The organism is Pseudomonas danubii (genome assembly GCF_042980055.1).
GTDB classification, from domain to species: domain Bacteria; phylum Pseudomonadota; class Gammaproteobacteria; order Pseudomonadales; family Pseudomonadaceae; genus Aquipseudomonas; species Aquipseudomonas danubii.
Genome location: NZ_CP116502.1, coordinates 4904803 through 5128255, shown reverse-complemented (window position 1 = coordinate 5128255; position 223453 = coordinate 4904803). Strand labels below are relative to the sequence as shown.

The window sequence follows — 223453 nt, the reverse complement described above, 5'->3', positions numbered from 1 at the left end:
CGAGCTAGAGGAGGGTGTGCTGTGAGAAAGGCTCCCAGTGCCTGGCTGCGCCGTTACCCGCAGCCGCAACCGCCGCGCTGCCGGCTGGTGTGCCTGCCCCATGCCGGGGGCAGCGCGAGTTTTTTCAATGACTGGCGGGCGGGGTTGCCCGCCGATATCGAGTTGATCAGCGTGCAGTACCCGGGGCGTGAAGAGCGCCTCAACGAGACCTGGCCCGGCAGCCTGGAGTGGATGGCGGGCACTATCACCCGGGCCCTGTCGGACCTGGTGGACCGGCCCCTGGTGCTGTTCGGCCACAGCATGGGCGCGGCCCTGGCCTATGAAGTGGCGGGGCGCATGCAGCAGCAAGGCTCGGCCCCTCAGCGCCTGATTGTGTCGGCACACCCGGCGCCCCATCGCCAGCGCCACAGCGAGCTGCACCTGGGGTCGGACGAGGCGTTGCTGGCGGATGTACGGCGCCTGTCCGATGGTGCGCCGTCCTTGTTGGACGACCCGACGCTGCGGGACCTGTACCTGCCGGCACTGCGTAACGACTATCGGCTGATCGAGTCCTATCGCGGCGACATCGGCCGCGCCCTGGACCTGCCCCTGAGCGTGTGCCTGGGGGGGCAGGACCCGGAAGTCGATGCGGACGAAGCCTATGCCTGGGCCGAGGTCAGCGCCCAGGTCACCGACTTCCAGAGTTTCCCCGGTGCTCACTTCTATCTGCGCGAGCAGCAGGCCGAAGTGCTGCGGCACCTGACCCGGCTGCTGGCCGGCCACGGCGAGCAGCCGTGGCAGTGCTGGCCCTCGACCCCGTGAATTTTCCCTTGGTAGTCATCAACATGAAAACCCCCGAGCAATGCAGCGCCCTGGAAGACATCCGCTGGGCGATCGACACCCTGGACCAGCAGATCATCCAGGCCCTCGGCCAGCGCCTGGCCTACGTCAAGGCGGCCGCACAATTCAAGCCGACCCAGGACAGCATCGCCGCGCCGGAGCGGGTCGCGGCGATGCTCCCGCAGCGTCAGCAATGGGCCGAGCAGGCAGGCCTGGACCCGATGTTCGTGGTGCCGCTGTTTGCCCAGATCATCCACTGGAACATCGCCCAGCAAGTGCGCCACTGGCGCGTTCAGCGTGGGCTTGAGCAAGGAGTCGGCAATGAATGAGTCGTGCCTGTCCGGGCTGACCCAGGCCCTGCGTGAAGGTGAGGCCCAGGCTCGGCGCAATGGTCGCGCGGTACTGGTGGTGTTCAGCCTGGCCGCCGAGCGCCTGGAGCCACTGCGGCTGTTTGCTGCCAACCGCCAGGTGTTCGGCCAGAGCCTGTTCTGGTCCAGCGACCAGGGCGCTCTGGCCCTGGCCGGGTTCGGCTGCACCGAGGAAATCAGCCCGCCGGCCGCCGAGCGCTTTGCCGCCAGTACCCAGGTCTGGCGCCAACTGCTGGAGCAGGCCCATCAGGTCGGCCCGCGCAAGGCTTATCTGTGCGGCGGCTTCGCCTTCGATCCCCAGGCGCCGCGCAGTACTCAGTGGCAGTCGTTCGCCGCCACCTCCCTGGTACTGCCACGGATACTGTTGTTGCGCGAAGGCGAACAGCAGCACTGGCTGTTCAGCCTGTGGATCGAGCCGGGCGCCGATGTGGCCCATTGCGCTGCCGGCCTTGCGGCGGAATGGAACCTGCTGCAGGTCCGCTATGCCCATGCACCGTCACTGCAGGTGCCGGTGGGCACCCGGCAGGACGACGACGCCCTGGGCGCCGAGCAGTGGCAGGCCACCGTCGCCGGCGCCATCGGCCGGATCAACGCCGGTGAACTGAGCAAAGTGGTGCTGGCCCGGGAAGTCTGCTTGCGGGCCCCGCGCAGCATTCCCTGCGGCCCCTTGCTGGAGAACCTCAGGGCGGCCTATCCCCAGGCCTTTCTGTTTGCCTTCAGCCGCGGCGACAGTTGCTTCCTCGGCGCCACCCCCGAACGTCTGGTGCGCGTGGCCCGGGGCACCTTGAGCACCGTGGCCCTGGCCGGCACCTGCGCCCGCGGTCAGCACGAGCAACAGGATGCCGAACTGGGCCAGGGCCTGATGGACAGCGCCAAGGATCGCCACGAGCACGCCCTGGTGGTGCAGACCCTGCGCGAAGCGCTGCAGCCCTATTGCGCCATGCTGGAAATTCCTGCGCAGCCGCAACTGCACCGCCTGGCCCACGTCCAGCATCTGCTGACCCCGGTGTTGGGGCGGTTGCGGCCCCAGGTGGACCTGCTGCAACTGGTCGACGCCCTGCACCCGACCCCGGCGGTGGGCGGCCTGCCTCGGGCCAAGGCCCTGGAGTACATCCGCGAGCATGAGCAACTGGACCGGGGCTGGTACGCCGCCCCGGTGGGTTGGCTCAACGCCGAGGGCGACGGCGAGTTTGCCGTGGCCCTGCGCTCGGCGCTGATTCGCGGCAACCAGGCGCACCTGTTTGCCGGCTGCGGGATTGTGGGCGAGTCGGACCCCGAGAGTGAATACCAGGAGACCTGCCTGAAGTTGCGCACCATTGGCGACGCGTTGTGTCCGCCAGCGGCCTTGCCGAGCGTGGCAGTGAGCGCCGGACAAAGCGCCTTGTAGACGCTGGCGCAGGCTCGCAGCGATCCTGAGGGCGCCGAGGCCCCTTCGGTGCCTCGCGCAGCCTGCGGCAGCGGCTACACAGAGGGTTTCCTGTAGCCGCTGCTGAGCCTGCGAAGCTGCGAAAAGGCCGGGCCGCGTTCGGTACACAGGGCCTTGCCTGGCGAGCGCTTGGAGCCCTGGTCTGCAGGTTCAGCCAGTGGGCACCGTGACCGCTGCCGGGCCGGCGATGCTGGACGCCGGCCTGGTCCGCAGCAGGGCGTTGATGGCCTGGCCGTAGTCCTTGCCCGCCAGGCGCATGCTGTTGTTGTGGGTGCCGCCGGGCACCAGCAACAGCTTCTTCGGCTCCAGGGCGGCCTTGAACAGTTGCTGGCTCAGGCGCGGCGGTACGTAGTCGTCTTTGAGGCCGTGGACCACCAGCAAGGGCATGCCGATCTCGCCGATCTTGTCGATGGAGTCGAACTTCTGTGACAGCAGCCAGCGTACCGGCAGCGAGGTCTTGGTCGCTGCGGCAGCGGCATCGGCCAGGGTGGTGAAGGTGGATTCGACGATCAGCCCGCGAGCGGCAATCGGGGTCTTTTCGGCGGCGGCATTGCGCCCCAGTTCGGCAGCCAGGTCGATGGCCACCGCCCCTCCCAGGGAGTGGCCGTAGATCAGGCGTTTGTTGGCATCGGGTTGCAGCACCTTGAGCCGCTCCCAGGCGACGCGCGCGTCTTCATACACGCTGCTTTCCGAGGGCAGGTCGCCATGGCTCTGGCCGAACCCCCGGTAATCGATGGCCAGCACCGAGTAGCCCAGGGCGTGCAGTTGCTCGATGCGAAACAACTGGCCGGTGAGGTTCCAGCGCACGCCGTGCAGGTAGAGGATCGCCGGGGCATCGGCGCGTTTGGCCGGCCACCACCAGGCGTGGATGTTCTGTCCGGGCTTGAAGCTTTGCGGTTTGAGTTGCAGTTCCTGCACTGTGCTGGGCAGACCGCGATACCAGCCGGCGTTGCCCGGCTCGATGCGAAACACCAGTTGGCGCTCCTTGTGTTCGAGCACCGCACAGCTCACCGGCAGGCCGACGATCAGTGTGGCCAGGCACAGCAGCGCAAACCAGCGACGGCGCAGGCGCTGGGACAGGGATGGGGACATGCAGGGCTTCACCACAGGACGGACGACAGCGCGTTTTTAACAGATGTGCCGGGATGACGGCACTCATTTTCAGCGCAGCGGTCGGCGGCAAAGGTTAGAAAATGCTACGGGGGGAGGGGTAACAGACGTCGTGGCCAGCCGCTGGTGGGACGGGCCACGACGAGGGGGCTGCTTTAGAAGTTCCAGCGAGTGCTGAGCATCACATTCCGCGGGTCGCCGTAGTACGACGAGTTGTAGAAGCCGATGTTGGTGAAGTACTTCTTGTCGAACAGGTTGTTGACGTTGAGGGTGGCCGAGACGTTCTCGGTGATCTGGTAGCGGGCCATCAGATCCACCAGCCAGTAAGGGTCCTGGGCGAATTTTTCCTCGGTGCCCTTGCCGTAGTTGCTGAGTATCTTCCAGCCGGTGCCCTGCCAGCGGACGCCGCTGCCCAGGGTCAGCTTGTCCAGGCTGCCGGTCAGTTTGTAGCTGGTGTAGAGGTTGACCTGATCTTCCGGTTCCCAGGTGGAGACCTTGGCCCCGCTCTGGTCGCGAATGATCTTGTGGGTGTAACCGGCCTGCAGCTGCCAGCCGGGGGCGAGCTCTCCGGAGATTTCCGCTTCATAACCCTTGGCCTTGGACTTGATGCCCTTGGAGGCATAGTCCAGCCCGGGGGTGGTGGGGTTGGCGTTATAGGCCAGGTCATCCACGGGCCGGTTTTCTTCATGCACCTCGAAGTAGGCCAGGCTGGAGTTCAGGCGACCGTCGAAGAACTCGCCCTTGAGGCCCACCTCGTAGTTGGTGCCTTCGTCGGGCTTGAGCACCTTGTCGTTGCGGTCGCGGTAGTCGTCCTGGGGCAGATAGATCTCGGTATAGCTGGCATAGACGGAGAAGTTCTGGTCGAGGTCGTAGACCACCCCGGCGTAGGGAATGACCTTGCCGGTGTCCTTGGTCCGGCTGGTGCCGCTGACCTCGTAGTTGTTGACCCGGCTGCCCAGCAGCAACGAAAGATCATCGTTGAGGCTAAAGCGCGCGGTCATGTAGCCGGCACTCTGGCGGGTGGTCTCGTCGTTCTTTTTGGTGATGCGGCCCCAATCGGGCTTGGGGCTGTGCCCGTCCCAGTTGAAGTAGTCGTAGAAATTGTTGTGATTGGTGGCGCTGGTGAAGTCCCGGCCTTTCCAGTGCGAGTTGGAGATCGAGGCCCCGACCACCAGCTGATGCTCGCGCCCCAGCAGGTCGAAGGGCCCCGTAGCGTAGAGGTCGCCGCTGTCGCTGACGGTCTCGCCGGTGTACTTGCGGGTCAGCAGCGAGGCGATGCCGGTCTCGGCATTGGGCGACATCAACGAACCCAAGGGAGCGTTGTAGCCATTGATCTGGTGGTTGTACTGGGCCTTGGCCACCCAGCCGTTTGCAAAGCTGTGCTCCAGGGTGGTGAACGCGGTACGGGTGTATTGCGACCAGCGGCTCCAGCTCGCGCCGTTGTTGTAGGAGCGCGAGGTGCTGATGGCATTGCCCTTGGAGTCGTACAGCGAGCTGCTGCCCGACCAGCTGGAACCCTTGGGGTCGTTGTCCTGATAGTCGGCGCCGACGGTCAGCAGGGTGTCCGGTGACAGGTCGAACTCCAGGATGCCGTAGTAGACGCTGGTCTGGCGCTGGTAGTGGTCAAGGAAGGATTTCTTGTCCTGATAGGCGGCGACCATCCGTCCGCGGACATTGCCGCTGTCGGTCAGGGGGCCACTGACATCGACCTGCGAGCGGTAGTTGTCCCAGGAACCGGCCCCCAGGTCGATATGCCCGGCGAATTCGGCGGTGGGTTTCTTGCGCACCATGTTGATGGTGCCGCCGGGGCCACCGGCACCGGTGAGCAGGCCGGTGGCGCCCTTGAGTATTTCCACGCGGTCGTAGATCACCGTGTCGGTGAGGGTGTGGCCCGAGGAGTACTGCGCGTCCTGCAGGATCGGAATTCCGTCGTACTGGAAGTTCTGAATGGCAAAGCCGCGAGAGAAGTAGCTGGTGCGGTCACTGTCGTAGGTGGCCACGGTGATGCCTGGGGTATGGCGCATCACGTCGTCGATGGAATTGAGGCCGAAATCGTCCATGGCCTGGCGGGTGACCACCGAGATCGACTGCGGGGTTTCCCGGGGTGTCAGCACCAACCGGGTGGCGGTGGCGATGGTGCCGGGGGTGTAGGAGCCGGAGCCTTCGGTGATGGTTCCCAACTGGTTGGTGCTGACGGTGGTGGTGCCGAGTTCCACGCGTTCGCCGCCGGCCCTGAGCACTCGATAGCCCGCCCCTTCGGCCACCGCTTGCAGGCCCAGGGGCGCCAGCAGGCGTTGCAGGCCTTCACCGATGGCGAAGCGGCCGCTCAGGCCTGGGCTGTGCTTGCCGGCGCTGAGGCTGGCATCGACGGCGATCATGGCCCCGGATTGCTGGCCGAAGGCGCCCAGTACCTGATCCAGGTTGCCTGGGGCGATTGCGTAGTCGTGGCGCTGGCTGTCAGCCACTTCGGCGTTGGCCTCGGCGGCCAGCAGCGGCAGGCTGGTGCTGGCGATCGACAGGCCGATGAGGAACGGGCGCAGGGCCGCGGCAAGGGGCGTGAGGCGGATGTGCATAAGAAAGTCCATGGGTTGGGAAGGGTTGGCGCTGAGCTGTTTTCCAGCTTCTTCCCTGGTCTTGATGCGTGAGATTGGAAAAACTGCCGCCTTCCTGGAAAAAAATCAGGCCGCCGTCACTGAGGCCCAATAGCCCATGACCCGCTGAATGCGAATGGGCAGGGTTCGGGCCAGCAAGTCGAGGCTGGCGTCCGGCTGGTCGAGGGAGAACGAACCGGACACCCGCAGCCCGGCGACCTCGGCGGCGCAGCGCAGCAGGCCCGGACGATAGCGGTCGAGTTCGGCGATCACCTCGGCCAATGGCATGCGTTCGGCGATCAGCAGGCCCTGAGTCCAGGCGCTGGCTGCGGCGGCCACTGGCGTTACGGGGCTCATGCGTTGCTCGATGTCCACCTGCTGGCGCGGGCCCAGGACCTGTCCGGGCCCCTGACCCAGGCTGACCGAGGCACTGCCGCTCAGCAGTTGCACCCGGGTGCCGCGGTGTCCCGGCAAGCCGACGCTGACCATCAACTGCGACAGCGGTGCCAGGTGGATCCTGGCTTCGGCGGTGACGACCCGCACTGGCGCGGCGTTGCCCAGGGTCAGCAGCAGGCGTCCACTGTTGAGCCGTAGTTGCGGTCCTTGCACACGGTCCTGAAGATCCAGAGTGGTGCGGGTGTCCAGCTGCAGCGCCGTGCCGACCGCCAGTTGCAGTTGGCGGCGTTCGCCGGTGGCGGTGTGGTAGTCGCTGAACAACTGCGGCAACAGCAGCCGCTCGCGCACGCTCCAACTGCTGGCGGCCACCACTCCAAGGCCGACGACGCCCTTGAGCAAGGTGCGCCGCGAAGGGTGGCTGCGGGCCTGGAGCAACTGCCGGGTGCGAGCGGCGGGCAGGCTGCGGGTGCTGTCGCGCAGGTCCTGCCCGAGTCCGGCCAGGCGTTGCCAGGCCAATTCATGTTGCGGGTCGGCCCGGCGCCAGGCCAGGCACCCGGCCTGTTGCTCGGCGCTGCTGGTGCCCGACTGCAGGAGCACCAGCCATTCCAGGGCCTGGTCCAGTACGCGGTGGTCCACCGCGCCCTGATCGTCCATGGGCTTAAAGGCGCTCATGCCGGGTACACCGCCGCATAGCAGTGGCGGTAGGCCTTGAGCATGGCTTTCTGTACCACGTTGACCGAGAGCTGCAGGCGCTCGGCAATCTGCGGGTAGGTCAGGCCTTCGAGCTGGGACAGCAGAAACACGTCCCGCACCCGATGGCCCAGACCGTCCAGCACCTGACCCACGGCGTCCAGGGCTTCGAGCACCAGCAGGCGGGTTTCCGGTGAGGGCTGGTGTTGCGGGTCCAACTGCGCCAGTGATTCAAGGTAGGCCCGCTCCAGGGCCTGGCGGCGGAAATACTGGCCGCACAGTCGGCTGGCCACGGTGTTCAGATAGGCCCGGGGTTCACGCAGTACCGGCAGTTGTTCGCTGCGCAGAATCCGCAGGAAGGTGTCCTGTGCCAGGTCCATGGCCTGGTCCTGGTTACCGAGCTTGCGTCGCAGCAGTTGCACCACCCAGTTGTGATGCTGGACGTAGAGCTCGCCCACGGCGTGCTGTAGCGAAGAGTTGGGCACCATCGATAGGGGTTCCGGGACCGAGGCGAGCGAAAAGGGTGTTTATGGTAATGCTTCTCATTAGTGCGCGCTCAAGTTTTTATCGCTGCCGGCCAGGGCCCGAGCACGCGGGGCTTGTCGGTCATGTAGTTGTAGGTTACAACTAAATATTCCACGAGAGAGGTCACCTTTATGTCGAGCCCATCCGCAGGTTTCATCCCGCAATTGCGCCAGGCTTCCCGGCAGATGGTCCGTGAGCTGGGCTTCATGCACAGCACCCTGGCCGCCACCGACTACTCGCCCTCGGCAGTGCATGCGTTGCTGGAGATCGGCCAGGGCAATGCCTTGACCGCTGGCGATCTGGTGACGCTGCTGGGGCTGGAAAAATCCAGCGTCAGTCGTCTGGTGCGCAAGCTGGTGGAGGCCGGCGAGATCCGCGAACAGGCCGATGCACAGGATGCCCGCTCGAAGCGCCTGCACCTCACCGCCCAGGGACGCCAGACCCTGAGCGGTATCGACCGTTTTGCCCAGGCCCAGGTGGCCGCAGCCCTGGTGCACCTGAGCGCGGACCAGCAGCTTTGCGCCTCGACGGGCATCGCCGACTACGCCCGGGCACTGCGTGCGGTGCGCCTGGGCGAGGCGCCCGAGCCGCCCGCGTGCTGGTCCATCGCTCGTGGCTATAGACCGGGGGTGATTGGCCGTATTGCCGAAATGCATGCCTGCTACTACGCCGCCCGCGCCGGTTTCGGCCAGGCCTTTGAAAGCCTGGTGGCAGCGGACATGGCTGAGCTGATGGGACGTTTGCACAACCCGCGCAATCAGGTCTGGGTGGCGCTGCAGGGTGAGCGGATTGTTGGTTCCATCGCCATTGACGGGGAGGGCGCGGACGGCGAGGCGATCCTGCGTTGCTTCATCCTCGATGATTCGGCGCGTGGCCAGGGTTTGGGCCGACGGCTGCTGGTCGAGGCCCTGGGGTTCTGTGACCAGTGGGGTTTTACAGCCACCCGCTTGTGGACCTTCAAGGGTCTGGATGCGGCGCGCACGCTGTATGAGCAACAGGGTTTCGTCCTGGTGCAGGAGCAGGTGGGCGAGCAGTGGGGCGCGGCGGTGACCGAGCAGTGTTTTGTGCGAGCCAGGCGGGCGGAGCACGCCGGAACTCGCTGAGCGTTGTAGCCGCTGCTGAGCCCGCGAAGCTGCGCAAAGGCCCGCAGGGCCTTGCTTGGCAGTCCCGAGCCGAGCCTCTAGCGGCACTGAAAACCTGCGTCTCCTGCGCAGCCGTTCGCAGCCTTCGGCAGCGGCTACAGATAGCCGGTATTGGTGGTAGGGTTAGCCCCCTGATGATTATCGATCTGTGGAGAAGCATCCCATGCAAGCCATCAAGCTCAGCCTGCCGGCATCCCTGGACAACCTTAAAATCGTGGAACTGGCCGATCCCGGGCAACCCGGCGCCGGGCAGATCCGCGTGCGTCTGCATGCCTGTTCCCTGAATTTCCACGACTACGCGGTGGTGACCGGCGCACTGCCCACCGCCGACGGGCGGATTCCCATGGCCGACGGCGCCGGGGTGGTGGAAGCGGTGGGCGCCGGGGTCACGGAGTTCCAGGTGGGGGATTCGGTGGTCTCCTGTTTCTTCCCCCACTGGCATGACGGTGGCCCGGCCATCGCCGACTTCAGCACCACCCCGGGCGATGGCGTCGACGGTTATGCCCGTGAAGTGGTGATCCAGCCCAGCCACTGGTTCACCCATGCGCCCAAGGGCTACAGCCATGCCGAAGCGGCGACCCTGACCACCGCCGGTCTCACGGCCTGGCGTGCGCTGGTGGTGGACGGCGGGCTCAAGGCCGGGGAAACCGTGCTGGTACTGGGCACCGGCGGCGTGTCGATCTTCGCCCTGCAACTGGCCAAGGCCATGGGCGCTACGGTGATTGCCACCTCTTCGTCGGACGCCAAGCTGGCCAAGGTTCGCGAGCTGGGCGCCGACCACACCCTCAACTACCGCACCCAGCCTGAATGGGGCAACGAGGTGCTCAAGCTGACTGGCGGCCGAGGCGTCGACCATGTGGTGGAAGTCGGCGGCCCGGGCACCTTGCCGCAGTCCATCACCGCTTGCCGTATCGGCGGTCATATCGCCCTGATCGGCGTGCTCACCGGTTGGGCCGGACCGGTGCCGACCGCGGCGCTAATGGCCAAGCAGCAGCGCCTGCAGGGCCTGATCGTCGGCAGTCGCCAGCACCAGGTGGAGATGATTCGTGGCCTGGAGGCGACGGGGATCAAGCCGATCATCGACAGCACCTTCCCCCTGGCCGAGATCGCCAAGGCCTTCGCTCATGAAGCCTCGGGCGCGCACCTGGGGAAAATCTGCCTGACGTTCTGATGGAGCCTAATCCGTTTCGCAGTTGATTCCCTGTGCTGGGCTCACATCTGACCGTCGATGATGGCGCCGGCCACCGTCTGGCAGAACCAGCGCAGGGCGGCGGAACTGTCGCTGTTGGGGTGCCAGTGCAGGGACACTTCGAACTCGCCCACCGGGAACGGCAGTTCAAGCTGTTTCAGGCCGCCCTCCAGGGTGAACAGCCGGGCGATCTGCGCCGGCAGTACCGCCAGCAGCTCGGTGCCGGGCAAGACCTTGGGCAGCACCGAGAAGTGCGGCACATGCAGGCTGATCCGGCGCTGCAGGTTCATCTGCTTGAGGACGTCTTCGACGCTGCCGTGGCCGGTGGCCCGGGTCACGGCGATGTGCCGCTCGGCGAGGAACTGCTCCAGGCTCAATAGCTCGTTGATCCGTGGATGGCGATCGCTGAGCAGGCACACATAACGTTCGCGAATCAGCACCTGGCTGCGGGCCCCGGGCACGTTCTTGCGGCAGATCAGGGCGTCCACCTTGCCGCTGCTCAACCAGTCCCCGGCCTGGTCCACCTGCAAGGGCAGCACCTCCACTTCGGCCTCCGGCGCCTCGCGGTTCAGACGCGCGAGGATCAGCGGCAGAAAGCCCATTTCCCCCAGGTCCGAAAGGGCAATGCGAAAGCGCCGCTCGGTGGTGGCCGGGTCGAAGCGGCGGGTGCTGTGCACGGCATTTTCAATCCGCGTCAGGGACTCACTGAACCCCCGGTACAGCTCGTCGGCCAGATGGGTCGGCTGGATGCCGTCGCGGGTGCGGCTGAACAGGGCATCGTCGAACAGCTCCCGCAGCCGTGCCAGGCCGTAGCTGACCGAGGGCTGGGTGACGAACAGGCGCTCGGCAGCCAGGGTCACGCTGCGGGCCTCGTAGAGCGTGACGAAGGTGCGGATCAGGTTCAGATCGATGTGGCTCATGGTGCCTCACGGATATAGACGGGTCTTATTTTTGATAGAGATAGTATCAATTTGATCAATCTGGCGGCGGCTGCAAGAGTCACTCAAATTCTAAAAAAGCAGCGGCAAGGGTCTTTATGCAAACCGTCCATAGCGCCTCCTACGACATTCTCCGGCAACAGGGCCTGACCACCGTGTTCGGCAATCCGGGTTCCAACGAGTTGCCCTTTCTCAAGGGCTTTCCCGAAGACTTTCGCTACATCCTCGGCCTGCATGAAGGCGCCGTCGTGGGCATGGCCGACGGCTTCGCCCTGGCCAGTGGCAAGCCGGCTTTCGTCAACCTGCATGCGGCCGCCGGCACCGGCAATGGCATGGGCGCGCTGACCAATGCCTGGTACTCCCACAGCCCATTGGTGATCACCGCCGGCCAGCAGGTGCGGTCGATGATCGGTGTCGAGGCGATGCTGGCCAACGTCGATGCGCCGCAGTTGCCCAAGCCCCTGGTCAAATGGAGCCATGAGCCGGCCTGTGCCGAGGACGTGCCTCGGGCCTTGAGCCAGGCCATTCACCTGGCCAACCAGGCGCCCAAGGGCCCGGTGTATCTGTCGATTCCCTATGACGATTGGGCCCGCGCCGCACCGGCTGGGGTCGAGCACCTGGCGCGGCGCCAGGTGGCCAGCGCCGGGCTGCCTTCGGCGGCGCAACTGCGCAGCCTGGTGCAGCGTCTGGTGGCGGCGCGCAACCCGGTGCTGGTGCTGGGGCCGGATGTGGACGGCAGCCAGAGCAACGCGCTGGCGGTGCAGTTGGCGGAGAAACTGCGGATGACGGCCTGGGTGGCGCCTTCCGCGTCCCGTTGCCCGTTTCCAACCCGCCACCCGAGTTTTCGCGGGGTGCTGCCGGCGGCCATTGCCGGCATCAGCCGCTGCCTGGCCGCCCATGACCTGATCCTGGTCGTGGGCGCCCCGGTGTTCCGTTATCACCAGTACGCGCCGGGGGACTACCTGCCCGACGGCACGCAGTTGCTGCACATCACCTGCGATGCCGGTGAAGCGGCCCGGGCGCCCATGGGTGATGCGCTGGTGGGGGACATCGCCGAAACCCTGCAGGCCCTGGTCTGGGCCTTGCCGGACAGCGATCGCCAGCCGCCCCAGGCTTTGGCGCGGCCAACGCCGATCCAGGAACAGGGTGGGTTGCTGCGTCCGGAAACCGTGTTCGATGTGATCAACGAGCTGGCTCCCAGGGATGCAATCTACGTCAAGGAGTCCACGTCCACGGTGGGCGCCTTCTGGCAGCGGGTGGAGATGAGCGAGCCCGGCAGCTATTTCTTTCCGGCGGCAGGGGGCCTGGGTTTTGGCCTGCCGGCGGCGGTGGGGGTGCAACTGGCCCGCCCCGAGCGTCGGGTGATCGGCATCATCGGCGACGGCTCGGCCAACTACGGCATCACCGCGCTGTGGACCGCGGCCCAGTACCAGATTCCGGTGGTGTTCATCATCCTCAAGAACGGCACCTACGGCGCCTTGCGCTGGTTCGCCGATGTCCTGCAGGTCGATGACGCACCGGGGCTGGATGTGCCCGGCCTGGACTTCTGCGCCATCGGCCGCGGTTATGGCGTGCACGCCGTGCAGGCCACGACCCGTGAGGCATTCGCCGAGGCTTTAAGCGCAGCGCTGGCGGGCAAGCGCCCGGTGCTGATCGAGGTGCCGACCCTGACCATCGAACCCTGAGGGTGCCATCGCCGCCGGGCACGGGGCCCGGCGGCGCCAGCCGTTTTCAACGCAGCATCACCGAGTATCGAGGCTTTTCGTACAAAGCCTGCGGATACACCACAACAATAAAAAAGAGGTGGTTATGAACGCGACATCCGTCAGCCAAGTGCTGGGGGGAGCCTCCCTGCCAGTGCGTCCCGTATCCGGCAACGCCGATATCGGCACCTTGCTGGATGAGGGCCCCTATACCCGAATGCAGAAGATCGTGGTGCTGTTGGCCGCGCTGTCCATCGTCATGGACGGCTTCGACGGGCAGCTCATCGGCTTTGCCATACCGCTGATGATCAAGGAGTGGGGCATCACCCGCGAAGCCTTCGCGCCGGCGGTGGCAGCCGGGCTGATCGGCATGGGCATTGGCAGTGCCTGTGCCGGTCTGTTCGCCGACCGGTTCGGACGGCGCATGGCGGTGATCGCCAGCGTCTTTGTGTTCGGCACGGCGACTTGTGCCATTGGCCTGGCACCGGATGCGCTGGCGGTGGCCGTGCTGCGTTTTATCGCCGGGCTGGGCATTGGCGGGGCGTTGCCCAGTGCCACCACCATGACCGCGGAGTTCACCCCGGCGCGCCGCCGTACCCTGGCGGTGACCGCCACTATTGTCTGCGTGCCCCTGGGCGGAATGCTCGCCGGCTTGTTCGCCTCCCAGGTGTTGCCGGTGTATGGCTGGCGCACACTGTTTTTCCTCGGCGGCAGCCTGCCCATCGTCTTCGGTTTCTTGCTCTTGGCGACACTGCCGGAATCGCCACGTTTCCTGGCTCGTCGGCCCCAGCGCTGGGGGGAATTGAGCGCCTTGCTGGGGCGCATGGGGCGGCCCATGGCCGAGGGCGTTCGCTATACCGATGCCCTGGAGCAGAAGAGCGAGCAGCAGGGCGGTTTTCGTGCCTTGTTCGCCATCGGCTACGGCCGCGACACCCTGGCCGTGTGGGTGGCGTTCTTCATGTGCCTGACCGCGGTCTACAGCGCTTTCAGCTGGTTGCCCACCATGCTGCAGTCCACGGGGCTGCCGCTGGCGGTGGCCAGCTCCGGCCTCACCGCCTACAACCTGGGCGGGGTGATCGGGGCGCTGGTCTGCGCGGTGGCCATGACCCGCTGGGGGTCGTTCTGGCCGCTGGCGATCTGTTGCGCCGGGGGCGCGGTCAGCGCCTTCGCTTTGCAGGCGGTGGACATCCACCAGAACACCAGCTTGCTGATCTTCGGCATCGGCGTGCATGGCCTGTTCGTCAACGCCGTGCAATCCACCTTGTATGCCCTGTGTGCCTTTATCTATCCCACTGGGGTACGTGCCACTGGCACCGCCTCGGCCCTGGCCTTTGGCCGCCTTGGAGCGATTCTCAGTGCCTTCGCCGGTGCCACGGTGATCACTCAGGGCGGGGCACAGGGCTACCTGACGTTGCTGGGCTCGGTGATGGTGCTGGCCCTGATCGCCCTGCTGATCGTGCGTCGGCACATTCCCCGGCGCAGGCCGGGAGCGGCATGAGTGCCTCGCCACACAGGGAGGGCCTGGCCGGTGAACAATGATCTTGAGAAGGGCAATTCGATGAATATTTCCATCCTGGGAGCGGGCGCCATGGGCTCGCTGTTCGGCGGCCTGCTGGCGGAAAGTGGGCAGAAGGTCAGGCTGCTGGATATTGACGAGCGGCACCTTGAGGCCATCCGCCGCCAGGGCTTGCGCCTGGAGACCGATAGCGGCGACCGGCGCATCGACGGCCTCGCGGCGTGCCGTCCGGAGCAGGCCCCCGGGCACGCGGATCTGTTGCTGGTGTTCACCAAGACCCTGCATACCGAGCGTGCATTGCGCAGCGCGGCTGGCCATATCGGCGCGCAAACCCTGGTGCTGACCTTACAGAACGGCCTGGGCAATGCCGAGGCGGTCAGCCGTCACGTCGCCCGGGAACGGGTGCTGATCGGCATGACCAACTGGCCCGCCGATCTGTTGGGGCCTGGGCATGTGCGCTCCCATGGTGAGGGCGTGGTCCGGGTCCTGGGGCTGGAAGGGGGGACGTCTCGGGGCGCCAGACAGGTTGCCCAGGTGCTCGATGGCGCGGGACTGCAATGCCGGGTGGACCGGGACGTCTGGACCTCGATCTGGGAAAAGGTGGCGTTCAACGCCGCCTTGAACAGCCTGTGCGCCGCCAGTGGTTGTACGGTGGGGCAACTGGGAGCCGCGCCCGAGGGCGTAGCCCTGGCCAGGCACATGGTCCTGGAGGTGCTGGCGGTGGCTCGGGCGGCCGGGGTGGCGGTGGATGAGCAGCGTTGCCTGGACTCGGTGGCGTTCGCCATGGCCAATCACCGGGATCACAAGCCGTCCATGTTGCAGGACGTGCTGGCCGGCAGAGCGACGGAGATCGGCGCGATCAACGGTGAGGTGCTGGCTCGGGCACGGCAGGCCGGTATTGCCGTGCCCCACACCGAAACCCTGCTCGGGCTGCTGCGCCTGATCGAAGCCCGAATGTAGGAGCCGGCTTGCCGGCGAAGGGCGCGCGAGCCTTGTGTGGGGCTTGAGGACGCTTTCGCTGGCAAGTCAGCTCCTGCGGCTGGGGGAGGGATCAGCCGCCGCAAACAGGGGTATTTGATTGCTGTTATTTGACTGCTGTTATTTGAAGAGGTGTGTCATGAGCGATTCCAAAGCTGTCTATTGCGATCTGCATCTGCAACCCATCGCCGGAACCTGGCGCATCGGCGCTGCGGGCAAAACCCTGGCAGTGAGCAATCCGTTCGACGGTTCGTTGTTGCTGGAAGTGGTCCAGGCCAACCGCAGTGACCTGGATGCCGCCTACGCGAAAGCCGCGCAAGTGCAGCCGCAATGGGCCGCGCTCGGCCCGTCGGAGCGGGCGGCGGTGCTGCATCGGGCGGTGGCGATCTTCGACCAGCGCCAGGAAGAGATCGTCGACTGGATCATTCGCGAATCCGGCAGTACCCGAATCAAGGCGCTGGCCGAGTGGGGCGCGGCGCGGGCCATCACCCTGGAGTCGGCGTCGTTTCCGGCGCGGGTTCATGGGCGAATTGTCGAGTCCGATGTCCCGGGCAAGGAAAGCCGGGTCTATCGCAGCGCCCTGGGGGTCGTGGGGGTAATCAGCCCGTGGAACTTCCCGCTGCACCTGACCCAGCGATCCATCGCGCCGGCCCTGGCCTTGGGCAATGCGGTGGTGGTCAAGCCGGCCAGTGATACGCCGGTGTGCGGTGGCCTGTTGCTGGCGCGGATCTTCGAAGAGGCCGGCTTGCCCGCCGGGGTGTTCAGTGTGGTGGTGGGGGCCGGCAGCGAGATCGGCGATGCCTTCGTCGAGCACCCGGTGCCTTCCCTGATCACCTTTACCGGCTCGACTCCGGTGGGGCGCGGCATTGGCCGTATCGCCAGTGGCGGCGAGCACCTCAAGCCTGTGGCCCTTGAGTTGGGAGGCAACAGCCCGTTCGTGGTGCTGGACGACGCCGACCTTGAGCAAGCGGTGAATGCCGCGGTGTTTGGCAAGTTCCTGCACCAGGGGCAGATCTGCATGGCGATCAACCGGATCATCGTTGACCAGTCGCTGTATGACGCCTTTGCCGAGCGCTTCGTGGCGCGGGTCAGGCAGCTCAAGGTCGGCGATCCGCAATCGCTGGAAACGGTGATCGGCCCGGTAATCAATGCCCGGCAACTGCAAGGCTTGCAGGACAAGATCGCCCTCGCCCGGGAAGAGGGGGCCGAGCCGCTGTACGAAGGCGGAGTCAGCGGCAACCTGCTGGCGCCCCATGTGTATGGCGAGGTTCGCGCCGACATGGATCTGGCCCGCAATGAAATCTTCGGGCCTCTGGTGGGGCTGCTGCGGGCCCGGGATGAAGCCCATGCCCTGGAGTTGGCCAATGCCAGCGAGTTCGGCCTGTCCAGCGCCGTGTTTACCCGCAACCTGGAGCGCGGGGTGAACTTTGCCCGCCAGGTGCGGGCCGGCATGACCCATATCAACGATGTACCGGTGAACGACGAAGCCAATGCGCCGTTCGGGGGCGAGAAGAACTCCGGGCTGGGCCGCTTCAACGGCGACTGGGCCATCGACGAGTTCACCCGGGATCAGTGGATCAGCCTGCAGCATCGGCCGCGTCAGTACCCCTTCTGACCCAGTGCCCTGAATGACCCCCGGCCGTCCTGGCCGGGTTTTCTGCGCATCCTTGACGCACGGGCCGGCAACGGCCTGTCGGGGTACGGCTGCGCCAAAAAAACGGAGAACAATAATAATGAACGACCGTCAGCCAATGCTTTGCCGCTCCTTGTTCGGGGCCTCTTTGTCACTGGGACTGTGTGGCGCTTGCTGGGCCGATGACAGTGGATTTGTCGAGGGCGCCCGGAGCGACCTGCTGTTGCGCAACTACTATTTCAATCGGGACTTTCGCGATCACGATGCGCCCAAGGGGCAAGTGGAGGAGTGGGCCCAGGGCTTTATTTTCAAGTTCAGTTCCGGCTACACCCCGGGCACCGTGGGGTTTGGTCTGGACGCCATTGGCTTGTTCGGTCTCAAGCTCGACAGCGGCCGTGGGGTCAGTGGCTCGCAGTTGCTGCCAGTGCACGATGACGGGCGGGCGGCCGACAACTTCGGGCGCGCCGGGGCGGCCTTGAAGGCTCGGATTTCGGCCACTGAACTGAAGGTGGGGGAGTTGCTGCCGGATGTTCCATTGCTGCGTTATGACGACGGACGCCTGCTGCCCCAGACCTTTCGCGGGGCGATGCTGGTGTCCCGGGAGATCTCCGGGCTGGGCCTGCAGGCCGGGCAATACCGTGCGGTCAGCCTGCGCGACTCTTCGGACATGCAGGACCTTGCGGCCTGGGCTGCCCCCGGGGTGAAGTCCGACGGTTTCAACTATGGCGGTGCCGAGTACCGCTTCAATCAGCAGCGCACTCTGTTGGGTGTCTGGCATTCGCAGCTGGAGGATATCTATCGGCAGAGCTACTTCAACGTGCTGCATAAACAGCCGGTAGGCGACTGGGTGCTGGGGGCCAACCTGGGTTATTTCATCGACCGCGAGGAGGGTCGCGCGCGCATCGGCAAGGTCGACAGCCACACCGCCTATGGCCTGTTTTCTGCCTCCCGTGCTGGACATGCCTTGTACCTGGGATGGCAGAAAGTCAGCGGTGACAGCCCGTGGATGTCGGTCTATGGCAGCAGTGGACGGACCCTGGGCAACGACATGTTCAACGGCAACTTCAGCAATGCCGGCGAGCGTTCCTGGCAACTGCGCTACGACTACGATTTTGCCGCCGCCGGCATTCCCGGGTTGCTGGCCATGGTGCGCTATGGCCGTGGCGACAGTGCCACGACCCGGGTCGGCAACGACGGTCAGGAGTGGGAGCGGGACACCGAGCTGGGCTACACCCTGCAAAACGGTCGTCTGAAAAACCTCAACCTGCGGCTGAACAACGCGACCACCCGGCGCAGCTTCAGCAGTGACTTCGACCAGACCCGGCTGATCGTCAGCTACCCGCTGTCCTTCTGAGCTGGCGTCTGCGTCGACCTGATGGCCGCAGCCGCTGATCGGCTGCGGTACAGAGGCTGTCGGGCCCTGGTCCCGGCGAGGGTTCCGAGCCGCCTGGCTCAGCGTCGCTGCAGGCTTTGCTCCATGCGTTGGATGCCTTCTTCCAGCAAGGCACGGGGGCAACCGAAGTTCAGGCGCACGAATTGCCCGCAGTCGTCACCGAACTCGAGTCCGGCGCTGAGGCCGACCTTGGCCTCCTTGAGGAAGAAGGCGTAGGGGTCGGCCAGGCCCAGGGCGCTGCAGTCGAGCCAGGCCAGGTAGGTGCCTTGTGGGGCGTGCATGCGGATGCCCGGCAAGCGGGTCTGCACCGCGTGCAGCAGGTAGTCACGGTTGTCCTGCAGGTAGCCGAGCAGCGCCTGCAGCCAGGGGCCACCGTGGGTCAGGGCGGCCTGGGTCGCTTCCAGGCCCAGGGGGCTGACGCTGTCCACCATGCCGGCGCGGGCATGGTTGAAGGCCAGGCGGGTGGCCGGGTCCTGGACGATGGCGAAGCAGGTCTTCATCCCGGCGATGTTGTAGGCCTTGCTCGCCGACATCAGGGTGATGGTGCGCCGGGCGATCTCCGGGCTCAGGGACGCGGTAGGAATATGCCGGCGCCCGTCGAAGCACAGTTGGGCATGGATCTCGTCGGAAATGATCAGTGCGCCCTGGTCCAGGCAGGCGTTGGCCACGGCTTGCAGTTCTTCCCGGGGGAAGACCTTGCCCAAGGGGTTGTGGGGGTTGCTCAGGAGCATCGCGCCAGCACCTTGCAAGGCCTGGCGCAGTGCGTCCATGGGGGTGACATAGGTGCCTTGCTCGGTGAGCTGGAACGGCACTTCGACCTTGTCCAGGCGCCAGTTGTCCGGGGCCATGCGCAGCGGGCGGTAGTTGGGGGTCTGTACCAGCACTGTTTGCCCGGGCTGGACGAAGGCGTGCAGGGCCATGTTGAACCCGGGCTCGACCCCGGGCAGGAAGATCAACTCGTCGGGCTGCACGCGCCAGGCGTAGTTGTTCCAGAGGTCGGCGACCACGGCTTCGCGCAGTTCATCCCGGGCCACGCTGTAGCCCAGCAGCGGGTGCTCGAGGCGTTGGTGCAAGGCCTGGAGAATGCTGTCCGCCACGGCAAAGTCCATGTCCGCCACCCACATGGGCAGGACGTCCTCGGGGTAGCGGCTCCACTTGGTGCTGCCGGTGCCCTGGCGCGGATGCAGGGTATCGAAATCGAAGCTCATGAGCGGGTCTCGTCGAATCGCATGGGGAAGGTGCAGGGATTCTAGCCTTCCCTGAGGTTGGCCGGCAGGCTGGGTTGGGCCAGGCCCGGGCAAAGGGGGGATTCAAGGTGAGGGAGTGGGTGCGAAAAATGTGGGTTGTTTGCAGACTGAAATATTGAAGTTGAAACGGGTGTTTATTTAAAGCGGAGTATTGTTTTTCTTTTGTTTTATGGGGTTTGTGTCAAGGCACTTTTTTCTGTTTATTTGTCATTGTTTGTTTCTGGATTTTTTAAGGATTGTCTTAGGTTGTGTTTTTTAGTTGGTGTTATATGGTGTGGCGGTTATTGGAGTTGTTCAAGGTTTAAACCTAAGTGGGTATAACAATAATCGAACCGCCAAGGAGCAGGACAATGACGGCTGAAAGTGGAATTCGCTATCGTGATTATTCGGTCCCCTATCTAGTGGATGAAACCCTTCGGGAAGGAATTGAACGCACGGCCTTTCCCATTTCCGTGGACGCCAAGGTGGCGCTTCTCAAGTCCATGGCAGCGGCAGGCTTGAGAGATTTCGTGGTGGGCTGCGGGCCTGAAGAGCCGCTGGTCTGGGACCGCCTGCATCAGGCCCGGGAAGCCCATGAACTGCCCGCCGATACCCGCGCCACCTTCATCATTCTGCTCAACTGCTGGGAGACTGCTTTCGCTTACTTCCAGTCCCGCCAGCAACATCGCCAGTGGATCGCCGACACCGTGTTCAGCTTCGGCATGATCACCTACAGACAGGGCGAGCGGGAGTTCGAGCGGGCCATCGAGGCGTTCCGCAGCATCGGTGCCGTCCGATTCAAGGCCAGCGTGCTCAATAATTTTCGCAGGGGCGTGTCTGAGCAGCGCTATGGCGAAATCTGCCGGCAAATCGACTGGGCTGCCAGCCTGGGGGTGGAGATCATCAGGATCAACGATTCGGTGGGCTCGCTGCAGCCCCATGTGACCCAGTGGCTGTGTTCGAAGCTGGTCAAGGATTACCCCCGGCTGGTGTTTTGCCTGCATGCCCATAACGACAACGGACTGGCCCTTGCCAATACCATGCAAGCCATTCACTCGGGCTTTCAGATGGTTGAAGGGGCGCTCGCCGGTTTTGGCAATAGATCGGGTATTGCGCCCTTGGAACAAGTGGTCAAGTTGTGCAAGACCAATAATATAACTCTGGGCTCCTGTGAACTTGATCTGGATAAGTTGATCGATGCAGCTCATCAGTGTGAAGACGCCTTCTTGCAAGTGCCCAGTGTTTATCGGCCGGTGAGTGGCAAGTTGGAAACACTTTCCAATTACGGTGTTCTGAATATTCCGGACTTTCTTGAAACTCAGGATGAGAAGAGTTACTTCGTCAACTATGTCGGCCTGCATCCGCAAACCATTCGCCAGGCCCTGAGACACTATTCAACGGCAGGGCTGAATGTGGCGACGATGGCCGATGCAGACCTGTGGCCCATAGTGGAGAGCCTGAAAGTGGAGATGCGGGCCTCGATGAAGGACATCGAGTCCCACTATCGGCGGGTCATGGGCGGGGTGATGGATTTCTACCGCGCCTCGACCTACACCCCCCGGCAACTGGCGCAGTATGCCGAACGGTGGATTGTTCGGGGGCATGCTGCTCATGGATAAGGTCTTTACGGTGGTGATGCCGTTGTTTGCCATGATCTTCGCCGGCTATTGGATAGTGCGGATCGGGGTCATCGGCAAGGAAACGGTAAAGGGCCTGGTGGGCGTCGTGTTCTGGCTGTTCCTGCCATGCTTCATTTTCATCAAGACCCTGGGCACTCGGGACCATGGCGAGCTGGATTGGGGGCTGCTCAGCGCCTACTACCTGGCTTGCCTGGTGACCTTCATCATCGCTGCGGTAGGTGGCTGGCTGATCTGGGGCGGCAATGGGCGCGTAGCCGGCCTGCGTGGGTTGTCGTCCATCTCGGGGGTGGTGGGGTACATGGGCTTGCCCCTGATGGTCATGGCCTTTGGCGATGAGGCGGCCTTGCCAACGTTGATGATCACCATGGCCGACAACCTGGTGATCCTGGCGGGTGGCGCATTGATCATGGAGCTCACCGCGCAACAGGAGGTGCAGGCCAAGCCGGATATCGGCCGCGTGCTGCTCACCACGACCCGTTCCATTGTCACCAACCCGCTGATCCTGGCGGTGCTGCTGGCCGTGCTGTTCATTGCCCTGCAATGGCAGTTGCCCAGTCCGCTGCAGATTTTCGCCACGCAGATGACCAACGCCACCGGACCTTTGGCCCTGGTAGCCCTGGGCGCCGCCTTTGCCGTGCATCGCAATCAGAGCCTGATCAAGGGCGACGCCCTGTCGCTGGCACTGTTGAAGGTGGTGGTGCTGCCGGTGCTGGTGTTCGTTTCCGCCCGGTATGTGTTTGGCCTCAGCGACTTTCTGATCAAGATTGCGGTGATCATGGCGGCGTTGCCGGTGGCGGTTAACGTTTTCATCCTGGCGTCGCGCTACAAGACCTATGAGACGGAGGTCTCCAGCAGCATGCTGCTCTCCGCGGTGATGGGCATCGGGGTGATCTCGGGGTTGCTGGTCGTGCTGGACTGATGCTCAAGCCTGCCGGCACATGACCGGCCATTGCACCCTGCAAGCGTTAGGCGCTTGCGGGGTGTTTTGTTTGCCTGTCCTGCGGCGTTCGCTGCAGGGCTGATGATCCCTGCGAAAACCTGCAGCAGCTTCCCGCAAAGCAGCTTTTCCCTTGCCTGTGCCTCACAAAAACCTCGTTTCGCAACGTTCCGGGTTATGGAAACAATGACCCCCTGCATACGCCTGCCCGACTGCCACGGGCGCCTGCGGCGATGCACTGCCGATCGATTTGTTCTTCCTACAAAAACAACAGGGAGCAAGCGATGAACCGCCATTCGAGCAAGACCGCGTCCGCTCACCCCGGATCGGTTGCAAACACTCCAAGCGAACGGGGCCACAGAGCCCGCAACGGTGACGATCCGGCTACCTGGCCTGTGCTGCCAGGCGCCTTGCACCGCTGACCAAGACTCGTAGTGCCTGGTGCAGTACCGCCCGTGAATACGGTCGCTTCCAGGCTCCTGCTGTGCGGGTTCGTGCGGGCGAGCCGGCTTTCTTTGAGGATGGGTTTTATGTCCAACACCTTGCGTTGCGGCGTTGCATTGTCGTGGGTTCTGCTGTGCGCCGGGGCTTCGGCCCAGCCGCAGAATCTCACCGTCATTTCCTTTGGCGGAGCCACCAAACAGGCTCAGGAAAAAGCCTATTTCCAACCCTTCAACCAGAGCGGGGCAGCCCGGGTGGTGGCGGGGGAGTACAACGGTGAACTGTCGAAGATCAAGGCCATGGTCGATGTCGGCAAGACCAGCTGGGATGTGGTCGAAGTGGAGAGCCCGGAGCTGTTGCGCGGCTGTGACGAGGGCTTGTTCGAACCTTTGGACCTGGCTCGCTTTGGTGATCCGGCGCAGTTCGTCCCGGGCACCCTGAGCGAGTGCGGCGTGGCCACCTACGTCTGGTCGATGGTCATGGCCTTTGCTCCGCAAAAGCTGGCCAAGGCGCCCGGGTCCTGGGCCGACTTCTGGAACCTCAAGGACTTCCCCGGCAAGCGCGGTTTGCGCAAGAGCGCCAAGTACACCCTGGAAATCGCCCTGCTGGCGGACGGTGTGGCGCCGGCCCAGTTGTATCAGGTGCTCAACACCCCGCAAGGCGTGACCCGGGCCTTCGCCAAGCTGGATCAGATCAAGCCCTACATCCAGTGGTGGGAAGCCGGGGCTCAACCTCCGCAATGGCTGGTGGCCGGTGATGTGGTCATGAGCGCGGCCTACAACGGACGCATTGCCATGGCCCAGAAGGAGGGCATGCAGTTGAGTATCCTCTGGCCCCAGAGCCTGTACGATCCGGAGTACTGGGCGGTAGTCAAAGGCTCGCCGAACAAGGCCCTGGCCGAAGATTTCATCCTGTTCGCCAGCCAGCCCCAGGTGCAGAAGGTGTTCTCGCAGAACATTCCCTATGGACCGGTGCATCGTCAGGCACTGCCCCTGTTGCCTGAGGCGGTGCAGCAGCAACTGCCGACCTACGAGGCCAACCTGCGGGACGCGCGGGCGGTGGATGCGGCGTTCTGGGTCGACCATGGCGAGGAGTTGGAGCAGCGCTTCAACGCCTGGGCGGCCCGTTGAATGCATCACTGATGCACTGAGGAAAAAAGGGCCTGCACAAGCTGTGCAGGCCCTGGTCCGATTTCCGGGACCTGACGACGTTGCCGGGGCGGCGGCGAGCTGGGCACACCCGTCGGCTCAATGGGCGGGGGCTTGAGGGCGCAGGGTCAGCCAGTCGATAAACAACGAAAACAGCTCCGCCTGGGAGCTGATGGCCAGCTTGGTATAGAGATTCTTACGGTGCATGCGCACGGTTTCCGGAGAGATTTCCAACACCTTGGCCGTGGATTTCACCGAGTGACCGCGCAGGATCAGGTGGGCGATCTCCCGTTCACGCACCGTCAGTAGCGGAGTGCCGAAGCTCATGAAGGCGGCTTCGATCTGTTGGTTGAGGTCGGCCGGAGCCAGGGCCGGCAGCGAACCCTGAGTCGCGTGTCGCACCAGTTGCTGCAGGCCGCCGGCACTGCCGAAACGACGGATCAGCTCGCGCACCAGCGGCTCCACCGCCCGCAGTAGCGCCAAGGGTTCGCTGGCGAAGCGTGCGCCACTCAAGCCCTGGAACATGCACAGGGAAATCTTGCTGTGCGGGTCGAGGTCGACGATGTAGTAACTGTCTTCGGCGCCCCCGGTCTTGAGGTAGTAGGTCTTGTAGTACTCGCTGGCGAAGAAGTCGTCCGGGGCGATTTCCGAGAGGTGGTAGAAACCTTCCGCCAGACCGTTTTCCACCGCCAGGCAAAAGGGGTCGAGCAGGTAGCCGCGGGAGAAATAGCGGTTGATGATCTCGTCGCGGTACGCGCCGACAATGCCTTGCTCATGCAGCAACTGGGGTGGCAAGCCTTTGCGTTCCAGGCTGATCATCATGGATTCGATGGGGGTCAGGGCATTCAGCGCTGCCGCCAGATGGCTGAGGAAGGCCTCATCGTCCACGCTGTCGAATGCCTTGGCCAAGCCGGCATGCCAGGCCTGCAGGGCATCGAGGGAGAGTGGGGCGTTGGGGGGATTGGCAGATGCGCTCATGCCCGGCAGTTTAACTGCCGGGCGCAGGCCGGGTAAGACCCCGATTCGCAGTGCTGTCGGTGCCCGTTGTCGACTCATCAACCCAGGTACTGGCCGTCACGGCGCAGCTCGGCTGCAGCCTCGAGGATGCATTCGCGCAAGGTATCGACGATTTCGTCGATCTGCGCACGGGTAATGATCAGCGGTGGCGACATGACGTTGAGATGGCCGATGGGACGCACCAGCAAGCCCTTGGCCTGGGCTCGCAGGTGGATGCGCTCGGCAATGTTCAGGGCTTCCGGCAACAGGCTCTTGCTGTGCTTGTCGGCGACGAACTCGACGCAGGCCATCAGCCGCTTGCAGCGTACATTGCCGACCAGGGGCAACTGCGCCAGGGTCTGCAGGCGTTGCTCCAAGTAGACCCCCACCTCCTCGACATGGGCCAGCAGGTTTTCCCGCTCGATGATCTCGATGTTCTTCAGCGCCGCGACGCAACTGACTGGGTGCCCGCTGTAGGTGAAGCCGTGGGTGAAGCAACGGCCCTTGCCCGGCTCGCCGATCACCTGCCAGATGCGTTCGGAGAAAATGCAGGCCCCCAGGGGCAGGTAGCCCGAGGTCAGGCCCTTGGCGGTGGTGATGATGTCCGGCTGCATGCCGAACACGTCCTGGGAGGCGAAAAAGGTGCCCAGGCGACCGAACGAGGTCACCACCTCATCGGCGACATACAGCAGGTCGTAGCGCTGGCAGATTTCCCACATCCGCCGGTGATAACCCTCGGGCGGAATGATCACTCCGCCTGAGCCCATGATGGGTTCGGCGAAGAAGGCGGCCACCTTGTCCGGGCCGATGGTGAGGATCTTGTCCTCGAACTCGGCCACCAGAAAATCGAGGAAATCCGCCTCGCTCATACCTGCCGGGGCTCGGTAGTAGTTGGGGCAGGAGATGTGGTGAAACAGGTCGCTCATGAAGTCGAATTCGGGAGCTCGGTCGGCGGCCTTGTTGCCGATGGACATGGTCAGGAAGGTCGAGCCGTGGTACGCATTGATCCGCGAGATCACATGCTTCTTCTCATGCTTGCCACGACTGTTCTGATAGAACTGCACCAGGCGGTAGGCGGTGTCTACCGCCGTGGAGCCGCCAGTGGTGAGGAACACGTGGTTCAGGTCCCCCGGCGCCAGGCTGGCGAGTTTTTCACAGAGCTGGATGGCGCTGACATTGGCCATGTCGCAGAACGGATTGGAGTAGGCCAACTGCCGTACCTGATCGGCAATCGCTTCGGCCATTTCCTCGCGGCCCAGGCCGATGTTGGTGCACCACATGCCGCCGACCGCATCCAGGTAGCGCCGGCCGGCGGTGTCATAGATATAGGCACCGTCACCGGCAGCGATGTTCAGCGAGCCCTGCTCGCGGTGCTCGTCGAACATATGAAAGCCGTGCATGTAATGGGCCTTGTCGGCGGCCACCAGTTGTGGGTCGTCGAACTGTTGAAAAAAGGCTTCGGGTTGGATAGCCATGGGCTTCACCTCGGGTTGAACCATTGGACGCAACGTCCGTGGAATGGGTAGGCATGGATCACTTGCCGATCTTCACCATGTTCCAGGTGCGGGTGATCAGGCGGGTGCTGGCGGGAGACTGGATTTTCTGGTTGAACAGTCGCTCCCGGGTCTGGGCATCGGGGTAGATCGCCGGGTTGTCACGCACCTCGGCAGCGAGCAGCGGGGTGGCCTTGAGGTTGGCATTGGCATAGCGGATGTAGTCGCTGACTTCGGCCATCACCTGCGGCTGCAACAGGTACTCGATAAAGGCATGGGCATTGGCCACATTCGGCGCATCGGCGGGAATGTAGAAGTTGTCGAACCAGATCAGCGAACCTTCTTTGGGAATGAAATAGTCGAGCTTGACCGGTGCCCCCGCTTCATTGGCCCGGGCCTGGGCGGTGGCGTAATCGCCGGACCAGGTCGCACTCAGGCACAGGTCGCCATTGGCCAGGCCATTGAGGTAGCTGGTGGAGTCGAACTTGCGGATATAGGGCCGTATGGCCATCAAGGCATCTTGCGCGGCCTTGAGGTCTGTGGGCTCGGCGCTGTTGGGATTGCGCCCCAGCCAGGCCAGCACTAGCGGCAGAATGTCCGTGGGCGAGTCCTGCAGCGTCACTCCGCAATCAGCGAAGCGCGACACCACCTTGGGATCGAACAGCATTGCCAGGGAGCCGATGGGCGCGTCCGGCATCCGCTCACGGATCTTGTCGACGTTATAGGTCACCCCATTGCTGCCCCAGGTATAGGGCGCCGAATACTGCACCCCGGCGTCGTAGTTCTCCAGGCTTGTCAGCACCTGGGGATCGAGATTCTGCCAACTGGGCAACCACTGCTTGTTCAGCGGCTGGAATACCTGCGCCTTGATCAAGGGCGGCACCAGCGCCGCATTGAGTACCACCAGATCGTAGCCGGAGCGCCCGGGCAGCAACTTGCCCTGGACGGTTTCATAGGAGTCGAAGGTGTCGTAGATCACCTTGATGCCGCTGGCCTTCTCGAAGCCGTCGAGGGTGTTCTCGCCGATATAGTCCGACCAGTTGTACAGCCGCAGCGTCTTGCTTGCGGGCTCCTCGGCCTGCACCCAGGCTGCCGCCACTATCAGAACCACGCCAAACACCGCAGGGAATGCTGTACGCATGCTGGAATTCCGCCTTGAGCCTGATGGGAGGAGCCCGAGTCGAGCCGTTGGCGCTACTGTCCGCGAGCGGTCGCACACACGCCATAACCCGATCGGGTAGGTGAGTGAGGAACAGGCAAGGGCGAGCTATCGGACTTGATTTATGCAATCATCCAGCCCCGTCGGCGACTTCGAGGCGTATTTGCCCACCCGGAAACCTGTAGAAACAGCCCGGCAGAAAAAATATCGAATAGGAGTTGCCAGGAATGGAAAACATGTCCATAATTGCGACCATTCCTCAGCGAGGAAACGGAAAAACTCTTTAGAAATCAAAGAGTTGCGAGATGAGGTTGATCTCGAAAACCGTTCTAGTTTGTATGTGGCCAGTGTTGTTTTTCAGGCATTGGACATTTGGGGCCGAGTAGCAAAATGGTTATGCAGCGGATTGCAAATCCGCCTACGCCGGTTCGATTCCGACCTCGGCCTCCACCCTTGAAAACCCCGTAGATTAACGTCTACGGGGTTTTTTATTGCCTGGGATTTGGGCAATCGCTTCCGCAAATTTTTGGATCGCTTCTGCAAATCGCGGGTTTTAGCGTCGAATTTAAGAAAAATCTCCCTGCATTGAGCGTGAGATGTTGAGCGTTTTGGCTGTGAGTTGTCTGAGTGCTCTGTCATTGCGGTATTCAGATGGGGAGGCGGGCCGCAGCAGTGCGGATGGATGCTGACCCGACTGAACGGAGCCATTAGCGAGATTACCGGTGCTGCCTCGGAGCTGGAGAACATCCCGTTTGTGGGGCTTGAGATGGGCGCCAAGCTCCAGCGGACCCTGCGCCGCATCACCGTGCAGTCCGTTGTCGGCGAGGTGTTGGCTAAGCACAGCCAGGCGGTGACGGCGGTGGGGCAGATCCAGTAGCGCCTCGGTACGCTGCAGGAGCAGACCGCCAAGGCCAGCGCTGCGATCAACCGGATCGGAGGGCAAGTCAGTCCTTCCTTGGGCAACATCCTTCCGACTGGATCATTCGTTAACTTGAGCACACCGGCGGCCGAGGCGGTGAAGCCGTTCCCGCACTTGCTGATCATCCACCCGCTTAAGACTGGCGGACAGCCGTACTACTTCAACCTTGACACTGCAGCCTTTGAAGAATTGCGTCGTCAGGCGGGGTTCCGCTGGGCTGGCCAGGAACACCTGACCCGCAGCATCGCGCAGCAGGCAGTGGGGCAGGGCGACGACAAGATCACCCGCAAGGGTGCGGTGTTTCCTGGGTTCAAGGGGGGGCTGGGTCAGTTGCAAAAACTGCGTAGCATCGGGCGACGGCTGCAGCCGCTGAGCCTGACCACGGGCTATGGCGAAGTGCTGGGCACCTGGTGCATGACCAGCCTTGAGGAAGAACAGAGCTGCCTGCTGGCCGGGGGCATCCCGCGTAAGCAGGGCTTTTCAATGGAGTTCGTGAGCTATGGCGACGACATGCAGAACGTCTGACGGGGATCTGCTGGACACCCTGTGTCACCAGTATTACGGGCACTTGAATGGTAGTGTCGAAGCGGTGCTGGATGCTAACCAGGGGCTGGCTGATGAGCCCCAGCCGTTCTGGGCTGGGGTGTTGATTGTGCTGCTGGATCTGCAGAGCCAGACCGAGACTACGGTGCAGCTCTGGGATTAGGGGGAACGGTTTGATAGCATCCGGCCACCTATTTCTAGTATTACGCAGGGATGTGACTGAATGAATAAGAATATGCTCGTAGGGCTATTGGTGGGTGTTGGGATGCTAGGTAGCGCGCTGAGCGCTTCGGCAGCAGATAACTTGTTCAAGTCTTACGCCTATGGCTCTCCGATGTCCTCCTATACAAAGGCCAAAGGTTACTATGATTGTTCTGAAATTTTAGGTGGTACTGCCAAGTGTCTTGATGGTGTGGAGTTTTTGGGGAAAGAATTTACAGCTGGTCTGATTTTCTCAAACTCGAAGTTGATCATGGTGTCATTAATGAGTGAGTACGATCAAAGTCTTTTTGCTACAGCGATAGGATCTATTGGCAAAACGTTTCGCCTCACATCTATCTCAGACAGTAAGTCTCATTTGGACGTAGTCGAGTTAGCTGCTAAGGCATCAAGTCGTGATGAGTTTGCATCCCGGCTTTCAAATTATGAGGCAGCTGCATTGGCTGGTGGCAATGTGACCTATACCCTCCTAGAAGGCGTGGGTAAAAAAAATACGAATACAACCAGTCTTCTGGCGGCATCTCCTGATAATACTCGAGCAGCAGAGATTATGTTGGTGAGTGAGGAGGGTGATACAGGTCTGATTATTCGTTTTAGTTATCCTAAGTTTGAATCTAATAAGATTTCAGAGGCAGCCAAAAAGCCTGTTGAGTCGTTTTAGCATTTGGTCTACATGAAGAAGCCCCGCCTTGTGCGGGGCTTTGTCGTTTATGGAGGTACACTTATGACTCCGATCTTCCGAATCGTCGCTGATGGTCGGGATATTACCGCGCTGATAAATGACCGGTTGCTGACCCTGCGCACCTCGGACAAGCCCGGCATGGAGTCGGACGAGTTTGAGCTGCGCATCGACGACCGCGACGGCGCTGTGGCGCTGCCCAGCCGGGGCGCGAGCATCGAGGTGTTCATGGGCTACGCCGGCCAGTCACTGACCCGCCTGGGGCGCTACATGGTGGACGAGGTCGTGGTGACGGGTCCGCCTGACTCTATCGAGATCCGGGGCAAGGCCAGCGACATGCGCGGCAGTGGCAAGACTACCCGCAGCGGGAGCTGGGAAAACGTCCCGCTGCAGCAGATCGTGCGCGATGTGGCGACCCGCAATGGCTGGCAGCCGGTGTGCCCGGTGACCACCAAGGTGCCCCGGGTCGATCAGCTCAATGAATCCGACTTCAACTTCATCACCCGTCTGGCCAAGCAGTACGACTGCACGGCCAAGGTGGCCGACGGCAAGCTGCTTGTGCTGCCCCGACAGGCCGGGCAGAGCGCCAGCGGCAAGGCCCTTGGCACCGTCACCATCACTCGCCGCGACGTGAGCCGCTATCAGTTCCGCCTGGGGGACAAAAGCACCCACAAGGCGGTACAGACCAAGCACCAGGACAAAAAGAGCGGAAAGCTGCGGGTTGTCGACCTGGGCAACGAGGACTCCCCGGACGGCCTGCCGCCGGTGCACACCGACCGCCACATCTACCCGAACAAGTCCGCCGCCGAACAGGCCGCCAAGGCCCGTTTGGCGGCATTCAACCGCAGCACCGCCGGTGTGCGCCTGGAGATGTCCGGCCGAACCGATCTATTCGCTGAACGCATGATCAATGCCCAGGGCTTCAAGGTCGGCCTCGATGGCGAGTATCTGGTGGACTCGGTCGAACAGGTGTTCACCCAGTCCGGGTGGAGCACTACGGTCGAATGCAACGGCGGCAAGAAGGGTAAGGCGAAAGCCAAAGGCAAGAAAAAGAAAGAAACCAAGCCGCTCAAGGTTGTGCAGCTTTAACCCCCATCATCACTGGAGATATCAGGCATGATGATTACCGTGCAGCAGCTGCTGCAGATCCTCCCCAACGCCGGCGCTAAAGCCGGCGTTTTTGTTCCTGCTCTCAACGCTGCCATGAGCAAGTACGCAATTATCACCCGGCTGCGGATGGCAGCGTTCATCGCGCAGATCGGCCATGAGTCCGGCCAGCTGCAATGGGTACGCGAGCTGGGCAGCAATCAGTACCTGACCAAGTACGACACTGGCACCCTGGCCAAGCGCCTGGGCAATACATCCGAAGCGGATGGCGACGGCCAGAAGTACCGGGGCAGGGGACTGATTCAGGTCACCGGCCGGGCGAACTACGAAGCCTGCAGTGAAGCGCTGTTCAGCGATGCTCGACTACTCAACACCCCGGAGCTGCTGGAAGCCCCGGTCTATGCCGCGCTGTCGGCGGGTTGGTTCTGGCAGCGGGCAGGGCTGAACACCCTGGCCGATAAAGGCGACTTCCTCACCATCACCAAGCGCATCAACGGAGGAACCAACGGCCTGGCGGATCGTGAGGCGCTATATCAGCGTGCATTGAAGGTGCTGCCTTGAAGGCCCCGGGGTGGCTGTTGCCGGTCCTGGCCCTGGTGCTGGGGTTCGCCCTGGGTGGTTGGCTGGCCTGGACGTGGCAGGCCAACGCCTACGGCAAGGATCTCGCTGATCAGGCCGAGGCGTACAGCACTGATCGCGAGCAGGCCGCCACGGCGGTGATCAACTGGCAGGAAACTCAGCAGGAAACTCAGCAGGAAGCCCGCCGGGCCCTGGAGGATCGCCTGCAGGCGAATGACGAAACCCACTACAAGGAATTGCGCGATGCTCAAACGAACCAGGCTCGCCTGCGTGATCGGCTTGCTACTGCTGATCTGCGGCTGTCAGTCCTACTCAGTACCGCCGCCTCGGGTGGTAGCGGTGGGGTGTCAGCCACCGCCGGCACCTGCGGCGTGGTTCATGGAGCGGCGCGAGCCGAACTTGACCCAGCGGCTGCTCAACGAATTGTCACCATAGCCGGCGACGGTGACCAAGGACTGATCGCCCTGACGGCATGCCAGGACTACATAAAAGAAGTCGTTTTCACGAAGTGAAGAGCCGCGGCGAACATGAAGCCACCGAACTGTGGTGAAGCTGAACTGGTTAGGCTGTTCAAACTGCTGGGCAGGCACTCGGAGCTTTTGTAGGAAGTGTGGGCGCGTTGAGCGGCGTTTAAGTAACGAAGGAAAAGGAACCCAACCGTTGGCGCCGGCGTGACTGAACGGAGCCAACACCCCAAAGAAGCGATTCCGATGAAGATCGTTACTCGGATAAGTGAAGGTCTAGCTAAACCAGGCGAGGGCCACCCAGTGTCTAGCCGAAGGTTGGACACTGCTGATCTTGGTAGCGGGCTAGGCCCATCGCAAGGACTCTTCCACTATGTCAATGATCGACGCCGAACTATCTGAGGCCGTCGGTGATGTCACCAAAAAAACTTTAGAGAATTAGAAGTAAGCTGGCCAGTTAAGCCAAGGTTGGGAATTAGTAGGTGGTCTGAGATTGAAGGGATTAGGCGCGTCAAGTGCCACAGGCGGCTGCTTAATTGGCTATTTGGTTTTTTCTAGACTCAGTTTTGAAATAAAAATACGGATCAGATGTTGTGGCGCTTAACGATGTGAGATTACTAGCACTCTAGTAGTTTGAAAGGGCTTGGCAGGACTTTTTTTGCATTAGATCAAAAAGTCAGTCTCCTTGATTTTGTCGAATTACCTAGCTAGGTTTGTTTTTATGCGAGCAACGGATGTTGTTGGTGTGAGAGTGAAATACGTTTAATAGGGAATTAAGGAGGGCGAAGGAATGAAAATGTTAGAAGAGGCAAAATGGGTTGTGATGCTCTTGGTTGGATTCTGCTCATCGCTACCGATGGCACATGCTTGCACTCGCTTGGTATATCTGGGAGATAATCAGCAGGTTATTACTGCGCGTTCAATGGACTGGGCAAAGGACGTGGAAACTAACTTGTGGGTGTTTCCGAAGGGGATGCTCCGTCATGGTGAGGCTGGCCCCAACTCAGTCACATGGACTTCCAAATATGGCAGTGTGATTGCCTCGGGTTATGATATCTCGACGACGGACGGTATGAATGAGGCAGGGTTGTCAGCAAACCTACTGTGGCTAGTAGAGTCTGAGTACCCCGAAGTAGATCAGCGTAAGGCTGGATTAAGTATCGCCGCTTGGGCTCAATATGTTCTTGATAACTTCAAAACGGTAGCTGAAGCTGTTGAGATCCTCAAAACAGAACCTTTCAATGTTGTTACAGCGCCAGTTCCTAAAGAGACTCGATTAGCAACACTGCATCTATCAATCTCTGATGCGTCTGGAGATAGTGCCATTGTCGAGTATATTGGTGGAAAGCAAGTTATTCATCATGGCCGTTCTTATCAGGTGATGACAAATTCTCCTACTTTTGAAGAACAGTTGGCGATGAACTCTTATTGGGAAGGTATTGATGGAACGGAGGATTTGCCCGGAACCAATCGTTCGCCCGATCGTTTTGCCCGCGCATCTTTCTATGTGAATGCAGTCCCTAAGAATCAGGATGCGAGATTTTCGTTAGCAAGTGTCTTTAGTGTTATACGAAACGTATCGGTGCCCTATGGCATTACTACTCCAGGTAAACCCAATATTTCATCAACTCGCTGGCGAACCGTGGCAGATCATAAACAAATGCAGTATTTCTTTGAGTCAGCTATTACCCCTAATACTTTTTGGGTTGATCTGCGGAAGGTTGATTTTAGTGAGGCGACTGGTAAGGTTAAAAAGTTGAATCTTGAGGCTGATCAAAGAAAAGTCTACTCGGGTGAGGTTTCTCGCGATTTTAAAGATTCGCCACCATTCAAGTTTGAGGGTGTTTGATTTTTGGTGATCATTGATCTGTTGGTTTCTAATTTTAAAAGTGAGGTGTTGTTTTTTTTGCTCGAGCTGTAAGGTTGTACGTGGTTTGGGCTAAGAGAGCTTAGAGTTTTTAGCTGGTCTTAGTTTTCTGTTAAACATATCAAGGATGCTATGAGATGGGAACTAGTAATAGTGTAAAAAAACTGTTGGAGAAAAGTGAGCGAGATAGAAAGCGACTTGAGGAAATTAATAATGATCTAGAGGCTAAAGTGGCTCATATGAAAAATGAGCTTAGGGAGGAACAAGGGTATTTTTACGAGAATAGCCAGAGAAACTGGAAGTTTTCAGATTACGTGAGTGGTGCTCATTCGGATTTCCAGACCTCGGCTACTTGGAGTCTTGATAATCTAAGTGCAATGATCCAAAATATAACTAACGCTGTTGTGGGCGCATTGGGTCCTGTTAAGGACTTGCCAGATGGTGCGGAAGTATCTAAGGGTGTAGCAGAGATTAATAAGGACGGCGGGATAACACAAGATGTACGCTTGTTGGTCGCAGCAAATTGCTTGAATTTACTATCGGGCATTGTGAATTCATTCGGCAAGTCTAGCAAGGTGCAGATTAGCTCGGCGAAAAATTCAATTCCAATCGGGCAAGGTTTAAGGATATTTGCTGCCGTAGCGTGTAATGTTACGCAGGAGAAAGGGTTTTTTGATAATAAAGTTATGAATTGTTATCGTTATGGATATCTTATTAGCTATTCGCTTGATGAATTTATTGAACAGGCGGAAATGGCTTTGGTTGCCCAGTATGAGTTAACGCTAAATGCATTTAACATGGCGGCCAAGGATAATTATAATGATTTTGTTAATAAGGAAATCGATCTAAGGCAGTATAAAGAGACGGCTGATATGATTGAGGAGATGACGATTGAAGTCATTGAAAAAATCAAAGCTCTTAATCAAAAAGATGGTGAGTCAGCTAGAACGCTTACTGTCTATAAAAGCCAGATTGAGTTTCTCAAAAGTTGTCTTGTGAATTACGGCTTTGACTCTGAGGTTTCAAAGGGAATTAAGGCGCAGCTTGTAAAGCTGTCTAATTTCTAGGTGTGAATTTTCTGCTTGCTTGAGATTTTTTGTATACAACTCTGGCTGGGTTTTCAGCCAGAGTTAACCTTTTCTATCATTGGCTTAGTTTGTCGGAATTCAGAGTTACGAGACAATTGATTTTCGGTGACGGTCGAGGCCAACGACTGTTGGTAGAGATGTCCAATGACTCCTGATGGCCGAAAGCAGACGCTCATGACTCACCTCTTTTGGCCATTAGAAGCCCCTGCGAAATCAGTTCCGCAATCAAATTTATGACCCGCGTAGGCCATGGGTTGCAGCCTTTCTAGGGAGTGGCACTTGCGGAACTGAATATTCCTCAACTTATTGAAAACATGAAATTTTATCTGGATTGCAAATCCGCCTACGCCGGTTCGATTCCGACCTCGGCCTCCACCCTTGAAAACCCCGTAGATTAACGTCTACGGGGTTTTTTATTGCCTGCTTGAAAGTGCTGGCGTACCAAAACTTTCCTATTTCGTCGGGTTCGCGATGTCTTGGACGCGAACGTAAATCTTCTTCGTAGTCTCCTGTTTCAAGTGTCCGAGAAACCGGCTTGCATCGCCTGGATCGAGAATTTTAAGCACTTACGCAAACATCTCGACACATGCAAAGGCCCTGTAGGCATGGGAGTTTGTGACCTGGCTGGTGCCGCCAGAGCCAGATGCCTGCGACTCTTATTCAGCCCAAAAAAGAAAAAGAAGAAAGGTCGCAGTGTGATCACTGTCGGCGGCGGTGCTTTCGGTCTTGGGAGGAGGCCGCAAGCAATAAATTAGTCAGTTTCCTATTTGCTCTTCAATGCTGCAGGCGCCGCCCTCCGTGACCGGTGGTGGCAATTTGATTTGGGTTGGGGGATTACGGGAATCCGTCGATTTAGAGAATTCAAATTGTCGTAGGAGCCGGCTAGATCCGTTCTGCCGACTCCTGCTTTCGCAACTGGCTCCGCGCCCACCCTTGACCCTACAACGAGCCGCTCAGGCACAGAAAGCGAGGCGCCGTCCTTTGGGGAGCCCTCGCGTCTGATGGGTGAACACCGAGGGAAAGACGCAACTACAGGTGGAAATCGCCCGCAGCCTCCGGCTGGTAAAGCACTTTCCTGATCTCAATCCGGCGGGTCCGATCAGAAATCCGCCAGTCGATGGTGTCCCCCTCCTGATAGCCAAGGATGGCGGCGCCTATATCGGAATACACGGAATGCTTCCCTGCGTTGCTGTCCGCGTCTTCCGGGTAGACCAAGGCCACTTCGATCTCTTCGTCGTCCAGTTGCAGCAAGGCCTTGGAGTTCATCGTGACCACATTGCGTGCAACCTGCTGCGGCTTGACGACAATGGCTCGTTCAAGCTCATGTTCGAGTTCAAAAACGGCCGGGCCTTGCTCGAGCGCGATCAGGCTCTCGAGCCTGGCCTTGTCAATTTCGGTGATGTAGATCTCAGTGGCGTCGGAAACGGTACCTTCGCGCAATAACTGGAGATAGCGCCCGGCCGTCATGGAAAATGATTTCAATGTCGGCGTTTCGCTTTCAAGCAGAAAGCCGCTGCGCTGAAAGGCTTTCAGCGAGCGCGTGTTATCCGGGTGGATCTTGGCGATGAGTTTCTCGGCCCGCATGTCGAGGAAGGCCAGTTTCATGCCTTCGCGGATGGTGCGAGCGCCAAGGTTTCGGCCCCATTTGTCGCTGTCTCCGATGACCAGAACTATCTCGCAATTGGAGCCGGTCTTGATCAGACGGACAAAGCCCACCGGCGCGTCATGCCGGTCATAGGCCATGAAAAATCGGCCGCCCCGGTTGAACAGATGGGTCAGGATCGGCAATTGAGTTCGATCGATGACTTGCTCGATGGAGCGAGAGACATCGCGTGAATCGCTCAGATAGCAGGTAACGCGCTCATCCTCCAACCAATCCATCAACGTCAGCGCGTGCGCCCGAGTAATTTCAGGGCACAGCGAAATGAAAGGCTTGTTCATCTTAACCACACTTATTAATGGAAGCCCTCGATGGCTATGGTCATTACGGTTCGTCGGCAGCCGGCCATTCTAAGATATACCGCGAGTAATGGCGAATATCCCGGCGAGTTCGAGGAAATCATCGTTTTGCCGAGCACGAGCCAGTCAAGCGCTCAAGCCTCGATGAAGCCGACTACATTCAGAATGATCAGCTCTGTATCGTTCTGCCCCTTGATGCGGTACCACACCAGCCGAGACACCTTTCTGGTGGAAGTCGGCAAGAAAATGAAGTTCGGCGAAGAGAGGACTCGTCAGCTCTGGAAGGCCTGCATGGCTTGGATTGACGGTGCTCTGGAGGTTCGTCGAGAGGCCGCGTAGTTCCTTTCAATTATGATCTTTGAGTGGAGTTTTCTATCAAGGGAGGGAAGGGGAATGTCCAGTTCAGGAGGGTCGTCAGCCAAGTATCGAAGGCAAACTTTTGGTGCAGCCTCGGTAGGCCGGGCCAAGCCTCGAGCGGCAAAGCCCTTGGCTCCGTCACCATCACCCGTGGCGACGTAAGCCGCTATCAGTTACGCCTGGCTGCGTTTCAGCGCAGCACCGCCGATGTGCGCCTGGAGATGCCCGGCCTGGCCGATCTATCCAGTGCTCTTCAGTTTCAAAGCAAAAAAGAACACAGCGTATGAGAAACGCAAAGTTTTCATCTGATTGACGTTGCTGTTTCTCTACCGCCCAGAGTTCTAGTACAAGCTTTCTTCGGAGATCTCCATCGCTTTCTATACGCTCTCGCAGGATACTTTCTTCGATATATGGAATCAGCACCTTCAACTTAGAATCAGAAATGGTAGCAAGTACACCACCGTCAATCAGACTGAGCAAATAGCGAGCGTACTGACGTGTCATTTCACCGAAAGACACGCTCGCTTCAAGTAACGCCTCCTCAAGGCAATCAAACTCTTGAACCTCCAGGCTATCAATCATTATACAGCTCCATCTTTTACTCTTATCGCGCAGCAGCAATCGGCCTAAAGCGGCCTGAGCAGATTCGGGAAGGGGTTCGAATCCCTATTTTTGCAACCCTGGTTGCATTTGGCGAACTGGTTGTTGGCTAGTGAGGTGAGGTTGTGGGGCAAAAATGATCAATCCATACGCCAAACTGAATCGCCCCTGCGCATCGTGCAGCTCGGGCACCGTCGATGTTGGTTAGAATAGCGTGTTGAAGTCTATTGCTCGCAAGGGAATCCAATGAGCACTGAAAAGCCAGAGCTTTTGTTCATCCTTCAAAGGTTTCTAGATAATGTTTATGAGAGGGCTTCGAAAAGTCAGAGTGTTTTACTCAAAAGGAATCATGGCCACTACACATACGCGGATGAAATACTCTTCGTCTACGTGACGATCTTCCCTAAAGAGGTTGAGCTTGTTTTTGAGAGCAAGCAGGTAAGTAGCGGGGTTTTTAGTATTGCTTTGGATATGTGCATGTCCAGTGGAGAAGTACTGGCTGGCGACCTGCTGTCTCTGAATGGGAGATGCGAGGAGATCAGCGCGGCATTGGCTTCGCAAGAAGACTGGGTGTTGGCCCTGTTGTTAAAGTGCTTGGGCAACTGAGTCTTTTTTCAGGAGCGTGGAGTTTATGCAGTGACCGCTCCTGGCCCAGAGTGTGTAAAAAAGCTTCTAAGACCGACGGAGTATGTTTCAGGAGAGGAGTTGAAAACAGCCTGGAAATTCTTGGTATGGTGCGAGAAGGCTTCCTCTTATTAGGACAAAAAATGATTTCACATGTATTCATCGGAGTGAATGACTTCAATCGAGCACTTGTGTTTTATCAAGGGGTCATGCAGATGCTCGGACTTGAGCTCAAGTTCACAGACCTTGAACGCCCATGGGCGGGCTGGAAACACCCCGACACTGCACGCCCTCTTTTCGTGGTGGGCAAGCCGTTCGACGGCGAATCTGCGGCGCTAGGCAATGGACAAATGATTGCTCTGCTGGCACCTAATCGACAGATCGTAGACAACGCTCATGCCCTGGCGTTGGCATTGGATGGAACATGTGAAGGCGCTCCGGGCTTGCGACCCGAATACCACCCGAATTTTTATGGGGCGTATTTTCGAGACCCTGAAGGAAACAAGCTTTGCGTCTGTTGTCACGATCCGGAGTAGGTCAAGTGTAGGATCTATTTTTGGCCTGAAATCGTGAACAAAACATTGTCGAGAACCCCGGCGCCTGGAGCGAGAGGCTCAACGCAATTTCACCAGCGCCAAACTGAAGCGGCGAATGGAAGAAATTGAATCGAGCATCAACCGTTACCTGACGGCACTTGATGCTGCCGATCGGCAGGAACCAACAGTCTCCGAGCCCAACGCCGTGCGGCTGGAAGAGAAAATCGCCAAGTTGAAGACGCAAATGAAAGAGCTTCAAGCAATTGAAGTTCAGCTCAACGAATCGCCGGACCTGAAAGCAGCCGTTCATGACTGACCCCTTTTGAGCATTGGAAGCCCCTAAGAAATCAGTTCCGCAATCAAAATCCTGCCCCGCATACCCCCGGACTTGCCTTACTTGGACAGCGACAACGGCACACCCCAGATGGGATCTTCCATGCCTTGTTTGCCCAGCGGCGTGATCTGCATGGGCTGGAGCCTGGACAGCAGTTGCCGGTGCTTCTCGCTCAGGTTGCGCTGCTCGATGAGGTGCTGCGAAAAGCTCATGGGTGCCGGCCAGGTGTAGACGGTCAGGTTGTCGAGCGGACACTCGATTTTTTTCGGATCGATCGCTCGGCACTTCGACTGCTGGTACTTGTAGCCAGGGGTCTTCAGATGCATGCGCGGGGCCAGCAGCAATTGCCCGCCCTGGATGGTGAAACTGGCGAGCGCCTTGTCGACCGGCAGGCGCGCCTGGACCTTGATCGCGGGAATGTCGCGAGAGTCGGTCTGTTGGTAATAACCGGCCGGGGAGCCCGCCGTCGTCTGGGTATATTGCTGTTCACCCCAGCTCACGCAGGCACCCGAGGCCCTGACTACAGCGGTACAGACACGCTCGGTCTTGGTCTCGCTGCCATAGGTAGCGTCCTTCCAGACCTCTTCCCTGTAGAACTCGCGATACAGTTCTGGGGACAGGTAGGCGGTCCCGTTGGCGCCACGGCCTGAACCGGGTGGACCGCTGCGGGCGTCGACCTGGTCAAGCAAACCGCGGAGCTGGTAGTCATCGCCGCCGGTCAGCAAGTATTTGCCGGGTGGCAGGATATGCACCTCGAAGGCCTTGAACAGGTAGGTTTCGCCAGGCGGTCTCTGCAGCGCGTTGGTCTGGAACTTGCGGCCGAAGGTCACCTTCGGATCTTTCTCGTATTCCCAGATCACCGTTGGCGTCCATTGCGTCATGGTCAGCGCATCGCTCAGCGACTTGTGCGGCATCACGTCCGCCACCAGCACTACCGCCATGTTCGCCTTGAGTGCTGCGTCCACTTGGTCCAACAGCTGCGCGTAGCGCGGATCGTCCATGCTGCCGTAGGCACCCGAATCGAGATCGGAGACGCAGCCGGAGAGAGATAGAGAGAGAAGCAACGCCGTGGGAAGGGCAAAACGCAGTCGGAACAGTCTCATGTATCAGTCCTTGAACTATCTATGTCGGGCCAGCCACTAAGGCGCCAAGGCCACGCCCGTGCAGCGGCCACGAATGGAGAAGTCCTTGATCTGTCTGGCCTTGTCGACAGTCATGGAGAGGGTGCAGCCGCTCGTGTGAGTGACATCGTCCCAGTAGTTAGTGTGGACCATCACGCCGCCCTGCATCTCACTGGAGCTGCCGACCACTTCCTTTTTCACGTAGGAAGTGTCGCGGTACCACTGCATTTGCACTTCGCTGCGGTCGGGCGAGGGCTGCATGCGTCCGGGCGGGCCGAAGAAGTCGATGGCTTCCTTGGCATCGCGTCCCTTCCATTGCTGGCCGGCCCTGTATTCCGGGAGGGTGGGAATGCAGCCGCTCAGCAAAGGCAACAGCAGGCCGAGGGCAAGTAGGTGCCGGGTCATGACAGCCTCCTTCATTGCGCGCTGTTGCCGAGCATTGCGTCCAGGCTCTGCACGGCCTCGCTGTTGGCCTGGATGCCGTAAAGTTGCTGGAACATGGCCTGGACGGTCTCGACCATGCGGCCGGCGGCCATTTTGCCCATTGGCAGCATCTGGTTGTTTTCGCGGTTGCCTGCTGCGCAGACGAAGGCGAAGGTGCGTTGCAGCCAGTAGTCTTTCGGGGCGATCCAGCCCTGGGCAGTGGTCACGTCCTTCATGGCGTGGTCGAAGCGGCGCATGGCGCGGGCGCTGTCGAAGCGCACTTTGCGCTCCTTGCACTTGTACTGGATCTCGTAGGCCGCCAGCACGGGCATCGCCGGGTCTTCGAAGATCTGCATGATCATGGCCGACTGCACCCCCTGGGGCTTTTGCAGGATGCCGGCGGCATCGGCGACGAATACCTCGTTGTGGTAACGCTCGCCCTTGCCGTAGACGATCCAGTATTCACCTTGAGGCGTGGCGAGTGCCGTGCCGCTGGTACACAGCAGGATGAGTGATAGCGGCAACCATCTGGCGTGGGGGAATGGAATCGCCATGATATTTCCTTCCTTGATGGGGCTTGTCCGTGGCCGCATGGGACCGTCCAGAAGAAGGAATATAGGTCTGGCCGGCAGTAGCGGTCGATTAGGGCGGATGTGCTAATGGCGCATTGCCGTTATCGATCGGGTCAACGAAACCTGTGAGTGGCGGTCGTCTGCATGATCAGAACCTTGGGCATGCACAGGTGCGGTGTTAAAGTGCCGCCACTGAAAAGGGAGAGCGGGATGCGGGGCCAGATACTGGATATCTCGACAGAGGTCGAATCGTTGCTCCTGCAGCTGGGGGCATCAGGCCGAGGTCTGCATGAAAAACTGAGTTCCATTGAGGGAATGATCAGCCGCCAATGGCGAAAAAGATCCGCTGGATTGCGAGCGTGCGCAACAAGGCGGTTCATGAGCGTGTTGTCGAGGTGGATCTTGAAGACTTCAGCAAGGGCGGGGCGCAAGTAGTCGCTTATCTGAAGCAGCTTGTTGCTTCGATAACACCTAAGCAGACCCAGCACAAAGAACCGCAAGGTTCGCCTGAGCCAGGCAAGTCCTGGGCCGAGAAGGATGGTTGGGAGAAGACCAAGACGGTCGGTACCTATATGGCGGCCGGTGCAGCTGTGGTCGCTTGGTTGTTCATGTCCTCCAAATGAGTCTTCACGATTGCTTATGGCCCGGTTCTCTTGCCGGGCTTTTTCGTTTCCGGCGGCCTGATGCTGGAAACTGTGGTTCTGGAAAGACGCGGTATTGCTGAGTATTGGGCGTTGTGTCACTGAGTGCTGAGTTGCCTGGCCATCACATCTCAATGGTCGGCATGGTGCTTTTGCCGCAACTTATCAGTTGTCCCGCCGTGACCTGCAGTCCAGTTGTTGGTTTTGCCGCGTACCCGGCAAAGAAGCCGACGGACACCAAGGCAATGTAGAGGACGGTTTTTCTCAGGGCCATGCTGGCACTCGCTCACTGTTTGATAGGGAAATGCCCAGCACTGATCCTCATTGAGGAAAAAGGTTCCAGGTGAACGATGTTGCGCGTGCTTCACTAGGGACGATGCAAGTTTGGCCATTGGCGGTGATTCGGCCCCGGGCTCAACTTGCCACAGGGTGGCAAGTTGCTCTATTCAGCAAAGGCTATCGGCTGGAGAGGCTAGGGAAAGGGGTGGAAGGCCCATGTCGCGAATGGCCGCGGCGAGTTTGTCCTGATAGATCGTCAGAATCGAGTAATCCAGCTTTTGGGTGATGTTGGCGCCGCCTGCGCAATTGGCCAGGAGTTCATCCAGGGCGCCGGCCACCAGGTCTGCGGTGACTTGCAGGACATTCAATCCAAAGCGGTTATCGACAATGACCAGATTCGTTAAGTCGTACATACAGCCCCTATGGTCACTGTGCTTATGAGTAGTGGCTATGAGCCATGATTATTTTAACTAAACGGCAGGTGCGCTGTCATCGGGAGAAGATGGGCGGTGTTGCGGGCTGATAGGCGTTTGCGCTTCTGAATTTTCAGCACGCCTGTGGCAGCCCTGTGTACCATTGCTGCCCGCGAAAAAAGCACCAGAGGCAATCTGCATGCTGATATTGAAAAAGGGCGACAACCAGGGCTTGAGGGTAGGGCCGCGCTGGCCGTCCGCAAAGGTGTTGATGGAGCGCGAAGTCTTTGTGCAACTGCTCAAGGTCCAGTCCAGCCTGCCGCGTTCGGTGCAGTTGCTGGTGACCCGGGGCTACGAGCGCAAAAGCAGTTACCTGGGGTTTTTCAGGACGCTGTCACGCTGGCTGGGGATCAGGTTGTTCTGCCTGTGTTATCCGGGGCGTAAAGAGGAGCTGGAGGATATCTTCGGTTCCAATGGCCATGATGTGGATGGCACTCATATCGATGTGTCCATTGTCTTCAATGGCAAGCGCCTGCGCTTTTTGCCACTGGGGGTGTTTACCCCGCCGGCGCGCCAGCAACAGTTGCAAGGGCGGTACTCGGCTGTCGTTGATGAGGTCAAGAACCTGTTGAAGCGTCACGGTTTCGAGATTCATCGCAATCACACGGAAAGCCTGCAGATTCATTGCGACTACAAGGCCTGATAGCCAGGAACCGTCGTCCTGGGCTCGGCTGCCGAGTCCATAGCGCTCATGTCATGAACGTAATAAGGAAGTTATGTGTTGCGAAGTCTGTTGTTGCTGGTGTTGATCTTTGTCTTGAGTGGATGCACGGCCCTGATGACTCGCACTACTCCCATGAGTTGCCCCTATATCGGCGTGCGCATGGATTGGGCATTGGCTAAGGAGAACAACGGTGTGCTCTGGCCTTTTCTGGCGTTGGATGCTCCATTCTCCGGCGTGGTGGATACGCTGATGTTTCCCTTCGAGTATCAGTACAGCTGCACGCTTTGATCTTGAGCTGGCCGATGACCTGCCGCTCACTCATGGCGGCCTCTATGTGTCTGACCTTCGATCACTGACAGAGACGACCGTCTACAGTTAAGTGTGACCTTGGCTTCCTAAAGAGAACCGACATGCTCAAGTCTCGCTCGTTGATCGCTGTTCTTGCCGGCGTGCTCCTGGCTGGCGCTTCCCCTCTGGCATTGGCCGACCCCGGAAATGGCAAGGGGCAGGGGCATTCCAAACACAGTTCTCAGGGTGACCAGGGGGGGCATGGCAAGGGGAAGAAGTCAGGCGCCGATGACTGGAGTCATGGCCCCAGTGTCGATCGCGGCAGTGTCCTGGGCATATTGGGTGGGCACCGTGACTACTGGAGCCCGGGACCGGCACTGCCTCCAGGCATTCAGAAAAACCTGGCTCGGGGCAAACCTCTGCCCCCGGGAATTGCCAAGAAGCTGGACCACCGGCTATTGGGGCAGCTTCCTCGCTATGACGGTTATGAATGGCGGCAGGCCGGAACCGACCTGATTCTGGTGGCTATCGCCAGCGGGATCATCTACGAGGTGCTCAATGACGTCCTCAACTGATTGGCGGGCCTGTTGAGGTTTCAGCCTGTCGTGGCTGAAATCTCAACATCGAGTCCGTCTTCTCGAAGCGTTATTGCCAGCGCTTGAACAGCACGCTGGCATTGACCCCACCAAAGCCGAAACCATTGGACAGTGCGTATTCCATGGCCATTTTGCGTGCCTGGTTGCGCACCAGGTCAAGGCCCTCGGCGGCGCTGTCCGGGTTGTCCAGATTGAGGGTTGCGGGCGCGATCTGGTCACGCAGGGCGAGGATGGCAAAGATCGCCTCGATGCCGCCGGCGGCACCCAGCAGATGCCCGGTGGCGGACTTGGTGGCGCTGATGGCCAGGCCACTGCCGGTGCCGAATACAGTCCTGATGGCAGCCAGTTCGCCCTTGTCGCCCACTGGCGTGGAGGTGGCATGGGCATTCAGGTGCTGGACCTGAGAGGCTTGCACGCCGGCCTGGCGCAAGGCTTGCTGCATGGCACGCCGGGCGCCGTCGCCATCTTCCGGACCCGCGGTCATGTGGTAGGCGTCGGCGCTGGTGCCATAGCCCACCAGCTCCGCAATGGGCTGTGCGCCCCGAGCCAGGGCATGTTCCAGCTCTTCGATGACCAGCAGTCCGGCGCCTTCACCCATGACAAAGCCATCCCGTGCCTGATCGAAGGGGCGTGAAGCCCGTTCCGGGGTGTCGTTGTACTCGCTGGACAGCGCGCGGGCTGCGGCGAAGCCACCCAGGCTGACCCGATGGATCGCCGCCTCAGCTCCACCACAGACAGCGATGTCTATTTCACCGGCGCGGATCATCCGCGCGGCGTCGCCAATGGCCTGGACTCCGGCAGCACAGGCAGTGACTGGCGCTCCCAGTGGTCCCTTGAGGCCGTGGCGGATCGAAACGTGACCTGCCGCCATATTGCTCAGGAATGACGGAATGGTGAACGGCGACAGGCGCCGCGGGCCCTTGCTGTCGGTGGTTCGCACGGCATCGGCGATGGCCGGGAAGCCGCCTACACCAGAGGCAATGATGGTGGCTGTACGTTCCTGGGCCTGGGGACTATCGGGTTTCCAGTTGGCCTGGGCCAGGGCTTCTTCGGCCGCTGCCAGGGCGAAGAGGATGAAACGGTCCATCTTGCGCTGTTCCTTGGGGGCCAGCAGCCGGTCCGGGTCGAAGCCTGCCTGGGGATCCTCGAGCGCGCCGGGCACCTGGCCGCCAATGGTGGTGGGCAGATCCTGGATAAACTCTTCGGGCAATTGACGGATTCCGGATTGTCCCGCCAGCAGGCGCTGCCAGACCTGCTCGACCCCACAACCCAGTGGAGTGATTGCGCCCATACCGGTGACTACGATGCGTTTACTCATGCGGGTCCTGCTCCTTCAGTTGCTTTGCGTGGGGAACAACGAAACGTGGACGATACTATCATCATGAAAGTAACATCCGAATCCACAAATACTGAGGTGCATCGCAGGAGCCAGCCATGCAACGAAAAAGTCTGATCGACGCTGAATGTCCCATTGCCCGCAGCCTGGAGCGAGTCGGCGAATGGTGGAGCATCTTGATCATGCGCGACGCGCTGCATGGCCTGAGGCGCTTCGACGAATTCTCCCGCAGCCTGGAGATCGCCCCGAACATGCTGACCCGACGCTTGAACTCACTGGTGGAGGCGGGGCTGTTGGAGCGCCAGGCCTACAGCGAGCGCCCCTTGCGCTATCAATATGTGCCTACAGCCAAGGGCGAGGATTTCCGTGTCGTACTCATGGCCTTTGTAGCTTGGGGCAATCGCCACTACGCGCCCGAGGGCGAAAGCGTGCAACTGGTCGAGCGTGAGAGCGGACGACCTGTGCAGCCAGTGATGGTGGATGTTGCCGATGGTCATCTGGTGCCGTTGCAGGCGTGCACGGTACAGGCGGGACCTGCTGCCAGCGTCGGCATGCGTCAGCGACTGATGGCTATGGTGGAGTGAGTCCGGTTTGGGGCTGGCTCCGTGGAGCGGCTGCGCTGCCGGGCGGCTCGCTCTGGACGGTGGGTCCCGGGAGAAGGACGGAAGGATTGAGGTTACTGGGGATTAATTTGCCCACCACGTAGCCGCTGTGGCTGATCAGGGCCAGCAACAGCAGTGTGTTATGCAGTTTCGGCAACACCTCCAGCACCCAACTGCCTGAGCCAAGGCTATGGCCGACGGCGGCGCCATAGACAAACACCACCACCATGGTGATCAGCAGCATCTGCAGGCGTGGCAGGTCGACGATGACGCCATTGCTCACGTCCTCGCCGCGAATCAGGTCGGCCAATCGCGCATCCTTCGGGTCACTCTTCATCAGCACCTGGCCCTTGGCCGACGGCAGAGCGACCAGGCTCTGGCTGTCGAGCAACTGCTGGCCGGTGGTTGCCAGAGCGCTGGTGTCTGCAGGCTGCTCGGCCTTGCGGTTCAAGGCCATGGGGGCTGTGACGAAGCTGGCCAGGCTGAAGCCCATCAACGCGATCAGGTTGTAGTCCAAGTCCACCATCAGCGCTGTAGTGGCGTTTCCCCGGACAATGTTGCCGATGTACACCGTATACAGAGTGGCCAGTACCAGCAGTGTCCACAGGGTCATTTGCAGGCGTGACAGCGAATACCGATTGCGCTCGTCAATCAGCACCCCAAGCACCCGGCCGCGAATTCGTAGACCGGCGAGGACGAACAAGACGAACAGGCCGGCCAGGCAACTGGCCCAGGCGCCCAGGCGTGGCCAGTCCAAAGCAGGTGCAATTGTCAGGTACGGGGGAGGGTTGGGGTGACTCAGAAGTAGGGCGGCGGGTGCGCCGGTCGCGAGCAACACGGCCAGCGTACGCAGCAGATAGCCATTGTTTTTCATCGTGGCAGGCCCTCTCCTTGTGTAGGCGGCTGTTTTTCCTTGGTCTGCGAGGCCGCTCTTGTCCCCAGGCTGCTTGACGTCGCGGGCGCCCTCCGGCTCATGGCCGCTGGGGCGCCTGCTGTTGGGTATAGCGAATCTTTTTCCTGGCCGTTTGCCGTTGGTCGGGTGTTTTGTAGGGGGCGGCGGGTGTCAGCGAGCGCCAAGCCCGCGGCGCCAGGCCGGGTGGAAGTGTCGCCAGTGGGCGTCCTGTGCCGCCGCCAGGAGCTCGCGGTCACCCCGGGTATCGCCCCAGGCCCTGAGTCGATATTGGTTCAATGGGCCGTAGACACTTTCCAGGCGCAGTACCTTGTTTTCGCAACGGCAATTGTGGCCGGCGATGCGGCCGGTCAGCACGCCATCGACCACCTCCAGTTCGGTTCCGATCAGCCTGATGCCCAAGCGTGTGGCGAAAGGCTGCAGCACCAGGGCCGGCGACGCCGAGCACAGGGTCACCAGCGCTCCGGAACGCAGTTCCCCGGCTACGGCTTGCAGCCCACTCGGGCGCATCAGTCGGGTCCAGGATTTCAGACAGAAGGCTTCGGCCTGTTGCTGGAGCCACGCCGCCTCGATGCCCTTGAGAAAGGTGCTGATCAATTGCGCCTTGAGTCGGTCGCGGTCAACGCGACGAGTCAGGTAGCCCAGGCTGGGTAGCGCCAGCTTGAGTATCCGTTGGTTGAACCCGCGTTGCCCGAAGGCAAACTTCAGAAAGGGCACAAAACTGTCGTGGCGAGTGAGGGTTCCGTCGAAGTCGAATACCGAAAGCACTGGGTTGGCATCGGCGTTGAGTCCAACGGCGTCCGGGGGTAGCGGCTGTGTTTCAGCCTCAGCGCTCAGGGGCGGCAGGGTCTTAGGGTGGGGCGACATAGCTGTTCTCGGTGGTTGCAGCCGCTTGATTCGCGGCCGGTATTGCCAGTAATGGATGCAGTTTACGCGCTCCAGCCTTTAGCCGCGGGCCGGATAGCCGGAGGATCAGAGGCGCAGCATGGGCAAAGGTTTCCAGGGGCGGATCAGCAGTTGCTTGAAAGACAGCTGAGCCAGGCGCAGATGAAAGCCTGCATCAGGAAAGGCTGAAAATACCCGGCGGCGATCGTCTCGCGAGAGGCCGAAACTCAACATTCCCAGCGACACATCTATCCAGTCGGCTCGGCGAAAACTTTCCACCAGGCTGCCTGGGTGTGGGGCGGCGGTGATCTTGTGGTGCTGTTCGATCATTGCCAGCACTTCGGCTTTCCACTCGGACCTGTCTATTTCATCCAGGTGGTTTTCAGCCAGGCGCAGCGATGGCGGTAGGTAGTCGAATGTCTTGGCGGTCCAGATGCCCAGGTCGTGGAAGGCGCCGGCTATGACCAGTTTCTGCAACTGCTGGGCATCGGCATTGATGAGCAGGTTGCAGAAGTTGATGACCCGGTACACATGGTTGCGATAGCCGGTGAAGTCCTTGCCCAACTCTTGGCGATAGCGTTCCAGCAATTGATCCAGCGGTTCCAATCGTGTCAGCAACATTGCTTTTCCCTTGCAGGACTGGCGCTGGGGCCGGTCATTGATATCCGGGCAGTGGCTCATTGGGTTGCAGAGGTGCTGGCACGTGCTCTTTCAACCATGGCCACGATGGTGGCGCAGAGTTCTTCCTGGGCTTGTGCGGGGGTGATTTCTCCCAGCGCCGCCGCGTGGGAAACCGCTTCGGCCGCACCCAGCATGGCGCGCAGCCCGGCCCTTGCGATCACGGCTCCGGCGGCGAAGGGTTCCAGAGCATGACGGCATTTCTCTAGGAATATTGCCTGGTAGTCGCGCTTGATGATCTCAAGCTCCGGCGAACTGGCCAGGGCGGCAATCACCCCGGGGATTTCGCGGCCCTGCAACAACACGCAGTCGACGTAGGACGTGGCAATGACCGCTGCGCGGGCGGCAAGGGTCGGTTCGCTGGTTTGCAGGGCCTGTTCCATCAGCAGCGTCTGGCGCTGGTCGAAGTCCTGATACAGCGCCGCCAGGAGCACCGCTCGAGTGCCGAAATGGTCGTAGACCACCGGCTTGGTGACGCCGGCCTGTTCCGCCAGATATCCCAGGGTCAGCGCCTCGGTGCCGTGCTCACGGACAATCTGCCAGGCTACGGCCATCAGTTGTTGCAGGCGTTGCTCCCGCGACAGGCGCCGTCGCGGCGATGAAGTGGAATCGGTTTTCTGACTGCTTGACATGGCTATATACCAAAAGTAACTTATCGGCAGTAACTTACTAAAAGTATATAAAGCTCAATCCCCCAGCGCAATCCGTCCGCAGGAGTACTCGCCATGCATGCACTTATTGTTGTCGCTCATCATGATCCCAAGTCTCTCACCCATAGCCTCGCGGCGCAGATTGCCGAGGGGGTGGGACGCGGTTCCGGGCATTCATTCGAGATTGCCGATCTCTGGGCTGAAGGGTTCGAACCACGCTTCGGTGCTGCCGATATTGCAGTGCATCGTACCCAGGTGCTTCCTCCCGCCGATGTGCTCGCCGAACAGGCCCGGATCGACCGCGCCGATGCTCTGGTGCTGGTCTACCCGGTTTATTGGTGGTCCATGCCGGCGCTGCTCAAGGGCTGGATTGATCGCGTGTTCTCCAATGGCTGGGCCTTCGATTTTCGCGCGGACGCCAAGCTGGAGAAGAAGCTAGGGCGTCTGAGCGTGCACCTGATAGGCGTTGCCGGGGCCGACGTTGGCACTTATGAGCGACATGGTTATCTCGGCGCGATGCAGACCCAGATCGACCATGGAATCTTCGACTACTGCGGCGCCAGGGTGCTGACCTCGCAACTGATGTTTGACTCGGAGAGCGGTGATGTGGCGCCTTGCCTGGAGCGGGCACGAGCGCTAGGGCAGGCACTGTTCAGTACCACGGCAGTCGTCGAGTCGGCGTGAGAAGGGGGCTGGAACCGTTTTCAACGCAGCATCACCGAGTACAAGGCTTTTCGTACAAAGCCTAGCCCCAGCAACACCAGGCAAAGGTGGACAGGCACAGCATCAGGGGCAGGGCGTCGAGAAAGTCATTCATACCCACACATTCCATTCAGGCAAGTGCCGGCAATTTAAGGTGAGCAACGTTGTCTGTCTGTTGCGATTCTGTGAATTTTCAGCGCATTTTCGTTTAACGGTGGACGGGCTCTCGCACTGCGGTGATGGGCAATTCAGGCGCATCATCTTGGCGCCTAAAAAGGTGCGAGAAGGCGTGACATGAAACTCAAATGCTCAAAAAAAGTGTGGATATTTAATGACTTAGGTGATTTTATTTGCGTTTTTTCTTCAAAATATCTTGTTACAGAATGTACTGTTCCGTTACTATAGCTCCGCGTTCACCTACCACGGTTTATGCATTTTTAGCCCCAAGTGTCCATCAGCTACTTGGGCTTTTTTTTGCCTGAAATTTGTCTCCGCCGCCTTTCTCGACGCACCCTTCCTACGCAAGCTTCAGAAGCCGGCCCGGCATCGCGGGCGACAATCCCGCAATTCAGTGCTCCAGGATGTGCAGTCCTTCTTCCGTCTGTGGAAGCTCGAAGTAACGGCAGATCAGCTCGAATTGTTCCTTGCTGGTACTAAAGGGGTGATCTCCCAGGCTGTTACGTTCCCGCAGTCTTGTCAGGCAGACATCCTCATCGACATTCAACAGGTGCAGTCGATGCTCGACCTGTGCTTGATCTGCCAAGGCTCGCAACCAGGCGCGTTGGGCCAAAGTATTGGCGGGGAAGTCCAGCACGACATTGTTGCCACCACGCAACAGACTGATCAGCAAAGGCTCCAGTGCGTTTTTCAGGCGCTGGGCATGCAGCGCATAGTCAGCAACTGAATGAATAAGGCCCGGATACAACTGCGCCAGCCATTGGTCCTCACAGATCAACACGCTGCCGGGAGCCTGGGCCAGTCGCTTGGCCAGTGTGGATTTACCCGAGGCGATCTTGCCGCACAGCAGGTGTAGAACAGCAGGGGATGAGTGACTCATGCTTGTCTCCTGGGGGGTTGCGCTTCAGAAGACGGGTGATAAAACCCGCCTCTGAGGCGGGTTGATTAGGGGTTGAACGACCGCTAGCCCACCTTGCTGGTGCAGGCGGTCATAATCGCGGCGGGGCGGGACTGAAGATTCAGGTTCATAGGCTTGAAACTTACACAACTGACGGAAAAAAGCACAGCGCAGAATAACGCTGGAGAAGCAGGTAGGCCCAGGCGATCAGAGCGTGGCCTGGCGCAGAAACTGCGCAGTAGAACTGAGAGGTAGTTAGCATTTGTTGTGTGTTTTTTCGATACAAAGGATCAGGTGCTGACCTATTCTGAATGGGAAAAATCCACAAAACTCCACACAGGCGATAAGCCATGCTCTCCACCAGCGAGCTTTGTCACATCTTGGAGTCCGGCTTTCTCCCGCTTTCCTGCGTCTGCAGCGTGCATCCCAGCGGCTCCCTGACGATCAAGATCTACGATGCCGATTCAGGCCGGGTGGATTTATTGTTAACCGGAGTCTCGACTGCCGAACTCACCAGTGTGCGCGACATCTCCAACCTGATCGGCGAGTTGCGTACTGAGCTCCGGGCAGGGCGCAGAGGCTTTGCCGGTGGTTTTACCAACTACGCTGGTTGACACCCCACCGGTTGTCATTGGTGACAGTTGAACATGTCATTCTGAACGCATAGTTTTGTGGCGTTCGCCCGGTATCTATGACTCTTTACCGGTTCATGGATGGCGAGGTCATGTGTACTGGGCGAACTCCGTTGGCTATCGATGTGCTTATTTCCAGCCCAGAGTCTGTAGTATCTCATTGCAGCGTCAGTATCTGGTCAATGAACCGGGACGCGGCATGCCATGACTTTTGACTCTTCGATCTGTCCTTGCGGATTGACTCGATATCAAGGAAGACCTCCATGAACATAGGCAATACGCCTCCCGCCAATTACACCTACGCACAACTGTCAAAGGTGCTGGAAAACAACCGCACAGTGACCCAGGTCAAGGGCCCCGAGGCGCCAGTGGAACAGGCGTTTTCGACTCACCTGGAAACCGAGTTGACCGCCCCCCAGGACGACCCGCTCAAACTCAAACTATCGTTGAATTTTCTGGCTGAAGCTTGAGACCTGCCAAGGGCCCGCTTCGCGCTGAACGCATTGCATGGTTTGACTGGCGCCCCTCTCGAATGAGCTTGTGGTTGGTGATAAGTCTTTATAAATCAGTTGGTTGGATAAATTCTCCGTGTTAGTCTTGGCGCCGTTTAACAAGTCGACGCGATGTTTGGTGACCCTATCCAGGATGATCAGACCGCCGCTGTAGGCTGCTGATTTACTGGGTTTTTTTACACAGAGCTCAGAGTGAAGGGAGAGGTTTTTTTGCCTGCTTCGACCTTGCTTCACAAGGACTGGATGTATATATTCCACACCCTGCTTTAAGCACTGGCCGGCCTGATGCCGATTGACTGTTCCAGTGCCGCGTGATCGCGCTACCGCCCGAATGGCGAAACTGGTAGACGCATGGGACTTAAAATCCCCCGCTCGTAAGGGCGTGCCGGTTCGATTCCGGCTTCGGGCACCATCTATTTCAAGGGCTTGCACGGTTTTTTTGAGTGAGCCTTATCCTGAACTGCTCCGCAATTTCAAATACTGCTCCGCAATTCACTTTGTAGGCGAGACCTTCTTACCTATCCGATTGCGAATGTAGTGCTCGGTCATGACGACAGTTGTGTGCCCAAGCTGGTCGCGTGCTTGCAGAATATCTCCGCTAGCTTCGAACTTCTCCGTGCCTGCTTTTTGCGCGCAGATCCCTCATCTGAAAATCAGCCTTTTTAACCCCGGCCGCCTCTCGAGCAAGGTCGAATCTTCTTCGTCGCATTGCCACCGTCAATGGTGTGCCATTTTCCAAAACGATCAGCCGCGTCGAGCGGAATTGGTGGGAGTCCTTCCTCGCCATTATTCGATCAAGAACAATCTTCAGTTCGCCAGTGATTTCGATGCGGCGCTTTGCCTTGGTCTTTCCTTGCTGAACAGCTAAGCGGCCATCGCGAACATCGCGTTCATCCATTTTCAATGTGTCGGCAATGCGCTGACCGGTCAGATAGAAGAGGTCCATTGCGTCCTGGAGCCCGACATCAGCTTTTTCGTAAACCCTCTGGAATAGTTCGTCTTCAACGTAGTTGTCTTGCCCCGTCTCCTTGTTACCCTTGATCCCTGTGCAGGGGTTGGCGAGAGCTGTATAGCCCTTGTTACGGGCATAGTTCCAGATCGCACTAAATAGAGCCTTCTCCCGATTGGCGCGTACAGGCGCCGATTCACGCCTGGTCAGAGCTTGCCACCCAGGTCGTAAGTGAAATACACCAACTTGCCGCGCTTCCTTTCTCTGAGCCGGGATATGCTTCCTGGCTTTGTTGGTCTGCGTCCCATTTATCCTGCCTTTATCCCGCCTTGCGAGGCTTCCATGTGGGCTTCTCTTTCGCTTCGTTAGGGTTGTCTGTAAGCGTCGCGGTGATCACACAAGGCCAGCCATTGCGTTTGATGGTGTGCCGAATTCCGTTTCGAACAAGCACGGAAATCTGCCCGGCCTTAGTCTTTGCTCCGGTCAGTTCGCCGACCTCTTGGTGCGATAAAAATTGAATGTCCATAGGGTATCCACGCCGCGCGTAGCGACAGAAGGTGGTTATTCGGCCTGCAGCCGGTAGTAGGTGGTGCACCGGCACCTTGGACAGATCATGTCGCTGACGCCCGAGCCGTACTTCTTGCTTGGCACTTTTAGCCGCTCGCTTTCCATGTGCTTGTTCTTGCGGCGGCAGCACTGAACTTTTATGTCGGACATGCGTGTCTCTCGCCCGCCATCGCCGGCAGGCTTTCCGATTGTTGAGGGTGTTGTTTCAGATGTTGCTGATTTGCCCTGGCGTTGCGCCTGGCTGTGGTTTGCAGCGTTCGCCCGGCCTAGTCCTTCATTTCAAGTCCTGGGCTCTCGGGTCGGGTGGACTCTTCTTGACCAGTCCTGTCGGAGTGTGACCAGTCCGCTGAGTTTTACGACTCAGCTTGCTTGGGCCGTGACGGTTTTGTTGAACTTAGGTAACTTGGCATTTTCACTTCACGGATGACGGATTCATGCCAAGAACGAATCGTATTGCAAAAAATGCCCTGAGCATCTCGCTGCTGGGCCTACTAGTCACTGGCACATTGGCCTTGGCAGAAACTCAAAAGGTGACCGATCTGTTAAGCAGTGGCTATGAGATCAAAGCCGCCTACCAGTCGCCAGCAAGAGTCGGCACGGTTCACTTTCTAATCTTGCAAAAAGGCTCGTCTGCGTTCCAATGTATGAGCTACGGCTCCGAATTAAGGCCGAAATTCTTCGACTATTCCAACACCTACTCTTGCGCAAAAGTTCAGGATCTGATTCCGGTCCAGCCTAACCTCGGGCAATGAACCAAAAGTGCATTTACGGTTATGGGTAACGCTGGATTTGGTCTAGGCCGCGCAGGTTCGGCAACGTCATTCATGGCCTTGGCCCCGTGTAGATCAGGTAGAGCATGTAGAGGGCGGGGAGGATCATGGCTGCACCCTCCGAAACTCGACGACCCAGACCCAGGGGTTGGCGTCCCAGTCGCCGCCGGTGGACTCCCACAGTGCCCGGAAGGCCATCGGGTACCAGTCCCTGTAGTTGGGCGACACGTCGTCGCTGGCCAGTTCAGGCGGGTACTCCAGGCCTTCGGCGCGAATGTCCGACCGACTGATCACCTGTAGCCGCTCGACGCGGACGTCGGTGGTCTCCAGAAGGATGCGGCTGTAACGCCGGTGCAGGCGGATGCTTGGCACGGATCGCTCGGGCAGCAGACCGTCATAGCTTGGGCCTGTCTGAGCATCCTCATCATCGAACAGCGAGCACAGATAAACCGTTTCGCCATGCTTTCCGCCGGCGGCGAAATAGTGACCGTATTCGCAGTCATAGCCGAGGCTCTCGCGCACCCACAGCCGGTCACCGGGCTGGCCGTAGGCGCAATCGGCAATGATCTGAGCTTTGGCATTTGGGTAAAGCCAGTGGCCGCCGCGCTTGTTTTTGAACGTCAGCATTGGACCGATTATGTCGACCTCGCGCACTTCAGGCTGCGGCTTCACAGTGCAGCGCGTAACCGTCCTCCGGCCTTCCAGGATGGCGGGCACCATCGGCGCCGAGAACAGGATCGGCCGTTCTTTTATTTCAGGCATGACTTCGTCCTTGGTCGCTATAGCGGCTGACTTGAATGTGGGGGATGGGTTACTGCTGGGGAGGGTTGGGCAGCCGCTGCTAAGGGGAATTAAGAGGTGGTGAAAGAGGGCATGTTTCGACAAAAAACCACCCTGGAACTAATGTGATTGAAAGCGTCAAGGGTGGTCTCATCATGTTCAATCAATATCCAAATCAAAAATTTGCTCGGCGGTTGTTCTTTTCAGGCGGGCTATTGATGCTGGGCGTAGCGATCGCCGTCCTTGTTAGTACTGATTGGATTGGATTTTTATTGACTGTTGTGGTTTCGAGCATCTTTTTCATACCCGCGTTCATCCTTAGCGAAAAGGCCTTTGAACGCTTTGTAAAATCGATGGACAAGATCAGCTTTCTGGCTCCAGTCATTCGATTTTTCAGCGGCTGAGTTAGATGAGAGTTCGATTTTTATGGGTGGAGTACAAATGTACTCCTGTCAGGATTTGGCTGGTTCAGCTTTCACGGCCAGGCCCTCTACCGCCTTGCTGTAGATGAACTTGATCTGGTCCCACGGGACGGTGTGTTTTTGCCCGTACTCGCCTTCAGCGTTGCAGATGTCGCAGCCCTCTGTGGGTTCCTCCAGCTCGCAGCATTCAGGGCATTCTGTGATAACTCGAAGCTTGAACTCCCCAAGTAGCAGGGCCTTGGCGCCGTTCTCCGCTGTAAGGTGGCGGGGCATGATGCGGTAGCCGTCGGGCACAACCGCAACCGGCGCGCTCGGCTCTGCGCTGTAGAGCGCGCCACACTTCACGCAGTCGCTACGAAGCGGAACGAACTCATGAGCTCCTTCTGCGCAGAGGTCGTTGATCGGCTCTACGCTGGCGGATAGTGCGGTGTGCGCAACCGTGCCATCTTCAATGAAATCGGGCTCATCGCCGCACCAAAGGATATTCAGCGGTTCTCCGCTTACTGTGGGCGTCCTATCCGGGGCTTGCCCGGGTGGTGTTGTGGGGGGCGGAAGGCCGGAACTAACTAATTGCGCATACGGACTTGCGTTTTTGAGATCAGAGATACCTTTACAAGTACGAGCGGTTTTTACCGGTTAGCTTAACGAGGGGCTCTATGGTGATTATTCGAATCTTTGAAGATTTGCTTATCCAAATGCTGATTGAGCAGATGGAGAAACACATTCATTACGCGATTGACTGGATCGCTGGCTTACCTTGGCAACTGTGGTTTGCATGATCTACGCCGCGACGGCCAGCCGCGCGACTTGGCGAGGCTGACGCGATCTATTGCAATGGGGCAAATAACGTCAAACCTTTTGGGATATGGATGGAGAGCATGAAGGATGTTTTCACGCTGGTGTTATGTGCCAGTTCAGCCGTCTCTTGTGCATTTTGGGTGCGCTCCGCGACAGCTAAGGCGCCGTATAAAGCGAAGCAAGATGCGAGCGGAATGCTGGAGGCAAGTATTTCTTTCAAAACTGAAAGAGGGCACTTCGATGTGCTTGAGACAGCAGAACTTCAGACAAAATGGAACAAGTGGGCTGCCGGATTTGCTGCGATTGCCGCGATAAGCCAAGCAGTCCTTTCCTATCTTCCGGAGCAATAGGTGAGGGCGGGTCAAATCGAGACTTCGCCGGTATCGATCTTGCGGAGTTCGAGCACTTCGATTTTCTGCGTGCTGTCGGTGATCACCCAGCAGGGCAGTTCAAGGTTTCGGAAGGTGCCGTGGTAGTTCCGGTAGGCACCCAGCGCGGCCTTGCGGAAGGAGTCGGCCACGACCTTGCTGATCGGCATCGGACTGCCCCCCCCCCCCAGTAGGCTCAGCTCGAAAACAGATGTGTTGGAGATGCGTTTCTCAGCTGCGCGGATAGTGCCCGGGGAAAGCTGGAACTCCCGGGCTACCTCGATCACTCGCTTGTAGATCAGGGCATCATGGATCTTCTGGTCGCGGGCGCCGTTACGCAGGCCCGCGCAGATGACTTCTTGCATAGGTTTCCTCCGTGCGGCCGATGGCCGTGGCCTGGCTGGCGTGATCGATGGGGTAGGGTGGCGTGCTGGTGAGTAGCGCAGTAGGCTCAGGCGGTTACCCGTGATGCCATAGTGATAGTGTTTCGATTGGCGATGTTGTTCAATGTTCAGATCAAACCAAAAGGACAATGGTAATGGCAGATAAAAAGCCAAGCGCATCCTCAAAATCTGGGAGCAGGGCAAAGGTCACTTTCTTAGAGCAAAACTCACCAATTGATGAGTATGGTCGCGCGTTGTATGCAGTGGCCCGCTCTGTTATCCGGGCCTTTATTGATTCCCTGTCAGAAGAGGATCTTGCGGATATTAATACTCCACTTGATAAAGTAAGGCTGCGACAGCTGGCTAAAATTGCAAGGCTAGATCGTGATAAGGGTATGCGTGGAGATGGCTTCGAATGGGCTGTTCATGAAGCTATCTTGGGTAAGGAGCCCAAAGTTATCAATCCTGTTAGCCAAGCGTTGAATCGAGCGTCGACTAAGATTCTAAAAGATGCTTGCCCTACTTCTCTTTTGTTTGGACAGGAACGTGCTAAATATCTTGGCTTTCTAGAGGCCATGGTGGATGAAGCTGGTAATGATTCTTTCCTTTTGCCTCAGGGTAGCGGCAGGCCTTTCCGATTTGGTCACTGGGTTTCAGTAGCAGCCCAAGGATACACGGCTGAAGATCAACTTAACGCGAGAATCAAAAAAATCTGGAAAACAGATCTGTTCTTGTCTGTAGAGGATGATCCGCGATACTTTGCAGCTACTGTGAAATCGAATGTTATGCAGCTGGAGGGGGGGCAAGGTCTTAGAGTGGGAATTGTTCCTGAGCATCCAAGCACGGCCTATAAGAAAGAAGTTACTTATGACGAGTCTAAAGGACTATGGGTGGTTTCGCTGGCGGACCCGAACGGATTCATGGGTTTGTTTAACGACGGCTACGGCGCTGTGGCTAGAGCCTTTCTGACGATCGGAAAACACGAATCTGCCAACTACTGGGCGGTTCCTAGTGCAAAGGCGCAAAAACTAAGGGATCAAATCATCAAATATAAAGATGCTACCGCCATTGAGGTTGTTGATGCCCTGAACGAAGCGGCACAGCAAGACCTGCTTAGTGCCAATGATAAATTGATTAGTGTAAATGCCCCGCATTGGCTGCATGTGAAAAAAATGCAGCCCACGGTAATTTCACCTAAACCAAAATTTGTAAAACTGGATTAATTCTTTTTCCGGGGGAGACAGTAAACAGCGTGCGCCAGTCCATTCGAATTGTCGCGCCCGCTTCATTTAGTCTGGGGCGACCCAAGTTTGGATGGCAGTGACTCGGCGCCTGTTGATACTAGGCTCCATTTCAACCGTCATCGCAGCCTTGGTTTCTGGTTGCAGGCCTCAATGCCTAAGCGATCAGCCTCGGCTTTCTTCCTGTCGCGATAGTCAGCGGAATGTTTAGCCGCTCCGGTCTTCTCCGGTTTCAAGATATCCCCTCAATCTGGATGTTGTTCTCTGCAGCGATCATCAAGATGCGCTGAACAGGAATCGACATAGCGGTGCCGATCTGCGTGGCGTTGAGGCCGCTTTCGACATGCTTGCGTACCTCGGGAGCCAGCCGCGCGCGTTTGGCCCGCAGGCGTGTTTTGATTCGGCGGAATGTGCGGGAGCTGACAGGCGGCCTTGGATGTTGCGGGGAGTAACCTACCCTCCAGGAGCTGTTCCCATATTCCAAGGAGGTCAACATGTCCAAAGGTGGCGGCGGTAAAGGTTCTGGCAACTCTGGAGGTGCAGGAAAAGGTTCCAGCGGCTCTTCTCGCGGTCCGTCAAGTCATCCAGGCCCAGGCGGAAACTGGCCTAGCACAACAGGCAAAGTGTCTGGTGGCGATCGAGGTAATGCGCCATCCGGCAAGAAGGGGTAGCTGAAGAAGTTTGGCTGCTCGTCAGTATTGTCGGCGGGCAGCCCCCGAAAGTCAGGCACCTGCGCTCTTGAGTTGCTCGACAAGCTGGGTTGGCAGGCCGCGCAGCGTGAGGGGGCCGCCCGACTGATCGAGCTCAACCTTTGAACCCAGCAGGTGCTGCTCGAAACTGATGGACAGGCCTTCGGTCCGTCCGGAGAGGCGCCGTAACTGGTTGAGGGTGCGTTTGTCCGCGGGGATCTCCGGCGACAGGCCGTAGTCCTTGTTGCGGATGTGGTCGAAGAACGTCTTGGGGCGATCCTCGTCGATCAGTTCGGACAGCTCCTCAAGGCTGATCGGCTCGCCAAGCTTGGCCTGAGCCATGGAGTAGCTGACCAGGGCCTGGGTCCTCTCCCGGGCCGAGCCTTCCGGCAGGTCCTCGCTTTCCACGAAGTCGCTGAAGGCCTTGAGCAGGGTGCGGGTCTCGCCTGGGCCGTCGATCCCTTCCTGGCAGCCGATGAAGTCACTGAAGTAGTCGTTCGCCTTGCGGCCGTTCTTGCCCTTTATGTACGAAATGTACTGGCGCGACTTCGGGTTGCCTTTCCACTCGCTCAGGTTGATGCGGGCGGCCAGGTGGATGTGGTCCAGATCCAGGCGCCGAACAGGAGCCAGGGCGAGGCCGTCGGCCACTGTAACCGCTTCAGCTTCCTGCAGTAGAGCGATTACCAGGTACTGGGTCAGGCCTTGCTGGTAGTGGCAGAAGAGGCGTGCCCACCTACGGAGAGGTTGGATTCCTCCATGAGCTTGGTCAGGTGCTCGACCGCCGAGCTGCTGAACCCGATGAAGTCTTCCCCACCGGCCGAGTACTTGGCCAGCCAGCCGCTGAGAGGGTATGCACCGGATTCAGGATGGAACAGGCCCCAGGCTTTACCCTGCTTGGCGTTGTAGCTTTCGTTGAGCTGGTGCATCAGGTCGCCACCGACGACGCTTTCCGCCAGTTCGCTGCCCGCGTAGTGGAGCACTGCAGGGCTTCCGTCCGGCTTCTTGTCGATCTTGTGGATGATGCTGTGGAGTACTGGCATTGCGATTACCTCGGGTGCGCGCCGCCCTCCGAAGCCGGATGCAGCGATAGTTGATGTGGTGGCTAATTGCAATTACGATCATGCCCCTCTAAAAGGAGCTACTCGATGTTTCCAAGATACTTCCGCTGGATTTCGGTGCTGGGCATTCTTGCTGCATTGGCAGTCTTCGTAACAAGCGGCCTGCAGGTGTTTGCTGGTTCGGCTCCGGCAACGGATCTAGTACGCCCTATCATTGCTGCCGTTGCACTTGGTTGGATGTTCACTCAGTCGACAAAGGTCTGAGCCTGAACTAGAAGGCTTTATTCACATTTGCGATGACATCCGGATGCAGCGAGTAGGGTGGGTTATTCGTCGTGGCAGATGCGCAGCGATTCGCGGTTGTATGCGAGCTGCAACTTTGCCGACACGTTTTCGCTGATCGTGATTTCGTGTCGCGGCGGCGCTAGAAACTTCGCAGAACCGGCCGGACCAAGCTCATGCAGGTGGTGAATCATCAGGGGCATTGCCTCGCCCTGTTCCTCGATGCAAGCCCAGGCCATCAGGTCAGCCAGGGCTGGGTATTCCTGGCCTGGATCAGCTCAGCAAAGTATCACTGCTTATTCTTCCTTAAAACAGTAGGTGGGAGGCTGATCTTGGGGAGTGATTATGAACGATGGAAAATCGGTGACTTTTACCGTCTTGTATAGCCTGAGATCGCTTCCAGTAGGAGGGAGGGTACTGCGCATTTTCTGCGCTACAATTTCCTCACCCGCTGGATTCGCGGCGCTGAATGAGACAGTTAGGCTAGCAGGGTCAATATCAATTAACTCACCGTCATCTTCCATGGTTGCCCGCGACTGGTAATTCACGGTCATTGTGTTGGTTGATAATCCCTTTGGGATAAACGTTACGCTGACATCAGTACGCGTCAAGTTTCCCGTTCTCTCTTTGATGTGCGCGCGAGTTTTTAGGAGCGTTGGCAGTATATTTTTGCCGTTTCCTTCAAGCTGCGTCTCACAGCTAACAACGCTACCGGGCGGGTACGCGGCATTGAGCTTGAGCATTTCTTCCCGCGTTATCGCTTCGACATTCATCGAGCACAGCACCGCAATACCGATACCCATAGGTAGTAGAAACGTTTTGTAGATGTGATTCATATCCCTATCCTCCGATATTGATGTTCTGTTGCTTAAATCCAGAAAAAGGAAATACGCGTCCGTGCCTTTCTGATTCAGCACCAGCAGCGTCGGCGATGAAGTTTACCCGGACAGCAACTCTACAGTTCAGTAGAGGGCTCAGATTTCGGTTTGCGCATTACCTTTCCCCTCTCTGCAATGATCATTTTCAGGGAGAGGTCGCCATCAGGATGCCGCTAGGAGGGTGGGTTATTCGTCGCCGTCGTCGTCGGCGTTCATCTGCAGCGATTCGGCAAAACCTGCATGCCGTAATTTGCGCGCCACGTTTTGCGACACTTCGATTTTGTGGGGCGGAATTTCGAAGAGCTTCGCGGAGCCGTCGGGACCCAGCGAGTGGGCGTATGCGATCAGTCGCCAGATGGTGTTTCGGTCCTTTGACTCGCCCAGGGCGGCGGTGATGGTCGCTAACCTGTCACGCACTCCCTGGCGGAAGTAGTGCCTGATGATGTCGGACGGGTCTTTGACCTTTGTCGGCGCTGGCGGCATATCCTCGGGCGTGGCGTTGATCACCAGCAGTTGCACTGCCTCGCTGACTTCCTCGATCTCACGCCAGCGCATCAGCTCGTCGAGCATCTGTCGTGTTCTGCAGGGAACCGTGTTTCGTAGTTCCTGCTCGCCCAGCTCTTGCCGCCTCTCGGCAAGTTTGGTTGTTCGTTCTTCCTGAGTCGCAGCCATGGCCTACCTCTTCGATGCCACTGCTGGTCCAACAAAACTCGGATGCACTCATCCGCTCCGCTGGTTGCCGATGGGCGCGGAGGAGAGTGCTGACGGTTTGAGGGGCGGGAGTGGGGTTGCTGTTGAATCCGGTGACTGTTAAAAAGCCGGCCCAAAGTGTCGCCAAGGACTGCAATCAATGTTTCTGCTAGTGATGGTTCTCTCGCTCTTGGCGGAGGATCCCGCCTATATCGTTAACGACGAAAACTGTACATTTGGGCATTTTGTTGAGCTGCCAAAGGACAACAGACTGAGGCGACTGAGTAAGGCGTGCATCTATCGAATGAGAGGTGAAACCCCACCCATTTTTGAACGCGTGCAGGCAAATCCGGTGCGCCCACTGACAGAACTCATGAATGCTCCGGCTGAGTTACGGTAACGCAGCTTCGCTAACCGCGCGCTGGAGCTTGAGGAGCAGCGCTGTGGGAAGGCTGATCTCAGGCCCCGACCGATGCCGACGGTGAACGGCAATTCGCTGGTTACTTCATGTGCGAATGTGACATCCAGAATGTCTCCGGCCTGCAGGTTCAGTGGTCCGATGGAGAGAATGATGTTTCCGCTGTCGAGCGTCGGTTTGTTCAGGTCGAGGTTGGCGACCTTGTCGGTGCTGCTGGTGTAGAGATCAATGGACGTGCGTATTCCTTCGCGATTGAATGACTGATGCTTCTATTGCTTGGTATCCCGCTACTGCCTCGAGGAAGCAGTAGGGGTGATGCGTATCAAAATCCCCGGGCCCGCTACTGGCATCAGACCGGGGTTGTTGCGTCAGCGATGTTGGCCAGTTACTCACTGCTGATTGCAGGGCTGGCCGATCTTCGTCGGTGTGGGCTTGGAGCTTCCTCCGCGAGGCGTCAAACAGCACCTGTTCGATACGGACACAGGTCCTTACAACATGCACGCTACAGCTCTGAATGCCTGGCTGAGTGGGGCAGGGTGCATGAGGTCCGACGTCCCCAGCCGAGGCTGTCGGGGGCGCTAATTTTTGAATCCGTTTCGCGCCTCCTACCGGGTCATTCGCCAGTTCGGTCAACACCTCGTCCGACGTCGTAGTTCTGCGCGTTGGTAGCCTTTCGGGGCTATCGGATCGCCGGTCGCCGTTAGTGGCAGCGCGATTTTGTTCACCTGACTTTCTCTCGCCCCACAGGTGTGGCCGGGGCTGACCTCCCAGCGAATCGCCGGATAATCGTTAACGGCACAGGTTGTTAAAGAGCGGCGCGGCTTTCGCTGCTGGGCCGGTGTTGCGTTGGCTTGGAAGAAGTATTAGTCATAGGCTAATTTTATGTGGTTAGTTAATGCATAGCTATTTTCGATTAGGCATGAAAAAGCCCGCGCTAGGCGGGCTTTGCATTTCTGAAAATTCTTAACTGCAGCCTTTCAATCCGAATTGAATGACAGAAAGCGGAGTTGCTGACGTGTCTTGTGGCTGTAAAAATACCTTCCCATTCGAGGTTTCTGCCTTGTAGGAGATAGCGACCGCAGCGCCATTGTTTCCTGAGATGTAAAGAGTTGCTGTACCCTTTTTCGCTAGCAGCCAATCGCTATCAATGGATACCGAGTCTATTCGTGCATTTGCCATGCAGGATGTATTCAGCTTTCCAAGGTTCAGGACTATTGAGGTGCCAAGCTGGCGGACCAGCTTCTCGCTGGTTGTTTCAAAATCGTTGTGTTCGCTCCATGCTCTTGCCAGGAAGCCACAGATGATCAACAGGACCAGGAAAGCCCCAAGCTTTTTTATGAGAGACACTGATCAAGCTCCGTCTAAATCAAGGTGTCGCGATGATATCACCGCCAGCGTGACCTCGGTTTCCTGGAAGGAGAGGGCGATCTTCATTAGATCGTAGGTGCCTTGCTCATCCGCGCCGGCCTGCAGCAACCCGCCCCACCAAACTACGCGCTTGCTCAAATTTCTCTACACAGCCCCAAGCACCAGCCAGGTTGCCCATAAAAATGGCTCAACGTCATCAGCTCAAGCACGACAACCATCACACAGAAAGCTACAAACCCACGTGTGAAGACGCGGCGAGGTTTTTGATAGGGTTGGTAATTGCAGAGTGAGCTGCAAAGATTTCCCAAGAACTCTAGAAACTCCATCAGGAATTAGCCCTACCTCATCAACTCACCCAAAAAGCGCGCGCTGCCATTGCTGCTCGCCGATGATGGCGATAGGTGTTCCAGTCTCTCTCAACTCCACCGCCTTCATTATTTTTGTCCCATAGGAACTGTGGCGCCATTGGTCATTTCCAATGCTGCCAACCACTAGGTAGTGAGTTTTTTTACTTACCCCTCCACCGATGATGCCGCCACGCTCTTCTACTAAGGCCTGGCAGTCTTTTCGAGGTCCGTAGGCCATGATTCCAGTGAAAACGAACAATCTGCCGTCCCAAGTGAGATCTGGTTCTGGACGATTGAAGGGAAGGTCGTTGGGCGTGCTGAAGGTTTGATCGCTAGCCTTTGGCTTTTCGGCACTCAGGCCCGAAAAGCTCTGCAGCAAGCCGATAAGCTCAAGGGACTCCTCTGGGTCTAGCACCCCATCCAAGAGCATGTTAGAGAGCCGCGAATACAGCAGGTTGATGACAGGATCATCAAGGTGAGTGAGATTCGTTTCAAGCCAGTCCTTGAGGAATAAGCCTTCGGCGGTAGACACGACACCGTCGGCGGCGAGGCCTGCTGCCAAGCCAACGAGAGCGTCAGCTGAGCGTCTATCTATCCTGGAGCTATGGAAATACTTGCTCCGCTCGAATTCACTGTGAATGTCAGTCATCTCAGTTCCTTTTAGATGATGCGCGATAGCGACTATAAATCCCTGCAACGACAGACGATTCCGTTCAGCAGAGGGAATCTGTAAGCCTCAATGCTTTTAACTGTGTTGAGCCGCGCTCCTTAATGAAGCGTCCTAACCTTGCGACTTTCGCCGATCCTGATTCGATCCAAGGCCCTGTTTAATCCATCCAGTGCGTCCAGGAGGGCTTTCGCTTCGACCTCCCTACCTTCACCCCAAAGCCTCTCGGCCATTCTGTTGAGGGCCTGGATGGATCGCTCGATATCAGCAGCAGTTGCTGCTTTGCTGTGCGATGGTTGTTTCTTTGGCATTCAACACTTCCGTGGAGCTTGAGGGTCAGCGAGCAAACATCCCCCACCAGAACACATGGCCCAGGATCGAAATTTGTTGCTCCTGGGCTTCGGCGAAGGTGTAGTCCTCATCCGGATGCTCGTCACGATTGAAGCTTCGCAGACGCAAACCAGTAGGCAGGCGGTAGACCTGCTTCACGCGTAGCTGGCCGTTGTGGTTGATCGCGTAGAGGTCACCGTCGACGATATCGCCAAACGAGTTCTTGCCGGTGTTCACGCCGACTGTAGCGCCATCACGTAGCACGGGGAACATACTGTTGCCGCGGGCGATCACACACTTTGCGTTGCTGAACTGCACATTATTACGGCGCAGATCGCTCTTGAAGAAGCGCAGCTTGGCGGTGTCACTTTCTTCGATCACAAACCGTCCAGAGCCAGCCGCCAGTTCCACTTCCCGCAGGAAAGGGACGTAGACCTCATCGTCAGGGAGCGGGGTTGCGTCATCCCAGGTCTCGATGTTGGAGAGCTTGACGCCTGCCTTTCGTGAGGAGTCGTTGGTCACTGGAGCTTCAGCGACGCTCAGAATATCCCCCATCCGCTCACTCAACCCCCAGTGCGCAGGCGTAACGACATCTGAGAAATACGCAATCAGCTCCATGAGCTTAGATTTGTCAATTCGCCCCGTCTTTACCCAGCCTTGGACAGAGGGGCCCGCCACGCCGAAATCTTCGGCGAGCTTTTTCTTTGTAACGCCTTTGGCGACCCGAGCTTGCTCGATGGCTGCGCCTAATTCTATTCCTGTAAGCATTGCCTAATTAAGCCTAGTCGGTTGTTGAGTAGGCAATGGCTTTTTATGGTTAGCTAATGCCTTTTTTTGGCGCGTGACAAACCGGAGAAAATCCATGACACCAGCAGAAGCGGTTCGGAAGGCAGCCGGGATTTTGGGCAGCCAAACAGCGCTGGCCAGCCGTCTTGATGTTCGAACCCCAACTGTTAGTCAGTGGTGTTCGGGGGATCGGCCTGTTCCGGCAGCAAGGGCGCTTCAACTCGAGGCGCTTACAGGTGGCGAAGTTAAGTGGGGGCAGCTTTGTCCCTCGTTTTCCTGGGGCGAGATGGTCGCCTGAGCGACTGCCTATCAACCTACTCAGTAAATCCAGATTAGAAGAGAGCGAGCTCCATGGAAACGTCCAGTTCCAGACATGCCTTACAAACCCGTGATCAGGTTCTGGTCGCCCACGCTCAAAACCAGATCGCCCGCATCAGCTTGAGCCAGGACGATTTCGCCCAAGCATTGAGCCGGAAGATTTGCCTGCGAGTTCCCGCCGCGAAGATCGTTCAGACCAAGGTCCCGGACTTCGAGGAGCTCGTTCGCCTAGGCGACGTAAGCGAGTTTGTGAAGGCCACCGGCCGCTGGCTGTCTGGTGATCAGGAGATTCCGTCCTGGTTGGAGGAACCGTGGGTCAACGCGTTGGAGCCGAAGTTTCGCGATCACTGCATCAACGAACTTGCCTGCCGCCACGGCTTGATCGGCGCCCGCCAAATGCAGAGCGAGCAGTGGGCCAATAAAAGCTTTGGCGCGTTGGTTAGTGCGCTGGGTGACGTGATCGATACCAGCAGCGAAGTTTTCGATGACCAGATCATGAGTGAAGAGGACATACCGCACCTACCAGCGTTCGCCAGGGAATGTCGGCAGGTTGAAGCGCGGCAGAGGAGTTGGGGCGTAAGGACGGCTGGTTCTACAAAACCATGGAGGAGTGGGAGGCCGACACGGGGGTGACGCGTTCGGACCAGGAGAGTGCGCGCGAGAAGTTGGTCAAGGTAGGGGCGCTGCAGGAGATGAAAAAGGGCGTCCCGTGCCGTCTGTTTTACCGGGTCAACACCGACGCCATTCGCGCAAACTTGTCTGCGGAAAACCCGCAATCCAGTTTGCAGGAATCCTGCAAACAAGGATGCAGCAAGCCTGCAAGCAAGAGTGCTAGAAAGCCGCAGGCTATTACAGAGACTACAGCAGAGATTACCCCAGAGATTACGGCAGATACTTTGCCGCCCAGCTCTGGCGGGTTGGTGGTACTTGACCGCATTGAGGTGCACCGAGTCGAAATTCTCGCCGACATGCCGGGCCCGAAAGACCAGGCCTGCAAAACCTTCAAGACCTGGGCGAACTGCGCCATGGTTTAGGTCGGTCCACTGCGCGCTCTGCGCACCTGGCCACGATCGGCAAGGTACTGCGCGCCATCGACACGCTGCCGTTCCAGGTGCAGAAGTTCGGGCACTACCTGCACCACCCGGTGATGAACATGAAGCACCTGCTGAACGCAGTCCTGCTGAAGTAACGCGAAACGCACACAAAACCCTGAACCCGGCCACTGCGCCGGGTTTTTTATTGCTCCGATTTCACCTGTAGCCAGGACAGCCCTCGGGATAGCCTGGACGTCGATAGCCGGATAGTGTGACGTACGGAATCAACACAGGCAGCCCGCGCACTCTGCTCCATCAATGCTTACAGTGTGGCGCGAGACTGGAGTTGCGAGATCGATGCGCTGAGGTGTCGACGCCGGGAATTTTATCGAAAGAATGAGATTTATAGGGATGAAACGTATCTCGTAAAATACTGGTTGAATAGACAGTGTTTTGTTGAGATAGTCACTCCACTCCTCGAGTACATAGGATGCGAGTATCAGCTTTATGAAGGTGCTGATCTGCATGTGACCGAGTGAAGGCTTTGAGCCTCGAGCTATCGCCCTTGAGCGACATGAAAGCGGAATCATCCGCGACAAATCATTCGACTCAATAGGGCAATCCAAATGAAAAAGACTATCAGTGTTTCCCTGCTCGGTTTGTTGGCGCTTTTTGGTGCCAGCATGAGTGCCTTTGCTGACACAGCAATGTCCTGGAACTTGGCAAGGGATGTAATTCTGGCAAAGGAGAGTGCTCCACAAGGTTCTCCTTGGTCGTTTATGCAGAACTCGTCTGGTGTGAACAAGGCCGAAAACTACGTCCCGCTGCCGCACTTCAAAGCCGACTCATGCAGCAACCTCCCGGCTACATGCTGGATGGATCAAGTATCTGGGGCACATGTGTCGGTTCACCTGAAACCTTACACCTACACGGCAAACGGCAGCTTTACCATTGCAGCTGGTGACGTGGCATTTCACCCAGGCCAGAGCAGCCAGACCGTCATCCGTTGGACCAGTCCTGTGGTGGGCGAGGTCAATATTCTCGGGCGAGTAAGCAGTATTCACAATAGTTGTGGTGATGGCGTTGCCTGGTCTTTGAATCAGGGGGATACGGTTCTTCAGTCCGGTAGCTTGGGCAGAGGTAACGGTGCTGTCTTTTCGGCCAGCAAAGTGCCTGTCACCAAAGGTTCTGCTCTCTACGTGGTCCTCGACAAGAAGGCCAACTACGTCTGCGACACCAGCACCATCGACATGCTCATCACCAGATAAACAGATGGTGCTCAGCCGTATCAGGCTGTAGTCGCCAGCTGACTGAAAGCCAAGAGCTTCAAGCCATCGCCTTTGAGCGACATGAAAGCGGAACTATCCGCACCACTCATTTCACTCAAAAGGTATATCTCATGACTCAAGCTACTGTGGGTAGCAAGTTCATCAACCAAGTAGGTTACAGGCAATACGTCAATGCTCTTGTAGAGCCTGCGGCAAACACTACTGGCATCGTCATTCGTACGTTCTCAGCATGCGGTGGCCGTTTGTATGCGGATACCGTGAAGCCGCCTCTCAGCCATCGGATGGATAGCTACCCTGCAATTTTTGCGGCGTCGTCCGGTCCCAACTTCGACACTCTTCCTTATGAGCTGGTGGTTCCGGCTGGGCTTGGTATTTTCTGGGCCCCTGGGAATGACAACTCCAGCGTATGGATGACCTACGACAACCTGTAAGCGTTCATGAGCGTCCGGCTTTTGTGCCGGACGTTCTGCTTCCTGCAAAAAAAGCATGAAATGCTCAATCCCATTGAGCTTCCGATGCCCCCCTTTTTTCTCGAATCATGCCCACGGAGTCGAGCGCATGGAGTTTCTGTACCGCCTGCTCGACAGGCTTGATACGTGGTTTACCGCGGGATTGGTTGGTGCGTTCGCCGCGAGCTGGTGGCACCGCGATGACCTAGTGGACCGAAAAGCCTGGGCCGTCTTCATTTTCTCGGGTGCTGTTTGCGCCCATTACTTGACTGGACTGGTAAGCGCTTACCTGGGAGTGGTTGAGCCCCGCAGCGTTGCCGGTATCGGTTTTCTGCTCGGCACCTTCGGCGGCTCGTTGATCGCTGCCATTACCCGAGCAATCAAAGCTGCTGACCTTTGGGCGTTCATTCGTTCGAAGTTTGGGGGAGGTGGCACATGATCCTGGAGCACGTTGCAACGTGGTCGGCTGGCCTGATCGCGCTATGGGCGACTTGGTGCTGCTTGAGTGGGAAGGTCCGCGACGGGGTGCTAGGGAAGTTGATCTACGCGACTATCGCGCTGAGCGGCTACGCGCTCCTGGTACGCAACGATAGGCTGATCATGTCCCAGTCGGTGGCCGAGGCGACCTTATACGCCTCCCTGGCCTTGGCCGGCGTTCGGCACGTCTTCATGGTCACGTACTGGCAGAGGGTGAAGGTCTGGCTGTGCCGGGCTCTGAACTGCGAGCACTGCTTGAAGGATTACCGGTATGGGCCAGATGGGGTTGAACGGCGTCGTTCACGTTAGCTGATGACGCCCTCAAACGGACCTTCCCATGGTCAGCCTCGGGTACGTATCCACTCATCTGCTACATCGCCCATCGTCACTGGCTCGCCGCTTTTGATCCAAGCCATGAAGGTGCGATTGAATTTGAATGCGTCGCCGCACTCTCCAGTCAGGAACTGTCGCACCTTTTGCGTATTTCGATAGTTCTTGTCCAGCGGCGTGTTACGGGTAATTGGCCCTGCGTGCCAGTCGAAGCTCATTTCCTTTTCCTTGGATGGCGGCATAAGTCGCGAGCTTAACAGCGCCCGCACCACAAATCACGGATGCGCCATTTTGTGGTGCGGATATCGCGAGAGGTAACTTCTATGCTGCATGGGCACGTCCACACACAGACCCAGATCATGGTGAGTGGTAGTGGGGAGCATTAGTAGGGCGATGAGGATGATTGCTTTAGTCGAGCGCTGCATTATCGATTTCCTGTGATTTAAGAACTCGATACCCAGTATCTAGATCAACAGAACTGGAATAACTCAACTCAATGCAGTTTATCGATGTTGGGCTATCCCACAATTCAGAGGCAATTTAATGACAACCAAGCAACCCGACTGGGAGGTGACCGAACGAGCCTCCCGGACAGGGCTCCAGTCATGTCTGAGATCGTCCTGATTCACGTATGCGACACTGTGCTATCTCACGGGAATGGAATGTTTACAAATGGTCCAACTGTTAGCGGTGTCCGGAAGCATTCGCGCAGCATCTTCTAACTCCGCACTGCTACGTGCGGCTGAGGTGCTGAGCCCTGAGGGGGTGTCGATCAAGCACTATCTGGCGGTCGGTCAATTACCGCACTTCGATCCGGACCTGGCTGATGATCCGCCGCAGATCGTCGCAGAGTTTCGGGCTTTGGTGGGTAAGGTAGATGGCATCCTTATTTCGTGCCCTGAGTATGCTCGTGGAATACCTGGTTCTTTCAAGAACGCCTTAGATTGGCTTGTGGCCAGCCATGAATTTCCTGATAAGCCGGTTGCACTGTTTAACGCTTCACCTCGTGCGAGTCATGCCCAAGCGGCGCTTCGGTTGGTGCTGAACACCATGTCCGCAATAGTTGTCGAGCCTGCGTCGATAACTGTGAATCTGCTCGCTAAAGGAATGGATGAGGCGGGCATCGCAGAGAACCTAGAGATCAGTAAGCAGATCGTCTCAGCATTGGTTGCATTCAAGAGCCACATTGAGGTCATGTCGGAATCGCGAAGGTGAGCGAATGAACAGGCCTGTGCCTACCCTCTCACTGCTTGAGCTAACCAATCTGTCCGACCTCGGTATCCGCTTGGCCCCAGCCCTTGAAGTGTGGGAGTGGATCCAAACCGAGATCCTCGCCCACATCGGCAGCATCCACAACGAAGACCATACCCACCTACTGGATGCAGACATCCGGGTTATGTGGGCATCGTCGAGCTTCGAGAAGCAGGGGCGGATAGTTCTTGGCCAGGCCGAGCAGGTAGCGTTCCGCGCCGGCGGTTGGGTTCCCAGGCAGACCAACAGTACGCCGTTGCTGAGTACAAGCTGGAGCCAGACGAGAATGTCCCCGCTACCCCGCACCTATGAAGCGCCGGTAAGGCTGACGCCAAAACAGGCGAACATTTACGTGTGGGGCTTCCAGCGTAGTGCGTGGTTCCGCGATGCCGTGTGTGGTCGCCGATTTGGTAAGACCTTCCTCGGCAAGGCAGAGATGCGCCGCGCGGCCCGCCTGGCTGCGGAGTGGGGCGAAAGCGTCGAGGATGAAATATGGTACGCCGCCCCGACACAGAAACAGGCTCGCCGGGTCTTCTGGCGTCGGCTCAAGCAGGCTATCCCCCGTGAGTGGCGTGAGTACAAGCCGAACGAGTCGGGCATGCTGATCACGCTCAAGAGCGGGCACCTGATTCGCTGTGCCGGCTTGATGGTCAATATCGACCAGTGCCCTCAGCTCACTCTCTGCCTCGAGCGGCAGACCTACAACGACAAGGGCGAGCCTGACAAAGATCCGAAGAAGGGGCACGACCACATGAACGATGCTGCTGGCTACTTCATTGCCAAGCGTTATCCGATCAAAGCGATCGTCACCTCTATCAAAATGGGATACGCCCGATGAGCAACGACGTCTCCTTCAAGCGGGCGGATTACATATGCGCAGCCCTTGCCCAATACGCTGGTCAAGGAGGCCATGGCCGACAAGAACCAGATGATGATCGAGTTGGGTGCTCGCATGGTCGTGGCGTCTCTGTCGTCCAAAACGGCAACCGAGGCCCGCGGCGATAAGTCTGCATCGACTTCGGTCCTTGCCGGGTGTGTGGCCAACGTCAGTGAGGCCTACACCAGGGCGCTCATGTGGTGCTGCGCGTACATGGGCATCACTGACAAGAAGGTCGCTTACCAGGTCAACCAAGAGTTCGTGGAGCTGACAGCTTATCTGCAGATGATCACCACGCTCGTCGGGCTCTGGCAGAACGGCGGATTCGCGAAGGCTGATCTGCGGGTCTACCTGCGTAAGCAGGGGCTGATCGCTCCTGAACGCACGGACCAGTAGCACTGTCTTCAGAGGTGCTGTACATGAGGGCTGCTACGGCCAGCAAGGGTCAATTGTGCACTGCATGTGGAACTCGCCGGAGACCACATATGACGGTGTTTACAGCACGCCCCCCCCCCAGGGGGTCATGTCGCTGCTTTCAGATCGCATGCCTTCTTGTTCGTACATAGACACTGCTGAATACCCATACCCGTTCAATCCACAGCTGTAACTACAGCGTTCGAATGCGCCCGCCCAGTCGCGGGCGTTTTTGTTCCTACGCTCAACCGCGCCATGGCCCGCTGGAAGATCGATTCCCGCCTGCGTCAGGCTGCGTTTCTGGCGCAGATCGGTCATGAGTCGGGCCAACTGTGCAACCTTGTGGAAAACCTCAACTACCGCGCCGACCGTATCCGCCAGATAGGCCAGGCCTCCGCTGTTGGCAGCCGGTGGCGCTCGTTGGTGCTGCGGGCGGATGAACTGGGCGGCAAGCCGGAGCACTTCGGCGATGCTGTTTACGGCGGGCGTATGGGCAATGGCCCGGAGGCCTCTGGCGATGGTTTCCGTTACCGCGGGCGCGGGCTGATTCAACTCACCGGCCGCAGCAACTACCGCGCAGCCGGTGAAGGCCTGGGCCTGCCGCTTGAAATCCAGCCCGAACTGCTTGAGCAACCAGAGCAGGCCGCTCAGTCTGCCGCGTGGTGGTGGGCGCAGCATGGGCTCAACGAGCTCGCCGACGCCGGCCGCTTTCAAGACATTGGCAGCATCATCAACACCGGGCAGCCAGGGCGGATTCCAAATGGCGCTGCAGATCGCAAGGAGCTGTATGACCTCGCGCTGAAGGTGCTGGTATGAACGCCCTGGCGATAAAGGTTGGCGGGGTCGCTCTGGTGCTGCTACTGCTTGCCCTGGCAGGTTGGGCGCTGACGGACTCATACAACCAAGGCCTGTTGGCAAAGGGCAAAGAGTGGCAAGCGCGCTGGAATGCCCGTGACGCCGGCGACAAACAGGCTTGGGCCCTGGCTGAGCGTGAGGAGCGCGAGAAAGAGCAGGCGATGCAAAACTCAATCAACAAGGCGGTGCAAGATGGGCAACGGAAAATCGATCAAGCTGCAACTGATGCTGTTACCGCTCGCGTTGCTGCTGGGAGCCTGCAGCGTACAGTCGACGACCTCTCAGGCCGTCTCGCAGCCCAAGGCCGCAGTAATTCCTGCACTGCCGCCGCAAGCGCGGCAGCTTCCCGCGCCGTCCTGGTGCTTTCCGACGTGCTCAAGCGCGCTGATCAAAGAGCGGCAGATCTGGCAGCGACTGCTGATCAACGAGGAGCAAGAGGAGTGACAGGCGAGCAGGCCTATGATGCGTTTGACAGGTGACTACCAGCCCTTTGCTTTGATGAAGTCGTAAACAGTACTGGCAACGATCTTGTTTCCAGCATCATTCAGGTGAAGGCCGTCAATCAGCAGCGATGGCGGAATCTTGCCGGAGTTGAACGCGACCATGTCGTCAGATGATGCAGGATTGTAGCTACCTACAAGAGTCGCTCTTATATCAATCCAGTGCTCTGGGTATTTCTCGGAAAGCTGCTTGTTGAGTTCAACTATTTGCTTAAACTCGGCGCTCTCGGATGATTCAAAGATGGCATCAGTAACCCCCATGACAACAAAGTGGTCGTTGTCTTTCAGCGAGTTAATCATGAGTTCAATGTTTTCAACTATGGTCTCGTTTGAGAGTTTGCTGAGGATGTCATTCCGACCTGACCAGATTACGACGACGCTGCTTGTCCAGTCGGCCTGATCGATGATGAAGGGGGTATTAGGGCTTGCGGCTACTGGATCGCCTGACTTCGCGCGTTTGAATTTGGTTGTCCCGGCCAGGTCTGGTGCTTGCTCATTCCAGTCGACGGACAGCATGCCCGGCACGCCCGCCAGCGAGCCCGAATACTTCAGCTTCCCGTAGTTCGACTTGCTGGACAGATTTGAGTGGGTCGTTGACTCAATGGCAACCTCGCCTGATGCGGGGATGACCCCACCTGCTACGGTCATCAGCGGTGGCTTCGCGCCGAACTTCGAAGCTATCTGGGTGGATGTCATTCCCTCGATACCGTTGTTTGTGACGGCCCTGATGTCCAAATTCTTAAGCGCCAGGATTTGCAACATTTTGGGGTATGGTGTTGAAACTCCTTTTGCAGTACCGGACGTCAGCGAGTCACCCCAGCAGCTGATTATGGCTCTAGGATTTTTGTACTTAAGTACCCCCGGGATGGATATGACCGAAAGGACTAAAAACAGGATGATCGCAGTATTTCTCACAGGAAGAGTTTTGCCTTTAGTGTTGGATAAGGGAATGCAGGTTAACCTGTCCTCGATTGGAGCATTGTCTCAGGTTCCTAAGAGATTTTCTCGTTCGGCAGGACGCCGGAGGAAGAGGGATCATCAGTTTCAGCACAGCTCTAGATTTGAGCCAGCGCCGGAAAAATAGTACAGCAGGCAGTACATCGGAAATCGTGCTTTTGAGGTTGGCCCAGCAAAGTCGGGTGTTTTTTGCCTGAATTAGACTCCGGCTTCGGGCACCATCTAAAATCAAGGGTTTACGGGCGAAAGCCAGTGTAGATGCCCGTACCTTTCCGCTCCGCAATTAATCCAATGGTCCGCAATTCGCTTTGTGGGTGAGACCTTCTGCCTTTACGGTTGCGGATGTACTGCTCGGTGATCACTACGGTGGTATGCCCAAGTTGATCTTTGGCCTGCATGATATTGCCGCTCGATTCCGCCTTGTCTGTGCCAGCCTTGGCGCGCAAATCACGCATCTGGAAGTCGGGTTTTTCAACTCCTGCGGCCTCTCTGGTCATATCAAACGCGCCTGCGTAACATCGCCGCCGTCATCGGGGTGCCATCTTCTGCCACGATCAGCCGCATCGAGCGGAGCTGGTGGGATTTCTTCGTTGCCATTATTCGATCAAGAACAATCTTCAGCTCGCCGATGAATTCAACATGGCGTTTAGCCCTGGTCTTTCCTTGCTGAACAGTCTGACGGCCACGCACGACACCTTCAAAGTGGAGCATTCCCTTGAGCTGACGCTTGCTGAAGTCACGTAGCGCCGCACCAGCGCGGTATATGCTCATTGTTACCCCAGACACGTCCATCGGCGGCGACCCAGCCGGCCACGGTCTCGATGCTCGCGGCTTCTGGGGATTGCTGCATCACGACTTTTTTCAGAAATGACTTCGTCCTTGGCCGCTATACCGTCTATGCAGTGGAGAAGGGAGGGAGGTATCGTGTCCTTGGGCAAACAGCAGCTGCGAGTTGGTTGTTATAACTTCGTCACTCAATATTAAGGATTGATCTTGTGCCGAACTCAGTGATTATCAAGAGGAAGGTATTGTTCGGCGACTGTGATCCGGAGGGGATTGTCTATACACCTAGGTTTTCGTACTTTGTGGTTGAGGCCGTTCATGATGCACTTACAGTTTGGCTGTCCGGTCCCGGATTAAGAACGCTGCTAGGTTTTAATTTACTGCCTCCAGCAAGGGCCTTCTCGCTAGAGTTTCTTCATCCGGTCACTTGGGATGACGAGCTTTCAATTAAGGTAAGTGTTTCCAGTGTTGGGCTTCACTCGTTCACATTTTTAGTCGAGGGCAGTTTGACGCCAGATGTTATGGCATTTACTTCTAGCCTTACACACGTTTGTGTCTCACCGATTACCAGAGAAGTTATTGAGGTTCCTTTGCAACTGCGGGCGTTACTCCAGCCATGAGCGTTATAGTTAATTGGACGAGACAGACTGGGCGTGGCGCGTGCGGGCTTAACCTTTTTCCAGCTCACCCAGTTTCCTGGCGTGCAGCGCGTCACCACTGAATTGCGTGCTGCTGATGCCGTCGGCCAGTTCTAGAGGGGAAAGCTTCTTTCCTTTCTGACTGGTGATGACCCAGGCGGATACGTCGATCCCTTAGTGATGCGCTGAGCCTCGGGTACACTGCGCAGGTCGATTGGGCTGGCCAGTCATATCCTCAGATCTGGAACTATGGACACAAGTACGCTTCAAGTAAGGAACGCTTCACGCCCGGCACCGGTCATCTTCGGAGTGGCCTACTGCCTGCTCCTGACGCTCAAAATTGCATATTGGCTGGTCAATGAAGGCTGGGACTTAGCCAGGACAGGAGATATCGCGCTGATCATGCTGCTACCCCCTGTACTGACTTGCTTACTGCTGGCTACGGGCGGCCTGTTGTTTTGGGTGCGTAGCGCAAAATCCTCGTGGTGCCTCATGGGGGCACTGCTTTTGGGGCTGACGCTGATACCGCTTATGTTGCCGGAAATTTTCGTAGTACCGGCCAGCATGTACGCGCAGGTTGCCTGGCATGTGTTGCCGTCCACTCTGCAAGCAATCCTGCTGATTGCCGTTTGGGTCTACAACCTGCGGCTGCGTCGAACCGGTTACTTCAAATAGATTGTCAGGTTCTAAGCCCAACCTTTCGTTGGGCTTTTTAGTTTCCAGCCTCTGGATGCTATCGTCTTCCGATCTCACAAGAAGCTGAAAGCATGCGGATTTTGATTGCGGAGTTGGGACTGGCACTGCTGGTGACTTGCTCCTCGAACATGATTAACGGTCAACAAGCAGAGGCAGCAGCAAAAACTGAGACGTATGCATTTCAGGGAAGGCCTGCCAGTGCCTGGGCGTAGTAACGGTGGTAAGGGATGGTGGCTTACTTATCGGCGCCGTATAACTTGAGATGCGGTTTCCATCGCGTCAATGAGCTGCGCTATCGTAAAATTGCCTTCCTCCTGATATCGCATTCGCGCGATTCTCATTAAGTCCCTAGCTTCCGTATATGCTTTTCGCCTTGATGCTGGCGATAGAAAAGTCAGCACTGCCGCTACTATCCCAGACAACATCGCCATCGTACTGGCGTCGTCTGCGTTGAGCCTTGCAGTGTGGGCTGCCAAGAAAGCAAATGCTCCTGCTGATACCCCAAGCGTGTAGTGAATAATCGACCAGGCCAGTTCTTTTCGTTTATAAAATTTCTGCTGTTTAATGTACTTTTTAGGTATTTCACGACCCATGACAGACTCCTTGTAGTCATGCGACTCGCAGGCTGCGAGCTAAAACATACCAAGCTTAGTAAAAAATGATCATGGCTGGACGTAGGCTTTCAAGGTACTGCGCAACTGTATGACAGCAGATCTGCGTGCGAGTGAACGGCAGGTCAATGAAAGGCTTTTCGGGGCCGCCTTCATCCAGTCGCTCGAACCAATTATCGATCGGGCACAGAGCCCGGTGTGGCCAGGTTTGCCGGAAGAAAGCACCGCGGGTGTCCTTCTTTACGTGTGCACAGCCTTGGGATTGTTCATTAGCCTTTCTGGACGATCGTTGCACGCAAGAGCGTCTCGAAGGAGAATGGCGGGCTTCTAATCACCGTCATTAGGATCAGTTCTGTTAAATCAACGAGCTGATATCAGGCTAGTGGTCGGGCATGTCAAGCGAAATACCGTTTGGTCTGAAGTTTACTTCTCGGGGGGTAAGCACCTTGCTAATGAATAATCTCGGTCTAGATGTTCTCGAGAGAGTTGAGTGTTGTAGAGGTATGACCGGGGTTTTCCTGCGATTCAGATCTTGTTTGTCCAATAAGGCCACATAAAAAATGAAAGAAAAAGTACTGCTCATCGTTTCGCTAGGGGTTATGTCGTTGATTCAAGCATCCCTATCCTTCGCGGATAATGCCAATGGAAAAAATCTCTATCTACAGCGATGCGCTATGTGTCACGGAGCAGATATCAAGGGGACGGGGCCATTGGCAAATAAAAGCAATCCGCCCACGCCTGATCTAACGACATCCGCATTTAAAAAGCGCCTAAATGATTATCCAGGCGTTATTGTTTCATCAGTAATACTGCGACCCAATGGCGACTTGATTCCAAGAACTTTACGGGAGAATGGTGTAAAGCTATCGCCATTCTCTTGGCGGGTTAATGATTTTCGCGATTTAAATCAATATATGAGTGGTGTGATTTTAAAAAGCCGATGATTTTTAGAGGAGGCGCGGGTACAGAGCTCTAAGGGGGCGCGGCATCCTTCATTGCCAGTGACTGATCATGTACAAGTGCATGAGATACTCGGGTGTGCAAGGCTCACAGATCTATGGTGAGTGCTCTGCTGGAGTCAAGGGCTCACGAGCAACCGAGATTGGTTTGCGAGAAGTCCAGGTTCGCGGTGAGCTTGAAATAGACAGGAAGTGTATTGGTGGTGCATAGCTGAATGCTCCTGTATGTGAAATGCAAAGCCCGGCCAAATGCCGGGCTTTTGTATTAATCAAAGCGACTCGGCTTCTCTATTTTGTAGAGCAGGTACTCTTGAGTGCGATCAGTGAGTTGTCTGATGGCGCGATGGGAGAGGCGCCCGCCGATTTTTTCCATGGCGCGTTGAGAGCGAACGTTCTGGCTGTCAACGTGAAACCAAACAGTGTCCACCCATTGAAATGCATGGGGCAGCATTAAATGTTTCAACTCTCTATTGGTTTCGCCTCCCCAACGATCACGAGCCAGGAAGGTGTACCCGATCGTCACTTCTCGTTTCTTCTCATCGAATTCGTAATAGCGAGAGGAGCCGATCACTTGGTTATGGCTGCGATCGATAACGATAAGCGCGCCTTTTGAAGCAAGTGCCTCGTTAAACCAATGGTGAAAAACGGACTCCTGATAGCGCGTTGGACAAGGTCTTAGCCTATCCGATAGGAATGATGACTTCGGATCCGCTTCGCCTCTGGCGCGACAATACACCGCACTGGCGCAACCGACGTGACTGGTCTTTTCTGTTTCGGGTCCTTTGGCGTGCTCGCGGACCGATCTGGCGGTAGGTGCGTGAGGGACGGGTGTTTGAGCCTTCAGCGGGTAATGGCCTGGCTACAGGGGCGAACACGGATAGTTATCATTGTTTCGATCAAGGAGATCACATTGAAAAGGAAAATGTTGGCGGCTTCGCTGCTGTTGTGGATGTTCTCACTGACGGCGCAGGCGGATTGCGCCGTACTGGGGCCTGGGGAAGATCCCTGTGCGGGACCGGTTCTAGGGCCTACGGTTTGCGAATGTCCCTGATATTGGCTTGTGCCCTCGACAGGGGGGGCATGGATTGCTCGTCTACTGACCAGGAGGTTACAAATGAAGAAAGTCATGTTGGCTGTACTGCTGCTTTGTGGTTTTTCCCTGACTGCCCAGGCCGCGTGCCCGGTATTTGGCCCATCCAAGGACCCGTGCAGTGGCCCGGTGTTTGGTCCGTCTACCTGTGAATGCCCTTAGGCAGGTCATCTGGCAGGTCCGGTTGAATCCGGACCTGCTTTCTGAAGCTGGTACTGTCCACTCCCGAGCAGGCTTTTAAGCGGCTCCCTTAGAACCCGCCCTGAGCGGGTTCTTTATTGCCTTGAGAAAACATCGGCAGGCGCTCCAACCGAGCGCGGTAGACGGTATGTGGTGTTGACTGCACTTAAACGGAGAGTTTCTGATTAAATGAGGCTGATTTTTTCAGGAGGTTCTTTTGTTATGGAAAATGTGTTCCGGCAGCCATTGTTCGTAGTTGGCATGACCTTGCTTGCTGTAGGGATGGGAACCTCGAACCCCGGTTTTTGGATACCCGGGAGCGTCTTTATGATTATCGGTTGGTCGCAACGGCAGAAGGATTGAGGTGGCTGCTGTGTGAGTGCGTTGACAGTTACGCGCTAGTCAGAGCTCATCAGGTAGTTGTATCGGCTAAATCGGTCCTGCTTTTCACAGAACCTCATTCACGGAGCAAAACATGAGTGCTATCAACCGCGCGGTCCTGGACGACCTGGCACCGCAAGGCGTGCTGCGGGCCGCGATTAACTTTGGCAACCCAGTCCTGGCGCAAAAAGGTAGCGATGGTTCGCCACAAGGTGTGTCGGTCGCTTTGGCAGAAGCTCTGGCTGAAGAGCTTGGCGTAAGTTTGCAGTGCGCCACTTTCGATGCTGCCGGCAAGGTCTTTGCGGCGCTGGAGGAGGGCGTCTGGGATGTCGCTTTTCTGGCTATCGAGCCGGTGCGTGAGGAGCAGATCGCCTTCAGCGAGCCATACGTCATCATTGAGGGCACCTATCTGGTGGCGGCGGATTCACCTTTCCAGGCGGTCGAGGATCTCGACCAGCCAGGCCTGCGTTTGGCAGTGGGCAAAGGCGCGGCCTATGACCTGTTTCTGTCTCGTACGTTGAAACATGCTCAACTTGAACGGGCGGAAACCTCGGCGGGTGCGGTCGATCTTTATCTTCACCAGCATCTGGATGCGGCGGCCGGCGTGCGCCAACCCCTGGAGCAGATGGCGGCCAACACTGCGGGTTATCGTGTACTGGAGGGTGCGTTTACGGCTATTCGTCAGGCCATGGCAGTGCCGCGGCAGCGGGAAGCAGGCGCGACCTATGTCAGGGACTTCATCAAGCGCAAGAAGGCCGAAGGATTCGTCAAGGCCGCATTGGCCCGGAGCGGGCAGGCCGATGTGACTGTCGCGCCTCTTCAATAGCGGCGTATTGGTCATATCAGATCCATGTCGACGGCAGGTGCGTTTCTCTTGCAGGACCTGTGGGGGAGGGGAGTGACTGTTGGAGACGTCCTCCCAATCAGGATTTCAAGAGCGTTCAACCTTCTTCGCAACTCAGGGCTTTTTGCGTGAAGGCAGCAGCATGCCAACCTGCTGTTGATAAGCCAGGTACTGCTTGCCAAAGACTCTGGCCATGTCTTTCTCTTCGAGATGGGTTCCCACGAATATGTAAGCGGTGCAGGTCAGTGCGAACACGAGGTGTCCGATAGTCATCTCAGGCGTTGCCCAGAAGGCTATGAGAAAACCCAGATACATGGGGTGGCGAACAACTTTGTAGAGACAGGGCGCAATGAAGTTCAGGGGCTCGGGCTGAGTTTTGTAGAAACCACGGAAAGCCTGTTTCAAACCAAACAACTCCAAATGACTGATCAGAAACGTCGTCAGTAATGCGAGTCCCCATCCCGCCCAGTACAAGCCGTTCAACAACGCCCTGAGCACCTCGGACTGAGCGCTCCATACCTTGGCCGGGATGGGTTGCCACAGGATGAACAAGAGGATCAGCATCAGGCTGCTGCATAGAACATAAGTCGCTCGCTCTATGGGGGCGGGAATGAGCCTGGTTATTTTTTTCTTGAAGCCTTCGCGGGCCATGACGCTGTGCTGGACCGCGAACAGGGTGATAAGGGCGATATCTATAACTGTTGCAACCAGCCCATGGCGATATACCCCTGAGTCAATGTTTTTTGGTACCAACAACGAACCGAGAAAACCAATCAAGTAGAGGAAGGTCAGGAGAAAAATCACGTAGCTGCAGAGGCTGTAGAGCAGATAAAGCAGGTTTTTGGCAGTGTTTCCGGTTGTTTTTTTCAATTTGTAGTCCGCGTTCATGAACGATTCCTTTCGGTCATGGCGGAGACTGCAAACTTGCGCCCAGAGTGGAAACTCAATTAATCGACGCTTAAACCTAGCACTGATTGTCGCTTGCTGTTCCTTGGCTGTTTCAGCGTTGTCCCGGATCCGGCTGCACTAGATGCCGCCAGGGAAATACTTGCCGGGTAAAATGCTTTACGTAGCCGCCGCCAGTGGCTTGGATCACCATGAACTGCAATGCAGGGCGCAGGTGTTTCAGGCTCTCGAGCTGTTCCAGGCTCAGGCAGGTGTTGCGCAGGCGCAGCACGCTCAAAGGGTCGCAGGCAGCACTGGCGAATAGTTGTTCATAGTCGGCGAAGGAGGTGACGGACTGTTCTTCGCGCTGATCCGTCCAGTTGTTCTGCAGCGCGCTGGATTCGGTGAAGTCCAGGTTGCTCAGCCGCGGCAGATTGTCCGAGCCGGCCAGGTTGGCAATGAAGTGCTGGGTGTCCCAATGGCCGCCAATGCGCAGGTGGGTAAGGTGCGGTAGATGGACCTGGAAGAAGCTCGAGTCGGGGGCATTGGGCAGGGTCAATTCGCTCAGATGCGGCGCCTTGGCGACAAAACGGGCGATTTCTCCTGCTTCCTCCATCAGCATGCCGGCTTTCTGGATCAGCGAGGCATTGTGATCCTGGGGCTCGCTGGGGCGAACCGACAGCGACCTGAGAATGGGAAAGTTCACGTCGCTGTCCAACAAGGGCGTGAACTCCCATTCGCGGGTGCCGTTTGCCCCTTGGTCCGGGCCGGAAAAGGCCAGGGAACTTAGGGTGTCGGCCACTGCCTGGTCGGCGAGGCATTCCAGGGTCCAGGCAAAGGGCTCATCCCACAGCTCGCCATGAAACTCCAGATGCAGGCCACCACGTATCGGTGCCAGGGCCAGGTAGTTGTAATCGCTGACCCACAGCGGCCCCGTCAGGTCTTCTGGGTGGTCGTCGCGCTCGCTTGCCTGGTCCCGTGTGAAGTCATGGATGCGTTGCTGCAGGGCCAGCAAACGCTGGTAGCCCGGCGAAGACAGAGGGGTGGACATGGTTGGAATCCGCTGCTGGGTGGGGCCGGGCTGAGCCGCTGGCGAGGGGCGTCGATGATAAGTCCTGGCGCCTGCCTGAGTCTTGGTCTGGCAGAGTGCCTTACACATTTTTTCAACAAATTAGCCATGCCCCCGATTGCACAGGGAACGCTAGGATTGCCTTTTCATGCTCGGGTCTTGTGGCCCTTTCGGAGCGTTACCCCATGCAACAAGGACCATTGCCTCATTCATCCACCGGACTGGTGGCCAGGGAAATCACCCTGTTGGATGTCGAGCGGTTGCAGGCGTTCTTCGTTGAGAATCCGGACTACTTCCACATTGTTCACGGCTGTGCACCGCAGCCGGACGAAGCCCGCGATGAAATCGATGACCGCTTGCCAGAGGGCTGGTCCTTCACTCGCAAGTGGAAGATCGGTTACTTCGAAGGGACAGGTGCCCTGGTGGCCATGGTCAGTATCGTCAGCGATCTGCTGGCGCCCGGGGTCTGGCACGTGGGTCTGTTCATGGTGGCCAGTTCGCTGCGGGGCCGGGGCATTGCCCGGCAGCTGCATCGCGAGCTTGAAGATTGGGCGGCCGAGCAGGGCGCGCGCTGGCTGCGCCTGAGCGTGGTGTTCGCGAACGTGCGGGCCGAGGGCTTCTGGAGAGCCTGTGGCTATGTTGAGGCTCGTACCCGCGATGGGATCGAGCTAGGCCAGTTACGGCACCGGGTGCGCATCATGATCAAGCCGCTGTCCTTGGATTCTCTTGAGGACTACCTGACCCTGATGCCCCGCGATCGGGTCGAGCCCCCGGTGTCAGTCTGAGAAAAAACGCTTGGAAATAGTGCGCTCTGTGCCGGGTGGGGCAGGGCGTCAATATCCGAGGCTGCGAGCGCCAGTCCAGCACATGAGCAACCGCGTCCTGGAACGGTTCGCAGCGCAGGGTGAAGCCTCTCGGGCATGAACTAAAATCGCTGTCACCAGTCCCATGGGGCATCTTTGACCAATCGGGGGAAATACCGTGAAAACTCGTCTCGCAACGCTCTGCGCCGCAGCTCTGGCTTCGGCCCTGCCGATTTTGACCGAGGCTGCCCAGGCGCAGGCGCCTGCCCCTGAGCCGACCTATCAGAGCCAAGTGGCGCGCTATCAGTGCGAGGGTAATGTCCGCATCGATGCGGCCTACCTGAATATCGACAATGGCACCTCGTTTGCCACGCTCTACTACAAGGACCAATTGATTCCCATGCACATTGCTCGCTCGGCTTCCGGCGCGCTGTATGTGGCAGACGACGAACAGAACAGCTTTCGCTGGCACACCAAGGGCAAGCTGGGCGTGTTGTCGTTCCTGGAGGCCGATCACACCGCCAAGGAGCAGCAACTGCTCAAGGACTGCCAGGAGATCGATCCGCAGTAACAGCTCCCTCGCAGAGGGGCTTGAGGCAAAAAAAGCCCGCGCGAGCGCGCGGGCGAACTGTAGTTGCTTGAATGAGCGAAGCAACTATACACAGACGGAGTTAGCGTCTGGGTGAAAGAAGTTTCATCTTGCTCAGGGTGTGTTTTGTCGGCAAAAACGAGCCGTTGCCGGATCTGTTCTAACCTGAAATGGCGAGTTAAAAATCCCTTCAGGAAGAGAGGTGGGCATGGCAACACAACAGCAACGCCCTTATGAGCAGGAGCGCAGTGACGAGGCGGCGCAGTACCAGGTCGAACACAAGGAGCCGCCACCGCAAACCTGGAAACACCCGGACGATGGCAAGAGCCTGTCGGAACTGGACGAAGAACGTCCCTTGAAGCCCTGATCCCAAGCCCCGCTCCAGAGCGGGGCTGTTGTGTGTGGCGACGCCATTGTTGCCCATGACCGACCCTCACCGTCGCTCTGATACCATCGCCAGCCTTAATGTCCCGGGAATTCGGGACGGAATGTCTGTTCAAGGGAGAAATACATGATTGTCACCACCACCGCCCATATCGAAGGTCGGGAAATTGCCGCGTATCTGGATATCGTCAGTGCTGAATCCGTCCAGGGTATCAACGTGGTCCGCGATCTCTTTGCCGGCATGCGCGACTTCTTTGGTGGTCGCTCTCAGACCTTGGAGCGCGCCTTGAAGGAGGCGCGGATCCAGGCCACCAGTGAAATCAAGGAACGGGCCCGTCAGTTCAACGCCGACGCAGTGGTCGGCGTGGATTTCGAGATCAGCATGCCTTCAGGGCGTGGCGGCATGGTGGTGGTGTTTGCCACCGGGACCGCCGTCAAGCTCAAGTAACGTTCTGCCCGACTTCCTCCCGCACTCCTTGTACTCAAGCACCCACTGGGGTGCAGAGCTCCACCAGGGTGCCATCCGGACAACGCACGTAGGACACCGTCTGCCCCCAGGGTTTGCTGCTGGGGGCCGCAAGTTCCTGGGCGCCCTGTTCCAGGGCTCGGGCATGGGCTGCATGGACGTCGTCGGTCACCAGTCCCAGTTCCATGCCCAGGGGGTGCGGCGAGGAATGGGCGGCGACGTGGCCGGCCTTGAAGTTCAGTTCTGCCAGGTCGTGATCGGCGAAGGCCAGGGTGGTGCTACCGGTTTCCAGTTCGCCATAGGTGCCGGACTCATGGAGAAACCGCCGCTTGATGCCGAAGGCCTGCTCAAAGAAGACCAGGGAATCTTCGACCTTGGGCACATAGATGATGGTGTAGCCGAACTGCATGGCGTGACGCTCCTTGTCTATGGATAAGAGGACGTGAACCTAGCATGGGCACGCGCCTGTCCGCGGTTTTTTGCGGTAAGGCACTGTGTTATTGGCGACGCTCCAGTAACTCCCAGCCCCGTGGGGACCATTGCAGCTCATGGGTCGGTGCCAGGGCCTGGAGGAAGTCCTGATCGTGGGACGCCACTACCAGTGCCCCGGGGTAGTCCCGCAGGGCTTGTTCAAAGGCCTGTACCGATTCCAGGTCCAGGTGATTGGTTGGCTCGTCGAGCAGCAGCAAGCGCGCCGGGCTGCCCCCCCACAATGCCAGCGCCAACGCCGCTTTCAGTCGCTCTCCGCCGCTCAACAGGGCGCAGGGTTGCTGCACCCGCCGAGCATCCAGTTGCAGGCGTGCCAGGCAGGTGCGCAAGGCACTTTCCTCCAGTGGTGTAGCGGCCTTGGCCAGTTGCTCCAGCAATGAGGTGCCGGGGGCCAGTTGCAGCAGGTGCTGGTCCAAATAGGCGCTGTTCACCATCACCCGGCAGTCGCCGCTCAGGGGTTGCAATTGACCGGCGAGCATCTTCAGCAATGTGGATTTACCACAACCGTTGGGGCCGACCAGGGCAATGCGCGCCGGTCCGCTGATGTTGCAGGTGAGATAGGACGCCGGCGACCGGCGGTCCAGCCAGGGCAATTGCGCCTGCTGCAGGTTGAGCACTGGCTGGCCTGCCTGCAGGGTGGTATCGGGCAGGGTCAGCAGGGTCGGTTGTTGCGCGGCAACCCGGGCATAGGCACTGCGTACTTGCTCATCAAGGGCGCTCTTGTGCCCCTGATGGCTGTGACGCACCTGGCCCATGATGTCCCGGGCGGCGCCCAGTATCTTGGCTCGCTCGAAGCTGGAGATGTTGGCGGTCTTGGCGTATTTACGCGATGTAGCGGCGTGGCGCTGGATGGTGTCGTGCTCGCGTTGCAGACGCTTGTGTTCACGGCTGCGCTGGGTGCGGGCGTGTTCCAGTGCCGCCTGGGCGGCATCGTCATGGGCCTGACGCTGAGCCTGGTACAGCGCGTAGTTGCCGCCGTAGACCTGGGCTCCCTGGGGACTGAGCTCAACGATGCGTCGTACCTGCATCAGCAGCTGGCGGTCATGGCTGACCAGGATCAAGCCGCCGCGCCAGTGGCGCAGTTGCTCCATCAGCCAGCGGCGTCCGGCACGGTCCAGGTGGTTGCTGGGCTCGTCGAGCAACAGCAGGTCGGCGTCGCTGAGCAGAGCACCGACCAGCACCACTCGGGCCAGTTGCCCGCCGCTCAGGTTCGCTGCCGGATGATCCGGTTCCAGGTGTTGCAAGCCGGCCTCATCCAGAGCCTGACGCAGGCGCTCGGCCAGGTCCCAGCGGTCATCCACCCGCAGCAGGTCCTCCGGGTCGGCGTTACCGGCTGCCAGGCGCTGCAGGGCCCGCAGGGTTTCAGCGACGCCTGCGACTTGGGCCACCGTCTGCTGCGGAGCAGGCAGCGGGTCCTGGGGGACATAGGCGAGGCTGGCGGCGCAATTGAGGCTGCCGGAAGAGGGCTGCAGTTCTCCGGCGATCAGGCGCAGCAACAGGGATTTACCCATGCCATTACGCCCGACTATGGCCGTGGGCAGGCGATCGAAGCTGAGGGTCAGGGCATCGAGCAAGGTTTCGCCATTGGCGAATTGATAAGTCAGCTGGTTCAGTGAGACCAGCGCAGGCAGCCGGGTGACGTGAGTCATCAGCACCTCCGGAAAATGTGTTAGCAGGCCAATGAGCACTTGCAGGGCTCATTGCGAAGACATTTTGGGAAGGCTTAGTTGTTCACGTCGGCAATCGTCCAGGGACGGGAAAGAAGGTGCGTAGCCTAACCGCGGAATTATCTGGCTGACAAGCCCGCTGATTCGCCGACGGGAACTTTCATATGGATTGCGCCGTTTGCTCCAGGTCCCGCAGAAGGCTCCTCAGCCCAGGAGCGAGACTGGGAATTATCAATGTGAAAGTTTTTTTATTCTTTGTTGTTATTGTTTTAATTGCAGTTTTTTGATCTTTGGGTTGTTCGGGTTTTGTTGGGTTGACTAAGTTTGAGGTGCGAACTTTAATTCAGATGGTGGATCTCCGGAATTTATTGTTCGAGGTAACTGACATGCAAAACAACGTTACTAATAATTGTGAAGAATGCTCATCCAGTAGTAGACGTACGGTGTTGAAAAAAGCGCTGGGTTTGACTGCTGCCAGTATTGTCGCAGGGGCGGGGCTGGGTATATCAAGTTTTTCCTATGCCGCGTCCTTGAGCAAGGAAGAGCGCGATAACATGACGCCGGATCAAGTCATTGCCGGTATGAAGGAAGGCAACCTGCGCTTTCGCAACGGAAAAATGGATCAACACGACTATCTGGCACAGAAAAGAGCCAGTGCGAGTGGGCAGTTTCCGGCGGCGGTGATCCTCAGTTGCATTGATTCACGGGCGCCGGCGGAGATCGTTCTGGATGCTGGGATTGGCGATACCTTCAATGCCCGTATCGCCGGGAATGTCGCCAACAGTGACCTGATTGGCAGTCTGGAGTTCGCCTGTGCGGCCGCCGGGGCCAAAGTCATTCTGGTGATGGGGCATACCGCATGTGGCGCCATCAAAGGTGCTATCGACAATGTCGAACTGGGTAGCCTGACCGGGCTGTTGAACAAGATCAAACCGGCCGTCGGTGCAACTAAGTACGCTGGAGAGCGCAGCAGTAAGAACGATGAGTTTGTGGATGCAGTGGCCAAGACCAACGTGCAGAACACCATCAATGAAATTCGCCAGGAAAGTTCCATACTGAGCCAGTTGGAAAAAGAAGGGAAAATAAAAATAGTCGGTGCCATGTATCACTTGAACGGCGGAGTGGTTGAATTTACTACCTGAACTATTTCCCTCTGAAACAGTGTTGTCATTTGTCGTAGTTGCTCGATGGGTCGAGACTCCCGGGCAACTACGATGAAGTAATCGAACTCGTTCTAGTGTCATGACCTCTTTTTTATACCCAGGCGCGTTTCAACGTGAAGCTCAGGCGATCGGTGCCGGTTCGGCGCGCATGCCAGAGGGCTGGCTTGCCCGGTGTCATGCCAGTACCGCCACCGCCTTGATCTGCGCCCAGAGTTGTTGGCCGGGGTGCAGGTCGAGCTGATCCCGGGAGTAGCGGGTGATGCGGGCCAGCAGCGGGGTGCCGGCCGCGTCCAGGCGTACCAGGACGTGGGCGGCGTTATCTGCGGGAATCTCGTCGCTGACGGTCACCGGCAGGCGATTGAGAATGCTGCTGTGTTCGCTGGCCTGCAGGCTCAGGCTGACGTCCCGGGCCTGGACCTTGAAGCGCAGGGATTTGCCCAGCGCCAGAGGCTGGTGGGCCACGCGCACCTGTAATTGACTGTCGGGCAGTTGCAGGGTCAGCAGTTGGTAGGTCGCGTCATAGTCGCTGACCCGGCCTTCCACCACGACCCCGGCGTCATCCCCCAGAGCCAGGGGCAGATCCAGTCGTGCCAGGGTTTGCCCGATGGGACCGCTGGCCAGGGCGCGGCCGTCGCTGAGCAGCACGATATGGTCGGCCAGCCGCGCCACTTCATCCTGGGAGTGGCTGACGTACAGCACCGGGATATCCAGCTCGTCGTGCAGCCGTTCCAGATAGGGCAGGATTTCACCTTTGCGTTTCGAGTCCAGGGCCGCCAGGGGTTCGTCCATCAGCAGCAGCCGTGGGCTGGTGAGCAGGGCTCGAGCGATGCCGATGCGCTGGCGTTCGCCGCCCGAGAGGTTCTGCGGGTGGCGCTGGAGCAGGTGGCCGATGCCCAGCAACTCGGTGGCCTGGGCCATGTCCACCCGGCGCTGCTGCCGGGGAATGCGGCGCAGGCCGAACTCCAGGTTGGCCTGGACCGACAGGTGGGGAAACAGGCTGGCCTCCTGGAATACATAACCCAAGGAGCGCTTGTGGGGCGGGACGAACAGCTTGCGCTGGCTGTCCTGCCAGATTTCGTCGTTGATCTGGATCCGCCCGCGTCCGGCCTTTTCCAGGCCGGCAATGCAGCGCAGGCAAGTGGTCTTGCCCGAGCCCGAATGGCCATAGAGCGCGGTGACGCCGCGCCCCGGCAGTTGCAGGTCGAGGTCCAGGGCAAAGTCGTGGTAGTCCAGGTTCAGCTTGACGTGAATGCTCATCGACTCAGCTCCAGCCAGCACGGGTCTTGCGGCTTGAGTACAGCGCCAGCAGCACCAGGAACGAGAACACCAGCATGGCTCCGGCCAGCCAGTGGGCCTGGGCGTATTCCATGGCCTCGACGTGATCGTAGATCTGCACCGAGACCACCCGGGTCTTGTCAGGGATGTTGCCGCCGATCATCAGCACCACGCCGAACTCGCCGACGGTGTGGGCAAAGCCGAGAATCGAGGCGGTGATGAAGCCCGGCCGGGCCAGGGGCAGGATCACCGAGAAGAAAGTGTCCCAGGGATTGGCGCGCAGGGTGGCGGCCACTTCCAGAGGGCGGCTGCCAATGGCAGAAAAGGCGTTTTGCAGCGGTTGCACCACAAAGGGCATGGAATAGATCACCGAGCCCAGCACCAGGCCGCTGAAACTGAAGGTCAGGGTGCCCAGCCCCAGGGACTGGGTGAACTGGCCGAAGAAGCCGTTGGGCCCGAGGGCCAGTAGCAGATAGAAACCTATCACCGTAGGTGGCAATACCAGGGGCAGTGCCACCACGGCGCCGATCGGCCCGCGTAACCAGGAGCGGGTGCGCGACAGCCACAACGCAATCGGAGTACCGATGACCAGCAGGATGAGGGTCGTCAGGGACGCCAGTTTAAGGGTCAGCCAGATGGCGGAAAAATCGGCACTCGAAAGGCTCATTTACAGTTGATAACCGTAGGATTTGATGACGGCGGCGGCTTTGGGCCCCTTGAGGTAGTCAACCAGCGCCTTGGCGGCCGGGTTGTCCTTGCCCTTGTTGAGGATCACCGCATCCTGCTTGATTGGATCATGCATCTGGGCCGGGACTATCCAGGCTGAGCCGCTGGTGACTTTGCCGTCTTTATAGATCTGCGACAAGGCGACAAAACCCAGTTCGGCGTTGCCGGTGGAGACGAACTGATAGGCCTGGGTGATGTTCTGGCCCTCGACGACCTTGGCCTTGACCTTGTCGGTCAGGCCCAGCTTGGCCAGCACCTGGGTCGCGGCCAGGCCGTAAGGTGCCGCCTTGGGGTTGGCAATGGACAGGTGCTGGTACTGATTGTCCTTGAGTACCTGGCCTTGGCTGTCGACGTAGCCGTTCTTGGCCGACCACAGGGCCAGGGTGCCGATGGCGTAGGTGAAGCGCGAGCCCTTGACGATGTCGCCCTCGCTTTCGAGTTTCTGCGGGGTGCTGTCGTCGGCAGAGAGGAAGACCTCGAAAGGCGCGCCGTTCTTGATCTGGGCGTAGAACTGCCCGGTGGCACCGTAGGCGGCCACCAGCTTGTGGCCCGTGTCTTTTTCGAAGTCGGCGGCGATGGCCTGGATCGGTGCGGTGAAGTTGGCAGCGACCGCCACCTGGACTTCAGCGGCCTGGGCCGAGCCGAAGGCGAAGAGGGCGAGCAGGCTAGCGAGGCAAGTCGGGGCAAAACCTGAAGCACGAAGGTTCATCGAACAGCTCCATTGGAGAGAAGGGCGCGTTGGGCAGCGAATGCTCGGAGGGAATCTGCACCCGGGGCAGCGAGTGTCGCTGTATAGCGAAATATATAGCGAATTCTCGATGAGCGGAACTGTGCCGCAGGCCTCGCTGGCAAAGGGCTGCAACCGGCACATTAACCGGTGCGGCAACCAGCACCGCGACTGTGGTCGCGGCGCCGGCCGGTCAGCGCCGCTTGAGCTGCGCCAGGGCCTGTTCGGCCAGACGCAGGGTCAGCTCGTAGGCCGGTAGCTCCATGCCCAGGCGCAGGGCCTGGCCGGACCAGAGATTGGCGAAGTCGGCATCGTCCTTGGCCTTCAGCGGCAGCAAGGCTCCGCCAGCGCGGGGAAACGCTGGCGCCAGGGAACTGATGGGGCCGATTTCGCGCATCACCCGGTTAACGATGCCTCTAGCGGGGCGGCCGGTGAACAGGTTGGTCAGTGCGGTCTGGCTTTCCTTGGCGGTACGCAGGGCCCGGTGATGGGCGGCGCTGATGTTGGCTTCTGGAGTGAACAGGTAGGCAGTGCCCAGTTGGACCGCCGACGCGCCCAGAGCCATTGCCGCGACAATGCCCCGGGCGTCGCCGATGCCGCCGGCGGCGATCACCGGCACCTTCAGTGCGTCGACGATCTGCGGCACCAGGGCCATGGTGCCCACCTGGGTGTTGAGGTCGTCGCTGAGGAAGATTGCCCGGTGGCCACCGGCTTCGTAGCCCATGGCAATCACCGCGTCGCAGCCACGCGCTTCGAGCCATAGGGCTTCGTCCACGGTGCTGGCCGAAGAGAGCACCCTGGCCCCGGTGGCCTTGACCCGGGCCAGCAGCGCCGGCTCCGGCAATCCGAAGTGAAAACTCACCACCTCGGGCCGCAGCTCTTCCACCAACTGGCAACCCGCTTCGTCGAAGGGCGCCCGATTGCTGACCGGCGTCGGTGCATCGAAGTCGGCGCCCAGTTCCCGGTAGTAGGGTTGCAGGGCGTTCTTCCAGCGGCTCTCCTGCGCGCTGTCCACGGCCTGTACCTGATGGCAGAAGAAGTTCAGGTTCAGCGGCTGCCGAGTGGCTGAGCGAATGACCTGCACTTCCTGGCGGATCTGTTCCGGGGTGAGCATGGCGCATGGCAACGAGCCCAGGCCGCCAGCCCGGGACACGGCAATCACCATGGCGGAGCCGTTGGCGCCCGCCATGGGGGCTTGAATGATGGGCAGGTCGATGCCCAGCAGATCGAGGAGGCGACTATCGGTCCATTGGCTCATGTGCATGGTTCTCCGGCGGCAGGATTGGACGAGGCAGCCGGTGGTTTTTAGCAGGAGAGGGGCGTCCTCGGCCAGCTGACTTTTCCCGGGGGCGCTCAAGATCGGGCATTTGCCACGGACTTTGAGGTCTATACCAGCGTCGATTCGCTGGCGATCTACATCGGGATTCAGGCCTCGGACAGCGTTTCGCGCTCCAGCAACTGACGCTTGCGCTCCACGCCCCAGCGGTAGCCAGAAAGATTGCCGTCGCTACGCACCACCCGGTGGCAGGGGATCGCCACCGCCAGGGTGTTGGCCGCGCAGGCCTGGGCCACTGCGCGCATGGCCTTGGGGGCACCGATGCGCTGGGCGATCTCGGCGTAGCTGGCGGTGCTGCCGACGGGAATGCTTTGCAAGGCCTGCCACACCCGTTCCTGGAAGGCGGTGCCGCGCAGGTCCAGGGGCAGGTCCAGGCCGATGGCCGGCGCCTCGACAAAGCCCACGACCTGGGCGACCAGGCGTTCGAAATCTGCGTCGGCACCGATCAGGTTGGCGCGGGGAAACTTGTCCTGCAGTTCCTCCACCAACGGGGTGGGGTCGTCCCCGAGGAGGATGGCGCAGACGCCCCGGTGACTCTGGGCCACCAGGATCGCGCCCAGGGAGCACTGGCCCACGGCGAAGCGAATATCGGTGTTGGGCCCGCCGGCGCGGTAGTCACTGGGTTTCATGCCCAGCAACTGATCTGCAGCTTCATAGAAACGGCTGTTGGAGTTGAAGCCGGCGTCGTACAGGGCGGTGGTCACCGTGTGCCCGCTTTGCAGGTGGCTGCGGACTTTGCGCGAGCGTTGCGCATTGGCGTAGCCCCGCGGTGTAAGCCCGGTGGCGGCTTTGAATACCCGGTGAAAATGGTAGCTGCTGACGCCCGCATGCTGCGCCAGTTGCTCCAGGCTGGGGGCCGACTCGGCGGCCTCGATCTGCCGACAAGCCGCGGCCACCAGTGCCGCATGGTGCGCGGCCACCTGGGTCTGGTCGCTGGCCTGACGCTTGCTCGGACGATAACCCGCCGCCTCGGCCTCTTGGGCGCTGTCGAAGAACTCGACGTTTTCCGCCTTTGGCAGGCGCGACAGGCTGCTGGGGCGGCAGTAAACCCCGGTGGTCCGGACGGCATAGACGAACGTCGCATCGGCGCGGGCGTCGCGTTTGAGCACGGCTTGCCAGCGTGGGTCCTGTTCAATCTGTTGTTTGCGTGTCAGGGCATTCATGGTCGGTGCTCGGCGCGGAGTGGCGGCCAGATTAACGGCCCGGTGCCTGATCGGCACTCCGGGGCTTGCGGTTGAACTCTACCTCTTAACCGGCACGGCGAAAGGTCAGGTTGATCCGTTGCTGGCCGAGCAGGGGATGGCTGCCGTCCTTGAGGGGCAGCACCCCGTGATAGCGCAGGCGATCGACGCCGCCCCAGACCACCACATCGCCGTGCAGCAATGGCACCCGCTGGCTTTTGTCTTTGCGCTGCTGGCCGCCGAAAAGGAACATTGCCGGCAGACCCAGGGACAGGGAGACGATGGGGGCGCTGAAGTCGCGTTCGTTCTTGTCCTGGTGCAGGGACATCTTCGCGCCGGGCCGGTAGCAGTTGATCAGGCACGAGTCGGGGTTGAAGCCTTTGAAACCGGCGGTTTCGGCTGCCGTCTGCGCCAACTGGCGGAACACCTCGGGCATTGCCGGCCAGGGACGCAGGCTTTGCGGATCAATGGGGCTGTAGCGATAGCCGTTGCTGTCGCTGGTCCAGCCCAACTGACCGCAACTGCTCAAGCCGACGGACATGGTAAAGCCGCCGGGCGTGATCATGTGACGAAACGGCGCCGCGGCCAGCACTTCCTCAAGTTGTGGCAGTAGCCCTTCAATCCACGGCAGGGCGAAGCCGCGCAGGACGCGTGACTGGGGGCCAAGCACCTCGATGCGTGCCGGCTGTTGCAGATCGCTTTCATCGAAAAGCCCGAGGCTGCCGGGCGGCTCATGGCTACAAGGCATCGTGAAAAATCACTCCAAGGGTGTGGCGCTGGCCGCTGTGCACGCGACTGACACCATGGCGCAGGGTGACTCGATAGTACCCGCGGGAACCTTTTACCGGCCGATGATGCACGGCGAATATCACCCCATCACCTTGCTTCAGACCAATGACCTGTGGCCGTGACTGCATACGCGGACGCTGCTCGGTGAGCACCAGTTCGCCGCCGGTGAACTCCGTTCCAGGCTGGGACAGGAGGAAGGCCGCTTGCAAGGGAAATACGTGCTCGCCATACAGATCCTGATGCAGGCAGTTGTAGTCCTCGGGGCCGTACTGCAGCAACAGCGCAGTGGGGCGCTGCTGTCCCGCGCTCTGGCAACGCTGGATGAATGCCGAATGTTCTGCCGGGTAGCGGATGTCGATATTCAGGCTCTGGTTCCAACGATTGGCCTGGTCCACCAGATACGGATACAGCTGCTGGCGCAACTCGGCGACCGGTTCCGGCAAGGGGTAACGGAAGTACTGGTACTGGCCACGGCCGAATCCATGGCGGGCCATTATCACTTTCGAGCGAAACAGCGCGGGGTGTTTGTACAGGTCCCTGAGGGACTGGCATTGGCCGGCAGTCAGCAGGCCTTCGAGGCGGGCGCAGCCGTCCTCGTCGAGGGCCTGCTCAATACGGGCCCAGTCCAGTTGTTGCAGGCGATCCTGGAGCGAGGAAACAGGCATGGCGGGAGTGTCCTGGGTGCAAGAGATTTCCTCCAGTCTGGGGCTCAGGCACCCCATGCACACTCCGCTGCTTGCGCTTGAATCGGTCTTGGGCAAAGACGGTCTACAAGGCCTTGCTGACACTGACGTCGCTGATGACGTCGTCAGACTGGCCATGCAGGGCTTCCAGGGCGGCCCGGGCCTCTTCCTGGGTACCGTTTTCAAGCTGGGCAAATTCGAAGCGGCGCTCACCATTGAGCTTGTATTTGATGACGTATTTGGTGGTCTGAGGCACGGGGTTACCTGTTGTCGCGAGGAGGTTGGGGCTTAGCGCAGTTTCGAGCTGGAGCGACGAATGATGCGGATCGAGTGAGTCAGGTTCGGCTTGCGGGTCACGCTGATGGGGCGCCGGTTGACGGTGTCGATGGTGATGTTCCAGAAGCCGGTGCTGGGGGCGGTGATCTTGGCGGGGAACTTGTCGAAGGCTCCGCCGTGATAGGTGTGACGACCGCCATTCTTGAAGCTGCGGAAGTTGGCGTCGCTCATCAGGCGAATGTTGCAGACCTGGGAGCATTCGATGACGACGATATCGTCTTCGTTCAGGTGCTCGCGCTGGTGGATGAATTTCATGGGCGCCTCCAGAAGGGCTATATCTACAAAAACAAAACGTTGGCGTGGGCGATGGCGCAGTTTATCAGGCCCAAAGGGTTATTATTCGGCCCCGGCCTCGGGCTTTGACAATTTAAAACAGTTATTTGGATTTTTATCGGCGATAAAGCCGTGCCTCTGGAGAAAAGCAGCGCCTGTGCTGTCGGATGGATTTTTATTGGAGATTTTATATGAAGCGCTGGGTGTGGGTTCTGGCCATGGCCATCAGCGGTTGTGCCTCCGTCTCGGATATCAACCAGACGCCGCCGACCCTGAGTGTCATCTCTGGCAAGAAGCCCCAGGAGTACGCCAATTGCCTGTCCGGGAAGCTTTCCGGCAGCCGTGGCGCACTGCAGGTTGAGCCGCGCAAGGAAGGTTACCGGGTGATCGTCCCGCAGAGCCTGTCGGCGGCTCCGGCGGCGGTGTTCTACATCGATGAGCGTTCCGGAGGCAGCAGCATCAAGCTGCACGAGCAAATGTCCAACAACCCCCTGCGGCCACAGGATGTGCGCAAGGCGGGGGAGGCCTGCATCTCCGGCTGACCCCAAGCCCAGGGCCGCGCCAGGGCCCGAAACGGCTCTCGTGAGCAGCATCAGATACCTGCACCAATTTCGCATTGTCGCTATGGATCGATTGCCCTACTATTTGTGTGCTTATGCCCGCTGGGTCTAAGCATATAACTAGAATAATGGAGTCCATATGATCCCACTGGATCGAATGCTATTGAGTGGCCTGATGCTACTGATTGCGCAATCTGCCCACGCCGTGGATGGGCAGAAAGTCTTCACCCAAGGCGGCGCCCAGCCAGGGGCAACAGCTTGTCTGGCCTGTCATGGAGCGGACGCGATGGGCCTGGCCCCCGCCGGGTTCCCGCGTCTTGCCGGCTTGCCGGCGGGCTATCTGGCCAAGCAGTTGCACGACTTTCGCAGCGGTGCACGCAGCAGTCCGGTCATGCAGCCTCTGGCCAAGGCATTGAGCGAAGATGAAATCACCGCCGTGACCGGTACCCTCGCAGCCATGCCCGGGCCGAAAACCCAAGCGATCGGCCGTAGCCAGGCCGCCAGCGGTGTCGGTGAGCGCCTGGCCTTGCGGGGCGCCTGGGAGCGGCAGGTTCCCGAATGCGTCAGTTGTCACGGGCCTGGCGGTGTCGGTGTCGGTGTGGCTTTTCCGCCCCTGGCCGGACAGCCGGCAGGCTATCTGGTGGCGCAGCTCAATGCCTGGCGCGATGGCAGTCGGCACAACGACCCCAATGACATGATGGGGCATGTCGCCAAGTCCTTGAGTGCCGAAGAAGTCACCGCAGTGGCGGACTATTTCGCCGGCTTGAAACCCCAGGAGGCGCAGCCATGAAATTATTGATTGCTGGGCCGTTGATGGCGTTGCTAGCGGTTCAAGTGCAGGCGGCCTCCATCGCCATGGAAGATCAGTCGCAGATACCAGCGCCAAGCGCTTCCGCTCATACCCAGTACTTCCAGCCGCCGGCCGAGAGCGAGTTACCGGACAATGCCTACGGCAAGCTGGTGCGCGAAGGTCATGCCTTGTTTGTCGACACCAAGCGCCTGGCGCCGCAGTACGTGGGCAACGGGCTCAATTGCAGCAACTGTCACCTTGACCAGGGCCGCCTGGCCAACTCCGCGCCGCTTTGGGGCGCCTATCCGATGTATCCCGCCTACCGCAAGAAGAACGACAAGGTGAACACCTTTGCCGAACGCTTGCAGGGCTGCTTCCAGTTCAGCATGAATGGTGGCAAGCCGCCGGCGGCGGACAGTCCGGAGATTACTGCGCTGTCGGTCTATGCGTACTGGCTGGCGAGCAAGGCGCCCCTGGGCGTGGAGCTGCCTGGAAGGGGGTATCCGGATGTGGCCCAGCCTGCCAGGGGCTATGACCTGAAGCAGGGCGCGGCGGTGTATCAGGCACAATGCGCGGTCTGCCATGGCGAGCAAGGTCAGGGCCAGAAGGCTGGTGCGGACTATGTGATGCCGCCGCTCTGGGGCAAGGATTCCTACAACTGGGGCGCGGGGATGCATCGGATCAATACGGCGGCGTCCTTTATCAAGCACAACATGCCCCTGGGCAAGGGCGGCAGCCTGAGCGACCAGCAGGCCTGGGATGTGGCGGCCTTCGTCAACAGCCACGAGCGGCCCCAGGACCCGCGTCTGGTGGAGGGCTCCATCGAGAAGACCCGAATCAAGTTTCACGCCAATGACGGGGTAAATTTGTACGGTCAGACAGTAGAGGGCGTGCTGATAGGCCAGGGCATCCGATAAACTATCTCCTATCGTCAACGATGCCGCCCGGGTTCAAGCCTTGGCGGCATCGTCTTTTTGGGAGAAAGCATGAAGCGGGAACACGTCAGGGAAAAGCATGCAGAGGGCTTGATCTCTGCCACTCACGTGATTCAGAACCCGGCCAACTCCGGGGAATGGATTGTGTTTTTCAAGAAGAGTGCCGGACGCAGCTACTTTCTGGTGGATGAGAGCGACGAGGTCGAATCCTTTTCCCGTCTTGACGATCTGATCGAAACCATTCGCGGCCTGGGCATCAAGTTTGCCGAGATTCACATGTAGTGGGGTGTTTGCCCGCTACTTGCAGACGACTACCACGCTGCGGCTTTTGTAGTTGCCAACGTCGACTCCCAGGGTCTTGTCGCTTTCCTTGGGGGCGGGTGTGCCTTCGGTGCTGACGATCTGATAGCCCGTGCCGGCGCAGGACGCTTCGGCTTTTTCATAGCAGCTGGCCCAGGAGCCGGCTTCCCCGGAGCAGTCGATGCTCAGGCCTTGTTCGCCATTGGTCAGATAGGTGTTGGAAGCCGTGGCGCATCCGGTCAGAGCCAGTACAGCGGTGACTGCGAGAAGTCTGTTCATGGGGGGGATTTCGTCGTCTGGGATGGGGATGTATTGAGAGGCGGGTATCGATGTGGCGATGCTATAGCTAATGGCCATTTCGGTACAGCGCATCACCTTAGTCCGCAGGCATTGCCGAAAAGTGCCGCATCTGGATATGGCAGCTCTTGTGTCGGGAATCCAAGGGTTATTTCGCCGCCGTCGACGGTGCCATCAGTGTTGCGTGGACAATGCAATTGTCTGTGCCTTTGCGGGCTCGCATGGGAAGCACTCGATCTGGCTGATCAAGGCTCCAGGCGGCGGTTTACAAGCCCTGTGAGGTGATGAAGGTTTACGCCGTGCGCTATCTGGAGGATGCTGCGGAACTATCTGGCGCTTTATTTCTCTATGATGGCAGCGGTTAGCCAGCGCGGGGCATTGTAAGGTGCACGCGGCCTGATTAGACTGCGCCGAAACTCGTACGCACAGCCTTTTTAAGGACTCATATGATCAAGAAATGCTTGTTCCCAGCAGCCGGTTACGGTACTCGCTTCCTGCCAGCGACTAAAGCCATGCCTAAAGAAATGCTGCCGGTGGTGAACAAGCCACTGATCCAGTACGGCGTTGAAGAAGCGCTGGATGCTGGACTGACTGAAATCTCCATCGTGACCGGCCGTGGCAAACGCGCCCTCGAAGACCACTTCGACATCAGTTACGAGTTGGAAAACCAGATCAAGGGCACCGATAAGGAAAAGTACCTGGTTGGTATCCGCAAACTGCTGGATGAGTGCTCGTTCTCCTACACTCGCCAGACCGAAATGAAAGGCCTGGGCCACGCGATTCTGACCGGTCGCCCGCTGATCGGTGATGAACCCTTCGCCGTGGTACTGGCGGACGACCTGTGCGTCAACCTTGAAGGCGACGGCGTACTGACCCAGATGGTCAAGCTGTACAAGCAGTTCCGCTGCTCGATCGTGGCCATCCAGGAAGTCGACCCGCAGGAAACCAACAAGTACGGCGTGATCGCCGGCGAGATGATTCGCGACGACATTTATCGCGTTCACAGCATGGTCGAGAAGCCAAAGCCGGAAGACGCTCCGTCGAACCTGGCGATCATCGGTCGTTACATCCTGACGCCGGACATCTTCGATCTGATCGAGCAGACCGAGCCGGGCAAGGGGGGTGAAATCCAGATCACCGACGCCCTGATGAAGCAGGCGCAGAACGGTTGTGTAATGGCCTACAAGTTCAAGGGCACGCGTTTTGACTGCGGTGGCGCCGAGGGTTACATCGACGCGACCAACTTTTGCTTCGAGAACTTCTACAAGACCGGCAAGGCGTACTGATAGTCGCCTCGCGGGGTTGTCGGAAAAAGCCACCTTCGGGTGGCTTTTTCATTGCCCGCCCTTATGTAAAACCACGGCGCTGACCCGATCGCCATCTGCGGTTATGCTGTCAGCCTGCCTGGGAGAGTGAAATGGCCTACGATTTTGATCTTTATGTAATTGGTGCCGGTTCCGGCGGTGTACGTTGCGCACGCTTTGCTGCGGGTTTCGGGGCGAAAGTCGCGGTGGCCGAGAGCCGCTATCTGGGCGGTACCTGTGTCAACGTCGGCTGCGTGCCCAAAAAACTCCTGGTGTACGGAGCCCACTTCGCCGAAGACTTCGAGCAGGCCTCGGGTTTTGGCTGGTCACTGGGCGAGGCGAACTTTGATTGGGCGACCCTGATCGCCAACAAGGATCGCGAAATCAATCGCCTTAATGGCATCTACCGTAATCTGCTGGTCAACAGTGGCGTGACCCTGCACGAAGGTCATGCCAAGTTGATCGATCCTCATCAGGTGGAAGTCAATGGCCAGCGCTACAGTGCCAGGCACATCCTGATTGCCACAGGTGGCTGGCCGCAGATTCCGGATATTCCGGGCCGCGAGCATGCCATCAGTTCCAATGAGGCGTTTTTCCTCAAGGCTTTGCCAAAGCGTGTCCTGGTGGTGGGCGGTGGTTACATTGCGGTGGAGTTTGCCGGGATCTTCCACGGCCTGGGTGCCGATACCCAGTTGCTGTATCGCGGTGATCTGTTCCTGCGTGGCTTTGATGGCGCGGTGCGCAAGCACTTGCAGGAAGAGCTGACCAAGCGCGGCCTGGGGCTGCAATTCAATGCGGATATCGAACGCATCGACAAGCAGGCCGATGGCAGTCTGGAGGTCACCCTCAAGGACGGTCGCAAGCTAGCAACAGATTGCGTGTTCTACGCCACTGGGCGTCGGCCGATGCTCGACAACCTGGGGCTGGAGAATACCGGTGTCAAACTCGATAAGCGCGGCTTTATCGAGGTCGACGACCAGTACCAGAGCAGCGAGCCGTCGATCCTGGCCATTGGCGATGTAATTGGTCGCGTGCAACTGACACCTGTGGCCTTGGCCGAAGGCATGGCTGTGGCTCGGCGTCTGTTCAAGCCGGAACAGTATCGCCCGGTGGATTATCGGATGATTCCGACGGCGGTCTTCAGCTTGCCGAATATCGGCACTGTTGGCTTGACCGAAGAGCAGGCGCGCGAGGCGGGGCACAAGGTGCAGATCTTCGAAAGCCGTTTCCGGCCGATGAAGCTGACTCTGACCGACTGCCAGGAGCGCACCCTGATGAAGCTGGTGGTGGATGCCGAGAGCGACAGGGTGCTGGGGTGCCACATGGTTGGACCTGATGCCGGGGAAATCGTCCAGGGCCTGGCGATTGCCCTGAAGGCGGGAGCCACCAAGCGCGACTTCGACGAAACCATCGGCGTGCATCCGACGGCTGCCGAAGAGTTCGTTACCCTGCGTACCCCTGTCGCGGACTGATCACGCGTCTGCAGGCGTGTCTGGCTGCGCCTTGGTTGCCGCAGCCAGGCGCAGCGCCTCAAGGCCGGCCTCGGCCTTGGCGGCGCGCAACTCCATCTCCTTGCTCAATCGAGCCTGTTTGTCGGCTCTTTCCTTGAGTGCCTGAATCTCCTCCGAGGCTACGCGCAAGCGTTCCTGGAGCAGGGTGACGGCGCTGTCCTGACGCGCCAGCTGCTCGCTGAGCAGTGCCTGCGATACGGTGCTCTTGCTCGCGGCGTCCTGGGCCAGCTTAAGCTCCTTGTGGGTGACTCGCTGCTCGCTGAGCAGACGTTCATTGTCACGATGCAGTTGGGTGATTTCGTCCTGGCGTACCAGTGCGCTCTGCTGAGCCTGGCGCAGCTCCATTTGCACCTGTTGGATCTGGCCTTCGTGGCGACGCTGTTCCTGTTCGCGTTGTTCCTTGCTGGCGGCGCGATAGTGCTCCAGGGCGTCCCGGGCATGCAGGTGCTTTTCTTCCAGGGAGCGGATCTGTTGCTCCTTGTCTTCCAGGCGCAGATGGCAATCCTTCAAGGCTTGATTGAGTTCGGCGTTGCGGGTCTGTTCGCTCTGCAGCATGGAGCGGGTGTCTTGCAGGGCGGCACTTTCCCCGGCTAGGGCGCTGGCCTGGATCTGTAGCTGCTGTTGCAGTTGCTCTTGGGTCTGCCGCGCTTGCTCCAATTGCTGCTCGAAGGCCTGCTTCTGTTGTTCGGAGTGGGCGAGGGCCTGTTCCAGAGGTTCCTGGGCCTGCTCCTGCAGGCGTTGAGCCAGTCGTCCCACCAGTTCGCTCAACTCTTCATCCAGCGGCATCGGGCCCGCATCTCGGCGGCTGGTGCCGTCATCCAGCTCCTTCAAATAGCGGTGGATGGTGGTTTTCGAACCGGTATTGCCCATTTCTATGCGTACTGCATCGATGCTGGGGTGTTCACCGCGGGCAAGAATCGCCTGACGCGCTTTCTTCACCACCGCCTTGTTTATGCCTCCGCGAGCCATGGCTCCTCCAACGATTTGATACTGTGATACATGGTATGTAATTGATAGTGATTGTACAGATGGATGAAGCTGCTAGATAGAGAAAATATGACCTGGGATATTGTAGTATTACCCCGTGTCACGGGGCATGCGGCGCTTCTTTGTCTTTTATGGCCGTACATCTGCCGGGGTTGAATTGTCATGAGTGAACTGGATCGTTACCTGCAAGCCGCTACCCGCGATAACACCCGTCGCAGTTATCGGGCAGCGATCGAGCATTTCGAGGTGCAGTGGGGCGGGTTCCTGCCGACGACGGCGGAGAGCGTGGCCCGTTATCTCGCGGCCTACGCCGGGGAGTTATCGATCAACACCCTGAAGTTGCGCCTTTCTGCCCTGGCTCAATGGCACAACAGCCAGGGCTTTGCCGATCCGACCAAGGCGCCCGTGGTACGCCAGGTGTTCAAGGGCATTCGTGCATTGCATCCAGTGCGTGAGAAACAAGCCGAGCCCTTGCAGTTACGACACCTGGAGCAGGTGATTGGCTGGCTTGACGAGGAGGGCGCAGCCGCTGCCGCCGAAGGCCGTCAGGCCGACCTGTTGCGAGCACGCCGCGACCGGGCGCTGATCCTGCTGGGGTTCTGGCGGGGTTTTCGCAGTGACGAACTGTGCCGCTTGCAGATCGAGCATGTGCAGGCTGTGGCCGGTTCCGGCATCAGCCTCTATCTGCCGCGCAGCAAGGGTGATCGCGACAACCTGGGGCGCACTTTTCACACGCCGGCGCTGCAGCGCTTATGCCCGGTGCAGGCCTATGTCGACTGGATCAACAGCGCCGCACTGGTGCGCGGTCCGGTGTTTCGCAGCATCGACCGCTGGGGTCACCTGAGCGAACAGGGGTTGCACGCCAATAGCGTGATTCCATTGCTGCGCCAGGCCCTGGAGCGCGCCGGCATTGATGCCGAGCATTACACCAGCCATTCGTTGCGCCGTGGTTTTGCCACCTGGGCCCATCGCAGCGGGTGGGACCTCAAGTCCCTGATGAGCTATGTGGGCTGGAAGGACCTGAAGTCCGCCATGCGCTACGTTGAGGCCAGCCCGTTCATGGGCATGGCGCTGATTGACCCGCAGCCGGTCCGTCGGTAGTCAAAGGTTTCTTCTATTAATACTGTCGGCTGATAGTCAAAGCCAATCGATAGCATCAGGTTTGCCAATGAGCCAAGCGGCAAGTCATTGGTTAGGATTCTCCCCATCAAGTTTTCACCCAATGTTTTCAACCACTGATGGAGAGTCAACGATGCCTATCATCAACAGCCAAGTTAAACCGTTCAAAGCTACCGCATTCAAAAACGGCGCATTCGTCGAAGTGTCGGACGCTGATCTGAAAGGCAAATGGTCTGTCGTGTTCTTCTACCCGGCTGACTTCACCTTCGTTTGCCCAACCGAGCTGGAAGACCTGGCCGACAACTACGCCGAATTCCAGAAGCTGGGCGTTGAGATCTACAGCGTTTCCACCGACACCCACTTTGCTCACGCTGCCTGGCACAACACTTCGCCAGCCATCGGCAAGATCCAGTACACCATGATCGGCGACCCGACCCTGGCCATCTCCCGCAACTTCGACGTGCTGATCGAAGAAGCCGGTCTGGCTGACCGCGGCACCTTCGTGATCAACCCGGAAGGCCAGATCAAGATCGTTGAAATCAACGATGGCGGCGTAGGCCGTGACGCTTCCGAGCTGCTGCGCAAGATCAAGGCCGCTCAGTACGTTGCCGCTCACCCAGGCGAAGTCTGCCCAGCCAAGTGGAAAGAAGGCGAAGCCACTCTGGCTCCGTCCCTGGACCTGGTTGGCAAGATCTAAGTCCATGCATTACCCAAGGGCGGTGATCCGCACTTAAGTCAGCTGCACCCGCCCCCAAAACGCCCGGGCGAGATTCGCTCGGGCGTTTTTTTTTACCGAACCATCTCTTTATTCAGAACATGGAAATCGCCCGTATGTTGGACGCCAATCTTAAAGCTCAGTTGAAGTCATACCTGGAACGGGTCACCCAGCCGATCGAGATCGTCGCCTCCCTCGACGACGGTGCGAAATCCCAGGAAATGCTCGCGTTACTCAAAGACATTGTCAGTCTTTCCAACCAGATTACGTTGCTCGACAATGGTACCGATGGGCGCAAGCCGTCGTTCACGTTGAATCGCCCAGGAGGCGATATCAGCCTGCGTTTCGCCGGCATTCCCATGGGCCACGAATTCACTTCCCTGGTGCTGGCCCTGCTGCAAGTGGGCGGCCATCCGTCGAAAGCCAGTGCTGAAGTGATCGAGCAGATTCGCTCGCTCAAAGGCGAGTTCAACTTCGAAACCTACTTCTCGCTGTCCTGCCAGAACTGCCCGGACGTGGTCCAGGCCTTGAACCTGATGGCGGTGCTCAACCCGAACATCCGTCATGTGGCGATCGACGGCGCGCTGTTCCAGGCCGAAGTCGATGAGCGCAAGGTCATGGCGGTGCCCAGTGTCTACCTCAATGGCGTGAACTTCGGCCAGGGCCGCATGGGGCTGGAAGAGATCCTCGCTAAGCTCGACAGCGGTGCGGTAGAGAAGCAAGCGCAGAAGCTCAACGCCAAAGAGGCCTTTGATGTGCTGGTGGTCGGCGGTGGTCCAGCCGGTGCTTCGGCAGCCATCTACGCCGCTCGTAAAGGCATTCGTACCGGGGTCGCGGCCGAGCGCTTCGGCGGCCAGGTACTGGATACCATGGCCATCGAGAACTTTGTTTCGGTGAAAGAGACCGAAGGGCCAAAACTGGCCGCGGCACTGGAAGAGCACGTCAAGCAATACGACGTCGACATCATGAACCTGCAGCGAGCCAGTGCCCTGGTGCCGGCCAAGGAAGTGGGCGGCCTGCATGAGATTCAGTTTGAAAGCGGCGCGAGCCTGAAGGCCAAGTCGGTGATCCTGGCGACAGGTGCCCGCTGGCGTGAAATGGGTGTGCCGGGTGAGCAGGAGTACAAGGCCAAGGGCGTGTGTTTCTGCCCGCACTGCGATGGTCCGCTGTTCAAAGGCAAACGGGTGGCGGTGATTGGTGGCGGTAACTCCGGCGTCGAAGCGGCTATCGACCTGGCGGGTATCGTCAGCCACGTCACCTTGCTGGAGTTCGACAGCAAGCTGCGGGCCGACGCCGTGTTGCAGCGCAAGCTGTACAGCCTGCCCAACGTCAAGGTCATCACCAGTGCCCTGACCAGTGAAGTGAAGGGTGATGGGCAGAAGGTCACCGGCCTGGCCTACAAGGATCGCGATTCGGGTGAATTCCACACCGTGGACCTGGAAGGCATCTTTGTGCAGATCGGCCTGCTGCCCAACACCGACTGGCTCAAGGGCTCGGTAGAACTGTCGCCTCGTGGCGAGATCATCGTCGATGCCCGTGGCGAGACTTCGCTGCCCGGCGTATTTGCTGCCGGTGACGTGACCACAGTGCCCTACAAGCAGATCGTGATTGCGGTGGGCGAAGGCGCCAAGGCTTCCCTCAGTGCATTCGATCACTTGATCCGCACATCAGCACCGGCTTGATCGGCCGCTGAACAAACAAAACCCCATGAGCCTGGCTCATGGGGTTTTTTTATGGCTGCCTGGGTCGGCGCCGGTTTGCCAGTGAAGAGGCTGTTGGGCCTGGCGCAGTCCTTGCGGATGCGTTCGCTGGCAATCCAGTTCCTACACAGGCCAGCTCTGCACCTGCATCGGGTTACAGCGGCGCTGGCTGGATGATCTCGACCCAGTAGCCATCCGGGTCCTTGATGAAGGCCAGGCTCTTCATGCGGCCGTCATTCAGGCGCTTCTGGAAGTCGCAGCCCAGGGTCTCGAAACGTTCGCATGCGGCGACAATATCCGGCACCGAGATGCAGATATGGCCGAAGCCACGCGGGTCGGTGTTGCCGTTGTGGTAGGCGAAGTCCGGATCGTTCTCGGTGCCGTGGTTGTGGGTCAGTTCGAGAATCCCGGGGATCGACTTCATCCATTCGGTACGGGCCGCAGCGTCGGCCGGAATCTGTGACTTGTCCACCAGTGCGAGGAAGTACAGGCTGAATTCGGCTTCGGGGAAATCACGTTTTTCCACCAGGGAAAAGCCCAGGACCCGAGTGTAGAAGTCCAGGGAGCGAGTGATGTCCTTGACCCGCAGCATGGTGTGGTTGAAGACGAAACGAGCAGTGGCTGCGTCCGGTTGGGCGGTCACGCCAGGGAAAGTGTTGAGTTCGTTGAGGCTCATGGGCCCTCCAGAAGAAAGTGCGGCAAAGGCTGCCCGCGAGGGCGGGGAAGTCCTTGTCTGGCAATGGTTCGGACATCCTTGGAAGCGGGCAATGATACGCAACTGGACAGGATGGCGCCAAACCCAAAGCTCCTGATCTATTGCCCATTCCTGGCGCCGGGCTCAGACTTCAAGGCCAGTTTCTTTAGTGTGCCAATCCATGATCGAGTCGCTTAGAACCCAGGCTGTGGCCGTTTTGCTGTTGATGTTTGCGGGCGTTGTCCAGGCGCAACCGGAGGTTGCCTGGCCCGAGGGCTGGACTGTGGAGCCAGTGCCGGTCCAGGAGGCGGATCAGGCTGCCCAGGTTTCCCGGCAGCGGGCTGTGAAGAACGATGCCGCGGGCAATCCGCAACTGGTCATGGAGTTGACCATGACCCAGGTGGAACGTGGGCATGTAGTCAATCTTCAAGGGGTATTGCTAGAGATGCGCAAGTCAGTGCAGAAGGACTTTGCCCGCAGTGGATATCAGAGTGTCTGTAACAAGATTCATGCTGCGCAGTTGAGTCGTCTGGACGCTCTGGAGACCACTTGTACCATTACCCAGAATGGGCGACATGTGTTGTCGCAAACACTGGTGGCGGCACTGGATGAGGATAAGGCTTATGTACTTTCATACGCCGGTCAGGCGGCGGCTTATGCCGATAGTCAGGACCAGATACTGGCTGTACGAAATAGCCTCAAACTTTAAGGAAAAATCTGAAACAGTCGGTTTGCTTTTCGCGTGTAGCGAGTTCGTTTTCGAGAAAGGCATTAAGCGAGTAGTTGCTTTGGGGGCTGGCTTTATAGCAAGGCCTATCGCGGGATGGCTGATTGCCATCGGTTGGGCTGGATCTTCCCTTAGATTCAAGTCGTAATAAGAATATTCTTATCAATGTAAAAGGCCCTGCATATGCAGGGCCTTTTTCAGGTGGCGGCTTTGTTCAAGCGCGCAGCCAGGAATCCACAGTGGCAGCACCGTACTGTTCTTTCCAGGCTTTCAGGCCGCGATGATTGCCGCCCTTGGTTTCAATCAGTTCACCGGTGTGCGGGTTCTGATAGACCTTCACCACGCGTGCGCGGCGCTGTTTAGGGGCGTTGGCTTGTGGCAGGCCGCTTTTGCCCAGGTTGGGATCAAGGATTGCGATGATGTCACGCAAACTCTTGTCATAGGATTTCATCAGGGCCTGAAGTTTCTCTTCGAACTCGATTTCCTTTTTGAGGCCGGCGTCGTTCTTCAGGGATTCAAGCTGCGCGAGCTGTTCTTGAAGTGCTTTTTCTGCAGCACGAAATTCAGCAAGTCTGGACAATATCTTCACTCCAATAGTCTATTTTGGCTGATACAAACCACAAACAAAGCTATAAGCCATAAGCCGGTTAAGGCTCGATTAAGTGGCCTACCTGTGAATCTTGTACAGGCGGGAAAAATTGTAGTAGTTAATGGCGCGAGAGTAAATCAGGTTGTTCTTGTTCAAGCCTGTATTTGCCAATTGAATCAAATTGGTGCGTATCCCGAGTTACCGTAGTCGAGCACTTAATGTTCTGACATGGCTATTTAATGGCGCGCCAGGGCCGCAACAAATTCTGCACTGGGCATGGGGCGCCCAAATAAATAACCCTGCAGGAAATCCACGCCTTGAGCCGCCAGGTAATCCCGCTGCTCGGCAGTTTCAATACCTTCGGCGACGATGCCCAGATCGAGTTTGGCCGAGAGTTGAATAATGCTGTCGAGTATATGCAGCGACAGTGCGTCGGCACCGATCATGGCGACAAAGCTTTGATCGATCTTCAAGTAATCGACATTGAACTGACGCAGATAACCCAGGCTGGAATGCCCGGTGCCGAAGTCGTCGATGGCGATCATTACCCCGAGTTCATGCAGAGCGGCAAACAGCTGCTGGGTGGTGGCCGTGGGCTCGATCAGTTCGCGTTCGGTCAACTCCAGCACCAGGATCACCTTGCCGGGAGGGAAGGCGGCGAGAAACTCCCGGCAGTCCTCCAGCAACTGCAAGTCATGGCAGTGACTGGCAGTGATGTTGATGCCGATATGAAAACCATCGGTGAAGCCGGCGGCGTGGGGAGCCAGCACCTGCATCGTCTGCTGCATCAGCGAACGGGTCATGGGCACGATCAGCCCCGAATGTTCGGCGAAAGGGATGAACAGGTCCGGACGCACGAGTCCCTCTCGCGGATGTTGCCAGCGCATCAGCACTTCAATGCCGGCCCATTGCAGCGTGTCACCGCGCACCACCGGCTGAAAGTATGGAATGAACTCCCGGGCTTCCAGTGCCCGGCGCAATTCATGGCTGGGAGAGGCGGAGCGCTTCTGTAACCAGTGGGCCAGGACACCAGCGCCGGCACCGAGAAAGACCAGCAGGCTGAACAACGCCGGGTACTGGCTTTTCATGTATTTCCAGATGTCCCCCTCGGGAAATCCTGTACTGACGCTGTAGGGATAACGCGATGAACTCAGATGCTGGGGGGCCACTGCTGCCAGTGGCGGTGCGCCGTCGTGGACCCCGCCATCACTGGACAGCCAATGCTCGCCCACCTGCAGTCGCAAATGGGCGAAGCGGCTGATCAGGCGCAGGGCGTTGGTCAGGTGATAACCGTCGATGGTCGCCAGGGCCGAGCGCTCCCCCTCACTCAAGCGGTAGACCAGCAGCGCGGTGTTGGGGGTGACGGGATTGCCACTCATGAGCCAGAGCCGGCCGTCAACGTAATCCCGGGGATCGAGGGGCACCGGATAGCTGCCCAGCAATGAACTGCAATAGTTGTTGTTGCGCCACACCAGGTTGGTCGAGCGCACGAATGGTCGGCGAGTCACTTGGTCCCTCAGGGCCAGTTGCCGCACCTCGTCGCACTCCAGGCCTGCCTGGGGCAGCAGGGCCCTGGCGGCAATATCGGTGTTGTCCAGCATCAGGTCGAACTGGCGGATGGCTTCCTCGGCGGTTTCCAGGCTGCTGCGCACCAGCGCTCGTTCGGCCTGGGCGTAGAAAATGACGGCCCCCAGTCCGATGGGAAGCACAATCGCCAACACTGTCCAGAGTCTGCGGGTAGAACGCTTGAGCGGACCTTTGGCGGTCAGGGGCATGGATCGAACCTGTGGCGGAGGAGGGGCGGGCCAGCGTCTGGCTGCTGCAGCGCGGGCGGCAGCCTCCTGACGTTGTCTGGATCATCGCAGGATAGACGGCTTTGGATGACGATACAGACGTTGCGCATGCTGGATGAAGGCCAGTGTCGCCGGCGATGCCTGGCGCCGATCGAGCACGGCGATCCCCACTTGGCGCCGCACCGGCGGCGACAGGGGCTTGCTCCCATAGCGGGCGTCCGCAGTCGGGGGCAAGGACAGCTCGGCCAGAATGCTCAAGGCTTCACCCCGGGCCACGGTTTCCAGGGTGCTGAGCAGTTGCGAACTGCGGTAGCGGATGTTGGGGCTCAGGCCGGCGCCGATGAACAAGCGCGTAACCAGCTCGGCCGAGCCGGCTTCGGTCAGCACGAAGGGATCGTGACACAGCTGTTCGAGGCGGATCTCTTGCTCCCGGGCCAGGGCATGGCCCGCCGGAATCAGCGCCATCAACTGGTCCTCGATCAGGGCGAAGGTGTCGAAACGCTCCTCGGGCAACACCACGAAGCCCACGTCGACCCGTCGCTCCTCCAGCCATTGCAGCACCTGGCGATCCGGCCCCTCGTCGATATGCACCTCGATTCCCGGATGCTCGCGCCGGTACTCCTCGAGGATGGATGGCAACAGGCGCATGGAGGAGGTGGGGCCAAAGGAGCCGATGCGCAAGGTGCCGCGCTTCATGCCCCGAGCATCGGCGGCCTCCTGTTCCAAGGTCGCCGCCAGCCCCAGCATGGCCCGGGCCCGCAGCAACAGTTGGCCACCAATATCGGTGAGTTCGACCTGGGACTGATGGCGGCGAAACAGTTCGACCCCCAGTTCCTGTTCCAGGGACTTGATGGCGTGGGACACGGCCGACTGGGTGATGCCCAGGCGCGTGGCGGCGCTGGTAAAACCCGCCAGTTCGGCCACCCGGGAGAAGATCTCCAATTGGGTCAGGGTCATGAGTAAAAGCTCATTTTACGATGATGGGCTATTAGACAAAGAATGACCTCACAGCACAAATCCACGACCACAGAGCAGCATGATCATGAGTGAAAGCAGTATTAGCGGCCCCCTGGCGGCCGATCGCGGGGACCTGGCGGTCTATTGCAAACTGGCGGCAGTGACCATGATCTGGGGCGGCACCTTCGTCGCCGGGCGTTACCTGGCCGGCGGGCTTTCCCCCTGGCTGGCTGCCAGCCTGCGCTTCTTGCTCGCCAGCCTGGCCCTGCTTGGCTTCATGGCGGTGGCGCGCATTGCCCTGGCCCGACCCAGCCTCAAGCAGCTCGGCCAACTGGCGCTCCTGGGGTTCTTCGGCATCTTCTTCTACAACCTGTGTTTCTTCCTCGGCCTGCAACAGGTCAACGCCTCGCGGGCGTCCTTGATCGTAGCGCTCAATCCTGCGGTGATTGCCCTGGCGTCCTGGGCACTGTTCAAGGAACGCCTGAGCCGGCGCAAGTTGTTGGGCATCCTGTCGTGCCTGAGTGGCGCGGCCCTGGTGATCTGCAGTCGCGATCCTTCGGCCCTGGCTGCCGGGGCAGGGGGCTGGTATGGCGACCTGCTGATACTCGGCTGCGTCCTGGGTTGGGGGGTGTACTCGCTGTTTTCCAAAGGCCTCAATCAGCACCTTGGCCCGTTGCAGACCGTTACCTATTCGATCCTGATGGGAACCCTGATGCTGTGGGTTGCAACCCTGGCCCGGGGCGAGTTCGACCTGCATGCCATTGTCCGCCTGGACCTGAGCCAGGGCTTGAGCCTGCTGTACCTGGGCGTCCTGGGTTCCGCGCTGGCCTACATCTGGTACTACGACGGCCTGCGACGCATCGGTGCCACCCGCTCTGGCGTGTTCATTGCCCTCAACCCGCTGACGGCAGTGCTGCTGGGCGCACTGTTGCTGGGAGAGCAACTGAGCCTGGTGATGGGAATGGGCGGGGTGTTGATTCTCGGCGGCATCTACCAGTGCAACAAACCCCTTGCGGGCCAGGCGAAAAAGGCGATTTTATAGAGAATGCGGACAAAGGCTTTTACGCTGTGTAGAATCCGGTTACGCATACAATAATAAAGTCTTCTGGCAGCAGAAGCCTCGTCCCCCAGCCTGTAAGACAGGGTCGAAATGAAGATTCTCGGGTTTCAACTGATCTACGGTGACTTCCTCGCCCGCAGCGTGCGGGGCATCTCCTGCGCACCGCCTTCTTTCCTCAGCATTGATAGCAACTAACGATCCGTTAATTCTAAAAATATGATGAGGCGCCAACCATGGCAGATATCTTCGAAAACCCAATGGGCCTGATGGGCTTTGAATTCATCGAATTCGCATCGCCTACCCCCAATACCCTCGAACCGATCTTCGAGATCATGGGTTTCACCAAAGTCGCGACCCATCGTTCAAAAGACGTGCATCTGTACCGCCAGGGTGCGATCAACCTGATCCTCAACAACGAACCCCACAGCGTCGCCTCGTACTTCGCCGCTGAACACGGCCCGTCGGTATGCGGCATGGCGTTCCGGGTCAAGGATTCGCAAAAGGCCTACAAGCGTGCCCTGGAACTCGGCGCCCAGCCGATCCACATTGAAACCGGGCCGATGGAGTTGAACCTGCCGGCAATCAAGGGCATCGGCGGCGCGCCGTTGTACCTGATCGACCGTTTCGGTGAAGGCAGCTCGATCTATGACATCGACTTCGTGTTCCTCGAAGGCGTGGACCGCAACCCACCGGGTGCCGGCCTGAAGATCATCGACCACCTGACCCACAACGTGTATCGCGGGCGCATGGCCTATTGGGCCGGCTTCTACGAGAAGCTGTTCAACTTCCGCGAGATCCGTTACTTCGACATCAAGGGCGAATACACCGGCCTGACCTCCAAGGCCATGACCGCTCCGGATGGCATGATCCGCATCCCACTGAACGAGGAATCGTCCAAGGGCGCCGGGCAGATCGAAGAGTTCCTGATGCAGTTCAACGGCGAGGGCATCCAGCACGTGGCCTTCCTCACCGACGATTTGGTGAAGACCTGGGACGCGCTGAAGAAGATCGGCATGCGCTTCATGACCGCGCCGCCGGAAACCTACTACGAGATGCTCGAAGGCCGCCTGCCGAACCACGGCGAGCCGGTCAACGAGTTGCAGTCCCGCGGCATCCTGCTGGACGGCTCTTCGGAAGCTGGCGACAAGCGCCTGCTGCTGCAGATCTTCTCGGAAACCCTGATGGGGCCGGTATTCTTCGAATTCATCCAGCGTAAAGGCGACGATGGTTTCGGCGAGGGCAACTTCAAGGCACTGTTCGAATCGATCGAACGCGACCAGGTGCGTCGTGGGGTACTGGCCACCGAGTAACCCTCGGCAGGCTTGAACACAGAGCCCGATCAGGTCTTGCCTGATCGGGCTTTATATTGCCTGTCGGTTGGCGATAGTGAATGTGTTAATGTTTGCGCCTTTGTTTCCCAGCCCTTGACCGATGCCTCGATGAACACACCCAGACCGTCCCTGACCTTGACCCTGTTGCAGGCCCGTGAGGCCGCCATGGCCTTTTTCCGCCCCTCGCTGAACCAGCACGACTTGACCGAGCAGCAATGGCGGGTCATCCGCATCCTGCGCCAGAACGGCGAGCTGGAGAGCCACCAACTGGCAAAGATGGCCTGCATCCTGCCGCCGAGCATGACCGGCGTGCTGACCCGCCTGGAGCGTGACGAGTACGTCAGCCGCCGCAAATCCCCGGAAGACCAGCGCCGCCTGTTCATCACCCTGACCGATAAGGGCCAGGCGTGTTTCGAGTCCATGAGCGGCGACATGGAAATCAACTACCAGAAAATCCAGCAGCAATTTGGCGAGGACAAGATGCAAGCCTTGTTGGCCCTGCTCAATGAGCTCAAGCAGATCAAGCCCTGATCCCCAGCGGCGCCCGAACCTTGCCTGCCCAGGCCCATGCGGGCGCGTCGATCAGTTGCGGCGCTGGCGCAGCAGGTGCCTGACCCCTTCGAGCACCAGCACCAGCACCGCCAGCCAGACCGGGATGTAAGTCAGCCATTCCCCGGCCTTGATGCTTTCCCCCAGCAGCAGCGCGACAAACAGCAGCAACACCGGCTCCACATAGCTGAGCAGGCCGAACAGGCTGAAGGCCAGCAAGCGACTGGCGATGACGTAGCACGCCAGCGCCGAGGCGCTGATCACCCCCAGCAGAGGAATCAGCAGGTATAGGCCGGGATGGCTGTCCACCACGGCAAATCCCTGTTCGCCGCCTTGCACAAACCACAGTGCCACCGGGATCAACAGCGCCATGTCCAGCCACAGGCCACCCAGATGATCGGTGCCCAGGCGCCGCCGCAGGACGAAATACACCGGGTAACCCACGGCCACCACCAGGGTCGCCCAGGAAAAACTGCCCACTTGATACAGCTCGTTGAGCACCCCGAGGCAGGCCAGCAGCGTGGCCACTTTCTGCAGGCGCGACAGACGCTCGCCATACACGATGCGTCCGGTCAGGACCATGGTCAGCGGCAGCAGGAAGTACCCCAGTGACACATCCAGGCTGTAGCCGTTGAGTGGCGCCCACATGAACAGCCAGAGCTGCACCCCCACCAGGGCCGACGACAGCAGCAGCACCAGGCTCAGCAGCGGTTTGCTTGCCACCTGGCGCAGCACTTGGCCGACCCGGTGCCACTCGCCGCTGAAGATCATGAACAGGGTCATGCAGGGCAGGGTCAGCAGCATCCGCCAGCCGAAAATCTCCACCCCGGTCAGAGGCGTCAGCAGGGAGGTGTAGAAATACATGACGGCAAACAGCACCGACGCCAGGACCGATAACGCAATTCCTTTAGACACACTGTCCTCGTAATACCCGAACGCTCGGGACACATAGAAATAGGGGGGAGAAGCGAGGGGGAATATAGAGGGTCAGGCGCGAGTTTTTTGCTCTGATTGCGCCATCGCGGCGGGATTTTTTCTCGTTTATGGCCACAGTGCCGCCGAGCGTGTTGAGCCCAAGGCCGGTGGCGCGCGCCTTTGCGCCGCCACCGGCAGCGTTCAGCCCAGGTGCGGAAAACGACCGGAGACGAAATGACTCACATCGTTGAAGCCCGGGGTCGAGGCGTGCCCCGGGGTCACCAGGGCGTCGATGAAGGCTTCGTCCTCAGGGCTGATCTTCACCTGAAGGGCCCGGGTGTAAGCGTCCCACTGGGCTTCGGTGCGCGGGCCGACAATCGCCGAACTCACTGCCTGGTTGTTCAGCACCCAGGCGATGGCGAACTCGACGATGCCGACCCCGCGGCCCTGGGTGTATGCCTGGATCTGCTGGGCGATGCGCAGGGATTCCACCCGCCACTCGGTTTCCAGGATGCGCTTGTCCTGGCGTCCGGCGCGGCTGCCGCTGTCCGGGGCCACGTCCGGCGCGTACTTGCCGCTGAGCACGCCACGGGCTAGGGGGCTGTAAGGCACCACGCCCAGGCCATAGGCCTTGGCCGCGGTGATCTGCTCGGCCTCGGCCTGGCGGTTGACGATGTTGTACAGCGGCTGGCTGATGACCGGGCGGTCCACCCCCAACTGGTCGGCCACGCGAATGGCCTCGGCAATCCGCCAGCCCCGGTAGTTGGACAGGCCCCAGTAGCGGATCTTGCCCTGGCGCAGCAGGTCGCCGATGGCCGAGAGGCTCACCTCCAGCGGGGTGTTGTGGTCCTCGCGGTGCAGGTAGTAGATGTCCAGGTAATCGGTGCCCAGGCGGGTCAGGCTGGCCTCGATGCCGTTGAAGATGTGCTTGCGGCTCAGGCCGCTGCGGTTGGGCAGGCCGTCCACCGGGCCGAACCCCACCTTGGACGCCAGCACCCACTCATGGCGGTGGCGGGCGATGGCTTCACCGACGATTTCCTCGGAGCGGCCCTGGGTGTAGACGTCCGCGGTGTCGATGAAGTTGATCCCCTGGTCCCAAGCCTTGTCGATGATGCGCAGCGAGTCTTCGGTGCTGGTCTGCTCGCCGAACATCATGGTGCCCAGGGTCAGGCTGGAAACCTTGAGACCGGAGTGGCCGAGGGTGCGATAGCTCATGGGCGAAATCCTTGTGCTAGAAGGGTGGCCGGGGCATCTCCGGCCATGGGGGGCGACCATCAAATACCACAACGCCGGGCTAGCGCAATGCCTGAATGGCGCCTCCTCGCCGGGGCCGGCTTTTCGGCAAAGAGGTCCGTGAGATCGCCTGCAAGGACTTTGCGCAGGAGCCGGCTTGCCGGCGAACCGCGCAGCGGCCAGCCGCCCCTGGACCGGCGCTTAACACGGGCACAGCGCCCGACAGCGCTGCAACACAAAGCTGTGCAGCAGGCGCACCCGCTCGGAAACCTGCAGGCGATGTGGACACAGCAGATTGAACGGCGCCAGTTCCCCTTGCCAGTCGCCGAGCAGCGGCACCAGGCGCCCGGCGCGAATGTCCTCGGCCACGTCCAGCCGGGCCTTGTAGACAATGCCGTGGCCGGCCAGGGCCCAGCGCCGGGCCACTTCGCCGTCGTCGCACAGGTAGTCGCCGCGCACGGGCACCTCGCGCGTCTCGTCGCCACGGCTGAAGCGCCAGCTGTCATAGGGCTGGCCGTTACGCAGGTAGAGCAGGGCACTGTGGTGCGACAGGTCTTCGGGGGACTGCGGGGTGCCGCAACGGGCCAGGTAAGCCGGGCTGGCGCACACCAGGCGACGATGTTCGGGGAGGATCGGCAGGGCCACCAGGCTCGAGTCCGCCGGCACGCCAAAGCGCAGGGCCACATCCACGGTGTCGCGGAACAAGTCGGCATGGCGGTCGTTGAGCCGCAGTTGCAGGCGCAGTTGCGGGTGTTCGGCCTTGAATTCGTCAAGCCAGGGCAGCAGCGCGTTACGTCCGAAATCCGAGGGCGCCGACAGTTGCAGCACACCGGCCAGGCCCTGGCTCTGCTGCTTGAGCGCCTGTTCACCGTCCTCCAGGTTGGCCAGGGCCAGACGCACGCTTTCCAGGTAGCGGCGCCCCTCTTCGGTCAGGCGCATGCTGCGGGTGGAGCGCGCCAGCAGGCGGCTGCCCAGGCGGGTTTCCAGGCGCTTGAGGGCGATGCTGGCCGCAGCGGCCGTCATGCCCAGGGAGCGGGCGGCGGCGGAAATGCTCCCGGAATCGGCCGTGCGCACGAAAATTTCCAGGTCGAGGATTGAGCTCATTAGTAAAAATCCTTTAAAGATCTTTGCGTTTTAGCGGGATTTTTCCTCGATTGGCAAGCTGTGAAGATGCAATCACCTTTACATGACCCAGGTGATCGCAATGACTCTTTCCAATCCAAGCTTGCAGCACAAGACCGTGGTGGTGATTGGCGCCGGCAGCGGCATCGGTGCTGCCGTGGCCCGTCAGGCGGCCGCACGCGGGGCCAAGGTGGTGCTCGCCGGGCGCAGCCTCGAAGCCTTGCAACGGCAGCAGGCGCAGTTGCCGCCCTCGGCCCGCAGCCTCGCCGTGGACATCACCGACGCCGCCAGCCTCGGTGATCTGTTCAGCGCCGTGGGCGCCTTTGACCATCTGGTGATCAGTGCCGGTCCGGCGATCACCGCCAAGCCCCTGGCCGACACCGATCTGCTGGATGCCCAGCGGGCGTTCGAGGTGAAGTTCTGGGGCGTGTGGCGCGCGGTCCAGGCGGCGCTGCCCCATCTGGCGGCTCAAGGCAGCATCGGCCTGACCTCAGGTTTGCTGTCACGCAAAATGGTTCCCGGACAGGTGCTCAAGACCACCCTCAATGCCGCCCTCGAAGCCCTGGGCAAGCACCTGGCCAAGGAACTGGCGCCATGCCGGGTGAATGTCATCAGCCCTGGGGTCACCGCCACCGAAGCCTATGCCGGAATGTCCGAAGAGGCGCGTCAGGCGATGTTTGCGCGCACCGCCGCCAGCCTGCCGGTGGGCCGTGTCGGCCAGCCGGATGACATCGCCGCAGCCTTTATCCTGGCCATGGAGAACGGCTTTATCAGCGGCAGCCTGATCGACGTCGATGGCGGTGGCCTGCTATGAGCTGGCGCTTCGATCACCTGGCGTTCAACTGTGCCGAGGGCCAGGCGTTGCAGCAGGCATTCGCCGATCTGTTGGGCCTGCAAGCGGGACGGCGTCCCCCGTTTCCCTTTCCCGGACGCTGGCTGTATCAGGACCGGCAGGCGCTGGTCCACGTCATCGAACAGGCCGATAGCCCAGAGCCGCAACTGAGTCACATCGCCTTCAGCACCCAGGAGGCGGCCGAAGCCGTGTTGCAGCGGGTGCAAGCCAGTGGCCTGGAGCATCAGGTGGCGCAGGTCCCGGAAGACGGCATCTGGCAGATCTTTGTCCGTCTGCCCGGCGGCCTGGTGCTGGAGCTGGATGCTCCGGCGGCGGGGGAGTTGAGCATCAGCCACGACTACGCCCGGCACGGTGGTGCCCCGAACTGAGGCCGGCCATGAAAAAGCCCGTTGGAGCAGAGGCTCGAACGGGCTTTTTTCGTTGCTGGGCTGTGTGTTGCCGGGGTTCAGCGGTTCAGGGTGCGGGTCATGCGCAGCGCCAGCAGGCTACCGCCGACAATCACCCCGGCCAGCAGGTACAGCGCGGCATCGGTGGAGCCGGTGCTGTCCTTGACCCAACCGACCAGGTAGGGGCTGAGGAAGCCGGCCATCTGGCCCATGGAGTTGATCAGCGCCAGGCCACCGGCCGCGGCTCCGGCACTGAGCAGGGCGGTGGGCACCGGCCAGAACATCGGCAGGCCGGTGAGGGCACCCATGGTGGCGAGGGTCAGGCCGAGGATGGCCAGGGCCGGGGTGCTGGCGAAGTTCACCGCGATCAGCAGGCCTACGGCGCCCATCAGCATCGGCACCACAAGGTGCCAGCGGCGCTCCTTGCGCAGGTCTGCCGAACGGCCCACCAGCAGCATGAACACCGCCGCCAGCAGGTAGGGAATCGCACTCAGCCAGCCGATCACCAGATTGTCGGCAAAGCCCAGGTTTTTGATGATCGACGGCAGCCAGAAGTTGATCGCGTAGACCCCGCTCTGGATGCAGAAATAGATCAGGCCGAAGGCCCAGATCGCCGGATTCTTGAACACGGCCGCCAGGGAATCGCTGGCGGTTTTCGGCTGGTTGGCGGCGTCCGCGGCCTGGTCGGCCTCCAGCACCGCGCGTTCAGCCGGCGTCAGCCACTTGGCGTGGGCGAAGCTGTCGCTGAGCAGGAAGAACGCCAGGGCGCCGAGTACCACCGTGGGAACGCCCTGCAGCAGGAACATCCACTGCCAGCCGGCGAGGCCGCCTTGCCCGGCCGCGAAGTGATTGAGAATCCAGCCGGAAAACGGGCTGCCCAACAACCCTGAGACCGGGATCGCCGACATGAACAGGGCCATGATCCGGCCTCGGCGGAAGGTCGGGAACCACTGCGAAAGGTACAGCACCACCCCGGGGAAGAAGCCGGCTTCGGCGGCTCCGGTGAACAGGCGCAAGGTATAGAACTGGGTCGGCGTGGTGACGAACAGCAGGCAGGTGGACAGGGTGCCCCAGGTGATCATCATCAGCGCGATCCAGCGCCGTGGGCCGAACCGGTTCAGCGCCAGGTTGCTCGGTACGCCGCACAGCACGTAACCGATAAAGAAGATCCCGGCGCCCAGGCCGTAGACCGTTTCACTGAATTTCAGGGCATCGAGCATCTGCAACTTGGCGAAGCCAACGTTGACCCGGTCGAGGTAGTTGAACAGATAGCAAACGAAGATGAAGGGGATCAGGCGCAAGGTGATGCGCTTGTAGACGGCGTGCTTGTCGTCAGCCTGGGCCAGTGGGGCAGCGGCGCTCTGTGACATGGAGTGTCTCTCTTTATTATGATTTTTTGCGGTGCAAGGGTAACGTTGACCGCCCCGAGAGTCTCAGTCACACCGAGGTCGCTGTCTTTGTGCCGGCGCACAGCGATTGGCCGCCGACCCTGTGCCACTGAACAACGTCCAAGGACCTTCCCTCTATGTTCGAACTCGATCATGACCTGGCGCAGGACATCGTCGACCGCACGATGGCCATCCTGCCCTACAACGTCAACGTCATGGACAGCCAGGGCTTGATCCTGGGCAGCGGCGAGCCTGAGCGCATCAACACCCGCCACGAAGGCGCGCAACTGGTGCTGGCCAACGGCCGGGTGGTGGAGATCGACGAGCCCACCGCGCGCCAGCTCAAGGGGGTGCAGCCGGGGATCAACCTGCCATTGCTGCACGACCAGCGGCTGATCGGCGTGCTGGGCATCACCGGCGATCCGGCCTTGCTGCGCACCTACGCCGAACTGGTGCGCATGACCGCCGAGATGCTGGTGAGCCAGCGCCACCAACAGGCCGAACAGCAATGGCGGCGCCAGCGTTGTGACGATCTGCTGGCCCTGCTGTTGAGCGACAGCGGCGACTCGCCACGGCTGGTGGACGAAGCCCGGCAGATGGGCCTCAAGCCGCAATTGGCGCGCACCCCTTACCTGTTCGAACTGGCGCCGGAGCAGCCCGTGGGGCAGGGCGTCGAGACCCTCAGCACCTGGCTGATGAGCCGCTACCCGGACAGCTGGTGCGTCAGTTCGTCAAAGACCTCCCTGCTCTGGTGTCGCCCGGCGAACTTCAGCCTGGACAACCCGCGCCTGCTGGAAAAACTCGACGGCCAGGGCTGGAACATCCTGCGGGTTGCCGTGGGCGGGCAGGCCGAGGGGCTGGCCGGTTTGCGCCGCTGCTATCGTCGGGTCGGTGACCTGCTGGCCTACGGCCGCGACCTGCTGCCGGACTCGCGCCTGCTGACCCTCAACCGCTACCGCCTGCCGGTGATGCTCTGGCGCCACCGCAACGACGACGCCCTGGACGAGTTGCTGACACCGTTGCGCAAGGTGCTGGCCAAGGACAGCAACGGCCAGTTGCTGGCGACCTTGCGCAGCTGGTGCGACCACGATGGCCAGAGCCAGGCCTGCGCCGACGCCCTGGGCATTCACCGCAACAGCCTGCGCTACCGCATGGAGCGGATTGCCGAACTCAGCGGCGTCGACCCCTTGCGCCTGGACGGCATGCTGGCCCTGTACCTGGGGGGGCAATTGCTGCCCCCCAACACGGCTCAACACAATCCCCTGTAGCCGCTGCCGAGCCATGGCGAGGCTGCGCAAAGGCCCGCAGGGCCTTGCTTGGCAACCTCCCATCAAACCTGCATCGCCTTCAAGCCCCTGGCGAGCGCTACGCGCCCGTTCGCAGCCTGCGGCAGCGGTTTCAACGCTAGGCGAGGTTGCGCCGTTGTAGCAATGAACAATAAAGCGCCCCCGGACTTGTGCAGCGGACCGGGGCCAGCGCCTGGGCCAAGTGGCAGCATGGCGGCACAAGAACCGGAGAACACCCCATGAAGATCATCATCGCCCCCGACTCGTTCAAGGACAGCCTGAGTGCCGAAGGCGTGGCCCAGGCCATTGCCCTGGGGCTGGCCGAGGTCTGGCCCGACGCCGAGCTACGTCAATGCCCGATGGCCGACGGCGGCGAGGGCACGGTGGAGTCGATTCTCGCCGCTTGTGACGGGCAACTGCGCAGCCATCGGGTCCAGGGGCCGCTGGGGGCGACGGTCGAAGCCCGCTGGGGCTGGCTGCCCCAGAGCCACACGGCAATCATCGAAATGGCCGAGGCCAGCGGCCTGCAATTACTGGCGCTGGACCAGCGCGATGCCTGCAACAGCAGCACCTTCGGGACGGGGGAACTGATCCTGGCCGCGCTGGAGGCCGGGGCCCAGCGCATCATCCTGGCCATCGGCGGCAGCGCCACCAACGATGGCGGCGCCGGTGCCCTGCAAGCCCTGGGTCTCAAATTGCTGGATCGCCAGGGCCAGGTACTGCCCCGGGGTGGTCTGGCCTTGGCTGATCTGGCCGGTATTGAGCTCGATGGCATGGACCCGCGTCTGGCCCAGGTGCGTTTTGAAATCGCCGCCGACGTCAACAACCCGCTGTGTGGCGAGCACGGTGCCTCGGCGATCTTCGGCCCGCAGAAAGGTGCTTCGCCGCAACAGGTGCAAGCGCTGGACCGGGCCTTGGGGCACTTCGCCGACCTGTGTGCCCAGGTGTTGCCCAAGGACCTGCGTGACGAACCCGGCAGCGGCGCGGCGGGCGGCCTGGGGTTTGCCGCCAAGGCGTTCCTCGGCGCGCAATTTCGCCCCGGCGTGGAAGTGGTGGCGGAGCTGGTGGGCCTGGAACAGGCCATGCAGGGCGCCGATCTGGTGATTACCGGCGAAGGGCGTTTCGACGCCCAGACCCTGCGCGGCAAGACCCCCTTTGGTGTCGCACGCATTGCCCGGGAGCAGGGCGTTCCGGTGATCGTGATTGCCGGCACCCTGGGCGAGGGTTACCAGCAGATGTACGCCCACGGTGTGGACGCAGCCTTCGCCCTGACCAGCGGTCCCATGAGCCTGGAACAGGCCTGCCGCGAGGCCCCGCGCCTGCTGCGCGAACGCGCCGCCGACATCGCCCGCGTCTGGCGCCTGGCCCGCAACGCCCGCTAGATACTCGCTGGAGCTGGTCAGCGAAGTTCGTTAATTAGGGCCGGTGGTGGGCATATCCGCTGCTGCGGTAATGGCCGCTTAGGGTTTCGTTCTCACGGTGGCGGTTTGGGGGGCATATCCATTTCTGCGGGGGCGGCGGCTGGTGGTTTCGCCCTTACGGCGAGTCACTTTGGGACCCCAAAGTAACCAAAGGGCTTTGCCCCTCCACTCGGTGCCTCGCCTAGGCTCGGCATGCCCGAACTCCGGCATTGATCCGTGGGCCGCCGCCACCGGCCATCCATGGCCGGGTGGCGGCTAACCCGGCATCCTTGCCGGGTTACCCACGGCTCAATGCCTGCGTTCGGCCATCGTGGTTAACGGGGCGTTCAGATCAAGATCAAGATCAAGAGCCAGACGGCGGCCTTGCGGCCGGCCTGAAGCAGGGGTGCGGGGTGTTCCCAGTGAGCTGGCTGGCAAGCGAAGAGGCTGCCAGCCAGCGTTCGTCAGTAGACGCCGCCTTCGCTCGTGGGGGCGTCCAGGGTCTTGTACTGGCCGACCAGGTTCTGCAGGCCTTTCATCAGCACTGTGGTGTCTACCCCCACGGCCACGAAGTTGGCCCCCAGTTCGATGCAACGCCGTGCCAGACGCTGATCGGCACTGAGAATCCCCGCGGCCTTGCCCGCCTGACGAATTCGCACGATGGCGTCTTCAATCGCGGCCACCACCTCGGGGTGCCCGGGGTTGCCCCGCTGGCCCATGGCCGCCGACAGATCCGCCGGGCCGATAAACACGCCGTCGACTCCGTCCACCGCGAGAATCTCATCCAGGTTGCGCAGGCCTTCGAGGTTCTCGATCTGCACCAGCAGGCACATCTGCTCGTCCGCCTGATCCAGGTAGCCGGCGATGCTGTTCCAGCGCGATGCCCGGGCCAGGGCGCTGCCGACACCGCGCACCCCCAGCGGCGGATAGTGCATGGCGCGCACCAGCTGACGTGCCTGTTCGGCGCTTTCCACCATGGGAATCAGCAGGGTCTGGGCGCCGATGTCCAGCAATTGTTTGATCAGCGCGGTATCGCCAATGGGCGGGCGGATGATGCCCTGGGCTGCGTAGGGCGCGATGGCCTGCAGTTGCGCGAGCAGGCTGCGCAGATCGTTGGGCGCGTGTTCGCCGTCCAGCAAAAGCCAGTCGAAACCGGCGTTGGCCGCCAGCTCGGCGCAGTAGCCGTCGGCCAACCCCAGCCACAGGCCGATCTGTGGTTCGCTGTGTTGCAGGCGTTGTTTGAACAGGTTCAGAGGCATGTCCATGGCGGTCTCCTCAGACAAAGCGGCAGGCGATGCTGCCCAACTGATCGTAGTCCACGTGGAAGACATCCCCGGGACGGGCGGCCACCGGGCGCGTGAAGGAGCCGCCGAGAATGATCTGCCCGGCTTCCAGGCCGACGTCGTAGGCCGCGAGCTTGTTGGCCAGCCAGGCCACGCCCTTGGCCGGGTGGTTGAGTACCGCGGCAGAGACCCCAGACTCCTCGATCACGCCATTGCGGTAGAGCACCGCCGGCACCTTGCGCAAGTCCACATCCCCGGGACGCACGGCGCGGCCACCCATCACCACCCCGGCGTTGGCGGCGTTGTCGGAAATGGTGTCGAACACCTTGCGGGTGGCCTGGGTCTGCGGGTCCAGCTGCTGGATGCGCGCGTCGATGATCTCCAGGGCCGGGATCACCCAGTCGGTGGCGTCCAGCACATCGAACAGCGTGCAGTGGGGGCCTTTCAAGGGTTTGCCGAGGATGAACGCCAGCTCCACCTCGACCCGCGGCACGATAAAGCGCTGAAAGGGAATGTCCGTGCCTTCATCGAACAGCATGTCGTCCAGCAAGGCGCCGAAATCCGGCTCGGTGATGTTCGACGATACCTGCATCGCCCGGGACGTCAGGCCGATCTTGTGGCCCACCAGCTTGCGGCCGTCGCGGATCTTCTGCTCCACCCAGCTGCGCTGGATGGCGTAGGCATCCTCGATACTGATGTCGGGGTATTGCAGGGACAACTGGCCGATCTGTTCGCGGCTGCGTTCGGCAGCGTTGAGGCGCGCGGCGGCTTCTTGGATATCCGAAGGGCTGAGCATGGTTATTTCTCCCGAGGGTTGACGATATGGGCAGGCACCCGCAGCACCAGCCAGGCGCCCAGGGCGATCAGCAGGGCCAGGGCATAGAGGGCGAGGCTGGCGCTTTGGGTGGCGTCGCGCACCACGCCAATCAGGTAGGGCGCGAGGAAGGCGGCCACACTGCCGAAGGAACTGATCAGGGCAATGCCCGCGGCCTGGGTGCTGCTGGCCAGAAACGCCGGCGGCAACTGCCAGAACATCGGCAGCGCGGCGCTGGCGCCCATGCCCGCCACCAGCAGGCCGAACATCACCAGCCACGGGTCGCCCGGGGCCAGCCCGGTGAGGGTCAGGCCGAGGCTGGACATCAATAGCGGTATCGCCAAATGCCAGCGGCGCTCGCGCAGGCGGTCCGAGGAACGGCCAACGCCGAGCATGAACAGGCAACCGGCCAGATAGGGCAGGGCGCTGAGCAGGCCGACGTTGCTGTCCCGGGCGATGCCGGCGTGGTGGATCAGGGTCGGCATCCAGAAGGCGATGGTGTTCACCGCCAGCATCACCGCGAAGTAGATGCACACCAGCAGCCAGACATGGTGCTCCGTGAGGATGTCGCTGAAGCGGTTGATGGACTTGCGCTGTTCTTCCTGTTGCAGGGCCTGCAACAGCTGGGCTTTCTGCGCCGGGGTCAGCCAGTCCACCTGCTCGATGCTTTCCGGCAGGGCCTTGAGCACCACTAGACCCAGCAGCACCACGGGCAAGCCTTCGATGAGGAACATCCACTGCCAGCCGCGCAGGCCGCCGACGTCGTGGAAGCTTTCCAGAATCCACCCCGACAGGGGCCCGCCAATCACCCCGGCCATGGGCACGGCAATGGCGAACAGCGCGGTCACCTGACCGCGGCGGCTGGCCGGGAACCAGCGGTTGAGCAGCACCAGGATGCCAGGGAAGAACCCCGCCTCGGCGACCCCCAGCAGAAAGCGCAGCACATAGAAGCCCCAGGCGCTGTCGACCAGCATCAGGGCACTGGACAGCAGGCCCCAGACCAGCATCAGCAAGGCGATCCAGCGCCGTGGCCCGACCCGCTCCAGGGCCAGGTTGCTGGGCACCCCGAACAGCGCGTAGGCCACGAAGAACAGCCCGGCGCCGAGGCCGTAGACGCTGTCGCTGAAGCCCAGGTCCTGGGTCATCTGCAACTTGGCGAAGCCGATATTGATGCGGTCCAGGTGGGCGAAGATGTAGCAGACGAACAACAGCGGCATCAGCCGCCAGGTGATCTTGCGATAGCAGTCGTTGACCTCGGCCACAGGAGCCTCGGCGATTGCGGGATGGGACATGGGGAGATCTCGTTATTGTTCTTGTGTGGGTCGGCTTGCCAGCGAAGTTTGCCTAGGGGCTGGCGCCTGGCTTGCGGGCCTGTTTGCTGGCAAGCCAGCTCCTACGGGTGGCATGGGCGTTGTGTAGGAGCCGGCTGGCCGGCGAAAGGGCTGGCACAATGCTCAGGCCTGTCCGCGCAGAAACTCATGCACGTTGTTGTGCTTGAAGTTCAGCTCGGCATCCAGCTCGCTCATCTCGAACGACAGCGCCAGCAAGCGCTGGGCCTGCAGCGTGGCGAAGTGCGCCTTGATGATGTCGAACAGGCCCTCGGCCACTTGGCGCCGGGTGGCCAGGTCCCGTCCGGCGCCCACCTGCAGGCGCATGTGGACAAAGGCGTAGTCGTGCTTGCCGTCGGCCATGCGCCAGGTGTCCAGGCGCACGCCGCGGCTGCGAATGCCCCCAAGGGGGAACACGCCCGTGGCGCCCAGGTAGTCATGAACCTTGCTGAACAGCCCCGGCAGATCGGCGGCCTGTTCGATGTTGTCGGTGTACTCAGCGATGAAATGCGGCACGCAAACCTCCTTCTCAGGCAATGGCAGGCGGCAAGCTACGAGCCACAGGAGACTCTCCTGTGGCCAGCGGCTCGACGCTTGCCGTCGCGGCTATATGTCGAAAATGGCGTTGATCTGACCGGTGCCGGAGCTGCCGAAGAGTGGGGTGACGATCTCGGCCGGGCGGTTGTACTCAGCGCCACCCAGCAGGCCCAGCAGCATTGCCGTGTCATGCATGCCGCCCTCGCCGTGGCAGCTGCTGGCGTAGTCCGGGAGCATGGCGCAGAACTCGCGAAAGCGACCTTGCTGCCACAGTTCCACCACCCGCTGGTCCACCTGCTTGTCGAATTCCCGGGTCCAGTTGTGGATGTTGGCTTCGGCTTCGCGGTCGTTGGAGAAACGGTGGGACAGCGAGCCGGACGCCAGCACCAGGACCTTGCGCTCGCTCTTTTCAATCGCCCGGCGCACGGCGGCGCCGAAGGTGAAGCTGTCCTCCAGTTTGTGCCAGGCACACCAGGCGGCGATGGACACCACCTTGAAATGCTCGGCGGCGGGCACATCCATGTGCATGTAGCGCATGGGCACCAGGGTCCCGTACTCCAGCTCCAGGCTGGGGATGTTGTGGGCCAGGGTACGCACGTCGGCGGCGTTGGCCTCGGCGGCGATCAGTTCCCCCAGCTCCGGGCAGCCCTGGTAGTCGTAGGTCATGTTCTTGATGAAGTGCGGCAGCTCGTTGCTGGTGTAGGTGCCGTTGAAGGCTTCACCACAGTTGATGTGGTAACCGCTGTTGACCAGCCAGTGCACATCGAACACCACCGCGGTGTCGGCCCCCAGCGCCCGGGCGCGACGAGCAATTTCCTTGTGCCCGGCAATGGCCGCCTCACGGCAGCCGTGGTGCTTGCCCGGCAGTTCGGACAGGTACATCGATGGAACGTGGCAGACCTTGGCGGCCATGACGACTTCGCCCATGGTGCTTCTCCTGAAACATCTTCTTGTTGGCGTGATCCGGGACGGTTGTAAACCTTACACGCCCCAGCGCGGGATGTGATGGCTGCCCATGGAGAGGCAGACGTTCTTGATCTCGGCAAACACTTCGAAGCTGTATTCGCCGCCTTCGCGGCCGGTGCCCGAGCCCTTGACGCCACCAAACGGCTGGCGCAGGTCGCGGACGTTCTGGCTGTTGATGAACACCATGCCGGCCTCGATGCCCCGGGCCAGGCGATGGGCCTTGCCGATGTCCTGGGTCCAGATGTAGGAAGCCAGGCCGTACTCGGTGTCGTTGGCCAGTTGCAGGGCCTGGGCCTCGTCCTTGAACGGGATCAGGCACACCACCGGGCCGAAGATCTCTTCCTGGGCGATGCGCATCCGGTTGTCCACGTCGGCGAACACCGTGGGCTGGATGAACTGCCCGCGAGCCAGGTGTGCCGGCAGGTTGGCCGGGCGTTCCAGGCCGCCGGCCAGCAAGGTCGCGCCTTCTTCCAGGCCGATGCGGATGTAGCCGGTGACCTTGTCGTAGTGGGCCTGGGTGATCATCGAGCCGACCTGGGTCTTGGGGTCCTGCGGGTCACCGACGATCAGGCGCTTGGCTCGGGCGGCGAACTCCTTGACGAACTGCGGGTAGACGCTTTCCTGGATGAAGATCCGGCTGCCGGCGGTGCAGCGCTCGCCGTTCAGGGAAAAGATGGTGAACAGCGCGGCGTCCAGGGCCCGCTCCAGGTCGGCGTCCTCGAAGATCAGCACCGGCGACTTGCCCCCCAGTTCCATGGAGTACTTCTTCAGGCCGGCGGTCTGCATGATCTTCTTGCCGGTGGCGGTGCCGCCGGTGAAGGAGATTGCCCGCACGTCCGGGTGGCGCACCAGGGCGTCGCCGGCAGTGGCGCCGTAGCCCTGGACGATGTTCAGCACCCCGGCGGGAATCCCGGCTTCCAGCGCCAGCCGGCCCAGCTCGTTGGCGGTCAGCGGCGACAGTTCGCTCATCTTCAGCACCGCGGTATTGCCCAGGGCCAGGCAGGGCGCGGTCTTCCAGGTGGCGGTCATGAACGGCACGTTCCATGGCGACACCAGGGCGCACACGCCCACCGGCTGGTACAGGGTGTAGTTGAGCATCTGGTCGTCCACCGGATAGCTGTGGCCATCCATGCGGGTGCAGACCTCGGCGAAGAAATCAAAGTTGTGCGAGGCCCGGGGAATCAGCACGTTGCGGGTCTGGTGGATCGGCAACCCGGTGTCCAGGGTTTCCAGCTCCGCCAGGTGCGGCACGTTCTCCTCGATCAGCGCGCCCAGGCGGCGCATCAACCGGGCACGTTCCTTGGCCGGGGTATTGGCCCATTTCGGGAAAGCATCCTTGGCCGCGGCCACGGCCAGGGCAATTTCCTCGGCGCCACCGCTGGCCACCTCGCCAATGGCTTCACCGGTGGCGGGGTTGTAGTTGGTGAAGACTTCACGGCTTTCGACTTCGCGGCCGTTGATCCAGTGCTTGATCATTTATGCGTGCTCCTTGGCCACGGCGGTGGGCTCTGGGTGGGCGTGATGGGCGAAGAATTCGCTTTCGCTGACGATGCGGTTGACCAGCCGGCCGACACCTTCGATTTCCACCACCACCTCATCGCCGGGCACTACATCGCTGAGGCCTTCGGGGGTGCCGGTGGCGATCATGTCCCCCGGTTGCAGGGTCATGAAGCTGGACAGGTATTCGATCAGGTAGGGGATGTCGAAGATCATGTCGGCGGTGCTGCCTTGCTGGCGCAGTTCGCCGTTGACCCAGGTGCGCAGGGTCAGCTTGTTGGGCTCCGGCACTTCGGCGGCGTCGATGATCCACGGGCCGACCGGGGTGGTCGCGTCGCGGTTCTTCACCCGCAGGTTGGGCCGGTAGTAGTTCTCCAGGTAATCGCGGATCGCGTAGTCGTTGCACAGGGTGTAGCCGGCCAGGTAGTCCAGGGCGTCCTCGCGCTTGACGTTGCGCGCAGTCTTGCCGATCACCGCCACCAGCTCGCACTCGTAGTGCATGTAGGCGACGTTGTCCGGGCGCCAGGTCACCTGGTTGTGTCCGGTGTAGGTGCCAGGGGACTTGATGAACACCAAGGGCTCGGTGGGGGGCGTGAAGGCCAGTTCGGCGGCGTGGTCGGCGTAGTTCAGGCCCAGGGCGAACATGGTCCCGGTGGCCGGGGGCAGCCACTGCACCTGATCCTCGGCCAGGGTCCGGCCGTCTTCCAGTTGCAGGGTATTGGGGCCGGTGACCCGAGCGTCGTGGACCTGGCCCTGATAGCGGATGCGCGCGTGTTTCATGTCGGTTCCTTATTCGGCAACGATGCTGTTGGCCAGACGGCCCAGGCCGCTGATCTGTACTTCGACCCGGTCGCCGGGGCGCACATCGACCCGGCCCTCGGGAGTGCCGGTGATCAGCACGTCTCCGGCATGCAGGGTCATGAATTCGCTGATCTCGGCAATCAGCTGGGGGATGTTGCGCACCAGGTTGGCGGTGCTGTTGTGCTGCACCCGCTCGCCGTTGACGAACAGCTCCAGGCTCAGGTCGTGGGGATCGCTGATCTGGGCGGCCGGCACCAGCTGCGGGCCGATGGCGCAGAAGCCGTCGCGGCATTTGGCCTTGACTGCCGGGCGGTAGTAGCTGTCTTCCGGCAAGCTGAACTCGTTGACGATGGTGTAGCCGGCCACATGCTCCAGGGCGTTTTCCAGGCTCACCCGGCTGGCGCGCTTGCCGATCACCACCCCCAGGGCCGGGCCCGGTTGCAGGCGTTCGACGTCCTTGGGGAACACCACGGGCGCTTCATGGGTATTGCGGGTGTTGGGTGTCTTGATGAACAGCACCGGCTTCACCGGAGGCTTCTGGTAGGGCGGCTGGGTGAAGCTTTGCAGATGGCTGTGCAGCAACCCCTGGTAGTTCAGCGCAACGCCGAACAGGGTGCCGCCGGCGTGATCGTTCAGTGCACGGCTCATCGAGCGTCTCCTGGTTCCTGGTGTGGGGGCCCGCAGTGGCGCTTGCCGCTAGCGGGGCGAATTCGTTAATGTATTAACGTTATATTTAATATGTTAATGATCGTCAAGCGCCAGCCTGAACGATTGCGTCTTGCCCTGGCGGGCAAGCCGCGAATCGCGCAGGATGCCAACGCTCTGCGTGCTGAAAAATAAAAAACAGAAGGGTGCCATGAACCCACGTCAACCCATTCCCAACATCAACATCGGCCAGGTCTACGATCAGCGCTACGCCGATGCCCAGGTGCATTACGACAAGCTGAGCAACCTCGCCGGCTTCTTCGGGCGCAACATGCCCGTGCATCGCCACGACCGCTTCTTCCAGGTGCACTACGTGCAAAGCGGCGCGGTGCGGGTCTACCTCGACGACCAGCAATACCTGGAGTCGGGACCGATGTTCTTCCTCACTCCGCCGACCATTCCCCATGCCTTCGTCACCGAAGCCGACAGCGAGGGCCACGTGCTCACCGTGCGCCAGCAACTGGTGTGGGAGTTGATCGGTGCCGATCCGACGCTGGCCCCCGCGCCCCAGGTACCGCCGGTGTGCGTGGCGCTGGCGCGCCTGGGGCCGGAGTTTGCCAATGAAGTACAGCGCCTGGAGTCCCTGTTCCAGGCGTTGCAGCAGGAAATCGGCGGGCAGGGGGCTGGGCGCGAGCCGGCCCTGGAAGCCCTGACCCGGTTGCTGATGATCAGCCTGCTCAGGCTTTCGGCCAATTCCCTCAAGGCCCGTCCGGCACGGCATGAAGACTTGCAGATCTTCCATCGCTTCAACGAGTTGATCGAGGCCCGCTACCTGGAGCACTGGCCCCTGGCGCGCTACGCCAGCGCCTTGGGGGTCACCGAAGCGCGGCTCAACGACGTCTGCCGACGCATCGCCGACCTGCCGTCCAAGCGCCTGGTGTACGAACGCCTGATGCAGGAATCCAAGCGCTTGCTGCTGTTCACCGCCAGTTCGGTGAATGAAATCTGCTACCAGCTGGGCTTCAAGGACCCGGCCTATTTCAGCCGGTTTTTCCAGCGTTACGCCAAGCTCGCGCCGGGGGAGTACCGGGCACGCCAGGGGCAGACCAACCCGCCTGCGGCCGAGACGCCGAAGCGCCCCTGAGCCCCGGCTCAAGTGCATGTTGCGCCTTGAGGCATGCTGCGCGGTTGCGCGGGTGCCGTACCCAGCAATAGGTCCGCGGCCTTTTCCCCGATCATGATCGCTGCCGCGTTGGTGTTGCCGGTGATCAGGCTCGGCATGATCGAGGCGTCCGCCACCCGCAGCCCCTGCAGGCCGTGGACCCGCAGTTGGTCGTCCACCACTGCCAACTCGTCGTGGCCCATCTTGCAGCTGCCCACCGGGTGGAACACCGTGCCCAGGTGCTGACGAATCCACTGCTCGATCTGCTCCTGGCTCTGTACCTGCGGGCCGGGCACCAGTTCGCCCTTGAGGCGCTGGGAGAAGGCTCGGGTCGCGGCCAACTGGCGCACCAAGCGCAAGCCGGCCACCAGCTTGCGCAGGTCCTCCGGGTGGCTGAGGAAGTTGGCCTCGATCAGTGGTTTGTCGTGCGGGTCGGCGGAGTTCAGGCGCACCCGGCCGCGGCTTTGCGGGTGCATTACCGCCACGTGCAGGCTGATGCCATGGCCCACGGGAATCAGGCGCTGGGGCTGGTTCTTCAGGGCCGGGGCGACGATCAGCCCCAGCTCCGGCACCGGGTCCTCGGGCGTAAGGCGCAGAAATGCTCCGGACTCGACGGTGTTGGAGGTCAGCGGTCCCTGGCGCCGGGTCAGGTACTGCCAGGGCGAACGGGCCAGGGGCAGCAGGCCCTTGGGCGAAAGACCGTAGCCCAGTTCGGGGTCGCTGCGGTACATCAGCACGATGTCCTGGTGGTCCTGCAGGTTCAGGCCGACCCCCGGCAACGGGTGGCGCGGCAGGATGCCGTGGGCTTTCAGTTCCTCCGCCGGGCCGATGCCGGAGAGCAGCAGCAACTGCGGCGAGTTGATTGCCCCGGCGCAGAGGATCACCTCCCGGCGCGCCTGCAACTGGCGGACCTGGCCGTTGTGGCTGATCTCCACGCCGCTGGCGCGAGTGCCTTGCAGCAGCACCCGGTGGGTCAGGGTGGAACTGAGTACGGTGAGGTTTTGCCGCTGCAGGATCGGATGCAGGAAAGCCCGGGCGGCGCTGCAACGTTCGCCGTTGATCTGGGTGACATGGAAGGGCCCGAAGCCTTCCTGTTCCGGGCCGTTGAAGTCCGGGTTGTAGCTCCAGCCCAGCTCCGTGGCCGCCTCATAGAACACCTGATTGACCGGGCTCGGGCTGCGCTGCTCGGCCACGTTGAGCTCGCCGTGCTGGCCATGCCAGGGCGAGTCGCCGGGTTCGAAATGCTCCGAACGCTTGAAATAGGGCAGCAGCTCGTCGTGGCTCCAGCCCTGGTTGCCGGCGGCGGCCCAGCGGTCGAAGTCCTGCCGGTGACCACGGATGTAGATCATGCCGTTGATGGCGCTGGAGCCGCCCCAGACCCGGCCGCGGGGGCAGGGGATGGGCTGGTCGCCGCTGGCGGCCTGGGGGCTGAATTGATGCATCCAGTTCCAGCGCGGGTTGGCGATCAGGCGGATGATCCCTGCCGGGGTGCGCACATAGGCGGCGGGCAGCAAGGTGCGGTCACTGGGCCCGGCCTCGATCAGGCACACCTTGAGCTTGGGGTCGGCGGACAGACGGTTGGCCAGCACGCAACCAGCGGAGCCGGCGCCGACCACTATGTAGTCGAAGGTTTGCGTGGTGTGTTCAGTCATGGGGGATACCTCTTGGGCAGTCACAAAAATCCATCTCACAGCCCCAGCAGCGAGCCGACGTCGAGGGTCACTTGCAGGCCGACGACAAAGCCGTTGCCGCTCAGCTCGCGGGCCTCGGGGTTGTAGAAATTGTCCGGGTTGATCAGGTACTGGACGCTGGGCTCCACCGCCAGTTGCCGGGTCAGGGCGATGTGGGCGTTGGCTTCCAGGGCATAGACATTGCGCTCGCCCAGGCGCGGGTCGCCGCCGTTGGCGCTCCGTGCCTGTTGCTGGAAGTGCAGTTGGTGATCGTTGAGGCGCAGGTAGCTGGCCTTGACGTTGAGCTTGTCCTGGGGCCGGTCGAAGGGCGCCATGTAGGTCAGCCCGGCCTCGGCGAAGTGGCTGAAGGGCTGCTTGTCATCGGCCGCCGCCGACAGCGAGCCGAACAACAGCAGGGCCTGGGGCGCGCTGCCCGATCCGGCGTCGGCGCGCCACAGCGACTGCTGGAACTTGAAGAAGGCGCCGCCGCTGCCCCATGCCGTGGCCCCGGTCAGCGGGTCCTCCTGCTTGGAGGTGTTGTAGTAGCCGTTGAGCTCGTAGTGGGAGCTGTAGGCGTCGCGGTTCTGGCTGCCGATGCCCAGCAGCAGGCTGGTGCCGCTGGCATCGTCGGTGCTGAAGTCCAGACCCTTGCGCTCCTTCAGATAGTCCACCGGGTTGGATTCGAAGGCGCCGCCGTGTACGTACCACTGGGGCGTCAGCTGGTACTTCAGGTAGCCGCCCCAACTGCCGTAGGGCGGCGGCAGGATGCCGGTAGAAGAGTCGATGATCGGGTCGTTGCAGGTCACTGTGCTTTCGCAGTTGTAGATGTAGAAATAGCGCCGGGCGTTGGTCCGCCCCAGGCTCAGGTCGACCTGGCCGTCGAGCCAGGTCTGCTGGTAGGTCAACAGGCTCAGCTGGTTGCTGGTGAGGTCGTTGTGGATCGGCGCGCCGCCAAAGTAGCTGCCGGCGGCGCCTTGCCAGTTGCGTGAGGTGGGTACGCCGGTCTGGTGGTCGAGGATGAACAGGGTCTGTTCGAAGTGCAGCGCCGCGCCGTCCAGGCCGGCGAAGGTCCCCAGGTCGATATCGGCGCCCACGAACAGATCGCCGCTGTTGCCAAAACTGTGGGGCCGGGGGCCGGTATCGAGGTTCTTCATCGCCAGGCTGAGAAACTGCACGTGGGGCGTAATGCCCTGGTCGGCCAGGTAATCGCCCAGGCCGGACAGCGGCCCGCTACGGGGCGCAGCCGGGGCATCGGCGAAGCCATCAAGGGGCAGCAGCAAGGCTGCCAGCAGCGGGCACAGCGCATAGGAAGCATTCATGTCGGGTACTCGTTTCTTGTTGTTTTTGTCTTGAGTGTTGAAAGCGAGGGGTCAGGCCTCGGCCAGGGCCGGTGTCGGGTTGACCAGCACCTTGATCTGACTCTTGTCGTGCAATAACGCCTCGAAGCCCTGTTCCACCGCCTGCTCCAGGGCCAGGCAGCGGGTCACCACCCGGGACAGGTCCAGGCGTCCGCTGGCCAACAGCTCGATCAGTTCGGGGTACACATGGCGGTAGCCGACGCTGCTGAGCAGGCGCAGTTCGTTGTTCACCAGGTGGAAGGCGTCGACCTGCACTTCGCCCATCAGGCCCACCAGCACGGCTTCACCGCCCTTGCGCAGGCAGTGCAGGGCATGGCTCAGGGTCTGTTGGGTGCCGGCGGCCTCGAAGGCCGTGTCGAGGCCGCCGTCGCTCAGTTGCCGCAGGTGTTCCTGCAGTTGCGGATCGCGGCCGTCCAGGGCGGCCGAGGCGCCGAGTTCCAGGGCCAGGCGCCGCCGCTCGGGGTCCAGGTCCACGGCGTAGATGCGCTCCACGCCCCGCAACCGTGCCAGCAGGATCAGCAGCAGGCCGATGGGGCCCAGACCGAACACCACGCAACTGTCGCCGGCCATCAGGCTGCTCTGGTTCAGGGCGTGGTAGGCCACCGCTGCCGGCTCCAGCACGGCGGCCTGCTTGAAGCTGACGCGCTCTGGCAGCCGGTGCAGCATGTAGGCGGGCACCAGCGCCTGCTCGGCAAAACCGCCGTCGCCCATCAGGCCGATAAAGCCCATGGATTCACAGAGGTTGTACTGGCCCATGCGGCAGTACTGGCATTCGCCGCAGCGATACTCCGGCTCCACTGCTACCCGTTGCCCCAGCAGGCTCGGATCGACGTCGGGGCCCAAGGCCACCACCTGGCCGCAGAACTCATGGCCCAGGGTCAGTGGCGCCCGGCAGCCGGACAGCGGATGGGCCGCGTGCTGGGGAATCGAGTGCGGCCCATCGGCGTACTCATGCAGGTCGCTGCCGCAGATACCGCAGTAGGCCACCTGCAGCAGGACTTCCCCGGGGCCGGGCTGGCGCGGTTGCACCTGGCTCAGGCGCAGGTCTCGGGCGGCATGCCAACGCAGTGCGTTCATGGCTGGTTTCCTTGCAGGACAGAGGAGGCGTGCTGGCGCTGTTGACGGGCCAGCACCGCTGGGGCGGTTTCCTTGAGAAACAGCGCCAGTACCGCTGCCAGCAAGGCGCCGCCACAGGACATCCACATGACGATGGACAGGCCGAAGCGGTCGGCGGCGAACCCGGCGATGGTCGGGGCGACGAAGCCGCCCACCAGTTCACCGATGCCCATGATCAGGCCCAAGGCCGTGGCCATGACTTCACGGGGCACGGTTTCCGCCGGAATGGTGGCCATGAACAGGGTGAAGCAGCCCAGGCCGGTGTAGGTCAGCAGCATCAGCACGCCGAGCATCCAGGGCGAAGATGCGTAGAGCAGGGCCATGGGGCAGCAGGCGGCGATCAGCGAGAACAGCACCAGGGTCGGTCGCCGGCCGATGCGGTCGGAGATCGCTGGCACGCCGAAGCCCCAGAGCACCCAGGCGCCGCCCAGGCAGCTCATCACCGTGCCCATGCTGGCCGGGCTGTAGTCGCGGACCTTGACCAGAAAGGTCGGGGTGAAGGAAATCAGAATGATGAACCAGGTCAGGAACACACAGCTGATCAGGGTGCAGAGCACGATGTTGCGGCTTTTCAGCAAGGCCAGCCGATGTCCGCCGCCGTTGCTCGGTGCGGCGTTGGTCCGGGGCTCGCTCCGTGGCGGGTCCGGGTGTACATAGCGCCAGATCAGCAGGGCGATCAGCAGGCCGGGAACCAGCGAGATGATGAAGGCATGGCGCCAGCCATAGGCTTCGGCCAGGGCGATCAGCACCGGTGGTCCGATCACCGCCCCCAGCAAACCGGCGGCCGAGCCTTGCAGCAGCCCCATGTTCAAGCCCCGGCGTTGGGGTGATGAAGCCTCCACCATCAAGGATTGCGAGAGCGGCAGGATCGGCCCTTCGGCCAGCCCCATGATGGCGCGAAACAGCAGCAGGCTGAGGAAGCCGGTGACCAGCCCGGAAAGGGCCGAGCACAGGGAAAACAGGATCACCGCGACGATCAGCAGCGGCTTGCGCACGCCACGGCGGTCCGACCAGGCGCCCACCAGGGCGCCGGACACCGCCCAGGCCAGGGCCAGCACCGACGACAGCATGCCCAGGTGGCTGTTGCTCAATTGCAGTTCGTCGGCCATGAAAGGGAACAGGAAGGACAGCGCCAGACGATCGAAAAAGACGAAACCGAAGGTCAGGAACAGCACCCCCAGCAAGGTGTTCTCGTAACCGGCCTTGTTGTTTTTATAAGCCATGGTGGTTCTCCGAGGAGGCGTGAGCTACGTCGATCAGCGGAACAGGGTGTCGATATGGGCCGCGCCCAGGCCGATCTTTTCGTAGTGTTCGCGGCACAGGGCGATGTAGGAGTGCACGTCGAAGTAGCCGTCGGGCTCGCCCTGTTCGTCGAGCCAGATCAGCGGGCCCTTGACGATGAAGAACACCCGCATCGGCTGCTCGTGCTCGTAGGCCACCAGGGTGTGGCCTTCGCCCGGGGTTTCGTAGACGAAGTCGCCGGCGGTGGCTGTCCACTCATGCTCCAGGTAGCCCCACTTGCCGGACAGGGTGTAGGCGAAGACTTCGTGGGGGTGGTAGTGGCGGTTGACCAGCCCGGCGCTGCGGGCCATGAGGATGTCGCACCAGCGGTTCTCGCTGGGGGAAATCCACAGCGGTCGCGAAGACACGGTTTCGGTGAAGGGCACGTACAGGCTCAGGTCGTCGCTGGCGGCATTCGGCAGGTAGACCTCGGGCTTGGCGTCGGGTTTGAAACATTGGGCGATGGGCTGCAGGTCTTTCCAGAACTCACGGGTGGCGGCTTCAGGCATGGTCGACCTCGATTGTTGTTATAGGGGGCGTCATGGGGATGACTGAGGCGACTTTAGGCCCACGGCTGGACGCCGGTTTGATTGAATCGGACCGATTTGTTGTCTGTTTCGGACGGGGATTTTTCCTACCGAAAATAGCGAGGTGACGAGGCGGTTCCAGCGAACGGCTCTCACTGCGTTTCAAGTTGACAGGCTATATAGTTCAGATGTTAATGAATGGCCGCAGCCCGCAGATCATGCGGCCCCAGGTGCCCGGACACGGCCTTGCCGTCCGGGGAATATCCAGCCGCCCATGAGAAGAACAACAATGTCTCCATGCGCCTTGCTCGAAACCCGGCACGCCAGCACCCAGGCGGTCGACCCGGATCACCGCCTGAGCTTCTGGGAGGACTACAACGCCAGCACCCTGGTGGGGCTCAAGTGCAACTCCTACGCCGACGACGGTTTCACCGCCCGCCAGGACAACCTGCAGTTGGGTGCCATGCGCCTGGCGCGCATCGTGGGCAATGAACACGTGGTGGAACGCGACACGTCGATGATCCGTGGTGTACCCAAGGATTCGATCTTCGTGTCCCTGGTCACCGGCAGCGGTTCGTTCTTCTATCAGGACGGCGCCTGCCAGGCACTGGAGCCTGGGGAACTGGTGGTCTACCGCACCGACAGGCCTTACCTGTTCGGCTTCTGCGGGGCGATGCGCCAGTTCATTTTCGACATTCCCCAGGAGCAGTTTGCCGAGCGCTGCCTGAAGCGTTTCGACCGGACGCTGAAGATCAGCGTGCACAGCGGAGTCCAGCGCTTGCTGTTGCGCACCCTTGGCGAGCGCACCCGGACGTTTTTCCAGCAGCCGCTGTGTGGCGAGGCCGAGGCCTACCAGGAGCAGGCCTTCGAACTGCTGGCCAGCATCATCGCCGGGCAGATTGGAGAACGGCCCATCAATGCCCTGAGTGCTTCCTACCTGCTGGCGGCCAAACAGTGCATTCATGAACAGCTGGGGGACCCGGCCCTGAGCTGCGAACGGGTCGCGGCCCAGACCGGCATTTCTACCCGGCACCTGGCCCGGCTGTTCGCCATGGAGAACACCGTGCCCAGCCGCTTCATCCTGGAAAAACGCCTGCAGCAGGCCCGCCAGCTGCTTTGCAGCAGCCAGGGGGCAAGCCTGGACATCAGTGAAATCGCCTACCGTCATGGCTTTGTCAGCCAGGCGCATTTTGCCCGGGCGTTCAAGGCCCGTTATCAGCAGACACCCAGTGAGGCCCGGGCCCTGGAGCTGTTATAGCCAGGGCATTGCCCGCGGTGCTTCAGTCCGCCGGTTCCGTCGGCGGCGTGCTCCCGGCGGCCCCGTGCCCGGGTGGCGCAGCCTGTTCGGAACCGCGACGCAGTGCGGCCAGGCCGCAGCTGTGCAACAGATCGTCCAGCGGTTCCCTGGCGGTATCGGCTACGGTGGTTTCCCTTGGGCCAGGGGGAGGTTCGTGAAGTTGTGCCGCTTGCTGCAACAGGCGGGCGCGGGCCCTCTGCCAGAAGTAGATCTCGTCGAGGTATTGCTTGGTCTTGCGGTCCATGGACATCTCCTTTGTCTCAGCGGATAGGCAAGCCCCCGATCAGTGGGAAATCCCGGCAACCGGGGATAGCGGGCAAGCAGACGGACAGGCCCCGGCGCACGACACACCCGATCCCGAAGGCAAAGGCGCGTTGCTACGGCACGCGAGAGTTCTTCCTGGGGTGAACGGCGAAAAAACGGACCCGTGGGTCAGGTTATTGAGGAGAGAATAGAAAATCTTTGGCCATCGTCAGGGCGAATGTGTCGCAGGGCTGCGCGAGGCAGCAGGCAGAGGAGCGGGGCCGCGGCTCTTGGCGCGGCGCAATAACGCGTGCGAGAGGTGATAAGGCAGGCAGTGGCTGATGTCCGGCGTCAGGCCGCTGAACATCAGCCCTGGGAGGGCGCCGGGCGGGTCAGCGAGCGGCGGTCGCTATGGCCACGGCCTGACGGTCCAGCAACTGGCGCTGAAAGGCCGCGAAGTCCTGCTTGGGCTGCTGCTGGCGCACGAACTCCAGCATCGGGTCCTGGACCGCGGTACGGATGCCCGACAGTGCTTCCAGGGTCGCCAGCCCGCAAAAAGGCACATAGGCCTCGGAGTAGCCGCCTTCGTGCACCAGCACCAGGCGTCCCCGGCACAGGCGTTCGGCCGCGTCGCGCAGGCAGTGGGTCATCTCGCGGAAGGAGTCGCTGTGCAGCAGCATTCGCGCCAATGGGTCCACGGCGTTGGCGTCATAGCCGCAGGCGACGATGATCAGCTCGGGTTCGAAGCGTTCCAGGGCCGGCACCACGATGCGCTGCATGGCGTACAGGTAGGCATCATGGCCACCACCGGGCAGCAGCGGGACGTTGATGTTGCAGCCCAGGCCAGCGCCGCGGCCATGGTCTTGCTCACCGCCGTAACCCGGTGGAAAGCAGCCGTCCTGGTGCAGGGACAGGGTCAACACGTCGGCCCGCTCTTCGTAGATCGACTGGGTGCCGTTGCCGTGGTGCACGTCCCAGTCGATGACCGCTACCTTGCCCAGGCCATGGCGGACCTTGGCGGCCTCGATGGCAATGGCGATGTTGGCCAGGAAGCAGAAGCCCATGGCCTGGTCGCGGGTGCAGTGGTGTCCCGGTGGACGGGACAGCGAGTAGGCGTTGTCGGCTTCACCGCTGAGCACGGCGTCCACGGCGGCCAGGGCCAGCCCGGCGGACAGCTTGGCGATTTCATAGCTGCCGGGCCCCACAGGCGCCTCGTCGCCCAGCTGACCACCGCCGGCATCGCTCAAGGCCTTGAAACGTTGCAGGTAGGCGGCACTGTGGACCCGTAGCAGATCGTCCTCGGTGGCCGCAGGGGCACTGCGCAGATGCAACTGTCGGGTCAGGCCGGAGACATCCATCAGGCTTTTCAGCCGGCGCTTGGTTTCCGGTGATTCAGCATGCCCGGCGGCAGACGGCGGCTGGACCCAGCCGCCTACCGGGAGCGTCAGGACGTGGGGGCTGCCGCTGTGCCACAGGCAGCGTTCATCGAAGAAAAAAGCCGTTCTACAGGTCATGGTGATATCCATTTTTCAAGGAAAGTGTTGTTCAAGGACGCGCTGGCGCTGCCCGCTGGCAGTCATCGCCCCTGGGGCTGGGAAGGGGCCTGGAGGGCGGGCCGGCAACTGAGTACCAGCGCCAGGGACAGCAAAGTGATGACGGCACCCCCCAGCAACAGGCCCTGGAAGCCGCCGCTGCTTTCGATCAGGCGCCCGGCGAGGGTCGGGCCTATGGCCAGGCCGGCGCTGATCACCAGATTGGAGGCGTTCATCAACCGCCCGCTGCGATCCATCTCGGCCATGCGCGCCAGGATCAGCGGCAGGATGAAGGTCCAGGTGAACTTGAACACCAGCGCCGCCAGCGCGAAGCGCGCCAGCTGCGGCTGGCCCAGAAGCGCCAGCACCGAGCCCGCCATCAGGCCGTAGCCCAGCAGGAGCAGGGCGCTGCGGGGCAGGCGGTCGCCGAACAGGGTGGCGCACAACGCGCCGACGATGCCCATCAAGGTGGCGACGGCCAGGATGTCGCCGTTGGTCTGCGCCGAGAGGCCGGACTGGCTGCCAATGGCGCCGATGAAGGTCCAGACCCCGCTGAGGCTGATGTAGAAGGTGAGGATGCCGAGTATTCCCAGGCTCGCCTTGAGCCAGGAGATCGCTGGGGCTTGCGCGGCGTCGGCGGCCGGGCGCGCAGCGCCTGCTGGAAAACAGCGGGCCAGGGGCAGGCACAGGGTCATCAGCAGCGCCAGGATCAGGTAGCAGGCCCCCAGGCCGAAGCGTTGGAAGAGCATGGGCAACAAGCTCAGGCCGACCGCGCCCAGCACCAGCTGGCCCATCACCCAGAAGCCGTAGGCCCGGCTGGGACTGGGGCTGGCGGCGGCGCTGGCCAGGCAGATGATCATCAGCGAGCCGCCCGCCAGTGCGCTGCCAAAGCGCGCCATCAGCAACAATGAATAGTCGTGGGCCAGCATCGACAGCAGGTTGGCAACGATGAACAGCACGGCGCTGCACAGTGCGGCGCGCCGCCAGTCGATGTGTTTCAGCCACCAGATGGCCGGCAACGTGGCCAGGCTCATGGCCCCCAGCTCGGCGGAGAACAGGTCGCCGATCTGTGTGGGGCTCAAGTGCCACTGGCTGGCCAGTTGGGCGGCAATGGCCGGGGCCATCAGCAGTACGGCGGGAGTGATGGCGGCGAACAGCACTATGGCGGCCAGCAGCCCCAGGGGTTGGCGAGTAGCTGGCGCGGTGGCGCTCAAAACGGCGTTCTGGGTGTTCATGGACAGGCTCCAAAGGCAAGGGGTTCAGAACACGTGGACCAGGCGCAGCAGGGCGTCGGTGCCGGCAAAACCGTTATCGGTGGCGACGTTCTGCGACAGGCTGAACATCAGCTGGTTGCGCTGGTCCAGCCAGTGCCCGACCTCGAATCCGGCCTGGGTGTAGCGCTTGTGGGTGTCGTTGATCCGTCGGTCGTTGATCCGCAGTTCGCCGCCATCGGCGTGGATCAGGCGCAGGGCGCCGTAGGTCGCAGGGGTGAAGTCGTAGGAGGCGAAGGCTTGCAGGCGATAGAGCGGGTCCTGCTTCAGGTCGCTGCCGAAATAGTCGTCGTTGGTGCCGTACAACTGGGCTTCGAGGTTGGCCTCCAGCACCCATTTTTCCCCCAGGCCCTGGGTGTAGTTGTAGACAAAGGTCGCGCCCCAGCGATTGGCCCCCGGGGAGACGTCCGGGTTGCGGCTGTGGTACTCGCCCAGCGGCAGCGTGACCAGGGTCAACAGGCCGCTGTAGGTGCGGGTTTGCGGCTGGTTGATGAAAAACAGCGTGCCTCCCACCTGAGGATCACCGAAACCGCTTTCCCCGGTATGGCGTTCGGCGCCGGGCAAGCGAGCGTTGATGTCGGCGAAGGGCACGATGAACTGTGGGGTGCACAGGGTGCCGCACAGGTCGCTGAAGAACACCTGGCGGTAGGCCATGGCATTGACTCGCAGCTCGGCCTTGCCGGTGCTGTCGGCCGGGCCGTGAAAGTCGCCGGCACGGGTGGCCGGGAGGTACAGCACCCCCAGGCTGGTGCCCACGGGGGCGGCGAAGAAGTCCCGGGCGTTGAGGTCCGCGGCGTTGAGCGACAGGCTGGCCAGGGTGCCAGCCAGGGCCAGGGTGGTGCGGGTAATGAGCCTTGTCATGGGCGGTGCGTCTCTTGTTGGAGTTGTTGTTCGGCGAAGGGCTCGCCGGCACACGGCAGTGGGGCAAAAAAAGGGCAAAGGCTGCCCGTGGCCGTCAAATACGACGGCGTAAATCAGCGCAGGTCAGGGGTTGGGGTCAGTCGGGCGGGGCGTGGAGCAACTGGGCGATGCGCGCCTTGTCCTTGACCCCGAGCTTGCTGTAGATGGCGCGGATGTGATGGCGCACGGTGTTGGGCGACATGCCCAGGTCCCGAGCCACTTCCTTGTAGGTCTTGCCATCACCGAAGCACTGGGCGACGGCATTTTCCCGGGGGCTGAGCTTGGGCAGCAGGCTGCGGCTGCGGGCCGCCAGCAGGTACAGGTCGCCCACGGCCGAGCAGTCGATCTGCAGACGCTTGCCCTCGAAACCGTTGCCATCGAGCTTCATGGGCAGTTGCGGACCGTTCCACTGCGGCCATTCATGCAGCAGCAGATCGACAAAACCGCGCTCGGCGCACTGCAGCACGCCGCGTTGGTCGCACACGGCCAGGGCCAGATTGCGCGGGCGGGTGAGTTTCTCGCGCATGGCCACCAGGGTGCGGATCTGATTGGCCGACACCGCTGCCACCAGGTGCAGCATCAGGTTGTTCAGCACATGGCAGTCGTCCCGGGTAAAGGCCGGGGCGCCAGGGGCACGGTACAGGGCCAGGTGGTTGCTCAGTTGGGTATGGGGATCGATGTGCACCACGCATAGCAGCTCGCCGATGTTGTACTGGCGCCCCAGCCAGTTGAGCCCGGGGCCGTTGTGCGGATCGGTCATGTCGACGATCACCGCCCGTCCCGGTACTTCGTGCACCCGGTTCACGGTGACGTCGATGTGGCGGATCGATTGCCAGTCCGCCAGGTAGCTCGGTGGCAGGCGGTACAGGTAGCAACTGTGTTCATCCGGCAAGCCGTCGATCAATGCGGCGCGGCCCCACCAGGCACTGTCGAAGGGTAAGAGTTTGCAGATGCGCGCCAGAGCATGCTGGTGAAGGTTTTCGATGTCCTTGTTCTGCGCCAGTTGTTGCAGTTCCAGGGTCAGCTCGCTGAAGGCCTGCAACAGGCTGGCCGGAGCGTGATCGAGTCGGTTCATGGGTCTGTACCTCTGTGCGACGTTGTTATTGTTTTCGTCACGGAAGGGGTTGAGGACCATTACGCCTGGGGGACGTGGGCAGGGCCTGGTGCGAGTATCGATGGCTTGGCAACACCGCGCCATCCTACAGATGCAGGAGGTGGCCCATGGCCCGGATGCGGCGGGCGAGGCAGCCGGGCGTTGGCAGGGAAGGAGCTAGGGGAGGATCAGGCAGCGGGGCAAGGGTGCTGCAAACGGTGAAAGCAACGGCTGAAATACACCAGCGAGTCGCCTTGCTCGCGCACGCTGATTTCATCCAGCTCCACCAGCATCACCGAGTGGGTGCCGATTTCCTGGACCTCGGTGATGCGTCCCTGGAGGCTGGCCAGGGCGCCGTCCAGCACCGGCAGGGCCTGCAGGCCGTCGCGCCAGGGGTGCAGGCCGAAGCGCTGGTCCATGGCCACCCCGGTCATGCCGGCAAAATGCCGCGCCACGTCCTCGTGTTCGCCGCTGAGGACGTTGATGCACAAATGGCCGTTGCCCTTGAACACCGGGTTCAGGGCACTGTTGCGGTTGACGCAGACCATCAGGGTCGGCGGGCTGTCGGTGACCGAGCAGACCGCGGTGGCGGTGATGCCGCAACGCCCGGCGGGGCCGTTGCTGGTGATGACGTTGACCGCAGCGGTCATGTGAGCCATGGCGTTGCGGAAGGCGAGTTGCTTGGGATCGAGTACAGACATGACGAATTCCTCGTGGGCGCAGGGCATTGCGCTGCAGGAGCCAGCTTGCCGATGAAGAGGACCTTGTGGTGCTCTGGCGGGCGCTTTCGCTGGCAAGCCAGCTCCTACGACAACAGGTGGACATTGGCCTTTTCCGTAGGAGCCGGCTTCGTGGCTACTGGCGGATGCGGTCCAGCATGTTGATGTCGTCGGGGTTGCTCAGGTGCGGCACGGTCCAGCCATCGAGGTCGTAGTCGCCGAGGCATTTGTCCACCAGGTCGGTCATGGCCTTCATCGAGCCGCTGGCCTGGGCGTGGCGCAGGCACTGCATGCGGATCTCGTCCTGGCTGCCGGCATAGTTGATCTCGTACAGCTCGTGGCGACCGCCGAACTCGGTGCCGATGGCATCCCACAGCAGCTTGAGGATCTTGATCCGCTCTTCGTGGCCCATGCCCCCCGAACCGCGGCAGTAGGTGCCGAGGTACTGGTTGAGCACCGGGTCCTTGAGATCGCGGGAGCCGGAGGGCAGGTAGATCAGGCCGCTGGCCACCACCTGCTCGATGATCTTCTTGATGTCGGTGTAGGCCTGGGGCGCCAGCACCCGGTACGCCTGCAGGGCCTGGGTGCTGGGCAGGTAGACGCCGTTCATCCATTCGCTGGCGTTACCGTGCATGGCGTCGGTCAGCGACCAGAACAGGTTGCGCCAGGCCACCACTTCGCCGACCTGGGCCTGGACCCCGCGAAACTCCAGGGAGCCGGTGCATTGCAGGGCCTTGACCAGCAACCCGGTGATGAAATCGAGCTTGACCGCCAGCCGGGTGCAGCCCTGCATCGGGAACAGCCGGCCGAAACCGCCTTGCGGGAACCACTGGCGGCAGCGCTCGAAGTCGCGGTAGATCAGCACGTTCTCCCAGGGGATGAACACCTTGTCCATGATCAGGATCGCGTCGTTCTCATCGAAGCGGCTGGACAGCGGGTAGTCGAAGGGCGAGCCGGTCATGCCGGCCTGCAATTCGTAGGAAGGGCGGCAGATCAGCTTCATGCCGCGGGTGTTCATTGGCGCGATGAACATCAGGGCGAAGTCGGTGTTGTCCCCCAGCAACTGGGCCGAGCCCTGGCCGACGAAGTTGTAGTGGGTCAGGGCCGAGTTGGTGGCCACCACCTTGGCGCCGCTGACGATGATCCCGCCCTCGACTTCCTCGTCCACCGAGATGAACACGTCCTTGACCTGATCCACTGGCTTGTCGCGGTCGATGGGCGGATTGACGATGGCGTGGTTGAGGTACAGGCAGGCTTCCTGGATGCGCTTGTACCAGGTGCGGGCGTTGTCGGCGAAGCGCCCGTAGAACTCCGGGTTGGCCCCCAGGGCACTGCCGAAGGCGGCCTTGTAGTCGGGGCTGCGGCCCATCCAGCCATAGGTCAGGCGCGACCAGTCGGCGATGGCATCGCGCTGCTGGCGCAGTTCATCGGGGCTTTTCGCCGAGCGGAAGAATTTGTGGGTGTAGCCGCCGTTGCCGGTGTCGGTGTCCCAGCACAGTTGTGACTGGGTGGCCGGGTCGTGCAGGGCGTCGTACAGGCGGGCCATGGAGGCCGCCGAGTTGCGGAAGGCCGGGTGGGTGGTGACGTCCTTGACCCGGTCGCCATAAATGTAGATTTCACGATCATCGCGCAGGCTGGCCAGGTATTCGGCACCGGTCAGCGGGCGGTGGGTTGCGGCACGAAAGTCTTCAGGTTTCATATCCAGTCTCGGCGTTGTTTTTATTGACTGGGGCCATGATGGGCAGGGGCGGGCGCTGAAAAAATGGCTTTTACGGCGAATGAATTGCACTTTTCATAGGGCGCGTTGGCGCTCTCGGGCTGGGTACGGCGCACTGTTCTGGAGCGGCGAATCACGGCTTTATCGATTCACTTCGCGTTGTCTTGTCTCAGGCCTGAAACAGGGGGCACATTTCGAAATATTTTTGCCAATCAGACAGATGAAAGCTCAAGTTCGGCCGATATCTCTGATAGGCCCATGGACGCTCTTTCCGTGGTGTCCCTCGTCGATGCAGTCCTGATGCGTCGGCCGATCAAGGGCATGGATGCTCGCCGCCCCGTTCTCCTTCGAGACTCGTCCTATGTCCTTGCGTAACCTGAATATCGCCCCGCGTGCTTTCCTCGGTTTTGCCTTTATTGCCTTGCTGGTCATGGTGTTGGGCGTGTTTGCGGTGAACCGCATGTCGATCATCCGCGACGCGTCCCTGGAAATGGAAAGCAATCAGCTACCCAGCGTCGGTTATCTGGGCAACCTGACCGAGAACGTCCTGCGCTTGCGGATTCTGTCATTTCGCGTGCTGGTGAACCGCGAGCCGGCCGGCCTTGCCGAAGCCCAGACCCGCATCGGCGTGCTGGTGGACAAGGCCAGGCAGGCCCAGGCCAGCTACGCGGCGTTGCCGGCGGGCCCGGAGGAAGTGGCGCTGTACAAGACCTTCAGCGCGACCCTGGACAATTACCTGCAGGCGCAGAAGGAGATGCTCGAGCTGTCACGCCAGGACAAGCTGGAAGAGCTGCGCACCCTGATCAACACCCGGATCAAGGACGGCACCGACCAGATGGGCGAGCAGTTGAACAAGCTCATCGCGATCAATGCCGCGGGCGCCAAGAGTGCCTCCAAGGCGGCCGGCGAGCACTACGACAGTGCCATTGCCGGGATCGTCATCGTCGCGCTGCTGGCCGCATTGCTGACCATCGTGCTGGCGCTGTTGTTGACCCGCAGCATCGTCACCCCCCTGAACAAGGCCCTCAACGTCGCCGAGGTGATCGCCGGCGGCAATCTGCGCCAGGCCATCGAGGTCGACGGTCAGGACGAGCCGGCACGCCTGTTGCGCGCCCTGGCGCAGATGCAGGCCAGCCTGCGCCGCACCATCGAGCAGATCGCCGGTTCGGCGACCCAGCTGGCTTCGGCCTCGGAAGAACTCAGCGCAGTGACCGAGGAAGCCTCTCGCGGCGTGCAGCAGCAGAACACCGAGATCGAGCAGGCCGCCACCGCAGTCAACGAAATGACCGCAGCGGTGGAAGAGGTGGCACGCAACGCAGTGTCCACTTCCGAGGCGTCCCAGCAGTCGACCCAGGCCGCCCGCGAAGGCCGCGACCGTGTGGTGCAGACCGTCGAGGCGATCCAGACCATGGCCCATGACGTGCAAAACACCTCGGTGATGATCGAAGGCCTGGCGACCCAGGGCCGGGACATTGGCAAGGTGCTGGACGTGATTCGCGCCATCGCCGAGCAGACCAACCTGCTGGCGCTTAACGCCGCCATCGAAGCGGCCCGTGCCGGCGAGGCCGGGCGTGGCTTTGCGGTGGTGGCCGACGAGGTGCGGGCCCTGGCCCATCGCACCGCCCAGTCGACCCAGGAAATCGAGAAGATGGTGGCCGGTATCCAGAACGGCACCGGCGAAGCGGTGGAGTCCATGCAGCAGAGCAACCGGCGGACCCAGAGCACCCTGGAGCTGGCCCGCGCCGCTGGCGAGTCCCTGGAGCAGATCGCCGAATCCATCAATCAGATCAACGAGCGCAACCTGGTGATCGCCAGTGCCTCGGAAGAACAGGCCCAGGTGTCCCGCGAGGTGGACCGCAACCTGGTGAATATCCGTGACCTGGCGATCCAGTCGGCGGCCGGGGCCAACCAGACCAGTTCAGCCAGTCATGAACTGTCGCGCCTGGCGGTGGATCTCAACGCCATGGTGGCGCGCTTCGTGGTCTAAGGGCGCGAACGGTGGGGCCGGGCGCTCGACGAGTGCCCCGCCAGCACCTAGGGTTTTGGCTGAAGCATCTTTCATGGAGAAAGCGATGCGCTACTCAGCCCTGACCCAACGGATTGTCGGAGAAGGTTCCGCAGCCTGGAACATCCACTACCGGGCCCTGGCCCTGCGCGAGCAGGGGCGGGATGTGTTGCTGCTGACCATCGGCGACCCGGATTTCGATACCCCCAAGCCCGTGGTCCAGGCTGCGATCGACAGCCTGCTGGCCGGCGATACCCACTATTCGGACGTGCGCGGCAACCTGGCGCTGCGCAGCTGCATTGCCCGGCGCCATCATCAGCGCTGCGGACAGATTGTCGACGCCGAGCATGTGGTGGTTTTGCCGGGCGCCCAATGCGCGGTGTTTTCCGTGGCCCAGTGCCTGCTCAATCCCGGGGACGAGGTTCTGGTGGCCGAGCCCATGTACGTCACCTACGAAGGCGTGTTCGGCGCCTGCGGGGCCCGCATCGTGCCGGTGCCGGTGCGGGCCGAGCAGGGCTTTCGCGTCGATCCGCGGGACATGGCGGCGCGGATCACCCCGCGCACCCGGGCCATGTTGCTCAACAGCCCGAACAACCCGTCGGGCGCGAGCCTGTCCCTCGACGACTGGCAAGCCCTGGCGCGGCTGTGCTTTGCCCACGACTTGTGGCTGATTTCCGATGAGGTCTATTGCGACCTGCTGTACGAGGGCCAGCACTTTAGCCCCGGCAGCCTGCCGCGCATGGGCGAGCGCACGGCCACCATCAACAGCCTGTCCAAGTCCCATGCCATGAGTGGCTGGCGGGTGGGCTGGGTGATTGCCCCGCCGACCCTGGCCGGGCACCTGAGCAACCTGGCCCTGTGCATGCTGTACGGCCTGCCGGATTTTGTGCAGAACGCCGCAGTGGTGGCCCTGGACAGCGACCTGCCGGAGCTGGCGCAGATGCGCGACGAGTACCGACGGCGCCGGGACCTGGTGTGCGCGCTGCTGGGCCAGTGTCCGGGGCTGACCCCGATCTGCCCGGATGGCGGCATGTTCGTCATGGTGGATGTACGCCGCACCGGGCTGGACGCCCAGCGCTTTGCCGACCGCTTGCTGGACGACCATGGCGTTTCGGTACTGGCCGGTGAAGCCTTCGGCCCCAGCGCCGCGGGCCACATTCGCATCGGCCTGGTGCTGGACTGCGAGCGCCTGGCCGAGGCCTGCCGGCGCATTGCCCGCTGCACCGAGCAGATTTTCGAACAACGCCCCGCAACCCTCCACCTGTAGGCGCCGGCTTGCATGTCATGCACCGCCCTGGCGAACGCGTTTGCCGGCAAGCCCGCGGCTGCAAAGGTGTTCGCCAGGGGCACGCGGCGGTTAGGCCTGACGCTGTGATGGAGCGGTCCAGGCGGCGGTGTTCACCAGATTGGCTGGGCGCTGCCCCGACAGGGCCGCCAGCAGGTTGTCCACCGCGCAGCGGGCCATGGCTTCACGGGTTTCGTGGGTGGCCGAACCGATGTGCGGCGTGGCCACCACATTGGGCAATTGCAGCAGCGGTGAGCGGTGGTCCAGCGGTTCGCGCTCGAACACGTCTAGCCCGGCGCCGCGGATCCGTCGTTCCTGCAAGGCTTCGATCAAGGCCGCTTCGTCCACCACCTTGCCTCGGGAAATATTGATGAAGATGCTTTGCGGGCGCATCAGCGCCAGTTCACGACGGCCAATCAGCCCTTGGGTTTTCTCGGTCAAGGGCAACGTCAGGCAGATGAAGTCGGCCTCTTGCAGCAGTTGCTCCAGGCTGCGGTAGCGGGCATTGAAACGTTGCTCCACCGCCGGCTTGGGGCTGTTGCTGTGGTAGATCAGCGGCATGCCGAAGCCGAAATGTCCACGCTGGGCCAACGCCTCGCCAATGCGCCCCATGCCGATGATGCCCAGGGTCTTGCCGTGCACGTCGCTGCCGAAATGCAGCGGTCCGATGTTGCGGTTCCATTGCCCGGCGCGAACCATGTTGGCCAGTTCCACCACGCGCCGGGCGGTGGCCAGGATCAGGGCGAAACCGGTGTCGGCGGTGGTTTCGGTGAGCACGTCCGGGGTGTTGCTCAGCAGAATCCCACGTTGGGTCAGGTAGTCGATGTCGTAGTTGTCGACCCCCACCGAGACACTGGCCACCGCTTGCAGGCGCGGCGCCAGGTCCAGCAGCTCGGCGTCCAGGCGCAGGCTGGCCCCCAGCAGGCCGTCGGCGCTGGGCAGGGCCTGGCGCAGGGCCTTGAGGCCGGTTGGGCCCAGGTCCTCGATCAGGGTGACCTCGGTCTGTTCCTGCAGGCGCGCCATCAGCGACGGCGAGAGTTTCTTGTACAGCACCAGGTGTTTTTTCATGACGGTTCTCTGTGGCAGTTCAGGAGTGGGCCAGGCGGCGTGGCAGGGGCAGGCCCTTGGCCCGAGGCGCTCCGGCGCCGGGTGTCAGCAGCAGGGTCAGCAGCACCGAGAGCAGCAGGGCGCCGCTCATCAGCAGGTAGGACATCCCCGGCGAGCCGGTGGCGCTGTTCAGGTAACCCACCAGATAGGAGCCGCCGAAGGAACCCAGGGCGCCCATGCTGTTGATCAGCGCCATGGCGCCGCCGGCGACGTTGGCCGGGAGAATCTCCGGAACGATGGCGAAGAACGGCCCATAGGGCGCGTACATGCAGGCTCCGGCGATTACCAGCAGCCCGTAGGACCACCAGAAGTGTTCGGCACCCAGCAGGTAGGAGGCGTAGAAGGCGATGGCGGCCACCAGCAGCGGCGGCCAGACGAAGCGCTTGCGTTTCTGGGTCCGGTCCGAGCCCCAGGACACCCCGAGCATGGCGATCACCGCCGCCAGATAGGGCAGGGCCGAGAGCCAGCCGGCCTCCACCATGTCCATTTGCGCGCCGTGCTTGAGGATCGAAGGCAACCACAGGACGAAACCGTAGACCCCGATGCTCCAGCAGAAAAACTGCAGGGCGAGGATGATCACCTTGGGCGAGCGGAAGGCTTCGGCGTAGTTCTTCACCGCCTTGATGCCTTGCTGCTCGGCGGCCAGGGCGCTTTCCAGGTCCTGCTTCTCTTGGTCGCTGAGCCACTGGGCCTGGCTGGGCCGGTCATCGGCCAGGCGCCACCAGATAAAGGCCCAGAGCACCGCCGGCAAACCCTCGATGATGAACATCCAGCGCCAGCTGAAATGCTCCACCAGATAGCCTGAGACCACCGACATCCAAAGCATGGTCACCGGGTTGCCGAGGATCAGGAAGGTGTTGGCCCGGGAGCGTTCGGCCCGGGTGAACCAGTGGCACAGGTACACCAGCATCGCCGGCATCACCGCGGCCTCCACCACCCCGAGCATGAAGCGGATGGCGATCAGCGTGTAGGCGTTGGACACGATGCCGGTGAGGGTGGCCAGGCCGCCCCAGAGGATCAGGCTGACGAAGATCAGCTTCTTCACGCTGCGTTTTTGCGCGTAGATCGCCCCCGGCACCTGGAAGAAGAAGTAGCCGAGGAAGAACAGTGCCCCCAAAAGCGAGGACAGCCCCGGGGTGATCTGTAAGTCGTCGGCCATCCCGGAGGCGGCGGCAAAGCCGTAGTTGGCGCGGTCCAGGTAGGCCAGGCTGTAGGTGATGAAGACGATGGGCATGATGTACCACCAGCGGCGGGCGGCGAGTTTGAGCGTGTCCATGAAAGTTCTCCTGAGCTTGTTGTTTTTGTCGCAACAGGTGGTTCTGGGTGTTCGTTTCCCGGCGCCAGCTCCTACGAGGCGCAGGCGGTTTTCAGGGGCGCTGCCTGGTCGGGCAGTTCGTGGCGTCTGGGCAGGCCTTCCATGTCGCCACGGCTTTGTACTGCGCGGCTGCCCAGCCAATTGGCCCGCTGCACCGCCTCGCTCACGCTGAGGCTTTCCAGCAGGGCGCTGATCAGGCCCACGGCGAAGGCATCGCCGGCACCTACGGTGTCCACCACCTTGGCCACCGGCACACCGTCGACGAAGCCGGCGTCCAGATGGGTGCGGTAGTAGGCGCCATGGGCCCCGAGCTTGATCACCACCGCTTCGGCGCCCTGGTCCAGGTAGAAGGCGGCGATGTCCGCCGGGTCGTCACGCCCGGTGAGCAGGCGTCCCTCGCCGAGGCCCGGCAGCACCCAGTGAGCCAGGGCCGCCAGGCGGTTGATCTCGCGGATCATCTGGGACTCGCTGGGCCACAGGCCGGGACGCAGATTGGGGTCGAAGGACAGGCTGCGGCCGCTGGCGCGCTGGGTCTGCATCAGGTGGCCGGACAGTTCCCGGGCCGAGTCCGAAAGGGCCGGGGGAATGCCGGTGGCGTGCAGATGGCGGGCCTGGAGCAGGGCCGGAGCCAGGTCGTCGAGGCTCAGGTGGCTGGCGGCCGAGCCGCGGCGGAAATACTCGACCCGCGGGTCGTCGCCGGTTTCTTCCCGGGACTTGAGCTGAAAGCCGGTAGGGTGCAGCGGGTCGCGGCGCACGAAGCGGCAGTCCAGGCCCTCGGCCTGCAAGGTGTCGAGCACGAAACGCCCGAGAGAGTCGTTGCCGACCCGGCTCAGCCAGGCCACCTTGAAACCCAGGCGCGACAGGCCGATGGCCACGTTGCTGTCGGCCCCGGCAATGCGCTTGTGAAAGTGTTCGACCTGGGCCAGGTCACCGCTGTGCTCGGCGACGAACATGGCCATGGTTTCCCCGAAGGACAGAACATCGATCTCAGACATGGGCTGGCTCCAGTCGCGACTGGCCGAGGCGGGCCAGCAAGCCGACCTGCTCGGCGCTCACCTGCAGCAGGTCGTCGCCTTGCAGGGGGTATTCCACGGCCCGGGTAAGACCTTGAGTCATGTGCTGCAGCAGGTGTTCCCACTGCTGCAACTCCGGGGTGCCGGGCGGTAGGGCCACCCGCTTGCCGTCGCCCCGCAGGCGTACCGCCTTGCAGTGCACGTAGTCCACATGCCGGCCCAACAGGCGCGCGGCCGTCAGCGCCGACTGCTCTTGCCACTCCCAGTTGCCGATATCGAAGGTCATGCGCAGGGGCAGGTTCCACCCTTGCACGGCGTTGAAAAAAACCTGGAAGGGCTCGATGCGTCCGCCATGCACGGTCTGGTCGTTTTCCACCAGCAGGGTGAGGGGCTGGCCTGACAGCAGGCTGGCCAGGCTGCCCAGATCGTGATGTTCGGTGAACTGACCGAGGGACACTTTCAGACGCTTGGCGCCGAACGCCCGGGCCCGTTGCAAGGTGGCGGACAGCTCGGGGTTGGGTTCGTAGCCCTCGGCCAGCCACAGCTCCAGGGGCGAGGAGAATACGCTTTCCAGGCCGTGTTCCCGGGCGCTGCGGGCCAGTTCCTCGGGCTTCTCGTGGGTCAGCAGTTCTTCGCGCCACTCGATGCACGAAGCGCCGGCGGCGGCCACCAGGGGAATGAAATGGCCCTGGCCGTGCTGGCGGACCAGATCCGCGCCGTAGCTGGACAGGCTGATGGAGACGGGTGATTGATGCATGCTTCAGACCTCTGAAACCGGTTTCATTTTTATTCGAGAAAACCCGGGACACGCTGCGATGCAGGGGGCCCGGGATTACACAGGGGGTTTTCGGGTGGAGCCGCGAACCATCAGTTGCGCCGCAAAGTCCAGCACCCGCGCCGGGCCGGCATCACCTCGCAGGCGCTTGAGCAGGCATTGGAAAGCGGCGGTGCCTATGGCTTCGGTGGGCTGGGCCAGGGCCGTGATGCCGCTGCCCACCAGGGGGTACCAGTCCAGGTCGTCGAGGGCGATCAGGCCGATGCCTTCGAACAAGGGGCAATCCAGTTCACGCAGGACCCGGGTCGCCGCCAAGGCCGCCACGCCGTTGGCGCAGAACAGCGCCTTGGGGCCAGGGCCGGGAGCGTCGAGAAAGTCTTTCAGGTGGCGGGCCAGGGCCGCGCCGGTCTCCAGTGACTGGCCGCGCAAGGCCGGGCGCCGGGCGACTTCGTCCTGGAAGGCGGCGCTGCGTTCGAGCCGCGAGCTGGTGCCGTCATGGGGTTCGCTGACCAGCAGCAGGTCACGGTAACCCTGTTGCTCAAGGTGCTCGATGGCGCTGTGCACCGCCGCCGGGTTGTCCAGGCCCACCAGATCGGCGTGCAGTGATTCAAGCTTGCGGTCCACCAGGACCATGGGCATTTCCTGCTGCAACTCCAGCAACTGCTCCAGGTGATGACCCAGGGTGTTCACGATCAGGCCTTCGATGTTGTAGGCCCGCAGGTTGGCCAGGTGCTGGGCTTCCTGCTGATCGTCACGGTCGGTGTTGCACACCACCAGGCTGTAGCCGTGCTGGCGGCAGGCGGTTTCCACGCCGTGCATGACGGCAATCGAGTAGGGGTTGCGGATATCGGCCACCAGCATGCCGATCAGGCGGGTGCGCCCGCGTTTCAGACCGCGGGCCATCTGGTTCGGGCGGTAGCCCAGCGCGCTGATGGCCTGCTCGATACGCAAGGCGATGGCATCGGAGAGCAGGGCGCGGTCTTCGCCGATAAAGCGCGACACGCTGGCCTTGGAGACCCCGGCGTGGCGGGCGACATCGAGCATGGTGACGCGGCTGCGCTGGGCGGCGGAAAACTGATTCACGGGCAACGACCTTATTCTTGGAATTATCGGTTTGCAGTGCTTCCGGGTACGGTGCTGAAACCGGTTTCAGGAAACCGCAAAACCCATTCTGCCGTCAAGGGCGCAACGTCGATAAATCGCTATCAGGGCTCAAGTTGGCTGACCAACGGTAGGGCTCGGGTTGGCTCAAGAAACTCGCGCAGGGCTCGCAGCAGGGCGTCGTACAGCCCATCGACTTCCGCCGCCAGCCCTCTGGCCCGCAGGCAGCCATGCACCAGGCCCAGGCCCGGGTACAGCTGGCTGGCGACGCCGGCCTGCAGCAGGCGCTGGTGATAGCACTGGCCGTCGTCGCGCAAGGGGTCGAACTCTGCCTGCGCGATAAAGGCCGGCGGCAGGTGACTGAAGTCCTCTGCCAGCAGCGGCCGGGCATAGGGCGAGGTGGGTTCGGGCTCCGGCAGGTACAGCGCCTGGAAACTCTCCAGGTCACTGCTGCTGAGCAGCGGGGCATCGGCGCACTGGCTGCGCGAGGGCAGGCTGGCGGCACCGCCGAGCCCGGGATAGACCAGCACCTGGGCGGCGGGCAAGGGTTCACCGGCATCCCGCAGGGCCAGGCACAGGGCGGCGGCCAGATTGCCCCCGGCGCTGTCGCCCATCACCAGCCGACGGCGGTGATCCAGAGGCACAGGGCCCAGCCCCTGCTCCAGAGCCCGCCATACCGCCAGGCAATCATCGAAGGCGGCCGGGAACGGGTGTTCCGGGGCCAGCCGGTAGTCCACCGCGATCACCAGCGCCTGCAACTCGTGGGCCAGATGGGCGGTGATGAAATCGTGGGAATCCAGACTGCCCAGCACCCAGCCGCCACCGTGCAGGTACAGCAGCCAGGGCCAGCCACACTCCGGGACGACGCGGTCGGGGTGATAGAAACGCAGCGGCACCTGGGCCAGTTGCCGTTGATGCACGACAAGGCCGGGCGGATGGGCCGGAGTGAAGTCCCGGCACATGCGCTCATAGCTGTCGCGCAGGCCCTTGAGGCTGCTGTCGGCGCTGGTGTAGCTCAGGGTGCGCTGGACGAAGGCCGCCAGCTCGGCAGAAAGTGGGTAATGGCTCATGGATAGCCTCACAGGGGTAGGAGCTGGCTTGCCAGCGAAGAGGTCCGTGAGACTGCCTTCGCCGGCAAGCCGGCTCCTACAGGGGCGGTTACAGGTTCGCTTTGACCGCAGCCACACCATCGCGGCCGTCGAAGGTGGTGACCCCCGTCAGCCAGCGCTGCAGGTCTTCGGGGTGCTCGCGCAGCCACTGGCGGGCCACTTCCTGGGGCGCCTTGCGCTGCATGATCGGCACCATCAGCTGGCTTTCCTGGGCGGCGCTGAAGGTCAGGTTCTGCAGCAGCCGATGCACGTTGGGGCAGCGCTCGGCGTAGTCCGGCGCGGTGACTGTGGACACCGTGGCCGCCCCCTCGTTGGGGCCGTACACGTCTTCGCTGCCGGTGAGGTAGGTGATGGCCATGTTGATGTTCATCGGGTGCGGGGTCCAGCCGACGAACACCACGAACTCCTTGCGATTGATCGCCCGTTGCACCGCCGCCAGCATCCCGGCCTCGCCGGACTCGATCAGCTTGAAGCCCTTGAGGCCGAAGTGGTCGGTGTCGATCATGGTCTTGATCGTGGTGTTGGCGCCGCTACCGGGCTCGATGCCGTAGATCTTGCCCCCCAGCTGCTCCTTGAAACGGGCGATGTCGGCGAAGGTCTTCAGGCCCGCCTGGGCCACGTAATCCGGCACCGCCAGGGTTGCCTGCGCATCGACGAGGCTGGGCTGGGCCATGACCTTGACCTGCCCGGCCTCGAGGAAGGGCGCGATGTTCTGGTCCATGGCGGGCTTCCAGTAGCCGAGGAAGATGTCCAGGCGCTGGTCGCGGATGCCGGCGAAGATGATCTGCTGCACCGCGCTGGTCTGCTTGCTGTCATAGCCCAGACCACCCAGCAGCACATCGGCCACAGCGCTGGTGGCGATCACATCGGTCCAGTTGACCACCCCCATGCGCACGGTCTTGCAGGACGCAGGCTCGGCGGCCCAGGTGGGGGAACTGAGCAGTGCAGTGGCGCAGAGGAGCAGGAAACAACGCTTGAACGGTGTTTTCATCAGAGGATCTCTTCCGGCAGGTGGCTTGTTGTTCAGAGCGGCGTCTTGTTGCGCCGTACTGGCCACCTTACGTGGCCCTGATGGTCCGGGAAGCGCTCTGTAGCGACCGGCTTTTGCCCTGTGGCGACTGCCCGGGCGCACTTCACGCCCGCAGGCTCATCCAGGTAGCGATCAGCAGCAGCCCTGGCGGTTGGCCGTTGTGCCAGGGCTGGGGTGTTGCAGTGTGGTGCAGCCTCAGTTGGGCTGATAGGCAATACCGCGAAACAGGGCCGGGTCCGCTATCAGAACTGATAGGTAAAGGCGGTTTGAATACCGGTCGTGTCGTTGCCACCTGGTTCCTGTGTCCAGAACACACCGGCATGCACGGCGCTGTGCTGGTCCAAGGTGTAGCTTGCCCCGGTGCTCGCGGCAAAACGCGTGTAGTGCTGTTTATCGGCCTGGTAGGTATAGCGTCCCAAGTAGTCCATGCGGGCTTGAAAGGCATCCTGGTCTTTGTCCAGGTCCTGGATCAGGCCCAGATTGGCATTGAGCTCCAGCTGTTTTGTCAGGCGCTTGGCTGTTCGTACGCCGGCGTTCAGGCTGGTCACCGAACGGTCCATTTTTGCGTAGCTGGCCGCCATGACGGCGCCGCTGTCCTCGCTATAGCCTTGGCGGCTGACTTGGGTCTGGCTGAGGCCGATATAAGGGGTGACGGTCAGGCTATCGAGCCTCAGGCCATAGGCACCCTCTATGCTGAAGGCCCTGCCACGCAGGCTCGAACGTCCTTTACCGGCTTCGGTATAAGCCAGTTGCTCACGGCGGATATCGACCTTGGACGACAGATAGGCCGCAGCCAGACGCCCCTGCCAACCCAGGCCCTGGCCCGATTCGTCCACGGCAACGAACATTGCCACTGCGGGTGCGTTGGACCCTGCCTTGGTGTAGTTGTCCGGCAACTGTTGATCGAGGTTCTGATCCAGGGTGATGCCTACGCGCAGATGTTCGCTGGGACGGGCGCCCAGGGTCAGGCTCGTGGAGGTCTGGCGGGTCTCGCGGTTTCTGCTGTAGCTCGGACCAACACCTATACAGAACGAGCCGCTGTCGATCTGGCACTCCTGGCTCATCAACCGATCCAGTTGTGCACTGCGCAGGTCCAGGACTCCCCATGCCTGATTGGCGCTTTTGGCCATCGCGGTCCGGGTGTTGTCCAGATCAAGGAGGTGAGTGCCGGTTTCCGTGATCTTCCACAGCGCGGCGTGTACGGCGCCACTCGCCGTGAGGCTAAGACCCACGACAATATTGCCGTCGGCGGACACGGCAGATGCTGCCGAATGTTGCCCACCTAAAGTGCCCATATCGATCATGCCGCCAGCATCGGTGTGTCTGAACGCGTGGCTATCACCCTGTGCGGTGATGGCGCTCCCGACGATAACGCTGCCGTCGGCGGAGGCTGCGTAAGCGCTGGAGTTGCCGCCCCAGGAAGCGAGCTCGACCATGCCGTTGGCGTCAGTGTGTTTAAACGCTTGAGTGCCACCGGTGATTGTTTGTGAACTGCCCACGACAACCTGGCCATCGGCAGATACACCCAAAGCCAGGGAGGACTCTCCGCCGAGGGTGCCCAGGTCGACCATGCCGCTTGCATCGGTATGTTTGAACGCGTGTTGTATGCCCGAAACCGTATCGATGTCCGCCTGCCCCACGACCACGCGACCGTCGCCGGACACCGCAGATGCATAGGACTTGCCACTGTTGCTTGCATTCAAGGTACCCAGATCGACCATCCCGGTTGCCTCCGTGTGCTTGAAGGCACGCATGTTCCCCTGGAGATTCAAGGAGTCGCCAACCACCACGGCGCCGTCAGCGGATACGCCATTGGCGCTGGATGCCGCGCCGCCCAATGTGCCTAGATCGATCATGCCGGTCGCATCGGAGTGCTTGAAGGCGTGAATTGAGTCAGGGGTGGCGGCCTTTCCCACGACCACATTGCCGTCGGCGGATATGGCATGGGCAAAGGCATAGTCTCCGCCCAAGGTGCCCAGATCGACCATGCCAGTCTCATCGCTGTATTTGAAGGCGCGATCTTCGTTTGTGTCTGACGTTACGTTTATGGCAACTAGACGACCGTCAGCGGATACGCCAAAGGCCATGGAAAATCCTGGATTCGAAGAACTTAAGTCAATGGTGTCGATCGTAGTTAGTGCATGAGACTGGTTTGAGTAAACAGCACTGCATAGCAGAGTGATCGCTGTTATCACGGATGGGTATTTCAATTCCATAACCTTTTTGCGAAGCAGAAAACATAACAGCCTGTAGAAATTACAGGCTGCTTTTGGGTTTGGCTGATTGCTTTGGAACCATGGATTGAGCATGCGAGCTCTGTAGTGCAGGTGGTCTCGTCATTTGGGTATGACGAGGCTGGCGAACTTCAAGAGTGGAGCAGGGATGTGAAGTTACTTGAAAGCTCGAAACTAACTTTAAGAAGTTAGTTAACTAAATCCATGATTGCAAAAGTCGGCAATTTTATTTTAAGTAAGAGGGCGGGTCTTTAAGATGATTCTTAAATTAGTCTTAAGGTGGTGGGGCGGCTTTTTTGGGGCAGATTGATCTGTGCAACTGGTTTTAGTTGATTAGTTTTGGCAGTCGTTCGACTTAGATCAAGTGCTGTCACCCATCCTGACACTCGCTATATGGCTTTCGGACGAAGCTGTCGCGATTTTTACCGACGAACTAGCGAGGGGCCAGGACTGGGTTCTAGCCGTTATGTAACGGTTCAGCTGAACAGCCCGGCGGCGATATTGATGGAAAAGCCGAGGATCGCGGTGTTGAACACAAAGCCGATCAACGATTGGGCGAGGACGATCTTGCGCAGCTCGCGGGTGGCCACGCCGACGTCCGAAGTTTGCACCGCCACGCCGATGGTGAAGGAGAAGTAGAGGAAGTCCCAATAGTTCGGCGTGGTCAGTTCCTCGGCAAAGCGCAGGGCCGGTTCCTTGCCATTCCAGGTGTAGTAAAGGCGGGCGTAATGCACGCTGAAGATCACCCCCACCAGCAACCAGGAACCGATCACCGTGAACCCGGTGAAGCCGTAATGCAGCAGACGCTGAGGGGTATCCAGGTCCTTGCTGCCCACCAGCTCCAGGGCAATGGTCACCAGACTGGCGATGGCGGCGACGCAGACGATCAACAGCACCGGCCCGGCGTTTTCGTCCTCGGTTTCGGCGATGCGTTTCACGTCCTCGGCCCGGGCCCGCACGGTCAGCCAGAACATCAGCGCCAGGTAGGTCCAGACCGCGGCGTTCCAGCCGATGAGGAGCTTGCCGGTCAGGGTTTGCGCGGGGGCGAGGATGCCGACGGCGCAGCCGATCAGCACGCCGAAGGTCAGGCGGGGGTGGGTTCGGATCACGAAAGACATGGGGGCTCGCAGCTTCTGGGCAGTGGGGGAACACTAGCATGTGGGGGGATTTTGAAAGGGGGGGGGATAGCGGGTTTGTCTTGATGGTTTGGGGTTTGGGGGGTGGGTACATATCCGTTCCTGCGGTCACGGCCACTTATGGTTTCGCCCTTACGGCGAGTCCCTTTTTTTCAAACGCCAAAAAAAGGAACCAAAAAACGCTTGCCCCTCCATGGGCCCCTCGCTAGGGCTCGGGGTTCCCTCGCTTCGGCATTGCTCCGGGGGCCCGCCGCCAACCGGCCATCCATGGCCGGGTGGCGGCTAGCTCGGCATCCTTGCCGAGCTGCCCCCTACGCAACGCCTACGCTCGGCCGGCTGGGAAGGGGCCTGAAGATCAAGATCAAGATCAAGATCAAAAGCCAAAGCCAAAGCCAAAGCCAAAGCCAAAGCCAAGGTGCGCAGGCCGGCTCCTTGTAGCCGCTGCCGAAGGCTGCGAAACCAGGCGACGCGATATGTCAGGAATATCGGGGAGGCAGGTTTAGCGTCTCCTGCGGAGCCGGTCGCAGCCTTCGGCAGCGGCTACATTAACGCGAACGGCAATGAAACAGGCCGGCCGGCAGGCCGCCGTCAGATTTTGATCTTGCTCTGGCTTTTGATCTTGATCTGTTAGCCCCGTTAACCACGATGGCCGAACGCAGGCATTGATCCGTGGGTAACCCGGCAGGGATGCCGGGTTAGCCGCCACCCGGCCATGGATGGCCGGTGGCGGCGGCCCACGGATCAATGCCGGAGTGAGGGCATGCCGAGCCTAAGCGAGGCACCGAGTGGAGGGGCAGAGCGTTTTGCTTACTTTTGTCTGGGCCGGCATTCCGGATTTTCAAAAGTGAGCCGCTGTAAGAGCGGAACCGCCAGCGGCCGCACCCGCAGGAACGGATATGTACCCAAACCCGCTGTAAGAGCGGAACCGTAAGCCGCCGCACCCGCAAGAACGGATATGTACCCAACCCCGCTGTAAAAGCGGAACCATAAGCCGCTGCACCCGCAGCCCCGAATATGTACCCAACCCCACAACAAAAACTCACGCCAAAGTCTTGGCCATGACCCCCACAAACAACTCCGATTCAAGAAACCCCCGCAACCACTCCTGCAACGCACGATAAGGCGTCTGCGCAAACCACTCCCGGTCCACATGAGCAAACTGGCGAACAAACGGCAGCAGGGCCATGTCCGCCAAGCTCGGATGCGCCGCCAGCAGATAGCGTCGCTCCTGCAGCAGACGATCCAACTGCGCCAGAAACACCTCGCCCTGGGCCCGGTAATGCTCCATGGGCGCTTCGGGGTAGCGTTCGGCGTACTTGTAGCGATTGAGGTGCACCTTAAACACCTGATCATTCTCGGCAATCAAGGCCGCCATCTGCGTCTGGGCCTCGGGGACGCCGATGAGCCGCCAGTTGTCCGGATCATGCTGCTCCAGCGCCCAGTGCATGATCTCCAGGCTCTCATCGATCACCCGCCCATGCAGATCCAGCACCGGCACCGTGCCCTTGGCCGACAGCGCGAGCATCTCGGCCGGCTTGGCCTTGAGGCTGACCTCGACGATCCGCACCGGCACCCGGGCATAGCGCAGCGCCAGGCGTGCACGCATGGCATAGGGGCAGCGGCGGAACGAGTAGAGGGTCGCCTCTGGCGTGTCCATGCTGCTCATTTCACCTCCAGGGTGCTCAGGCCGTTGCCCTGGCGGCTGACCTTGATCTGCACCGGAATCCGTTCGTGCATTTCCTGCACGTGGGAGATCACCGCCACTTTGCGTCCCTGGGCCTGCAGGCCGTCGAGGGCGTCCATGGCCAGTTGCAGGGACTCGGGGTCGAGGCTGCCGAAGCCTTCGTCGATAAACAGCGATTCGATTTTCAGGGTGCTGGACGCCATGGACGCCAGCCCCAGGGCCAGGGCCAGGGACACCAGGAAGGTCTCGCCACCGGACAGCGAGTGCACCGAGCGCAGTTCGTCGCCCATCTCGGTGTCCAGCACCAGCAGGCCGAGCATGCTGCCGCCGCGCTTGAGGCGGTAGCGCCGCACCAGTTGGCGCAACTGGGCGTTGGCGTGGTGCACCAGCAGGTCGAGGTTGTAGGCCTGGGCGATCTTGCGGAAGGTGTCGCCGGTGGCCGAGCCGATCAGGGCATTCAGGCGGGCCCAGCGCTGCCATTGGTTGTAGGCCTCGTTGATGCGCTGGCTCAGGGCCTGGTTGGCTTCCTGGCGGCGCTGGTCCTCGCTTTGTCGGGCGCGCAGTTCCGCTACGTGCTGCTCGCTGGCGAGGGCTTGTTGCTGCAGCTGTTCAAGGGCCTGGAGCAGTTGCCCGGCCTCCAGGTTGCCGTTGTGCTGGGCCTGGTGCTGTTGCAGGCGCTGCTGACGTTCCTGGAGCAGGACCTTGGCTTGTTCGATGGCCTTGTCGTTGGCCTGCAGGCGCTGGCGCAGGTGCGCAACGTCGGTGTCATCCAGTTCCAGCAACTGTTGCAACCCGGCGTCATCCAGTTCCGGGTGCTGGGCGCGCCATTGCTCGATGCTGCCGGCCAGTTGCTGCTGTTCGCTGTCCAGGGCTTGTAGACGCTCTTGCCGGGCCTTGAGTTCGGCGCTCAGTTGGATCAGTTGCTGCTGCAGCTCGTGCTGCTCGTGCTGGGCCTTGGCCTGGGCGGTGCGGGCCTGTTCCACGGCTTGATCGAGCTGTTGCTGCCAGAGTTCGGCGCTAGGGTGCGACCCCAGCAGGGCGGCCAGCCGGTCCTGGCAGGCCTGCTGCTGTTGGCTCAGGGCGTCGAGCTGCTGCTGAGCGTCGCTCAGTTGCTGCTGGCGGGTCAGTTGGCGGTCCTGTTCCTTGTCCAGCAGCAGTTGGCGCTGCTGTTGTTCTTCGGTTTCGTCCTGGCGCTCGCGCAGTTGTTCGATGCGCTGCAGGACCTGCTGGTCCAGTTGCATGAAGGTGCTGGCCGGATCACGGCGCAGGCCTTCGAGCACCTCGGCCGGCAGCAGGTTGTTGAAGCTGGCCAGTTCTTCCTCCAGACGCTGCTGGTCGGCGGCCAATTGCTCCTGCTGCTTGTGCAGTTGCTGGGCTGCCTGCTGGCTGGCGTCTTGTGCTTGCTGCAACTGCTGCTGGAGCCGCGTGGCGTCCTTTTGCAAGGTCAGCAAGGCATCCAGGCGGCTCTCATCCTGGGTGATGCTCTGTTGCAACTGTTCCAGTTGCTGGCGTAGCCAGGCATCGCGTCGAGCCGGGTCCTGGTCCAGCAGGCTGGCACTCTGCGGGTGGGCTTGCAGGCTGGGGGCCAGCGCCTGTTGCTGGCTGGCCAGTTGTTCCTGTTGCTGGAGGAATTCCTTCTGCTGGGCGATCAGGCCCTGGACCTGGGCCCGCAGTTCGTTGAGCTGTTCCTTGAGCCTGTCCACCGCCTGACGGGCGTTGGCTTCTTCGCTTTCGTCATGGCGCCCCAGGCTTTGCAGCAGGGCTTCGGGCTGGTGATAGGGGTGCTCGACGCTGCCGCACACCGGGCAGGGCTGATCGTCCTGCAATTGCTCGCGCAGTTCCTCGACACTGGCACTGCGGGCCAGGCGCTGGCGCTCCAGCAAGGCCTGGGTGACGCTCAGGGTCTGCTCGGCGACGCTCAGTTCGGCCTTGGCTTGCAGGCCGGCCTGGTTCAGTGCTTCACGCTGGGCGGCCACGGCTTGTTGCTTGTCTTGCAGGGCGCGGCCGCGCAGGTCCAGTTCCTGTTGCTGGGCCCAGAGCCGTGCCAGCTCTTCGGTGGCCCGTTGTTGCTTGCGGTTGTCCTTGAGCAAGCCGTCCAGCAATTGGATCTGCTCGGCCACGGCTTGGGGTTCGGCACCGGCTTCGCTGTAGAGCAATTCAAGGTGGGTACGTTGTTCGGCCAGTTGCTGAGCCGCGGTGCCGGCCCGCTGTTCCAGGGCCGGCAGTTCGGCCTGGCCCTGGTTCAGGCGGTTGCCGATCAGCATCAGTTGCTGCAAGCGTTCGCGGTAGAGCGTCCAGGCTTCGCTCAAGGGGGCGAGGGCGGCGCTGTGCGCCAGCTGCCCGGCAATCCGCTCCAGGCGCTCACCCACCAGACGCTGCTTCTCCAGCAGTTCGGCAATGCTTTGCTGGCCTTGGGCGCTGACGCTTTGCGCGCGGTCACGGGTTTCGCCGGCGTCGCTCAGGCTCTGGCCAAGACGGCTCAGGTTGCCCTGTTCGGCAAAGGCTTCGCGCAGCAGCGGGACGCTGTCGCTGTGCTGGCTCTGGGCCTGGGTCAGGGCGCTGTCGGCGTCGAGCACTTGCTGTTGCAGCTGTTGGTGACGTTGTTGCAGCTCAGCCTGTTGCGCGGCCTGCTGCTCGATCTGTTGGCGCAGGGGCTCCAGCGCTTGGCGCAGCTCGATCTGGCGCAGGAACTGGTGACGCTGCGGCGCCAGTTGCTCCAGCCGTTGCAGGCGCAGGCGCTCCGGAGCCAGGGTCTGAGCCTCCTGCTCGGCCTGTTGCAACTGCTCGGTGGCGTCCTGCTGCGCCTCCTGCCATTGGCGCAATTCCTTGAGCCAGCTGTGCTGGGCTTCCAGTTGCTTGAGCTGGGCCTGCTGGGTCTTGAGCTGTTGCTGGGCGTCGTTGAACTGCTGGTCCAGTTCGGCCCGGGCCTCGGGGTCCAGGGGGACGATGCCGCTGGCCTGGGCCTGGAGCGCTTTGTGGGCCTCGTCGGCTTCCTTGCTCTTGCTGTAGGCCCGGCGCCCCAGCTGGCTGTAGATCGCGGTGTTGGTGAGCTTTTCCAGCAGCTCGCTGCGCTCCTTGTCGTCGGCCTTGAGAAAGGCGCTGAACTCGCTCTGGGCCAGCATCACCGCGCGGGTGAATTGCTCGAAGTTGAGGCCCAGCTTGGATTCGATCAGCTGTTCGTAGTCGCGCTTGCTACTGGCCAGCAATTGATTGCTGTCCAGGTCGGTGAGGCTCTGCCGGCTGGCTTGCAGCTTGCCGTTGGCCTTGTCGCGGGCGCGGTTGGCTTCCCAGCGGGCGCGGTAGCGGCGCCGGTCGATGCCGACAAAGTCCACTTCGGCAAACCCGCTGCCGGTGCCACGGCGCAGTAGGGTGCGTGGGTCGCCGGTGGAGATATCGCTGTCGACTTCGGGAACCTTGTTTTCCTTGGCGATCTTGTTCAGCCGCGGCACCGCGCCGAACAGCGCCAGGCACAGGGCGTCCAGCAGAGTGCTTTTGCCGGCGCCGGTGGGCCCGGTAATGGCGAACAGGCCGGCGCTGGCCAGGGGCTCGGCGGTGAAATCGATTTCGAACGGGCCGGCCAGGGAGGCCAGGTTCTTCAGGCGGATGGCCAGGATCTTCATGGCTGTTCACCTTCTTGCTGAACGTCCTGCAACAGCAGGGCGAAATCCTTGAGGGTGGCGTCGTCCACCTCGTTGGCGTAGGCGTCGCGCCAGGCCCGGCGGAACAGTTCTTCGGGGCTCAGTTGATCCAGTTCGATCAGCTCGGCAGTCTCGTCCTCGCCATCGCGGCCGCCATTGCCGGCGTATTCGGCGGCAATCCGTACCAGACGCACGGCCTTGCCTTGCAGGGCGCTTTCCACTTGCTGACGCAGGTCCGGTTGCGGTTCGTCCAGGCGCACCCGCACTTCCAGCCAGGGCTGGCGCTGTTCTTCGGCCAACAGGTCGATGTCCGGCAGCTCGCCGAGCTGGGTCAGGATCTCCCCCAGGGGCGCCGGGCCCAGGCGTTGCAGGTTGACCGCCCGGGGAATCAGCCGCGGTTCGACGCTGACCAGGGTCTGGCCGTCCAGGCGCACATCGAGGATCTGGTGCGGGTAGTCGATTTCGGAAAACGACAGGGGAATCGGCGAGCCGCTGTAGCGGATGCGCTCCTCGCCATTGACCTTCTGCGGCTTGTGCAGGTGCCCCAGGGCCACGTAGCTGACGTCCGCGCCGAACAGGCTGGCGGGCAGCGCCTCGGCATTGCCGATGATCAGGCTGCGCTCGGAGTCTTCGGACACCGAGCCGCCGGCCATGTGCGCGTGGCTCACGGCGATCAGGGCCTGGCCCGGCTGGCGCTTGGCATTGGCCGCGGCGATCAGCCATTCATGGACCTGGGCGATGCCCTTGAGGTAGTCGTCTCCCAGCTGCGGGCCGGTGACTTCCGCCGGACGCAGGAAGGGCAGGGCCAGGCACCAGCCGACAATCGCGCCGCTGGCGTCGGGCAGGGGCAGCAGCAGGCGCTCGGCGTCCAGCTGGCCGTCGTCCAGCCACAGCACCCGGCCCAGGGCGTGGGTGCGCAGGCGGCGCATCAAGGGGGCGGGCAGTTCGATACGCGAACCGGAATCGTGGTTGCCGGCGATCATCACGATGGTCAGGGCCGGCTGCTGCTCGTGGGCGCTGACGATGAAGTCGTAGAGGCGTTCCTGGGCTTTGACCGGCGGGTTGACGGTATCGAAGATATCGCCGGCGATCAGCAGCACGTCCGGTTGCTCGTGCTTGAGCTGGCGCAACAGCCACTCCAGAAAGCAGGCATGTTCGAAGTCGCGCTCCTGGCCGTGGAGGTTCTGGCCCAGGTGCCAGTCGGAGGTGTGAAACAGACGCAAGGCAAACTCCGCATGAAAAAGGCTGGCCGCACAGAAGATGACCGCGGCGAAAGGGTCGAGAGTTTACTGGCAAACGCGTGTTTATGCCCGACGCTGCGGCAAATGCAGGCGCGATTGGCCCAGCGGCTTGGCTCCAGGGAGGTGGCTGTAGGAGCTGGCTTGCCAGCGAAAGGGCCCGCCCAGGCGCGGCATGACTTACGGGCCTCTTCGCCGGCAAGCCGGCTCCTAGGCGGCAGGGGGCTGCACGGCTGCTGTTACTTGGGGTACAGCGGCGGCAGGCTGGTGGTGTCCGCCACCGGGTCCTGCACTCGCTCGTTGATGGGGATGGCGCGGATCGCTCGCCAGAGTTCCTCACCTTGCCAATATTGGCCGGTCTCGCTGTAGAGGGCGCCGTTGAGGCCGTCCAGGGCATCGGACAGGGGGATGAAACGCGCGGCCATGTCGGCCAGGGTTTCCGGTTGCTGGCGCGCCCAGGCATCCAGGGCCTGGCGGGTGGTCTGTGGGTCGTTGGCCTGGCAGGCGCGCTTGAGGTCGTCCAGCAGCGAGCGTGGGCTGGGGCCGGTCTGGGCCGCCCGCAGCACCGCCGGTTGCGATCGCGCGCGCCACCACAGGCCAAAGCCCAGCAGGGTGGTGCAGGCCAGCAGCAGGGTGCTCAGCTGCCACAGCCACAGGTCGCTGTTATCGACACTGGCCTGGGGCGTGCCGGCTGGGGTGTCCACCACCAGGCTGGGGTTGTTCGCCACTTGCAGGGTTCGCGCCGGCAGGCTGGTCTGTTCCAGGCGATCTTCCAGGGTGTTCCACCAAGTGATCTCCAGGGCCGGCAGTTCGAGGTCACCGGTGCGGGTCGGCACCAGGGCCTGGCGCTCTTCGCGAGTCCCCAGCAGGCCGTGCTCGATGTGCTGGTTGCTCAGTTGCGGCTGATCCGGGTAGCTGCGCAGGCCATTGATCTCGGCCTGGGGCAGCGGTGGCAGTTGGGCGCTGGACAAGCCCTCGGCGCTCAGTGTCAGGCTGCGAGTCAGGGAGTCGCCGACCTGCGGGTGATCGGGCTCCGGGCTCCAGCTTTCACTCAGGGTCAGGCTGCGGGCGGGCAGCCAGGGGGCATCGGCGGGGTAGGCGGCAGGCTTGGCCAGCACCTGCAGGCTCAGTTCGGCGGAGCTGACGTGGATCAGCTTGCCGGGCTTGGGTGCCTGGGACGTGGGCTCTTCTGTGCCTGTGCCCGGGTTGGCCGGGGTGGCGGTGAAGGTCAGCGCCGGGATCAGCAGTTCGCCGCTGCGCTGGGGATAGACGGCGTAGCGCATCTCGATCACCCCATGGCGCACGCCATTGATGAGTTTTTCGTAGGTGCGCGGCTCTCCCAGTTGCTCGATCCGGGCATCGCTCAGTTGCAACGGGCTCAGGCTGCTGTCGTCGAACAGCGGCACCGAATGGTAGATGTGCAGGGTCAGCAGGGCCTGGGCCTGGACATAGACCTTGGGCTGATCGAGTTCGGCGTTGATGAACACCGGTTCCAGGCGGCTGTCCTGATCCTGCACCGGGCTGGCGTTGACTTGCAGGGTCAGGGCCTGGCTCTGCAGGTTGCCCAGCTGCAGCGGGGCGATCTCCAGGGTGCCGGTGTGGCGCGGCAGCAAGGTGACGATCCAGCGGGTGCTGGCGTGGCTGTCGCCAAGGCTGTTGAGCTGGTTGACCTGGCGCGTACCGCGCACTTCGAACTGGTTGTCCAGGGACGTCAGGTCGGGCTTGCCGAACTGGGTGACGTCGGTGGACTCCAGGGTCAGCTCGACAGTCTCGCCGGAGTTCACCTGGTTGCGGTCCAGGCTGGCGAGCAGCCCGGCAGCCTGGGACGCCGAGGTCCAGAGCGCGAGGGCGAGCAGAAGGGCGGTGCAGCGGGTCATCGAAGTTTTCCCTGATCCTGATGTTGTTGCTGTTCGTACCAGAATTTACGCCTCAGCAGTTCCCCCGGGTCGTCCGGGATCTTGCGCAGCCATTGCTCCAGTGCCTGCTGGTGTTCGGCGTCCAGGCTGTCCTGGGCCGGACGCAGGGGCGTGGTGGTGTGCTGGTCGTCCAGCTCACTGCCGGGCACTTCACTGTAGCCGTTGCGCTGCGGGTCGGGCGCTGTGGCCTGGCCCTCGTTGGCCGCAGGCTGCCCGGGGGTGTCCGGCGGGGCGCTGGCGGTGCTCGGCAGGGTGGCCGTAGCGCTGGGTCCGTTGGTGTTGCTGTCGTCGCTGTCGGGGTTTTCCGGCTGCGGCGGCGGTGTTGGCGGGGTGGCTTGCTGCTGTTGCAACAGGCTTTCCACCAGGGCCTTGTTGTGTAGCGCCGGCTGCAGCTCGGGCTGGCGTTCCAGGGCCTGTTCGTAGGCGTCGATGGCGGCTTCCAGCTCACCACTGCGCGCCAGGGCATTGCCGCGATTGTAGTGGGCGCGGGCGTCGTTGCCTTCGGCAAAGCGCTCGGCGGCGGCATTGTAGTTGCCGGCCTCGTACAAGGCCACGCCTTGCCATTGCGGGTCCTGGAAGTGTCGTGCAGCCTCGGCCGGGCGCTGCTGTTGCAGCAGGCGCTGGCCTTGCTGGTCGGGGCGCAGCCACAGGTCGTTGAAGTCCAAGGCGTAGCTGGGTTGCGGCGCGGCCAGTAGCAGCAGCGGCAGGCAGAACAGCCAGCCCCGGCGTCCGGCGCAGGCCGCCAGCAGCAACAGGGGCAGCAGCAGCCAATAGCCCTGGTCGGCCCAGGTGTCCAGGCGCAGGGTCTGGCCGTCGCTGCGCACGCCTTGCGGCCCGCCCGTCAGACCCAGGCCCTTGAGGTCGCTGTCGTCCAGGCGCGCCTGACGGTAGCGGCCGCCCACCTCGCCAATGAACTGCTTGAGGTCCGGGCTGTCCAGGCGCGATACCAGGATCGCCCCCAGGTCGTCCTTGAGGTAGCTGCCGTCTTCCAGGGTCACCGGGGCACCGTCGCGGCTGCCGAGGCCGAGCATCAGCAATTGCGGTGTTTCACCGTCAAGCGCCTGGCGGATGCCCTGGCGTTCCTGTTCGCTGAGGGAGGAGGCCATCAGCAACACCCGGCCCTGGCCCAGGGCGCCCTGGTCCAGCAGCTTGAGGGCCTTGAGCAGGGCCAGGTCGGCGCGCTGCCCGGCCTGGGGCATGATCGATGGCTTGAGGGCGTCCAGCAGGTTGCGGCTGGTGGCCAGATCATCGGACAGCGGCACCAGGGTGTGGGCGCTGCCGGCGTAGACCACGATCGCGGTCTGGGCGTCGCTGCGCAATTGCAGCAGGTCCAGCAGTTTGTGCCGGGCCTGTTCCAGGCGATTGGGCGGCACATCGTTGGCGAGCATTTGCGGGGTCAGCTCCAGCAGCACCACCAGCGGGTCGGCGGGTTTCTGGCTGGTCTGTTCCACCCGCTGCCAGCTCGGGCCGAGCAGGGCCAGCACTGCCAGCAGCCAGGCCAGGCCCAGGGCCACCCAGGGCAGTTTGCTTTCGCGGCCGTTGCCGCCGCTGAGCAGGGCGGCGTGAAAGGCCGGTGGCAGGATCATCTGCCAGCGTCCGGCGCGCTTCTGCCGGTGCCAGAGCTTCCACAGCAGCAGCGCCAGCAGTGGCAGCACCAGCAACCATCCGGGCCGGAACCAGTGAGGCCAGAGACTGATCATCGACGCCTCCGCAAGCGCAGGCGCTTGAGCCGCTGGCGCCAGTCATGGGCAGGCAGCAGGAAGTTCGACTCGGTGAAGAAGCGCTGCAGCGGGTTGTGCGGCCAGCGCTCGCGCAGCACCAGCAGCACGCTGAGCAGCAGCGCCGTGGCCAGGGGCCAGTGGTACAGGGCCTGGGCCGGGCGGGCCTGGGTCGGTTGCTGGGCCACCGGCTCCAGTTGGTCGAGGGTGTCCTTGATGGCTTGCAGTTCCTGACCGTCACGGGCACGGAAGTAGCGCCCGCCGGTGACTTCGGCCAGTTCCTTGAGGGCCGGCTCGTCCAGGTCCAGGCTCGGGTTGAGCCCCAGCAGGCCGAGGGTCGCGCCCTGGTCCGGGTCGGCACCGATGCCGATGGGGTAGATTTTCACCCCTTCCTCGGCGGCCAGGCGTGCAGCGGTAATGGGCGGGATTTCGCCGCCGTTATTGGCGCCGTCGGTGACCAAAATCAGCACCCGGCTCTGCGCCGGGCGCTGGCGCAGGCGTTTGAGGGCCAGGCCGATGGCGTCGCCAATGGCGGTGTTCTTGCCGGCGATGCCGATCTTCGCTTCATCCAGCCAGATCCGCACCGTGCGCCGGTCGAAGGTCAGGGGCGCTTGCAGGTAGGCCTTGCTGCCGAACAGGATCAGGCCGACCCGGTCGCCTTCGCGGTGTTCGAGAAAGTCTCCCAGCAGGTGCTTGACCAGGCTCAGGCGGCTGACGTCTTCGTCCTGCCATTGCATGTCGGGAAAGTCCATGGAACCGGAGACGTCCACCGCCACCAACAGATCGCGGCCGCTGGCGGCCACCGGCAGCGGTTCCCCCAGCCATTGCGGGCGTGCCGCGGCCAACAGCAACAGGACCCAGAGCAGGATGAAGCGGGCCTGCTGGCGCCAGGCCGGCAGGTGGGCCCGGGCCCTGCGCTTGGACAGGCCTTCCAGGTCACTGAGGAAGCTCACCTTCAGCGCCGGCTCGCCGCTGTCGGCCACCGGCAGCACCAGGCGCAGCAGCCAGGGCAGCGGCAGCAGGGCGAAGATCCACGGCCAGGCGAACTCAAACATGCTTGCGAATCCAGGTGTCCACCGCCTGGGTCAGGCCGGCGATGGCTTTGTCGTCGAGCTTGCACTCGGGTTTGTAGGCGCCTTCCACCAGCACCATCCAGCGGGTCAGGCCGGCGGCCGGGCAGCGGTTGTCGAGAAACGCCAGCCACTTGCGGCCATTGAGGGTGTGGCTCTGGCTGTAGGGATAGTGGTTGCGGCACAGGCGCTTGAGCAGGGCGTTGAGGGCCTGCAGCCAGGCGCCGGCCGGGGCGCCGTCATAAGGCTTGGGCAACAGCGCCAGTTCCGCCAGGGCGGCCAGGCGCACCGGGTCCAGGGGCTGTTCGCTGCGCGCGCGCGCGGCTTTGCGTGGCCACAGATGACGCCAACGCCAGGCCGCGAAGCCGAGCACCGGCAGTAACAGCGCCAGCAGCCACCAGCCTGGTGCTGGCGGCCACAGACTGATATCGGGCGGCAGCAGCAGCGGTTGCAGTTGTTCCAGGCTGCTCATCGGCCGGCTCCCGGACGCTGCGGATTGAGGTACTCGCGCAACTGCTCGACCATTTCGCTCTGGGTGCTCAGGGGCATCAGCAGCACCCGCAGTTTTTGCGCCAGGCGTTCCCAGCGGGCGATGCGCGCTTCGCTCTGGGCCCGGTAGGCCTGGCGCAGTTCGTAGTTCAGGGTATCCAGTTCCAACTGCGCGCCGCGCTCGGCAAAGCGCAACAGGCCGGCGGCGGGCAGGGCATGGTCCAGGGGGTCGGACAGCGGCATCAGCAGCAGGTCGCAGTGCCGCGACAGCAGGCTCAGCTGTTGTTCGGCGGCGTCGCTCAAGGCGCGCTCGTCGCAGATCACGATCACCAGGCTGCCGGGGCGCAGCACTTCACGGCCGCGCAGCAGCGCGGTGCCCAGGGCATCACGCTGGGGCTGGGCTTCGCTGTGCAGCGACTGGTTGACCCGCACCAGGCGGTTGAGCAGTTGCAACAGGCTCTGCTTGCTGCGTCGCGGTTTGATCTCGTAGTGCTCGTCGTCGCCGTAGACCAGGCCGCCGACCCGGTCGTTATGACCCAGGGCGGCCCAGCCGATCAGGCTCGCGGCCTGGGCGGCGAGCACCGACTTGAACATCAGCCCGGAGCCGAAGAACAGCTGGCGGCTCTGCTCGACCATGATGAAGATCGGCCGCTCGCGCTCCTCGTGGAACAGCTTGGTGTGGGGTTCCTGGGTACGGGCGGTGACCCGCCAGTCGATGGTGCGCACGTCGTCGCCGGCCTGATAGACCCGCACCTGATCGAAGTCCACGCCGCGTCCGCGCAGCTTGGAGTGATGCAAGCCGATCAGCGGGCTGCGCTGGCTGGGGGTGGAGAACAGCTGCACCTCGCGCACGCGATGGCGCATCTCGATCAGCTCGCCGAGGGTGATGCGAATGCCGGGTTCGGCGATGGCTTGAGTCATGGAGATCAGGCGACGGCAACGACGTCGAGGATGCGCTGTACCACACGGTCCTGGTCGATGCCTGCCGCTTCAGCCTCGAAGGACAGAATGATGCGGTGGCGTAGCACGTCGAACAGCACCGCCTGGATGTCTTCCGGGCTGACGAAATCGCGCCCGGCGAGCCAGGCGTGGGCCCGGGCGCAGCGGTCCAGGGCAATGGAGCCGCGGGGGCTGGCGCCGTAGGCGATCCACTCGGCCATTTCCGGGTCGAACTTGGCCGGGGTGCGGGTGGCCATCACCAGTTGCACCAGGTATTCCTCCACCGCGTCGGCCATGTACAGGCCGAGGATTTCCTTGCGCGCGGCGAAGATCGCCTGCTGGCTGACCCGACGCTCGGGCTTGGTTTCGCCATTCAAGGCTTCGCCGCGGGCCTGCTGGAGAATGCGGCGCTCCACGGCGGCGTCCGGGAAGCCGATCTTGACGTGCATCAGGAAGCGGTCGAGCTGGGCTTCGGGCAGGGGATAGGTGCCTTCCTGCTCGATGGGGTTCTGGGTCGCCATCACCAGGAACAGGGGCGACAGTTCATAGGTGCTGCGCCCGACACTGACCTGACGCTCGGCCATGGCCTCCAGCAGCGCCGACTGGACCTTGGCCGGGGCGCGGTTGATTTCGTCCGCCAGCACCAGGTTGTGGAAGATCGGGCCTTGCTGGAACACAAAGCTGCCGGTTTCCGGGCGATAGATCTCGGTGCCGGTGATGTCGGCGGGCAGCAGGTCGGGGGTGAACTGAATCCGATGGAATTGCGCTTCAATGCCTTCGGCCAACTCTTTGATGGCCTTGGTCTTGGCCAGTCCTGGAGCGCCTTCGACCAGCATGTGGCCGTCGGCGAGCAGGGCGATGAGCAAGCGCTCGATGAGTTTTTCCTGGCCGAGAATCTGCGTTGAAAGAAAGGTTCGCAGCGCCAATAGCGCTTCACGATGTTCCATCGGTGACTGTTCCTGGAGAGGGTGCGCCCCGGGCGTTGAACTAACGTCGGGGCTGGGGGCGATACTTTAATCCATAGCGGGGGTCGGCGACTAACGGGGAAAACCTGATTTAGCCAATTAGTCGAAAAAAAACACCGCCACCCACCGATTCCCGCGGGCGGTTCCTGTAGCCGCTGCCGCAGGCTGCGCAGGAGACGCGGGGATCTGGAGGGCGCCGCAGGTTCGACGGCGGGTCAGGGCAGTTGGCTGATGTAGGTGCCGGTGCCCTTGAGGATGTTCTGCAGGGTCAGTTCCACTTCGGCCAGGTCCGAGGCGGCGGTGCTGTGGCGGATTTCCAGGTGGTCGGAACCGTTCAGGGCGTCGGCGTCGGCCGCGGCGATTTCGATCAGCAGCGTGGTCGGGCTCAGGGTGACCTTGACGCCATCGAGGGTCGAGGGCTCGCCGTCGAGGGTGATCTCCAGCTCGTCCTCGTCCGGGTAGCGGCTCATCAGGAACATCTCGCCCTGGCTGCTGTGGCAGCAGAGCATGGCCATGTTGTCTTCTTCGTCGTCGCAAGGGTTGGCGATCAGGTGGGCAGTGGTCATGAGCATGGGGGCATTCCTGGGGCGGGGGCCGGCAGCGGCCGGACAGGGCAAAAAGAAACAATTCTGCCAGCCCGAGGGAATTTCTGCTGGCTTGTCTGTCAGAGAACAGGTCGTGAACAGTCATCACCTGCAGCGTCACTTCTGGTACGCAAGTACCGTGAAACCGGGGAAAAACCCTGGTTTTTCTCCGTCGCCTGCTAGTGTTGTTCAGGGCACCGTCCGCCAGTTGCGTGCCGTTGACCGAATATGTCGCAGCATCGCAAGCAGCTGTCGCGTTCCACTCGTTAAGCTGCGCAGCGGACAATTTGTTCTCAAGTGCAATAGGTTGCGTCTGATTTGCGATGGTCACCTGTAAAGGCATTGCGCGCTCTGCAAGCGCCAGTCGTTTTTGCAGATGCCCATCCCGGGAAGGTGAATGTGACCTGTGCGTCTCGTCCAGCTTCACCCACCTGGCATCCTGCAACCTCTGCCCGAGACCAGGAGCAGGATGCACCACCGCCCCGCAAGGGGTTTGCACGCGACGCTACCATCAATAACAAGCCCAAGCGGAGTACCACAGATGGCGTTCTTCACCGCAGCCAGCAAGGCCGACTTCCAGCACCAACTGCAAGCGGCACTGGCCCAGCACATCAGTGAACAGGCACTGCCACAAGTGGCGCTGTTCGCTGAACAATTCTTCGGCATCATTTCCCTGGACGAACTCACCCAGCGTCGCATGTCCGACCTGGCGGGCTGCACCCTTTCTGCCTGGCGCCTGCTTGAGCGCTTCGATCACGCGCAACCGCAAGTGCGCGTCTACAACCCCGATTACGAACGTCATGGCTGGCAGTCGACCCACACCGCGGTGGAAGTCCTGCACCACGACCTGCCGTTTTTGGTGGACTCGGTCCGTACCGAGCTCAACCGTCGCGGCTACAGCATCCACACCCTGCAGACCACCGTGCTCAGCGTACGTCGCGGCAGCAAGGGCGAGCTGCAAGAAATCCTGCCCAAGGGCACCCAGGGCGAGGGCGTGCAGCAAGAGTCGCTGATGTACCTGGAGATCGACCGCTGCGCCAACGCCGCCGAACTCAGCGTGCTGGGCAAGGAGCTGGAACAGGTACTGGGTGAAGTGCGGGTCGCCGTGGCCGACTTCGAGCCGATGAAGGCCAAGGTCCAGGAACTGATCGAAAGCATCGACAACAGCCAGTTCGCCATCGCTGCCGATGAAAAGACCGAGATCAAGAGCTTTCTGGAATGGCTGGTGGGCAACCACTTCACCTTCCTCGGCTATGAAGAATTCGTGGTCGGCACCGATCAGGAAGGCGGGCATATCGACTATGACCCAAGCTCCTTCCTCGGCCTGGCCAAGCTGCTGCGCGCCGGCCTCACCAGCGATGACCTGCGCATCGAAGACTACGCCGTCAACTACCTGCGCGAACCGACGCCGCTGTCGTTCGCCAAGGCCGCGCACCCCAGCCGCGTGCACCGTCCGGCCTACCCGGACTTTGTCTCGATCCGTCAGATCGACGCCGACGGCAAGGTGATCAAGGAATGCCGCTTCATGGGCCTCTACACCTCCTCGGTGTACGGCGAAAGCGTGCGAGTGATTCCCTACATCCGCCGCAAGGTCGAAGTCATCGAGCAGCGCTCGGGCTTCCAGGCCAAGGCGCACCTGGGCAAGGAACTGGCCCAGGTCCTGGAAGTGCTGCCACGGGACGATCTGTTCCAGACCCCGGTGGACGAGCTGTTCAGCACCGTGATGTCCATCGTGCAGATCCAGGAACGCAACAAGATCCGCGTGTTCCTGCGCAAGGACCCGTACGGCCGTTTCGCCTACTGCCTGGCCTATGTGCCGCGCGACATCTATTCCACCGAAGTGCGGCAGAAGATCCAGCAAGTGCTGATGGATCGCCTGCAAGCCACTGACTGCGAGTTCTGGACCTTCTTCTCCGAGTCGGTGCTGGCCCGCGTGCAGCTGATCCTGCGAGTGGACCCGAAACAACGCATCGACATCGACCCGCTGCTGCTGGAAAAAGAAGTGGTGCAGGCCTGCCGCAGCTGGCAGGACGACTACGCCAGCCTGGTGGTGGAAAGCTTCGGCGAAGCCCACGGCACCAACGTGCTGGCGGACTTCCCCAAAGGCTTCCCGGCCGGCTACCGCGAGCGCTTTGCCGCGCACTCGGCGGTGGTGGACATGCAGCACCTGCTGAGCCTGACCGAAGCCAACCCGCTGGTGATGAGCTTCTACCAGCCCCTGGGCCAGGTGTCCGGCCAGCGCGAGCTGCATTGCAAGCTGTACCACGCCGACACCCCGCTGGCGCTGTCCGACGTGCTGCCGATCCTGGAAAACCTCGGCCTGCGCGTGCTGGGTGAGTTCCCGTACCGCCTGCGCCACAACAATGGCCGCGAGTACTGGATCCACGACTTCGCCTTCACCGCCGCCGAAGGCCTGGACCTGGACATCCAGCAGCTCAACGACACGCTGCAGGACGCCTTCGTCCACATCGTCCGTGGCGATGCCGAGAACGACGCCTTCAACCGGCTGGTGCTGACTGCCGGCCTGCCATGGCGCGACGTGGCGCTGCTGCGTGCCTATGCCCGCTACCTGAAGCAGATCCGCCTGGGCTTCGACCTGGGCTACATCGCCAGCACCCTGAACAACCACACCGACATCGCCCGCGAGTTGACCCGGTTGTTCAAGACCCGTTTCTACCTGGCGCGCAAGCTCACCAGTGAAGACCTGGAAGACAAGCAGCAGCGTCTGGAACAAGCGATCCTCACCGCCCTGGACGACGTTCAGGTGCTCAACGAAGACCGCATCCTGCGACGCTACCTGGACCTGATCAAGGCCACCCTGCGGACCAACTTCTACCAGACCGACGCCAACGGCCAGAACAAGTCCTACTTCAGCTTCAAGTTCAACCCGCACCTGATCCCCGAGCTGCCCAAGCCGGTGCCCAAGTTCGAAATCTTCGTCTACTCGCCACGGGTTGAAGGCGTGCACCTGCGCTTTGGCAACGTGGCCCGCGGCGGTCTGCGCTGGTCCGACCGTGAAGAAGACTTCCGTACCGAAGTCCTGGGCCTGGTAAAAGCCCAGCAAGTGAAGAACTCGGTGATCGTGCCGGTGGGCGCCAAGGGCGGCTTCCTGCCCCGTCGCCTGCCACTGGGCGGCAGCCGGGACGAGATCGCGGCCGAAGGCATCGCCTGCTACCGCATCTTCATTTCCGGCTTGCTGGACATCACCGACAACCTGAAAGACGGCGCCCTGGTGCCACCGGCCAACGTGGTGCGGCATGACGGCGACGACCCGTACCTGGTGGTGGCGGCGGACAAGGGCACTGCGACCTTCTCCGACATCGCCAACGGCATTGCCATCGACTACGGCTTCTGGCTGGGTGACGCCTTCGCCTCCGGCGGTTCCGCCGGTTACGACCACAAGAAGATGGGCATCACCGCCAAGGGCGCGTGGGTCGGCGTGCAGCGCCACTTCCGCGAGCGCGGCATCAATGTCCAGGAAGACAGCATCACCGTGGTCGGCATCGGCGACATGGCCGGCGACGTGTTCGGCAACGGCCTGTTGATGTCCGACAAGCTGCAACTGGTGGCGGCGTTCAACCACCTGCACATCTTCATCGACCCGAACCCGGACCCGGCCACCAGCTTCGTCGAGCGCAAGCGCATGTTCGAGCTGCCGCGTTCGGCCTGGACCGACTACGACACCAGCATCATGTCCGAAGGCGGCGGCATCTTCTCGCGCAGCGCGAAGAGCATCGCCATCTCGCCGCAGATGAAAGAACGCTTCGACATCCAGGCCGACAAGCTGACCCCGACCGAGCTGCTCAACGCCTTGCTCAAGGCGCCGGTGGACCTGTTGTGGAACGGCGGGATCGGCACCTACGTCAAGGCCAGCACCGAGAGCCACGCTGACGTCGGCGACAAGGCCAACGACGCTCTGCGCGTCAACGGCAACGAGCTGCGCTGCAAAGTGGTGGGCGAGGGCGGCAACCTGGGCATGACCCAGCTGGGTCGTGTGGAGTTCGGCCTCAATGGCGGCGGTTCCAACACCGACTTCATCGACAACGCCGGTGGCGTGGACTGCTCCGACCACGAAGTGAACATCAAGATCCTGCTCAACGAAGTGGTGCAGGCCGGTGACATGACTGACAAGCAGCGCAACCAGCTGCTGGCCAGCATGACCGACGAAGTCGGCGGCCTGGTGTTGGGCAACAACTACAAGCAGACCCAGGCCCTGTCCCTGGCCGCGCGCCGTGCCTACGAGCGTGCTGCCGAGTACAAGCGCCTGATGAGCGACCTGGAAGGCCGCGGCAAGCTGGATCGCGCCATCGAGTACCTGCCGACCGAGGAGCAGCTCACCGAGCGCGCCGCCACCGGCAAGGGCCTGACCCGTCCGGAGCTGTCGGTGCTGATTTCCTACAGCAAGATCGACCTCAAGGAAGCCTTGCTCAAGTCCCTGGTGCCGGATGACGACTACCTGACCCGTGACATGGAGACCGCGTTCCCGCCGAGCCTGGTGGCCAAGTTCTCCGAGGCCATGCGTCGCCATCGTCTGAAGCGCGAGATCGTCAGCACCCAGATCGCCAACGACCTGGTCAACCACATGGGCATCACCTTCGTGCAGCGCCTGAAGGAGTCCACCGGCATGAGCCCGGCGAACGTCGCCGGTGCCTACGTGATCGTGCGGGACATCTTCCACCTGCCGCACTGGTTCCGTCAGATCGAAGCCCTGGATCACCAGGTCTCGGCCCAGGTGCAACTGGAGCTGATGGACGAGCTGATGCGTCTGGGCCGTCGGGCGACCCGCTGGTTCCTGCGCAGCCGTCGTAACGAGCAGGATGCCGCGCGCGATGTCGCGCACTTCGGTCCGCACCTGGCGGCGCTGGGCCTCAAGCTCGACGAACTGCTGGAAGGCCCGACCCGCGAAGGCTGGCAGAACCGTTACCAGGCCTATGTCGAAGCCGGCGTACCGGAGTTGCTGGCGCGCATGGTTGCAGGCACCACTCACCTGTACACCCTGCTGCCGATCATCGAAGCGGCCGACGTGACCGGTCAGAGCGCGGCCGATGTGGCCAAGGCCTACTTCGCCGTGGGCAGCGCCCTGGACCTGCCGTGGTACCTGCAGCAGATCAGCGATCTGCCGGTGGGCAACAACTGGCAGGCCCAGGCCCGTGAAGCCTTCCGCGATGACGTGGACTGGCAGCAACGGGCGATCACCATCAAGGTGCTGCAGATGGCCGATGCGCCGGACGACATGGAAGCCCGCGTGGCCCTGTGGCTGGAGCAGAACGCGAGCATGGCTGATCGCTGGCGCGCCATGATGGTGGAAATCCGTGCCGCCAGCGGCACCGACTACGCCATGTATGCCGTGGCCAACCGGGAACTGCTGGACCTGGCCATGAGCGGTCAGTCGGTGCTGTAACGGCCTGACCCCGCCCCAAGCAAAAAAGCCCCGTATCGCAAGATACGGGGCTTTTTTATTGCCTGGCGTCGGTGCCGGCAGGCGGTTGTCGGGTAAGGCTTAGCGGGTCTTGGCCGAGGCGTCCTGCTCGACCACCATGTCCAGCACGTAGACCGTGGACGGGGCGTCGGCAGGCGGGTTCTTCCATTCGTATTGCTTGACCCGCAGCACGTTGCGCACGCCGTCCTGGTGCTCGTAACCCTCGATGGACTGGTACAGCGGATGCCAGGCGTCCTGGGTTGGCAGTTGCAGGCCGGCGGCATCGTAGCGGCGCTCACGCACTTGCAGGCACTGGAAGTCGGGGATCAGCGGGTGGCTGCATTTGACGGTCTGGGCCGCCACTTCCAGGAAGCGCGTCTGGCCCTGGCTGCCGTAGCGGGTCTCGGGGGTGGGCTGGCCTACGAACTTGAGCTGGGTGCCGTCCTGGGTGGTCAGTTGCAGGGTCGGAGTCGATTCGTCGCCGCCGAAGGTGGTGCGCAAGTCGCCCTTGAACAGGCGGCCGACTTCGGCATCCAGGGTCATCAGGCTGGGGTCGCAGGCCATCATGGTCGAGGCCAGGGGCTGGACCTTGAGCACGCCGTTTTCAGACTGGAAACCGCCGAACTGGCGGTTGCAGCCGCCGCTGATGTTGAGGTTCTGCCCGGTGAAGGTCAGGCGCAGCTGGCGCTCGATGCCCTTGTCCAGGGCGGCAACGGGTTTGCCCGCCGCGTCGCTGGCCGAGACCAGTTGCCAGTAGTAGGCGGCCAGTGCGGGTTGGGCGCTGACGGAGGCAGTGCTGGCGGGCATGGAAGAAGATCCTTCAGGGGGAGTGGACGCCGGGGTGCAGGCCTGGAGCAGGGCGGCACAGACGGATACGAGGAGGATGTTTTGCTTCATGGTTCGCTCTTTCAGCCTTGATGGAGTATGGCCTGGCGCATGGGCGGCAGGCCCAGGCCGGTAACCTGTGGCAGTGTTGCGCGGCGCCCGCCACCTGGGCCGGGCGCCGCCGGACGACCGCTGCCGTTACCGATTGCGATGTGACAGCACTGTGCCAGTTCGGTTTCATGGCCGCTGGCCAGCGGGAGTGTTACCAAATCTTGCACGCGCGTTGCAAGCAGCGCCCCGGATTGCCCGCCGCCCGGTGTCCCGGGCTTACCAGAACCAGTAAGGCAGGAATTTGGGCGTTGGCTCATTGGCCAGTTCCAGGTGATAGGTGATGGCGTTGAAAAAGAACCCATCGAGCAAGAGAAACGCCGCCACGCCGAACGCCAGGACGATCACCTCGTAATGCCGGTGCTCGGCGTATTGCCGGCCGATCCAGTAGCGCACGCCGCTGAGCAGGACAAAGCTTGCGAACACACCGGCGAAGTTGGGCTGCAAGGGCTGGGCGGCAAACGCGTTGTAGCCCAGCACCAGCAGCGCCAGGACCGCGCCGCTGGCCGGCAGGTTCAGGCACAGGCGCAGCAGGCGTTTGCGGGTGGCGCTGAACAGGCCGTTGGGGTCGATGAATATATAGGCCGCCAGCAGGGAAATGGCCGGGGTGATGGACACGATGTAACGCGCCTTCTTCGAGTTGGGAATGCTGAAGAACAGGATCAGCACCAAGAACCAGGCGCCCAGGTACAGCAGCAGGCGCGGTGCCGACGGCGGTGGCGCGCTGAACCCCTGCCTGGCGCTTCTGGCCATGACGCACAGGGCGTAGAACGCGGTGAAGCAGTAGGTGATCAGCCCGACGCTGAAGTAGAAGTAATAGCGTGGCGAGTGATTGCTGGCGATCCGGCCCAGGCCCTGCATTTCCAGCACTTGCTGCATGAAGGCGTCACCACCCTGCACGTGGGCGGCCCAGGCCAGCAGGGCGACCCCGGCGGCGAACAGCAGGCCGCTCAGCAGCGAGAACCCGACCAGGGTCCGCCACTGCCGGCTCAGCAGGTAATAGGTGCCGACCACCAGTGCCGGGCCGATCATGCCGATCGGTCCGCGCAGGGCAAAGCCCAGGATCAGCCCAAGCAATACCAGCGCCAGGCGTGCGCGCTGTTGCTTGAGATCGGCGGTGTAGGCCAGGTAGAAGCAGCCCGCGGTGATCAGGGCGGGGTAGATGTCCAGGGCCAGGGAGTTGACGCTGTCCAGGAACGCCCAGGTGAACAGCGCAAAGAGCACGCCGCAGACACCCCATTTCTGCTCATGCAGGGCCCCCAGTTTGTAGATGAACACCAGCATCAGCGACGCGGCAATGCACAAGGGCAGGCCCATCGACAGCACGGACAGCTGGCCGAAGGGCAGCGACGCCAGGTAGACCAGCAGCGTGTTGACAACGGTGTAGTCGGGATACGGCTGCAGATCGTCGGCGATGGGGAACAGCGTCATGCCGTGCTGCAGCATGTACTCGGCGAAGTCGACGAAGCGCGTGGTGTAGTTGAGGACGGCCGGTTTGTATTGCAGGCCCATGAACAGCACCAGGGCCACCAGGAAAATACTCAGGCCGGGTCGTTGCCAGATTTGTTTTTGAACGCTTTCCATGTTCACAACACACAAAAAAAGCCGACGGTATGGTGGCCAGCACTCGAACGCGTGCACGAATGGCGGCGTGGCAGGTTGCTGGCACCGGTTTTTGGGTGCAGCAATCTAGCGCGGCCGAGGTTAACGGCCGGTATAGGGGCGCAGTCCCGGCAGTGGCCGCTTCAGGCCCGAGGAGCTGGCCCTCAGGGCCGTTGCGGCTTGACCGAAGTGCCGAAGGTATTACCCATGCGCACGCTGGTGGCGGCCGGTGTCGAGAGCCCGACCTGGTTCGGCGGGCGCTTGTGCACCGGGTCCTCCATGGCCTGTTGATTGGCCTGGGCCGCCTTGACGGCGTCCGGGTCGTTGCCCATCTGTTTGCTCAGGCAGTTGTAGTCGGGGGCCTTGTAGCCGCCGACGCTGACTTCCACGCAACCCTCGCGGGCCTCCTCGGCCTGCAGCGTCCAGGGCAGGGCGCACAGCAGCAACAAGGTGGCGGCGTATTGGCTTGAACGATTCATCCTGGCCTCCTGGCAGGCCCGGGAAAGCGGGCCTCGATGCCGGCCGAGTGTAGTGCAAACCGATGACTGAAAAAGTGATGGTTTTTTTGCCGTGGCCGTAACACCAGATTCATAAACTGGCCTCAGGATGACGCTTTTAGGGATTGGACTGCAGTGCAGCGACGCAGCGCGCAGGTCGGGCGATGGACTTCATTGCACGGGGGCTTGGCGACCTGTGTGCTGGGGTTCGTGCTGCTGGCGTTGATGCCGCAGGGCTGGGGCCAGCCCGCTGTCGAGGGACCGCCCCGGGTGGATTCCCAGGCCTTGCTGACGCTGGAGATTCCGGCGCAGAACCTGGTGGATGCCCTGGAGCTGTTCAGTCGCGCCACAGGAATGGCGGTGCTGGTTGATCGGGAGTTGACCCGGGGGCGGCGGTCGGTGGGGATCAAGGGCCGCTACAGCGCTCAGGAGGGCTTGAGTCGCCTGCTGGCGGGCAGTGGCCTGATGGCCCGTTATGCCCGCAGCGATGCCTTCACCCTGCAGGTGCCGCAGGCCACGCCGGCCACGCCGCTACCGGGTGCGGGAAGCAGCCGGGCGGCGCGGCTCAACAGCAGTTATGCCAGTGCCGTGCAACAGGCGGTGGAGCACAGTCTGTGTGGTTCGGCGCTGACCCGTCCGGGCCGCTTTCGCGCCTTGCTGCAACTGTGGATCGGCGCCGATGGCCGGGTGCAGCACAGCCGCCTGGTGAGCTCCACCGGCGATCTGCAGCGCGATGAAGCCTTGGTGCAGCGCCTGGCGGACACCCGGGTTCAGCGCCAGGCGCCCAGCTCGCTGCGCCAGCCGCTGACCTTACTCTTGATACCGGACACAACAGGGAAACGCATGGACTGCAGGGAATGGGAAGGAGCTTCCGGGGTATGAAAAATACCGCACAGAGTGCGATGGTCAGGCTGTTCCTGACGTCCTACGAGGACTTTCGGGTGCGCTTGCGCAGGCGCCTGGGCTCCGAGGACCTGGCCAACGACGTCCTGCATGAAACCTACCTGCGGGTCGACCGCATGGAAGAGCCGCCCAACCTGCTGCAACCCAATGCCTACCTCTATCGCATGGCACTGAACATTGCCGCCGACCGCCGCCAGTCCGACGCCCGGCTGCTGACCGGCGACGAGGTCGAGGAACTGCTGCACATCGCCGATGACACCCAGGACCCGTCGCGGGTGGTGGGCGGCCAGAAAGAAATCCAGACCCTGCTCAAAGCCCTCTACGAACTGCCGGCGCGGCGGCGCAAGATCTTTATCGCCGCGCGCCTGGAAGAGGCGCCGCACCTGGAAATTTCCCAGCGTTTCGGCATTTCCACACGGATGGTGGAGAAAGAAATCAAGGCTGCCCTGGGCCATTGCGCCTTGCGCCTTGAAAGAAAAGTCATTCAGCGGTTCGGTCCCGGGGCCGGAAAACTGTCCTAGACAAAGAGTCCCTGATCAATCCGTGAGTACCTGCGCGCTTGAACATTTTTAGCATCTGCACCCCCCAGGCCTCGGCGGACCCGCAACTGTTGAGGGAAGCCCAGGACTGGCTGGTCCTCCTGACTTCGGGTCGGGCCACCGTGGCCGACGCCCGGGCGCTGCGCCAATGGTGCGCACAAAGCCCGCAGCACGCGGCCGCCTTCGAGCACACCAAGGCCCTGTGGCACTGCCTGCAACCGGCAGCCCAGCAGTTGGAGCAACAGTCCCGGCCCCGGCACTTGGGGCGTCGGGCGTTTCTGGGTGGCGCGATTGCGGCGTCGGCGGCGCTGTTCATGGTGCGGTTCACTGTCCCGGGCGGCTTTGCCGGGCTGACCGCGGATTTCGCCACCGACGTCGGTGAGCAGCGGCGGGTGGACCTGGCCGACGGCGTGAGCCTGGAGCTCAATACCCAGACCCGCATCAGCCGCCGCGACCCGGGCGCGGGCGAGCAGGGCATCGAGCTGCTGGAGGGCGAGGTGGAAGTTTTCAGCCACAGCACCCAGGCGCTCAAGGTCCAGGCCGGTGATGGCTGGCTGAGTGCGCGCCAGGCGCGCTTCAACTTGCGCAACACCGATCATCAGGTGTGCGTGACCTGCATCGAAGGCAGCCTGCAAGTGGCAGTGGCGGGGCGCAGCATTCGCCTGGACAGCGGCCGGCAACTGACCTACGACGCCAGGGCGGTGGGCGAGCCGATCGCCGTGGACCCCCGCAGCGTGATCGCCTGGCGCGAGCAGGTGCTGGTGTTCGACAACGCCAGCCTCAACACCGTGATCAGCGAGATCAACCGCTATCGTCCGGGGATGCTGGTGCTGCTCAATGCCGAGTTGGGCCAGCGCAAGGTCCAGGCGCGCTTCAACCTCAACCAGTTGGCGGGCGTGGCCTTGCTGATCCGCGACGCCTATGGCGCCAAATGCACCGAGCTGCCCGGTGGCGTGGTACTGCTCAGCTGACACCCCGCGATATCCCTGCGTCTCCTGCGTCGCAATGCCGCCCAAGCCGTTCGCAGCCTGCGGCAGCGGCTACACAAACCTGATTCGGCACTGACCTGTAGCCGCTGCCGAGCCTCTGGCGAGGCTGCGCGAAGGTCCGCAGGACCTTGCCTGGCGATCTTGCGTCGAACCCTCAGCGTTTCGAACTCGCAGCGTCACCGACGCAGCCGTTCGCAGCGTGTTAGAGCAAGGGCCCTAGCACTTGCCGGTAGCGCTCTTCGCCCTGGGGTGTTTGCCGCACCAGGCGGATCTCCAGGCCCGGGGGATTGTCCTGGCGATTGCCACTGAGTTGACGCCAGCCTTTGTCAGGGTTCCAGACCCGTACCTGCAAATCGCTGACCCGGCCGAGCACGGCCACTCCGTTCTTGGGCGCCGGCAAGGGGTAGCGGTCCCGAACCTCGGCCTCGGCGCGGTACAGGGTGTCGCCCTTGAGCCACCAGCGCACGCGTTGCAAGCCAACCCCCGGGGCGGGGGCGCTGCGGATCACTTCCAGGCGAAAGCCCTTGCTGTCGGAACTGCGCACACTCAGCGGGGCGGGGCTGTCGGGTTCGGCCTCGTCGCTCTCTCCCAGGCTCGGTTCGCGCAACTGGGAAGCGGCCCGCAAGGCCACATCGCGCTCCAGCTGATTGAGGCTGCGCAGCAGTTCCTCGGTCTGTTCGGTACTGGCCCGCAGATGGCTGTCGGCCCGGGTGACGCTGTCCAGGCCGCGCCAGGCAATCAGGCTGACCAGCGCCATGAGCATGATCGCCACCATCACCTCGATCAGGGTAAAGCCGCGTTGTGTCGTCATGGCTGGCTCACCACTCGCAACTGGCCGCTGGCGCTGCGTTCTACCCGCAAGCTGTTCTGGCCGTCGGACAGCACCACCTGCAGCGGCGGGTTGATCCATTCGGCGTTCAGTACCAGGCGCTGCCTGGGCTCGATATGCACCTGCAGCGTCGGGCTTAGCCACTGCCGTGGCCGCAGTTGCCGGTCGTGGCGAAAGTCGTCGATGCCGCTGCCCTCGTCTTCGCGGCGGCTGAAGCTATAGCCCTTGGCCGTGGCCCGCCAGGTGATCGGCCGGCCGTCGGCCCGGGCTTCGGCCTGGGCCACTTGCAGCAACTGGGCCAGGCCCTCGGCGTCCTTGCGCAGGGTCTGCAGCGGATCGGGGCGGATGCTCAAGCCCACGGCGGCGCTGGCGATGCCGATGATCACCAGCACCACCATCAGTTCGATCAGGGTAAAGCCCTGTTGCTTGCCTGTGTGTCGCACCTTGTGCTCCTTGGCGACGGGACTGGCGCGCCCGACGCAGATGATCGCGCAGTGAAATAAAACCGTGAGAATTGAGCTGTAGGCTGTGGCAACGGACAAACAGGAGGTCCCGCCGATGCTACGTGCCATGTCATTTCCGTCGCGCCTTGACGCCCCCCGGTTGCTGCAATACGCGGCGTTGCTGGCGGCCCTGGCCGGTGTTGCCACCTGGTCGTCGCTGCTGCTGACCCCGGCGCAATCCCAACCCCCGGCAGTGGCGCCCCAGGTGCTCGCCGCGCGCTCCGACAACCCGGCCTTGCAGTGGTTTGCCAACCAGCCGGTGCAGGTGGATATCAAGGTGTCCGGGGTCATGGCCGGCGCCCGTGGCGCGGTGGCGATCCTGAGCCTGAACGACGGTCCACCGCGCAGCTTCCTGGCCGGCGAGCAACTGACCCAGGGGGTGCGCCTGGCCGCCGTCGAGGCCGACGGCGTGCTGATCGAGCGCGGCGGCGAACAGTCGCGGATCAAGGTCAGCAAGCTGCCGGACTCGCCGCTGCTGCCACGGCTGACACGCTGACCCTCACTGGCGCGGCGCCTGGGGCCGGCTGATCAGGGTTTCCAGGCGGGCCAGGGGCGGCGCCTCGCGGCTGCGCTCGCGCACCTGGACGCTGACTCGCAACAGCCCGGGCGCGGTCGCGGCGCCAATCGCCTGTTCGCAGCGCAGCTGCAGGCGTCCCTGGTCGCAATCGACGCTCTTCAATCCGCTGGGCAAACGACCTTCCAGGCGCAACTCGGCGAGCCGGCTCTGCGCCGCCAGCAAGGCCAGGGACTTGTCCCGCAGCAGGCCGTTGCTCTGGGTCATCAGCCCGGCCACGCGCACTGCCGCGGCCATCGCCACGGCAATGATGGCCAGGGCCACCAGCACCTCGATCAGGGTAAATCCAGCTTGTTTGGACACGGCTCGCATGGGCCCCTCGCGACTGGGAAACAGCCTCGCAGACTAGCCTGCGGGCTTGACCGAATGGCGACTGAAACTCCCGAGGTTTTTCAATACCACTGACATATCTTCTTGCAACACTGCGCGACGAATCGAACTCAAGCCAAGGAATGTCGAGATGGATATCGCGCCTGTCACCTCAATTGCTGCACCCCGAAGCCAGCGTGGCTTCACCCTGATCGAGATCATGGTGGTGGTGGTCATCCTCGGGATTCTGGCCGCGATGGTGGTGCCCAAGGTCCTGGACCGTCCCGATCAAGCCCGGGCCACGGCGGCCAAGCAGGACATCGCCGGCCTGATGCAAGCCTTGAAGCTGTATCGCCTCGACCACGGCAGCTACCCGAACATGAACCAGGGCCTCAAGGTGCTGGTGGAGCGTCCGGCCAATGCCAAGGACAGCAACTGGCGCTCCTACCTGGAGCGGCTGCCCAACGATCCCTGGGGCCGTCCGTATCACTACCTCAACCCGGGGGCCAATGGTGAGGTGGATGTGTTCTCCCTCGGTGCCGACGGCCAGCCCGATGGCGACGGCGTGAATGCCGATATCGGCTCCTGGCAGCTGTAAGGCCGGCCATGAACAGCCATTCGCCCCATGCGGCGAAGCAGCGTGGCATGGCCATTATCAGCGCCTTGCTGATCGCCGCGGTGGTGGCGGTGCTGGCCGCCGCCATGCTCTCCCGGCAAAGCACCTTGACCCGCAGCGTGGAAGCCGAGCAGGCGCGGGTGGTGGGGATCGGGGTGTTGCAGGGCGGCCTGGAATACAGCCGGCAATTGCTCTGGGACGCCCGTCAGCGCGACGTCCTGACCCGACTCGACCAGGCCTGGGCACGGCCCATCGGCGATCAGGCCTTGGGCGGCTTCAACGCGGGGTTCCAGGGCCGCCTGCAGGACCTGCAAGGCAAGTTCAACCTGCGCAATCTGGTGTTCAACCAGCAAGTGGACCCGGTGCAGTTGCAGGCCTTCGAACAGCTGTGTCAGCTGATCGGCATCGACAGCGCCCTGAGCCGACGCATCAGCCAGCGGGTGATCGCTTCCTATCCCCAGCGCTTGGGCAGCACAGCGCACGCCGCCAGCCAACCGGGCAGCTTCAACAGCGGTCGCCTGACGTCCCCGGGCGCGGCGACCCAGACCTTGCCGCCCCGGCAGCCGATGCTGCGCAGCCTGGACGACCTGCGGGGCATCCAGGGCCTGGACGAGGCCCGGTTGGCTCGTCTTGAACCCTACGTCAGCATCCTGCCGGGCAACACCTGGATCAACGGCAATACCGCCAGCGCCGAGGTACTGACGGCAGCGGTGCCGGGGCTGCCGCTGTCCCGGGCCAAGGCCCTGGTGGCGGAACGTGATGCCGGGCACTGGTTCATCAACCGTGGCGATTTCCTCAACCGTCTACGCATGCCCCATCTTGCGGTAGAGCAGATCAAGGTCGGCATCACCAGCGAATGGTTCCTGCTCCAGGGCCGGGCTCGCCGCGATCAGCGCCGGGTCAGCCTGGAGGCCCTGTTGCACCGTCCCGAGGACCGCATGCCCCAGGTGATCTGGTCGCGGGTGGGGGCATGAGTCGCTTGCGCATCGCCTTGCCGCCCCTGGCCGAGTTGATTGCGGCTGAAGCGCCATTGGCCAGCCCGGTGGACTTCGCCCGGCTCGATCGCAGTGGGCGGGTCGGGGAGATCGGCCTCCGTCCCCTGGGGCAACTGACCCAGGGTGGCAAACCGGTGCCGGTGGAGTGCTTCCTGCATCCGTTGGACAGCCTGCTGACCCATATCGAGTTGCCTCAGTTGCCGGCGGCGCGGATCAAGGCCGCGGTGGACTGCGCCGCCCAGGCGCTGATCCTCGGCCCCAGTGAGCAGATGCACGTGGCCCATGGCGCCCGGGATGCCCAGGGGCAGGTGGCCCTGAGCTGGTTGCCCAAGACCGCACTGCAAGCCCTGGGGCGTCTGTTGGCACAGGCCGGCCTGAAGCTTCAGGGGCTGTACCCGGCGCCTTATGCCTTGCCGGTGCCGCCGCCGGGGCAAGCCAACCTGTGCCTGCTCGATGGCCAGCTGCTGCTGCGCCAGAGCAGCGGACAGGGCAGCGTGCAGCCGCTGGTGGAAGAAACCCTGGAGCAGTTGCGGGCCTCGGGCTGCGAGGTGGGCTGGATCGGCGATGCCGCACCGCCGGTCTGCCAGCTGCTGCCGGGCGAGCAACGCTGGAGTGGCCCGCTGCCGGGATGGGGCTTGCACGCCGGCGCGGTGGCGGGGGGCGTGAAGGTCCAAGGCTGGGGCCGGGCCCTGGGGTGCTGCGCCCTGGCCGTGCTGGTCTGGGTCGTGGGGCTGAACCTGTATGCCGCCCGTGAGGCCGAGCAGGGCCAGCGGCTCAAGGCGCAGATGAGTCAGCGGGTCAAGCAGGTGTTCCCTCAATTGCCGGTGGTGCTCAATCCCCTGCAACAGGCCCGCCAGCAACTGGCGGCGCAGCAGAGCGGGGCAGCGGACCCGACCCAGGTGTTCAGCCGTCTGTTGCAGCAGGCCGGCAGTGCCATGCCCTTTATGGTGGGCAGCGTGCAGAGCCTGAGTTTCGCCGAGGACCGCTTGCAGCTGGAGCTGCTGCCGGACACGCCGAAGAACGCCGACAGCGCTTGGCAGGGCGCCTTGACCCAGGCCGGCTACAGCGTCCAGGCGCAGGGCAATGGCTGGAGCCTGAGCCCGGCCGCAGACGAGCCGGCCAACGTCGCCGACAACACCTCGGGAGTTGAAGATGAATAAGGCCAGGCTGGCGCAGTATCAGGCGCGCTGGTCACACCTGCGGACCCAGGTCCATATCCAGGTCCAGGGCCATTGGAACACGCTGGCACCAAGGGAAAAACGCCTGTTGAGCGCCACCGCCCTGGGCGTGCTGGGGCTGTTGCTGTGGTGGCTGCTGATCCAGCCGCCGCTGAAGACGATCGACTACTGGCAAGCCGAGACGCCGAAGCTGCGCGCCCAGGCCGAGGCCCTGGAAGTGCTGTTGCACGAGGCGGCGGGCCCTGACAGCCGGGGCGCGAGCCTTGAGCAATCCTTGCGCCAGACCCTGGACGGCGCCGGGCTCAAGGACCACTACCAGTTGCAACAGCCTGATGAAGCCGGCCCCGAGAGCTGGCGGTTGACCTTTGAGCAGGCCCCGGCGGATGCCGTGGTCGGCTGGCTGCTGGGGGCTCCCCGGCAGCTTTCACTGCAGGTGGTGGAGGCCCGTCTGCAACGCGCAGCCGCGGCCGCCGCCCAAGACTCGGCAGGCACACTGTCCGGGACCGTTCGCATGGATCAGGCGCAGGGCGCTAAGGAAGCTTCATGAAGTGGTCAGGTTGCAATTACGTGCGCCAGTGTCGCAAGGCCGCACCTTTTCTGCTGCTGGCGTTGGGGGCCTGCAGCAACACCCCGTCCACCACGCCGCCGCCCTTGCTGGTGGACAGCGAACTGGGCCAGCCCCTGGCCAATACCCAGCGCAGCGGCGATGCCCTGCTGGATCGCCAGCGCTTGCAGGCGCAACAGGCTCAGCGGCCGAAAGTGCTGCACCCGCTAACCAACAGCAGTCGCGGCCACAGCAGCCCGCGCAGCACCAGTGTGCCGCGCAACCCCCTGGGGGATCAGCCGGTGCAACTGAACTTCGTCGATGCCGATATCCAGGCGGTGGTGCGGGCCTTGTCCCGCTCCACCGGCCAGCAGTTCCTGGTGGACCCACGGGTCAAGGGCAGCCTGACCCTGGTCAGCGAAGGCCAGGTGCCGGCCCACCAGGCCTACGACATGCTGCTGGCGGCGCTGCGCATGCAGGGCTTTTCCGTGGTGGACGTGGGCGGGGTGGCCCAGGTGGTGCCCGAGGCCGATGCCAAGCTGCTGGGCGGACCGATCTACAGCGCCGACAAGCCAGCGGGCAACGGCATGCTGACCCGCACCTTTCGCCTGCAATACGAAAATGCGGTGAACCTGATCCCGGTGCTGCGGCCTATCGTTTCGCCGAACAACCCAATCAACGCCTACCCGGGCAACAACAGCATCGTGGTCACCGACTATGCCGAGAACCTGCAGCGTGTCGCGCAGATTATCGACGGCATCGACACCCCCAGCGCCATCGACACCGATGTGGTGGCGGTGCAGAACGGCATCGCCGTGGACATCGCGACCATGGTGGCCGAACTGCTGGAAACCCAGGGCGCCGACCAGACCCAGAAAATCAGCGTGATTGGCGACCCGCGCTCCAACTCCATCATCATCCGTGCCGGCAGCCCGGAGCGCACCGAGCTGGCGCGCAACCTGATCTACAAACTGGACAACGCCCAGAGCAACCCGAGCAACCTGCACGTGGTCTACCTGCGCAACGCCCAGGCCGGCAAACTGGCCCAGGCCCTGCGCGGGCTGCTCACTGGCGAAAGCGACAGCGGCGGCAACGACGGCGCCCGGGCCATGCTCAGCGGCATGGGCGGCAACAGCCAGAGCGGCCAGAGCCCGACCCAGAACAGCAGCGGCACGCCCACCGGCAGCGGCAACGTCAGCAACAGTGGCAGCAGTGCCTATGGCCAGGGCAGCAACTCCGGCAGCGGCTTGAGCGGCACTGGCCAGTCAGCGGATCAGAACACCGCCTTCAGTGCCGGCGGGGTCACCATCCAGGCCGACGCCACCACCAACACCTTGCTGATTTCCGCCCCGGACCCGCTGTACCGCAACCTGCGGGAAGTCATCGACCAGCTCGACCAGCGTCGCGCCCAAGTGGTGATCGAGAGCCTGATCGTCGAAGTGGGCGAGGACGATGCCAGCGAATTCGGCGTGCAGTGGCAGGCCGGCAACCTGGGTGGGCGTGGTGGCTTTGGCGGGGTCAACCTGGGCGGCAGCGGGCTGGTGGGCACCCCGGCCAGCAAGACCAGCATCGACGTCTTGCCCAAGGGCCTGAACATCGGCGTGGTCAACGGCACCGTGGACATCCCGGGGATCGGCAAGGTGCTGGACCTCAAGGTCCTGGCCCGAGCGTTGAAGAGCAAGGGCGGAACCAACGTGTTGTCGACGCCGAATCTTTTGACCTTGGACAACGAGGCGGCGAGCATCTTCGTTGGCCAGACCATTCCCTTTGTCACCGGCAGCTATGTCACCGGAGGCGGCGGCACCAGCAACAACCCGTTCCAGACCGTGCAGCGTGAAGAAGTGGGCCTGAAGCTTAATGTGCGGCCGCAGATTTCCGAGGGTGGCACGGTCAAGCTGGACATCTACCAGGAAGTCAGCAGCGTTGACCCTCGCGCCTCGGTGGATGCCGGGACCGTGACCAACAAACGTGCGATCGATACCAGCATCCTCTTGGATGACGGGCAGATCATGGTGCTGGGGGGGTTGCTGCAGGACGGTTACAGCCAGAGCAATGACGCGGTGCCGTGGCTGTCGAGTATTCCTGGACTTGGGGCATTGTTTCGCAATGAGAAGCGCAGCATTACCAAGACCAACCTGATGGTGTTCTTGCGGCCTTACATCATTCGCGACAGTGGCGCGGGGCGCAGCATTACCCTCAATCGTTACGACTTCATGCGCCGGGCGCAGGGGGAGTTGCAGCCGGAGCGCAGTTGGGCGATGCCGGATATGCAGGCGCCGCAGTTGCCTTCGGCGGCGAAGGCGATTCCGGGGGCGGTGCCGGTGTCGTTGCAGACGCCTGGGGTTGGGCAGGGGCCGCGGGCGACGATCAGGGCGGTGCCGGTGCAATGAAGGTGTTCATTCAGAGGCATGGAGCCTATGTCCGTTGTTGTGGTCATGGCCACTTTTGCAGGGGCTTTGACGGCCAATGGAGGGGGTACATATCCGTTGCTGCGGGTGTGGCTACTTATGGTTTCGCCCTTACGGCGAGTCCCTTTTTTTCAAACGCCAAAAAAAGGAACCAAAAAACGCTTGCCCCTCCATGGGCCCCTCGCTGGGGCTCGGGGTTCCCTCGCTTCGGCATTGCTCCGGGGGCCCGCCGCCAACCGGCCATCCATGGCCGGGTGGCGGCTAGCTCGGCATCCATGCCGAGCTGCCCCCTACGCAACGCCTACGCTCGGCCGGCTGGGAAGGGGCCGGAAGATCAAGATCAAGATCAAGATCAAAAGCCAAAGCCAAAGCCAAAACCAAGGTGCGCAGGCCGGCTCTTTGTAGCCGCTGCCGAAGGCTGCGAAAGAGGGCGACGCGATATGTCAGGAAAATTGGGGAGGCAGGTTTAGCGTCTCCTGCGGAGCCGGTCGCAGCCTTCGGCAGCGGCTACAGGTAACGCGAACGGCAATGAAACAGGCCGGCCGGCAGGCCGCCGTCAGATTTTGATCTTGCTTTTGATTTTGATCTGAGCGCCCCGTTAACCACGATGGCCGAACGCAGGCATTGAGCCGTGGGTAACCCGGCAGGGATGCCGGGTTAGCCGCCACCCGGCCATGGATGGCCGGTGGCGGCGGCCCACGGATCAATGCCGGAGTGAGGGCATGCCGAGCCTAGGCGAGGCACCGAGTGGAGGGGCAGAGCGTTTTGCTTACTTTTGCGCTTTTCAAAAGTGAGCCGCTGTAAGAGCGGAACCGCCAGCGGCCGCACCCGCAAGAACGGATATGTACCCAAACCCACGGTAAGAACAAAAACCGTAATCAGCCACACCCGCAGTCCCGGATATGCACCCCACCAGGAGACACAAGCATGACCACCCAGCTCCCCTACGCCTGGGCCAAATCCCAACGCATTCTCCTGCGTCACAGCGAGGAGGGCGCCACCCTGCTGGTCTGCCCCTCGACCCCCGGCTGGTCCATCAGCGAAGCCCGCCGCCAGTTCGGCCCCGCACGCCTGGAACGTATCCGCGACGACGAGCTCGACGGTCTGTTGGCCACGGCCTACGCCGACACCGGCAGCGCCGCAGCGGTGGTCGGGGCCGCGGAGAATGAGGTGGACCTGGACCGCCTGATGCAGGACATGCCGGAAATCACCGACCTGCTGGACACCCAGGACGGCGCCCCGGTGATCCGCATGATCAACGCCTTGCTCACCCAGGCCGCGCGGGATGAGGCCAGTGATATTCATATCGAGCCCTTTGAAACCCACTCGGTGGTGCGCTACCGGGTCGACGGCACCCTGCGCGATGTGGTCTCGCCTCGCAAGGCGCTGCACGGGGCGCTGGTGTCGCGGATCAAGATCATGGCCCAGTTGGATATCGCCGAAAAACGCTTGCCCCAGGACGGCCGCATCGCCTTGCGGGTGGCCGGCCGGCCCATCGACATTCGGGTGTCCACGGTGCCCACCGGCCATGGCGAGCGGGTGGTGATGCGGCTGCTGGACAAGCAGGCCGGGCGCCTGCAACTGGAAACCCTGGGCATGGACCCGGACCTGCTGGCGCGTCTGGATGGCCTGATCCGCCAGCCCCACGGCATCGTCCTGGTCACCGGGCCCACCGGCAGCGGCAAGACCACCAGCCTCTACGCCGCCCTGGCCCGGCTGGATGCCAGCACCAGCAATATCCTCACTGTCGAAGACCCGGTGGAATACGACCTGCCGGGCATCAGCCAGATCCAGGTCAACGCCAAGATCGACATGACCTTCGCCCTGGCGCTGCGGGCGATCCTGCGCCAGGACCCGGACGTGATCATGATCGGCGAGATCCGCGACCTGGAAACCGCGCAGATCGCGGTCCAGGCCTCGCTTACCGGGCACTTGGTGCTGGCCACCCTGCACACCAACGACGCAGTGTCGGCGGTCAACCGCCTGATCGACATGGGGGTGGAGCCTTTCCTCCTGGCCTCGTCGATGCTCGGGGTGCTGGCCCAGCGGCTGGTGCGGCGCTTGTGCAACCAGTGCAAGCAAGCCGATCCAGCCAATCCCGGCACCTGGCACCCGGTGGGTTGCCCGGCCTGTAACCACATCGGCTACAGCGGCCGCACCGGGATTCATGAGCTGTTCTGCATCGACGATGACATCCGCAGCCTGATCCACCAGGGCGCTGACGAGCAGGCCTTGCGGGCCGCAGCGCGGCGGGCGGGGATGCTGAGCATGCGTGAGGATGGCGAGCGCTGGGTACGCAGCGGCGCCACCGCACCGGAAGAAATCCTACGTGTGACACGGGACGCCTGATGAATCGCTATCGCTACGAAGCCGCCGACGCCCTCGGCAAGATCGAGTCCGGCCACCTGGAAGCCGACAGCCAGGGCGCGGCTTTCGCCAGCCTGCGCAGCCGTGGCTTGACCGCGCTGCAGGTGCAACTGGACAGCAACCCAGGCAGCGGCGCAGTTGGGGGGCTCTTCAGCCCCAGGCTCAGCGACAACGACCTGGCCTGGGCCACGCGCCAGCTGGCCAGCCTGCTGGGGGCCAGCCTGCCGCTGGAGGCGGCGCTCAGTGCCACGGTGGAGCAGGCCGAGCGCAAGCACATTGCCCAGACCCTGAGCGCGGTGCGCGCGGATGTGCGCAGCGGCATGCGCCTGGCCGAGGCCCTGGCCGCGCGGCCCCGGGACTTTCCGGAAATCTACCGGGCACTGATTGCCGCAGGTGAAGAATCCGGTGACCTGGCCCAGGTCATGGAGCGGCTGGCGGACTATATCGAGGAGCGCAACGGCCTGCGGGGCAAGATCCTCACCGCCTTTATCTACCCCGGGGTGGTGGGCCTGGTGTCCATCGGCATCGTGATCTTTCTGCTCAGTTATGTGGTGCCCCAGGTGGTCAGCGCCTTTTCCCAGGCCCGCCAGGACCTGCCGGGGCTGACCCTGGCCATGCTCAATGCCAGCGACTTCATTCGTGCCTGGGGCATCCAGTGTTTCGGCGCCCTGGTGGCGGGGTTCTGGGGGTGGCGGCTGTACCTGCGCAACCCCCGGGCACGCTTGAGCTGGCACAGCCGGATTCTGCGCCTGCCGCTGTTCGGGCGTTTTGTCCTGGGGTTGAACACCGCGCGTTTCGCCTCGACCCTGGCGATTCTCAGTGGCGCCGGGGTGCCGCTGCTACGGGCCCTGGACGCGGCGCGCCAGACCCTGTCCAACGACCGCCTGAGCCAGAGCGTCAGCGAGGCTACGGCCAAGGTGCGCGAGGGGGCCAACCTCGCGGCTGCGCTGCGGGTGGAGAAAGTCTTCCCGCCGGTGCTGATCCACCTGATCGCCAGTGGTGAAAAGACCGGGGCCTTGCCGCCGATGCTGGAGCGGGCGGCCCTGACCCTGTCGCGGGATATCGAACGCCGGGCCATGGGCATGACCGCGTTGCTCGAACCGCTGATGATCGTGGTCATGGGCGGTGTGGTGCTGGTGATCGTGATGGCGGTGATGCTGCCGATCATCGAGATCAACCAACTGGTGACCTGAACCGCACAACCCGACCCGACCTGACCCCGTCCGGCCCGGTCCGTAGGAGCTGGCTTGCCAGCGAAGGCGTCGGCCCCGGCGATGCAGGTCTCGCGGGCCCCTTCGCCGGCAAGCCGGCTCCTACGAGAGCGAAGGTGTGGTCCGAAGGGCAGGGCAGCTGGAAAATTTCACGCGGCCTGCCTCACTCCCGACCCGGCAATCGGCCAAGCTCGGGTTCCTTGTTCTGTCATGTTCCGGCGCTGTCTGCACTCGCTTCGGCGCTTGCAGAGCGATGCCGGCGCCAGCTCGGGCAACCTGGCGCTCACCTACCCGGGAAAGGCCCGGAAAACGGCGCCAAACACCCGAGAATCTTTTGCCAAAACAGTCGGTTTCTCCCGAGGTTTTTTCCTTTATCTGTCACCGGAAGCTGCGAACTTCTCTCTCCATGGCCTCACCCCTCAAGCCCTCTGGATCAAGGCTTCTGGCCCGAGTGCCATGGCGTCATGCAAGAGCTATTCACCCAACGTACGAACACGACGAAAGGAGATTCTTCATGTTTAAGCGCAACGTTCTCGCGGCATCCCTGACCCTGGCTGCCCTGTGCTCGGCACAGGCTGCCCTGGCTGATATCAACGGCGGTGGCGCCACCCTGCCACAACCGCTGTACCAGACCGCTGGCGTACTGACCGCCGGCTTCGCTCCCTACATCGGCGTAGGCAGCGGCAACGGCAAGGCTGCCTTCCTGAACAACGACTACACCAAGTTCGTGGCCGGCACTACCGGCAAGAACGTGCACTGGGCCGGTAGCGATTCCAAGCTCTCTGCCGCTGAACTGAGCGCCTACGCCACCGGTCACGAAGCCGCCTGGGGCAAGCTGATCCAGGTGCCTTCGGTGGCCACTTCGGTTGCCATTCCGTTCAACAAGGCCGGCACTGCTGCGGTCAACCTGAGCGTCAATGACCTGTGCGGCGTGTTCTCCGGCCGTGTTTCCGACTGGAGCCAGATCGCCGGTTCAGGCCGTACTGGCGCCATCACCGTGGTTTACCGCAACGAAAGCAGCGGCACCACCGAGCTGTTCACCCGCTTCCTGAACGCCAAATGCGCCGAGACCGGCACCTTCGGCGTGACCACCAACTTCGCTACCAGCTACACCGGTGGCCTGCCTGCCGGCGCTGTGGCCGCAGTGGGCAGCCAAGGCGTGATGGATGCCCTGAACGCCGGCGACGGCCGCATCACCTACATGAGCCCGGACTACGCCGCGCCAAGCCTGGCCGGTCTGGACGACGCCACCAAGGTGGCCAAGGTGGCCGGCGTTTCGCCTGCACCTGCCAACGTTTCCGCCGCCATCGGTGGCGTTCCGGTTCCAGCTGCGGCCGATCGCGGCAATCCGGACAAGTGGGTACCTGTCTTCGGCAAGGCCGGCGCGACCGGCACCGTGCCTTATCCCGATACTGGCTACCCAATCCTGGGCTTCACCAACCTGATCTTCAGCCAGTGCTATGCCGACGCCACTCAGAGCGGCCAGGTGCGTGACTTCTTCGCCCGTCACTACGGCGCGACCACCAACAACGACGCGGCCATCACCGCCAACCGTTTCGTACCACTGCCTACCGCTTGGAAAACCGCGATCCGCACCACCTTCGTGACCGCTTCCAACACCCTGAGCATCGGCAACACCAACGTCTGCAACAACATCGGTCGTCCGCTGTAACGGCGAACCCCACCGAGCGGCAACACCCGATCAGCAACGGTTTCGGCCGTTGCTGATTTTTTTCATCCAGCATCTGTTCAGAGCGCGCATCCAGCGGGCTTACGCCCTCCGAACGGCCAGTGACATCACCGGATAGGACAGGAGTCTTGTCATGCCCAAAGCTCAATGGTTGATCGCTTCACTGTTATACGGCGCGTTCTGCGTCCAGCAGGCCCAGGCGGATATCAACGGTGGAGGCTCGACCTTTACCCGGCCGCTGTATCAGACCGCCGGGGTGTTGACCGCGGGGTTTGCGCCCTACATTGGCGCGGATCAGGGCCGGGACAAGGTGGCTTTTCTACAGAACAACTACAGCGTGCTGGTGCCTGGCGCAGCCCCCAAGACCGTGCATTGGGTGGCCAGTGAGTCGAGGCTGAGCGCGGTGGAACTGAGCAACTACGCCTTGGCCCATCAGGCGCAGTTCGGCAAGCTGATCCAGGTGCCTTCGGCAGCGACGAGCGTTGCAATTCCGTTCAACAAGCCCGGCAGCCATGAACTGGACCTGAGCATCGACACCTTGTGTGGGGTGTTCTCGGGGCGTCTGTCCCGCTGGGAGTTGATCCAGGGTTCCGCACGTAGCGGCCCGATCACCGTGGTTTATCCCAAAGGTAGCAGCGGCTTCACCGAGCTGTTCACGCGTTTCCTGAATGCCAAGTGCAATGAAACCGGGACCTTTGCCGTGACCACCTACTTTGATTCCAGCTATTCGGGCGGGCTGCCGGCCGGCGCGCTGGCGGCCAATAGCGGTGACGCCATCATGACGGCGGTGAATGCCTGGGATGGCGCCATCACCTTCATGAGCCCGGCCCTTGCGGCACCGACCCTGGCCGGTCTGGATGACGGGAACAAGGTGGCCAGGATCACCGGCGTCTCGCCGGCGCCGGCCAACATTGTCAATGCCATCAACAGCGTTGCGCTGCCTCCCATCGCCGAGCGCAGTAACCCGGACAAGTGGGTGCCGGTGTTCGGCAGGAACTGGGAACAGGGCGTCTTGCCTTATCCGCAGAGCGGCTATCCGATCCTGGGCTACACCAACCTGATCTTCAGCCAGTGCTATGCCGATGCCACTCAAAGCAATCAGGTCCGTGACTTCTTGGCTCGCCACTATGGCGCGCTTGAGGCCCGAAACAATGATCAGGCAATCAGGGCTCAGGGCATGCTGCCCTTGCACCCGTCCTGGAAAGTCGCCGTGCGTTCCAGCTTCCTGAGCGCCACCAATGCCTTGAGCATCGGCAATCCCAACGTCTGCAACGGCATCGGCCGGCCACTGTGAGCTGGCTCCGGCAGCGGCTTGGGCCGTTGCCGGAGCCCAACGTCGCCTGCATTACACCCGCTAGATGAATTTTCCGTGACATCCGTTCGGTCGCGCCCCGCGCCAACGGCCTATCCCCTAAAGCAGTGACGCGTGCCCTGGGCCCTATCAGCGTCGCGCTCCCGTGGGCGTCATAACAAAGGATGAGTAGTCATGGTTCGCTGCAAACCACCGGTCAAATCCCCAGCCCTGCGCCTTGATGGCGAGTTGCCGAGCCTGCGGCTCAAGCCCCTGGCCCAGGCCATTGCCTTGCTGATGGTGGCGGGCAGTGCCCATGGCGCCACGGCCTTCAGTTCCGGCTGGTTTGCCGCCAAGGGCGCGTCCCAGGCCGCCACCGCCGCGCGCACCAACGGCCAGGTGCCGGGGATTCCGTCGTTGTCCCAGCAGACCCGGGCCAACCAGCAGTTGCAGCGTTCCTTGAGCAATCTCAACGCCAGCGTCGCCGCCATTGCCGCCCAGCAGGCGGCCCAGGCCGCAGCGCGTCAGGCGGCGTTCGGCACGGTGAGCCAGATTCCTGATGGCCTCGGCCAGGGCGGGCTCAAGGTCGACAACAGCCTGGCCCAGGGCTGGATCAACGCCAAGGGTCCGGTGCAGAGCCAGTCCGGCGGCAAGACCACGGTGACCATCGAACAGACCGCCGACAAAGCCATCCTCAACTGGGAGACCTTCAACGTCGGGCGCAACACCACCGTGGATTTCCAGCAGCAGTCCAACTGGGCGCTGCTGAACAAGGTCAACGACCCCAACGGTCGGCCCAGCGAGATCCAGGGCCAGATCAAGGGCGCCGGCACGGTGATGATCATGAACCGCAACGGAGTGATCTTCAGCGGCACCAGCCAGGTCAACGTGCGCAACCTGGTGGCGGCTGCGGCCACCATCAGCGACGAGCAGTTCACCAAGCAAGGCCTCTATGTGGACGCCAACGGCACCCAGCCGACCTTCACCGATGCCCTGGGCAAGGTCCAGGTGCAGCGCGGTGCGCTGATCCAGACCCACCCGGCGGCCAGCTCCACCGAGTCCGGTGGCTACGCCTTGCTGCTGGGGTCGGAAGTGGAAAACGCCGGCACCATCGTCACCGCCAAGGGCCAGACCACCCTGGCTGCCGGCGACAGTTTCTACATCCGCCGCGGGGTCGGCACCAGCGGCAACCAGCACTCGACGACACGGGGCAACGAGGTCGCCACCTCGCTCAAGCCCGGCAGCACGGCGGGCACGGTCAGCAACACTGGCCTGATCATGGCGTCCACCGGCGACATCACCCTGACCGGGCACCGGGTGCAACAGAACGGCGTGGCCCTGGCCAGCACCTCGGTGGACACCCGCGGCACCATCCATTTGCTCAACGCCGCCAGCGACAGCACCGGCAGCGTGACCCTGGGGCAGGGCAGCACCACCGCGATCCTGCTGGACAGCAGTGGCAACACCGCCCTGGACAGCCAGCGTAACAATGGCCTGATCAACCTCGACGGCACCCCGACCAACCTGATCACCGGGCAGTTCAACAACTTGAGCAGCGTGGCCGACCGCAGCGACCAGTCGCGGGTGGAGATCGTCAGCGGCGGCACCGTGGACTTTCAGAACGGCTCCATCACCCTGGCCACCGGTGGCCAGGTGGCGGTCAGTGCCGGGCAGCGCAGCCTGGTGCGCGACGGTGCGGTGATCGACGTGGCCGGCGCGGTCGGGGTCAAGGTGGCGATGGAGTCCAACACCATCAAGATCAACGTCCAGGGCAACGAGCAGCGCGACTCGGCGGGCAACCGCGACAGCGGCCAGTTGATCAACAACGACGTCTGGGTCGACCTGCGCGAGCTGGTGTTCGTTCCGGCGGGTACCAACGGCTATGCCACTGATCGCTGGTACACCGCCGGCGGCCTGCTGGAAGTGGGCGGCTACCTGGGCACCCAGGGCCACAACATTGGCGAGTGGATGGCCCAGGGCGGCACCCTGACCTTCACCGGCAAGGAGGTGGTGACCCAGTCCGGGGCCCAGTTGAACCTGTCCGGCGGCACCGTCGACGTGCAGGCAGGCTACATCCAGCAGACCTGGCTCAAGGGCGTTGACGGGCGCCTGTACGAGCTGTCCCGAGCCCCGGGGGATTTGCTCTACACCGGCATCTACAAGGGCTACGTGGACAGCAGCCCGCGCTGGGGCCGCACCGATTACTACTACAACCCGCTGATCGCCCAGCAGCGCCGGTACGAGGCCGGCTACAGCGTCGGCCGCGACGCCGGCAAGCTGGTGATCGGCACCGGCAATGCAGTGCTTGAAGGCCAGCTGGTCAGCGAAGTGTTCAAGGGCGACCGCCAGACCCAGGCGCCCAACGTCAACCTCGACGGCTACCAGCAATCGCACAAGGCCGCGGCCCAGCGCGCGCAACTGATCATTGGCAACTACACGCCGATCTACAACAAGGCCAGCGGCACCCTGCGCTATGCCCTGAGCCCGACCGTGGACAAGGTGCTGATCGAGGCCAACCAGCAGCAGATTGCCGACGGCCTGGACCTCACCACAGCCCTGCCGGCCAACCGCCAGGGCCAGCTGGTGCTCGACAGCGACACCCTCAACGGCTTCCAGTTGGGGGTGATCAAGGTCGGCGCCAAACAGCAGATTCAGGTCAACGGCGCGCTGCAGGTGGCGCACGGTGGCGACATCACTCTGTTCGGGCCAGAGGTCCAGCTCAACGCCAACCTCACGGCCCACGGCGGCAGCATCAACGCCGGCAACGTGCTGAACCAGGTGGATGTGAACCGCAACTTCGTGGTCGGCGATGTGATCCTCGCGCCCAGCGGCGGCGCCCAGGCCCGGGTCAATGTGGCCGATGGGGTCAAGCTGGATGTCAGCGGACGCTGGAGCAACCTGGCCCTGGACCCGTCGGACAGCAGCGGCCTGGCCTTTATCAACGGTGGCAAGCTGTCGTTGCGCAGCAGCGGCGACCTCAACCTGGGCAACGGCACCCTGGTGGATGCCAGCTCCGGCGCCAGCCTCGGCTATGACGGCAAGGCCAGCGGCGGCAAGGGCGGCGATGTGACCCTGGCCGCCGACGGCCAGCTCGACCTCAAGGGCGAGCTGCGCGGCCATGGAGTCAACGGTGGCGGCACCCTGGCCCTGCAGGCGCACAAGGTGCTGATCGGCGCCAAGGACGTGGCCCCGCAAGCCGGAACCTTGCAACTGGCGGGGGACTTCTTCAACAAGGGGTTTGGTGCCTACGACATCACCGGCAATGAAGGCCTGACGGTGGCCGACGGCGCCCAGGTCGAGGTCAAGATGCCGGTCTACCGCTTCGCTGCCCAGGCTGGCAGCAGTGCCACTGGCAGCGATCCGGCCAGCGTTCTGCAGCCCTGGCTGCCGGACCTGTACCAGCAGGACGCGGCCAAGGGCGTGCTGACCCAGCGCCGTGGCGCCGGGTTGACCCTGAGCGCCGGCAATCAGTACTCCACGGCTGCCCAGTTGGCCACCACGGCGTTGACCGTGGGGCAGGGCGCGGTGATCAGTGTCGACCCGGGGCAGGCCATCAACCTGCGCAGCGTCGGTCAACTGACGATGAACGGCACCCTCAATGCCTGGGGTGGCAGCGTCAGCCTCGGTGGTTTGACCGTGGCCAGTTCCGAGGCCGCCAATGCCGCCGGCCACGGGCGTTCGATCTGGGTCGGCGAGCAGGCGCTGATCGACGTGGCGGCGCGGGCGGTGAGCGCGGTGGACAATCGCGGGCGCCTTTACGGTCAGGTGCGCAATGGCGGCAAGATCGCCATCGGCGGCGAGATCGACCTGGCCAGCGGCATTGCCAAGGCCAGCGACCTGTTTGTGGTGGTGCGCGACGGTGCGCGTCTTGACGCTTCCGGGGCCCAGGCGGCCCTGGACATTCCCGGCCAGGGCCGGGTGCAGGTGGCCAGCAACGGTGGCAGCATCAGCTTCGCTTCCAACAACGGCCTGTACCTGGACGGCAGTTTCGTCGCCCGGGCCGGCGGTGCCGGCGCGGCGGGGGGCACCTTGTCCCTGGCCCTGGAAAGCCCGTACTACATCAAGAACGCGGTCAACGACCGGGTGCTCAAGGCGCGGGAGCTGGTGCTGAGCCAGATCCACCAGGGCAGTGGGCTACCCGCCAGCGCCGACGCCGCAGCCGCCAGCCTGGAGTACGGCCATGGCCGCCTCGGGGTGGATCAGGTCACGGCTGGCGGTTTCGACAATCTGGCGCTGCTGAGCAACGGCCTGCTGAGCTTCGACGGCGATGTGTCGCTGAACATGGGCCAGAGCCTGCGCCTGTACAGCGGCGCGCTGAACCTGAGCGAGAGTGCCGCGGCCAACGCCCGGGTCAATCTGTCGGCGCCCTACCTGTTGCTGGCGGGCATCCTCGCGCCCCTGGAAGCCAAGGACCAGTACCTGCGGCCGGTGTCCACCGGCACGCCGTCGCAACGGGCCACCCAGGCGCAGTTCAATGCCAGCGCCAACCTGATCGATGTGCGCGGCAACGTGGTGTTCGGCAGCAAGGGCAGCTTGCGCCAGGCCGACAACAGCCTGCTGAGCGTCGAGCGCCGTGGCTTCGACGATGTGCAACTGACCAGCCAGGGCGATTTGCGCTTCCTCGCCGGGGCCGGTGCCGATGTGATCGCCAAGGGCATCAGCACCCAGTTGCTGACCCAGGGCGACATGACCCTGCGGGCCGCGCAGCTGTACCCGGCCACCGAGGTCGGGGCCCGGGTGATTGCCGGTTACCTCAACGATATCTCCGGCACCCGCATCAACTTCGACCCCAGCCGTACCCTGACCATCGGCCGCACCGGTAATGGCGACCCGGCGGTGCCGTACTCGGCCTTCGGCCGCCTGCAACTGGGCGCGGCCACCATCAAGCAGGGCGGGGTGATCCGTGCGCCCCTGGGCCTGATCGAGATCGGCAACCTGGGCGCCAGCCAGGTAGAGTTGCTGCCCGGCAGCCTGACCTCGGTCAGCGGCAAGGGCCTGGTATTGCCTTACGGCGGCACCGTCGACGGTCAGGTCTACAAGTACAACGGCAAGACCGTGACCTTCCTCGGCCAGGGCGCCCTGGTGAATGAGAACAGCGACCTGAGCGTCGGGGTGATCCTCGGGGGCCAGTCGGTGCAGGTGCAACCCAATGCCACCGTGGACCTGTCCGGTGGCGGCGAGCTGCTGGGGGCCGGGTTCATTTCCGGGCGCGGCGGTTCCACCGATGCGCGCTACAGCCCGCTGGTGCAGATCGGCGCCAACGGCAGCTTCATCCTGCCGGGCCTGGGCAGTAACCCGATCTACGCCATCGTCCCCGGGGCACAGCCGGGCTATGCGCCGGTGGCCCCGGAGGGTGGCGCGGTGGACCCGTTGATCGGTCAGCAGATCACCATCGGCAGTGGCGTGCCGGGGCTGGCGGCGGGCACCTACACCCTGATGCCGTCCACCTATGCGCTGATGCCGGGGGCCTTTCGCGTCGAGATCAACGGCTTGGCCGGGCTTGGCAGCGAAAGCGCGGCCCAGCAGCTGCGCAATGGCTCCTGGTCCACCGCCGGGCGCCTGTCGATCGCCAACACCGGGATCAGCAACAGCGTGGCCAGCCAGTTGATCCTGACCTCGGCCGATACCCTGCGGCGTTATTCCCAGTACAACGAAACCGGCTACGCCCAGTTCGCCCTGGCCGATGCGGCGCGCCTCGGGGTGCCCCGGCCGATGCTGCCGGTGGACGCCAAGACCCTGAAGCTGGCGCTGCAAGCGGGGGCCGGGGCGGATGCCTTCTCCTTCCGCGGCATCGGTCGCTTCGACGCCGCCCAGGGCGGCTACGGCGGCACCGTGGCGATCTTGAACATGGGCAGCGGCGGCATTGAAGTGGTGACCAGCGGCAAGTCGGCCACCAGCGGCTTCAGCGGCGTCACCCTGGACGCGGACAGCCTCAATACCCTGGGCGCGGCGCGGCTGATGCTCGGTGGCCTGACGCTGGTCAAATACGGCCAGGGCGGCAACTACATCACCCTGGCCGAAGGCATCAACACGCCCAAGGGCTCCATCACCTTGCGCGAAGGCGTGACCCTGGCCGCGCCGGAAGTCTTCCTGGTGAGCAACAGCGGCGAGATCGTCCTGGAGCAGGGCGCCTCCATCAACACCTTGGGTCGCGGCAAGGCCAGCTATGACGCCCGGGACGGCTTTACCTACCAGGTGGCCAATATGCTGGCGGTGTCCAATGGCCTGCTCAATGTCATCAGCAAGGTCCAGGCCGGCGGGCAAAGCAGCGGCGGCATCAAGGTCGGTTCCTGCGCCAGCGCGCCCTGCAGCGGGCAGACCGCGCTGTATTCCGAAGGCAGCATCGTCGCCCTGACCGACAACACCTTCGAACTGGGTGATCAGGTGCGCTACGGCACCCGCCACCTGAACCTGGGCCTGAACAACATCAATGTCGGCAGCCCCGAAGCCCTGGCGGCCGCGGCGGCGGGCAACCGCCTGCCCAGTGGCATGACCCTGACCCAGCAGGTACTGGACCGCCTGCTGCGCGGCGACACCCAGTTCGGTGCGCCGGCCCTGGAGACCCTGCAGCTCTCGGCGCGGGACGGTTTCAACTTCTACGGCAGCGCCACCCTGGACACCTACGACCCGCTGAGCGGCAAGTCGCTGCTGAGCAACCTGATGCTCTCCACTCCGGCGATCTACGGCGCGGGCGGGGCCAATGACGTGGCCAGCATCCACACCGCCAACCTGATCTGGCAGGGCGCCGTGACCCCGGCCGGGGCGGTGGTGGCCGGAGGGGCCGGGACCGGCAGCGGGCGTCTGCAGATCGACGCCGAGCGCATCGAGTTCGGCTACGGCGCCTTCGCCCAGCCCAGCACCACCCAGAGCTTCGACCGCCTGGCCCTGGGCTTTGCCAACGTCAACCTGAATGCCAGCCAGCGCATCACCGCCAACCACAAGGGCAGCCTGGCGGTCTACCAGAGCCAGGGCGCCTTCGACCCGCTCAGCGGCTTTGCCTACAGTGGCGGCAACCTGAATATCCTCACCCCGCTGATGACTGGCGAGGCCGGCTCGGTGAACCGCATCACTGCCGGTGGCGCCATCGACATCGGTGCCTCGGCGGGCCCCCGTGGCGCGGCCAATGGCCAGGGCGCGGAACTGTCCCTGCAGGGCGACAGCATCCGCCTGGCCAGCGCCGTGGTCCTGCCCAGCGGCAAGGTGACCCTGGGCGCCCGTGGCGATGTGCTGCTGACCGACGCGGCGCGGGTCGATGTGGCCGGTCGCGCCATCGCGTTCAACGACCTGACCCGATACGGCGCCGGCGGCGAAGTGCTGCTGCAAAGCCGCAGCGGCAACGTGCTGCAGGCGGCCGGCTCGACCATTGATCTTTCGGCCAGCCACAACCAGGCCGGCAAGCTGCGGGTGGTGGCTCTGGACAGCGCGGCCGGGCGGGTCGACCTGGCGGGCAGCATCCTCGGCGGCAGCAGTGGCCAGTACGATGCCGGCGGCACCCTGGTGCCGTTCCTCGGCGGCGCGGTGGAAATCCAGGCCCAGCACCTGGGCAGCAGCGGCAGCCTGGACGAGCAGTTCGCCGCCCTCAACCAGCGCCTGAACCAGGGACAGGTCTTTGGCGCCCGCAGCTTCCAGCTCAAGCAGGGCGACCTGAGCATTGGCGACGGGGTCAAGGCCAGCAGCGTCAACGTCTCGCTGGACCATGGCAGCCTGCGAGTCACCGGGCGGGTGGACGCCAGTGGCGCACGGGTCGGCAGCATCAACCTGGCGGCCAGCCAGGGCCTGACCCTGGACAGCGGCGCGCTGCTGGATGCCCACGGCAGCACGCTGCGAGTCGACAGCTTCGGCAAGATCATCGACTCGCCGAACCGCGCCAGCGTGGTCCTGAGCTCGGGCCAGGGCCGCCTGACCCTGGCCGACGGCGCACGCATCGACCTGCGCCACGGCACCGATGTGGCGTCGGGCAGCGCCCCGGGGCAGAACGACGGCCGCAGCCGCGGCACCCTGGAGCTGAACGCGCCGCGCATCGTCCAGGCGGACCAGAGCAGCAATGACATCGACATCGAGGCTCGTGGCCGCCTGGATATCCAGGGTGCGCGCTCGATCGCGGTCAACGGCATGATCAGCTACGACGATGCCCCGGAAAAAACCGACGCCACCGCCAGCGGGCGTCCTTACCAGGAGATCACCCAGGCCTACCTGGATGCCAAGCACCTGCAAAGCACTGCCTTTATCAACGCTGCGCTGCAGAACAACGACCTGCTGCACAACAAGCTGGCCGGCCTGAACAACGCCACCTACGCCGATGCCTTGCACTTGCGGCCCGGGGTGCAGATCGTCAGCAAGACCGCCGACGGCGACCTGGTGGTGCAGGGCGACCTGGACCTGTCCGGCTACCGTTACGCCAGCCTCAACCCCCACACCCAGAAGGACGACAACGTCTACGGCTCCGGTGAAGTGGGCAGCCTGAGCCTGCGCGCCGGTGGCGACCTGAACGTCTACGGCAGCATCAACGATGGTTTCGCGCCGCCGCCGGGCACCGATGACGACAATGGCTGGATTTTGCGGGCCGGCATCGACTTCACCGGTGGCGATATCGTGATTCCGGGGGGCGGCCTGTCCCTGGCCGATGGCACCCTGTTCCCCGGTGGCAGCACCCTCAACTACGACTTGCCGATCAAGGCCCTGACCCTGCCGCAGGGCACGCGCCTGCCAGTGGCGGCGACCCTCAGCGAGAGCCTGGTGCTGCCAGCGGGCACGGTGCTGGCCGCCGCGGTGCGCGACAGCAACGGTACGCTGCTGTTCGCCGCCGGCACCCTGTTGAACCAGAGCCTGACCCTGAACCCGGGCAGCGTGCTGGAGGCCGGCACCCTGCTGACCGCCAATACCGCGGTGAATGCCCTGACCTGGCCCAAGGGCGTGCCCCTGCCGGGCGTTGCCGGGGCGCGTAACCTGGTGGTGCTCGACGGTGACAAAGAACTGTCCCGTGGGGCGCTGATTCCGTCGGGCACCGATATCAAGCTGCCGGGCGGGGTGGCCTCGGTGCTGTTGCGGCCGGAAAACGGCGGGCGCCAGGGCAAGCTCTGGGCCATCGCGCCGATGCTGACAGAGGGTGCACAGTCCTGGTCCCTGCGCCTGGTGGCCGGGGCCGACACCGAGGCGGCCGACAGCCGCGTGCTGCAGAGCCAGCCCACGGCGGGCAACCTGCACCTGGCGGACAGCCATTACGGGATGTTCGGCCAGGCGCAGTATGTCTGGACCGAAGAGGGCTCCCTGGACTTCTTCGGCGACGACAGCATGGTCGGCCAGCCGGTCGACTTCGACGAGTTCGGTGACCCTGCGCTGTGTGATAACACCCCCAGCTACTGCGCCGTTGGCGATTCCTACACCCTGGTGCCCAGCAGCACCCGGTTCAGCGTCGTGCGTACCGGCGCCGCCGACCTCGACCTGCTGGCGGCGGGCAACCTGAGCATGGATTCGCTGTTCGGCGTGTACACCGCCGGCACCTCCTCCAGTGCCACCTCGGCCAGTGATCCGTACAACCTGGCGCGGGGAGGCAACGGCCAGAAAGTGCTGAACAACGTCGCTGGCGGCTACGAGTCCTTGGTGGACGGTGGCGCTGGCAGTGTCTACCGGGCCTGGTACCCGGACGGCGGTGGCAACCTGCGGATCAAGGTCGGGGCGAACCTCGGCGGCAATATCGTGACCCTGCCCAACCAACTGCCCCCGGGCCGCCCGGTGGCCAGCGACACCGGCAACGACTCCAGCAACGTGGGCAACTGGCTGTGGCGCCAGGGCAACGACCTGAGCGGCGGCGTGGCGCGGGACACCGCCTGGTGGATCAACTTCGGCACCTACACCGCCAACAGCGCCAGCGGTGCCGACCAGATGGTCGGCTTCACCGGCTTCGGCACCCTGGGCGGCGGCAACCTGGAGGTCGAGGTCGGCGGTGATGCCGGTGCCCTGGCGCCCATGGCAGCGCCGATCTACGCCAGCTACGTCAACCCGCGCAGCACCGGGCTGATCCTGGCGGTGGGCAGCACCGGCCGGGTGGCCGCCGATGGCAGCCGGCAAGTGACCGGCGGTGGCGACCTGACCCTGCGCGTCGGCGGGCAGGTCAACCCCTACAGCCAGGTCGGCTTTGGCGTGTTCAACGGCGCCCTGGTGAACCTGCGCGGCCATGCGCAACTGAGCAGCGCGGCCCTGGGCAGCCTGAACCTGCACTACGGCGCCCAGGCGGCGGACCAGAGCCGCAGCGAAACCCGGGCCTTCGAGCCGCAGCGGGCGACCCTGGCGGTAGCCGCAGGCGGCATGACCCTGATGCCGGGCGATGCCACCTTCAGCCTGTCGACCCGTGGCGACCTGGTGCTGCAGACCGTGGCCGACCCCGGGCGCGCGCCCCTGGCCAATGGTTGGGCCTACCAGGGCGCCAGCGGGGCCACCGGCATCGGCCAGAGCTGGTTCTCCTTGTGGACCGAGCGCAGCGCCATCGACCTGTACTCGGCCGGGGGCAACCTCACGCCATTGACCAGGGGCACGGAAACCGACATGGCCACCGTCTACCCGCCGACCCTGCGCGCCGTGGCGGCCAGCGGCAGCCTCTACTACGGCCAATCCAGCCTGTATGAGGCGGGGGCGGCGGTGGTTCCGGCGGCACTGGTGCTGGCGCCTTCGCTGAACGGCCAGCTGCAGCTGCTGGCTGGTGACTCGATCTACGGTGGCGAGTTGACCGTCAGCCGCTCCAGCGCCTCGGCGCAGGCGCTGGCGACCCCCGAGCACCCAGCCTTCATGGCCACCAGCGCGACCCTGGAAGGGATTCCCCTGGCGGCCAGCGGCAATCTCTCCGCCGATGGCAACCGGGCCCGCGGCGGGGTGTTCCCGCTGTTTGCCTTCGGCCCCAACACGGCGACCAACCAGTGGGCGGGCAACACCGAGCCGTCGCGGTTCTATGCCATCAACGGCGACTTGCTGGGGGTCAGCAGCGGCCGCGTCCTGACCCTCACCACGGCGTCCGACCCACGCCTGGGGCAGACCTACTATGAAGGCGGTGGCGCAGTCTGGATGAAGGCCGGCCAGGACATCGTCAGCAGCGGCACCGGTCTTGGCGGGGCCAAGGGCGGCAACAGCACCTATGGCGAATACACCTTCAGCGGCAACCTGTTCGTGCACCACAACCCCAGCGACATCTCCATCGCCAGTGCCGGGCGCGACATTCTCTACAGCAGCTTCAACGTTGCCGGCCCCGGGACCCTGGAGCTGACCGCGGGGCGCAACATCCTCATGGAAGACCGGGTCAGCGTCACCAGTCTCGGCGCTGTGGCGGCGGGGGACAGCCGTCCCGGGGCGAGCATCGTGATGCAGGCCGGGGTCGGTGCCAGCGGCCCGGATTATCGACGCTTTGTCGAGGCCTATCTGGACCCGAGCCGCCTGGCTCAGCCTGGCGAAAGCCTCTCGGCGGGCAAGGTGGCCAAGACCTACGAGGGTGAGCTGGTGGACTGGCTGGCGCAGCGCTTCGGCTTTGTCGGCGACAGCAGCCAGGCCCGGGCCTACTACGCGGCCTTGCCGGCGGAGCAGCAGCGGGTGTTTGCCCGGGATGTGTATTTTGCCGAGCTCAAGGCCGCCGGCCGCGAGTACACCCAGGACGGCGGGATACGCCAGGGCAGCTATGCCCGGGGCCGGGCGGCGATTGCCGGGCTGTTCCCGAGTACCGATGTGGCCGGTAACCCGATCACCTACAAGGGCGATATCACCCTGTTCGGCGGCGCCGGGGTGCACACCGATTTCGGCGGCAATATCCAGATGCTGACCCCGGGTGGCCACCAGACCTTCGGCATCGAAGGCACGGCGCCGCCGGCCTCGGCCGGGGTCATCACCCAGGGCGCGGGGGACATCCAGCTGTACTCCCTGGGCAGCATCCTCCTGGGCCAGAGCCGGATCATGACCACCTTCGGCGGCTCGATCATGGGCTGGTCGGCGGCGGGCGACATCAACGCCGGCCGGGGCTCCAAGACCACCGTGGTCTACACCCCGCCCAAGCGGGTCTACGACACCTGGGGCAATGTCAGCCTGTCGCCGTCGGTGCCCAGCACCGGGGCCGGGATCGCCACCCTCAACCCGATTCCCGAGGTGGCGGCCGGCGACATCGACCTGATCGCGCCCCTGGGCACCATCGATGCCGGCGAGGCGGGTATCCGGGTCTCGGGCAACGTCAACATCGCCGCCCTGCGAGTGGTCAACGCGGCGAACATCCAGACCCAGGGCAAGTCCTCTGGCGTGCCGGTGAGCGCCACCGTCAACACCGGCGCCATGACCTCGGCCAGCGCCGCCGGCTCCGCCGCGTCCCAGGCCGCGGAAGACGCCGCGCGCAACCAGCAGGCGGCGGCCAAGCAGGGCCGGGCGTCCATCGTCACCGTGGAAGTGCTGGGCTTTGGTTCCGAACCGGTGCAACGCCAGCGTGAAGAAGCCAGCCGCGCCCCGGGCTACAACCCCGACAGCCCGGTGCAGGTCCTGGGGGCCGGGCCCTTGAGCGAACAGGCCCGGGCGCGCCTGACCGATGAGGAGCGTGGGCAACTGACGCTGTAAGGTTCTCTCGTGGTAGCAAGGCGTGGGAGGAAGGTGCTGTCCAGGGGGCGTATGGCCCTGGGCAGCGACGGCCCCGCCGTGGCGGGGCCGTTTTGCAGCGGGTGGTCAAACCGTGGCGATCATGCAGCCTATGGCGCCGGATTCCTGGTAGATGACCCGGGTGTTGTGGGCGTTGGCGAAGTCCCGCAAGCCACGTTTGGCGACGTCGCTGTAACCCACGGCCACGGCCCAGCGTGCCGCGACGGGGCTGGTGTACTTGGTGAGTTTTTCGATGTCCTTCTGAGTTTCGGCCAGCAGCTTGTTGCCGGCGTTGGTGGCACTTTCCACCTTCAGCTCAATGGCGTAGTTCTCACCGTTTTGCTGGGCCAGCACGTCCAGGCGCAGGCCTGAATTCGGATTGGGATAGGGCACTTCGCGGGCGGCGGCCACATGGGCCGAACGCAGCAGCATCAGAAACTCCACTTGAAACCACACCTCCCAGGCAGCGCCAGTGCTGATGGCGGCTTCGATGCGGGCGTGGTCGCTGAGGATGAGTTGGCTGAGGTCGGTGTTTTTCATCGGGTATTCCTCTTTGTTGGGGGTGCAAAGAGGAACGTGCGGAAGGTGGCGGGTGTGAATCTGCTGGCCGCGCCAGCACAGGATCAAGCCTCAAACCGCCTTCCTGGCTACAGGCTGGCTCAAGTTGGCCGCGCCCAGGCAGTAGAACAGCCCCCCGGCGACAATGAACGCTCCCAGCATGTAGAAGATCCAGTGCGCCGGCTGGCTGGCCAGGACCATGCCGCAGAGTATCGGGCCCAGGGCGCCGCCGAGGCTGGAGAGGTTCTGGGCCCCGTAGTACAGGCCCCGCAACGGCTCAGGGGCGATCAGGTCGATGAACATGTACTCGGCGGGAAACACGATGATTTCCCCCAGGGTGAACACCACCATCGACAGTACCCACAGCGGCAGGCTGGTGGACAGGCCAAACCCGCTGATCCCCAGCAGGAACAGCCCCAGCCCGGTTGCCAGCCAGCGGTTCAGATGGCGCGGGGAAATCCTGCGGCCAATGCTGTACTGCAAGGCGATCACCAGCAGGGCGTTGGTCGCCACCAGGGTGCTGATGATGCGGTAGGTGGCCTCCGGGGACGTGGTAACCACCAGGTACTGCGAGAGGTAGGCCGAGAACTGGCCAAAGACCACGGCGCTGAGCAGGCCGCCGAGGGTGAAGCACACCAGGCGGTAGTCCCGCAGCAGCTGTTTGCCCAGGGTCAGGAAGGAGAGTGGCGTGGCTGTGGCGCCAGCGGCATCCAGCTGTCTATCGCCCCAGATGTGATGGATTGCCAGGAACCCGGCGCCCAGGGCGGCGGATATCAGGAACGGCAGGCTGATACTCAGGTGCGCCAGCCCGGCGCCGAGAAACGGGCCCACGGCGTAGCCGATATTGGTCAGGGTGTACTTGATCGAAAAGGCTTCGCTGCGTTGCTCCACCGGCAGGCGCTGGGCAAAGCCGGCCTTGATCGCGATGTCGATCACCGCGTAGGCCAGGTTGATCAGCACCAGGCACAGGTAGAACAGCCACAGCTGGCGGGCGGTGAAGGTGCCGACAAAACCCAGGGTGAACAGCGCACAGCAGCCGAGGATCAGGCGGTGGCTGGGAGTCCTGTCCACCAGGAATCCGCCATACAGGCTCAGCAGCGAACCGAGGATCAGGCTGCTGCCGATCACCAGGCCGATGTCGCTGACCGGCAGGCCGAAAGCACTGTTCAGGTAGATCACCAGATAGGGCAGGGTGATGGCCCGGGCCAGGGTCAGCACCAGGGTGCCGGTGAGCAGCAGGTTGATCGCCTTTGGGTAGCCTTTCAGGGTGCGCAGCATCCGTGCCTCATCGTCTGTAGCAGGGTCTTGGGAGAATGCCAGCCAGCTTACTGGGGAATCTGATTCTGTTTTATGATGATTTTTACCCAATGAATGGAATCAGATTCATGAATGCGAGGCGCCGATGTTTTCTTCCGAACGCTTGAAGGGGATCGATGTATTTGTCTGCGTCGCCGACTGCGGCAGCTTCAAGGCCGCGGCTGAGCGCCTCAACCTCACCGCTTCCGCCGTCAGCAAGGCGATTGCCCGGCTGGAAGGGCGGTTGCAGGCGCGGCTGTTCCAGCGCACCACTCGAAGCCTGGCGCTGACCGACGCGGGGACGGCTTTCTACCGCACCTGCAGCGGTGTGCTGGCCGATCTGGAAGAGGCCGAGCTGGCACTGAACGCGGAACACACCGAGCTGCGGGGGCGGGTGCGCATCGATCTGCCCGGGACCTTTGGCCGCTCCCAGGTACTGGCTGCCGTGTTGCGGTTTGCCCGGGAACACCCCGGTTTGCAGCCGCACATTACCTTTTCCGATTCCGCCATCGACCCCCTCGAAGCCGGCGTGGACATTGCCGTGCGCCTCGGCGGTTCGGAGCTGTGGCCGGCGGCACTGGGGCATCGCTGCCTGGGCCGTGAGTGGCACCTGTTCTGCGCCTCCCCCGATTACTTGCGGCGCCATGGCACGCCGCTGACCGACCAGGACCTGGAACGGCACCAGTGCATTGCCTATGGCTGGGTGGACGGCCGGGTCAGCCCCTGGAACTTTGCGACCGGGCGTCCGGGCGAGAGCGAGCGCCGGGTCATGTCCGCCAGTTGCGTGGTGGGGGATGGCGAGGGGCTGTTGATGACCGTGCTGGACGGTTACGGCATCGCGCAATTGCCTTCGTGGCTGGTCAAGCAGCAGCTGGCGCAGGGCACCCTGGTCGAAGTGCTGCCGCAGTGGGCCAGCGAAGGGCAGGCGATTCATCTGCTGTGGCTGAAAAGCCGGCAGGGGTTGCCCAAGGTCAGTGCATTGCTGGAGGTGCTGGAACGAAGTCTGGGGGGATGAACATGAAGAAAAATGGCAGGGGCGGCTGGATTCGAACCAACGCATGGCAGGATCAAAACCTGCTGCCTTACCGCTTGGCGACGCCCCTGTAGCTGTTGCGACGTTACTTGCTTTGAATGCCGGTCCTGGGAGGGCCGCTGCAAGAACGGGCGCAAATTTATCAATTTCTGCGCGGGCTGTGAAGCCCCAAAAGCAAAAAAATGAGTTTGAAAACAGCTGCTTAGTCTTTTTCAGTGTTCTTTTGCTGTCGGTAGGGCTCAGCTCGCCAGGTAAGCGGCCTGTGAATCCATCAAGGGTTGGGCCCTGTCCAGGGCGCGGCGGATGGCCCGCAACTCTGCGCCTTCAAGGGCGCGGCGGCCCAATTCATAGTCGTCACCCCCGGGGCCAAGGTGCACCGAAAACAGCCCAAACAGTTGCTCGCCCACGGCTTCGAGGAAGATTTCCATATAGGTTTCGTCGCGGCGGTAGGCGCTGAGGTAGATCAGCCCCTGGACCTCGGCGCGACCACAGTCATGGATGGCATCCCAGGTCAGGCAGCTACCCTGTTCGCTCTCGATCAGCGGCATGGACCAGGCGTCCTGTGCCAGCGGTTGGGCGCGCAGGGCCGCCGGCAGTGGCTGGCAGGACAGGACCAGGAAGCGGTACCTCGGCCGGCCATGGTGGATGGCATTGCGTGGTGCTGGCGGCTCGGGCGCCGGGCCGGTGATCCGGACCTGCAGCAGCTGGCTCAGGGCAATTTCCGAAGGCTGTTCGTTCCAGCCATTGAGGTCGGCAACCGGCGGGCACCAGATCAGTTGCAGGGTTTCGCCGATCAAGATGCCGTCCCGGTGCTGGAAGAAGGCCGAGTGTTCCTCGCCCACCACGGGCAGCAAGTCGTGCAGGTGCAAGGTCGGCGCGCCGTAGTCGATGCCCAGGTCGGTGGACCAGAACAGCGGGGCGCAGGTTTTCAGGGGTGCCGGCATGGACGCGAGCCTGTGATGGGGAGGGGAGGATTCTTCGGTAACTGGCGCCGGATGTCACCTGCGCCTGACTCAATCGGCTACATCCTCTGGCGCGATGCGACCGTGACAGCGTTCAGCCGCGCACTAGTATAGGGAGCCTGAAGCAAGACCTATAAGAACAGCACAAGGACACACGTATGCGACGCTGGAACGGCTGGGGGGATGCATCCACGGTGGTCGAATTGCCGGCCCAGGGCGCGGGGTTTCTCGCCGAGCGCCTGGGCCCGGGGCGCCGCTTGCCGGAGGCGACTCTGGAACAGGCGCTGGCCAAGGTGCCGGCCTCACGCCTTGCTGCCCACCCGCTGTATTGCATCGATCCCCAGGAGCGCCTGCTGCATGCCCGCGGCCAGAGCCTGCCGGACTGGCTGGCCCTGCGCGAAGGCGAGCTGGGGGTCTACCCGGATGCCGTGGCCTTTCCGGAAACCGCCGAGCAGATCCGTCAGTTGCTGGCCCTGGCCGAGGACCGCGACCTGTGCCTGATTCCCTACGGCGGCGGCACCTCGGTGGCCGGGCACATCAATCCGGGCTGGTCCGAGCGGCCGGTGCTGACGGTGTCCCTGGCGCGCATGAGCCGCCTGCTGGAGCTGGACGAAGACAGCCTGCTGGCGACCTTCGGCCCTGGGGCCAGTGGCCCGCAGGTGGAGAGCCAGCTGCGCGCCCGGGGTTACACCCTGGGGCACTTCCCCCAGTCCTGGGAGCTGTCGACCCTCGGGGGCTGGGTGGCCAGCCGCTCCAGTGGCCAGCAGTCGCTGCGCTATGGGCGCATCGAGCAGCTGTTCGCCGGGGGCACCCTGGAGACCTTTGCCGGGCCGATGCCCATCGCCACCTTTCCGGCGTCTGCGGCCGGGCCGGATCTGCGGGAAGTGGTACTGGGCAGCGAAGGGCGCTTCGGGATCATTTCCGAGGTCAAGGTCAGGGTCAGCCGCTTGCCGGACGACGAGCGCTTCTACGGGGTGTTCCTGCCGGACTGGACCCAGGCGCTGCAAGCGGTGCGTGCCCTGGCCCAGGCCCGGGTGCCGCTGTCGATGCTGCGCCTGTCCAATGCCCTGGAGACCGAAACCCAATTGGCCCTGGCCGGCCATCCCACGCAGATCGCCTGGCTGGAAAAATACCTGGCCCTGCGCGGCGCGGGGCCGGGCAAGTGCCTGCTGACCTTCGGCGTGACCGGCAATCGCCAGCAGAACGCCTTGTCCCTGCGTCACGCCCGGCGCCAGCTCAAGGGGTTTGGCGGAGTCTTTACCGGGACGTTGCTGGGCAAGAAGTGGGCGCAGAACCGTTTTCGCTTTCCCTACCTGCGCGAAAGCCTGTGGAACGCCGGCTACCTGGTGGACACCCTGGAAACCGCCACCGACTGGAGCAACGTTGACCGCCTGTTGCAACGCATCGAGGGCAGCCTGCGTGATGGCCTGGCCGCCGAGGGCGAGCAGGTGCATGTGTTCACTCACCTGTCCCACGTCTATGGCGAAGGGTCGAGCATCTACACCACTTACGTATTCCGCCCCGACGCCCACTACCCGGCGACCCTGGCGCGCTGGCAGGCCCTCAAGCACGCCGCCAGCCAGACCATCGTCAACCACCACGGCACCATCAGTCATCAGCACGGAGTGGGCAAGGACCATGCGCCGTACCTGCGGCGGGAGAAGGGCGCGCTGGCCATCGACACCCTGCAGGCCTTGAGCCGCCACTTCGATCCCGCCGGGCGCCTCAACCCCGGCACCCTGCTGGAGCAGTGACGCCATGAGCCAGGACTGGAACGGCCAGTGGCGCCAACAGGCGCTGCCCGGGCTGGGGGCGCAACCCTGGGACCTGATCGTGATCGGCGGCGGCATCAGCGGCGCCGGCATCCTGCGGGAAGCGGCGCGGCGCGGCTGGCGTTGCCTGTTGCTGGAGCAGCGGGACTTTGCCTGGGGCACCTCCAGCCGCTCCTCGAAGATGGTCCATGGCGGCTTGCGCTACATCGCCAAGGGCCAGTGGCGCCTGACCCGGGACTCGGTACGCGAGCGCCAGCGCCTGCTGCAGGAGGCCCCCGGGCTGGTGGAACCCATGAGTTTCCTGATGCCCCATTACCGCGGCAGGTTTCCCGGGCCCAAGGTGTTCGGTGGCCTGTTGACCCTGTATGACGCCCTGGCCGGGCGCCGCAACCACTGCTTTCACGATGCCGCGCACCTGCGCTTCCTGGCTCCGGGGGTGAAGGAGCCGGGCCTGCTGGGGGGCACCTGTTTCCTGGATGCCCTGACCGACGATGCGCGCCTGGTGATGCGGGTGCTGGCCGAGGCCCGGGCCGATGGCGCCGTGGCCATCAATGGCCTGCGGGTGACCCGCCTGCTGCGGGAGAACGGGCGGGTCTGCGGGGTGGCGATCGAGGACAGTGAAACGGGTGCAGTGCAAACCCTTGGCTGCGCGGCCCTGGCGGTGGCCACCGGAGCCTGGGCCGAGCGCCTGCGCCCGGCCCAGGCTCCGCGCCAGCTGCGCCCGTTGCGCGGCAGTCATTTGCTGTTGCCGGGTTGGCGCCTGCCGGTGGCCCAGGCGTTGAGCTTCATGCATGCCGAGGACGGTCGGCCGGTGTTCGTCTTCCCCTGGGAAGGCGCCACGGTGGTGGGCACCACCGATCTTGATCACCGCGACGATCTGGACCAGAGCGCCAGCATCAGCCAGGAAGAGCTCAAGTACCTGCTGGCCGCCTGTGCCCAGCAGTTTCCCCAGGCTCAGGTAAGCGCCGCCGATGTGCTCTCGACCTGGGCCGGGGTGCGCCCGGTGGTGGCCGGCCCGGGCGGGGAGCAACAGGGCAAGCCGTCCAACGAAACCCGCGAGCATGTGCTGTGGCAGGAGCCGGGCTGCGTGACCCTGGCCGGCGGCAAGCTCACCACCTTCCGGCCCCAGGCCATCGAGGTGCTGCAAGCCTGTGGCGCCATGCTCGGGCGCAGCGTGGAGGACGACGGCGAACCGGTGTTTGCCCCGCTGGCGCCGGTGGATATTCCCGGGCTCAGCGCGGCTCAAGTGCGGCGTCTGGCCGGGCGCCATGGCCGCGACTTGCCCCGCGTAGCGCAGCGGGTGGCCGAGCTGGGCGGCGATTGCGTCGGCGCCAGCGACACCCTGTGGGCCGAGCTGGCCTTTGCCGCCGAGGCGGAAATGGTCCTGCACCTGGACGACCTGCTGCTGCGCCGTACCCGGCTCGGTCTGCTGCTGGCCGAAGGCGCGGCGCAGTACCTGCCGGCCATCCGCCGCCTGTGCCAGCCCCGGCTGGGCTGGGACGACGCGCGCTGGCTGGCCGAAGAACAGCGCTATCGCGACCTGTGGCAACGCCATCACAGCCTGCCGCCCGTCACCCCTTGATGCCCCAACCAAGAGAGCCTCATGGACAACCACAACAACAATAAGCAGGACTACCTGCTGGCGATCGACAACGGCACCCAAAGCGTGCGCGCGCTGCTGTTCGACCTGTCGGGCAACCTGCTGGGCAAGGGCAAAGTGGAGCTGGAGGCCTATTTTTCAAGCCAGCCCGGCTGGGCCGAACAGCACCCGGACTATTACTGGGCCAAGCTCGGCGAAGCCTGCCAATTGCTCTGGCAGCAGACCGGTATCGACCGTTCGCAGATCCGCGGCGTGTCCCTGACCACCCAGCGCGGCACCCTGATCAATGTCGACGCCCAGGGTAAGGCCCTGCGTCCGGCCATTCTCTGGCTCGACCAGCGCCAGGCCGAGGTCGAGGGCCGCATCAAGGGACCTTGGGGCTGGCTGTTCAAGCTGATCGGCGCCGAGGCCACAGTGGACTATTTTCGGGCCCAGGCCGAAGCCAACTGGGTGGCCCAGCAGCAACCCGAGGTGTGGGCCGCCACTGACAAGTTCCTGCTGCTGTCGGGCTTTCTCACCCATCGCCTGACCGGCAACTTTGTCGACTCCGTTGGCTGTTGCGTGGCGTACCTGCCGTTCGACTACAAGCGCCTGCGCTGGGCCGCCCCCAGCGACTGGAAATGGCAGGCCCTGGCGGTGCGTCAGGAGCAGTTGCCGACCCTGCTCAAACCCGGCGAAACCCTGGGCCGGATCAGCGCCGAAGCAAGTCGCCACACCGGTATTCCCGAGGGCCTGCCGCTGATTGCCGCCGGTGCCGACAAGGCTTGCGAAGTCCTGGGCTCGGGCGTCCAGGATTCCACCACGGCCTGCCTGTCCTACGGCACCACGGCCACCATCACCACCACCCGTTCCCGCTATCTGGAAGTGGTGCCGCTGATCCCGCCGTACCCGGCGGCGGTGCCGAACCACTACAACTGCGAGGTGATGATCTTCCGCGGTTACTGGATGGTCAGCTGGTTCAAGCAACAGTTCGGCCTGCGGGAAGTGCAGCAGGCGGCCGAGCAGGGGCTGGAGGCGGAACAGCTGTTTGATGCCCTGGTCCAGGCGGTGCCGCCCGGGTCCATGGGCCTGACCCTGCAACCCTACTGGTCGCCGGGCATCCGCGAGCCGGGCATGGAAGCCAAGGGCGCGATGATCGGCTTTGGCGATGTGCACACCCGGGCCCATATCTACCGGGCCATCCTTGAAGGCCTGGCCTATGCCCTTCGCCAGGGCATGGAACGCATGGAGAAACGCTCCAAGCTGAAGATCACTCGCTTGCGGGTGGCCGGTGGTGGCTCCCAGAGCGATGCGGCGATGCAACTGACGGCGGACATCTTCGGCCTGCCGGTAGAGCGCCCCCACGTCTATGAAGCCTCGGGGCTGGGGGCGGTGATCGCCTGTGCGGTGGGCCTGGGCCTGTACCCGGATTTTCCCACGGCCATCAGCGCCATGACCCGGGTCGGCGCGGTGTTCGAGCCACAGCCGCAAGCGCAGCAGATGTACCAGCGGCTGTACAGCGAGGTCTACCTGCGCATGTACCGCCAGCTCAAGCCGCTGTATCAGAGCATCCGCGAGATCACCGGGTATCCGGCCTGAGGACACGGCAGGCGCAGGTCGCAGGGGCAAGGATTCCCTGGCGAAAAAAAGGTCCTGCCGGGCAAGGCTCATCTATCGTCATCAAGGTAGACGGATCTCTCCGAAAACCTGAACCGACGAGCTGAACATGAACCGCCAGGAAGCACTGAACATCCTATGGAAGCGACTGTTCATCATCTTTGTGCTGCTGTTGGCGGCGTCCCTGGGAGCGGTCGCCATGGCCGACGGTTACACCATCCCCTCGGTGGTGTTCATCGTCGGCAATATCGGCGGTTACGTGGGGTTTCACCGGCAACTGTCACACCTTTGCGAGGAGGAGATCATCAGCCTGTGCAGTTCCTGGTTCAATGTGCTGCTGCCGTCGTTCATTGGCGGCATCCTGGCGGGCCTGCTGTACATCCTGTTCATCTCCGGCGTGGTGCAAGGGGAGCTGTTTCCCGAGATCGTCAGGGACAAGATTTGCAACTACCCCGAGAACAGCTTCTATGTGATTTTCTGCCAGCACGCTGACGGCTACGCCGCCTATGGCAAGTTGCTGTTCTGGTCCTTTGTTGCGGGTTTCAACCAGAATTACGTGGTCGATCTGATCGAAAACATCAAGGGCAGTAAAAAAGCACAGGGTGAAGCATGAGCGAAGACAACAAGAACCAAGCCAGCCAGGTCAAAGGCCCGGCGTCGTACTTTCCTTCCATTGAAAAAAACTACGGTCAGCCCATCAGCCACTGGCTGGAGCTTCTTGGCGCCCTCAGCGGCAAGAAGCACATGGAACTGGTGGCCTGGCTCAAATCCGAACACGGCATGGGCCATGGTCATGCCAATGCCTTGGTGGCGCACTTTCTGGCGAGGGCCAAGAACCCTTAGCGCTGCGTGCTGGACGCTGTGGCTTCGCCAGTGAAGGTGTGACTGCCGACATCCGCTTTCCTGGCGAAAAAAAGCCTGATTCCCCTGTGTTCTCTTGGTTCTTTCCTGCGTCGCAACTTGCATTGCCCCCTTTCTGCCTGTCGGAGTTTTCTCGATGTCTTCGCCAAAATCCTTGCCCACGGCCCTGTTGGGCCTGGCCCTTGCCTGCCCGGCAATCGCCGAGACCCGGAGCGTGGAGCTGGCCCCGGCGCAGGTCCTGGGGCAGGAGCAGGGCGCTGAGGGACAGCAGGTGGCAGAGGCCGAGGCGCGGCTGGCCCAGGTGCCGGGCGCCGGCAATGTGGTGGACATGCGCCGACCGCTGCAAGGCCGGGTGGCCAGCAACCAGGATGTGCTGGCCTATCAGCCCGGGGTCTACGCCCAGTCCGCCGGGAACGAAGGGGTGAAGATTTCGATCCGTGGTTCGGGCATCAACCGCGCGCCGGGGGCCCATGCCTCGGGGCTGTACACCATGCTCGACGGCTTGCCCCTGACCGGCCCCGGCGGCACCCCCTATGAGTTGCTGGAGCCCCTGTGGGTCGATCACGTAGAGGTGCTGCGCGGCGCCAATGGTTTCGACCGTGGCGCCCTGGCCCTGGGGGGCGCCATCGACTACATCAGCCACACCGGCTACGACGCACCGCTGTTGCAGGTGCGCTACGCCACCGGCAGCCACGGTTATCAGCAGCGTCAGCTCAGCTCCGGGCAAGTGCTGGGGAATTTCGACTACTACGTGTCGCTGACCGACGCCAACGCCGACGGTTACCAGGACCACACCCGCAGCCAGAGCAAGGGGGTGATTGGCAACTTCGGCTACCGCTTCAACCCGAACCTGGAAACGCGTTTCTACCTGCGCTACCGCGAGACCGACAACGATCTGGCCGGACGGGTCAGCAAACGTTCCATCGAGCACGACCCGCGGGCGGCCAACCCGGCCTATGTCAGCCGCGACGACCGGCGCAAGCAACCGGGCAGCACCTTTGTCGGCAACAAGACCACCTACTACATCGACGACGATTCAAGCATTCAGACCGGTCTGGTCTACCACGACTACCCCATGGACCTGCGCGAAGGCCCCAACCGCCTGAAGGTGGCCTACAGCGACGTCAGCGGCACCTTCGACTACAAGCGCCGCGACACTCTCTGGGGCCGGGAAAGCCGCAGCACCCTGGGCCTGCGGGTCACCAAGCACCTGCCCAATGACGGGGCCAGCGAGTTCGT

General features: G+C 62.2%; 209 protein-coding genes, 3 tRNA genes and 8 pseudogenes (2 of these 220 running past the window's edge). 107 read left to right on the top strand and 113 right to left on the bottom strand.

The annotated features are described in order from the left end of the window. The 4 genes in view from PFZ56_RS23220 to PFZ56_RS23205 are tightly spaced (at most 23 nt apart) and all read left to right on the top strand, a layout consistent with a single transcriptional unit that may run on beyond the window. A protein-coding gene (locus PFZ56_RS23220) for a saccharopine dehydrogenase NADP-binding domain-containing protein (protein ID WP_222933849.1) crosses the window boundary here: on the top strand, window positions 1-25 show its 3' end. It extends 1091 nt beyond the left edge of the window; 25 of the gene's 1116 nt are visible here — the last part of the coding sequence; its start codon lies beyond the left edge, outside the window; it ends in the stop codon at window positions 23-25. Beyond that, the gene (locus tag PFZ56_RS23215; protein ID WP_102880212.1) at window positions 22-801 is read left to right on the top strand and encodes a thioesterase II family protein; all 780 of its coding nucleotides are present in this window, start codon (window positions 22-24) and stop codon (window positions 799-801) included. The genes PFZ56_RS23220 and PFZ56_RS23215 overlap by 4 nt, the downstream gene beginning before the upstream one ends. A gap of 23 nt (window positions 802-824) precedes the next feature. Further along, the gene (locus PFZ56_RS23210) at window positions 825-1148 is read left to right on the top strand and encodes an isochorismate lyase (RefSeq protein WP_102863566.1); all 324 of its coding nucleotides are present in this window, start codon (window positions 825-827) and stop codon (window positions 1146-1148) included. Continuing rightward, window positions 1141-2574 (top strand): isochorismate synthase, encoded by a 1434-nt coding sequence (locus PFZ56_RS23205; protein ID WP_170004674.1) that lies wholly within the window; start codon window positions 1141-1143, stop codon window positions 2572-2574. The genes PFZ56_RS23210 and PFZ56_RS23205 overlap by 8 nt, the downstream gene beginning before the upstream one ends. A gap of 189 nt (window positions 2575-2763) precedes the next feature. Here the strand turns inward: PFZ56_RS23205 and PFZ56_RS23200 are convergent, their stop codons facing one another. The 4 genes from PFZ56_RS23200 to PFZ56_RS23185 form a co-directional block, all read right to left on the bottom strand. After that, window positions 2764-3705 carry an alpha/beta hydrolase gene (locus PFZ56_RS23200; RefSeq protein ID WP_110596545.1) on the bottom strand — a complete coding sequence of 314 codons (942 nt, stop codon included), beginning with the start codon at window positions 3703-3705 and terminating at the stop codon, window positions 2764-2766. 173 nt (window positions 3706-3878) lie between these two features. Continuing rightward, window positions 3879-6296 carry a TonB-dependent siderophore receptor gene (locus PFZ56_RS23195; RefSeq protein ID WP_170004672.1) on the bottom strand — a complete coding sequence of 806 codons (2418 nt, stop codon included), beginning with the start codon at window positions 6294-6296 and terminating at the stop codon, window positions 3879-3881. A 105-nt stretch (window positions 6297-6401) separates the two neighbouring features. Then, a complete protein-coding gene (locus tag PFZ56_RS23190; RefSeq protein WP_268562742.1) occupies window positions 6402-7382 on the bottom strand; it encodes a DUF4880 domain-containing protein in 981 nt (326 codons plus the stop codon). Beyond that, window positions 7379-7888 carry a sigma-70 family RNA polymerase sigma factor gene (locus PFZ56_RS23185; protein WP_170003656.1) on the bottom strand — a complete coding sequence of 170 codons (510 nt, stop codon included), beginning with the start codon at window positions 7886-7888 and terminating at the stop codon, window positions 7379-7381. Before PFZ56_RS23185 ends, PFZ56_RS23190 begins: the two co-directional genes overlap by 4 nt. Window positions 7889-8056: 168 nt before the next feature. On the opposite strand from PFZ56_RS23185, the gene PFZ56_RS23180 reads away from it, so the two are divergent. Continuing rightward, window positions 8057-9028 carry a GNAT family N-acetyltransferase gene (locus tag PFZ56_RS23180; RefSeq protein WP_170003653.1) on the top strand — a complete coding sequence of 324 codons (972 nt, stop codon included), beginning with the start codon at window positions 8057-8059 and terminating at the stop codon, window positions 9026-9028. 202 nt (window positions 9029-9230) lie between these two features. Beyond that, window positions 9231-10238: an NAD(P)-dependent alcohol dehydrogenase gene (locus PFZ56_RS23175; RefSeq protein ID WP_170003650.1), complete on the top strand. Its 1008-nt coding sequence runs from the start codon at window positions 9231-9233 to the stop codon at window positions 10236-10238. A 41-nt stretch (window positions 10239-10279) separates the two neighbouring features. Here PFZ56_RS23175 and PFZ56_RS23170 read toward each other — a convergent pair whose 3' ends face one another. After that, window positions 10280-11176: a LysR family transcriptional regulator gene (locus PFZ56_RS23170; protein ID WP_110652736.1), complete on the bottom strand. Its 897-nt coding sequence runs from the start codon at window positions 11174-11176 to the stop codon at window positions 10280-10282. Between the two features lie 116 nt (window positions 11177-11292). Between PFZ56_RS23170 and mdlC the strand changes: the two genes are divergently transcribed. From mdlC to PFZ56_RS23145, 5 genes are all read left to right on the top strand, one after another. After that, window positions 11293-12879, top strand: a complete 1587-nt coding sequence (gene mdlC / locus PFZ56_RS23165; protein WP_170003647.1) for a benzoylformate decarboxylase — start codon at window positions 11293-11295, stop codon at window positions 12877-12879. A gap of 124 nt (window positions 12880-13003) precedes the next feature. Next, on the top strand, window positions 13004-14395 hold the full coding sequence (locus PFZ56_RS23160; protein ID WP_170003644.1) for an MFS transporter: 1392 nt from the start codon (window positions 13004-13006) through the stop codon (window positions 14393-14395). A 60-nt stretch (window positions 14396-14455) separates the two neighbouring features. Beyond that, window positions 14456-15373: a ketopantoate reductase family protein gene (locus PFZ56_RS23155; RefSeq protein WP_110596551.1), complete on the top strand. Its 918-nt coding sequence runs from the start codon at window positions 14456-14458 to the stop codon at window positions 15371-15373. Between the two features lie 157 nt (window positions 15374-15530). Continuing rightward, complete coding sequence (locus tag PFZ56_RS23150; protein ID WP_170003641.1) at window positions 15531-17006, top strand: aldehyde dehydrogenase family protein; 1476 nt, start codon at window positions 15531-15533, stop codon at window positions 17004-17006. A gap of 118 nt (window positions 17007-17124) precedes the next feature. Next, window positions 17125-18378, top strand: coding sequence for an OprD family porin (locus PFZ56_RS23145; RefSeq protein WP_170003638.1), 1254 nt, complete (start codon window positions 17125-17127; stop codon window positions 18376-18378). Between the two features lie 98 nt (window positions 18379-18476). On the opposite strand, the gene PFZ56_RS23140 is transcribed toward PFZ56_RS23145, so the two are convergent. Continuing rightward, entirely contained in the window at window positions 18477-19625 is a 1149-nt protein-coding gene (locus PFZ56_RS23140) for a MalY/PatB family protein (protein WP_170003635.1), read from the bottom strand. Window positions 19626-20014: 389 nt separating this feature from the next. Between PFZ56_RS23140 and PFZ56_RS23135 the strand changes: the two genes are divergently transcribed. The 3 genes from PFZ56_RS23135 to PFZ56_RS23125 all read left to right on the top strand — a co-directional run bounded on the left by PFZ56_RS23135 (window position 20015) and on the right by PFZ56_RS23125 (window position 23791). After that, on the top strand, window positions 20015-21262 hold the full coding sequence (locus PFZ56_RS23135) for a pyruvate carboxyltransferase (protein ID WP_170003632.1): 1248 nt from the start codon (window positions 20015-20017) through the stop codon (window positions 21260-21262). Further along, complete coding sequence (locus PFZ56_RS23130; RefSeq protein ID WP_170003629.1) at window positions 21255-22202, top strand: AEC family transporter; 948 nt, start codon at window positions 21255-21257, stop codon at window positions 22200-22202. The genes PFZ56_RS23135 and PFZ56_RS23130 overlap by 8 nt, the downstream gene beginning before the upstream one ends. A gap of 548 nt (window positions 22203-22750) precedes the next feature. After that, on the top strand, window positions 22751-23791 hold the full coding sequence (locus PFZ56_RS23125; RefSeq protein WP_170003626.1) for an ABC transporter substrate-binding protein: 1041 nt from the start codon (window positions 22751-22753) through the stop codon (window positions 23789-23791). Window positions 23792-23908: 117 nt separating this feature from the next. Here PFZ56_RS23125 and PFZ56_RS23120 read toward each other — a convergent pair whose 3' ends face one another. The 3 genes from PFZ56_RS23120 to PFZ56_RS23110 form a co-directional block, all read right to left on the bottom strand. Then, on the bottom strand, window positions 23909-24787 hold the full coding sequence (locus tag PFZ56_RS23120; RefSeq protein ID WP_170003623.1) for a response regulator transcription factor: 879 nt from the start codon (window positions 24785-24787) through the stop codon (window positions 23909-23911). A gap of 77 nt (window positions 24788-24864) precedes the next feature. Continuing rightward, a complete protein-coding gene (locus PFZ56_RS23115; RefSeq protein ID WP_170003620.1) occupies window positions 24865-26280 on the bottom strand; it encodes an aminotransferase in 1416 nt (471 codons plus the stop codon). Window positions 26281-26338: 58 nt separating this feature from the next. Next, the gene (locus tag PFZ56_RS23110) at window positions 26339-27439 is read right to left on the bottom strand and encodes a polyamine ABC transporter substrate-binding protein (RefSeq protein WP_170003616.1); all 1101 of its coding nucleotides are present in this window, start codon (window positions 27437-27439) and stop codon (window positions 26339-26341) included. A gap of 394 nt (window positions 27440-27833) precedes the next feature. Here PFZ56_RS23110 and PFZ56_RS23105 point away from each other — a divergent pair. From PFZ56_RS23105 to PFZ56_RS23065, 9 genes and pseudogenes are all read left to right on the top strand, one after another. Continuing rightward, window positions 27834-27907: transfer RNA gene (locus tag PFZ56_RS23105), tRNA-Cys, on the top strand. 146 nt (window positions 27908-28053) lie between these two features. Further along, a pseudogene (locus tag PFZ56_RS23100) lies at window positions 28054-28901 on the top strand (phage tail protein). Continuing rightward, window positions 28876-29082 (top strand): tail protein X, encoded by a 207-nt coding sequence (locus tag PFZ56_RS23095; RefSeq protein ID WP_170003613.1) that lies wholly within the window; start codon window positions 28876-28878, stop codon window positions 29080-29082. Before PFZ56_RS23100 ends, PFZ56_RS23095 begins: the two are co-directional and overlap by 26 nt. A gap of 60 nt (window positions 29083-29142) precedes the next feature. After that, window positions 29143-29799 (top strand): hypothetical protein, encoded by a 657-nt coding sequence (locus tag PFZ56_RS23090; RefSeq protein ID WP_170003610.1) that lies wholly within the window; start codon window positions 29143-29145, stop codon window positions 29797-29799. Between the two features lie 63 nt (window positions 29800-29862). After that, the gene (locus PFZ56_RS23085) at window positions 29863-30906 is read left to right on the top strand and encodes a phage late control D family protein (protein WP_170003608.1); all 1044 of its coding nucleotides are present in this window, start codon (window positions 29863-29865) and stop codon (window positions 30904-30906) included. Between the two features lie 27 nt (window positions 30907-30933). Then, a complete protein-coding gene (locus PFZ56_RS23080) occupies window positions 30934-31485 on the top strand; it encodes a glycoside hydrolase family 19 protein (protein WP_170003605.1) in 552 nt (183 codons plus the stop codon). Continuing rightward, the gene (locus PFZ56_RS23075) at window positions 31482-32015 is read left to right on the top strand and encodes a lysis system i-spanin subunit Rz (RefSeq protein WP_170003602.1); all 534 of its coding nucleotides are present in this window, start codon (window positions 31482-31484) and stop codon (window positions 32013-32015) included. Before PFZ56_RS23080 ends, PFZ56_RS23075 begins: the two co-directional genes overlap by 4 nt. A gap of 742 nt (window positions 32016-32757) precedes the next feature. Further along, complete coding sequence (locus PFZ56_RS23070) at window positions 32758-33816, top strand: linear amide C-N hydrolase (RefSeq protein WP_170003599.1); 1059 nt, start codon at window positions 32758-32760, stop codon at window positions 33814-33816. Window positions 33817-33971: 155 nt separating this feature from the next. Beyond that, window positions 33972-34901 carry a hypothetical protein gene (locus PFZ56_RS23065; protein ID WP_102882558.1) on the top strand — a complete coding sequence of 310 codons (930 nt, stop codon included), beginning with the start codon at window positions 33972-33974 and terminating at the stop codon, window positions 34899-34901. A 1050-nt stretch (window positions 34902-35951) separates the two neighbouring features. Here PFZ56_RS23065 and PFZ56_RS23060 read toward each other — a convergent pair. Further along, complete coding sequence (locus tag PFZ56_RS23060; protein WP_170003596.1) at window positions 35952-36863, bottom strand: bifunctional GNAT family N-acetyltransferase/nucleoside diphosphate kinase regulator; 912 nt, start codon at window positions 36861-36863, stop codon at window positions 35952-35954. Between the two features lie 30 nt (window positions 36864-36893). Here PFZ56_RS23060 and PFZ56_RS23055 point away from each other — a divergent pair, with 30 nt between their 5' ends. Then, a complete protein-coding gene (locus PFZ56_RS23055) occupies window positions 36894-37220 on the top strand; it encodes a hypothetical protein (RefSeq protein ID WP_262379757.1) in 327 nt (108 codons plus the stop codon). Between the two features lie 162 nt (window positions 37221-37382). On the opposite strand, the gene PFZ56_RS23050 is transcribed toward PFZ56_RS23055, so the two are convergent. Further along, window positions 37383-37820, bottom strand: a complete 438-nt coding sequence (locus PFZ56_RS23050; RefSeq protein WP_262379756.1) for a hypothetical protein — start codon at window positions 37818-37820, stop codon at window positions 37383-37385. A 264-nt stretch (window positions 37821-38084) separates the two neighbouring features. Here PFZ56_RS23050 and PFZ56_RS23045 point away from each other — a divergent pair, with 264 nt between their 5' ends. The 3 genes and pseudogenes from PFZ56_RS23045 to PFZ56_RS23035 form a co-directional block, all read left to right on the top strand. After that, window positions 38085-38444, top strand: a complete 360-nt coding sequence (locus PFZ56_RS23045) for a hypothetical protein (RefSeq protein WP_170003593.1) — start codon at window positions 38085-38087, stop codon at window positions 38442-38444. 125 nt (window positions 38445-38569) lie between these two features. After that, window positions 38570-38998, top strand: a complete 429-nt coding sequence (locus PFZ56_RS23040; protein WP_102882567.1) for a VOC family protein — start codon at window positions 38570-38572, stop codon at window positions 38996-38998. 82 nt (window positions 38999-39080) lie between these two features. Continuing rightward, a pseudogene (locus tag PFZ56_RS23035) lies at window positions 39081-39311 on the top strand (IS5/IS1182 family transposase); the annotation flags it as partial. A gap of 80 nt (window positions 39312-39391) precedes the next feature. Here PFZ56_RS23035 and PFZ56_RS23030 read toward each other — a convergent pair. Genes PFZ56_RS23030 through PFZ56_RS23020 form a run of 3 tightly spaced genes read right to left on the bottom strand, consistent with a single transcriptional unit; the run spans window position 39392 to window position 41430 of the window. After that, the gene (locus tag PFZ56_RS23030; RefSeq protein WP_110596561.1) at window positions 39392-40435 is read right to left on the bottom strand and encodes a hypothetical protein; all 1044 of its coding nucleotides are present in this window, start codon (window positions 40433-40435) and stop codon (window positions 39392-39394) included. A gap of 36 nt (window positions 40436-40471) precedes the next feature. Continuing rightward, a complete protein-coding gene (locus PFZ56_RS23025) occupies window positions 40472-40858 on the bottom strand; it encodes a hypothetical protein (RefSeq protein WP_102863142.1) in 387 nt (128 codons plus the stop codon). Between the two features lie 11 nt (window positions 40859-40869). Beyond that, window positions 40870-41430 carry a hypothetical protein gene (locus PFZ56_RS23020; RefSeq protein WP_170003590.1) on the bottom strand — a complete coding sequence of 187 codons (561 nt, stop codon included), beginning with the start codon at window positions 41428-41430 and terminating at the stop codon, window positions 40870-40872. Between the two features lie 347 nt (window positions 41431-41777). Between PFZ56_RS23020 and PFZ56_RS23015 the strand changes: the two genes are divergently transcribed. Then, the gene (locus PFZ56_RS23015) at window positions 41778-42071 is read left to right on the top strand and encodes a hypothetical protein (RefSeq protein ID WP_170003587.1); all 294 of its coding nucleotides are present in this window, start codon (window positions 41778-41780) and stop codon (window positions 42069-42071) included. A gap of 142 nt (window positions 42072-42213) precedes the next feature. Here PFZ56_RS23015 and PFZ56_RS23010 read toward each other — a convergent pair whose 3' ends face one another. Together PFZ56_RS23010 and PFZ56_RS23005 are read right to left on the bottom strand one after the other, a co-directional pair. Then, window positions 42214-42363 (bottom strand): hypothetical protein, encoded by a 150-nt coding sequence (locus tag PFZ56_RS23010; protein WP_170003584.1) that lies wholly within the window; start codon window positions 42361-42363, stop codon window positions 42214-42216. 172 nt (window positions 42364-42535) lie between these two features. Further along, window positions 42536-42781 (bottom strand): hypothetical protein, encoded by a 246-nt coding sequence (locus PFZ56_RS23005; protein ID WP_170003581.1) that lies wholly within the window; start codon window positions 42779-42781, stop codon window positions 42536-42538. Between the two features lie 199 nt (window positions 42782-42980). Between PFZ56_RS23005 and PFZ56_RS23000 the strand changes: the two genes are divergently transcribed. From PFZ56_RS23000 to PFZ56_RS22990, 3 genes are all read left to right on the top strand, one after another. Further along, the gene (locus PFZ56_RS23000; protein ID WP_102863146.1) at window positions 42981-43484 is read left to right on the top strand and encodes a hypothetical protein; all 504 of its coding nucleotides are present in this window, start codon (window positions 42981-42983) and stop codon (window positions 43482-43484) included. Between the two features lie 75 nt (window positions 43485-43559). Continuing rightward, window positions 43560-43793: a YceK/YidQ family lipoprotein gene (locus PFZ56_RS22995; protein ID WP_102882572.1), complete on the top strand. Its 234-nt coding sequence runs from the start codon at window positions 43560-43562 to the stop codon at window positions 43791-43793. Between the two features lie 122 nt (window positions 43794-43915). Then, window positions 43916-44368, top strand: a complete 453-nt coding sequence (locus PFZ56_RS22990) for an anti-virulence regulator CigR family protein (protein ID WP_102882573.1) — start codon at window positions 43916-43918, stop codon at window positions 44366-44368. A gap of 70 nt (window positions 44369-44438) precedes the next feature. Here PFZ56_RS22990 and fabF read toward each other — a convergent pair whose 3' ends face one another. Beyond that, complete coding sequence (fabF, locus tag PFZ56_RS22985) at window positions 44439-45707, bottom strand: beta-ketoacyl-ACP synthase II (protein ID WP_102882574.1); 1269 nt, start codon at window positions 45705-45707, stop codon at window positions 44439-44441. Between the two features lie 116 nt (window positions 45708-45823). On the opposite strand from fabF, the gene PFZ56_RS22980 reads away from it, so the two are divergent. Next, window positions 45824-46309, top strand: coding sequence for a helix-turn-helix domain-containing protein (locus tag PFZ56_RS22980; protein ID WP_102882575.1), 486 nt, complete (start codon window positions 45824-45826; stop codon window positions 46307-46309). Here the strand turns inward: PFZ56_RS22980 and PFZ56_RS22975 are convergent. The 4 genes from PFZ56_RS22975 to PFZ56_RS22960 form a co-directional block, all read right to left on the bottom strand. Next, complete coding sequence (locus PFZ56_RS22975; RefSeq protein WP_134929254.1) at window positions 46296-47084, bottom strand: hypothetical protein; 789 nt, start codon at window positions 47082-47084, stop codon at window positions 46296-46298. The two genes, PFZ56_RS22980 and PFZ56_RS22975, sit on opposite strands and share 14 nt — an antisense overlap. Window positions 47085-47390: 306 nt before the next feature. Next, on the bottom strand, window positions 47391-48104 hold the full coding sequence (locus tag PFZ56_RS22970) for an HAD family hydrolase (RefSeq protein WP_102882577.1): 714 nt from the start codon (window positions 48102-48104) through the stop codon (window positions 47391-47393). Between the two features lie 105 nt (window positions 48105-48209). After that, complete coding sequence (locus PFZ56_RS22965) at window positions 48210-48743, bottom strand: hypothetical protein (protein ID WP_170003578.1); 534 nt, start codon at window positions 48741-48743, stop codon at window positions 48210-48212. A gap of 56 nt (window positions 48744-48799) precedes the next feature. Then, window positions 48800-49432 carry a TetR/AcrR family transcriptional regulator gene (locus tag PFZ56_RS22960; protein ID WP_102882579.1) on the bottom strand — a complete coding sequence of 211 codons (633 nt, stop codon included), beginning with the start codon at window positions 49430-49432 and terminating at the stop codon, window positions 48800-48802. A gap of 93 nt (window positions 49433-49525) precedes the next feature. On the opposite strand from PFZ56_RS22960, the gene PFZ56_RS22955 reads away from it, so the two are divergent. Then, window positions 49526-50134: an NAD(P)H-dependent oxidoreductase gene (locus tag PFZ56_RS22955; protein ID WP_123394352.1), complete on the top strand. Its 609-nt coding sequence runs from the start codon at window positions 49526-49528 to the stop codon at window positions 50132-50134. 586 nt (window positions 50135-50720) lie between these two features. Here PFZ56_RS22955 and PFZ56_RS22950 read toward each other — a convergent pair. Continuing rightward, window positions 50721-51209: an ATP-binding protein gene (locus tag PFZ56_RS22950; protein ID WP_110596569.1), complete on the bottom strand. Its 489-nt coding sequence runs from the start codon at window positions 51207-51209 to the stop codon at window positions 50721-50723. Window positions 51210-51577: 368 nt separating this feature from the next. Here PFZ56_RS22950 and PFZ56_RS22945 point away from each other — a divergent pair, with 368 nt between their 5' ends. The 3 genes from PFZ56_RS22945 (at window position 51578) to PFZ56_RS22935 (ending at window position 52783) form a co-directional block, all read left to right on the top strand. After that, complete coding sequence (locus PFZ56_RS22945) at window positions 51578-51841, top strand: DUF1652 domain-containing protein (RefSeq protein WP_102863157.1); 264 nt, start codon at window positions 51578-51580, stop codon at window positions 51839-51841. Window positions 51842-52122: 281 nt separating this feature from the next. Continuing rightward, on the top strand, window positions 52123-52329 hold the full coding sequence (locus tag PFZ56_RS22940; protein WP_102882582.1) for a hypothetical protein: 207 nt from the start codon (window positions 52123-52125) through the stop codon (window positions 52327-52329). A gap of 367 nt (window positions 52330-52696) precedes the next feature. Further along, window positions 52697-52783: transfer RNA gene (locus tag PFZ56_RS22935), tRNA-Leu, on the top strand. A 186-nt stretch (window positions 52784-52969) separates the two neighbouring features. On the opposite strand, the gene PFZ56_RS22930 is transcribed toward PFZ56_RS22935, so the two are convergent. Beyond that, the gene (locus tag PFZ56_RS22930; RefSeq protein WP_394304468.1) at window positions 52970-53317 is read right to left on the bottom strand and encodes a tyrosine-type recombinase/integrase; all 348 of its coding nucleotides are present in this window, start codon (window positions 53315-53317) and stop codon (window positions 52970-52972) included. Between the two features lie 322 nt (window positions 53318-53639). Continuing rightward, the gene (locus PFZ56_RS22925) at window positions 53640-53846 is read right to left on the bottom strand and encodes a DUF4224 domain-containing protein (RefSeq protein WP_110652673.1); all 207 of its coding nucleotides are present in this window, start codon (window positions 53844-53846) and stop codon (window positions 53640-53642) included. A gap of 475 nt (window positions 53847-54321) precedes the next feature. Between PFZ56_RS22925 and PFZ56_RS22920 the strand changes: the two genes are divergently transcribed. Further along, window positions 54322-54639, top strand: coding sequence for a hypothetical protein (locus PFZ56_RS22920; RefSeq protein WP_170003572.1), 318 nt, complete (start codon window positions 54322-54324; stop codon window positions 54637-54639). Window positions 54640-54762: 123 nt separating this feature from the next. Here PFZ56_RS22920 and PFZ56_RS22915 read toward each other — a convergent pair whose 3' ends face one another. Then, window positions 54763-55419: a hypothetical protein gene (locus tag PFZ56_RS22915; RefSeq protein ID WP_123394294.1), complete on the bottom strand. Its 657-nt coding sequence runs from the start codon at window positions 55417-55419 to the stop codon at window positions 54763-54765. A 143-nt stretch (window positions 55420-55562) separates the two neighbouring features. On the opposite strand from PFZ56_RS22915, the gene PFZ56_RS22910 reads away from it, so the two are divergent. Continuing rightward, window positions 55563-55841, top strand: a complete 279-nt coding sequence (locus PFZ56_RS22910; protein WP_110596575.1) for a hypothetical protein — start codon at window positions 55563-55565, stop codon at window positions 55839-55841. A gap of 48 nt (window positions 55842-55889) precedes the next feature. Here PFZ56_RS22910 and PFZ56_RS22905 read toward each other — a convergent pair whose 3' ends face one another. After that, window positions 55890-56153, bottom strand: a complete 264-nt coding sequence (locus tag PFZ56_RS22905) for a hypothetical protein (protein ID WP_146232651.1) — start codon at window positions 56151-56153, stop codon at window positions 55890-55892. A 584-nt stretch (window positions 56154-56737) separates the two neighbouring features. On the opposite strand from PFZ56_RS22905, the gene PFZ56_RS22900 reads away from it, so the two are divergent. Next, window positions 56738-57007 (top strand): hypothetical protein, encoded by a 270-nt coding sequence (locus PFZ56_RS22900; RefSeq protein WP_110652669.1) that lies wholly within the window; start codon window positions 56738-56740, stop codon window positions 57005-57007. A gap of 11 nt (window positions 57008-57018) precedes the next feature. Here the strand turns inward: PFZ56_RS22900 and PFZ56_RS22895 are convergent, their stop codons facing one another. Next, on the bottom strand, window positions 57019-57390 hold the full coding sequence (locus tag PFZ56_RS22895; protein WP_394304466.1) for a hypothetical protein: 372 nt from the start codon (window positions 57388-57390) through the stop codon (window positions 57019-57021). A 173-nt stretch (window positions 57391-57563) separates the two neighbouring features. Between PFZ56_RS22895 and PFZ56_RS22890 the strand changes: the two genes are divergently transcribed. Then, complete coding sequence (locus PFZ56_RS22890) at window positions 57564-58631, top strand: hypothetical protein (protein ID WP_170003567.1); 1068 nt, start codon at window positions 57564-57566, stop codon at window positions 58629-58631. A 740-nt stretch (window positions 58632-59371) separates the two neighbouring features. On the opposite strand, the pseudogene yejK reads toward PFZ56_RS22890, so the two are convergent. Continuing rightward, window positions 59372-60378, bottom strand: a pseudogene (gene yejK / locus PFZ56_RS22885) (nucleoid-associated protein YejK). A 105-nt stretch (window positions 60379-60483) separates the two neighbouring features. Here yejK and PFZ56_RS22880 point away from each other — a divergent pair. Beyond that, window positions 60484-60660, top strand: a complete 177-nt coding sequence (locus PFZ56_RS22880; RefSeq protein WP_170003564.1) for a hypothetical protein — start codon at window positions 60484-60486, stop codon at window positions 60658-60660. A 62-nt stretch (window positions 60661-60722) separates the two neighbouring features. Here PFZ56_RS22880 and PFZ56_RS22875 read toward each other — a convergent pair. The 7 genes and pseudogenes from PFZ56_RS22875 to PFZ56_RS22845 all read right to left on the bottom strand — a co-directional run. Then, window positions 60723-60932, bottom strand: a pseudogene (locus tag PFZ56_RS22875) (hypothetical protein); the annotation flags it as partial. A 42-nt stretch (window positions 60933-60974) separates the two neighbouring features. Beyond that, window positions 60975-61514, bottom strand: a complete 540-nt coding sequence (locus PFZ56_RS22870) for a hypothetical protein (protein ID WP_170003558.1) — start codon at window positions 61512-61514, stop codon at window positions 60975-60977. A 228-nt stretch (window positions 61515-61742) separates the two neighbouring features. Continuing rightward, entirely contained in the window at window positions 61743-62228 is a 486-nt protein-coding gene (locus PFZ56_RS22865; RefSeq protein WP_170003555.1) for a hypothetical protein, read from the bottom strand. Between the two features lie 1399 nt (window positions 62229-63627). Continuing rightward, complete coding sequence (locus PFZ56_RS22860) at window positions 63628-64011, bottom strand: hypothetical protein (protein WP_110652666.1); 384 nt, start codon at window positions 64009-64011, stop codon at window positions 63628-63630. A 372-nt stretch (window positions 64012-64383) separates the two neighbouring features. Further along, the gene (locus PFZ56_RS22855) at window positions 64384-65028 is read right to left on the bottom strand and encodes an NAD-dependent DNA ligase (RefSeq protein ID WP_110596580.1); all 645 of its coding nucleotides are present in this window, start codon (window positions 65026-65028) and stop codon (window positions 64384-64386) included. A gap of 119 nt (window positions 65029-65147) precedes the next feature. After that, the gene (locus tag PFZ56_RS22850; protein WP_110596581.1) at window positions 65148-65357 is read right to left on the bottom strand and encodes a hypothetical protein; all 210 of its coding nucleotides are present in this window, start codon (window positions 65355-65357) and stop codon (window positions 65148-65150) included. A gap of 25 nt (window positions 65358-65382) precedes the next feature. Beyond that, a complete protein-coding gene (locus PFZ56_RS22845) occupies window positions 65383-66144 on the bottom strand; it encodes a helix-turn-helix transcriptional regulator (protein ID WP_170003552.1) in 762 nt (253 codons plus the stop codon). A gap of 94 nt (window positions 66145-66238) precedes the next feature. Here PFZ56_RS22845 and PFZ56_RS22840 point away from each other — a divergent pair, with 94 nt between their 5' ends. The 7 genes and pseudogenes from PFZ56_RS22840 (at window position 66239) to PFZ56_RS22810 (ending at window position 70038) form a co-directional block, all read left to right on the top strand. Further along, on the top strand, window positions 66239-66460 hold the full coding sequence (locus tag PFZ56_RS22840; RefSeq protein WP_170003549.1) for a Cro/CI family transcriptional regulator: 222 nt from the start codon (window positions 66239-66241) through the stop codon (window positions 66458-66460). 53 nt (window positions 66461-66513) lie between these two features. Next, a complete protein-coding gene (locus tag PFZ56_RS22835) occupies window positions 66514-67113 on the top strand; it encodes a hypothetical protein (RefSeq protein WP_262379750.1) in 600 nt (199 codons plus the stop codon). A gap of 275 nt (window positions 67114-67388) precedes the next feature. After that, a pseudogene (locus PFZ56_RS22830) lies at window positions 67389-67508 on the top strand (phage replication protein); the annotation flags it as partial. 632 nt (window positions 67509-68140) lie between these two features. Further along, on the top strand, window positions 68141-68782 hold the full coding sequence (locus PFZ56_RS22825) for a hypothetical protein (RefSeq protein ID WP_170003546.1): 642 nt from the start codon (window positions 68141-68143) through the stop codon (window positions 68780-68782). Window positions 68783-68913: 131 nt separating this feature from the next. After that, window positions 68914-69234 (top strand): hypothetical protein, encoded by a 321-nt coding sequence (locus PFZ56_RS22820; RefSeq protein WP_170003543.1) that lies wholly within the window; start codon window positions 68914-68916, stop codon window positions 69232-69234. Window positions 69235-69361: 127 nt separating this feature from the next. Then, window positions 69362-69691, top strand: a complete 330-nt coding sequence (locus PFZ56_RS22815; RefSeq protein WP_022639557.1) for a hypothetical protein — start codon at window positions 69362-69364, stop codon at window positions 69689-69691. Next, a complete protein-coding gene (locus tag PFZ56_RS22810) occupies window positions 69688-70038 on the top strand; it encodes a hypothetical protein (protein WP_262379748.1) in 351 nt (116 codons plus the stop codon). Before PFZ56_RS22815 ends, PFZ56_RS22810 begins: the two co-directional genes overlap by 4 nt. A 32-nt stretch (window positions 70039-70070) precedes the next feature. Here PFZ56_RS22810 and PFZ56_RS22805 read toward each other — a convergent pair whose 3' ends face one another. Continuing rightward, window positions 70071-70277 carry a DUF6434 domain-containing protein gene (locus PFZ56_RS22805; RefSeq protein ID WP_110596586.1) on the bottom strand — a complete coding sequence of 69 codons (207 nt, stop codon included), beginning with the start codon at window positions 70275-70277 and terminating at the stop codon, window positions 70071-70073. A 454-nt stretch (window positions 70278-70731) separates the two neighbouring features. Here PFZ56_RS22805 and PFZ56_RS22800 point away from each other — a divergent pair, with 454 nt between their 5' ends. The 5 genes and pseudogenes from PFZ56_RS22800 to PFZ56_RS22780 all read left to right on the top strand — a co-directional run bounded on the left by PFZ56_RS22800 (window position 70732) and on the right by PFZ56_RS22780 (window position 73935). After that, window positions 70732-71274: an NADPH-dependent FMN reductase gene (locus PFZ56_RS22800; RefSeq protein WP_170003541.1), complete on the top strand. Its 543-nt coding sequence runs from the start codon at window positions 70732-70734 to the stop codon at window positions 71272-71274. Window positions 71275-71278: 4 nt separating this feature from the next. Then, window positions 71279-71539: pseudogene (locus PFZ56_RS22795) on the top strand (putative metallopeptidase); the annotation flags it as partial. Between the two features lie 636 nt (window positions 71540-72175). After that, window positions 72176-72580, top strand: a pseudogene (locus PFZ56_RS22790) (DUF4055 domain-containing protein); the annotation flags it as partial. 276 nt (window positions 72581-72856) lie between these two features. Beyond that, window positions 72857-73417, top strand: coding sequence for a glycoside hydrolase family 19 protein (locus PFZ56_RS22785; protein WP_170004009.1), 561 nt, complete (start codon window positions 72857-72859; stop codon window positions 73415-73417). Beyond that, on the top strand, window positions 73414-73935 hold the full coding sequence (locus tag PFZ56_RS22780; RefSeq protein ID WP_170004007.1) for a DUF2514 family protein: 522 nt from the start codon (window positions 73414-73416) through the stop codon (window positions 73933-73935). Before PFZ56_RS22785 ends, PFZ56_RS22780 begins: the two co-directional genes overlap by 4 nt. On the opposite strand, the gene PFZ56_RS22775 is transcribed toward PFZ56_RS22780, so the two are convergent. The 3 genes from PFZ56_RS22775 to PFZ56_RS22765 all read right to left on the bottom strand — a co-directional run bounded on the left by PFZ56_RS22775 (window position 73936) and on the right by PFZ56_RS22765 (window position 75684). Continuing rightward, the gene (locus PFZ56_RS22775; RefSeq protein WP_222933811.1) at window positions 73936-74718 is read right to left on the bottom strand and encodes an SGNH/GDSL hydrolase family protein; all 783 of its coding nucleotides are present in this window, start codon (window positions 74716-74718) and stop codon (window positions 73936-73938) included. Window positions 74719-75149: 431 nt separating this feature from the next. Beyond that, window positions 75150-75410 (bottom strand): hypothetical protein, encoded by a 261-nt coding sequence (locus PFZ56_RS22770; protein WP_394304465.1) that lies wholly within the window; start codon window positions 75408-75410, stop codon window positions 75150-75152. 1 nt (window position 75411) lies between these two features. Further along, complete coding sequence (locus PFZ56_RS22765) at window positions 75412-75684, bottom strand: hypothetical protein (RefSeq protein WP_394304464.1); 273 nt, start codon at window positions 75682-75684, stop codon at window positions 75412-75414. Window positions 75685-75908: 224 nt separating this feature from the next. Between PFZ56_RS22765 and PFZ56_RS22760 the strand changes: the two genes are divergently transcribed. Next, window positions 75909-76316, top strand: a complete 408-nt coding sequence (locus PFZ56_RS22760) for a thioesterase family protein (RefSeq protein ID WP_102882589.1) — start codon at window positions 75909-75911, stop codon at window positions 76314-76316. Window positions 76317-76583: 267 nt separating this feature from the next. Continuing rightward, entirely contained in the window at window positions 76584-77009 is a 426-nt protein-coding gene (locus tag PFZ56_RS22755) for a hypothetical protein (RefSeq protein WP_170004003.1), read from the top strand. Window positions 77010-77269: 260 nt separating this feature from the next. Here PFZ56_RS22755 and PFZ56_RS22750 read toward each other — a convergent pair whose 3' ends face one another. Continuing rightward, complete coding sequence (locus PFZ56_RS22750) at window positions 77270-77623, bottom strand: hypothetical protein (protein ID WP_110652661.1); 354 nt, start codon at window positions 77621-77623, stop codon at window positions 77270-77272. Window positions 77624-78201: 578 nt separating this feature from the next. On the opposite strand from PFZ56_RS22750, the gene PFZ56_RS22745 reads away from it, so the two are divergent. Continuing rightward, window positions 78202-78585, top strand: a complete 384-nt coding sequence (locus tag PFZ56_RS22745; protein WP_102882590.1) for a c-type cytochrome — start codon at window positions 78202-78204, stop codon at window positions 78583-78585. A gap of 280 nt (window positions 78586-78865) precedes the next feature. Here the strand turns inward: PFZ56_RS22745 and PFZ56_RS22740 are convergent, their stop codons facing one another. Continuing rightward, window positions 78866-79336, bottom strand: a complete 471-nt coding sequence (locus PFZ56_RS22740) for a GNAT family N-acetyltransferase (RefSeq protein WP_170004001.1) — start codon at window positions 79334-79336, stop codon at window positions 78866-78868. Between the two features lie 174 nt (window positions 79337-79510). Here PFZ56_RS22740 and PFZ56_RS22735 point away from each other — a divergent pair, with 174 nt between their 5' ends. Together PFZ56_RS22735 and PFZ56_RS22730 are read left to right on the top strand one after the other, a co-directional pair. Next, complete coding sequence (locus tag PFZ56_RS22735) at window positions 79511-79651, top strand: hypothetical protein (protein WP_003083582.1); 141 nt, start codon at window positions 79511-79513, stop codon at window positions 79649-79651. A 694-nt stretch (window positions 79652-80345) separates the two neighbouring features. Beyond that, a complete protein-coding gene (locus PFZ56_RS22730) occupies window positions 80346-81077 on the top strand; it encodes a transporter substrate-binding domain-containing protein (protein WP_170003999.1) in 732 nt (243 codons plus the stop codon). Between the two features lie 132 nt (window positions 81078-81209). On the opposite strand, the gene mddA is transcribed toward PFZ56_RS22730, so the two are convergent. Both mddA and PFZ56_RS22720 read right to left on the bottom strand, forming a co-directional pair. Further along, the gene (gene mddA, locus PFZ56_RS22725) at window positions 81210-81983 is read right to left on the bottom strand and encodes a methanethiol S-methyltransferase (protein WP_170003997.1); all 774 of its coding nucleotides are present in this window, start codon (window positions 81981-81983) and stop codon (window positions 81210-81212) included. A gap of 112 nt (window positions 81984-82095) precedes the next feature. After that, the gene (locus PFZ56_RS22720) at window positions 82096-83031 is read right to left on the bottom strand and encodes a hypothetical protein (protein WP_170003995.1); all 936 of its coding nucleotides are present in this window, start codon (window positions 83029-83031) and stop codon (window positions 82096-82098) included. 203 nt (window positions 83032-83234) lie between these two features. Here PFZ56_RS22720 and PFZ56_RS22715 point away from each other — a divergent pair, with 203 nt between their 5' ends. The 4 genes from PFZ56_RS22715 to PFZ56_RS22700 all read left to right on the top strand — a co-directional run bounded on the left by PFZ56_RS22715 (window position 83235) and on the right by PFZ56_RS22700 (window position 85273). Then, the gene (locus PFZ56_RS22715; RefSeq protein WP_170003993.1) at window positions 83235-83834 is read left to right on the top strand and encodes an N-acetyltransferase; all 600 of its coding nucleotides are present in this window, start codon (window positions 83235-83237) and stop codon (window positions 83832-83834) included. Window positions 83835-84030: 196 nt separating this feature from the next. Next, on the top strand, window positions 84031-84423 hold the full coding sequence (locus tag PFZ56_RS22710; RefSeq protein ID WP_102882596.1) for an MliC family protein: 393 nt from the start codon (window positions 84031-84033) through the stop codon (window positions 84421-84423). Window positions 84424-84649: 226 nt separating this feature from the next. Continuing rightward, on the top strand, window positions 84650-84808 hold the full coding sequence (locus tag PFZ56_RS22705) for a hypothetical protein (RefSeq protein ID WP_162884058.1): 159 nt from the start codon (window positions 84650-84652) through the stop codon (window positions 84806-84808). A gap of 144 nt (window positions 84809-84952) precedes the next feature. After that, on the top strand, window positions 84953-85273 hold the full coding sequence (locus PFZ56_RS22700) for a YbjQ family protein (protein ID WP_102863244.1): 321 nt from the start codon (window positions 84953-84955) through the stop codon (window positions 85271-85273). Between the two features lie 34 nt (window positions 85274-85307). Here PFZ56_RS22700 and PFZ56_RS22695 read toward each other — a convergent pair whose 3' ends face one another. Both PFZ56_RS22695 and PFZ56_RS22690 read right to left on the bottom strand, forming a co-directional pair. Beyond that, window positions 85308-85700 carry a VOC family protein gene (locus tag PFZ56_RS22695; RefSeq protein ID WP_102882597.1) on the bottom strand — a complete coding sequence of 131 codons (393 nt, stop codon included), beginning with the start codon at window positions 85698-85700 and terminating at the stop codon, window positions 85308-85310. An 88-nt stretch (window positions 85701-85788) separates the two neighbouring features. Continuing rightward, the gene (locus PFZ56_RS22690) at window positions 85789-87429 is read right to left on the bottom strand and encodes an ABC-F family ATP-binding cassette domain-containing protein (RefSeq protein WP_170003991.1); all 1641 of its coding nucleotides are present in this window, start codon (window positions 87427-87429) and stop codon (window positions 85789-85791) included. A 404-nt stretch (window positions 87430-87833) separates the two neighbouring features. Here PFZ56_RS22690 and PFZ56_RS22685 point away from each other — a divergent pair, with 404 nt between their 5' ends. Further along, on the top strand, window positions 87834-88589 hold the full coding sequence (locus tag PFZ56_RS22685; protein ID WP_170003989.1) for a carbonic anhydrase: 756 nt from the start codon (window positions 87834-87836) through the stop codon (window positions 88587-88589). A 195-nt stretch (window positions 88590-88784) separates the two neighbouring features. On the opposite strand, the gene modC is transcribed toward PFZ56_RS22685, so the two are convergent. The 9 genes from modC to PFZ56_RS22640 form a co-directional block, all read right to left on the bottom strand. After that, complete coding sequence (gene modC, locus PFZ56_RS22680; protein WP_102882598.1) at window positions 88785-89867, bottom strand: molybdenum ABC transporter ATP-binding protein; 1083 nt, start codon at window positions 89865-89867, stop codon at window positions 88785-88787. Window positions 89868-89871: 4 nt separating this feature from the next. Next, window positions 89872-90552, bottom strand: a complete 681-nt coding sequence (modB, locus tag PFZ56_RS22675; RefSeq protein ID WP_102863247.1) for a molybdate ABC transporter permease subunit — start codon at window positions 90550-90552, stop codon at window positions 89872-89874. After that, a complete protein-coding gene (modA, locus tag PFZ56_RS22670; protein WP_262379800.1) occupies window positions 90553-91320 on the bottom strand; it encodes a molybdate ABC transporter substrate-binding protein in 768 nt (255 codons plus the stop codon). Between the two features lie 211 nt (window positions 91321-91531). Further along, the gene (locus PFZ56_RS22665; RefSeq protein WP_170003987.1) at window positions 91532-92596 is read right to left on the bottom strand and encodes a nitronate monooxygenase family protein; all 1065 of its coding nucleotides are present in this window, start codon (window positions 92594-92596) and stop codon (window positions 91532-91534) included. Window positions 92597-92763: 167 nt separating this feature from the next. Beyond that, on the bottom strand, window positions 92764-93837 hold the full coding sequence (ada, locus tag PFZ56_RS22660) for a bifunctional DNA-binding transcriptional regulator/O6-methylguanine-DNA methyltransferase Ada (protein ID WP_110596600.1): 1074 nt from the start codon (window positions 93835-93837) through the stop codon (window positions 92764-92766). A gap of 85 nt (window positions 93838-93922) precedes the next feature. Further along, window positions 93923-94603, bottom strand: coding sequence for a DNA oxidative demethylase AlkB (gene alkB / locus PFZ56_RS22655; RefSeq protein WP_170003985.1), 681 nt, complete (start codon window positions 94601-94603; stop codon window positions 93923-93925). Continuing rightward, window positions 94593-95309, bottom strand: coding sequence for a 2OG-Fe(II) oxygenase (locus PFZ56_RS22650; protein WP_102882604.1), 717 nt, complete (start codon window positions 95307-95309; stop codon window positions 94593-94595). Before PFZ56_RS22650 ends, alkB begins: the two co-directional genes overlap by 11 nt. A gap of 103 nt (window positions 95310-95412) precedes the next feature. Further along, window positions 95413-95583, bottom strand: coding sequence for a hypothetical protein (locus PFZ56_RS22645; RefSeq protein WP_162884057.1), 171 nt, complete (start codon window positions 95581-95583; stop codon window positions 95413-95415). A 32-nt stretch (window positions 95584-95615) separates the two neighbouring features. Further along, complete coding sequence (locus PFZ56_RS22640) at window positions 95616-95918, bottom strand: DUF1883 domain-containing protein (RefSeq protein WP_011061687.1); 303 nt, start codon at window positions 95916-95918, stop codon at window positions 95616-95618. Window positions 95919-96127: 209 nt separating this feature from the next. On the opposite strand from PFZ56_RS22640, the gene PFZ56_RS22635 reads away from it, so the two are divergent. From PFZ56_RS22635 to PFZ56_RS22620, 4 genes are all read left to right on the top strand, one after another. Continuing rightward, window positions 96128-96478, top strand: a complete 351-nt coding sequence (locus tag PFZ56_RS22635) for a hypothetical protein (RefSeq protein WP_102863253.1) — start codon at window positions 96128-96130, stop codon at window positions 96476-96478. 157 nt (window positions 96479-96635) lie between these two features. Then, the gene (locus PFZ56_RS22630; protein WP_170003983.1) at window positions 96636-97286 is read left to right on the top strand and encodes a cytochrome c; all 651 of its coding nucleotides are present in this window, start codon (window positions 96636-96638) and stop codon (window positions 97284-97286) included. A gap of 65 nt (window positions 97287-97351) precedes the next feature. Further along, window positions 97352-98203, top strand: coding sequence for a c-type cytochrome (locus PFZ56_RS22625; protein WP_394304661.1), 852 nt, complete (start codon window positions 97352-97354; stop codon window positions 98201-98203). A gap of 69 nt (window positions 98204-98272) precedes the next feature. After that, on the top strand, window positions 98273-98503 hold the full coding sequence (locus PFZ56_RS22620) for a hypothetical protein (RefSeq protein ID WP_102863256.1): 231 nt from the start codon (window positions 98273-98275) through the stop codon (window positions 98501-98503). 15 nt (window positions 98504-98518) lie between these two features. Here PFZ56_RS22620 and PFZ56_RS22615 read toward each other — a convergent pair whose 3' ends face one another. Beyond that, window positions 98519-98800: a hypothetical protein gene (locus PFZ56_RS22615; protein ID WP_102882608.1), complete on the bottom strand. Its 282-nt coding sequence runs from the start codon at window positions 98798-98800 to the stop codon at window positions 98519-98521. A gap of 464 nt (window positions 98801-99264) precedes the next feature. Here PFZ56_RS22615 and galU point away from each other — a divergent pair, with 464 nt between their 5' ends. Further along, on the top strand, window positions 99265-100104 hold the full coding sequence (gene galU / locus PFZ56_RS22610; protein WP_007935647.1) for a UTP--glucose-1-phosphate uridylyltransferase GalU: 840 nt from the start codon (window positions 99265-99267) through the stop codon (window positions 100102-100104). Between the two features lie 131 nt (window positions 100105-100235). Next, window positions 100236-101594 (top strand): glutathione-disulfide reductase, encoded by a 1359-nt coding sequence (gene gorA, locus PFZ56_RS22605; protein WP_102882609.1) that lies wholly within the window; start codon window positions 100236-100238, stop codon window positions 101592-101594. Here gorA and PFZ56_RS22600 read toward each other — a convergent pair whose 3' ends face one another. After that, on the bottom strand, window positions 101595-102602 hold the full coding sequence (locus PFZ56_RS22600) for a DNA-binding protein (RefSeq protein WP_170003980.1): 1008 nt from the start codon (window positions 102600-102602) through the stop codon (window positions 101595-101597). Window positions 102603-102782: 180 nt separating this feature from the next. On the opposite strand from PFZ56_RS22600, the gene PFZ56_RS22595 reads away from it, so the two are divergent. The 3 genes from PFZ56_RS22595 to ahpF all read left to right on the top strand — a co-directional run bounded on the left by PFZ56_RS22595 (window position 102783) and on the right by ahpF (window position 106136). Further along, the gene (locus PFZ56_RS22595) at window positions 102783-103721 is read left to right on the top strand and encodes a site-specific integrase (RefSeq protein ID WP_102882611.1); all 939 of its coding nucleotides are present in this window, start codon (window positions 102783-102785) and stop codon (window positions 103719-103721) included. Between the two features lie 151 nt (window positions 103722-103872). Beyond that, window positions 103873-104436 carry an alkyl hydroperoxide reductase subunit C gene (ahpC, locus tag PFZ56_RS22590; protein WP_011061677.1) on the top strand — a complete coding sequence of 188 codons (564 nt, stop codon included), beginning with the start codon at window positions 103873-103875 and terminating at the stop codon, window positions 104434-104436. A gap of 134 nt (window positions 104437-104570) precedes the next feature. Further along, entirely contained in the window at window positions 104571-106136 is a 1566-nt protein-coding gene (gene ahpF / locus PFZ56_RS22585) for an alkyl hydroperoxide reductase subunit F (protein WP_102863261.1), read from the top strand. 172 nt (window positions 106137-106308) lie between these two features. On the opposite strand, the gene gloA is transcribed toward ahpF, so the two are convergent. Continuing rightward, a complete protein-coding gene (gene gloA, locus PFZ56_RS22580) occupies window positions 106309-106830 on the bottom strand; it encodes a lactoylglutathione lyase (RefSeq protein WP_102863262.1) in 522 nt (173 codons plus the stop codon). Window positions 106831-107029: 199 nt separating this feature from the next. On the opposite strand from gloA, the gene PFZ56_RS22575 reads away from it, so the two are divergent. Continuing rightward, window positions 107030-107557: a DUF4946 domain-containing protein gene (locus PFZ56_RS22575; RefSeq protein WP_102882614.1), complete on the top strand. Its 528-nt coding sequence runs from the start codon at window positions 107030-107032 to the stop codon at window positions 107555-107557. Window positions 107558-107789: 232 nt separating this feature from the next. Here the strand turns inward: PFZ56_RS22575 and PFZ56_RS22570 are convergent, their stop codons facing one another. From PFZ56_RS22570 to PFZ56_RS22560, 3 genes are all read right to left on the bottom strand, one after another. Further along, window positions 107790-108155, bottom strand: a complete 366-nt coding sequence (locus tag PFZ56_RS22570; protein ID WP_102863264.1) for a histone-like nucleoid-structuring protein, MvaT/MvaU family — start codon at window positions 108153-108155, stop codon at window positions 107790-107792. 245 nt (window positions 108156-108400) lie between these two features. Beyond that, window positions 108401-109939, bottom strand: a complete 1539-nt coding sequence (locus PFZ56_RS22565) for an EAL domain-containing protein (RefSeq protein ID WP_170003978.1) — start codon at window positions 109937-109939, stop codon at window positions 108401-108403. A gap of 81 nt (window positions 109940-110020) precedes the next feature. Further along, the gene (locus PFZ56_RS22560; protein ID WP_170003976.1) at window positions 110021-110914 is read right to left on the bottom strand and encodes a LysR family transcriptional regulator; all 894 of its coding nucleotides are present in this window, start codon (window positions 110912-110914) and stop codon (window positions 110021-110023) included. Between the two features lie 85 nt (window positions 110915-110999). Here PFZ56_RS22560 and PFZ56_RS22555 point away from each other — a divergent pair, with 85 nt between their 5' ends. The 3 genes from PFZ56_RS22555 to hpaR all read left to right on the top strand — a co-directional run bounded on the left by PFZ56_RS22555 (window position 111000) and on the right by hpaR (window position 113836). Continuing rightward, window positions 111000-111956 carry a DMT family transporter gene (locus tag PFZ56_RS22555; protein ID WP_170003974.1) on the top strand — a complete coding sequence of 319 codons (957 nt, stop codon included), beginning with the start codon at window positions 111000-111002 and terminating at the stop codon, window positions 111954-111956. Window positions 111957-112207: 251 nt separating this feature from the next. Next, window positions 112208-113284 (top strand): 4-hydroxyphenylpyruvate dioxygenase, encoded by a 1077-nt coding sequence (gene hppD, locus PFZ56_RS22550; protein WP_102882616.1) that lies wholly within the window; start codon window positions 112208-112210, stop codon window positions 113282-113284. Between the two features lie 129 nt (window positions 113285-113413). Further along, the gene (gene hpaR, locus PFZ56_RS22545; RefSeq protein ID WP_102863268.1) at window positions 113414-113836 is read left to right on the top strand and encodes a homoprotocatechuate degradation operon regulator HpaR; all 423 of its coding nucleotides are present in this window, start codon (window positions 113414-113416) and stop codon (window positions 113834-113836) included. A 51-nt stretch (window positions 113837-113887) separates the two neighbouring features. On the opposite strand, the gene rarD is transcribed toward hpaR, so the two are convergent. From rarD to PFZ56_RS22530, 3 genes are all read right to left on the bottom strand, one after another. Further along, a complete protein-coding gene (gene rarD, locus PFZ56_RS22540; RefSeq protein ID WP_102882617.1) occupies window positions 113888-114769 on the bottom strand; it encodes an EamA family transporter RarD in 882 nt (293 codons plus the stop codon). 201 nt (window positions 114770-114970) lie between these two features. Continuing rightward, the gene (locus PFZ56_RS22535) at window positions 114971-115984 is read right to left on the bottom strand and encodes an aldo/keto reductase (protein WP_110596607.1); all 1014 of its coding nucleotides are present in this window, start codon (window positions 115982-115984) and stop codon (window positions 114971-114973) included. 219 nt (window positions 115985-116203) lie between these two features. Beyond that, window positions 116204-117106, bottom strand: coding sequence for a LysR family transcriptional regulator (locus PFZ56_RS22530; RefSeq protein WP_170003972.1), 903 nt, complete (start codon window positions 117104-117106; stop codon window positions 116204-116206). Between the two features lie 100 nt (window positions 117107-117206). Between PFZ56_RS22530 and PFZ56_RS22525 the strand changes: the two genes are divergently transcribed. Together PFZ56_RS22525 and PFZ56_RS22520 are read left to right on the top strand one after the other, a co-directional pair. Further along, window positions 117207-117938 (top strand): SDR family oxidoreductase, encoded by a 732-nt coding sequence (locus tag PFZ56_RS22525; RefSeq protein ID WP_170003970.1) that lies wholly within the window; start codon window positions 117207-117209, stop codon window positions 117936-117938. Then, window positions 117935-118345 (top strand): hypothetical protein, encoded by a 411-nt coding sequence (locus PFZ56_RS22520; RefSeq protein ID WP_170003968.1) that lies wholly within the window; start codon window positions 117935-117937, stop codon window positions 118343-118345. The genes PFZ56_RS22525 and PFZ56_RS22520 overlap by 4 nt, the downstream gene beginning before the upstream one ends. A gap of 77 nt (window positions 118346-118422) precedes the next feature. On the opposite strand, the gene PFZ56_RS22515 is transcribed toward PFZ56_RS22520, so the two are convergent. Beyond that, entirely contained in the window at window positions 118423-119733 is a 1311-nt protein-coding gene (locus PFZ56_RS22515; RefSeq protein ID WP_170003966.1) for an MFS transporter, read from the bottom strand. A gap of 155 nt (window positions 119734-119888) precedes the next feature. Between PFZ56_RS22515 and PFZ56_RS22510 the strand changes: the two genes are divergently transcribed. Next, the gene (locus PFZ56_RS22510; RefSeq protein WP_170003964.1) at window positions 119889-121019 is read left to right on the top strand and encodes a sugar diacid recognition domain-containing protein; all 1131 of its coding nucleotides are present in this window, start codon (window positions 119889-119891) and stop codon (window positions 121017-121019) included. A gap of 257 nt (window positions 121020-121276) precedes the next feature. Beyond that, window positions 121277-122419 carry a glycerate kinase gene (locus PFZ56_RS22505; protein ID WP_123394276.1) on the top strand — a complete coding sequence of 381 codons (1143 nt, stop codon included), beginning with the start codon at window positions 121277-121279 and terminating at the stop codon, window positions 122417-122419. Window positions 122420-122901: 482 nt separating this feature from the next. Here PFZ56_RS22505 and hpaI read toward each other — a convergent pair whose 3' ends face one another. From hpaI to PFZ56_RS22465, 8 genes are all read right to left on the bottom strand, one after another. Beyond that, window positions 122902-123702, bottom strand: coding sequence for a 4-hydroxy-2-oxoheptanedioate aldolase (gene hpaI, locus PFZ56_RS22500; protein WP_102882624.1), 801 nt, complete (start codon window positions 123700-123702; stop codon window positions 122902-122904). A 10-nt stretch (window positions 123703-123712) separates the two neighbouring features. Continuing rightward, entirely contained in the window at window positions 123713-124516 is an 804-nt protein-coding gene (gene hpaH / locus PFZ56_RS22495) for a 2-oxo-hept-4-ene-1,7-dioate hydratase (protein ID WP_123394273.1), read from the bottom strand. A 2-nt stretch (window positions 124517-124518) separates the two neighbouring features. Next, the gene (locus tag PFZ56_RS22490) at window positions 124519-125826 is read right to left on the bottom strand and encodes an MFS transporter (RefSeq protein ID WP_170004692.1); all 1308 of its coding nucleotides are present in this window, start codon (window positions 125824-125826) and stop codon (window positions 124519-124521) included. Window positions 125827-125988: 162 nt separating this feature from the next. Beyond that, complete coding sequence (locus PFZ56_RS22485) at window positions 125989-126378, bottom strand: 5-carboxymethyl-2-hydroxymuconate Delta-isomerase (protein ID WP_102882626.1); 390 nt, start codon at window positions 126376-126378, stop codon at window positions 125989-125991. A gap of 90 nt (window positions 126379-126468) precedes the next feature. Then, a complete protein-coding gene (gene hpaD, locus PFZ56_RS22480) occupies window positions 126469-127326 on the bottom strand; it encodes a 3,4-dihydroxyphenylacetate 2,3-dioxygenase (RefSeq protein ID WP_170004694.1) in 858 nt (285 codons plus the stop codon). A 54-nt stretch (window positions 127327-127380) separates the two neighbouring features. Beyond that, window positions 127381-128841 carry a 5-carboxymethyl-2-hydroxymuconate semialdehyde dehydrogenase gene (hpaE, locus tag PFZ56_RS22475; protein WP_110596616.1) on the bottom strand — a complete coding sequence of 487 codons (1461 nt, stop codon included), beginning with the start codon at window positions 128839-128841 and terminating at the stop codon, window positions 127381-127383. Continuing rightward, window positions 128842-129642 (bottom strand): fumarylacetoacetate hydrolase family protein, encoded by an 801-nt coding sequence (locus PFZ56_RS22470; protein WP_102882629.1) that lies wholly within the window; start codon window positions 129640-129642, stop codon window positions 128842-128844. It lies immediately after the preceding gene. A gap of 9 nt (window positions 129643-129651) precedes the next feature. After that, entirely contained in the window at window positions 129652-130311 is a 660-nt protein-coding gene (locus PFZ56_RS22465; protein ID WP_170004696.1) for a fumarylacetoacetate hydrolase family protein, read from the bottom strand. Window positions 130312-130519: 208 nt separating this feature from the next. On the opposite strand from PFZ56_RS22465, the gene hpaA reads away from it, so the two are divergent. Beyond that, window positions 130520-131452 (top strand): 4-hydroxyphenylacetate catabolism regulatory protein HpaA, encoded by a 933-nt coding sequence (gene hpaA, locus PFZ56_RS22460; protein ID WP_170004698.1) that lies wholly within the window; start codon window positions 130520-130522, stop codon window positions 131450-131452. A gap of 8 nt (window positions 131453-131460) precedes the next feature. Here hpaA and PFZ56_RS22455 read toward each other — a convergent pair whose 3' ends face one another. Genes PFZ56_RS22455 through PFZ56_RS22435 form a run of 5 tightly spaced genes read right to left on the bottom strand, consistent with a single transcriptional unit; the run spans window position 131461 to window position 137404 of the window. Then, a complete protein-coding gene (locus PFZ56_RS22455; RefSeq protein ID WP_170004700.1) occupies window positions 131461-133122 on the bottom strand; it encodes a GMC family oxidoreductase in 1662 nt (553 codons plus the stop codon). 35 nt (window positions 133123-133157) lie between these two features. Then, entirely contained in the window at window positions 133158-134459 is a 1302-nt protein-coding gene (locus tag PFZ56_RS22450; protein WP_170004702.1) for a carbohydrate porin, read from the bottom strand. Between the two features lie 51 nt (window positions 134460-134510). Beyond that, on the bottom strand, window positions 134511-135575 hold the full coding sequence (locus PFZ56_RS22445) for a 2,3-butanediol dehydrogenase (protein WP_170004704.1): 1065 nt from the start codon (window positions 135573-135575) through the stop codon (window positions 134511-134513). Further along, window positions 135572-136837 carry an MFS transporter gene (locus tag PFZ56_RS22440; protein WP_170004706.1) on the bottom strand — a complete coding sequence of 422 codons (1266 nt, stop codon included), beginning with the start codon at window positions 136835-136837 and terminating at the stop codon, window positions 135572-135574. Before PFZ56_RS22440 ends, PFZ56_RS22445 begins: the two co-directional genes overlap by 4 nt. 33 nt (window positions 136838-136870) lie before the next feature. Continuing rightward, window positions 136871-137404 carry a 2,4'-dihydroxyacetophenone dioxygenase family protein gene (locus tag PFZ56_RS22435; RefSeq protein ID WP_170004708.1) on the bottom strand — a complete coding sequence of 178 codons (534 nt, stop codon included), beginning with the start codon at window positions 137402-137404 and terminating at the stop codon, window positions 136871-136873. A 307-nt stretch (window positions 137405-137711) separates the two neighbouring features. On the opposite strand from PFZ56_RS22435, the gene PFZ56_RS22430 reads away from it, so the two are divergent. Then, a complete protein-coding gene (locus PFZ56_RS22430; protein WP_170004710.1) occupies window positions 137712-138680 on the top strand; it encodes a helix-turn-helix domain-containing protein in 969 nt (322 codons plus the stop codon). Between the two features lie 22 nt (window positions 138681-138702). Here the strand turns inward: PFZ56_RS22430 and PFZ56_RS22425 are convergent, their stop codons facing one another. The 7 genes from PFZ56_RS22425 to hpaB form a co-directional block, all read right to left on the bottom strand. Then, on the bottom strand, window positions 138703-138963 hold the full coding sequence (locus PFZ56_RS22425) for a hypothetical protein (RefSeq protein ID WP_102882638.1): 261 nt from the start codon (window positions 138961-138963) through the stop codon (window positions 138703-138705). A gap of 391 nt (window positions 138964-139354) precedes the next feature. Then, window positions 139355-140476, bottom strand: a complete 1122-nt coding sequence (locus PFZ56_RS22420; RefSeq protein ID WP_170004712.1) for a class II histone deacetylase — start codon at window positions 140474-140476, stop codon at window positions 139355-139357. Between the two features lie 62 nt (window positions 140477-140538). Further along, window positions 140539-141729 (bottom strand): MFS transporter, encoded by a 1191-nt coding sequence (locus PFZ56_RS22415; protein WP_170004714.1) that lies wholly within the window; start codon window positions 141727-141729, stop codon window positions 140539-140541. Window positions 141730-141753: 24 nt separating this feature from the next. Next, on the bottom strand, window positions 141754-142626 hold the full coding sequence (locus PFZ56_RS22410) for a transporter (protein WP_110596626.1): 873 nt from the start codon (window positions 142624-142626) through the stop codon (window positions 141754-141756). A gap of 136 nt (window positions 142627-142762) precedes the next feature. After that, the gene (locus PFZ56_RS22405) at window positions 142763-143740 is read right to left on the bottom strand and encodes a helix-turn-helix transcriptional regulator (RefSeq protein ID WP_102882642.1); all 978 of its coding nucleotides are present in this window, start codon (window positions 143738-143740) and stop codon (window positions 142763-142765) included. A 206-nt stretch (window positions 143741-143946) separates the two neighbouring features. Beyond that, window positions 143947-144459, bottom strand: a complete 513-nt coding sequence (gene hpaC / locus PFZ56_RS22400) for a 4-hydroxyphenylacetate 3-monooxygenase, reductase component (protein WP_102882643.1) — start codon at window positions 144457-144459, stop codon at window positions 143947-143949. 154 nt (window positions 144460-144613) lie between these two features. Further along, window positions 144614-146176: a 4-hydroxyphenylacetate 3-monooxygenase, oxygenase component gene (hpaB, locus tag PFZ56_RS22395; protein WP_102882644.1), complete on the bottom strand. Its 1563-nt coding sequence runs from the start codon at window positions 146174-146176 to the stop codon at window positions 144614-144616. Window positions 146177-146519: 343 nt separating this feature from the next. Here hpaB and PFZ56_RS22390 point away from each other — a divergent pair. The 3 genes and pseudogenes from PFZ56_RS22390 to PFZ56_RS22380 all read left to right on the top strand — a co-directional run. Next, a pseudogene (locus tag PFZ56_RS22390) lies at window positions 146520-147275 on the top strand (MCP four helix bundle domain-containing protein); the annotation flags it as partial. A 42-nt stretch (window positions 147276-147317) separates the two neighbouring features. After that, on the top strand, window positions 147318-148181 hold the full coding sequence (locus PFZ56_RS22385; RefSeq protein WP_372820920.1) for a methyl-accepting chemotaxis protein: 864 nt from the start codon (window positions 147318-147320) through the stop codon (window positions 148179-148181). Window positions 148182-148266: 85 nt separating this feature from the next. Next, window positions 148267-149466, top strand: a complete 1200-nt coding sequence (locus PFZ56_RS22380) for a pyridoxal phosphate-dependent aminotransferase (RefSeq protein ID WP_306393751.1) — start codon at window positions 148267-148269, stop codon at window positions 149464-149466. 90 nt (window positions 149467-149556) lie between these two features. Here PFZ56_RS22380 and PFZ56_RS22375 read toward each other — a convergent pair whose 3' ends face one another. The 19 genes from PFZ56_RS22375 to PFZ56_RS22285 form a co-directional block, all read right to left on the bottom strand. After that, window positions 149557-150552 (bottom strand): D-glycerate dehydrogenase, encoded by a 996-nt coding sequence (locus PFZ56_RS22375; protein WP_102882647.1) that lies wholly within the window; start codon window positions 150550-150552, stop codon window positions 149557-149559. Window positions 150553-150571: 19 nt separating this feature from the next. After that, window positions 150572-151867, bottom strand: coding sequence for an MFS transporter (locus PFZ56_RS22370; RefSeq protein ID WP_102863305.1), 1296 nt, complete (start codon window positions 151865-151867; stop codon window positions 150572-150574). A gap of 71 nt (window positions 151868-151938) precedes the next feature. Then, window positions 151939-152901: a sugar kinase gene (locus PFZ56_RS22365; RefSeq protein ID WP_170004931.1), complete on the bottom strand. Its 963-nt coding sequence runs from the start codon at window positions 152899-152901 to the stop codon at window positions 151939-151941. Then, on the bottom strand, window positions 152894-153676 hold the full coding sequence (locus tag PFZ56_RS22360; RefSeq protein ID WP_170004933.1) for a sugar phosphate isomerase/epimerase: 783 nt from the start codon (window positions 153674-153676) through the stop codon (window positions 152894-152896). The genes PFZ56_RS22365 and PFZ56_RS22360 overlap by 8 nt, the downstream gene beginning before the upstream one ends. Window positions 153677-153751: 75 nt before the next feature. After that, window positions 153752-154777, bottom strand: a complete 1026-nt coding sequence (locus PFZ56_RS22355; protein ID WP_170004935.1) for a LacI family DNA-binding transcriptional regulator — start codon at window positions 154775-154777, stop codon at window positions 153752-153754. Between the two features lie 122 nt (window positions 154778-154899). Beyond that, window positions 154900-155865: an alpha/beta hydrolase gene (locus PFZ56_RS22350; RefSeq protein WP_170004937.1), complete on the bottom strand. Its 966-nt coding sequence runs from the start codon at window positions 155863-155865 to the stop codon at window positions 154900-154902. A gap of 88 nt (window positions 155866-155953) precedes the next feature. Continuing rightward, on the bottom strand, window positions 155954-156895 hold the full coding sequence (locus tag PFZ56_RS22345; protein ID WP_170004939.1) for a choline ABC transporter substrate-binding protein: 942 nt from the start codon (window positions 156893-156895) through the stop codon (window positions 155954-155956). 281 nt (window positions 156896-157176) lie between these two features. Next, complete coding sequence (locus PFZ56_RS22340) at window positions 157177-159243, bottom strand: HAF repeat-containing protein (RefSeq protein WP_262379946.1); 2067 nt, start codon at window positions 159241-159243, stop codon at window positions 157177-157179. Window positions 159244-159644: 401 nt separating this feature from the next. Then, window positions 159645-160286, bottom strand: a complete 642-nt coding sequence (locus tag PFZ56_RS22335) for a DUF1345 domain-containing protein (protein ID WP_170004941.1) — start codon at window positions 160284-160286, stop codon at window positions 159645-159647. Between the two features lie 1057 nt (window positions 160287-161343). Further along, entirely contained in the window at window positions 161344-161970 is a 627-nt protein-coding gene (locus tag PFZ56_RS22330; protein WP_170004505.1) for a glutathione S-transferase, read from the bottom strand. After that, window positions 161967-165608 carry an AAA family ATPase gene (locus tag PFZ56_RS22325; RefSeq protein WP_170004503.1) on the bottom strand — a complete coding sequence of 1214 codons (3642 nt, stop codon included), beginning with the start codon at window positions 165606-165608 and terminating at the stop codon, window positions 161967-161969. The genes PFZ56_RS22330 and PFZ56_RS22325 overlap by 4 nt, the downstream gene beginning before the upstream one ends. After that, window positions 165605-166849: an exonuclease SbcCD subunit D C-terminal domain-containing protein gene (locus tag PFZ56_RS22320; RefSeq protein ID WP_102879095.1), complete on the bottom strand. Its 1245-nt coding sequence runs from the start codon at window positions 166847-166849 to the stop codon at window positions 165605-165607. The genes PFZ56_RS22325 and PFZ56_RS22320 overlap by 4 nt, the downstream gene beginning before the upstream one ends. A gap of 254 nt (window positions 166850-167103) precedes the next feature. After that, window positions 167104-168741 carry a BatD family protein gene (locus PFZ56_RS22315; RefSeq protein ID WP_170004501.1) on the bottom strand — a complete coding sequence of 546 codons (1638 nt, stop codon included), beginning with the start codon at window positions 168739-168741 and terminating at the stop codon, window positions 167104-167106. Beyond that, window positions 168738-170480: a VWA domain-containing protein gene (locus PFZ56_RS22310; protein ID WP_170004499.1), complete on the bottom strand. Its 1743-nt coding sequence runs from the start codon at window positions 170478-170480 to the stop codon at window positions 168738-168740. The genes PFZ56_RS22315 and PFZ56_RS22310 overlap by 4 nt, the downstream gene beginning before the upstream one ends. Further along, window positions 170477-171553: a VWA domain-containing protein gene (locus PFZ56_RS22305; RefSeq protein WP_102879098.1), complete on the bottom strand. Its 1077-nt coding sequence runs from the start codon at window positions 171551-171553 to the stop codon at window positions 170477-170479. Before PFZ56_RS22305 ends, PFZ56_RS22310 begins: the two co-directional genes overlap by 4 nt. After that, window positions 171546-172040, bottom strand: coding sequence for a DUF4381 domain-containing protein (locus tag PFZ56_RS22300; protein ID WP_102879099.1), 495 nt, complete (start codon window positions 172038-172040; stop codon window positions 171546-171548). The genes PFZ56_RS22305 and PFZ56_RS22300 overlap by 8 nt, the downstream gene beginning before the upstream one ends. Further along, window positions 172037-172978 (bottom strand): DUF58 domain-containing protein, encoded by a 942-nt coding sequence (locus PFZ56_RS22295; protein ID WP_102863320.1) that lies wholly within the window; start codon window positions 172976-172978, stop codon window positions 172037-172039. Before PFZ56_RS22295 ends, PFZ56_RS22300 begins: the two co-directional genes overlap by 4 nt. A gap of 5 nt (window positions 172979-172983) precedes the next feature. Continuing rightward, window positions 172984-173943 carry a MoxR family ATPase gene (locus PFZ56_RS22290; RefSeq protein WP_003218556.1) on the bottom strand — a complete coding sequence of 320 codons (960 nt, stop codon included), beginning with the start codon at window positions 173941-173943 and terminating at the stop codon, window positions 172984-172986. A 233-nt stretch (window positions 173944-174176) separates the two neighbouring features. After that, window positions 174177-174533 carry a hypothetical protein gene (locus PFZ56_RS22285; RefSeq protein WP_102863321.1) on the bottom strand — a complete coding sequence of 119 codons (357 nt, stop codon included), beginning with the start codon at window positions 174531-174533 and terminating at the stop codon, window positions 174177-174179. A gap of 553 nt (window positions 174534-175086) precedes the next feature. Between PFZ56_RS22285 and PFZ56_RS22280 the strand changes: the two genes are divergently transcribed. Next, on the top strand, window positions 175087-179946 hold the full coding sequence (locus PFZ56_RS22280; protein WP_170004497.1) for an NAD-glutamate dehydrogenase: 4860 nt from the start codon (window positions 175087-175089) through the stop codon (window positions 179944-179946). A 99-nt stretch (window positions 179947-180045) separates the two neighbouring features. Here the strand turns inward: PFZ56_RS22280 and PFZ56_RS22275 are convergent, their stop codons facing one another. The 3 genes from PFZ56_RS22275 to PFZ56_RS22265 form a co-directional block, all read right to left on the bottom strand. After that, window positions 180046-180771 carry an META and DUF4377 domain-containing protein gene (locus tag PFZ56_RS22275; protein WP_240322012.1) on the bottom strand — a complete coding sequence of 242 codons (726 nt, stop codon included), beginning with the start codon at window positions 180769-180771 and terminating at the stop codon, window positions 180046-180048. A gap of 345 nt (window positions 180772-181116) precedes the next feature. Then, the gene (locus tag PFZ56_RS22270; RefSeq protein WP_170004495.1) at window positions 181117-182481 is read right to left on the bottom strand and encodes a hypothetical protein; all 1365 of its coding nucleotides are present in this window, start codon (window positions 182479-182481) and stop codon (window positions 181117-181119) included. A 182-nt stretch (window positions 182482-182663) separates the two neighbouring features. Further along, window positions 182664-182978, bottom strand: a complete 315-nt coding sequence (locus PFZ56_RS22265) for a hypothetical protein (protein WP_102879103.1) — start codon at window positions 182976-182978, stop codon at window positions 182664-182666. A 243-nt stretch (window positions 182979-183221) separates the two neighbouring features. On the opposite strand from PFZ56_RS22265, the gene PFZ56_RS22260 reads away from it, so the two are divergent. The 3 genes from PFZ56_RS22260 to PFZ56_RS22250 are packed head-to-tail and all read left to right on the top strand — an operon-like array spanning window position 183222 to window position 185409. Then, entirely contained in the window at window positions 183222-183878 is a 657-nt protein-coding gene (locus tag PFZ56_RS22260; RefSeq protein WP_102863578.1) for an STN domain-containing protein, read from the top strand. Next, window positions 183875-184420, top strand: a complete 546-nt coding sequence (locus PFZ56_RS22255; protein ID WP_102879104.1) for an RNA polymerase sigma factor — start codon at window positions 183875-183877, stop codon at window positions 184418-184420. The genes PFZ56_RS22260 and PFZ56_RS22255 overlap by 4 nt, the downstream gene beginning before the upstream one ends. A gap of 38 nt (window positions 184421-184458) precedes the next feature. Beyond that, window positions 184459-185409: a FecR family protein gene (locus PFZ56_RS22250; RefSeq protein ID WP_170004493.1), complete on the top strand. Its 951-nt coding sequence runs from the start codon at window positions 184459-184461 to the stop codon at window positions 185407-185409. A 220-nt stretch (window positions 185410-185629) separates the two neighbouring features. On the opposite strand, the gene PFZ56_RS22245 is transcribed toward PFZ56_RS22250, so the two are convergent. Then, a complete protein-coding gene (locus PFZ56_RS22245; RefSeq protein WP_110597242.1) occupies window positions 185630-186238 on the bottom strand; it encodes a type II secretion system protein J in 609 nt (202 codons plus the stop codon). After that, window positions 186235-186654: a GspH/FimT family pseudopilin gene (locus tag PFZ56_RS22240; protein ID WP_394304660.1), complete on the bottom strand. Its 420-nt coding sequence runs from the start codon at window positions 186652-186654 to the stop codon at window positions 186235-186237. The genes PFZ56_RS22245 and PFZ56_RS22240 overlap by 4 nt, the downstream gene beginning before the upstream one ends. Window positions 186655-186826: 172 nt before the next feature. On the opposite strand from PFZ56_RS22240, the gene PFZ56_RS22235 reads away from it, so the two are divergent. Continuing rightward, entirely contained in the window at window positions 186827-187255 is a 429-nt protein-coding gene (locus PFZ56_RS22235; RefSeq protein ID WP_240322011.1) for a type II secretion system protein N, read from the top strand. Between the two features lie 3 nt (window positions 187256-187258). Here PFZ56_RS22235 and gspI read toward each other — a convergent pair whose 3' ends face one another. Further along, window positions 187259-187645, bottom strand: coding sequence for a type II secretion system minor pseudopilin GspI (gene gspI / locus PFZ56_RS22230; RefSeq protein ID WP_170004489.1), 387 nt, complete (start codon window positions 187643-187645; stop codon window positions 187259-187261). Between the two features lie 148 nt (window positions 187646-187793). Between gspI and gspG the strand changes: the two genes are divergently transcribed. The 10 genes from gspG (at window position 187794) to PFZ56_RS22180 (ending at window position 212518) form a co-directional block, all read left to right on the top strand. After that, window positions 187794-188240, top strand: a complete 447-nt coding sequence (gene gspG / locus PFZ56_RS22225) for a type II secretion system major pseudopilin GspG (protein WP_110653688.1) — start codon at window positions 187794-187796, stop codon at window positions 188238-188240. 8 nt (window positions 188241-188248) lie between these two features. Continuing rightward, on the top strand, window positions 188249-189232 hold the full coding sequence (gene gspK, locus PFZ56_RS22220; RefSeq protein ID WP_170004487.1) for a type II secretion system minor pseudopilin GspK: 984 nt from the start codon (window positions 188249-188251) through the stop codon (window positions 189230-189232). Then, window positions 189229-190413: a type II secretion system protein GspL gene (gene gspL, locus PFZ56_RS22215; protein ID WP_170004485.1), complete on the top strand. Its 1185-nt coding sequence runs from the start codon at window positions 189229-189231 to the stop codon at window positions 190411-190413. Before gspK ends, gspL begins: the two co-directional genes overlap by 4 nt. Then, a complete protein-coding gene (gspM, locus tag PFZ56_RS22210) occupies window positions 190406-190978 on the top strand; it encodes a type II secretion system protein GspM (protein ID WP_170004483.1) in 573 nt (190 codons plus the stop codon). Before gspL ends, gspM begins: the two co-directional genes overlap by 8 nt. Further along, window positions 190975-193365, top strand: coding sequence for a type II secretion system secretin GspD (gene gspD, locus PFZ56_RS22205; protein WP_394304456.1), 2391 nt, complete (start codon window positions 190975-190977; stop codon window positions 193363-193365). The genes gspM and gspD overlap by 4 nt, the downstream gene beginning before the upstream one ends. 945 nt (window positions 193366-194310) lie before the next feature. Further along, window positions 194311-195732, top strand: a complete 1422-nt coding sequence (gene gspE / locus PFZ56_RS22200; RefSeq protein ID WP_170005118.1) for a type II secretion system ATPase GspE — start codon at window positions 194311-194313, stop codon at window positions 195730-195732. Continuing rightward, window positions 195732-196943, top strand: a complete 1212-nt coding sequence (gspF, locus tag PFZ56_RS22195; RefSeq protein ID WP_394304455.1) for a type II secretion system inner membrane protein GspF — start codon at window positions 195732-195734, stop codon at window positions 196941-196943. The genes gspE and gspF overlap by 1 nt, the downstream gene beginning before the upstream one ends. 532 nt (window positions 196944-197475) lie before the next feature. Then, the gene (locus tag PFZ56_RS22190; RefSeq protein WP_102879118.1) at window positions 197476-198633 is read left to right on the top strand and encodes a substrate-binding domain-containing protein; all 1158 of its coding nucleotides are present in this window, start codon (window positions 197476-197478) and stop codon (window positions 198631-198633) included. 151 nt (window positions 198634-198784) lie between these two features. Continuing rightward, window positions 198785-199945 (top strand): substrate-binding domain-containing protein, encoded by a 1161-nt coding sequence (locus tag PFZ56_RS22185; RefSeq protein ID WP_110653342.1) that lies wholly within the window; start codon window positions 198785-198787, stop codon window positions 199943-199945. A 192-nt stretch (window positions 199946-200137) separates the two neighbouring features. After that, window positions 200138-212518 carry a filamentous haemagglutinin family protein gene (locus tag PFZ56_RS22180; protein ID WP_394304454.1) on the top strand — a complete coding sequence of 4127 codons (12381 nt, stop codon included), beginning with the start codon at window positions 200138-200140 and terminating at the stop codon, window positions 212516-212518. Between the two features lie 105 nt (window positions 212519-212623). Here the strand turns inward: PFZ56_RS22180 and PFZ56_RS22175 are convergent, their stop codons facing one another. Further along, the gene (locus PFZ56_RS22175; RefSeq protein WP_110596895.1) at window positions 212624-213076 is read right to left on the bottom strand and encodes a hypothetical protein; all 453 of its coding nucleotides are present in this window, start codon (window positions 213074-213076) and stop codon (window positions 212624-212626) included. Between the two features lie 90 nt (window positions 213077-213166). Beyond that, complete coding sequence (locus PFZ56_RS22170) at window positions 213167-214372, bottom strand: MFS transporter (protein WP_110653340.1); 1206 nt, start codon at window positions 214370-214372, stop codon at window positions 213167-213169. A gap of 124 nt (window positions 214373-214496) precedes the next feature. Between PFZ56_RS22170 and PFZ56_RS22165 the strand changes: the two genes are divergently transcribed. Further along, window positions 214497-215405, top strand: coding sequence for a LysR family transcriptional regulator (locus tag PFZ56_RS22165; protein ID WP_102879122.1), 909 nt, complete (start codon window positions 214497-214499; stop codon window positions 215403-215405). Window positions 215406-215418: 13 nt separating this feature from the next. Here PFZ56_RS22165 and PFZ56_RS22160 read toward each other — a convergent pair. Both PFZ56_RS22160 and PFZ56_RS22155 read right to left on the bottom strand, forming a co-directional pair. Next, window positions 215419-215493, bottom strand: a tRNA-Gln gene (locus PFZ56_RS22160). Window positions 215494-215662: 169 nt separating this feature from the next. Next, window positions 215663-216367 (bottom strand): hypothetical protein, encoded by a 705-nt coding sequence (locus PFZ56_RS22155; RefSeq protein WP_170003899.1) that lies wholly within the window; start codon window positions 216365-216367, stop codon window positions 215663-215665. A 176-nt stretch (window positions 216368-216543) separates the two neighbouring features. Here PFZ56_RS22155 and PFZ56_RS22150 point away from each other — a divergent pair, with 176 nt between their 5' ends. The 6 genes from PFZ56_RS22150 to PFZ56_RS22125 form a co-directional block, all read left to right on the top strand. After that, a complete protein-coding gene (locus PFZ56_RS22150) occupies window positions 216544-218139 on the top strand; it encodes an FAD-binding oxidoreductase (RefSeq protein ID WP_170003901.1) in 1596 nt (531 codons plus the stop codon). Window positions 218140-218143: 4 nt separating this feature from the next. Then, complete coding sequence (locus PFZ56_RS22145; RefSeq protein WP_170003903.1) at window positions 218144-219739, top strand: glycerol-3-phosphate dehydrogenase/oxidase; 1596 nt, start codon at window positions 218144-218146, stop codon at window positions 219737-219739. 21 nt (window positions 219740-219760) lie between these two features. Beyond that, window positions 219761-221335, top strand: a complete 1575-nt coding sequence (locus PFZ56_RS22140) for an FGGY-family carbohydrate kinase (protein WP_102879126.1) — start codon at window positions 219761-219763, stop codon at window positions 221333-221335. Between the two features lie 127 nt (window positions 221336-221462). Beyond that, window positions 221463-221966: a hypothetical protein gene (locus PFZ56_RS22135; protein ID WP_170003905.1), complete on the top strand. Its 504-nt coding sequence runs from the start codon at window positions 221463-221465 to the stop codon at window positions 221964-221966. Continuing rightward, complete coding sequence (locus PFZ56_RS22130) at window positions 221963-222196, top strand: DUF4287 domain-containing protein (RefSeq protein ID WP_170003907.1); 234 nt, start codon at window positions 221963-221965, stop codon at window positions 222194-222196. The genes PFZ56_RS22135 and PFZ56_RS22130 overlap by 4 nt, the downstream gene beginning before the upstream one ends. Window positions 222197-222350: 154 nt before the next feature. After that, on the top strand, window positions 222351-223453 hold the 5' portion of the coding sequence (locus PFZ56_RS22125) for a TonB-dependent receptor family protein (RefSeq protein WP_394304451.1). Its footprint extends 1024 nt past the window's final position; 1103 of the gene's 2127 nt are visible here — the first part of the coding sequence; it begins with the start codon at window positions 222351-222353; its stop codon lies beyond the right edge, outside the window.

What these genes read in the sequence shown, in the direction of transcription:
- PFZ56_RS22295 (WP_102863320.1), bottom strand. Translation starts at nt 172,978, where the DNA reads ATGACTCAAGCCATCGCCGAACCCGGCATTCGCATCACCCTCGGCGAG.
- PFZ56_RS22835 (WP_262379750.1), top strand. Translation starts at nt 66,514, where the DNA reads ATGGAAACGTCCAGTTCCAGACATGCCTTACAAACCCGTGATCAGGTT.
- PFZ56_RS22855 (WP_110596580.1), bottom strand. Translation starts at nt 65,028, where the DNA reads ATGACTGACATTCACAGTGAATTCGAGCGGAGCAAGTATTTCCATAGC.
- gorA (WP_102882609.1), top strand. Translation starts at nt 100,236, where the DNA reads ATGGCCTACGATTTTGATCTTTATGTAATTGGTGCCGGTTCCGGCGGT.
- PFZ56_RS22990 (WP_102882573.1), top strand. Translation starts at nt 43,916, where the DNA reads ATGCTCAAGTCTCGCTCGTTGATCGCTGTTCTTGCCGGCGTGCTCCTG.
- PFZ56_RS22595 (WP_102882611.1), top strand. Translation starts at nt 102,783, where the DNA reads ATGAGTGAACTGGATCGTTACCTGCAAGCCGCTACCCGCGATAACACC.
- hpaC (WP_102882643.1), bottom strand. Translation starts at nt 144,459, where the DNA reads ATGTCTGTACTCGATCCCAAGCAACTCGCCTTCCGCAACGCCATGGCT.
- PFZ56_RS23085 (WP_170003608.1), top strand. Translation starts at nt 29,863, where the DNA reads ATGACTCCGATCTTCCGAATCGTCGCTGATGGTCGGGATATTACCGCG.
- PFZ56_RS22170 (WP_110653340.1), bottom strand. Translation starts at nt 214,372, where the DNA reads ATGCTGCGCACCCTGAAAGGCTACCCAAAGGCGATCAACCTGCTGCTC.
- PFZ56_RS22265 (WP_102879103.1), bottom strand. Translation starts at nt 182,978, where the DNA reads ATGAATCGTTCAAGCCAATACGCCGCCACCTTGTTGCTGCTGTGCGCC.
- PFZ56_RS22755 (WP_170004003.1), top strand. Translation starts at nt 76,584, where the DNA reads ATGGACACAAGTACGCTTCAAGTAAGGAACGCTTCACGCCCGGCACCG.
- PFZ56_RS22840 (WP_170003549.1), top strand. Translation starts at nt 66,239, where the DNA reads ATGACACCAGCAGAAGCGGTTCGGAAGGCAGCCGGGATTTTGGGCAGC.
- gloA (WP_102863262.1), bottom strand. Translation starts at nt 106,830, where the DNA reads ATGAGCCTCAACGAACTCAACACTTTCCCTGGCGTGACCGCCCAACCG.
- PFZ56_RS22715 (WP_170003993.1), top strand. Translation starts at nt 83,235, where the DNA reads ATGCAACAAGGACCATTGCCTCATTCATCCACCGGACTGGTGGCCAGG.
- PFZ56_RS23090 (WP_170003610.1), top strand. Translation starts at nt 29,143, where the DNA reads ATGAATAAGAATATGCTCGTAGGGCTATTGGTGGGTGTTGGGATGCTA.
- PFZ56_RS22960 (WP_102882579.1), bottom strand. Translation starts at nt 49,432, where the DNA reads ATGTCAAGCAGTCAGAAAACCGATTCCACTTCATCGCCGCGACGGCGC.
- gspF (WP_394304455.1), top strand. Translation starts at nt 195,732, where the DNA reads ATGAATCGCTATCGCTACGAAGCCGCCGACGCCCTCGGCAAGATCGAG.
- hpaI (WP_102882624.1), bottom strand. Translation starts at nt 123,702, where the DNA reads ATGGACATGCCTCTGAACCTGTTCAAACAACGCCTGCAACACAGCGAA.
- PFZ56_RS22435 (WP_170004708.1), bottom strand. Translation starts at nt 137,404, where the DNA reads ATGCCTGAAGCCGCCACCCGTGAGTTCTGGAAAGACCTGCAGCCCATC.
- PFZ56_RS23150 (WP_170003641.1), top strand. Translation starts at nt 15,531, where the DNA reads ATGAGCGATTCCAAAGCTGTCTATTGCGATCTGCATCTGCAACCCATC.
- PFZ56_RS22690 (WP_170003991.1), bottom strand. Translation starts at nt 87,429, where the DNA reads ATGACTCACGTCACCCGGCTGCCTGCGCTGGTCTCACTGAACCAGCTG.
- PFZ56_RS23030 (WP_110596561.1), bottom strand. Translation starts at nt 40,435, where the DNA reads ATGAGACTGTTCCGACTGCGTTTTGCCCTTCCCACGGCGTTGCTTCTC.
- PFZ56_RS22695 (WP_102882597.1), bottom strand. Translation starts at nt 85,700, where the DNA reads ATGCAGTTCGGCTACACCATCATCTATGTGCCCAAGGTCGAAGATTCC.
- PFZ56_RS22640 (WP_011061687.1), bottom strand. Translation starts at nt 95,918, where the DNA reads ATGAAATTCATCCACCAGCGCGAGCACCTGAACGAAGACGATATCGTC.
- PFZ56_RS22340 (WP_262379946.1), bottom strand. Translation starts at nt 159,243, where the DNA reads ATGCTCAATCCATGGTTCCAAAGCAATCAGCCAAACCCAAAAGCAGCC.
- PFZ56_RS22950 (WP_110596569.1), bottom strand. Translation starts at nt 51,209, where the DNA reads ATGAGTCACTCATCCCCTGCTGTTCTACACCTGCTGTGCGGCAAGATC.
- PFZ56_RS22290 (WP_003218556.1), bottom strand. Translation starts at nt 173,943, where the DNA reads ATGGAACATCGTGAAGCGCTATTGGCGCTGCGAACCTTTCTTTCAACG.
- PFZ56_RS22300 (WP_102879099.1), bottom strand. Translation starts at nt 172,040, where the DNA reads ATGAGCAGCCTGGAACAACTGCAACCGCTGCTGCTGCCGCCCGATATC.
- PFZ56_RS23060 (WP_170003596.1), bottom strand. Translation starts at nt 36,863, where the DNA reads ATGAACAAGCCTTTCATTTCGCTGTGCCCTGAAATTACTCGGGCGCAC.
- PFZ56_RS22375 (WP_102882647.1), bottom strand. Translation starts at nt 150,552, where the DNA reads ATGAAAAAACACCTGGTGCTGTACAAGAAACTCTCGCCGTCGCTGATG.
- PFZ56_RS22555 (WP_170003974.1), top strand. Translation starts at nt 111,000, where the DNA reads ATGAGTGAAAGCAGTATTAGCGGCCCCCTGGCGGCCGATCGCGGGGAC.
- PFZ56_RS22520 (WP_170003968.1), top strand. Translation starts at nt 117,935, where the DNA reads ATGAGCTGGCGCTTCGATCACCTGGCGTTCAACTGTGCCGAGGGCCAG.
- PFZ56_RS22350 (WP_170004937.1), bottom strand. Translation starts at nt 155,865, where the DNA reads ATGAGCCATTACCCACTTTCTGCCGAGCTGGCGGCCTTCGTCCAGCGC.
- PFZ56_RS22505 (WP_123394276.1), top strand. Translation starts at nt 121,277, where the DNA reads ATGAAGATCATCATCGCCCCCGACTCGTTCAAGGACAGCCTGAGTGCC.
- PFZ56_RS22270 (WP_170004495.1), bottom strand. Translation starts at nt 182,481, where the DNA reads ATGGAAAGCGTTCAAAAACAAATCTGGCAACGACCCGGCCTGAGTATT.
- PFZ56_RS22275 (WP_240322012.1), bottom strand. Translation starts at nt 180,771, where the DNA reads ATGCCCGCCAGCACTGCCTCCGTCAGCGCCCAACCCGCACTGGCCGCC.
- PFZ56_RS22630 (WP_170003983.1), top strand. Translation starts at nt 96,636, where the DNA reads ATGATCCCACTGGATCGAATGCTATTGAGTGGCCTGATGCTACTGATT.
- PFZ56_RS22780 (WP_170004007.1), top strand. Translation starts at nt 73,414, where the DNA reads ATGAACGCCCTGGCGATAAAGGTTGGCGGGGTCGCTCTGGTGCTGCTA.
- PFZ56_RS22800 (WP_170003541.1), top strand. Translation starts at nt 70,732, where the DNA reads ATGGTCCAACTGTTAGCGGTGTCCGGAAGCATTCGCGCAGCATCTTCT.
- fabF (WP_102882574.1), bottom strand. Translation starts at nt 45,707, where the DNA reads ATGAGTAAACGCATCGTAGTCACCGGTATGGGCGCAATCACTCCACTG.
- PFZ56_RS22325 (WP_170004503.1), bottom strand. Translation starts at nt 165,608, where the DNA reads ATGAAGATCCTGGCCATCCGCCTGAAGAACCTGGCCTCCCTGGCCGGC.
- PFZ56_RS22470 (WP_102882629.1), bottom strand. Translation starts at nt 129,642, where the DNA reads ATGAAACACGCGCGCATCCGCTATCAGGGCCAGGTCCACGACGCTCGG.
- PFZ56_RS22805 (WP_110596586.1), bottom strand. Translation starts at nt 70,277, where the DNA reads ATGAGCTTCGACTGGCACGCAGGGCCAATTACCCGTAACACGCCGCTG.
- ahpC (WP_011061677.1), top strand. Translation starts at nt 103,873, where the DNA reads ATGCCTATCATCAACAGCCAAGTTAAACCGTTCAAAGCTACCGCATTC.
- PFZ56_RS23195 (WP_170004672.1), bottom strand. Translation starts at nt 6,296, where the DNA reads ATGCACATCCGCCTCACGCCCCTTGCCGCGGCCCTGCGCCCGTTCCTC.
- modB (WP_102863247.1), bottom strand. Translation starts at nt 90,552, where the DNA reads ATGAGCCTTTCGAGTGCCGATTTTTCCGCCATCTGGCTGACCCTTAAA.
- PFZ56_RS23070 (WP_170003599.1), top strand. Translation starts at nt 32,758, where the DNA reads ATGAAAATGTTAGAAGAGGCAAAATGGGTTGTGATGCTCTTGGTTGGA.
- PFZ56_RS23045 (WP_170003593.1), top strand. Translation starts at nt 38,085, where the DNA reads ATGAGCACTGAAAAGCCAGAGCTTTTGTTCATCCTTCAAAGGTTTCTA.
- PFZ56_RS22235 (WP_240322011.1), top strand. Translation starts at nt 186,827, where the DNA reads ATGTCATTTCCGTCGCGCCTTGACGCCCCCCGGTTGCTGCAATACGCG.
- PFZ56_RS22380 (WP_306393751.1), top strand. Translation starts at nt 148,267, where the DNA reads ATGCGCTACTCAGCCCTGACCCAACGGATTGTCGGAGAAGGTTCCGCA.
- gspE (WP_170005118.1), top strand. Translation starts at nt 194,311, where the DNA reads ATGACCACCCAGCTCCCCTACGCCTGGGCCAAATCCCAACGCATTCTC.
- PFZ56_RS23025 (WP_102863142.1), bottom strand. Translation starts at nt 40,858, where the DNA reads ATGACCCGGCACCTACTTGCCCTCGGCCTGCTGTTGCCTTTGCTGAGC.
- PFZ56_RS22255 (WP_102879104.1), top strand. Translation starts at nt 183,875, where the DNA reads ATGAAAAATACCGCACAGAGTGCGATGGTCAGGCTGTTCCTGACGTCC.
- PFZ56_RS23200 (WP_110596545.1), bottom strand. Translation starts at nt 3,705, where the DNA reads ATGTCCCCATCCCTGTCCCAGCGCCTGCGCCGTCGCTGGTTTGCGCTG.
- PFZ56_RS23055 (WP_262379757.1), top strand. Translation starts at nt 36,894, where the DNA reads ATGGCTATGGTCATTACGGTTCGTCGGCAGCCGGCCATTCTAAGATAT.
- gspG (WP_110653688.1), top strand. Translation starts at nt 187,794, where the DNA reads ATGGATATCGCGCCTGTCACCTCAATTGCTGCACCCCGAAGCCAGCGT.
- PFZ56_RS23155 (WP_110596551.1), top strand. Translation starts at nt 14,456, where the DNA reads ATGAATATTTCCATCCTGGGAGCGGGCGCCATGGGCTCGCTGTTCGGC.
- ahpF (WP_102863261.1), top strand. Translation starts at nt 104,571, where the DNA reads ATGTTGGACGCCAATCTTAAAGCTCAGTTGAAGTCATACCTGGAACGG.
- PFZ56_RS22730 (WP_170003999.1), top strand. Translation starts at nt 80,346, where the DNA reads ATGAGTGCTATCAACCGCGCGGTCCTGGACGACCTGGCACCGCAAGGC.
- PFZ56_RS22600 (WP_170003980.1), bottom strand. Translation starts at nt 102,602, where the DNA reads ATGGCTCGCGGAGGCATAAACAAGGCGGTGGTGAAGAAAGCGCGTCAG.
- PFZ56_RS22720 (WP_170003995.1), bottom strand. Translation starts at nt 83,031, where the DNA reads ATGTCCACCCCTCTGTCTTCGCCGGGCTACCAGCGTTTGCTGGCCCTG.
- PFZ56_RS22575 (WP_102882614.1), top strand. Translation starts at nt 107,030, where the DNA reads ATGATCGAGTCGCTTAGAACCCAGGCTGTGGCCGTTTTGCTGTTGATG.
- PFZ56_RS22620 (WP_102863256.1), top strand. Translation starts at nt 98,273, where the DNA reads ATGAAGCGGGAACACGTCAGGGAAAAGCATGCAGAGGGCTTGATCTCT.
- PFZ56_RS22920 (WP_170003572.1), top strand. Translation starts at nt 54,322, where the DNA reads ATGCCAAGAACGAATCGTATTGCAAAAAATGCCCTGAGCATCTCGCTG.
- PFZ56_RS23160 (WP_170003644.1), top strand. Translation starts at nt 13,004, where the DNA reads ATGAACGCGACATCCGTCAGCCAAGTGCTGGGGGGAGCCTCCCTGCCA.
- PFZ56_RS22150 (WP_170003901.1), top strand. Translation starts at nt 216,544, where the DNA reads ATGCGACGCTGGAACGGCTGGGGGGATGCATCCACGGTGGTCGAATTG.
- PFZ56_RS23175 (WP_170003650.1), top strand. Translation starts at nt 9,231, where the DNA reads ATGCAAGCCATCAAGCTCAGCCTGCCGGCATCCCTGGACAACCTTAAA.
- hpaB (WP_102882644.1), bottom strand. Translation starts at nt 146,176, where the DNA reads ATGAAACCTGAAGACTTTCGTGCCGCAACCCACCGCCCGCTGACCGGT.
- hppD (WP_102882616.1), top strand. Translation starts at nt 112,208, where the DNA reads ATGGCAGATATCTTCGAAAACCCAATGGGCCTGATGGGCTTTGAATTC.
- PFZ56_RS22635 (WP_102863253.1), top strand. Translation starts at nt 96,128, where the DNA reads ATGAAGCGCTGGGTGTGGGTTCTGGCCATGGCCATCAGCGGTTGTGCC.
- PFZ56_RS22330 (WP_170004505.1), bottom strand. Translation starts at nt 161,970, where the DNA reads ATGAGCAGCATGGACACGCCAGAGGCGACCCTCTACTCGTTCCGCCGC.
- alkB (WP_170003985.1), bottom strand. Translation starts at nt 94,603, where the DNA reads ATGCCTTGTAGCCATGAGCCGCCCGGCAGCCTCGGGCTTTTCGATGAA.
- PFZ56_RS22685 (WP_170003989.1), top strand. Translation starts at nt 87,834, where the DNA reads ATGCAAAACAACGTTACTAATAATTGTGAAGAATGCTCATCCAGTAGT.
- PFZ56_RS23065 (WP_102882558.1), top strand. Translation starts at nt 33,972, where the DNA reads ATGGGAACTAGTAATAGTGTAAAAAAACTGTTGGAGAAAAGTGAGCGA.
- PFZ56_RS23010 (WP_170003584.1), bottom strand. Translation starts at nt 42,363, where the DNA reads ATGGCCCTGAGAAAAACCGTCCTCTACATTGCCTTGGTGTCCGTCGGC.
- PFZ56_RS22745 (WP_102882590.1), top strand. Translation starts at nt 78,202, where the DNA reads ATGAAAGAAAAAGTACTGCTCATCGTTTCGCTAGGGGTTATGTCGTTG.
- PFZ56_RS22970 (WP_102882577.1), bottom strand. Translation starts at nt 48,104, where the DNA reads ATGTCGCCCCACCCTAAGACCCTGCCGCCCCTGAGCGCTGAGGCTGAA.
- PFZ56_RS22245 (WP_110597242.1), bottom strand. Translation starts at nt 186,238, where the DNA reads ATGACGACACAACGCGGCTTTACCCTGATCGAGGTGATGGTGGCGATC.
- PFZ56_RS22140 (WP_102879126.1), top strand. Translation starts at nt 219,761, where the DNA reads ATGGACAACCACAACAACAATAAGCAGGACTACCTGCTGGCGATCGAC.
- PFZ56_RS22650 (WP_102882604.1), bottom strand. Translation starts at nt 95,309, where the DNA reads ATGCCTGTTTCCTCGCTCCAGGATCGCCTGCAACAACTGGACTGGGCC.
- PFZ56_RS23145 (WP_170003638.1), top strand. Translation starts at nt 17,125, where the DNA reads ATGAACGACCGTCAGCCAATGCTTTGCCGCTCCTTGTTCGGGGCCTCT.
- gspL (WP_170004485.1), top strand. Translation starts at nt 189,229, where the DNA reads ATGAGTCGCTTGCGCATCGCCTTGCCGCCCCTGGCCGAGTTGATTGCG.
- PFZ56_RS22965 (WP_170003578.1), bottom strand. Translation starts at nt 48,743, where the DNA reads ATGTTGCTGACACGATTGGAACCGCTGGATCAATTGCTGGAACGCTAT.
- PFZ56_RS22260 (WP_102863578.1), top strand. Translation starts at nt 183,222, where the DNA reads ATGCCGCAGGGCTGGGGCCAGCCCGCTGTCGAGGGACCGCCCCGGGTG.
- PFZ56_RS22370 (WP_102863305.1), bottom strand. Translation starts at nt 151,867, where the DNA reads ATGGACACGCTCAAACTCGCCGCCCGCCGCTGGTGGTACATCATGCCC.
- PFZ56_RS23190 (WP_268562742.1), bottom strand. Translation starts at nt 7,382, where the DNA reads ATGAGCGCCTTTAAGCCCATGGACGATCAGGGCGCGGTGGACCACCGC.
- PFZ56_RS22625 (WP_394304661.1), top strand. Translation starts at nt 97,352, where the DNA reads ATGGAAGATCAGTCGCAGATACCAGCGCCAAGCGCTTCCGCTCATACC.
- PFZ56_RS22425 (WP_102882638.1), bottom strand. Translation starts at nt 138,963, where the DNA reads ATGGACCGCAAGACCAAGCAATACCTCGACGAGATCTACTTCTGGCAG.
- PFZ56_RS22525 (WP_170003970.1), top strand. Translation starts at nt 117,207, where the DNA reads ATGACTCTTTCCAATCCAAGCTTGCAGCACAAGACCGTGGTGGTGATT.
- PFZ56_RS22850 (WP_110596581.1), bottom strand. Translation starts at nt 65,357, where the DNA reads ATGCCAAAGAAACAACCATCGCACAGCAAAGCAGCAACTGCTGCTGAT.
- PFZ56_RS22175 (WP_110596895.1), bottom strand. Translation starts at nt 213,076, where the DNA reads ATGAAAAACACCGACCTCAGCCAACTCATCCTCAGCGACCACGCCCGC.
- PFZ56_RS22845 (WP_170003552.1), bottom strand. Translation starts at nt 66,144, where the DNA reads ATGCTTACAGGAATAGAATTAGGCGCAGCCATCGAGCAAGCTCGGGTC.
- PFZ56_RS22310 (WP_170004499.1), bottom strand. Translation starts at nt 170,480, where the DNA reads ATGATCAGTCTCTGGCCTCACTGGTTCCGGCCCGGATGGTTGCTGGTG.
- PFZ56_RS22180 (WP_394304454.1), top strand. Translation starts at nt 200,138, where the DNA reads ATGGTTCGCTGCAAACCACCGGTCAAATCCCCAGCCCTGCGCCTTGAT.
- PFZ56_RS22980 (WP_102882575.1), top strand. Translation starts at nt 45,824, where the DNA reads ATGCAACGAAAAAGTCTGATCGACGCTGAATGTCCCATTGCCCGCAGC.
- PFZ56_RS23210 (WP_102863566.1), top strand. Translation starts at nt 825, where the DNA reads ATGAAAACCCCCGAGCAATGCAGCGCCCTGGAAGACATCCGCTGGGCG.
- PFZ56_RS23120 (WP_170003623.1), bottom strand. Translation starts at nt 24,787, where the DNA reads ATGAGCGCATCTGCCAATCCCCCCAACGCCCCACTCTCCCTCGATGCC.
- PFZ56_RS22365 (WP_170004931.1), bottom strand. Translation starts at nt 152,901, where the DNA reads ATGTCTGAGATCGATGTTCTGTCCTTCGGGGAAACCATGGCCATGTTC.
- PFZ56_RS23135 (WP_170003632.1), top strand. Translation starts at nt 20,015, where the DNA reads ATGACGGCTGAAAGTGGAATTCGCTATCGTGATTATTCGGTCCCCTAT.
- PFZ56_RS23040 (WP_102882567.1), top strand. Translation starts at nt 38,570, where the DNA reads ATGGTGCGAGAAGGCTTCCTCTTATTAGGACAAAAAATGATTTCACAT.
- PFZ56_RS23115 (WP_170003620.1), bottom strand. Translation starts at nt 26,280, where the DNA reads ATGGCTATCCAACCCGAAGCCTTTTTTCAACAGTTCGACGACCCACAA.
- PFZ56_RS22900 (WP_110652669.1), top strand. Translation starts at nt 56,738, where the DNA reads ATGAAGGATGTTTTCACGCTGGTGTTATGTGCCAGTTCAGCCGTCTCT.
- PFZ56_RS22490 (WP_170004692.1), bottom strand. Translation starts at nt 125,826, where the DNA reads ATGTCCCATCCCGCAATCGCCGAGGCTCCTGTGGCCGAGGTCAACGAC.
- PFZ56_RS22510 (WP_170003964.1), top strand. Translation starts at nt 119,889, where the DNA reads ATGTTCGAACTCGATCATGACCTGGCGCAGGACATCGTCGACCGCACG.
- PFZ56_RS23180 (WP_170003653.1), top strand. Translation starts at nt 8,057, where the DNA reads ATGTCGAGCCCATCCGCAGGTTTCATCCCGCAATTGCGCCAGGCTTCC.
- PFZ56_RS22240 (WP_394304660.1), bottom strand. Translation starts at nt 186,654, where the DNA reads ATGGTGGTGCTGGTGATCATCGGCATCGCCAGCGCCGCCGTGGGCTTG.
- PFZ56_RS22870 (WP_170003558.1), bottom strand. Translation starts at nt 61,514, where the DNA reads ATGAATCACATCTACAAAACGTTTCTACTACCTATGGGTATCGGTATT.
- PFZ56_RS22925 (WP_110652673.1), bottom strand. Translation starts at nt 53,846, where the DNA reads ATGGACATTCAATTTTTATCGCACCAAGAGGTCGGCGAACTGACCGGA.
- PFZ56_RS22750 (WP_110652661.1), bottom strand. Translation starts at nt 77,623, where the DNA reads ATGGGTCGTGAAATACCTAAAAAGTACATTAAACAGCAGAAATTTTAT.
- PFZ56_RS22385 (WP_372820920.1), top strand. Translation starts at nt 147,318, where the DNA reads ATGCAGGCCAGCCTGCGCCGCACCATCGAGCAGATCGCCGGTTCGGCG.
- ada (WP_110596600.1), bottom strand. Translation starts at nt 93,837, where the DNA reads ATGAATGCCCTGACACGCAAACAACAGATTGAACAGGACCCACGCTGG.
- PFZ56_RS22430 (WP_170004710.1), top strand. Translation starts at nt 137,712, where the DNA reads ATGTCTCCATGCGCCTTGCTCGAAACCCGGCACGCCAGCACCCAGGCG.
- PFZ56_RS23020 (WP_170003590.1), bottom strand. Translation starts at nt 41,430, where the DNA reads ATGGCGATTCCATTCCCCCACGCCAGATGGTTGCCGCTATCACTCATC.
- PFZ56_RS22285 (WP_102863321.1), bottom strand. Translation starts at nt 174,533, where the DNA reads ATGCTCATGACCACTGCCCACCTGATCGCCAACCCTTGCGACGACGAA.
- PFZ56_RS22440 (WP_170004706.1), bottom strand. Translation starts at nt 136,837, where the DNA reads ATGGCTTATAAAAACAACAAGGCCGGTTACGAGAACACCTTGCTGGGG.
- hpaA (WP_170004698.1), top strand. Translation starts at nt 130,520, where the DNA reads ATGAACCCACGTCAACCCATTCCCAACATCAACATCGGCCAGGTCTAC.
- PFZ56_RS23050 (WP_262379756.1), bottom strand. Translation starts at nt 37,820, where the DNA reads ATGATTGATAGCCTGGAGGTTCAAGAGTTTGATTGCCTTGAGGAGGCG.
- gspD (WP_394304456.1), top strand. Translation starts at nt 190,975, where the DNA reads ATGAAGTGGTCAGGTTGCAATTACGTGCGCCAGTGTCGCAAGGCCGCA.
- gspI (WP_170004489.1), bottom strand. Translation starts at nt 187,645, where the DNA reads ATGCGAGCCGTGTCCAAACAAGCTGGATTTACCCTGATCGAGGTGCTG.
- PFZ56_RS22445 (WP_170004704.1), bottom strand. Translation starts at nt 135,575, where the DNA reads ATGAACGCACTGCGTTGGCATGCCGCCCGAGACCTGCGCCTGAGCCAG.
- PFZ56_RS22820 (WP_170003543.1), top strand. Translation starts at nt 68,914, where the DNA reads ATGACTCAAGCTACTGTGGGTAGCAAGTTCATCAACCAAGTAGGTTAC.
- PFZ56_RS22880 (WP_170003564.1), top strand. Translation starts at nt 60,484, where the DNA reads ATGTTTCCAAGATACTTCCGCTGGATTTCGGTGCTGGGCATTCTTGCT.
- PFZ56_RS22785 (WP_170004009.1), top strand. Translation starts at nt 72,857, where the DNA reads ATGGCCCGCTGGAAGATCGATTCCCGCCTGCGTCAGGCTGCGTTTCTG.
- PFZ56_RS22945 (WP_102863157.1), top strand. Translation starts at nt 51,578, where the DNA reads ATGCTCTCCACCAGCGAGCTTTGTCACATCTTGGAGTCCGGCTTTCTC.
- PFZ56_RS22940 (WP_102882582.1), top strand. Translation starts at nt 52,123, where the DNA reads ATGAACATAGGCAATACGCCTCCCGCCAATTACACCTACGCACAACTG.
- PFZ56_RS22405 (WP_102882642.1), bottom strand. Translation starts at nt 143,740, where the DNA reads ATGAACCGACTCGATCACGCTCCGGCCAGCCTGTTGCAGGCCTTCAGC.
- PFZ56_RS22700 (WP_102863244.1), top strand. Translation starts at nt 84,953, where the DNA reads ATGATTGTCACCACCACCGCCCATATCGAAGGTCGGGAAATTGCCGCG.
- modA (WP_262379800.1), bottom strand. Translation starts at nt 91,320, where the DNA reads ATGAACCTTCGTGCTTCAGGTTTTGCCCCGACTTGCCTCGCTAGCCTG.
- PFZ56_RS22455 (WP_170004700.1), bottom strand. Translation starts at nt 133,122, where the DNA reads ATGACTGAACACACCACGCAAACCTTCGACTACATAGTGGTCGGCGCC.
- PFZ56_RS22915 (WP_123394294.1), bottom strand. Translation starts at nt 55,419, where the DNA reads ATGCCTGAAATAAAAGAACGGCCGATCCTGTTCTCGGCGCCGATGGTG.
- modC (WP_102882598.1), bottom strand. Translation starts at nt 89,867, where the DNA reads ATGAGCATTCACGTCAAGCTGAACCTGGACTACCACGACTTTGCCCTG.
- PFZ56_RS22155 (WP_170003899.1), bottom strand. Translation starts at nt 216,367, where the DNA reads ATGCCGGCACCCCTGAAAACCTGCGCCCCGCTGTTCTGGTCCACCGAC.
- PFZ56_RS22615 (WP_102882608.1), bottom strand. Translation starts at nt 98,800, where the DNA reads ATGAACAGACTTCTCGCAGTCACCGCTGTACTGGCTCTGACCGGATGC.
- PFZ56_RS23095 (WP_170003613.1), top strand. Translation starts at nt 28,876, where the DNA reads ATGGCGACGACATGCAGAACGTCTGACGGGGATCTGCTGGACACCCTG.
- PFZ56_RS23015 (WP_170003587.1), top strand. Translation starts at nt 41,778, where the DNA reads ATGGCGAAAAAGATCCGCTGGATTGCGAGCGTGCGCAACAAGGCGGTT.
- PFZ56_RS23130 (WP_170003629.1), top strand. Translation starts at nt 21,255, where the DNA reads ATGGATAAGGTCTTTACGGTGGTGATGCCGTTGTTTGCCATGATCTTC.
- PFZ56_RS23005 (WP_170003581.1), bottom strand. Translation starts at nt 42,781, where the DNA reads ATGTACGACTTAACGAATCTGGTCATTGTCGATAACCGCTTTGGATTG.
- PFZ56_RS22765 (WP_394304464.1), bottom strand. Translation starts at nt 75,684, where the DNA reads ATGAGCATATACCGCGCTGGTGCGGCGCTACGTGACTTCAGCAAGCGT.
- PFZ56_RS22130 (WP_170003907.1), top strand. Translation starts at nt 221,963, where the DNA reads ATGAGCGAAGACAACAAGAACCAAGCCAGCCAGGTCAAAGGCCCGGCG.
- PFZ56_RS22825 (WP_170003546.1), top strand. Translation starts at nt 68,141, where the DNA reads ATGAAAAAGACTATCAGTGTTTCCCTGCTCGGTTTGTTGGCGCTTTTT.
- PFZ56_RS22465 (WP_170004696.1), bottom strand. Translation starts at nt 130,311, where the DNA reads ATGAGCCGTGCACTGAACGATCACGCCGGCGGCACCCTGTTCGGCGTT.
- hpaH (WP_123394273.1), bottom strand. Translation starts at nt 124,516, where the DNA reads ATGCTCAGCCCTTCGGATATCCAAGAAGCCGCCGCGCGCCTCAACGCT.
- PFZ56_RS22770 (WP_394304465.1), bottom strand. Translation starts at nt 75,410, where the DNA reads ATGACCAGAGAGGCCGCAGGAGTTGAAAAACCCGACTTCCAGATGCGT.
- PFZ56_RS22560 (WP_170003976.1), bottom strand. Translation starts at nt 110,914, where the DNA reads ATGACCCTGACCCAATTGGAGATCTTCTCCCGGGTGGCCGAACTGGCG.
- PFZ56_RS23110 (WP_170003616.1), bottom strand. Translation starts at nt 27,439, where the DNA reads ATGCGTACAGCATTCCCTGCGGTGTTTGGCGTGGTTCTGATAGTGGCG.
- galU (WP_007935647.1), top strand. Translation starts at nt 99,265, where the DNA reads ATGATCAAGAAATGCTTGTTCCCAGCAGCCGGTTACGGTACTCGCTTC.
- PFZ56_RS22815 (WP_022639557.1), top strand. Translation starts at nt 69,362, where the DNA reads ATGGAGTTTCTGTACCGCCTGCTCGACAGGCTTGATACGTGGTTTACC.
- PFZ56_RS23080 (WP_170003605.1), top strand. Translation starts at nt 30,934, where the DNA reads ATGATGATTACCGTGCAGCAGCTGCTGCAGATCCTCCCCAACGCCGGC.
- gspK (WP_170004487.1), top strand. Translation starts at nt 188,249, where the DNA reads ATGAACAGCCATTCGCCCCATGCGGCGAAGCAGCGTGGCATGGCCATT.
- PFZ56_RS22305 (WP_102879098.1), bottom strand. Translation starts at nt 171,553, where the DNA reads ATGTTTGAGTTCGCCTGGCCGTGGATCTTCGCCCTGCTGCCGCTGCCC.
- PFZ56_RS23205 (WP_170004674.1), top strand. Translation starts at nt 1,141, where the DNA reads ATGAATGAGTCGTGCCTGTCCGGGCTGACCCAGGCCCTGCGTGAAGGT.
- PFZ56_RS22345 (WP_170004939.1), bottom strand. Translation starts at nt 156,895, where the DNA reads ATGAAAACACCGTTCAAGCGTTGTTTCCTGCTCCTCTGCGCCACTGCA.
- PFZ56_RS22410 (WP_110596626.1), bottom strand. Translation starts at nt 142,626, where the DNA reads ATGACAAGGCTCATTACCCGCACCACCCTGGCCCTGGCTGGCACCCTG.
- PFZ56_RS22890 (WP_170003567.1), top strand. Translation starts at nt 57,564, where the DNA reads ATGGCAGATAAAAAGCCAAGCGCATCCTCAAAATCTGGGAGCAGGGCA.
- PFZ56_RS23140 (WP_170003635.1), bottom strand. Translation starts at nt 19,625, where the DNA reads ATGAGCTTCGATTTCGATACCCTGCATCCGCGCCAGGGCACCGGCAGC.
- PFZ56_RS22135 (WP_170003905.1), top strand. Translation starts at nt 221,463, where the DNA reads ATGAACCGCCAGGAAGCACTGAACATCCTATGGAAGCGACTGTTCATC.
- PFZ56_RS22185 (WP_110653342.1), top strand. Translation starts at nt 198,785, where the DNA reads ATGCCCAAAGCTCAATGGTTGATCGCTTCACTGTTATACGGCGCGTTC.
- mdlC (WP_170003647.1), top strand. Translation starts at nt 11,293, where the DNA reads ATGCAAACCGTCCATAGCGCCTCCTACGACATTCTCCGGCAACAGGGC.
- PFZ56_RS22415 (WP_170004714.1), bottom strand. Translation starts at nt 141,729, where the DNA reads ATGAACACCCAGAACGCCGTTTTGAGCGCCACCGCGCCAGCTACTCGC.
- PFZ56_RS22955 (WP_123394352.1), top strand. Translation starts at nt 49,526, where the DNA reads ATGCATGCACTTATTGTTGTCGCTCATCATGATCCCAAGTCTCTCACC.
- PFZ56_RS22335 (WP_170004941.1), bottom strand. Translation starts at nt 160,286, where the DNA reads ATGTCTTTCGTGATCCGAACCCACCCCCGCCTGACCTTCGGCGTGCTG.
- PFZ56_RS22535 (WP_110596607.1), bottom strand. Translation starts at nt 115,984, where the DNA reads ATGAGCTATCGCACCCTCGGCCACTCCGGTCTCAAGGTTTCCAGCCTG.
- hpaE (WP_110596616.1), bottom strand. Translation starts at nt 128,841, where the DNA reads ATGATCAAGCACTGGATCAACGGCCGCGAAGTCGAAAGCCGTGAAGTC.
- hpaD (WP_170004694.1), bottom strand. Translation starts at nt 127,326, where the DNA reads ATGGGCGAAGTCGTCATGGCCGCCAAGGTCTGCCACGTTCCATCGATG.
- PFZ56_RS22810 (WP_262379748.1), top strand. Translation starts at nt 69,688, where the DNA reads ATGATCCTGGAGCACGTTGCAACGTGGTCGGCTGGCCTGATCGCGCTA.
- hpaR (WP_102863268.1), top strand. Translation starts at nt 113,414, where the DNA reads ATGAACACACCCAGACCGTCCCTGACCTTGACCCTGTTGCAGGCCCGT.
- PFZ56_RS22530 (WP_170003972.1), bottom strand. Translation starts at nt 117,106, where the DNA reads ATGAGCTCAATCCTCGACCTGGAAATTTTCGTGCGCACGGCCGATTCC.
- PFZ56_RS22420 (WP_170004712.1), bottom strand. Translation starts at nt 140,476, where the DNA reads ATGACCTGTAGAACGGCTTTTTTCTTCGATGAACGCTGCCTGTGGCAC.
- PFZ56_RS22190 (WP_102879118.1), top strand. Translation starts at nt 197,476, where the DNA reads ATGTTTAAGCGCAACGTTCTCGCGGCATCCCTGACCCTGGCTGCCCTG.
- PFZ56_RS22315 (WP_170004501.1), bottom strand. Translation starts at nt 168,741, where the DNA reads ATGACCCGCTGCACCGCCCTTCTGCTCGCCCTCGCGCTCTGGACCTCG.
- PFZ56_RS22930 (WP_394304468.1), bottom strand. Translation starts at nt 53,317, where the DNA reads ATGGACCTCTTCTATCTGACCGGTCAGCGCATTGCCGACACATTGAAA.
- PFZ56_RS22775 (WP_222933811.1), bottom strand. Translation starts at nt 74,718, where the DNA reads ATGTTGCAAATCCTGGCGCTTAAGAATTTGGACATCAGGGCCGTCACA.
- PFZ56_RS22360 (WP_170004933.1), bottom strand. Translation starts at nt 153,676, where the DNA reads ATGCATCAATCACCCGTCTCCATCAGCCTGTCCAGCTACGGCGCGGAT.
- PFZ56_RS22705 (WP_162884058.1), top strand. Translation starts at nt 84,650, where the DNA reads ATGGCAACACAACAGCAACGCCCTTATGAGCAGGAGCGCAGTGACGAG.
- PFZ56_RS22515 (WP_170003966.1), bottom strand. Translation starts at nt 119,733, where the DNA reads ATGTCACAGAGCGCCGCTGCCCCACTGGCCCAGGCTGACGACAAGCAC.
- PFZ56_RS23185 (WP_170003656.1), bottom strand. Translation starts at nt 7,888, where the DNA reads ATGGTGCCCAACTCTTCGCTACAGCACGCCGTGGGCGAGCTCTACGTC.
- PFZ56_RS22565 (WP_170003978.1), bottom strand. Translation starts at nt 109,939, where the DNA reads ATGCCCCTGACCGCCAAAGGTCCGCTCAAGCGTTCTACCCGCAGACTC.
- mddA (WP_170003997.1), bottom strand. Translation starts at nt 81,983, where the DNA reads ATGAACGCGGACTACAAATTGAAAAAAACAACCGGAAACACTGCCAAA.
- PFZ56_RS22280 (WP_170004497.1), top strand. Translation starts at nt 175,087, where the DNA reads ATGGCGTTCTTCACCGCAGCCAGCAAGGCCGACTTCCAGCACCAACTG.
- PFZ56_RS22165 (WP_102879122.1), top strand. Translation starts at nt 214,497, where the DNA reads ATGTTTTCTTCCGAACGCTTGAAGGGGATCGATGTATTTGTCTGCGTC.
- PFZ56_RS22665 (WP_170003987.1), bottom strand. Translation starts at nt 92,596, where the DNA reads ATGAGCCAATGGACCGATAGTCGCCTCCTCGATCTGCTGGGCATCGAC.
- PFZ56_RS22895 (WP_394304466.1), bottom strand. Translation starts at nt 57,390, where the DNA reads ATGCAAGAAGTCATCTGCGCGGGCCTGCGTAACGGCGCCCGCGACCAG.
- PFZ56_RS22865 (WP_170003555.1), bottom strand. Translation starts at nt 62,228, where the DNA reads ATGGCTGCGACTCAGGAAGAACGAACAACCAAACTTGCCGAGAGGCGG.
- PFZ56_RS22450 (WP_170004702.1), bottom strand. Translation starts at nt 134,459, where the DNA reads ATGAATGCTTCCTATGCGCTGTGCCCGCTGCTGGCAGCCTTGCTGCTG.
- gspM (WP_170004483.1), top strand. Translation starts at nt 190,406, where the DNA reads ATGAATAAGGCCAGGCTGGCGCAGTATCAGGCGCGCTGGTCACACCTG.
- PFZ56_RS23125 (WP_170003626.1), top strand. Translation starts at nt 22,751, where the DNA reads ATGTCCAACACCTTGCGTTGCGGCGTTGCATTGTCGTGGGTTCTGCTG.
- PFZ56_RS23170 (WP_110652736.1), bottom strand. Translation starts at nt 11,176, where the DNA reads ATGAGCCACATCGATCTGAACCTGATCCGCACCTTCGTCACGCTCTAC.
- PFZ56_RS23000 (WP_102863146.1), top strand. Translation starts at nt 42,981, where the DNA reads ATGCTGATATTGAAAAAGGGCGACAACCAGGGCTTGAGGGTAGGGCCG.
- PFZ56_RS22145 (WP_170003903.1), top strand. Translation starts at nt 218,144, where the DNA reads ATGAGCCAGGACTGGAACGGCCAGTGGCGCCAACAGGCGCTGCCCGGG.